Source organism: Marinobacterium sp. xm-m-383 (assembly GCF_013283255.1).
In the GTDB taxonomy this organism is placed as follows: Bacteria; Pseudomonadota; Gammaproteobacteria; order Pseudomonadales; family Balneatricaceae; genus Marinobacterium_E.
In genome coordinates, this window is the sequence record NZ_WBYT01000005.1 from 1 (window position 1) to 230,686 (window position 230,686).

The following is a 230,686-nucleotide window of genomic DNA, read 5'->3' on the forward strand; positions in this document are numbered from 1 at the left end:
ACCCCATTCTCTCGTGCATGGCGGGCAGCGTTACCTCGATTTGACTACTCAATTAAAGCGATGAACACCCCTTTCCCAGAGACCGCACTTCACTCTGATGACATCCCAGACGATCTTGGCTGGCGCCCACTGTCCTATGATAAAGAGTTGTGGCCCGTTGAGACCGAAGCGATCCGTGAACGTGTCTACGAGTTTGTCCGTGAACGGGAGTTGGATTACAAAGAGCATCGTGACTTTCCAGCAATCAACGGGACCTCCCAGTTATCGCCTTACTTGACCATTGGTGCTGTGTCACCACTACAGTTGATGCATGTTCAAAGACAGGAGCGTGAGAACGATGGCTGGTTAGAGAGCAGTTGGCTCAATGAGATCATCTGGCGTGAGTTCTATCGTCACCTGACGGTTGCGTTTCCAGAGCTGTCTAAACTTGAGCCGTTTAGACCAGAAACTGAGCAGAAGATTCAGTGGTTGGATCGTGAGCCGCTGTGGCAGGCTTGGTGTCAGGGTGAGACAGGGTTTCCGATTGTCGATGCAGCGATGAAACAGCTGTTAACAACAGGTTGGATGCACAATCGACTGCGTATGGTCGTGGCCAGCTTTTTAACTAAATTAATTGGCATCGATTGGCGCCGCGGTGAGAAGTTCTTTATGGAGCATCTGATTGATGCTGATTTCCCATCCAACAACGGTGGTTGGCAGTGGTCTGCTTCAGTGGGTGCTGATGCCGCTCCCTATTTTCGAATCTTCAACCCGACTGCGCAAAGCGAGAAGTTCGATGCCAAAGGTGAATTTCTTGTGAAGTGGTTGCCAGAGCTGGCCGCGCTACCGCCTAAAGAGCGTCATAAGCCGGGGGCAGGGCAGGCGTTTGGTCGTCCCGCGCCGATCATTGATTACTCTCTTGAGCGAAAACGCGCGTTGGACGCTTATAAAGAGGGCTAGGATCTGGCACACTTCCTTCCAAGTTTTTTGGGAGAGTGTAAATGGATTGGGAAAGGCTGCTAACGCGCAAACGTTATGGTCACGACGAAGTAGAATCGGCGGAGCAGGGTCGAAGCCACTTCCACAAAGATCATGACCGAATCATCTTTAGTAGTGCTTTCCGTCGCTTGGGTCGTAAGACGCAAGTGCACCCTATGTCCCTCAACGATCACATCCATACTCGTCTGACTCACTCCATTGAGGTAGGCAGTCTTGGGCGTAGTCTGGGCATTCGTGCCGGCGAGTTGATTGCTGATCAGCTGCCAAAGGGCATATCGCCTGATGACTTGGGGATGATTGTTCAGTCGGCCTGTCTGGCTCACGATATTGGTAACCCCCCTTTTGGTCATGCTGGCGAGTACGCCATTCGTGATTGGTTCCGTCAGCGTCAAGAGGATCAGCGTTTCTCGCAGCTCTCTGAAGACGAGTTTTTAGATCTAAAAACCTTTGAAGGTAATGCGCAGGGGCTCAGGGTCGTCACCAAGATCGAGAACCATCTCTTTGATGGTGGTCTGCGCTTAACCTACCCAACTCTAGGAACACTATTGAAATACCCTTGGACAGCTCGTCACGGTGGTAAGAAGGGTAAGTTCAGCTGTTATCAAGCGGAACTTCCTTTAGTAGCATCACTGGCCAAAGATCTTGGTCTGCCTCAGCTTGAAGAGGATCGCTGGGCGCGTCACCCTCTGAACTTCCTAATGGAGGCGGCGGATGATATCTGTTACGCCATATTGGATCTTGAAGATGCTATTGAGTTGAACCTGCTTAGTTTCGATGAGGTTAAACCTATCTTGTCAACGCTCTGCGGCGACCTGGAGTTTGATGATGAGATCTTCGCGACCCAGGCCTCTGCACGACGTAAGATTTCGGCACTTCGTGGTCGAGCGATGGAGAACATGGTCGACTCAGCGGTGCAGGTTTTTGCCGATCAGCTGCCAGAGATCTTGTCAGGTCAATATCAGGGTGAGCTTCTCAGTGATGGCGATCCCATGGTTAGAGATGGGTTGGCTGCAGCGAAACGTATCGCCCAAGAGCGGGTCTTTCCAGACAATCGAAAAGCAGAGCTAGAGGTGGGTGCCTATACTATTCTAGGTGTGTTGGTTGAGGCTTTTATCGAGGCGGTCTGGGAGCAGCACCAAAAGCAGGGAGAAGATCTCTGTTATCGCAGTGAAAAGATTATCGGTCTGATGGGGATTCATGCCCCCTCTTCGGGTGAGTCGCTCTATCAAGGCTACATGCGTGCCTTGGACTTTATTAGCGGTATGACCGACTCCTATGCAAGCTACCTTGCTCGACAGATCGGTGGAGGAATAAAGGTTTAATATGGCATCACTTCAAGATCAGCTTAGTCGACTCGTCTACAGCACGGAAAAAGGTAACCTCTGTCCTGATTGTGGCGAAGCGTTAACCGCTTGTATCTGTTCAGAGCAGGCAGAGCAGACGCGCATTGCCGCAATGGATGGGGTAGTTCGCATTCGTCGTGAAACCTCTGGGCGAAAAGGCAAAGCCGTCACTACCATTTCCGGTGTGCCAAGAGTTGAGTCTGAATTAAAGACGCTTCTGAAAAAGTTGAAGCAGGGGTGTGGTTCAGGCGGTGCTGTCAAAGAGGGAATTATTGAGATTCAAGGTGATCACCGCGACAAACTTAAAACCCTCTTAGAGAAAGAGGGTTTTACCGTTAAGTTAGCGGGCGGTTAGAGGCCGATTGCTCGCTCCGAGAGTGCCAGTTCCATTCGGGCGCGCAGCAAAGAGTAAAGCTGTATTGCCGCATCAATCTCCTCTTTGCGGTTCGTAAGACTCTCGATATTTAAGCCCAGCGGTAGATCCAATTCGGCGCAAGATTCCAAAATCATCTGCAAGTTGGTGTAACAGATCTTAATAGACTCTTTAAGTGGCTGATCGGCATCCAAAATTCGGTAGCTGGTCGCCTCTGGTACCGAAATACCCAACCACTTCATAAACTCAAGGGTCTTCTCACTGCCACAAGGTGTGAAAGTCAAAATGATTCGTGCCGGCTCCATATCGAGCTGTTTGCAGCGACGAGCATAGGAGGTCAGCATGTCGATGGTCGCTTGTGCGTTATAAACCGCTTGCGAGATGAAGAAGTGACAGCCCTCTTTCTGCTTGGTCACCATGCGCTCGTGTTCATCGCCTTTTTTCTGATGGCGCTCTGCGATACAGACACCGCCAAGGGCAATTGTTTTATGAGACTCTTCCAGTGATTGGTAGGCATCATTCAAACTGAACTTGTAGTCACCTTCCGAGGAGGGGGCGCCAACCAGGACGATATTGTTCTGGTGGTAGGTCTCAGTCGTCTCTTCTACCCACTCTTCAAACTCTTGTCGACTACCTTGAGCAACACTGTTGTAGGTGATGGTTCCGCAGCCGCTCTTTTCGTGAAGCAATTTAGCGTAGTGGCGCGGGTCACGTGTTTGAGCAAAGGGGAATGGGCGAGGTGTGTCGATGCGAGTGCTCTCGTCCTGAATGTCATAAACGATAATGCCATCGAACGCGATATGGTCGAGTCGTTCCAGCAGCTTGTCAGCAATGCCTGACATCACTTCATCTTCGGTGCCCATTTTGGGTGGGGTAGTACCGATGACATAAACCCCTTGGTCCGTACCGATTAATTTGTCCTGAAGTGAGCAGCTCATCTCTATTCCAATTGCTTCTTTTAAGTGTGGCTTAGTATAAACGTGAGTGGATTTCATGAAAATTGCATATCCCATGAAATTTTTTTCTTAAGATATGCATGACGTTCAATTTAGAGCTTTCGAACGACGTTGACACCGTCGCGCAGAGTCAGAAAGACGTTTTCCACCTCGGGGTCCTCTGCAATCAGTCGGTTTGTTTCAACTAACACATCATCGATATCGGATTCTGGTTGAATGACCTTGCCAGACCAGAGCACGTTATCAAGTACGATTAAGCCACCTGGGCGAGTCAGCTCTTTAACCTTTAAGTAGTAGTTTAGGTAGTTGCGTTTGTCGGCATCGATAAAGGTGAAATCCAATGGGCCATCAAGTTGATCTGCAAGAGTTTCAAGGGTGTCGATGGCAGGACCAAAGATCACGTCAATCTTTTTGCCGTGTTCGCTTCGCTCATAAAAGGTTTTTGCGAAGTCGATCGCGCGTGGGTTGGTTTCACAGCAGATAAGCTTGCCATTATCCGGCATGCCTTCCGCAATGGATAGCGCTGAATAGCCTGTGAACATACCAATTTCAAGGGCGCGTTTCGGCTGAGCAATCGCAGAGAGCATCTTAAGTGTTCGGCCGACCAGGCGGCCAGATAGCTTTTGTGGCCATCCCATATTTTGGTTGGTTTGGTCGATCAACTCCTGCAGGAGTTCGGGCTCTGCTGAAGTAGAGATAAAGGCATAGTCTTCGACCTGTTCGTCGACGAGAAAGTCAGGCATGGGATACTCAGTTATTGATTAAGGGTGGAGATGATGGCGCTGCCCCACATGGTGACGCTCTTTCCATCTTCGGTCCAAAGGTATTGGCAAAGTTTAATATCAGACTCAATGCAGCTTTGCTGGCTGATTGCGACACCGGTAGGTAGGGTTTGGCAGCCCTGTTCTGGCTCCTTGCCCACTCCATACAGACGTGCGCTCAACAGCGAGCGATAGAGAGACTCGGTTTCGCACACCCAGTGCTTTCCTTCATCGCTAAGAGCGTTGGCGGTTGGAGTGAGTGCAAGTGCAGCGAGCGATCCTAAAATTATTTGTCTAACTTTCATTTTAATCTCTGTGCAGGTCCGTACAATATCGCTAAAAGGAGATTATAACTATGAACGAATCGCTATACATCTTTCTGTTAACCGGCGTCTTCTCAATGTCGGCTGCGCTGAGTGTAGGTGCCATCAACAAAATGCCAGAATCTGATCGTCCTGCATGGTTTGCGGTGAAGCAGAATATGGTCATGATGGTGGTGCTCGGTAATCTTGCTGCGCTAACGCTGGTGGGTTCTCTGGCCTATGGATTTCAGACCTTGCACTGGTCGATTCCATTGAGCTCAATGTTCATCACCTTCCCGATCGTGCATCAGTTATTGGTGGTCAAATTGATCGGTGCTACCAAGGCACTATTCTTAACAGTTCCTGCTACCTTGGCCTCTATTGCGGTGCTCTATATCTACTGGCCCTAATCGTTAATTTGTCCTACCTAAAAACGCAGCCTCGGCTGCGTTTTTTGTTTTTAGTTCTTATGACGCAAAAATGTTGCGATGTTATGTGTAAATCTAATGTAAACCTAAGAGAGTGTTTTTTGCCGTTTATCAATAATATATTTTGATTTTGTGCTTACAATCTAATTTTAATGCAAATATTTTGCATAAATTAAAAATTATTGGCGTTTTATTTGTGTGTTAGTATTGTTTTTTCATATCTATAATTTGCATTAGTTTCGTTAATTTTTTGTAAATATAATTAAGTTACTGTCTATTTCTCAATAATGACGCAAAATTTGTGCGTAAATTAGAAAATATTGTTATTTATATGATTTATATGGGTTGCATTGGTAGTTTTTGCAAAAATTTCTCATTAAATTAAAGATAAACGCAAATATTTTGCGTTAAGTGTTGGAATGCTTGGTTGGGTTGTGTATATTTTGAGCAATGGACGATTTAATCGTCATCACTGGCTTTAGGATTTGTAATCTGTGGATGCAAAAGATTGGGAGATAATTCGTGCGCTCCAGCAAGATGGACGTCGCACCACGAATGAGATCGCGGATAGCGTTCGTCTCTCAGGCTCGGCCGTGTCTCGCCGTATCGCACGTCTAGAAAAAGACGGCATCATTTCTGGTTACACCGCACTCGTAGATCCCGATAAGGTTGGTTATACCGCCACCGTCATGGTTGAAATTACGCTCGATAGCCAGTCTGATGCGGCTCAATCAGAGTTTGAGCGTGCGGTTGCTAAGGTCCCGAGTGTCAGATCCTGTTACCTAATGAGCGGCGATGCGGATTATCTATTAAAGGTAGCAGCAAGAGATTTGCGTGACTTTGAACGGTTGCGCCGAAAGGTTTTGAGTGATTTACCGCATGTTTCACGTATGCAGACGTCGTTTGCTTTACGCGAAATCGTCAATCACTTGGAGTACGCGCCGGAGAGCGCATAAAAATGGTTAAACGTAATGAAAATTGGGTGTGAATCGTGGATTCAAAAATGATTGTAGCTCTTGATATCGGTACCTCTAAGGTCGTCTGTATGGTGGCCGAGATCGGTACGGACGGTGATATTGAGGTCGTGGGCGTCGGCTCTCACCCATCACGCGGTTTAAAACGCGGTGTGGTCGTTAACATCGAATCTACTGTGCAGTCGATCCAGCGAGCGGTTGAAGCGGCTGAGTTGATGGCGGGAGTCAAAATTCACTCAGTCAGTGTGGGCGTCTCTGGTAGCCATATTGCGAGTCAAAACTCACACGGTATTGTTGCTCTGCAGAGTAAAGAGGTGACTCAATCAGACGTAGAGCGTGTCATTGAGGCTGCTCAAGCGGTCGCGATTCCGGCGGATCAGCGCATTCTGCACATCCTTCCGCAAGAGTATTTGATTGATAACCAAGAGGGCATCAAAGAGCCGCTTGGCATGTCCGGTGTGCGTTTGGAAGCTAAGGTTCATCTGATTACCGGTGCGACTAACGCCATTCAGAATATTGAGAAGTGTGTTCGCCGCTGTGGTCTTGAGATCGATGCCGTAGTTCTTGAGCAGTTGGCATCGGGTTACGCGGTGTTGACTGATGATGAGAAGGATCTGGGTGTCTGCATGGTTGATATCGGCGGTGGTACCACCGATATCGCGATCTTTACTCAAGGTTCAATTCGTCACACAGCTGTGATTCCTGTTGCGGGCGATCAAGTCAGCAATGATATTGCCATGGCATTGCGCACCCCAATGCAGCATGCCGATCAGATCAAAATGAAGTACGCCTGTGCATTGGCGCAGTTAGCGCGTGCTGATGAGACGATCAAAGTTCCAAGCGTCGGTGATCGTCCTGCGCGAGATCTATCACGCCAAGCTCTGGCTGAAGTGGTGGAGCCGCGTTATGAAGAGCTGTTTACCCTAGTTCAGCAAGAGCTTCGCCGCAGTGGGTTTGAAGATCTAGCGGCAGCCGGCATCGTCCTGACCGGCGGTACTTCGAAGATGGAAGGCGCGGTTGAGCTCGCTGAAGAGATATTCCACATGCCTGTTCGTTTGGCTAAGCCAACGGGTGTAGGCGGTGTTGATGATCTGTTGAGTAACCCTATCTACGCAACGGCGATTGGTCTGTTGCTCTACTCGGCGGATAACGACCTTGATCAGCATGTGGATGCCGAAACAATGACCGATTTTGGTTTGATGCCGGACGATATTGCTGAGCATCAGCCTGAGAAAAAACGAGTTAAAAAAGAGCCATCAGAAGGGTGGGTCTCTAAAACAAAATCTTGGTTAAAAGGTAACTTTTAATCAGAGCTTAGTTGGCAGTAACCGGCAAAGATCGGGCCTGCCTTACATAAAACCTGGAGGAAGATATGTTTGAGTTAGTAGAAGATACAAACGAGAACGCAGTAATCAAAGTTGTCGGTGTCGGTGGTGGTGGCGGTAACGCAGTCAACCACATGGTCGCGTCGGATGTAGAGGGTGTAGATTTTATCTGTGCCAATACCGATGCTCAGGCACTTGGAAAAATGGCCGCTAGTACAGCCCTTCATATCGGTGGTGATATGACGAAAGGCTTGGGTGCGGGCGCTAACCCGGATGTTGGTCGTCAGGCAGCGGTCTCTGACCGTGAACAGATTGCCGACTCTCTGCGTGGTGCCGACATGGTCTTCATCACTGCTGGCATGGGTGGTGGTACCGGTACGGGTGCTGCACCGATCGTTGCCGAAGTGGCTAAAGAGATGGGAATTCTGACGGTGGCGGTCGTCACTAAACCCTTCCCATTTGAAGGCAAAAAACGCATGAAGATTGCGGAAGAGGGTATTCGTGAGCTGCAGGAGCAGGTCGACTCTCTGATTATTATCCCTAACGAGAAACTGCTTCCTGTGCTAGGTAAAAACACCAGCTTGATCAAAGCCTTTGGTGAAGCCAACGATGTACTTAAGGGCGCCGTTCAAGGCATTGCTGACCTCATTATCCGTCCGGGCATGATCAACGTCGACTTTGCAGACGTTCGCACGGTGATGTCTGAAATGGGCATGGCCATGATGGGTACCGGTCATTCGCGTGGTGATGAGCGTGCAGCAGAAGCGACGGAAGCGGCGATTAAGAGTCCACTGCTTGAAGATGTTGATCTGAAAGGCGCAAGTGGCATTTTGGTGAACATCACAGCGGGTATGGACCTTAGCCTGGGTGAGTTCGCTGAAGTGGGTGAAATTGTTGAAGAGTACGCGTCAGACAATGCGACCATTGTGGTCGGTACCGTTATCGATCCAGATATGAGTGAAGAGCTCAAAGTCACGGTAGTAGCGACTGGTTTAGCTCAGGCTCAACAGGCGGGTGCCCGTGTTGTAAACAGTGATGTGACAACCGGTGGCCCAACGCAAGTAGAGGTGAAAACGGCGCCACCTACAGCCTCTGATTTCAGCCAGCTTGAGTTGCCAACAGTAATCCGTAATCGTCAGGCTCAACAAGCCGAGCAGGCGGTTGAGATGGAAGAGCCAGTACAACAGAAAACCGGTACTGATGATATGGAGTTCTTGGATATCCCAGCCTTCCTGCGTCGTCAGGCCGATTAATTAAGTTTTAAACCGTCCAGGTTTCCCGCTCCCCATTATTGGGTGAGCGGGTCTTTTACTGCGACGAGCAGAAACTCGTGATTCCCATCACCCCCTTTAATAGGGCTGTCGATGTAGGTCACTACTCTCATCTCTAACTCGGACATCAGCGTTTTAAAACGCTCCTCCAGCTCTTTATAGAGATCCGTCGATTTGACGATTCCCCCCTTGCCTATGTGCTCCTTTCCTAACTCAAACTGAGGTTTCACCAGTGTGACTAGGTAGCTCCCTCTGTCCAGTAGTTGGCAAAGTCCCGGCAAAATAAGGGTTTGCGAAATGAATGAGACATCCATAACGGCTAGATCAAACTGTCCAGTGGGGCTGTGTGCTTTTAGCTCAGGCTTGAGTTCACGCGCGTTATAGCCTTCAAGGCAGGTCACCTTTGGGTTGGATCTCAGCTTCTGTGCCAGCTGGTCATGTCCCACTTCAATACCTAGTACAGAGGCGGCACCCTGTTGAACGAGGTAATCGGTAAAGCCACCGGTTGATTGTCCAACATCGATGGCATGAACATCGTTAAGATCAATTTGGCAGATCTCAACGGCGCCTTTCAGTTTCAGTGCACCACGCGAAACGTACTGGTCGACTTCAGACAGAGTCACCTGAAACTCAGTCGACTCGGGAAGCTTGATGCCGGGTTTGCTTAAGATGCGCCAGGCTTTATCAAGGTAGCTAACGCGCCCCTCTTTAATGGTACGTTGTGCTTGCGTGCGACTATCACACAGACCTTTATCCAGCAGTAGTTGATCAGCGCGTTTCATCTTGGCTCCCAAATTAGTTGGCTAATAGTAAACAAAGTTCTACTACTTGTCAGAACCAGGATCTCTGCGATAATGGCCTGAGTTTAATATTCTTGATCAGGAGCGCTTCATGTCTAATCGCAGCACCATCTCTACACCCAATGCACCGGCTGCCATTGGTACCTATTCACAAGCTGTCAAAGTGGGTAACACGGTCTACATCTCAGGTCAGATTCCTTTGATTCCAGAATCGATGGAGCTGGTGACTGAAAGCTTCGAAGCGCAGGCCGTTCAGGTGTTTGAAAATTTAAAAGCGATTGCTGAAGCGGCAGGTGGCTCGCTCAACGAAGCAGTGAAATTGACTATTCTTTTGAGTGATATGTCGCACTTTGCCAAGGTCAATGAGGTGATGGCGCGTTACTTCGACGAGCCCTATCCAGCGCGTGCTGCGTTTGCTGTGAAAGAGTTGCCTAAGTCAGTCGATATCGAGATCGATGCCATCATGGTGACAGCCGACTAATCATGCCTCGTCCTCTTGTTGCTGAGATCGATTTAGCTGCCCTCAAACATAATTTGGCACTGGCCAAGCAGCAAAATCTGCAGGCCAAAACTCTGGCCGTGGTTAAAGCGAATGCTTATGGTCATGGCGCTGTTAAGGTGGCGCTAGCCTTAGAGTCTGATGCCGATGCCTTTGGTGTTGCCTCTATCGAGGAAGCGCTAGAGCTGCGTGAGGGTGGCCTTAAAGCGCCTGTTCTGCTGCTTGAAGGTTGCTTTTCAGAGGAGGAGTTAGCCTCTTGTGAGCGTCAAAACTTTTGGGTGGTCTGTCACAGTGACTATCAAATTGAGTGGCTAATTCGCTATCTGTCGACGACCGATTGGCGACCACAGATCTGGTTAAAAGTGGACTCTGGTATGCATCGCCTCGGTTTTGATGCAGATGCCGTAGCGGGTGTAATGGAGCAGTTCTCCTCTATAGAGGGACTGCCTATACCGGTTATGATGAGTCACTTTGCCTGCGCCGATCAGCCTGCCCATCCTCGTAATGAGGTTGCACAGTCGCGGTTTAATCCAGTCAAAACTAACCTCAGTAGTTTTGCTAACTCTGCCGGAATTTTTACCCAAGCAACGCCTGCTGATAGTTGGCAGAGGCTAGGCATTGGGCTTTATGGTGGAACGCCGAGTGAGCTGGGTTTGCAAGGTTTGCAGCCTGCTATGACGCTGAAAACAGCCATTATTGCGTTGCGCGATATTTCACCGGGTGAGTCGGTGGGTTACGGTGCAACCTATACCGCGGAATCAACTCGTAAAATTGCGACGATCGCCATTGGGTATGCCGATGGCTATCCGCGCCAAGCGAAGCAAGGTACACCTGTGTTGGTTAATGGTGTTGAAGCACCGATCGTCGGTCGTGTCTCAATGGATATGATTACCGTTGATGTGACCGATTTGCCGTCAGTGTCGGTAGGTGATGAGGTGATCATGTTCAATGAACAGTTACTTGCGGATAGGGTCGCTAAATGCTGCGATACCATCGACTACACGCTGTTTGCGGGGCTAACAGCGCGTGTTCCTAGGCGGTATTCTGAGTGAGTCTCTGGAAAACGCTGTCAGAGCGGGTGACAGGCTGAAGGCCAGTCACCATGACTCCGTAATACGTTACGTGCACCGGTGACTGGCTTTAGCCTGTCATCCGCCTTCTATTTACGCTCCAACCTACCACATCAAATCATCAGGAATCGCGTAATCCGCATAAGGATCATCCTCATCACTCACCTGTTGATCGCTAGACAGAGGAATGATTCGTTCAGGACGACGCTGTTCTATTCGTTCTGCCACAACGGCCGGTACTAAAGCATAACCTTCACCGAGTTTAGCGACCCGTATCTGGGCGCGAGTAAGCGGCTGAAACATCGATTCATCGATGTAGATGTGCTTGATGGTCTTGCCATCAGCGAACTGGTAACGAGTCTCTGCGCGCTCTGATATCGTAATTTGATGATGTTCAATCAGCTGCTTCACTTGAGCATCGATCGCTCTCTCGGCCTGTTCGGCATCACGTGCCTCATTCAAGGCGCGATCTTGTGCCGCTTTCTGCTCGCGTTTGGCTTGGATATCCGCTTGCTGTTTGGCTTTTTCTGCAGCGACCTCATCAGGAGACTGCTTTTTCTTTTTGCGCTTCTCAATCGTCGCCTTTTTTGCCTGTTGTTTGTTAGCAAGGCCCGCTTTTAACAATTGGTCTTGAAGTGATCCCGCCATGACACCTGTTTCCATAAGTTCTAGAATGCGCGGAGTTTAACATAGCTTTTTCATTGAGGTATTTGTGAATTTAGTTGAGTGGTTAACCCTATTAGCGGTCTGTACTTTGGGGGCAGTTTCACCCGGTCCCAGCCTTTTGGTTGTTGTAAACCAGGCGTTAAATGGATCCCGTGTTCATGGTCTATTAACTGCAATCTCGCACGGTTTAATGGTCGGTGGTTGGGCTCTATTGACGGTCGTAGGGTTAAGTCAGCTGCTGGCTCGTTTGCCTTGGATAGAGGTGGGTTTAACCGTCATCGCCGCCCTTTATCTACTGAACATTGCACGCGGCGCTTGGCAGGGTGGATCGATGAAGATTGCGCCTGAAGAGCGCTCGCGAACCAGTTATTGGCAGGCGATTCGTGATGGGGCCGTTATTGCGACCTTCAATCCTAAGTTGATGCTCTTTTTTATTGCGATTTTTGCCCCTTTTGTCGGCTCTGAATCAACCTTTGAAACGCAGACGCTGCTGGTCGTAACGCCCTGGGTTACTGATACCCTCTGGTACATCATCGTTTCGCTACTGCTAAGTACACGCAAAAGCTTGGCGCTACTGGAAAAGCACGAGCAGCGAATCAATCGAGGCATGGCGGTGGCATTGACGCTTCTGGCGGGTGTGATGCTGTCAGGTCTGCTTTAACTTCATTTGCAATAGCCTAGCGGGGTGCTTATACTTCGCGCTCCTCATTCGAGGTGTTTTTGTGGTGGCTCCATTGGTCCTCCCGCAATGATAAACCGTGAACCTGGTCAGGCCCGGAAGGGAGCAGCCACAGCGGTCGACTCATGTGCCGGGATGTGGCTGGTGGGGCCATCTCCATTTCTGGTAAAAATTCCCGCTGTTTGACTCTCCCTCACCAACGATAAATGTTAGTATCGGGTTAAAATTTTCCGACCACTGAGGATAGGATGAGTTATCAGGTTTTAGCCCGTAAATGGCGTCCCCGTCGTTTCGTTGAAACGGTAGGGCAGGAGCACGTTCTAAAAGCGCTTGTGAATGCGCTCGACGAGAACCGGTTGCACCACGCCTATCTGTTTACCGGCACGCGAGGTGTGGGTAAAACCTCCATTGCACGTCTGTTTGCTAAAGCGCTGAACTGCCAAGAGGGCGTCAGCTCGGAGCCATGTGGTCGTTGTAGCTCCTGTATCGAAATTGCTGAAGGTCGATTTGTTGATCTTATCGAGGTCGATGCGGCTTCACGTACCAAAGTGGAAGATACCCGTGAGCTGTTAGAGAACGTGCAATACGCACCAACTCAAGGTCGCTACAAAGTCTACCTAATAGACGAGGTACACATGTTGTCGACCTCGTCATTCAATGCCTTGTTGAAGACGTTGGAAGAGCCACCACCGCACGTTAAATTCCTACTGGCGACAACCGATCCACAGAAACTGCCAGTGACCATTTTGAGTCGTTGTCTTCAGTTCAACCTGAAGAACATGGCGCCAGAGAAGATCGTCTCTCACCTTCAGTTTGTACTGGGCGAAGAGTCCATCCCCTTTGATGACGCTTCACTCTGGCTGATTGCGCGTTCTGCGGATGGGTCTATGCGTGATGCGCTGTCGTTGACCGATCAGGCCATTGCGTTTGGCTCTGGTGCGCTGCGTGAAGGTGATGTGCGTGCTATGTTGGGTACCATTGATCATCGCTTGGTGTTTGATCTACTGGATGCGATTGTGGCCGGTGACGGTAAAGCAACGATCGATCGAGTAGCAGCCATGGCTGAGTTTTCGCCCGATTTTGCTGGTGTATTAGCTGAGATGATCTCGATTCTGCATCGAGTAGCCTTGGCTCAAGTGGTGCCTGCTGCGATCGATAATAGCTTAGGGGATCAGGCTCAGATTCAAGCGCTTGCTGGCAAGGTGCGTGCAGAAGAGATACAGCTCTACTACCAAATCGCATTAACAGGCCGTCGTGATCTGCCGATGTCACCGAACCCTCGTGAAGCATTAGAGATGTGCTTGTTACGTATGTTGGCCTTCCGTCCTGTCGATCAGCGTCCTATCGATGCGCCACCCGTTAAGCCGTCTGAGATCTCTAGGCCTGTTGAAAATGAGCCTGCTGTCAGTGAGCCGGAACCACAGCCAGCGATCGAAACGCCAGTTGTTGAAAAGCCGCTAGAGACTCAAGCGACGCTAGCGCAGCCAGAGTCTGCTCCAGTGAATGATCCCCCGCCATGGGAGGATATTCCCGCTGAGGCCTATGCAGATCAGGAGCCAACGGCAAAAAAGTTTGAAGCGGACTCGATGGAGGCCGTATCGGCTCCGTTGGAGTCCGCTAGGGTTGAGCCATCTGAACCATTTAAGCCAGCTGAGCCCATGGATAAACTCATGGATGAGCCGGCTATTGACCCTGTTGAATCTAACGACAGTGCGATTGATCTGTTTGGCGAAGAGACGCCACTAGCCACTTACGATAAGCCGGATGAGCAACCAGTAGTTGAAGAGGTTAAGCCAGTAGAGGCAGTTGAGCCGGTTGAGCAGAAAGAACAGGCTAAAAAAACGCTAGAAAAATCAATTACGCTCTCCAATTTTGCGCTTGAAGATTGGGTGCATTTGATTGCCCAACTGGATCTAACCGGTATGACCGAGAGCTTGGCTAAGGCGATGTCCCTTGAGACACTTCAGGGGAACCGTATGGTGTTGCACTATACGGCTGAGCAGGAAGCGCTCTTCAATGATCAGCACAAACAACGTATTGCTGATGCGATTACCGCCTTTTTCCAAGAGCCGATGTCGGTTGATTTTCAGCTGGCTGAACAGACTCGTGAAACGCCGGTGAACTACCGTATTCGCCGTGCTGAAGAGCGACGCATAGCGGCGGTAAGGCATTTGAAACAAGATCCCAATGTGGAACGATTAATTGAGATGTTCGATGGACAGTTAGATGAACTCTCCGTTGAGCCTTTAGAGATAGAGTGAGGTCATAGTTATGATGAAAGGTGGAATGGGCAACCTAATGAAGCAGGCCCAAAAGATGCAAGAGGACATGCAGAAAGCGCAAGAGGAGATCGCTCGCGCTGAAGTGACGGGTGAAGCGGGTGCAGGTCTTGTCAGCATCGTTATGAACGGTCGTCACGACGTAAAACGTGTCAGCATCGATGACTCTTTGATGGAAGAGGATAAAGAGATTCTAGAAGATCTTATCGCTGCAGCGGTTAATGATGCGGTGCGTAAGGTTGAAACCACCAGCCAAGAGCAGATGTCGAAAATCACCCAAGGTATGGGTATGCCACCTGGCTTTAAGATGCCGTTTTAATTATGTCGTTAACCCCTAAGCTAGAATCGCTAATCAGCGCACTGCGTCGCCTACCGGGAGTGGGCCCTAAGACGGCTCAGCGTATGGCGTTGCACCTGTTAGAGCGTGATCGCGATGCTGCCATCCAGATCAGTGGTGCGCTGGCTGATGCTGCTCAGAATATTGGTGAGTGTGAACAATGCCACTCGCTCTCTGAGCAGGCCGTCTGCGATATCTGCAGTAATGCAGCGCGTGATCGTAAAACCTTGTGTGTTTTGGAATCACCGATTGATCTGATGGCGATCGAGCAGACGGGGGGCTACGCAGGCCTCTATTTTGTATTGGGCGGGCACCTGTCGCCGATCGATGGAGTAGGGCCGGAAGATTTGAAAATCGATCAGCTTTTGGATCGAGTCTACCAGGGCGAGATTAACGAACTGGTGTTGGCCACCAATCCAACGGTAGAGGGTGAAGCGACCGCTCACTACATTGCCGAACAGCTTCGCGATGTTGATGTCAGTATCAGTCGTATTGCTCACGGGGTGCCTGTAGGTGGCGAGCTTGAGTACGTAGATGGCGGTACTCTGGCGCATGCGCTGGCCGGTCGCCGCCAGATGGAGCGATAAGTTGATAGATTTTAGCGGTTACGACTTTGCCAAGCTGAGACAAGCGGCCAAAAACCCAATCTGGATCGATACCGAAGAGCAGTTGACTCACTACTGTCAGCAGTGGTTAGAGGTGCCGTTGATTACCTTGGATACTGAGTTCATTCGTACCTCCACCTTCTACGCAAAGCCAGGCCTGATTCAAGTCGCTGATCAGCACAGTGTTTATCTGATTGATCCACTGCCTATAAAACGCTGGCGCCCATTCAGAGAGCTGCTAGAAGCGCCTCAGGTCTTAAAGGTTCTGCACGCTTGTGGAGAAGATGTTGAGTTGTTTAAACATCGCTATAAAGCGGCACCCTCACCGATGTTTGATACCCAAGTCGCGGCCGCTTTTTGTGGTTGGGGTTTCAGTATGGGACTTCAGCGTCTTGTTAAACATGCGCTGGATATCGATCTGGATAAGGGTGAAACCAAGTCCGACTGGCTACAACGCCCGCTAACTGATAATCAGACACTCTATGCGGCACTGGATGTCTGCTACCTAGCCGAAATCGTTCAGATGCAGTTTAAAGAGCTTGAGAAGTTGGGGCGCACCGAGTGGGTCAAAGAGGAGTGCGAAGAGCTAGTTGCCAGTGTCATTGCTAACGAAGCGAATATTGATGACTACTATCGACGTTTCTCACAGCTCTGGAATATTCCGACGTGTAAGTTAGCGGCTCTGCGAGACCTGACCATTTGGCGTGAACGCACCAGCCGTTTGAGGGATAAAGCCCGCAATCGCATCTTGTCTAACCATCAGATTATCGATGTGATTCAGCAGTGGCCCAATAAGCGCGACGATTTGAGAAAAATTGAAGGGTTGCGTTCAGGCAACGTCTGGGATTTTGGTAACGATATTATTCGCTGCCTGAAAAATGCCGATAAGTCAGCCCAAGATAACCCGCCAGAGCCGATTGAGCAGCCGCTGAAGTTCAAGTTTCATGCTCACCTTAAAGCCTTGCGTGCAGTTGGTGCCAAAGCGGCGGAGCAACACAATGTGGCGCCGGAGCTGATGCTGAGAAAACGAGATATTGAAGCGTTGATTCGCACAGGTGTTGAGACGGGTCATTATGAATTGCCAGATAGCCTATGTGGATGGCGTAAACCTTTGATTGGTCAGGCTCTGCTTGATCAGCTAGCAGAATTAAACGAGTCAAACTGATGTTAATTTGTTCTATTTATAAAAGCTCAAAAAAAGATGAGATGTATCTCTACGTTGATAAGCGTGAAGGCTTAGAGCGTGTTCCGGATGCCCTTATCGAGATCTTTGGTACTCCTGTTCACTCTATGGATATGCCATTAACTGCCGAACGTAAATTGGCGCGCGCCGATACCGCAAAAGTGCTTGAAAGCATCCGTGACCAAGGTTTTTACCTGCAGATGCCGCCTCCTAAAGAGGACTATATGCTCGATATCCACATGGATCGTCCAGAGACAGGCGTCCGCTAATGTCAGAGGTGTTTTGGCGCAGTAAATCACTGGAACAGATGACCCACGACGAGTGGGAGTCTCTCTGTGACGGCTGTGCCCTCTGTTGTCTGCACAAACTAGAGGATGAGGATACAGAAGAGGTCTACTACACCACCGTCGTCTGTCACCTTCTGAATACCGATAACTGCCAGTGCACGGATTATCCTAACCGATCCACTCGCCAGCCCAGTTGTGTCAAATTGCATCCAAAAGATGTCGAAGAGTTCCACTGGCTTCCGCAAAGTTGTGCCTACCGCCTGATCTATGAGGGGCATGAGCTTCCACAATGGCATCCGTTGGTCAGCGGTGATCAGCGCAGTGTCATCGAAGCTAACGCTTCTGTCTTGAGCTACTACGAAGTCAAAGATAACGAAATCACAGAAGATGAGTTCATCGATTACGTGATTGAGCCTGAATAATCTTCTTTTGCATGATCAATAAATCCTTAAATTTTGGTTTAAATGATTATGATTCTCATTTAGAATTGTTATATAGGTTTAAGGATATTCATTGTGTCTCAAATTCAATGTGCCAATCTCTGGCAGATGAAACGGGGTATTCAAAGTGTTATTGAAGGGTTTACCCCCGCTTTGGATGCTGCTGTGAAAGCGCGTTTGGAGGAGCTGGGGTTCCATCAAGGCGCTCGCGTTTTATGTACTCAAGCACCTCGTTTGGGCGCTCCTAAATTGTATAAAGTGGGTAACGCAGTCTACTCACTTGAAAAGACAATCGCAGAGTGTGTGATTGCACATCCGGTCACGTCTGAATAATGAAACAACTACTACTGGTCGGAAGCCCCAACTCGGGAAAATCGATGCTGTTCAATCGTCTTACCGGTATGAATCAGCGTGTGGCAAACTTTCCTGGAATTACAGTCGATACCTCAACAGGGCCAGCGGTCGGTCGATCAGACTTATTAGTAGTCGATTTTCCTGGCGCTTACTCTTTAACCCCTCTTTCGGGCGAAGAGCAAGTTGCTGTAGATGCCTTCTATAAATTGTTGGACGTTCCTGTCGGTCACATAGAAGCCGTTGTCTGTGTTGTCGATGCGACCCGCATGGAAAAAGGTCTGGTATTTGCGTTGCAGGTTAGGGAGGCCTGTCGACGTGCTGGTCATCCAGTGATGATTGTGACCAATATGCATGATGTTCTTGAGCGTCATAATCAGAGCGTTGATGCTGAAGGGCTGTCGCAACGCTTGGATATGCCGGTCATTCCGATCTCTGCAAAGAGCGGTGTAGGCGTCGATCAAATCATTACACGCTCAGGGCAGGGGATAGAGGTTCCAAAGAGCGAGCTAAAAGAGGATCTGATTGCGTTTGACGCATCTGTGTTCCGAAATCTAGCGGAATCGTTGGCGAATGAGTTTGGTCCCAAAGGGGACTACCTGCTTCTGGTTCATAACCGAGCGGATCAATTCTTCCTCAGTACCCTGACGGGTGGTCTGAGTTTTCTGTTGATCATGTTTTTACTCTTCCAAGCGATATTCAGTTGGGCCGCTCCTTTGATGGATGGCGTAGAGTCACTGATTGGACTCACGGCAGACTCTGTGTTGCCTCTGATACCAAGCGGTATGCTGCATGACTTTGTTAAAGATGCTCTATTTGGCGGGCTGGGTGCTTTTTTGGTGTTTGTACCTCAGATTTTTATTCTGACGTTGATCGTCGGTTTTATGGAAGATTCAGGGTACCTTGCTAGGGCCGCTGTCATCTGTCACAGACCGCTTCGCGCTTTTGGTCTAACTGGTAAAAGTTTTGTCCCAATGTTATCGGGTGTCGCCTGTGCTATCCCAGGCATCTATGCAGCACGAACCATAGAGTCACCAAGACGTCGCTGGTTAACCTACTTTGCCATTCCGCTTATGCCTTGTTCGGCTCGACTACCTGTCTATGGGCTTCTTATTGTCGCGTTTATTCCCAATGAGTCACTTCTAGGTGGTGCAGTAGGGTTGCAAGGTCTGGCCATGTTGGCGATCTATCTATTCGGAATCGTTATGGCCTTGTTGATCGTGTCGTTACTCTCTAGAGTAAAGGCAGGTAAGGGGTGTGATCTCCCATTTGTTCTCGAGATGCCTCCCTATCGTCTACCGGGTGCAAAAACTTTAGGCCAGTTGGCCTGGTCACGCAGTGGTGATTTTGTGAAACGTGCAGGCCCCGTGATCTTCTGGGTCAGTGTGGTGGTCTGGGTGTTAGGCTACTTCCCTAATCAGGGGGCAAATTTGGGTGAATCCTGGTTGGGGGCTATTGGTAAATTCATAGCGCCTATCTTTGAACCCATCGGCCTGGATTGGAAGTACGGTGTTGCCATTATCGCGTCGTTCCTAGCGCGTGAGGTCTTTGTCGGCACACTGGGTACACTCTATGGTATTGAAGGTGCCGAGGAGGAGTTTACATCCTTGGCTCAACAGATTCAGGATTCTGGCATCTCTTTGGCTTCTGGAGTCGCTCTGTTTGTCTTCTTCGCCATTGCTGCGCAGTGTGTCTCAACTCTAGCAACGTTGCGCAGGGAGAGCGGTAGCTGGTCGCTGCCGGCCGGTCTGTTTGTGGGGTATGGTGTTTTGGCTTACAGCTTGGCTTTTGTGGCTTTTACTCTGATAGTTGGCGATTAGAGACTGGATTGTTTCCTGGACAGTGAATGACTACATCATTTTGAATTAAAAGATTGGCGAACTGATCATCGGGGCAGTCATTCGTAAACAGTCTTGATATGTCCTTAATGTGCCCTAGTTTCACCATGGGTGTTCTGCCAAATTTGGAGTTATCGCTACAAAGGAGTACCTCTGAGGCATTTGCTATAATGGCTTGTGACACTCTGACCTCCCTGAGGTCGTAATCAAGCAGGGTGCCATCTGGTTGAATACCGCTGATGCCTATGATTGCGTACTCCATCTGAAAGGTGTTTATGAGGTCTGTCGCTGGAGAGCCGACAATGCCACCATCACTGTTTCGAACTTCGCCACCTGCAACAATGACTGTGAAGTCACTCTTAGAGGATAAGGTAACAGCGACATTCAAGTTGTTGGTCACTACGGTCAGATTTTGTTTGCTCAACAGGGCTTCGGCGACTGCCTCTGTTGTGGTGCCGATATTGATAAATAGGGATGCGCCATCGGGGATATAATCAGCAACGAGTTTTGCAATAGTTTGTTTAGCGTCCGAATTAACACTTTTACGAGTTTTATAAGAGCTGTTTGTTGTGCTGTTTTCAACCGCACCAACACCACCATGATAACGTTTTACGCGCCCCTCCGTTTCCAATTGAGTGACATCACGTCTTATAGTTTGGGGCGTCACTTCAAGTGATGAAGTGAGTTCATCTATAGTCACAAAACCACTTTCAGCGATCTTATCGAGTATGAATTCAAACCTGCGATGTTGGCGCATCTAACATTCCGTAATTAACTTTTTTATTATCATAGTCATATATCAGACTTATAGCTATTGGGCTTTTTTACACTCCATCTGCTGCAAGGTAAGCATTAAGTTTGGCTTTGTTCTCTGTATCGATTCTTAAGCCAAGCTTCGTTCTTCGCCAAAGGATATCTTCAACAGTTTTTGCCCATTCATTATCCTGTAACCAGTTAACCTCTAATTCATAAAGGTTATAGCCAAAATGCTGCCCCAGCTCTTCAATATTTGTTGTCTTACCAAGTATATTGAAAGTGTCTGTTCCATAGGTTCTTAGCATTCGTTTTGCCCAACGGTTGTCTAGGAATGGGTATTTCATCTGAATCTTACTAAGCAGATTGTCACTATCTGTTAGTTCATAGTCTCCACCAGGAAGAGGGATACCCGCTGTCCATGCTCTACCCATTTGGGGATGAAATTTTTCAATCTCTCTCAAAGCGGACTCGGCAAGTTTTCGATAAGTGGTAATCTTTCCACCAAACACATTGAGTGCTGCTGCTCGTCCGTTGACAGAATCTACCTTTAGAACATAGTCCCTAGTTGCCTCAGTGGCTGAGGAGGCATTGTCATCGTAAAGGGGACGAACGCCAGAGTAGGTCCAGACAACATCAGAATCTTTTAGTGGTTTCTCAAAGTACTCAGAGGCAGCTTTCAAAAGATATTCTTGTTCTTCTGGAGTACAGTAAGCTTTTTCGGCTGGACCTTCGTGATCCACATCAGTTGTGCCAATTAAAGTGAAGTCATCTTCATAGGGGATAGCAAAAATGATCCGGTTATCACTCTGTTGGAAGATATAGGCGCGATCGTGATCATAAAGTTTCTTTACAACGATATGGCTTCCTCGAACTAGCCTGACGCCATGCTTTGAGTTCAGGTGAAGACTGTTATTAAGGACATCTGCTACCCAAGGACCAGCGCAGTTGATAACCGTTTTCGCCTGAACTTTCATTTCTTCATTAGTGATTAAATCTCTGACGGTTACCCGCCATAAACCCTCCACTCTTTCTGCGGACTCAACACGTGTCCTAGTGTGAATTTTGGCGCCACGATTTTCTGCGTCTCTTGCATTTAGGACTACTAGACGAGCGTCATCAACCCAGCAATCGGAATACTCAAACCCTTTCTTTAGTGACTTTTTAAGAGGGATACCTGTTTTGTCTTCTGCAAAATTAAGAGTTTTAGTGGCAGGTAAAATTTTTCTGCCCCCTAGATGATCATAGATAAACAGTCCTACTCTTAATAGCCAACTTGGACGAAGCCCTTTGTGGTGCGGTAAAACGAAGCGAAGTGGCCAGCTTATGTGCGGCATGGCTTTTAGTAAACGCTCTCTTTCGATAAGTGCCTCGCGAACCAGTCTGAACTCATAATATTCAAGGTAGCGTAATCCGCCATGAAACAACTTAGTTGAGCCTGAGGAGGTTGCTTGAGCAAGATCGCCCATCTCGAAAAGAGAGACAGTTAATCCTCTACCAGCTGCATCACGTGCTATGCCACAACCGTTTATGCCACCACCTATAATAACCAGGTCTTTTACATCATTATGTTGCATTTCGTTCATTTGTGTTGTTTTTCTTCATTCGTTTATATTCGTATTAGGTGAAAGCTAACAAAAAGAAAATTTAAGTCAATAAAAACTTTCTCTTGACTTCGTTTACTTTCGTTTGCGAGTATCCACTCTAACGAATGATTTCTGGATCACTTCGTTGATAAAAATAATGAAGATGGAGAAAGACCATGAAGAAAAAGCTAGCCTTGGCTGTCGCGTTTGCTTCGGCAACAATCACAAGCGCTGCTTATGCAGACATCAACGCTGCTAAGAAGTGGGTTGATAGTGAGTTTCAACCCTCCGCACTCACTAAAGAGCAACAAATCGAAGAGATGCAGTGGTTCATTAATGCTGCGAAACCATTCGCTGGAATGGAAATCAATGTGCTCTCAGAAACTATCCCTACACATACCTACGAGTCTACGGTTCTCGCAAAAGCCTTTGAAGAGATTACGGGTATTAAGGTAAATCACCAATTACTGGGTGAAGGGGAGGTTGTTCAGGCCGTTCAGACTCAAATGCAGACTAAGCGGAATCTTTACGATGCCTATGTGAACGACTCAGATCTAATTGGTACTCACTCTCGTCTTCAGTTGGCTCATAGCTTGACTGATTTCATGAACGGTCCCGCCAAAGACATCACTAACCCTAATCTTGATCTAGACGATTTCATGGGTCTTGAGTTTACGACTGGTGCTGATGGCGAAGTATACCAACTGCCAAGTCAGCAGTTTGTTAACCTTTACTGGTTCCGTAAAGACTGGTTTGATCGCGAAGATCTCCAAAAACAGTTCAAAGATATCTATGGCTATGATCTAGGTGTGCCTGTTAACTGGTCCGCTTATGAGGACATTGCGGAGTTCTTCTCCGTTCACGTCAAAGAGATCGATGGAACTCCAATCTACGGCCATATGGATTACGGTAAACGTGCCCCTGACCTTGGTTGGCGTATGACGGATGCCTGGTTATCTATGGCGGGTGCCGGTTCTGCTGGTCAACCAAATGGGCGTCCTATTGATGAATGGGGTATCCGTATGGAAGAGGGTAGTTGTAATCCAGCTGGTGCTAGTGTTTCTCGTGGTGGTGCCGCAAACGGTCCTGCTGCAGTTTACGCTATTCGTAAGTGGGATGAATGGCTACGTAAATATGCTCCACCAGGTGCCGCATCTTATGACTTCTACCAATCACTTCCTGCACTGAGCCAAGGTAATGTTGCTCAACAGATTTTCTGGTACAGCGCGTTTACAGCTGACATGGTTAAATCTCAAGCCGAGGGCAATAATACGGTTGATGCTGAAGGAACACCATTGTGGCGTATGGCTCCAAGCCCCCATGGCCCATACTGGCAAGAAGGTCAGAAGGTCGGTTACCAAGATGTTGGTTCTTGGACCATCCTAAAATCGACACCTGAAGATCGTGCTAAAGCGGCTTGGTTGTACGCTCAGTTTGTGACTTCAAAAACAGTTGATGTGAAAAAGTCTCACGTAGGTCTTACCTTCATTCGTGACTCTTCTATTAATCACGAATCATTCACTGAGCGAGCTCCAAAACTGGGTGGTCTAGTTGAGTTCTACCGTTCGCCAGATCGTAATATGTGGTCTCCAACCGGTGTCAACGTTCCTGACTATCCTAAGCTTGCTCAAATTTGGTGGCAACAGATTGGTGACGTGAACTCAGGCGCATTCACACCTCAAGAAGCAATGGATCGTCTAGCTCAAGAGATGGACATCACCATGGCTCGCATGGAGCGTGCAGACAAAGGTGCAAACGTTTACGGCGGTTGTGGTCCTCGTCTGAACGAAGAGAAGGATCCATCTTACTGGTTGGGTCGTGAAGGTGGGCCTAAGGCTAAACTTGCTAATGAGAAGCCTCAGGGTCAAACCGTTAATTATGATGAGCTATTGAAAAGCTGGACTAACTAACGGTTAAAACGGGGGGGCCGTAGGCCCTCTCGATTTCTTTCCCAGAGATATTTCCATGAATTTAGAATTAAAAGATGTTGCAAAGCGCGTCGGCGCCGAAATGCATATACACGAGACAAATCTCGTTCTTGAACCTGGTGAGTTTAATGTTTTACTTGGTGCGACAAATGCCGGTAAAACAACCCTGATGAAACTGATGGCAGGACTGGATTCGCCAACAGCTGGTTCGGTTTTGTACGGCGGTGTAGATGTTACGAAAACACCACCTCAGAAGAGAAGCATCAGTTTTGTGCATCAGTTCTTCATTAATTATCCCCATTTAAGTGTAAGAGATAACATTATTTCGCCACTTAAATTATCAAAAATGTCTGATGCGGAGATTAATAAACGACTGGAAGCTACCGTTGATCTGCTTCGTTTAGGACCTATGTTAGATCGAAAGCCACATGAGCTTTCAGGTGGCCAACAGCAACGTTGTGCGTTGGCTAGAGCCCTTATTAAAGACTCTACAGCTGTATTTCTTGATGAACCACTTGCGAACTTAGATTATAAGTTGCGCGAAGAGTTGCGTGCAGAGTTGCCCAGTATTTTTGCTGATCGTGGTTCAATTGTTGTTTACGCAACTTCTGAACCTGCTGAAGCTTTGATGTTAGGTGGTCATACCGCCGCTCTTAATGAAGGTCATATTGCGCAGTTTGGTGCCACCTCTGATGTTTATCGTACGCCAGTCAATCTGACTGCTGCAGAAGTATTTTCCGATCCTCCTTTAAATACAATCAGCGTTAAAAAGTATGATGGTTGCATTCATTTGAGTGAAACTTTGAGTTGGCCGGCAGAGGGCACCGCTCAACATATGCCTGATGGAAACTATACACTGGGTGTTCGTCCTCATTTTGTTAGAGCGACTGGACATGGAGATAGTGCAATTGAGTTAAACGGTCGTATTCAGGTAACTGAGCTATCCGGTTCAGAAAGCGTCGCTCATTTTTCCATGGGGGGGGGCACTTGGGTCTCGCAAGCGAATGGACTGCACCCATTTAAGGTGGGAGAGCACCACCATTTTTATCTTGATAGCAGTAAATGCTTCTACTTTGATACCCACGGACAAGCGGTTAGGTAGTAACAATGGCTAAAATAAAACTCGATAATATAAGACACTCCTACTACCCCAATCCATCGTCTGATGATGATTTTGCCTTGAAACGGGTTCACTTTGATTGGGATGATGGCGGTGCCTACGCGCTACTGGGCCCCTCTGGTTGTGGTAAAACGACCTTGCTAAATATCATTTCGGGTCTTTTAGAACCAAGCCACGGCAAGTTGCTTTTTGATGATAATGAAGTTACAAGCCTCTCTCCATCGGAGCGTAATATTGCTCAAGTGTTTCAGTTTCCCGTGATCTACGACACGATGACGGTTTACGATAACCTGGCTTTTCCATTGAGAAATCGTGGGGTCGATGAAGCTAGGATTGATGTAAAAGTCAGAGAGATCTCATCCATGTTGGAGATCGATGATCTGTTACTAACTAAAGCTGCAGGGCTTTCCCCAGATAACAAGCAAAAAATCTCCCTAGGTCGAGGTCTGGTGCGAGAGGATGTTAACGTGATCATGTTCGATGAACCGTTGACCGTCATTGATCCACATTTGAAGTGGAAGCTTCGCTCGAAGCTGAAAGAGCTGCACCAGAAGGTCAAAACAACAATGATCTATGTGACGCATGATCAGACAGAGGCGCTCACATTTGCGGATCAGGTTGTAGTGATGAACTTCGGTCAGGTACTGCAGGTTGGCACTCCAGATGCGCTTTTTGAAAGACCTGAACATACCTTTGTTGGTCATTTTATTGGTTCACCCGGTATGAATGTATTGCCTGTTGAAATAGTTGACGGTCAAGTATCCCTTGGTGGCCACTTCCTCGAAGTAAGCAGTCCTATTGTTGAAGCTGAAGGTAAATCTTTAGAGATAGGTGTGCGTCCCGAGTTTGTGCGAATCGCCGAGCAAGGCATACCGGCAACGGTAGTCAATGTTATGGATGTTGGGCGTCATAAGGTCTTACAAACGTTAGTAGGCTCACAAAAGGTCTTCGCAGTTTTAAATGAGGATCAGCCTGTTCCTGAAGGGAGCACTTACCTTACTTTCGATAAGCCGCAAACTCGTCTTTACAAAGATGGGTGGTTGGTAGATCTAACCTATGAGTACGAGGTTTTATAACAATGAAAACCGAAAACCCTAGAGCTTGGCTCCTCGTTTTACCTGTTATTTTATTGGTGGCTTTTAACGCACTAATACCACTGATGACAGTAGTGAATTACTCCGTTCAAGAGACGTTTGGTAATAATGTCTTTTTTTGGCAGGGCGTAGATTGGTTTGAACAGGTTCTGCATTCAGAACGCTTCCATGATGCCTTGGGGAGACAGTTCCTCTTCACAGGTATTATCCTCGCGGTCGAAATTCCTCTCGGTGTTGCAATAGCCTTGGCGATGCCTAGAAAGGGAATATGGGTTCCTATTTGCTTGATCTTAATGTCTCTGCCACTCCTTATTCCATGGAATGTTGTTGGCGCAATGTGGAACATATTTACTCTTCCAGATATTGGTCTAATGGGCTACGGATTAAACTGGCTTGGTATTGATTACAACATGACACAGAGCCCATTGGCTGCTTGGGTCACGCTGATAGTTATGGATGTTTGGCATTGGACTTCGTTGGTTGTTCTGCTCTCTTATGCAGGTCTTGTCTCCATTCCTGATGCTTACTATCAAGCAGCTGAGATTGATGGGGCCTCCAAATGGTCTGTGTTTAGATACATTCAATTGCCCAAGATGAAGCAGGTTTTGATGATTGCGATACTGTTACGGTTTATGGATAGCTTCATGATCTATACAGAACCCTTTGTATTGACCGGTGGAGGCCCTGGTAATTCCACAACTCTGTTGTCTATCGACCTAGTTAAAGTAGCGCTTGGTCAGTTTGACTTAGGACCAGCAGCGGCTATGTCACTCATATACTTCGCGATCACTCTACTGGTGAGTTGGGTGTTCTACACAATAATGAATAAAGATGTGAAGGAATAAGGGGGCGATATGAAACTAAAAAGCTTAGCGCCGATTTTGTACATAATCTTTTTGATGCTTCCTATCTATTGGTTGCTTTCAATGAGTTTTAAAACAACTAATGAGATTTTGAGTGGTTTCTCTTTTTTTCCACAAGAGTGGACGCTTGAAAACTACGCTGTCATCTTTAATGATCCGACATGGTATTGGGGTTACATAAACTCTACTACCTACGTGCTGATCAATACGGTTATCTCTTTGTGTGTAGCCCTTCCGGCGGCATACGCATTCAGTCGCTACCGTTTTATGGGTGATAAGCATCTATTCTTTTGGTTGCTGACTAACCGAATGGCACCGCCGGCAGTATTTGCCTTGCCATTCTTTCAGTTGTACTCAGCCGTTGGTTTATTTGATACTCATATTGCTGTGGCTTTAGCCCACTGTCTTTTCAATATCCCGCTTGCTGTGTGGATCTTGGAGGGTTTCATGAAAAGTATCCCTAAAGAGCTAGATGAAACTGCTTATGTTGATGGATACTCTTTCCCGCGATTCTTTGTGACAATTTTCATGCCAAATATCAAAGCAGGTATTGGAGTAGCAGCCTTCTTCTGTTTCATGTTTTCTTGGGTCGAACTGTTGTTAGCAAAAACGTTAACCTCTATCGATGCTAAGCCGATCGCAGCAACAATGACCAAAACTGCATCGAGTGCTGGATATGAGCTAGGTCTGTTGGCGGCAGCTGGGTGTTTGACCATTATCCCAGGGGCGATTGTGGTCTACTTCGTTAGAAATCATATAGCGAAAGGTTTCGCTATGGGGAGGGTGTAATGTTTAGTTGGATGGCTTGGACGTTACCAACGGCTCTGGTATTTGTTTTTATCTTCTCTTGCATTGGTGTTCTGGCATTCCTAGAAGTGAAATATCCTGGGGGAGCTGAGCGCACAGGTGTATTTGGCATTACAACCACCCGAGGTGACCGTCTGTTTATCTCGATCTTGGGTACAGTGTTTATTATGCTTGGTTGGTTGGGATTGATGGGTACACCTTTGTGGGGTGGTTTAACTCTATCAATAATATGGGCTGTATTCGTTTTTAGGAAAGTCTAGTGGAAAATTACGTTCTCTCAATAGACCAAGGAACCACATCCTCAAGAGCAATTTTATTTAATAAAGATCTTAAAATTGTTTCTACTGGTCAGCAGGAATTTACTCAGTATTTCCCTAAATCAGGGTGGGTAGAGCATGATCCTGAAGAGATATGGTCCACGACTGCCGGAGTGTGTCGTCAAGCCATTGAGATGGGTGGTATAGATAGCTCCAGTATAAGAGCGATTGGCATAACAAATCAGCGTGAAACAGTCGTTGTTTGGAATAAACAGACAGGCAAAGCAATCTATAACGCGATTGTTTGGCAAGATAGAAGAACGGGTGATTTTTGCAACGAGTTGAAGTCAAAAGGCTATGAGCAGACTTTTATAGAGAAAACAGGGCTATTACTTGATCCCTATTTTTCTGGCACAAAACTCGCTTGGATATTGGATAATGTTGAGGGTGCTCGCGCCTCGGCGGAATCCGGTGAATTGTTGTTTGGTACAGTGGATTGTTATCTCATTTGGCGGCTAACGGGTGGTGTAGTTCATGCCACTGACGCTACTAATGCGTCCAGAACATTGATCTACAATATCCATCAAGGCATTTGGGATGAAGAGCTATTGTCTCTTCTAAATATACCTTCATGCATGCTGCCAGAGGTTAAAAACTGTGCAGATGATTTTGGTAAAACGCGCGAAGATCTGTTTGGTGGAAACGCCATTCCGATTTGTGGCGTTGCGGGTGATCAACAAGCTGCAGCGATAGGCCAAGCGTGTTTTAAACCAGGTATGCTTAAATCTACCTATGGCACCGGATGTTTTGCTCTCCTTAATACAGGGGAGCATTGTGTTAAGTCCGAACACCGTCTTCTCAGTACTATTGCTTATCAGCTTGATGGAAAGCCAACCTATGCTCTAGAGGGCTCTATATTCATTGCTGGTGCAGTCGTCCAGTGGTTGCGCGATGGTTTGAAAATCATTCGTGATGCTAAGGATACCGAGGCTTTAGCGAGTGAGGCTAAGCCGGAGAATCGTGTCTATCTTGTTCCTGCTTTTACTGGGCTTGGGGCACCTTATTGGGATACTGAGTGTCGTGGAGCTATTTTTGGTTTGACGCGTGATACAGGGTTCGCTGATTTGGCTCGAGCCGCTCTTCGCTCAGTGGCTTATCAGACTCGTGACCTTTCGGATGCGATGCGTTCAGACTGGCTTAATTCAGGTGGAAGTAAAGCAGAGGCGGTGCTGCGAATTGATGGCGGTATGGTGGCTAATGATTGGATGGCACAGTCTCTTGCAGATATCTTACAGGCACCTGTAGATCGACCTGAAATTATTGAAACCACTGCCTTGGGTGCTGCGTGGCTTGCAGGTATGCATGTTGGCTTCTATCCAGATCAAGAAGGGTTCGCTAAAACTTGGGCTCTGAATAAGCACTTTGAACCCGTTATGACGGTTGATGACGCCAACGAGCGTTATGCAGGTTGGCGTGACTCAGTTGCTAGACTGCTAATTTCGAAAGATGACCTCTGATGTACCATTAAAGACACAAGCTCTTCCTAGCGTATTAGTCTTGCCGGCGTGTTTAACGCCGGTTTTTTTATGGTATTTCCGAGCCTTTTGCTGCGGTCATAAGCTCAAACCAGGTCTCTCGATCAAGCTCAACATGATTGACCTGATGCAGCGCCTTTATTCGATCTAGATTGTTTGTGCCAACAACAGGAAGAATATTGGCAGGGTGCACTCTTAACCACGCCAGTGCGATATGTTCACGCTGGCACTGTTGGCTCTGCTCGATTCTGTTTAGTAAGCCCTCAAGCTCTGAATTGAGTGGTTGGTTAAACAGTTGTCCACCCGCCAGTGGTGACCAAGCCATTGGCAGTAGCTGATCGAGTTGCATCGCTTCCAGTGTTCCATCCCAGAGTGAACTCTGTTCAAAAAGATTGATTTCGATTTGATTGGTGATCAGTCGATTCGTCATTTTCGACTGCAGGAGTTTCCACTGCCACACTGAAAAGTTAGAGACACCTACGGTTCTGACTAAACCCTCTTTAATGAGATCATCCAAAGCCGCGCCGGTCTCTTCGGCATCCATCAGTGGATCAGGTCTGTGAATTAATAGGGTGTCTAGGTAGTCAGTATGTAAGTTCTTCAGACTCTGCTTGACCTGCTGAAATAGGTGTTCACGCGAGGTGTCGTAATACTTAACTCGTCGCTCTGGGTAGTGATCAGAGATCAGAGCGATATCACATTTGCTAATCAGCTCCATCTGGCCTCTTAGGGATGGATTGGCTTTCAGCGCGTCGCCAAAGAGTTGCTCACACTGATAGTCACCGTAGATATCTGCATGGTCAAAGGTCGTTATTCCCTGATCCAAACAGGCTTGGATTTTGGCTTCGGTACTTGAAGTGGTTGGCTTGGACTCTGCGAGTCTCCAGACACCATAAGCCAGTTCGCTAAATGTTAGATCGGAATGAAGAGTTTTGATTCGTTTCAATCTAGAGCCCCGATTTTTAGATTTTTTACCAGTCTAAAGATTGTCAATTTGAGGTTCAATATAGCAATCAAATAGCCAAAAAAAAGAGCGCCGAAGCGCTCTTTTTCAGTGTGTCGGTAATCTTAGGATTACTGACCCATCTGCTGCTTGATAAGGTCACCGATAGTCGTTGGACCAGCAGTTTCAACTTCAGCGTTCTGTACCGCTTTAAGAGCAGCTTTCTCTTCAGCTTGATCTTTCGCACGGATAGAGAAGGTGATAACGCGGTTGCGACGATCAACACCTACAATCTTACCTTCAACGCTGTCGCCAACGTTTAGAGCAGTTGTAGCGTCTTCGATGCGCTCTGCAGCGATGTCAGATGCTTTAAGAACAGCTTCGATACCTTCAGCAAGTTCAACAGTAGCAGCACGTGGCTCAACTGCTGTAACAGTACCAGTAACGATTGCGCCTTTCTCGTGGCCCGCTAGGAACTCAGAGAATGGATCGCTTTCTAGCTGTTTAACGCCAAGAGAGATACGCTCTTTCTCTGCGTCAATAGACAGGATAACTGCTTCAACTTCGTCGCCTTTCTTGTAGTCGCGAAGTGCAGCTTCAGCATCAGCTTCCCAAGTGATGTCTGACATGTGTACTAGGCCGTCTAGATCGTTGTCTAGACCAACGAAGATACCGAAGTCAGTGATCGTCTTGATTGTGCCAGATACTTTATCGCCAGCAGCGTACTGCTCAGAGAATGCAGCCCATGGGTTAGTTGTACACTGTTTGATACCCAATGAGATACGACGACGCTCTTCATCAACGTCTAGAACCATAACTTCTACAGCATCACCAACCTGAACGATTTTAGATGGGTGGATGTTTTTGTTAGTCCAAGACATTTCAGAAACGTGTACTAGACCTTCTACGCCATCTTCTAGAGATGCGAAACAGCCGTAATCAGTTAGGTTAGTAACCTTACCTGATACACGAGTACCTGCTGGGTAACGGTTCTTGATCGCTTCCCATGGATCTTCAGATAGCTGCTTAAGACCTAGAGAGATACGACCGCTCTCTTTGTCGAATTTGATGATCTTAACGTCGATCTCATCACCTGGAGTTAGCATTTCGCTTGGGTGAGAGATACGTTTCCACGCCATGTCAGTGATGTGTAGAAGACCGTCAACGCCGCCAAGGTCGATGAACGCACCGTAGTTAGTAAGGTTCTTAACGTAACCTTTAACTGCTTGGCCTTCTTCAAGATCAGCAAGGATCTCATCACGCTGTGCGCTGTTAGCTTCTTGAAGAACTGCGCGGCGAGAAACAACAACGTTGTTACGCTTCTGATCAAGTTTGATCAGTTTGAATTCAAGTTCTTTGCCTTCTAGGTGATCAACGTCACGTACTGGGCGAACGTCTACCAATGAACCTGGTAGGAAGCCTTGGATGTTGTTGACGTTTACAGTGAAACCACCTTTAACTTTGCCAGAGATGTAACCTTTTACGATCTCTTCCGCTTCAAACTTAGTCTGAAGAACTTCCCATGCTTCTGCACGTTTCGCTTTCTCGCGAGAAAGTTTAGTTTCACCGAAACCATCTTCTACAGCTTCTAGTGCAACTTTAACGTCATCACCAATGTTGATTTCAAGTTCGTTCGCATCGTTAAGGAACTGAGAGCGTGGAATAACCGCTTCAGACTTAAGACCAGCGTTAACAGTTACCCAATCAGCATCGATATCAACAACAGTACCAGTTACTAGGGTACCTGGAGTCATCGCAAGTTCTTGGAGGGATTCTTCAAACAGTTCAGCAAAGCTTTCGCTCATGAAAGTGTCCTATTTTGGGTGCCAGGGGATGGCACACTAGCCTATGACATCAGCTTCATAGGGTCGGTTCATCGTCATCTCCGATGACTTGCTAAGCTGATGGATGCAAGCTGACGGAGTTATAAAGAGGGCGAAATTATACAGGAGTGTTAGCGGTGTGCAAAGCGGAATTGGTGTTTTTTTGAGCAGTGGACAGCGGTTGGGAATAGTCTCGAGAAGAAGGGGAAAGAATTACAAATCGCTAGTGCGGTTTGATCGCGGTTTGTCGCTGCGCTCCAATTCGCTCCTACAGTCGAGCTACGTAGATAATTTTTTCCGAAGTCCTACTGTAGGAGCGAATTGCCCGAAGGACAAGCCGCGAAAGATTCGCTTAGCGAATCGTATCTCACATTCCGCTATCAACCCGCCAAACGAGACTGATCCTCTTGAAAGAACATCTCGATCATATCGATGCTCAGCTCACTGGCTTCGCGAAGCACGGCTTCACTGTCGGGATCAGTGATCTCTTCACCGGGTGCTGTCTCTGTCAGTAGCTCATCAAGCGTCTTAATAGGTTGTTCACCCTTTGCCATGCGACGCTGATTCTCTAGATCGATTTGAGCCTGCTCCATCTGATCGCGTTGGGCTTTTAACTGCTCTTCATTGAGCGGCAGCCACTGCATCGATTTCTGCTCATTGATCAAGGCGATGGTGTCACGCATGTGCTGAAAATCAGGATCAGTTTGCGTTCTTTGAGTATGGCGGTTTTGCAGCTCAGGAACCCAACGATCGAGTGATGAGTAGCTGCCGTAACGAACAGGCCTTACTTTGTCCCAAGGTAGGGCAAAGTCGAGAGCGCTTTCACCGATTTCGCTCTGATCAAACATCGATGGAAACTCGATATCCGGAGCTACCCCTTGGTGCTGAGTACTCTCACCAGAGATACGATAGAACTTCGCGGTTGTGAATTTTAGCTGCCCATGACGCAGTGGTTGAAGAGTCTGCACAGTCCCTTTACCGAATGTGCGACTGCCAACGACCAGCCCTCGGCGGTAATCTTGTATGGCACCGGCGAAGATCTCCGAAGCCGATGCACTGAGTCGATCAATCACAACGGTCAAGGGTCCAGTCCAAGTGGTCTCTGGGTTGTAGTCGCCCAGCACATCGACCCGACCTTCAAGATCACGAATCTGCACGGTTGGACCACGGCTAATAAATAGACCCACCAGTTCATTGGCCTCTCGCAGTGAGCCACCTCCGTTTTCGCGTAGATCAACAACCAGAGCATCAACGCCCTGTTGCTTGAGGTCTTCAATCAGTACCGCTACATCACGAGTCGTGCTGCGGTAATCCTTGTCCCCTTTTCTAAGGGCAGCAAAATCGATGTAGAAGGTTGGGATGTCGATGATGCCAACTTTATAGATGTTGCCGTCACGCTCAACCTCCATGATCCGAGACTTGGCCGCTTGCTCTTCAAGCTTTACACGCTGTCGCTCTAATTTGACGATCTTGCGTGTGCTCTTGTCAGCCGAAGTGGATGGGATGATCTCTAAGCGTACGATGGATCCTTTAGGTCCACGGATCCTGTCAACGACATCATCCAAGCGCATACCCACCACATCTTCGATCTCACCATCCATGTCTTGTCCGACACCCACGATCAGGTCGGCAGGTTTCAGCTGGCCGCTCTTATCGGCCGGGCCCGCCGGTACAAGACTAACGATCTTGGTGAATTCATCTTCGCTCTGCAGGACAGCGCCGATCCCTTCAAGTGATAGACTCATGTTGATCTCAAAGTTCTCTGAGGTCGCGGGTGAAAAATAGGCGGTATGCGGGTCGTAAAGACGTGCCAAGGCATTAGCATATGATTGAAAAATATCTTCGCTATTGGTCTGCAGTGCACGATTAAGTTGCGATTCGTAACGTTTGATCAGTGTCTCTTTAGCTTCAGAAACACTCTTGTCAGAAAGTTTTAGATTTAACACGGCGCTTTTAAGACGCAGTGACCAGTATTGATCCTGTTCGCCTTTCGATTGAAACCAAGGTTTCTCTTCACGACTGATCGGAAGTCTGTCGTCTAGAGTGAAATCAAATGTTTGGTCCGATTTTAGAGCGTCGATCATCTGCTCTGTGCGCTCCTGAAAACGGGTCAAAAAGCGTTCGTAGGCGGCAAATGCAAAGGTTAGATTGCCGGAGCGCATGTCGTCGTCCAGAGTGCGCTTGAAGTGAGCTAAAGAGTCGATATCGCTCTGCAGTAGGTAGCTTCTTGTTGGGTCGATAGTTTCAAAGAAGTTGTTGAAGAGCTTCTCAGAGAGTTCATCGTCGACGGCCTGTTCACGGTAGTGGTGAGATTCCAATCCCGCGACCAGCGACTGAATGGCATTCGAGTGGACGGCTTCAGGCTTAAGAGAGGCCTGTGCTCCTGTCGCTATCGATAATGATAAAACCAAAAAGAGCTGTAAAGCTCGCATCCCAACACTCCAAAATCGCAATAAAAGTAAAAATCTAATAGAGAGCAGTTTAGGCCAGCTCTCCTCATGATGTAAAATAACTTTCTTTTACTACGCGGGAGTGGTTGCGGTGGTTTTGCGAATTGCGGGTTTAGCGATTTTTTCTTTGATGTTGGCCGGTTGTGATAGCGCCTCTGACCGTGACGAGATCGAAGATAAAGAGGCGTTTCGAAAAGAGCTAATAGAGAAGGCACTGAATGACGATACTCGCAAAGCAGGGGAGGCTTTCCTAGCTGAAAATCGTCAAAAGCCGGGTGTGATTGTTCGTAAGTCGGGACTGCAGTACCGTGTCATTTCCGAAGGACAGGGCAAGCAGCCAGAGTACGACAGTGTTGTACTGGTTGAATATGAAGGTCGCCGTGTCGATGGCGGTGTCTTCGATAAGACCGAAGCCGGAAAGCCGATCAAATTCCCGCTCAATCAGGTGATTAAAGGTTGGCGAGAAGGCTTGGGGTTAATGAAAGAGGGGGCTCAGTATGAGCTCTACATTCCTGCTGACTTGGCCTACGGCGCGCGCAGTCCCAGTCGTGAAATTCCACCCAATTCAGCTTTGATATTTGATGTTAGGTTAATAGAAGTACTCGAGAAGGGTGCGGAGAAACAGTAATGGAACAAGAGCGTTTTAACCAAGATCTACTGACCTTTTTAGCAGATAGTCCAACCCCTTTTCATGCCACGCAGCAGATGGCAGATCGCTTAAGTCATGCTGGCTTCAAAGAGCTGTTGGAACACGAAGCCTGGAATCCTGTCGCTGGCGAGAGTTACTTTATTCGTCGTAACGGTTCATCGATCATCGCTTGGCGTCATACTGGCAACTTTGATTCAGGCTTTAGAATGGTGGGCGCTCATACCGACTCACCCTGTCTTCGCGTCAAGCCAACGCCAGAGCTATACCGACAAAATTATCTGCAGCTTGGCGTTGAAGTCTATGGTGGTGCGCTGTTGAACCCCTGGTTTGATCGCGACTTGTCGTTAGCTGGCCGGGTGACCTACCGCCAAACCGATGGCTCTTTAGACAGCTCGCTAATCGATTTCAAAGAGGCGATCGCGACGATTCCAAGCCTTGCGATTCACCTAGACCGTGAGGCCAATAAAGATCGAACGGTTAACCCACAACTTCACCTCCCTGTGCTGCTAGGTCAGGCGGAACAGAAGCAAGATTTCAGAGCCTTGTTGAAATCTAAATTGCTTGAACAGGGGGTGACAGAGGTCCAGGAGGTTCTAGATTACGAACTCTCTTTCTACGATGTTCAAACGCCTGCAATGGTGGGATTGAACAGAGAGTTTATCGCCTCGGCTCGCTTGGATAATCTGTTGAGCTGTTTCATCGGTTTGCAGTCTCTACTCGACAGTGATGGTCAGCAGGCCGCTGTTTTGGTCTGTACCGACCACGAAGAGGTAGGCAGTGCGAGTGCCTGCGGTGCTCAAGGCCCAATGTTGGCCCAGTGGCTAGAGCGACTCTTACCGAACAACGAAGAGCGTAACCGTGTGATTAGCCACTCCATGATGATCTCCGCCGATAATGCCCACGCTGTGCACCCTAACTATGCCGATAAACATGACGAGAATCATGGTCCGCTGATTAATGCAGGACCGGTCATCAAAATTAACTCTAATCAGCGCTACGCCACCAACAGTGAAACCAGTGCAACCTTCCGCGCCATTGCGCAGGATGTAAACGTGCCAGTACAGAGCTTTGTGGTTCGATCTGATATGGGGTGTGGCAGCACGATTGGTCCGATTACCGCATCGGAAGTCGGTATTCGTACTGTGGATATCGGCTGCCCGCAATTTGGTATGCACTCAATTCGTGAGTTATGCGGCAGTCAGGATGCACACTCACTCTATCTGATTCTGCAAAACTACTACGATAAAGCCAGAGTGTAAGAGGGTTTAGACGTGTTACAAACGGTTCAAGAGCTGAATGATTTTTTAACAAACCACTTTCCGCAAGGTGAAGGCTTTGGTGCCGTTGAAGAGGCGGGAGATGGCTGGGTTTTGATGCGATTAACGGTTGAAGACAGTCATTTGCGTCCAGGTGGTACGGTCTCGGGTCCAACCATGATGGGGATGGCGGATGTGGCCATCTGGTCCGCGTTGCAAACTAAGATTGGCCCCTCGCCGATGACGGTGACCGGTAACCTAAACATCAACTTCTTAAGTAAGCCCAAGCCTGTTGATATGTTGGCACGTGCACGTGTGCTTCGCGTCGGTCGAAGAAACGGGGTTGGTGAGTGTTACATCTACTCGGGTGATGAAGATTCGATGGTGGCGCACGTTACAGCAACCTATTCGATACCGGCAAAGTAAGGCCTCTAAAACAGACTCAACGACAAGGATTGGTCGATCATGGAAATTAAAGTTAACTACCTCGATAACTTACGCCTAGAGGCGAAGTTTGACGACTTCACCGTGATCGCCGATCAGCCGGTTCGCTACAAAGGCGATGGCTCAGCCCCCGGTCCATTTGACTACTTTTTGGCTTCATCAGCGCTGTGTGCCGCCTATTTCGTAAAGGTCTACTGCGAAGCGCGAGGCATCTCTACCGATAATATCCGTCTTGCTCAGAACAACATTGTCGATCCTGAGAACCGCTACAAACAGATCTTCAAAATCAGTGTTGAGCTGCCAGAAGATCTCAGTGATAAAGATCGCACCGGTATCCTTCGCTCCATTGAGCGTTGTACCGTGAAAAAAGTCGTGCAAGAGGGTCCTGAGTTTCAGATAGAGGTCGTCGACAGTCTTGATGAGGATGCCCAAGCTCTACTAGCGGTTGCTACCGACAGTGAAACCTTCATTGAAGGTAAAGACGCGCCACTTGAACAGACCATCGCAAAGATGACACAGATTCTTGCTGATCTGGGGATGAAAATAGAGGTAGCCTCCTGGCGCAACATTGTCCCCAATGTCTGGTCACTGCACATTCGTGATGCGGCCTCTCCCATGTGTTTTACCAACGGTAAAGGGGCCACAAAAGAGGCAGCACTGGCCTCTGCATTGGGTGAGTTTTTAGAGCGTCTCTCCTGTAACTTTTTCTACAACGATCAGTATTTTGGCCAAGAGTTGGCTGAATCAGAGTTTGTCCACCGCCCAGATGAATGCTGGTTTGAACTGACAGAAGAGGATGATATCCCAGAGGGGTTATTGGATGAGTACACTCTTGAGATCTACGACCCTGATCAGGATTTAAGTGGCTCTAACTTAATCGATACCAACTCTGGTAATGAGGATAGGGGGATCTGCGCTCTACCATTCCAGCGTCGATCGGATGGTGAAACGATCTACTTCCCATCGAACCTGATTGAAAACCTCTTTTTGAGTAACGGTATGAGTGCCGGCAATACCCTTGAAGAGGCTCAGGTTCAGTGTCTTTCTGAGATCTTTGAACGTGCGGTTAAACGTCAGATTCTTGAGCAGGAGATTGCGCTTCCCGATGTGCCCTCGCAGGTGCTTGAACGCTGGCCGGGTATTGTGGAGGGCATCAAGGCGCTAGAAGAGCAGGGCTTTCCTGTTTTGGTTAAGGATGCCTCGTTGGGCGGCCAGTTCCCAGTCGTCTGTGTCACGCTAATGAACCCTAAAACGGGCGGTGTGTTTGCCTCGTTCGGTGCCCACCCCAGTCTGCATGTCGCTATTGAAAGAAGCCTGACTGAATTGCTGCAGGGCCGCAGCTTTGAAGGGTTAAACGACCTGCCACCACCGACCTTTAACTCACATGAGCTGACTGAACCGAATAACTTTGTTGAGCACTTCATCGACTCCAGTGGTGTTGTGAGCTGGCGCTTCTTCAGTGACGCCTTTGATTACGAATTTGTGGATTGGGATTTCTCAGGTACCAACAGAGAGGAGGCTGACAGGCTGTTTGGTATTCTGGAGTCGATGGGTAAAGAGTCCTATCAAGCGAACTATGATGACCTGGGTGTACCGGCGGTTCGAATTCTGGTCCCAGATTACTCTGAGGTCTATCCCGTTGAAGATCTGATTTGGGATAACACCAATAAATCACTGGAGTTTCGCGAGGCGATTCTCTGTCTGCACGAGTTGTGTGATGAAGACCTAGAGGAGTTGCTGGTTCGTCTAGAAGAGAGCGAGCTGGATAACTACACTGATATCCGCACGTTGATCGGCATTGAGTTTGATGAGAACAGCGTCTGGGGACAGCTCACCATTCTTGAGCTAAAACTGCTGATACACCTAGCACTGGGTCAGTTACCTCAGGCTAAAGAGTTGGTTGAGGCCTTCTTGCAGTACAACGATAACACCCTAGATCGCGCGCTGTTCTATCGTGCAATGGATGCTGTCATTGAGGTGGAGTTAGATTCAGATATGGCCCTTGAGCACTATCTCAACAACTTTACCCGCTTGTTTGGTAAAGAGCGGATTGAGGCTGTGGTTGGCTCGGTGAACGGAACGATTCGTTTCTATGGTCTCGAGCCAGTCGGTATGGAATTGACCGGATTAGAGCGCCATCAACGACTGATACAGAGCTATCAGAAACTGCATCAATGGCGAGCTTCTAAATAGTTAGGCCCTCAGTTACTGAGAGCGCTAACCTGTTTACTGGCCTGTTCAACCGAGTACTTGCCTTTAGCATCCTTGGTCACACGGCCTATCGCTACAAACGGGTCGTGTACAAAGAGTAAACGTCCACCCCGACTTTCAAGCCCTTCAAGCAGTTGTCGTTTTTCATCAATCAACTGCTCTGGAAAACGGTCATAGCCCATGGTGATGGGGAGATGAACCCAGGCGCTGCCGGGAATAAGATCCCCAGGGTAAACGACCGGTCCCTCTGGCATCTCGACTTCTGGCAGTATTTGGCCGGGTGTATGCCCTGAGCTCTCATGCAGTGTCCAGCCATCTCCCAGTGTTGCTGACTGTTGGCCCTCAGGAATGATCTCTAATCGACCTGACTCCTCCAGCAGTTTGATCAACATAGGTATGTAAGAGGCGCGATCACGAGCATGAGGGTCGTTTGCGCGCTGCCATTGGACTTCACCGACTAAGTATTTCGCATTTGGGAAGAGCAGGTAAGGATCCTCACCCTCTTGCCACTCAGACAGTAGCCCGCCTGCGTGGTCAAAATGGAGGTGGGTCAATAGAACAATGTCGATCTCTTCGTGGGAGACACCTGCAGCCTGAAGATTTTTGATCAGGCAGTGCTCTTGCTCTTGAATACCATAGCGATCTTTCATCTCGGGGCTGAAGAATGCGCCAATGCCAGTCTCAACCAAGATGTTACGTTTTGGGCTGCTCTCCTGAACCAGCATGGCGCGGCAGGCTAAGGGAATACGGTTAAGCTCATCAGGCTCTATCCAGCGTTGCCATAACGCGCGAGGCGCATTACCAAACATTGAACCGCCATCCAGCTTCTGTGTATTCCCCTCTATCGAGGTAATGCTACGCATGATTAAGCAAACTCTTCGGTGTCGATCTCAGTTTGTTGACCGGCACTATAGCGCTCACCGGCCACGGTATCGCGGTTAATGAGTTGTTCTAACTCATTAACAATGTCGCTACTCAGTGTGACATCGGCTGCGCCTAGGTTGTCACGCATGTGCTCGACAAAGCGAGTGCCTGGAATCGAAACAATCGAGGGATCCTTTGCACGGATCCAGGCCAGCGCTAATTGCGCTGGGGTACAGCCAGCACGCTCAGCAATGGCAACATAGTCACTCAGTAGCGCTCTGTTCTGTTCAAAGTTCTCTGGGTAGAAGCGTGGCATGGCACGGCGAATGTCTTTTTCAGCCAGTTCGTCCAAGTTGTCGATTGTGAGACTTAAAAAGCCACGTGCCAGTGGGCTGAAGGCGACGAAGGTAACGTCTAGTTCACGGCAGGCGTCGAGAACCGCGATCTCTGGGTTGCGAGTCCAAAGTGAATACTCAGTTTGGATAGCGGCAACGGGGCACTCTTTATGGGCGGCTCGCAAGGTGTCAGCTGACATTTCTGAAAGACCGTAGCTCGCAATTTTACCCTCTTTGATAAGGTCAGCCATGGCGCCTGCACTCTCTTCAATTGGAACGTCAAAGTCACGACGGTGCAGGTAGTAGAGGTCGATTTGATCTGTTTGAAGGCGTTTTAAGCTGGCTTCACACTGTGCTTTGATGGTTTCAGGGCGGCCGTCTAGTGCTTTACCTTTTTCAGGGTCGATGTAGAGAACACATTTTGATGCCAAAAAGATCTCATCGCGGACCGACTTGAGCGCTTCGCCAACAACTTTCTCATTTTTGCCGCCACCGTATAAGGTCGCCGTATCAAAATGGCGGTAGCCCATCTCAAAGGCTTCACGAAACCCTTTGATCGCCTCGTCATCTGATACCGGGGTGTTGTAGGCGTGTGACATGTTCATACAACCCAAACCGATTGGGTTATTGCGTAGCATCTCAAGTTTGCTCATGAAAAATCCTTAAAAATGAGTCAATTTGTACAGAAGATTAACAAGTTAGTGCGGACGAGTGAACTCGAAAAGGGGAATTAGGTATTCGAAAAAAGAAAAACGATTCGGTGCCAGAATGGACTCTGGCACCGTTATTGAGGTTAGGCTGTTGCAGCGTTTAGAGCGGCATCGTAGTTAGGCTGTTGCGCAATCTCTGGAACCAGTTCTGAATGCAGTACTTTGCCATCACGAATCACCACAATGGCTCTAGCCAGAAGCCCACGCATACCTGAATCGATGATTTCGACGCCAAAGCTTTTACCAAACTCTGGGTTACGGAAGGTGGATGCATTACTGACCCTCTCTAGACCTTCGGCACCACAGAAACGTGCTTGTGCAAACGGTAGGTCTGCTGAGACATTAATCACCTCAACGCCATCATGACTCGCCAACTGCTCATTGAACGTGCGGACTGAGGTGGCACAGGTTGGAGTATCGATACTCGGAAAGATGTTCAAAACAACCGTTTTGCCTGCGAGGTCAGACAGAGAGAACTCAGACAGGTCGGCAGCTGTGAGTGTAAAGTCTGGACAGTCGCTCCCAGCAGCAGGAACATCTCCATAGGTATGTAAAATATCTCCGCGTCGCGTAATTTGAACCATGTTATTACCTCATTAAATAGAGTGATTTTGTTATAGGTATACTCATTACGCTAGCGGCAGACACTTGGATTTAATTACTCAGAAGCAGTGATCGCCTCGATTGAAAATTGCCCGAAAAAAAACCGGCTACTGCCGGTTTTTTAATGTTCCAACGATTAGATTCGTTCGAAGATGACAGCGATACCCTGACCACCACCGATACACATGGTTACTAGCGCGTATTTGCCACCAGTACGTTGCAGCTCGTGAATCGCCTTAGTCGCGATGAAAGCACCGGAACAGCCAACAGGGTGGCCTAATGCAATAGCGCCACCGTTCGGATTGGTTTTGTCTGCAGGAAGACCTAGACCTTTAGAGACTGCAATCGCTTGAGCGGCAAAGGCTTCGTTAGATTCGATCACATCCATATCATCAATGGTTAGGCCGGCACTCTCTAGTGCGGCTTTTGATGATGGGATAGGGCCTTCACCCATGATGTGGTTAGGTACACCGGCAACCGCGTAAGAGACGATCTTAGCGATAGGTGTCTCACCGTTTGCTTTAGCGGTTTCAGCATCTGCAAGCACAAGGAAGGCTGCACCGTCATTGATGCCTGAAGCATTACCTGCTGTAACAGTACCGTCTTTCTTAAATGCAGGACGCATGCCGCTCAGTTTTTCTGCGGTCGTACCTGGTTTAGGGTGTTCGTCCGTATCAAACACAGTTTCGCCTTTGCGAGACTTCAGTGTGATTGGAACGATCTGATCTTTGAATCGACCTTCATTAATCGCTACTTCAGCACGACGTTGTGACTCTGCCGCGAACGCATCTTGCTCTTCACGAGAGATGTTCCATTTTTCCGCCAAGTTTTCAGCCGTGATCCCCATGTGACCAGCGCCAAATGGATCGGTCAGAACGGACACCATCGCGTCAATCATGCCAGTATCACCCATGCGAGCACCGGTACGCATAGCAGGTGCCATGTAAGTACCGCGTGACATCACCTCGACACCACCGCCAACAGCATAGTCGCATTGACCTAGCTCGATCTGTTGAGCACTGGATACCACCGCTTGAAGGCCTGAAGCACATAGGCGGTTAACAGCCATCGCAACTGAGTTCATAGGTAGACCTGCCTGGATAGAGGCAACACGTGCAACGTAGGGGTAGCGTGATTCTGTTGGAATACAGTTACCAACCGTCACGTAGTGGATCTTCTCGGGATCCGCTTTAGAACGTGCAACCGCCTCTTTCATAACAGTGCCCGCTAGCTCTGCTGGCTCCATAGAACTTAGGCTGCCACCAAAAGCACCGATTGGTGAACGCATTGCGCTTAGAACAACTACTTCACGTGTCATCTGCATATCTCCTTATGCACAATTAATTTTGGTATTCCGACAATATATAGGGTTATCGCTACAAATACATGACCAAGTCGACTAATTGATAGTTATAATCAAGAAAAAATTTGAGGTGTTTATGTTTGTTCTTTTCGATATGGATGGCGTGTTGGTCGATTCCGAACCGCAGTGGAAGCTTGTGGAACAGGAGGTGTTGGCTAAGTTTGGTATCCATATGGAGATCGAAGAGCTCAAAAAACACGCCGGCGCAACGACCTTTGATTTCATGACCAAGATGAACCGTCTCTACCCAGAGAAAGGCCTAGTGGTTGAAGAGATGGTTGACCAAGTCATTTCGGAGATGGAAAAACGGTTGGTGACACTGCCGTTGATGAAAGGGGTAATGGCATTCATCGACCAGCTTCAAGCCGATGCCGTTCCAATGGCGATTGCCTCCAGTTCGGCGATTAGATTGATTGAAGCGGTGATTAAGACTCATAACTTACCGATCACTGTCTATGCCTCAGGCTCAGAGATTGGACTATCTAAACCTCACCCCGAGGTGTTCCTACAAGCCGCGAAACGGATCGGTGCTGATCCTTGGCAAGTGCTCATCATCGAAGACTCTGTCAATGGAACGATTGCCGGTAAAGCAGCTTCGATGTCGGTGGCTGTTGTGCCGGAGAGTTTCCCACCAAGATCTGAATTGTCGATTGCGAATCATGCCTTTGAATCGATGACCGATCTGCATGATTATTATCGTCAAGGTGGGTTTAGCTACCTAGGCTAATTTTAGGGAGCCTACGAATAGGTCCATGACATCTCAGGCTCCCTAGGGTTTCTGTGAAGAGGCTTCCTCTGCCTGTGCTTGAATAGCCTCTTCATGGATATCGAAACTGTGCTCAGACTTCTGTTCCGCCAAGCCCTCTAATGGCTCCAGAGTTTCATCGGTCAGTGAGTCGCTCTCAACTATAGAGTAAACGGGCTGATCCGTTTCATTAACCCCTTGTACCGCCTCAACCACTTCGTCTGGGAATAGCTCTTCAATCGCAGTGTCGGGTAGATCCTCGGTACGAGGGTCAAACTCTGCAATGACCTGTGTTTCTGGCATCGCAGGGATAAACTGCTCCTGCTCTTCGATCGGTACGGGTGGTTTTTGTACCTGTCTGAATAGTGTAAACACGACCAGCATCAGCAGAATAACCACGAATCCCAAGAACAACGAACCGGGTGCAAAAGAGCCCAGTAGCATTGAGCCTAACAGTGGCCCTGCAATACTGCCAAGGCCATAGCTCAGCATCAGTGTCGAGGAGGCGGCAACACGCTCCTCACTGCGAATCAAGTCGTTGGTAATCGCTACCGCTATTGAGTAGATCGCCGCAATCATCGCCATGAACAGTGAGGTCGAAAGAATCAGCAGCACAAACTGATCAGAACCAAACAGTGATGCTCCCAGAGCTGCTAGAGCTGCGACGAGGGCGGTTGCCGTTAACACTTTGCTTCGTGTGACGCGGTCACAAAGCCAACCAATGGGCCAAGCGAACAGCATCGCGCTCATAACCGATATCGACATCAAGGTAGCAATTTGATCCGTTGCAATGTCGCTCAATGTGGCATAGAGCGGAACCAGTGCGTAGAACGAACCGATCAACAGCCCGCCACAAAATGCTGAAAAAAGCCCCAGCGCCGATTTACGCCAGAGTCGCTGCAGTGACATGAACTCTGCAGTCTCTAGGGGCGGTGATTGAAGGCGTGACGCAGAGAGAGGGATGACGGCTGCGATCAGTAGAAGCCCCGCAATGATGAAGGCTGTGGATATTTGCAGGCCAGAGGAGTGGCCGAGAATGACCTGCCCTGATGCTGCCGCTGAATAGGCTGCAATGGTGTACAGAGAGAATAGGGTAGCGCGGTTGTTGTCGCTAGCCACGGCGCTAAACCAACTCTCTATCGCAATGAATAGACCAGCAACGCTGAACCCGCCGATAATCCTGAGTAGACTCCAAACCCAAAAATCCTCAGCGAAGGGGTAGAGCAGAGCGGCCATCGCGGCAAGACTGGCCAGTGTCGAGAATGCCCGAATGTGTCCCACTCTGATCAGCAGCCGTTGAGCAAAGATTGAGCCAATCACAAACCCGATAGAGTAGAAGGTCATGATCCAACCAATCTCGGTTGGCGGTGTATTCGCCATACCCAAACGAACGCCAATCAGCGACATCAAATAGGCATTGCCAGACGCTACAAGCATCAGGCTCATGAATAGAGCCAGAAGAGAGATAAATATTAGGCGCATATTGGGCGTTACTTGCCAGAGGTGGAGTTTTGAAAATCGTTCAGCCGCTTCATTTCGACATCAAACAGCACTTTTAAGGCCTCTCGCACATGTCGAACGTGGTCCATCGCAGCCGATCGAGCCCAGGCCGATTGTCCTGTGGTCACTGCCTGGTAGATTTCGCTGTGGTGTTTATCGACCACCTGCTTAAAGCCCCCTTTCTGGTTGAAGTTTCTAACAGCCTCTTGAATGCTAATCAGCGTCAGATCCTTCAAACTTGACAAGGTGTGTATCAAAACCGAGTTGTGGGATGCCTCGATCACGCGTCTATGAAACTCATGGTCCAAGTTGGCATCCCAATCGGGGGCTACCGACTCCATCTTCTTGAACGCCTCACGAATGCGATACTGATCGCGAGCGGTCGCTCGTTGTGCGGCTAGAAAGCAAGCTTGCCCCTCCAGCTGTTCACGGACCTCAAGAATTTCCAGTACAGCCTTGGGATCCTGACCAAACAGATTGATCAGAGCGGACTTGTTTTCTGAACTGGTGACCGCGCAGGAGACAAATGATCCTCTACCGTGGTGCGTTTCAATGATCCCTTTACCCGAGAGTATATGCAGTGCCTCTCGAACAATGGTACGCGACACACCTAGACGTGCAGAGAGGGATCGTTCAGACGGGATCTTGCTCTCCGGTCCTAACTCACCATCAGCAATCAATTTTTGCAGATATTGAGTGACTTCATTAACAGCGCTGCTTGCAGATTGGCTCATCTATTTCGCATCTCGGTATGGATTGGTCAGACCAGTTTTCCACGCCATCAATTGAAACGCAAGCCCCATCTGGGTTTGAATGCATAAACGTTTCATCGAGTGAGTGACCATCAAATCAGTGGTTTGATTTCAAGTGGTCATACCAGTAGACAGCTGCGTAAGTTTTTGTGACAGCATCGCTCTATTGGTCTGTCTACTACTCCAATTTAAGAGGTTGAACTTATGCTCGAACTGAAACGCTTAGATATTGAAGATGCTCGTCTGTTAATCGAAGGGGCTCGAAACCGAGCTAATGAGATTGGTGTACCTATGTGTATCGCGATAACAGATGAGTCAGGGAATTTGATCGCTTTTGAACGTATGGATGGCGGTAAAACCACCAGTGTAACCATCGCTCAAGACAAAGCCTACACCGCAGCGGCTGCTCGCAAAGCGACGCACGAGTACAACGCTGCATGTACACCCGGCTCGTTGGTGTTTGGTATTCACACCTCGATGGGTGGACGTCTGTGTGTTGTGGGCGGCGGTTATCCCGTGGAGTCAAATGGACAAGTAGTTGGTGGCATCGGATTGAGTTCTGGTACACCAATGCAGGATATGGAGTGTGCTCAAGCTGGTATAGAGTACTGGCAACAGCAGACTCAACAATAAAAAGTACCCAGAGTGGGGTCGGAGATCAGTATGCAGAGTGCAGTGGCTAGCCCGGATCGTGTTGCTAAGCGTCAACGCATTGCTCAGCGATTTAATGAGTTCATTGATTCGCACTACGTCATCAGTGACAGCGAAACGTTAAAGCCTTATGAGTGTGACGGCCTTTCAGCCTATTGCGAAGAGGCGTTGATCGTTGTTTTGCCATCAACGGTAGAGCAGGCACAGAAGGTTCTTAAAATTTGTCACGAAGAGAACATCCCTGTGGTAGCTCGTGGTGCAGGTACCGGTTTGTGTGCCGGTGCTATGCCTCATGGTGATGGCGTGGTCTTATCGATGGCGAAGTTCAATAAGATCCTCGAGATCGATACTGACGCTAGAGCGGCTCGCGTTCAACCGGGTGTTCGCAACCTAGCGATTAGTGAAGCGGCAGGTGATTACAATCTCTATTACGGTCCAGACCCTTCGTCGCAAATAGCCTGCACCATTGGCGGTAACGTGGCTGAAAACTCAGGGGGTGTCCACTGCCTTAAATACGGTTTGACCGTGCATAACCTGTTAAGTGTTCAGTTCCTGACGATGGAAGGTGAGCTGCTAACCATCGGCTCAGAAGGTCTTGATAGCTGTGGTATGGATCTGATGGCGCTGTTCACAGGATCCGAAGGGCTATTGGGTGTGGTCACCGAAGTGCGAGTGAAGCTGCTGCCAAAACCTGAGCGTGCTCAGGTAGTGGTTGCAGGATTCGACTCGGTACCCAAAGCGGGTGATGCCGTCGGTGAGATCATTGCTAAGGGTATCATTCCTGGCGGTCTTGAGATGATGGATGGCTTTGCCATTAAAGCGGCTGAAGATTTTGCCAAAGCGGGCTACCCCGTCGATGCTCAGGCTCTATTGCTATGTGAGGTCGATGGCACCGATGAAGAGGTGGCGGAGCATATTGAAGCGGTTGAAACGCTGTTTCGTGAACTGGGAGCCACCTCGGTTCGCACATCTCAAAGTGAAGAGGAGCGTGCACGTCTATGGGCTGGGCGTAAATCAGCCTTCCCAGCCGTTGGACGTATTTCACCAGACTACTACTGCATGGACGGGACCATTCCGCGTGGTCAGCTAACGCATGTGCTGCTCGAGATGCAGAAAATGTCAGAGCACTACGGTCTGCGTGTGGCCAACGTTTTCCATGCCGGCGATGGCAACTTGCACCCACTGATTCTCTTTGATGCGAACGTACCGGGTGAGCTGGAGCGCACCGAAGAGTTCGGTGGCAAAATTCTTGAACTCTGTGTTGAGGTGGGCGGCTGTATCACGGGCGAGCACGGCGTAGGCTATGAAAAACTCCGTCAAATGCCGGCTCAGTTCAGTGATTCAGAGATCGAGCAGTTCCACAAAGTGAAGCGTGCCTTTGATGCCAAAGAGCTTCTTAATCCCGGTAAAGGTATACCGACCTTGAGAAGTTGTCAGGAGTACCGTTCGTTGGATCTTGATCTAACGCCCAATGCTCAGGTTAGCGCCAATAGCAATACTGATGCAGGAGAGTTCCGTGTCTGATTTAACCAATGAATTGATTAGCCAAGTCCGTGATGCGGTTGAGGCTAAAGAGACGCTGGCTATTTCAGCGGGTGGCAGTAAAGCCTTTATGGGACGTCAGATCGAGACGGATCGTACCATCGATGTCAGTGGTCACACAGGCATTGTTAGCTACCAACCGGTTGAGCTCGTTATGACCGCACGTGCCGGTACCAGACTTGCAGAGATTGAGTCTGCACTATCTGAACACAATCAGATGCTGGCCTGTGAGCCGCCACGTTTCGGTGGCAAAGCAACCTTAGGTGGTACATTGGCCGCTAACGTCTCAGGTCCGGGGCGCCCTTGGTACGGATCCATTCGTGATCATGTATTAGGCGTCAGGTTGATCAATGGCGAAGCGGAACAGCTGCGGTTTGGTGGTCAGGTGATGAAGAATGTCGCCGGTTACGATCTTTCGCGTCTGCAAGCGGGTGCGATGGGTGGATTAGGCCTAATGACCGAGATCTCTCTAAAAGTACTGCCTAAACCAGCGACTACCCGCACGTTGAAGTTCGCAATGGATCAAGCCGAAGCGATACAGCGCATGAACTCCATGTCAGGTCAGCCAAAGCCGATTACAGCGGCTTATTGGCACAACGGAGAATTGTTTGTTCGTCTGGCAGGTGCAGCCTCAGCAGTTGATGCGACTGCAAAAATTTGGGGTGGTGATGAACTGGCTCCAGAGGTTGCCTTGGCTCTTTGGGCGGATCTGCAAGATCAGAAACCAGCCCTATTCAATGCGGAAAAAGTCTGGCGCTTCTCCGTTAAGGGCAGTGCGGATGTCCTACCCATCGAAGGGGATTCATTAATCAACTGGGGTGGCGCTGAGCGCTGGTATGCCGGTGATCACAGTTTCGATCGTATGGTGGAGCTAGCAGAGAGTGCTGGTGGACAGGTTTCACTCTACCGCGGAGGTGATCGTACTGACGAGGTACTTCATCCGGTTAATCCATCAATTCAGGCTCTGCAACAACGCATTAAAGCGTCTGTCGATCCGCAGGGGGTGTTCAATCCCGGCCGTGCGTTTGGTTGGTTGTAGGAGTCAGTGTAATGAAAACGAATATAGTTCAAACCTTCCTAGCGACGCCTGAAGGACAAGAGGCGGAAGAGATTCTGCGTAGCTGCGTTCACTGTGGTTTCTGTACAGCGACTTGCCCAACCTACCAAGAGTTGAATGATGAGCGAGACGGTCCGCGTGGTCGAATCTATCTGATCAAACAGCTGTTGGAGACCGATGAGGTGACCGAAAAAACTCGGACACACCTAGATCGCTGTCTGACCTGTCGTTCATGTGAGACGACCTGTCCATCGGGCGTTCAATATGGACGTCTAGTTGATATAGGTCGTGGCATTGTTGAGAAGAAATTGGATCGCCCTGTTACGGAAAAAGTGGTTCGCTGGGGATTGAAACAGGTTCTGCCTCACGCTAACCGCTTTGGTCCGCTACTAAAAGTAGGTCAGGTGTTTAAACCGATTCTACCTGGCGCTCTGGGTAAGAAGGTCCCGCCTAAACGTAAAGCCTCTCCTTGGCCAGCCAAACGTCATGCTCGAGTTATGATGGCTCTTGCCGGTTGTGCTCAACCCAGTGCTGCACCCAATACCAATGCGGCAACGGCTCGGGTACTGGATAAGCTAGGAATCACTCTGGTTGAAGCACCACAAGCTGGATGCTGTGGAGCGGTGAATTACCACCTGTCGGCACACGAAGCGGGTCTTAATGAGATGCGCAAGAACATTGACGCCTGGTGGCCAGCGATTGAAGGGGGCTGTGAAGCCATTGTGATGACCGCGTCTGGTTGCGGTGCCATGGTTCAGGAGTACGGGCATCTATTAAGAGATGACCCAGACTACGCGGAGAAGGCCAAGCGTGTGAGTGAGCTGACAAAAGATATCAGTGAGGTGCTGCTGGCTGAAGATCTGTCACCACTTGCTCCTAATACTGATGGTGAAAAGATCGCGTTCCACTGTCCTTGTACCTTGCAGCACGCTATGAAACAGAGCGGCTCCGTAGAAAAAGTACTCGAGAAAGTGGGCTTTGATCTGGCCAAGACCAAGGATAAGCATCTCTGTTGTGGTTCCGCGGGCACCTACTCGATTCTTCAGCCGAAGATCAGTCAAAAGCTGCTAGCCAATAAGGTTGAGGCACTGACAGGGGATAACCCGACACAGATCGCTACCGCGAACATTGGGTGTCAGTTACACATTGAGACAGCTTCGCCGGTACCGGTTAATCACTGGATTGAACTGTTGGATCGATAAGATCGCAGTCACTATTAAAGGGGCCTTGTTAGGCTCCTATTTATTTGTCACTGCTTCTATTTTTCAGTTTCGGATTCGGGTGTGACGAGATGATCTCGGTTCCAAAGAGTGGGGTAGAGCGGAATCCAAAGTGCTACCAGGGCGAGGGTGCCAATGCCACCAAATAGAATGGAGGGGACCGCACCAATCCAGGCGGCAAGTGTACCTGATTCAAATTCACCCAGTTGATTGGAGGTTGCAATAAAGAGTGAGTTAACCGCGCTGACCCGTCCGCGCATCTCATCGGGTGTTTCAACCTGAACCAGTGTTGAGCGAATCACAACACTGATCATATCGGCGGCGCCAAGAACAAACAGAGCGGTCAGCGATACCCACATCACTTCAGAGAAACCGAAGACCAGAGTGCCCAAGCCAAAGACCCAGACGGCCGCATAGAGCCAACGCCCGGAGTGTCGTTGAATCGGGTATTTTGCAAGCAAGAACGACATCGCAACGGCCCCCGCCGCTGGTGCGCTTCTTAACAGGCCTAAACCGACTGAATCGGTCTGTAATATATCGTGCGCAATCATCGGTAGAAGAGCAGTAACGCTGCCGATTAGAACCGCCAGCGTATCGAGCATTAACGATCCCCATACCGGTTTGTTGCGCCAGACGTGGACAAAGCCCTCAAACAACTCTTTGCGACGCTGCTTGCTTCGGTCCCGTTTGATGGCTGTATCTTTCATGCCAAACAGCGTCACAATCGATATTAAGACGAACAGCATGCTAGTGGCATAGAGTGTGCCGGCTCCAAAAATATAGATGACGCCACCTAAAGCCGGACCAATAATTGTAATGGTCTCACGAGCTGAAGCGGTCAGTGTCATCGCTTGGGTCAGAAGCTGGCGCGGCACCAGATTCGGCACCATCGCTTGCCCCGCAGGCATGCTGAAGGTTCTAGAGACGCCCAGCATGAAACAGGCTATGTAGATGATCCCTTCTGTAATGGTCTCAGTGAAACTGGTTAAGGAGAGCGCACCAATGGTGATTAACAGCAGCACCCGACTCCAAATCATCACCTTATGACGATCGTATCGATCGGCCATGTCGCCTGCGTGCAGCGTAAACAGAATCTGAGGTACATAACGCGCCAGACCAACCCAGCCAAGCGCCATAGCGCTTTCGGTCATCAGGTAGACCTGCCAGCCCAAGCCGATCAGCATCATCTGAATCGCCATGCCGGAGGTGAGTTGGCTGGTGAGGAACCGAACAAATAATCCCTGTTTTAATAGCCTGGTGTCACTCACTGGTCTGAATCCTTAGAGGGGTTTCTGGCCTCTTCATGACTCTCTAATCTATGGCCTGCATCAATAAATTTTGGCAGACGCAAATTGCCAAATATGGCGGCCAGTCGGGTTAGAAAAATGACTAACATTGCCAAGTAGGAGAGGAGTATCGGGTCGACGTAACCTTCGCCTAATACAAATACCATCGCACCGAGTATGGTGCAGGTGGCATAGAGTTCGCCGTCGCCACCGCCAAGAATCATCGGGTCTTCATTGGTTAGCACATCACGGATAAGGCCGCCTGCAACGGCTGTGATACAGGCCATCATGACGACCAGTAGGGGCGATAGATCAGCCATCTGGGCCTTTTGCGCACCGATGATTGCAAAAAGTGAGATACCGGCGGCATCGAATATCAGCAACAGTCGGCGCGGGTAGCGAAGATAACGCGCTAAGATAAAGGTCACGAGACCCGCAATCAGTGCCGTTGATATATACCAGGTCTCTTCAAGCCAAAAGATGGGGCCGTTGTTGATGGTTAGGTCACGAATAGTCCCTCCACCTACCGCAGTGACGACGGCTAATACCATGACGCCAAAGATGTCGATGCGCTTACCGGTGGCGGCTAAGGCACCGGTGATAGCAAATACAACCGTCCCTAGAAACTCGGCAGCGAGTAGTGGCTGACTAAACAACAAAAGCCTCCCTTTGCTCTCTATGGATGCAAGCTTATCTGTGCGACAATCGGACTCATATTTATATGGGTCAGTGTTGGTATGAATTGTGCATTCTTTCACTCAAATCATCCATGAGTAAAGGATCTATTTGATTATGAAAATTTCTGAAGCGGGCGTTAAGTTTGGTACCAGTGGCGTTCGAGGCTTGGTCAGTGAGCTAACCAATGAGGTCGCGTACGCCTTTGCTGCTGCGTTTTGGCAAGCGGCAGGTCAAGGGACCCGTGTTGTTATAGGTCATGACTTACGACCCTCCAGCCCGCAAATTACCCGAGCCTGTATGGCGGCCATGAGAGACTTAGGTGTCGAGGTGATTTATGTCGGTGCATTGGCAACACCAGCCGTCGCCTACTACGCGTCTAAGATGCATGCGCCTGCGATTGTGGTGACTGGCAGCCATATCCCGTTCGATCGGAACGGAATCAAGTTTTACAGCGTCGAGGGTGAGATCAATAAGGCACATGAAGAGTCGATCTCATCGGCCGAGGTAGTGCTGCCTCAAATTATTGAGTGTCCAGAACTGCCTGCGATTGATGCTGGTGCTAAGTCGGCTTACCTATCACGCTATGTTGACTGTTTCGGTCAAGATCTTTGTTCTGGCTTGAAGGTCGCTATCTATCAGCACTCAAGTGTTGCTCGTGATCTGTTAAGTGAACTGTTCGAGGCGATGGGGGCAGAGGTGATTGCCCTTGGCAGGACAGAACAGTTTGTGCCTATCGATACTGAAGCGGTGCGTACAGAGGATATTGAACAGGCTAAGCGTTGGGCGTCTGAGGTTGGATTTGATCTTTTGGTCTCTACCGATGGTGATGCGGACCGTCCTCTCATCGCCGATGAGACAGGGACCTTTTTCCGCGGTGATATTCTGGGTGTCCTCACAGCAAAGGCGGTCGGTGCAGAAGCGGTTGTGACTCCCGTCAGCAGTAATACGGCACTGGAATTAAGCGGTTGGTTTGATCAAACGCTGCGTACACGAATAGGCTCACCCTATGTGATTGCAGGAATGGAGTCGGTTGCAGAGGGTGTTGTTGCCGGTTTTGAAGCGAACGGTGGATTTTTGTTAGGTAGCGATGTTGGACTGAATGGGTCAACGCTTTCAACGTTGGCGACGCGTGATGCTGTTCTGCCAATGCTAGCGGTCATCTACCTCGCCAAACAGAATCAGCTTAAGGCCAGTCAACTGTCGGCCGAGCTGCCAGAGCGATACACCGCATCGGATCGCATTCCAGGGATAGCGACCGAGTGGAGCCAATCGATGTTACAGCGTCTGAATGAAGGGCAGCTGCAGTTTGAATCGCTAATGCCTTGGTCTTTGGGTGGTATTCGATCAGTCGATCAGACCGATGGTTATCGTGTCGACTTTGATACTGATACGATTGTCCATCTTCGTCCCTCTGGTAATGCTCCAGAGCTGCGCTGTTATGTCGAGATGAACAGTGAACAGGATGCGACAGAACTCTGTCGTCGGGTACTTAACAAGGTCGAGCAACTGTTTAAGAGTGAAGTATAGATGTTAAATTTTGCTGCTAACCTATCGTTTCTATTTTCAGACCTTCCCTTTTTAGAGCGTTTCGTTGCGGCAAAAAAAGCCGGTTTTGATTCGGTCGAGTATCTTTTCCCGTACGACTATCCTGCGGAACAGATTAAAGACCTTTTAAATGAGTCTGGTTTGGAGCAAGCGCTGTTCAATGCCTCTGCCGGTGATTGGGGTGCGGGTGAACGTGGGCTAGCGGCGCTGGTCGGTCGCGAATCTGAGTTTAAAGCCTCGATTGAACAGGCGGCCTCTTATGCCGAGGTGTTGGGCAATCGACGTCTGCACATCATGTCCGGGCTAGCCGATTTTTCCGATCCAAAGGCATTTGAAACCTATCTGAATAATTTAACCTGGGCGGCCGATCAACTGAACTTATCAGGTATCAATGTGTTAATTGAGCCGATTAACAGTCGTGATATGCCAGGCTACTTTTTAACGACACCTGAGCAAGCTGCAGAGGTGATTGAGTTGGCCAATCGCACAAATTTAAAAATGCAGTTTGACCTCTACCATGCTCAGATTATGTGCGGGGATCTTATTACCCGTTTAGAGCGATACTGGCCTCTGATTGATCATATGCAGATCGCATCCGTGCCCGATCGCAATGAACCATCCAGCGGCGAAATCAACTACTCCTACCTCTTTAACTGGCTCGATCAAAAAGGGTATCAAGGATTCATTGGTTGCGAATATCGACCTAAAACAACGACTTTAGAGGGTTTGGGTTGGTTGTCTGACTACAAAAGGTCATCTAATGGATAAACCCAAGGCGCTTCTTGTTGCCGGCATTAGTGCTGAGCTAAAAGGTATGTTGGCGGAGGTGGTTGAACTGGTTCCGCTAAATAAGCAGGGTGATGCGAATCAGTTTTTAGCGGATCAGGGTGCCGATTTTGAATTGGTGGTCACCAGTGCCGGCAAAGGCTGTGCAAACGCATTGATGGAGCAGCTGCCCAATCTTAAAGTGATCTTTAACTGGGGCGTTGGCTATGACAAAGTGGATGCCGAGTTTGCGACTTCGCGCAATGTGTATGTGACCAACACACCCGACGTGCTTAACGAGTGTGTGGCGGATATGGCGATTGGGATGCTGATCTCACAAGCGCGCTGTATGGGCGAGGCTGAACGCTTTGTTCGTCGCGGTGAATGGCTTAGCAACCCAACACCACCGATGGGGCAAAAAGTCAGCGGTAAGCGCCTGGGTATTGTCGGATTAGGACGCATTGGATTGGAGACTGCTAAGAGAGCCGAGGCGTTTTCAATGCAGATTCGCTATCACAATCGTCATCCACGGGAGGATGTCGACTACGCTTATGAAGCGTCGATTGTTGAGCTGGCAAAATGGTCCGACTACTTGCTTCTGCTCTGTCCAAGTACGCCAGAGACCTATCAGATGATCGATCGAGAGGTGTTACAGGCCTTGGGACCACAAAGTTCGCTGATCAATATCGCCCGCGGTGCGGTGGTGGATCAAAAGGCACTGGTTGATCTTCTGCTGTCCGGTGAGTTGGGTGGTGCGGCGTTGGATGTCTTTGAGAGAGAGCCAGAGGTGCCAGAGGCGCTAATGGATCTGCCTAATGTGTTGCTATTGCCACACGTTGGTAGTGCCACGTTTGAAACCCGAACGGCAATGGCCCAGTTGGTTGTCGATAATGTAAAAGCCTATATCGAATCAGGAAGCCTGGTTACTCCCGTCAATTAGTCCAGTAGGTAAATGCTGGTAAAGAACCAGAGGGTGATGGCTGTGCTGGCAAAAATGATGGCCAGTCTAACCCAGCTGTTTGGAATCCTCTTGGAGATGATGCCTGCTGCATAGCCCCCAATCAGTGTGCCAACCAGCAGTATCAATGTTTCGCTCCAGCTAATCAGATCATTGATTAGGAATAGCACAATGGCACAACCTGAAATGGTCGATGAGTAGAGCAGTTTAAGTGCATTCATCTCATTAACAGAGCGATAGCCTGCTAAGCTGCAGTAACTCAGCAGTAATATCCCCAGTCCTGCATTAAAGAATCCACCGTAGATTGATACGCCAATAAAAAGCAGGGTAAATAACCCGTTTTGTGCTTTATCGATATGGCGATGTTTTTGGCTCCACTTTTGTAATGTCTTATTAAACTGTCCGCCAAAAATAAACAGCAGAGTCGCGAAGAGTAGTAGCCAAGGCACGGCTTTTTCAAATTCGCTGTTAGAGGTTTGTGTTAACAGGTAGGCACCTATTATTCCGCCGATCGCAGAGATAAAAGAGAAGATCAGAAGTTTTTTAGGTGAATCTTTTATCTCTTGTCGAAGCGCATAGGTGCCCGAAAGATAGCCAGCTGTTGCAGCAAAGGTGTTGCTGGCATTGGCGATGACAGGGGGAACCCCAACAGCAATCAGAGCGGGGAATGTGATAAAACTTCCACCGCCAGCAAGAGAGTTTACGATGCCACCTAAAATACCTGCAGCGGCAAGAAATAGAATCTCTTCCAAACTTATTGACTCTTTAGCTGATTGATTAAATGCCAAATTGATAAGGCTAAAGAGACCGCTGCCGTGACAATAAGCACCTCTGCCATAGTGATCCCTTTAATGATCTCTGGCGTGTAGCCACATAGCTCCCAAGGTTCAAATATTGCCGGAAGCCAAAGGTGAAGGGGAAACCAGTTTGGGAAAGGGTCGCTCAATGTGCAGCTGCTCTCAAACCAGTAGCGCTCGATCCCTAAAACTTGGTAGCTCTGGTAAAGCAGAAAAGCCATCAGTGGAACAAGTAAAAAGGCGAGCAGCGTCTGTATAGAACGCGCTGAGAAGATCTTCCCGGATACTGCCAAGAGAAGGGCGCCAAAGAGTGTGGCACGAATCTGTACGCAGAGAGCACAGGGACCGTAGTCGAGTAGGTATTGAAAAACTAAAGCCCCAGCCTCGAGGCCTAACGCGAGTATAAGTGTGTAGCTCCAGATGAGCGGTTTTGGCGATTCTCTAAACTTAAACATGGCTTCTTTGAATGGTTATTTTCTAGGTGATTCTAATCATCTTTTTATTCGCTGTCGCTATTAAAAATTAGAACTTTGTAAATTTATTTAAATGGATTTATTCGTGGTTTAATTTAATTGTTTGGTTTAGGTTTTTTAAATATTTTTATTTATTTAAAGTTTTATATTGAGAAAACTATTTATTTTTATATATTATGTCGGCGTTAAATTAAAACTGTGCATCCCCTTTGCCAACTATTAATAGTATTAGGAATTTTTGATGAGCGATTTTATTAAAACTCTTTTGCGCAAAAACTCTCTTCGTAAACAGTGCCAATCGGTTGGTGCAGATGAGATCGAAAAAGTGATTGCCGATCTAACGGATATTCTTGAAGAGCGTCGCGCTGAGGAAGCTGCTTTACTAGAGCAGAACCGTGCAAAGCTGGAGGCGATTGAAGCGATTCGCCAGAAGATGCGTGAAGCGGGTATTGCGCTCGATGAGCTAACTGGTATCACTGAATCGGCGCCTAAATCTCGTAAAGAGGTGAAAGCTAAGTACCAGATTACCGATGCAAGTGGTCAAACCCATGCCTGGACAGGTCGCGGTCGCACTCCAACTGTATTCGCAGAGTACATGGCTTCTCGTGGTATCACAAAAGATCAACTGCCAACCATAGATTGATATATAATCGCTCTATGAGTGAAGGCCCTTCCTCGGAAGGGTCTTTTTGTTTCTATGTTTTGAGGTTGCGTCCGCATGTCTGATGAAAAACTGCAAAAAGTGTTGGCGCGCTCCGGTGTAGGCTCACGTCGTGAGATGGAGCGTTGGATCGAAGAGGGTCGAGTCGAAGTAAACGGCAAATTGGCGACTCTTGGTGATCGTGTTTCTGCTGAAGACCAGATTAAGGTCGATGGCAAATCTATTGAACTGAACAGTGCGGGTAGCCAAACTGCTCGAGTTCTTATCTACAATAAACCCATTGGTGAAGTCTGCACTCGCCATGATCCTGAAGGCAGGCCAACTGTCTTTGATAATCTGCCGAAGCTTAAATCTGAGCGTTGGGTTGCGATCGGTCGTCTCGATATCAATACATCGGGTCTTTTGGTTTTTACTACCGATGGTGAAATTGCTAACAAGATGATGCACCCATCGAGCAACATTGACCGTGAATACGCGGTTCGAGTTCTAGGTGATGTCAGTGATGCCGTACTCAAGCGTCTAACTGACGGTGTTCTGCTTGAAGATGGCATGGCTAAGTTTACCGACGTTCGTTACTTCAATGGTGAAGGTGCCAACAAATGGTTCCACTGTTGTGTCATGGAGGGGCGTAACCGTGAAGTTCGTCGTCTTTGGGAGTCGCAAGAGCTGCAAGTTAACCGTCTAAAGCGTGTCCGTTTCGGGCCGGTATTCCTCCCCAGTGACGTTAAGGTAGGCACTTGGCGTGAGCTTGGTCAGAAAGAGGTCGACATTCTAACGGATGAGCTGATGCTGGAGCGTCGTAAAGTGCCTTCGATCAATCCCGAAGATCTTGATCGTAAAGAGCGCGAATACAAACGCCAGAAGATACGTCAAACCACCGATCATAACCGTGATTCAGCACGACAGGATCGCCGTAAGCGTAAGGTTCGTGTGGTGGGCAAGCGAGGGTGACAATTGAGGGGGCTGTCCTTCGGTCTGATCCCTCTCTCTAGCTGATAGTGACGGGCCTTCAGCCTGTCATCTGCTTTATCGGTGTTTTCCAGATAGGCTGCTAAATCTACCAGTGGATGACAGGCTGAAAGCCAGTCACCTTCATTAAGATCGCGGCCTTTCAAGGCCGCTCCTACTTTCTAGGCAAAATCTGCAGCAGACATTGCACCTTGTGCATCTATATTCTGTCCGTTGACTCCTTTGCTATCAGGTCCCATTAGGAATAGATACGCAGGTTGGATATCGTCGGGTGTTGCAATGGTGCTTGGGTCCTCTGCAGGGTATGCGTAGGCACGCATTGCAGTGGCGGTACCGCCTGGATTGATGGCGTTGATGCGGATGCTTGGGTCATTCTCTAGCTCGTCAGCTAAAGTCTCCATCAGTCCCAGTGTGGCGAATTTAGAGACGCAGTAGGCACCCCAGTAGGCACGGCCCTTGGTCGCAACCCCCGAAGTGACAAAAATGACTGAGGCGTCTTCGGATTGTCTAAGCAGTGGCATTAGGGTCTGTGTCAAGATGAACGGTGCATTGACGTTCACGCGCATCACCTGTTCCCAGATGATCGGGTCGTAGTTCTCAATCGAAGTTCTTAGACCAAGAATCCCGGCATTGTGCAGGATGCCATCTAGCTTGCCAAAGGTCTCATCCAGTAAGTTAGCCAGCTCAATGTAGTCGGGTTCGCTTGCCTTGTCGAAGTCGATCGGCACGATGGCAGGCTGTTTACAGCCTAGCGCTTCAATTTCATCGTAGACAGCTTCAAGCTTATCTTCGGTACGGCCCGCTAATATGACGGTCGCGCCTGCTTTGGCGTAGGCGATAGCTGAGGCTTTACCAATTCCATCACCGGCACCGGTTACCAGAATGGTGCGTCCTTCAAGAAGTTGCTCGGGAGCGTCGTACGTAAACATGGTTGGACCTTTTAAATAAATTGTTCATTAAGAAATGAGAGAAGATTCTCGGACTGATGAAGTACATGAGTTGCTTGCCACTCCCTATAATCCTCGCCCTGCGCTAGGTAACCGAAAGTGCAGGCTACCGTTGGTGTGCCTGCCGATTTACCAGCGACAATATCGCGAATATGGTCGCCAAAGTAGAGTGAGTGCTCTGCTGCTGCATCAACCGTTTTAAGCGCTTTGATGATCCCTTCTGGATCGGGTTTTGATTGGTTGACGTCCTCTGGGCAGATGCAGACACTGCAGCGATCAGTGAGTTGCAACTGTTCAAGCACGATATCCGTCAATTCGCGAGGTTTGTTCGTCACAATGCCCCAGGGAATCTGCTGCTCTTCAAGCCAGGTTAACGCTTCGTTAAAGCCAGGAAAAAGACCGCCACTCTCGACGGGGTTGCTTCTGTAGAGTGAGAGAAACTCATTGTGAAGCGCGGTTTCATTGGCAATGAACTGATCTGGGAAAGCAGCCTTTAGCATCGGCTTTCCGCCGTTCGATGCATTGTCTCTAATTAGCTGAAAATCGGGCTCCGCGTAGCCGTGGTTCTGTGCCTGCTGACAAATGACGCGATAAAAGTCCGGGGCTGTATCCAGCAGTGTGCCGTCTAGATCAAAGAGTGCGGATCTCATAGTGGTTTGGTCGCGGCAACCAGGTAGTTCACGCTGACATCATTAGCATCCAGTGCATAGACTTTGGTCAGTGGGTTGTAGGTCATGCCGGATAGGTCATCCACCTCCAGTCCAGCAGCACGCATATGGTTGGCCAGTTCAGCCGGGCGAATGAACTTGTTGAAGTCGTGCGTGCCGTTGGGAACCAGCTTAAGCAGTCGCTCTGCCCCCAAAATGGCAAATAGGTAAGCTTTCGGGTTGCGATTTAGGGTCGAGAAGAAGACACGTCCACCAGGTTTGGTTAGTGCGGCGCAGGCTTTTACGACCGAAGCTGGATCTGGAACGTGTTCTAGCATCTCCATGCAGGTGACGACATCAAAACGCTCTGGGTTCTGTTCAGCGAACTCTTCCGCTGTTGTGCGGGTGTAATCGACTTTAACGCCAGACTCTAGACCGTGTAGTTTGGCGATTTTTAGTGGCGCTTCACCCATATCAATGCCGCTAACTGAGGCGCCGCGGTGCGCCATCGCTTCCGATAAAATGCCACCGCCACAGCCGACATCTAATACCTCTTTGCCGGCCAGATCCGCATGACGATCAATGAAGCCAACTCGCAGTGGGTTGATATCGTGAAGGGGTTTGAACTCACTCTCTTTATCCCACCAGCGTGATGCAAGCTCTTCGAATTTAGAGATCTCTTGTGGGTCGATATTCAGGTTTGTTTGATCGGTCATTTAGGCTACCAAAGTGGCAATTCATTAACGGTTAATGGTGCTAGTTTATCACCCCTTTGAATAAGGCCCAAAAGCTGATTTGATTCAATTGTTTGTGTTATGATGTGGACTTTATTTTTGCACCGGGTGGCGGTGCGAACAGAAGACTAAAAGGAACGCCAGATAATGGGTGACCTAACCAAAGAAGTTCTTCCGGTAAATATCGAAGACGAACTGAAGCAGTCCTACCTAGATTACGCAATGAGCGTGATCGTCGGCCGTGCACTACCTGATGCGCGTGACGGCCTAAAACCGGTTCACCGTCGTGTGCTGTTTGCGATGAATGAGCTGGGTAATGATTGGAATAAACCCTACAAAAAATCCGCTCGTGTGGTTGGTGATGTAATCGGTAAATACCACCCTCACGGCGACAGTGCGGTTTACGATACGATCGTTCGTATGGCGCAAGACTTCTCTATGCGCTACATGCTGGTAGACGGTCAGGGTAACTTTGGTTCGGTGGACGGTGACTCTGCTGCGGCAATGCGTTACACCGAAATTCGAATGAAGAAGATCTCTCACGAGCTTCTTTCGGATCTGGATAAAGAGACGGTCGATTACGTCGATAACTACGACGGTACCGAAAAGATTCCAGCGGTCCTTCCGACTCGTGTGCCTAACCTGTTGGTCAATGGTTCAGCGGGTATTGCGGTAGGTATGGCGACGAACATTCCGCCCCACAACTTAGGTGAGGTGGTTCGAGGCTGTTTGGCACTGATCGAGAACCCGGATATTACTATCGATGAACTGCTTGAGTTTATCCCAGGTCCAGACTTCCCGACGGGCGGTATTATCAATGGCCGTGCAGGTATTTTGCAGGCCTACCGAACAGGTCGTGGCCGTATCTATGTTCGTGCAAAACACCACGTTGAGGAGCACCCGAAAAACGGTCGTCCTATGCTGGTTATCACCGAGATTCCTTACCAGCTCAACAAAGCGCGCTTGATCGAAAAGATCGCTGAGCTGGTCAAAGAGAAAAAGATCGAAGGTATCAGCGAACTTCGCGATGAGTCAGACAAAGATGGTATGCGTATCGTTATTGAGTTGCGTCGTGGTGAAGTGCCTGATGTCATCATCAATAACCTATTTGCGCAGACACAGCTGCAGAGCGTGTTTGGTATTAACATGGTGGCGTTGGTTGATGGTCAACCGCGTCTATTGGATCTGAAAACGGCGCTTGAGTGTTTCGTTCGTCACCGTCGCGAAGTTGTCACACGTCGTACGGTTTACCTACTGCGTAAAGCGCGAGAGCGTGGCCACATCTTGGAAGGTTTGGCGATCGCACTGGCAAACATTGATCCTGTCATTGAACTGATTAAGAAATCCCCAACCCCTGCGGAGGCAAAAGAGGCGCTGATTGCGACCGCTTGGGCGCCTGGTCAGGTGTTGGATATGCTAGAGCGTGCAGGTGAAGATGCCTGTCGTCCAGAAGGTTTGGAAGCTCAGTTCGGCCTGCGTGACAACAGCTACTACCTATCGCCAGCTCAAGCGCAAGCGATTCTCGAATTGCGACTACACCGTCTAACCGGTCTAGAGCACGAAAAGCTGATTGAAGAGTACCGCGATCTTATCGAGCGTATTGCAGAGCTTTTAGAGATTCTTGGCTCACACGTTCGTTTGATGGAAGTGATTACTGAAGAGTTGAACGAGCTGGTTGCAGAGTACGCAGATGAGCGTCGCACTGAGATCACTGCGTCTATGCAGGATCTAACCATTGCTGATCTGATCACCGAAGAGGAGATGGTTGTGACTATCTCGCACGGTGGTTATGCGAAGACACAGCCGCTTGAGGCCTACCAAGCACAACGTCGCGGCGGTAAAGGTAAGTCTGCGACAGCAATGAAAGATGAAGATTTTGTCGAGCATCTGCTGGTGACTAACAGTCACGATACGATCCTGTGTTTCACCAACTTCGGTAAGGTCTACTGGCTGCGCGTGTTTGAGATCCCTCAGGCAAGCCGTACCGCTCGTGGTCGACCTATGGTCAATATTCTGCCGTTGGCAGAGGGTGAGCGCATCAGCACGATTCTTCCTGTTAAAGAGTTTGATGATGAGCGTTGCGTATTCATGGCGACAGCCAATGGTACCGTGAAGAAGACCCGTCTATCGGCCTTCTCTCGCCCACGCAGTACAGGTCTGATTGCATTGGATATCGTTGAAGGTGACCGCCTAATCGGTGCATCACTGACAAACGGTAGCGACGATGTGATGCTGGTGACCTCTGCGGGTAAAGCGATTCGCTTCAATGAAACAGATGTTCGTGAGATGGGTCGTACCGCTCGCGGTGTGCGTGGCGTTAAGTTGGATGATGTCGCTAAAGTGATCTCATTGATGGTGCCTAAGGAGGGTGGTCAGGTGCTGACTGCTTCTGAGAAAGGCTATGGTAAGAAGACAGCGATCACAGAGTTCCCAATTCGTGGTCGTGGCGGTATGGGTGTCATTGCTATGCAGTGCACCGATCGTAACGGTGCGTTGGCCGGTGCTGTCCAGGTATTTGATGGCGATGACATCATGCTGATCAGTGATCTTGGCACCATGGTTCGTACCCGTACTTCTGAGATCTCCTCACTCGGTCGAAATACCCAGGGTGTCCGACTCATTCGCGTAGCGGATGATGAGACTCTGATCGGTATCGCTCGAATCGAAGAGCCGGAAGAGGATGAAGATGCGACTGATGCAGCTGGAGAGGGTAACTCAACAGAAACTAATGCATCAGAAGAGAGTCAAGTTGCACAAGAGGAGTCTGATGATTCCGACGGCAGCGAAGAAGAGTAATTGAGGCTCGGAACCCCTATTAAATGAATCGTCTATTTAATTTCAGCGCTGGCCCTGCAGCGCTGCCAACGGAAGTACTAGAAATCGCCCAATCTGAAATGTTGGATTGGCATGGCAAAGGCCTCTCTATTATGGAGATGAGCCACCGTAGCGCTGAGTTTGTTAGCGTTGCTGAAGGGGCTGAACAGGATTTGCGTGATCTGATGAACATCAGTGACGACTACGCTGTCATGTTCCTTCAAGGGGGCGCGACCAGTCAGTTTGGTATGGTGCCGATGAATCTGTCACAAGGTGGCAAGGTCTCGTACATCAACACGGGTGTTTGGTCGAAAAAAGCGATCAAAGAGGCAAAGCGTTTTGCAGATGTCTCTATCGCTGCCTCAACTGAGTCATCAAACTTTTGTGAAGCGCCGCTGCAGTCTGATCTCTCTATTGATTCGACGGCTAACTACCTTCACTACACCACCAATGAAACCATTGGCGGCGTTCAGTTTGATTACATTCCAGACGCGGGTGACGTGCCGCTTGTGGCTGATATGTCTTCGGACATACTCTCTGCGCCTGTTGATGTCTCACGCTTTGGTTTGATCTATGCGGGTGCTCAGAAGAATATCGGACCTGCCGGCTTAACGGTTGTGATCGCGCGTAAAGATCTATTAGGCAATCCCTTAAGTACAGCGCCGACTATGTACGACTATGCGGTTCACGCTGCTGAAGGGTCGATGCACAATACGCCGCCGACACTGGCCTGGTATCTGTCAGGTTTAGTATTCCAGTGGATTAAGCGCCAGGGTGGTTTGTCTGCAATGGCGGAATTGAATCATCGCAAAGCGTCTAAACTCTATGCTGCGATTGATGCAAGTGACTTTTTTGCCAACCCAGTTGCTGTGCGAAACCGTTCGATCATGAACGTTCCGTTCACACTGGCGGATTCTGCTCTGGATAAAGCCTTCCTGGCCGAATCTGAAGAGGCAGGGTTGTTGAATCTTAAGGGGCATCGTTCTGTCGGTGGTATGCGTGCAAGCATCTACAATGCTGTGCCCGAAGCAGCGGTTGATGCACTGATCGATTTTATGGCTGATTTCGAAAAGCGCCGAGGCTAACAATGGATCAGCAGAATCTCTACCAGGGGCTGACTCAAGATGAGGCGCTGACACAGGTGCGTGATGAGATCGATCAGATTGATCAAGAGATTCATGCTCTGTTGAACAAGCGTGCTGAGTGTGCCCAAAGAGTGGCTGATATTAAGCATAACTTTGGTGCGAATTCGCCGGTTTTTTATCGACCTGAGCGAGAAGCGCAGGTGCTTCGTAAAGCGATGCAGCGCAATCAGGGACCACTTCCTGATCAGGAGATTGCACGTCTGTTCAGGGAGGTGATGTCGGTCTGTCTGGCGCATGAGCACCGTATGAATGTTGGGTTTGTTTCAACCTCTGAATTAGATACTGAGCAAGCTGCTCTGAAACAATTTGGTCACTCGGTTGAGCCTATTGCATTCGCTAGTGCATCGGAAACCTTGCTGAGCTTAGCGCAGGGAGCGTTGCACTACGCGGTTCTTTCAGTAAATAGATTGCCTGAGGTCTTGTCGTTATTGGTGACTCATCAGTTAAACGTTGTTGGTGAGGTAACTCTCCATGGTGATGAGGCCTTTTTAGTGTTAGGGCATCAAGAGGTTTCGGCATCGGGCGATGATAAAACAGCATTGATTGTTGAGAGTGCCGAATCAGTGGTTACTGATTCGAAGCGAAATATCACCGATGGATCCCTAACCTACATGGAGCTTGATGGCGCTAGGTCGATTGAACAGCTTCAGTCTTTGTTGGGGCCAGAACTTAACTTTCACTACCTGGGTCTTTTTCCCAAAGCGGTTTTTTAGGAACTAAAATCGTGTCTGTAGATCAAAAAACTTTAGCAGTATCGGGTGTTCAACAGTTAACACCTTACCAACCAGGGAAGCCCATCGAAGAGCTTGAGCGTGAGCTGGGGATTACTGAGTCGATCAAACTGGCCAGTAATGAAAACCCTTTGGGCCCAAGCTCTATCGCACTTAAAGCAGCTATTGATAGTCTACAAGATGCAACGCTCTACCCTGATGCGTCGGGAACAGAGCTAAAACGCACCTTGAAGGCTCATTATGGGCTAGCAGAGGATCGTTTAACCCTGGGTAATGGATCCAATGATCTACTCGAGTTGATCGCAAGAGTATTTGTTCGCCCTGACGATGAAGTGATCTACTCGGAGTACGCTTTTATTGTCTATCCGCTGGTGACACAGGCCTGTTGTGCCGTTTCCGTGGTTACCCCAGCCAAAAAGTATGGGCACGATCTAGACGCTATGGCTAATGCCATTACTGACAAGACGCGTCTTATCTTCTTAGCCAATCCCAATAACCCAACCGGCACGGTCTTCTCTGAAGACGAGTTTCGCGCGTTCATGGCTCGTGTGCCTGAGCAGGTTATAGTGGTTTTGGATGAGGCTTACACCGAATATTTAACGGCCGAACGTATGCCGAACGGACTGTTGCTAGCTGATGAGTTCGATAATTTAATCGTAACTCGAACTTTTTCCAAAGCCTGGGGCTTAGCAGGGCTTCGTTGTGGTTTTGCTTATGCTTCAGTCGCCGTTACCGATCTGTTAAACCGTGTTCGTCAGCCATTTAATGTCAGTATTGCGGCATTGGCAGCAGCTCAAGCGGTTCTTTCGGATTCTGAATACCTGAAGAGAAGCCAAGAGGTAAATCAGCAGGGCCTTAAACAGATATCCGAAGGGCTCAATGAATTGGGTGTCAGCTATGTTCCTAGTCAGGGCAACTTTGTCTTGATCGATTTGCAGCAGCCTGCCATGCCGATCTACCAATCCATGTTATTGAAGGGTGTCATTACGCGCCCAGTTGGCAATTACGGACTGCCTAATCATCTTCGGGTTAGTATCGGTCTTGAGCATGAAAACGCTCGCTTCTTGAAAGCCCTAGCTGAGGCGCTTGCTTAATGTCGTTTAAAGCTGAACGCCTATTAGTCATTGGACTGGGTCTGATCGGCGGCTCTTTTGCGCGTGCTGCAAAAGAGTTGGTTAGCGTTCAGCATGTGATCGGTTTCGATCTCAATCAAGAGGAGTGCGACCTAGCGTTGGCTCTCAATGTGGTTGATAGCATCGCAACGGATCTTGAAACAGCGGTAAAACAGTCTGATCTCATTCTATTGGCTGTTCCGGTCAAAGCGATAGAGAAGGTGATGCTGCAGATCGCTCCTTGGCTGAAGCCTGAGGCGATCTTAACCGACGTTGGCAGTACAAAGCTGAACATTCTTGAAGCGGCTAAAGCTATTTGGCCTGAGGGTCTGCCAACAGGATTTATACCTGGCCACCCGATAGCGGGCGCAGAGAAAAGTGGTGTATCGGCATCGCAAACGGATCTCTTCAATCATAAAAAAGTGATTCTGACGCCTCCTGAGGGGGCCTCTAGCGAAGCGACGCTAACTCTAGCTCGAGTCTGGCAGGCAATTGGTGCTGAAGTGGTTCAAATGGAGCCTAAACGCCATGATCAGGTCTTGGCGGCGACCAGCCATTTACCTCATCTCTTAGCTTTTTCACTCGCAGATACCTTAGCAGCAGAAGCTGAGAGTACCGATATCTTTCGTTATGCGGCCGGTGGCTTTAGAGACTTTACCCGAATTGCAGCCAGTGATCCGACCATGTGGCATGACGTCTGTTTCGCCAACCGTGAGCAGTTGCTAGAGCAGATAGATCGCTTTATGACGGGTGTGCAAGATCTAAGAGCTGCTGTTGATCAGGGTGACAGTCTACGCTTATTGGGCATTTTTACCCGTGCTAAAGCCTCCCGTGAACATTTCTCTTTGGTATTAGAGCGTGCTGGCTATGCTGAGCTCAGAGGTGATGCCATTGATACGCTGGTCTCATCTCCCACGGCTAAGTTGAGCGGTGAGTTACGAGTGCCCGGCGATCGTTCAATCTCGCAACGCGCCATTATGTTGGCAGCGATTGCCGAGGGTGTCTCCGAGATCGAGGGGTTAATTGAGAGTGAAGATACTCTAGCAACGATTCAGATCTTCCGTGATTTGGGCGTGGTTATCGAAGGTCCACACCAAGGTAGAGTAAGAGTGTTTGGTGTGGGTCTAAATGGACTGCAAGCGCCGTCAGCGCCTCTCTATTTTGGTAGCTCAATGACCTCGTTAAGAATGTTGTTAGGTCTACTCTCTGCTCAAGACTTCGATGTGAGGTTAACGGGCAGTGAGCAGTTATCCAAGATCTCGCTGCAAGAGATTATCGATCCACTGACACAGATGGGTGCCTCCATCGACAGTAATACAGGCTCGCTGCCAATCACTATTAAGGGTGGTCAGCGCTTTAAATCGATTACTTATGCGCCAAGTCATGCCAGTGCTCAGATTAAAGGTGCATTATTGTTGGCGGCCATCAGTGCGGGTGTTGAATTAGAGGTTTATGAGCCGAATACGACGCGTGATCACACTGAACGTCTCCTAGATGCCTTTGGTGTTCAATTGGTGAGAGAGGGGCGTCGACTGTTTATCGAGTCGGGCGTTTCGCTAAAAGCCTGTTCGGTTCAGGTACCAGCGGATCTGAGTTTCGCCTTCGCCTTCGCGGTGGGTGCTCTTTTACAACAAGAGTCGAGTCTGGTTATTGAAAATGTCAGTGCGAATCCCACTCGACTTCACTCTTTGCGTCTACTTGAACGCATGGGTGCGCACATTGCGCTGAATAACAATCGTCATGCGGGCGGTGAGCCGGTCGCTGATTTAGAGGTAAAAGCCTCGTTGTTATCAGGTATCGAGTGCCTCTCATCTGAGTTGGCCTCGGTTGGGGATGATCTCCCTCTACTGCTGTTAGCGATGGCGTCTGCTCAGAGTGATTCGACTATATTAGGTATCGATCGAATTCCAGAACGACAGAGAGCCCTATTCAAGACGACAGTGGATGAGTTAAGTAAAGCGGGTGCCGACATCAGTATGTCACATACTGATGTCACTATTTCGCCGGTTTCAGATTGGCGTCCCTGTGAGTTGGAAGCTGCAGAGCACCCAGCACTTGCACTCGCTCTACTGATGTTAAGTTTACGTTTTGATCGTTCCATCCGAATTAACGGATGTCGAGCAATCAGTACCGCCTTTCCTGAACTGATTGATCAGGCGCGAAGGGTCGGTATTAAATTGATTGAGGAGTAGTGGATGGATCCACTCAATAATGAAAATTCATGCCCTATCATTACCGTTGATGGGCCAAGTGGTTCAGGTAAAGGTACGATCTGTCGATTGCTGTCGCAGGAGCTTGGTTGGAGCTTGTTGGATAGCGGGGCTTTGTATCGCCTGACGGCTTTGGCTGCGAACCATCATGGTGTTGATCTTAGTGATGTAGAGGCACTGCAGGTGTTGGCTGAGCATCTCGATGTGCGCTTTGTTGCCTCTGAACAGGGCGATGAGGTGACTATTTTACTTGAAGGTGAAGAGGTCACTCATGCTATTCGTGCGGAGCAGATAGGTAACGATGCCTCTAAAGTGGCCGCTATTACTGAAGTGCGCTCTGCACTGTTGAAACGTCAACGCGATTTTGCTCAATCCCCCGGCTTGGTGGCCGATGGACGTGATATGGGAACCGTTGTATTTCCTCAGGCACCGTTGAAGATCTACTTGGATGCCTCCGCAGAGGTTCGCGCGGATCGTCGTTATAAGCAGTTGATAGATAAGGGGCTGAGTGCTAGCCTTGAAACTATATTAGAAGATATTCGTGCGCGAGATGATCGTGACATGAACCGTTCGGTTGCGCCACTTCGCCCAGCCGATGATGCCGTGATTCTCGATAGTACATCTATGTCTATCGATGAAGTTATGAAAACTGTGCTAGAACAAGCACGCCACAAAGGGTTGCGTTAGCACTCCGTAAACTGAGGCTTAGACCATGAGCGAAAGCTTTGCAGATCTGTTTGAAGAGAGTCTTGAACAGGTCAATATGACACCAGGTTCCATCATTACTGGAACCGTAGTAGGTATTGAAAATGACTTTGTTGTTGTAACAGCGGGTCTTAAGTCAGATGGGGTTATTCCCATCGATCAGTTTAAAAACGGTGCAGGTGAGCTTGAAGTCGCTGTTGGTGATGAAGTGCAAGTGGCGCTTGAATCCCTAGAAGATGGCTTCGGTGAAACCAAACTTTCGCGTGAACGTGCCAAGCGTGCAGAAGCATGGGCTGTTCTTGCAAAAGCGTATGAAGCTGGCGAGACGGTTACTGGTCGCATCAGTGGTCGTGTCCGTGGCGGCCTAACGGTTATGGTTAACGGCATCAACGCCTTCCTACCGGGTTCTTTGGTAGATACTCGCCCACTGCGCGATACCAGCCATCTTGATGATCAAGATCTAGAGCTTAAAATTGTTAAACTCGATGAGAAGAGCAACAACATTGTTGTGTCACGCCGTGCGATTCTAGAAGAGGCCAACAGCGAAGAGCGCGAGAAGCTGCTTGAGCAGATGGAAGAGGGCGCAACGCTTAAAGGTATTGTTAAGAACCTTACTGATTACGGCGCGTTCATTGACCTTGGCGGTATCGATGGTCTTCTTCACATTACCGATATCTCTTGGAAACGTATCAAACACCCAAGTGAAATGCTTAATGTTGGTGATGAGATCGACGTTAAGGTTCTTCGCTACGATCAAGAGCGTAAGCGCGTATCCCTAGGTATGAAGCAGTTGGCTGCAGATCCTTGGACTACGGCTATCGAAAACTATGCTGTGGGTCAGCGCGTTACTGCTAAGGTGACTAAGCTTGCTGACTATGGCTGTTTTGCACAGATCGGTGAGGGCGTGGAGGGTCTAGTTCACGTCTCAGAGATGGATTGGACTAACCGCAATATCCACCCATCTAAAGTTGTTCAGGTTGGCGATGAGGTTGAAGTTCAGATTCTCGATATCGACCAACAGCGCCGCCGTATCTCTCTAGGTATTAAACAGTGCCGCGAAAATCCTTGGAATGCCTTTGCATCGTCAACGAATAAGGGTGACAAAGTTTCTGGTACTGTCCGCTCAATCACTGACTTCGGTATCTTCATCGGCTTAGATGGTGGTGTAGACGGTCTAGTTCACTTATCTGACATCTCTTGGGATGAGTCTGGCGAAGAGGCCGTTAAACGTTTCAATAAAGGCGATACGGTTGAAGCGGTTATCCAGCAAGTGGATGCAGAGCGTGAACGTATCTCTCTGAGCATTAAAGCACTTGCCTCTGATCCATTTAGCAGCTTTGCTGAAGCGAACGGTAAGGGCTCTAAAGTTACCGGTACGGTTGTAGCAGTGGATGCTCGTCAAGCTGAAATTGAAGTGGCTGAAGGTCTAAACGCTATTTTGAAAGTGGCTGAGTTTGCCCGTGAACGAACTGAAGATCTATCTGCAGAGCTCTCTGTGGGTGATAGTGTTGAAGCGATTGTGATCAATGTTGATCGTCGTAATCGTTCTATCTTCTTGTCAGTTAAAGCGATTGAAGCCAAAGAGCAGCAAGAAGCACTTAAAGCGGTTCAGTCTGCTCCAAAAGATATGGATGTAGGCGCAACGACCATTGGTGATCTCATCAAAGAGCAGATGGGTAAGAAAGAGTGATAGAAAACAGGGTGAGCTTATTACCCTGTTTTCAGTATCGATAGGAAGTGGGTATGACTAAGTCTGAGCTGATCGAACGCCTAATAGACAAACATCCGGAACTCTCTGTGAAAGATGTCGAGTTGGCAGTGAAAATCATGTTAACTCAAATGGCTGATACCTTAGCCGATGGCGAGCGTATTGAGATTCGCGGATTCGGAAGCTTCTCACTTCACTATCGTGCCCCCCGCGTCGGTCGCAACCCAAAAACGGGTGAATCCGTTTCTCTGCCGGCCAAGCATGTACCACACTTTAAGCCTGGCAAAGAGCTGCGCGAGCAAGTGAATGCAAGCTTGAAAGATGAGTATTAAGTTTGAGAGCGATTAAACTTCTTATCACGTCAGCGATTGCTCTGTTGGTTCTTTTAACGGGCATTGTTCTCACCATTCATAATACAACACCCGTCGTCATTGATTTGGTCTGGGTGAAGCTACCCGAAGCAAGCCTATCGATCTGGTTGATCATCTCAATGGTTGTCGGCCTGTTAGTCGGTATTCTATTGACCAGTGCACGAGTGCTGACACTGCGTGCTAAATTGCTCAATTCGGCTCGTAAGTTGCGTAATGCTGAGCAACAGATTGAGACGTTGAATCGTGAGGTTCAACGAGGCGCAGAATGAGTGCCAACTCCCCCTACCTAATTTTTCTCTTTCTACTGATTGCCGTTGCCATAGGTTGGTACCTGGGTAATCGACGCCTGAAAAGAAAAGATCGTCGCAATCAAGCACTACCACCAGCCTATCTGTCAGGTCTTGATCACCTCATTGATAACCGAACGGAAGAGGCGATCGAATCGTTCATTCATGCCCTTGAGGTTAACTCTGACAATTTGCCGGCACACATTGCGTTGGCCAAGCTGCTGAGGCGTAAAGGCGATATCGATCGTGCCGTTCAAATTCATGAGCGCATGTTAAAGCGTAAAGATCTCTCAGTTTATGATCGTCAGCGTGTGAAATTGGCCTTAGCACGAGACTTTTTTGCTCTAGGCTTGCTAGATCGTGCAGAAGACGCTGCTGCACCTCTAGCCAAACAGACCGACTATCCAGAATTAAGATATCGCGCCATCGTTCTGCTAATCCGTCTCTATGAGCAAGAGGGTGAGTGGCATCGGGCGCTGCAAAGTGCTGATATTTTGCCAAAGAAAAACCGTATAGAGCTTGTTAATGAGCTCTCACACTATCACTGTGAGCTTGCCCAAAATCACATCTCTAATGGTGAATTAGACCCTGCACTTAAAGAGTTAGAGTTTGCGTTGTCTACCGATGCAAAGTGTGTTCGAGCCAATCTCATCTCAGCTCGAGTATTCATGTTGAAGTCGCAATGGCGTTCGGCGATTAGAGCCTTGCAAAGCATTGCCGATCAAGACCCACTGTTTATACCAGAAACACTCAATCCACTCAGGCGATGTTTTGACGCTTTAGGTGATGAGCTTGGTTTGAGCCAGTATCTAAATGACTTAATGAAGCAGTACCCCTCAACCAGCGTGATGCTTGCCTTGGCTGAGTTGAAAAGAGATAGGGAAGGGGTTTTTGCTGCGGGCCTATTTATCACTGAGGCGTTGAAGAGTCGCCCATCAGTAAAAGGTTTTAACCGCCTAATTGATATGCATATTGAGCATGGCTCATCCAGTGCACGAGAGAGTCTGTTGAATTTGCGGTCGTTGACGCAGCAGCTCGAGATGTCAAAACCGGTCTACCGCTGTGGTCATTGTGGTTATGCAGCACGCAGTTTAGTTTGGCAGTGTCCAAGTTGTAAGCGATGGGGTAGTATCCGCCCAATCCAAGGTTTAGAAGGTGAATAGAGTGTCCATTGAAGATAACAAACGCGTTATTGTTGCCCTAGATTATCCAGAAGCTGATAGCGCCATTGCGATGGCTAAGCAGTTAGATCCTGAGGTCTCTCGTGTCAAAGTGGGTAAGGAGCTATTTACTCGTTGTGGGCCTGATGTGGTTGAACGTCTGCACGCTCTCGGTTTTGAAGTCTTCTTGGATCTTAAGTTTCATGACATCCCCAATACCGTTGCAAAAGCCTGTGGTGTTGCAGCCGAGCTGGGGGTCTGGATGGTTAATGTCCATGCCAGTGGCGGCCGTCGAATGATGGAAGCGGCTCGTGAAGAGGTTGAGAAGCGTAGCCAGGGGCCGCAACGTACCTCCTTGATTGCGGTGACCGTGCTAACGAGTATGGAGCGCAGCGATCTGGCCGAGATGGGTTTGGATATCGATCCCATTGATCAGGTTAAGCGCTTAGCCACATTGACAGAGAGTTCAGGACTTGATGGCGTGGTCTGTTCAGCACAAGAGGCGGCTGCAATCAGAGCTCAAGCCTCCGATCAGTTCCAGCTTGTGACTCCGGGTATTCGCCCAGCGGGTTCTGTAGTCGGTGATCAGCGTCGCATCATGACACCTGCTGAAGCAATCGCTGCAGGTAGCACCTATTTGGTGGTTGGGCGTCCAATAACCGGTGCAGAAGATCCTAAAGCCGCGGCCATTGCGGTGCAGTCAGAAGTAGATTTGGCTTTAGGTTCAAGGTAAACATTTTGAGGTGTCTGGCCTTTAGCCTGACACCACTTTCAAATGACACGCATTACTGGATAACCGCTGTTAAAGTGGTGTCAGGCTGAAGCCAGACACCTTACTGCGAAAAAATATAAATATTTTTTGGTGTTTTTTGATCCATGGTCTAGTGTGAATAGTGAGAGTAAGGATTGCTCTCATTTCAAATAAGACATGGAGGTTCACTATGAACATCAAATCTCTCTCTACACGAGTTCTAGCACCACTCTTCTTTACACTGTTTTCATCGACTGCGATGGCAGGTTATCCGGTTAACATTAATTCAGCAGATGCCGTTGAGCTGGCGGATGCTTTGGATGGGATTGGCCAATCTAAAGCTGAAGCGATTGTTGCTTACCGTGATGCGAATGGTCCGTTTAACTCTGTTGAAGCGCTCACAGCAGTTCGTGGAATAGGTGTCGCCACCGTTGAGAAAAATGTGGAATACATTCTTCTTGAACCGGCTAAACCTATGAGTGAATAACGAATAGTGCTTAGGAGGCTCCAGAGGGGCCTCCTAAACCTGATTAAAGTACGAAGAAGAGTGTGAGAGGAATGAATGCCAGGCTGGCTAAATTTCCGATCAGTACAATAGAAGCAACCGTCTCAGGTTGCTGATTGTAGCGCTCAGCAAACATATAGTTCAGAACCGCCGGTGGCAGTACGCTAAATAACACAATGTAGGCGGTGAACTCTTTAGAGAGACCCATAATCCAAGCAAAGGGTATCGCGAATACTAGGCTGCTTAATGGTGAAAAGATGGCTCCATAGACACCGATCTTCCACTGGCTTAGATCGACACTGATCATCCTTACCCCTAATGCAAACAGCATCAATGGAATCGATATCTGGCCCAACATATCGATGGGTGTAGCCAGCCATGTAGGCAATGGCAATTTGAATAGCGCCCAAGCTAATCCAGCAAAGGTTGATAAGATAATCGGATTCTTAAAAAGCCCTGTGAGTTTGGCGTTCTCATCAACAATATGAATGCCCAGACTGAAGTGCAACAGGTTGCTCACTAAGAACATCACCACAAAAGCGGCAAGGCCGGCATCCCCAAAAGCCAGAAGTGCTAGAGGCAGACCTAGGTTGCCACAGTTGTTGAACATCATTGGCGGAACAAAGGTTTTAGAAGAGATGCCCAGAAGCTTCGCAACCGGTTTCATCACTATTCCTGCACCTAGCACCATGACGATAGACCCTAACGCTAGATCTAAGTGTGCGTACAGATCAAAACTCTTTCCAGCCATAACACTGAATATAAGCGCCGGCAAAAAGATATCCATGTTGATGCGGTTTGCGACTTGTAAGTCGGGATTTGCCTTTCTTGCGTAAAGGTAGCCAGCAGTGACTATGGCAATGATTGGAAATACGGTTGAGAAGACCCGCTCAAGCAGTAATAAAAGATCGGCGCTGGTTGTCATTGAGAGTCCTGACATCAAAAAAATAAGTATGGCAAAGGATACTCCAAATAGACTCAATTTTTCATATAACAAAACGTTACTATTGAATTAAATTGGTTATTTATTTCGCATATGCGTAAAAACTTTCAATTATCCGTAGCAAAAAGAGGGTGTTGTCGTAATAGTGCTACACTTGTCGCTAAAATCTGAAATATCTCTGGACTAAAGTCGAGTGCCTGTGTAGTGTTTTTACATAAATCAAAGCTAGACGCAGATTGACTGCGCTTCAAACGATCAACCAGGTACCTTTTTTACAAGGTCCAAGCGTCAACGGAAATGGCGCAAAAGGGAGAGTACTGTGAACGAAATCATTGAAGATATCGACCCAATTGAAACGGATGAGTGGCTTCAGGCATTAGAGTCAGTTGCGCAACATGAAGGCAGCGATCGAGCGTCTTACCTTCTTAGAAAATTGGGTGCCAAAGCGGCTGAGTTAGGTGTTGAAAACTGTTCAGAGTTGAGCACACCCTATAAAAACACTATAGCGCCACAGAACGAAGCGCCTCTTCCTGGTGATCTATTTATGGAGCGCCGCATCCGTTCCTTCATCCGCTGGAACGCGATGGCGATGGTGATGCGAGCGAATGACAACGATGAGGGACTTGGCGGTCACATCTCTTCATTTTCATCTTCAGCAACACTTTATGATATCGGTTTTAACCACTTCTTCCGTGGTAACGAAGGCGAGCAAGATGCTGATATGGTCTTCTTCCAAGGCCACATCTCACCAGGCATCTATGCACGTGCTTACCTTGAAGGCCGTCTGACTGAAGAGCAGTTAGACAACTTCCGTCGTGAAGTTGATGGTAATGGTCTATCGTCTTACCCACACCCTTGGTTGATGCCTGATTTCTGGCAGTTCCCAACCGTCTCTATGGGTCTAGGTCCAATCCAAGCCATTTACCAGGCACACGTGATGCGTTACATGTCTGCACGTGATTTGGTTAAACGTGGTGATCGTAAAGTTTGGGCATTCCTAGGTGATGGTGAGTGTGATGAACCAGAATCCTTGGGTGCTATCTCACTGGCTGGTCGCGAGCAGTTAGAGAACCTTATATTCGTCGTTAACTGTAACTTGCAGCGTTTGGATGGTCCGGTTCGTGGTAACGGTAAGATCGTTCAAGAGCTAGAGAGTGTCTTCCGCGGTGCGGGTTGGAACGTCATCAAGTGTCTATGGGGTCGTCACTGGGATCCGCTGTTTGAACGCGATAAGACGGGTCTACTGCAGAAGCGTATGGACGAAGTGGTCGACGGCGAACTTCAGAACATGAAGGCGAACGGCGGTGCTTACACACGCGAGCACTTCTTTGGTAAATACCCTGAGCTTCTTGAGCTGGTTAAGGATATGTCTGATGACGATATCATGAACCTTAACCGTGGCGGTCATGACCCATACAAAGTGTACGCTGCCTACAAGGCTGCGGTTGAGCACAAAGGTCAGCCAACGGTTATCTTGGCTCAAACTGTAAAAGGTTACGGTACTGGTAAATCGGGTGAAGCGAAAAACGATACTCACTCGATGAAGAAAGTGGCACTGGATGATCTTAAAGATTTCCGTGATCGCTTTAATATTCCAGTTGAAGATGATCAGCTAAAAGAGCTGCCATACTACCGCCCAAGTCCAGATTCACCTGAGATGAAGTACATGTTGGGTGCGCGTAAGAAACTTGGTGGTTTCTACCCAATTCGTCGTACTGAGTTTGAACAGCTTGAAGTGCCTGCTCTGGATACCTTCGCAGGTCAGCTTAAATCGAGTGGCGAACGTTCGCTATCAACACAGATGGCATTTAACCGTGTGCTAAGTTCTATCGTTAAAGATAAGAATCTTGGTGAGCGAGTCGTGCCGATCGTCCCTGATGAAGCACGTACCTTTGGTATGGAAGGTATGTTCCGTCAGTTGGGTATCTACACCTCTGAAGGTCAGAAGTACGTACCGCATGACCATGACCAGATCATGTTCTACAAAGAGAGCAAGTCAGGTCAGATCCTTGAAGAGGGTATCAACGAGTCGGGTGCATTCTCTGCATGGCTGGCTTGTGCAACAGCTTACTCGAATAGTAACTGTACACTGATTCCGTTCTACATCTTCTACTCAATGTTCGGTTTCCAACGTGTTATGGATCTAACTTGGGCGGCGGGTGACTCACAAGCGCGCGGTTTCTTGATTGGTGCAACCTCAGGTCGTACGACGTTAAATGGTGAAGGTTTGCAACACCAGGACGGTCATTCACACCTGATGGCGCAGATGATTCCAAACTGTATCTCTTACGACCCAACTTACGGCTATGAAGTTGCGGTGATTGTGCAAGACGGCATGCGTCGTATGTATCAAGAGCAAGAGAATAAGTTCTACTACATCACTACCCTTAATGAGAACTACCAGCATCCAGAGATGCCTGTCGGAGCTGAAGAGGGTATTGTTAAGGGTATCTACCTGCTTGAAGAGGGTAAGAAAGCGGACCTTCGTGTTCAGCTGTTCGGTTGTGGTTCAATCCTTCGTGAAGTGCGCGAAGGTGCCACCATCCTTCGTGAGGAGTTTGGTGTTGAGGCCGATGTCTGGAGCACAACATCGATCAACGAACTGACTCGCGATGCGATGGAAGTGAATCGCTGGAACATGCTTCACCCAGAAGAGCAACCACGTGAGTCCTTCCTAGAGCAATCTTTGAAAGGTCACGAGGGTCCTGTTATCGCTTCTACAGATTACATGCGTATGTATGCTGATCAGCTGCGTGAGTACATTCCACGTCGCTACAAAGTACTGGGTACTGATGGTTTCGGTCGTTCAGATACACGCAGCAAACTGCGTAGCTTCTTCGAAGTTAACCGTTACTACGTCGCTGTAGCAGCGCTTAAAGCACTTCAGGAAGAGGGCAAAATCGAAGCTTCAGTTGTCGCTAGCGCGATTCAGAAGTTCAACATCAACCCGGATAAACCAGCACCTTGGACGGTTTAAGTCGATTGAGAACTTTGAAGAATTCGTAAGGAGATAACTGTGAGTACTATTACTGTAAACATTCCAGATCTCAGCGGCGCAACTGACGTTGATGTGATTGAAGTACTTGTGGCTGCTGGGGATGTGGTCGCTGAGGGCGATAGCCTGATTACACTAGAGACCGATAAAGCCTCTATGGAAGTGCCTTCACCGCAAGCAGGTAAGATTGTGTCGATGGCAATTTCAGAAGGCGACACAGTCAATGAGGGCGATCTGTTAATGGAAATTGAGATTGCCTCTTCTGAGTCTGCACCGGCTGAAGCAGCCGTTGCTGAGCCAGAATCGATTGAGCCAGTCTCTGCGCCTGTAGAGTCGGCTGCTCCAGTGGCGGCTGCGTCGACTATCGAACAGGTTCTAATTCCAGACCTGAGCGGTGCATCTGATGTGGATGTAATCGAGGTGTTGGTCGCTGTCGGTGATGCGGTGTCTGAAGGTGATAGCCTAATCACTCTAGAGACAGACAAGGCTTCTATGGAAGTTCCCTCTCCAGCATCGGGTGTCGTTAAAGCGCTAACGATTGCCGAGGGTGACAAGGTCAATGAAGGCGATCTACTGATCGAGCTTGAAGTAGCCGGTGCAGCTGCGCCAGTATCAGCACCTGTTGAAGCTTCACCTGCTGCGGCACCTGCTGAAGTGTCAGCGCCTGTTGCAGCGGCACCGACAGGCGGCGTTGAGTCTGTATTAATCCCAGATCTAAGTGGTGCATCGGATGTCGATGTGATCGAGGTGTTGGTCAAAGAGGGTGATAGTGTCGCTGAAGGCGATAGCCTGATTACGCTTGAGACCGACAAAGCTTCAATGGAAGTTCCGTCACCAGCGGCTGGTGTCATTAAATCGATGAAGATCAGCGAAGGCGATAAAGTTAACGAAGGTGATCTTCTATTAGAGCTTGAGGTGGTAGGCACTGCTCCTGCAGCAGCTCCTGTTTCTGCACCTGCACCTGCACCAGCGGCTTCAGCGCCTGCTCCAGCGCAGTCAGCAGCACCTGAGAAACCAGCTCCAGTTGCATCAACAACGGATTTAGTGGATCTAGAGAAGCGTAATCGCTCAGTTCATGCTGGTCCTGCCGTTCGCGCCATTGCGCGTGAGTATGGTGTGGATCTCTCCAAAGTAACGGGTTCTGGCCGCAAGGGTCGTATTGTTAAGCAGGATGTTCAAGCCTACGTTAAAGGTGCGCTACAGAAGTTGGATTCAGCTCCTGCTACCGCGGTGACTGGTGGAAGTGGTATACCTGCAATTCCTGCGGTAGATCACAGTAAGTTTGGTGAGATCGAGAAAGTTAAGCTAAGCAAGATCGATAAGATCACCCGTGACAATATGTCTCGCTGCTGGTTGAACATCCCTCATGTGACTCAGTTTGATGATGCTGACATTACCGAACTTGAAGCTTTCCGTAAGGAGATGAAGGATGAAGCGGCTAAGCAGGGTGTGAAACTGACACCACTTCCTTTCTTGATCAAAGCGGCTGCGATTGCACTAACGCGTCATCAGAAGTTTAACGCTTCTCTGGATGCGGATGGTGAGCACATTGTCTACAAGAAGTTTGTAAACATTGGTATTGCGGTTGATACCCCTAACGGTCTGATGGTTCCTGTTATCAAGGATGCAGACAAGAAGAGTATCTACGAGCTCTCTAATGAAGCGATTGAGCTGGCGGGTAAAGCGAAGGATCGTAAGCTCAAGCCAAATGAGATGCAGGGAGCGTGTTTCACAATCTCTAGTCTTGGTGGTATCGGCGGTACAGGTTTCACCCCTATCGTGAATGCGCCTGAAGTGGCTATCCTGGGTGTCTCTAAAGCGGATATCAAGCCGCGTTGGAATGGTAAGGAGTTTGAGCCTCGCTTGATGCTGCCACTCTGCCTGTCGTATGACCACCGTGCGATCAACGGCGGCGATGCGGGTCGATTCCTAACAGATCTTAACGGATTGCTAAGCGATATTCGTCGTTTGGTTTTGTAAGTTAAGAGAACTCACTTATAAAAGCCCTGCACTGCAGGGTTTTTTTGTTTCAAACTCTCTATTTTTTACAAAGTAAAATGTATTTTGTTATTCGGAATTAGCGATCGTGATACGCTTTAAATTTGGAGGTGCATTATGATTCAAGGGTTTTTAATACTGCTGGCATTTCAGCTGTTGGGTGAGTCGCTGGTTGTTGTATTGGGGTTGCCGCTACCGGGTCCTGTCATCGGTTTGGTTCTGCTGTTGTTTGGTCTGTTAGGGCTCGGCCGTATTCCAGATTCACTTAAAATCACCAGCGATGGATTGCTATCGAATTTAGCGCTTCTGTTCATACCTGCTGGTGTGGGATTGGTGCTGCACTTTGATCTACTGGCCAGCGAGTGGTGGATCATTCTATTGGCTCTATTGATATCGACCATTCTGGCGACAATTTTGACGGCGGCTCTGTTTCAGTGGTTAATGAAGCGGGTAGGGGGTGAGAAGTGATTATAGGAACCGACTTTTGGGTCTACTTTGCTGCCCGACCTCTGATATGGATTGTGTTGACCTTGGCTGTGTTTACCTTGGCGAATTTGCTCTATCAACGTGCAGATCGTTCGCCCATCTTACATCCTGTCTTGATCAGCATGGTTGTCCTGATTCTTATGTTGTTGGTGACCGGAACACCTTATGAGACCTATTTCTCAGGTGCTCAGTTTATTCACTTCCTACTCGGGCCTGCGACGGTGGCGCTGGCAGTACCGATGTTCCAATATTTTGATGAGATTCGTAGGCTCTGGTTGCCGATATTAGTCTCCAGTGCAGTGGGTGCACTGGTGGCCTCACTCTCTGCAGTTGGTGTGGCTTGGCTATTTGATGCTCGAGCTGAAACCTTGATGTCAGTAGCACCGAAGTCAGTTACATCGCCTATCGCTTTGGGTATTGCGGAGAAGATTGGAGGGTTACCCTCCTTGGCCGCTGCTTTGGTGTTAGTGACCGGGGTGATGGGTAGTATTTTGGTGCCGATCATTCTTAAGCGAATGCGAGTTGAGGATCAGGCTGTTCGAGGCTTCGTATTGGGTTTGACCTCCCATGGTTTTGGCACGGCCGTAGCGTTGGAGGTGGGTGCAGTAGCCGGTGCTTTTGTTGGCTTGGCGATGGGATTGACCGGTCTATTAACAGCCTTCCTACTACCAATTGTTATCGGCTGAATTTGAAATAGAGAGGCAACAGCAGTAAAGTTCGCGCCGAGATTGAAGGATTAATAGGTCATTATTGCCAATGAGTACTCCACTAGAGCGCTACAAAAAGGATTTGCAGCGCGACGACTTTTCATACGACGCCACTCAAGAGATGGCCGTTGAACACTTGCAGCGACTTCATGATCAGCTAATTGAAGCTGAGAATGCGCCGGCTCCAGGACTTCTGGGTCGTCTTAAGCAAAAAGTGGTGAAAGAGAAGGTGGAGCCGATTAAAGGTCTCTATTTCTGGGGTGGTGTGGGTCGTGGTAAGACCTACTTGATGGATACCTTCTATGACACGCTGCCCTTCGAGAGAAAGATGCGTACGCACTTTCACCGTTTCATGCAGCGAGTCCATGCTGAGCTGAAAGCTTTAGATGGCACTAAAAACCCTTTGGTTACCATCGCTGAGAAGTACTCGAGAGAGACGCGGATTATCTGTTTTGATGAGTTTTTCGTCTCTGATATCACCGACGCGATGATCCTGGGTAGCTTGCTTGAAGAGCTATTTGCCCGCGGCGTCTCTCTTGTAGCGACCTCCAACATCGTGCCTGATGGTCTCTATGAGAATGGTCTGCAACGTGCGCGCTTTATGCCAGCCATTGCGCTGCTTAATCAGTACACCGAGGTCGTGAACGTCGACAGTGGCATCGATTACCGTTTAAGAACACTTGAGCAAGCTGAACTCTACCACTGGCCACTGGATGATGGTGCTGATGAGTCGCTTGAGAAGAGCTTTAATGGTTTGGCACCAGATCTTGAAGAGTTAGAAGAGAACCTGTCGATTGAGATCAACAACCGCATGTTAACGGCTCGTAAAGCTTGTGAGGATGTGATCTGGTTTGACTTCAGTGCGCTGTGTGAAGGGGCGCGCTCACAAAACGACTACATTGAGTTGGCGAAACTCTACCATGCTGTACTCCTAAGTAATGTTCCACAGCTTGGGCGTACCAATGATGATGCAGCGCGTCGCTTTATCAACCTAGTCGATGAGTTTTATGACAGCGGTGTGAAGTTGATTATCTCAGCCGAAAAGCCCATTCATGAGATCTACACAGAGGGTCGATTGGAGTTTGAGATCGAACGAACCAAATCTCGACTGCTTGAGATGCAGTCGCATGAGTACCTGGCGAGAGAGCATAGAGCGTAAGTTGAAAGCGGGTGACAGGCTGAAGCCAGTCACCGAATGTGCTATCTACAACCTGTCCGTGTCTGGCTTCAGCCTGACACGACCCTATCGGCGGTTTTCCAGAGCTTAAAGCAACGCTTCCAACCACCTAAAAAAAATTCAATTTACACTGGTTTTATAAGCATAAATTCCTGTATAATCCGCGCTCCGCGTAATTGCGGAATGGAAGGTTGTGATTACCACACAACGAATAATTATAAGGTAAGTCGGGATCTATCCTCGATTTTGATTCGAGACTTATAGTAGGAAAATACAATGTCATACACTGTTAGCGCTAAGCCAGCCGAAGTAAAACGCGACTGGTACGTTGTTGACGCAGAAGGTAAAACCCTTGGTCGTCTAGCAACTGAAATCGCTCGCCGCCTACGCGGTAAGCATAAAGCGGAATACACTCCGCACGTTGATACTGGCGATTACATCGTCGTTGTTAACGCTGAAAAAGTACACGTTACTGGTAACAAACGTAACGACAAAATGTACTACCGTCACTCTGGTTTCCCGGGTGGTCTTAAAGAAGCAAACTTCAATAAGATGATCCAGACTTTCCCTGAGCGTACGATTGAACTTGCTGTTAAAGGCATGCTGCCAAAAGGCCCTCTAGGTCGTGCGATGTACAGCAAGCTGAAAGTATATGCAGGTACGGAACATCCGCACACTGCTCAGCAGCCTAAAGAATTGAACATCTAAGGGAAAACGAACAATGGCAACTACTCAGTACTACGGCACTGGCCGTCGCAAAACTTCCACTGCCCGCGTTTTCCTACGTCCAGGCACTGGTTCTGTTTCTATCAACAACCGTACTCTTGAGCAGTACTTCGGTCGTGAAACTGCACGTATGATCGTGATGCAGCCACTTCAACTGACTGAAACTGCTGAGAAATTCGACGTATACGTAACGGTTACTGGCGGTGGCGGTTTCGGCCAAGCTGGTGCTATCCGTCACGGTATCACTCGCGCTCTTATGGAGTACGATGAGACTCTACGTCCTACACTTCGTCAAGCTGGTTTCGTTACTCGTGACGCTCGTGAAGTTGAACGTAAGAAAGTGGGTCTACGTAAAGCACGTAAGAAACCACAGTTCTCAAAACGTTAATTCGTTTTCGGCTCTACAGCCACAAAAAAACCCAAGCAATCGCTTGGGTTTTTTTTCGTTATAACCTTATGATTATTTAGTCTCTCTAAACACCCCTGAATACGACTATTGGCGGGCCTTTCCTTGACCTGTCACCTTGAAAAAATAGGGTCTTTTCTTTACCATTTCGCGCCAGATAGAGGTCTCAATCCGATAGTTCGAGATCTCATGTTAAACGGATTTTATCTTTCGTTTCGCTCCGTCTATTTGAGGTGATCCCTCGATTAGACCAATTAAGGGAGAGTAGTTGATGAGCAATGACGGCGTAAATAAAGGCCGGCGTCGACTTCTAATTGGTGCTACATCTGCAGCGGGTGCAGTGGGCGCAATTGGAGTAGCCGTACCTTTCGTCGCTTCCTGGAATCCTAGTGCCAAGGCGAAAGCCGCTGGTGCACCTGTTAAGGCGGATATCAGCAAGCTAGAGCCAGGTCAGCAGATGATTGTTGAGTGGCGTGGTAAGCCTGTATGGGTTGTACGACGCACTGAAGAAGCATTGGCGAACCTAGAAAAACTGAACGGCCAGTTGGCTGATCCAAGTTCAGAGAAACCTCAGCAGCCAGAATACATTCCAGGAACATCTGCTCGCTCTTTGCGCCCAGAGATCATGGTAATGGTTGGTATCTGTACACACTTGGGCTGTTCACCAACTTACCGCCCTGAAGTGGCTCCAGATGATATGGGTCCTGAGTGGTTGGGCGGTTTCTTCTGTCCATGTCACGGTTCTCGTTTTGACCTGTCTGGTCGTGTTTATGCGGGTGTTCCTGCACCGACTAACCTGGTCATTCCTCCTCACTCTTACCTTGATGACAATACGCTTGTTATCGGTGTCGATACGGAGACTGCATAATGGCTGGTTCACGCAATAAGGGTAATCCAGGCTTCATGGGCTGGATCGATGATCGTTTCCCAGCGACAGCACTTTGGGATGATCACCTAGCAAAATACTACGCACCAAAAAACTTTAACTTTTGGTACTTCTTTGGCTCTCTTGCTCTATTGGTTCTAGTTAACCAGATCCTAACGGGTATCTGGCTAACAATGAGCTACAACCCAAGCGCTGAAGGTGCCTTTGCCTCTGTTGAATACATCATGCGTGATGTTGAATACGGTTGGTTGCTGCGCTACTTGCACTCTACCGGTGCATCGGCCTTCTTCGTAGTTGTCTATCTACATATGTTCCGTGGCATGATGTACGGCTCTTACCGTAAGCCTCGTGAGCTTGTGTGGCTGTTTGGTATGACCATCTACCTAGCGCTGATGGCTGAAGCGTTCATGGGTTACCTACTGCCTTGGGGACAGATGTCTTACTGGGGTGCACAGGTAATTGTATCGCTATTCGGTGCTATTCCTGTCGTAGGTGCTGATCTGCAGCAGTGGATTCGTGGTGACTTCTTGATCTCAGGCATCACTCTGAACCGCTTCTTCGCGCTTCACGTTATTGCGCTGCCAATCGTCATTCTAGCGCTTGTAGTACTTCACATCATCGCACTACACGAAGTGGGCTCTAACAACCCAGACGGTGTAGAGATCAAAGAGAAGAAAGATGAGAATGGCGTACCTCTAGACGGTATCCCTTTCCACCCTTACTACACAGTTAAAGACATTGTCGGCGTTGTCGTCTTCCTGTTTGTTTTCTGTACGGTTGTATTCTTCTTCCCTGAGGGTGGCGGTTACTTCCTAGAGAAGCCAAACTTTGAGCCTGCGAATCCGCTGAAAACGCCTGAGCATATTGCACCGGTTTGGTACTTCACACCTTTCTATGCAATCCTGCGTGCGATTACTTTCCCACTGTTTGGCTTGGATGCTAAGTTCTGGGGTGTCGTTGCAATGGGTGCTGCAATTGCGATCCTGTTCGTACTGCCTTGGCTAGATCGCAGCCCAGTTAAGTCGATCCGCTACAAAGGCTGGTTGTCTAAAATCTGGTTGCTCGTATTTGCGATCTGTTTTGTCATTCTGGGTGTTTTAGGTGCGATTCCAGCAACGCCAGAGCGTACTCTGCTTGCTCAGATCTGTACTGCTTTGTACTTTGCATTCTTTATCCTAATGCCATGGTACACACGCATGGAAAGCACTAAACCAGTACCAGAGAGGGTGACAGGCTAATGAAAAAGTTTCTACTTACTCTAGTAGTGGCCCTTATTCCATCAGTAGCTTTGGCTGCTGGTGGTGCAAAAATGCCACTGGAACATATTGAACTGGATCGTACCAACGAAGCCTCTTTGCAGCGTGGTATGGCGACGTTTGTTAACCGTTGTCTTGGCTGTCACTCAGCTCAGTACCAGCGTTACGAGCGTTCAGCGACGGATCTAAACATCCCTGCGAATCTGGTTGAGGAGCACCTCATCTTCGGTGACAAGAAGATCGGTGAGCAGATGACGATCGCTATGAAGTCTTCTGATTCGGCAACATTCTTCGGTAATCCTCCACCAGATCTAACGCTAGAGACACGTCTACGTGGTCCAGATTGGGTATACACTTACCTTAAGAGCTTCTACAAAGATGAGTCGCGCCCATGGGGTGTTAACAACGCCGTCTTTAAAGATGTGGGTATGCCTAATGTGTTGGAAGATCTTCAAGGTACAGTGACACTTCGTTGTTCACAGGAAGAGCTGCTGCACCGTGGTTTAGAGTCTGAAATCGATCCACTAACAGGTGTCGCTAAACCAGGCTGTCTAACGGTCGATAATGGCACTGGTTCACTTGAGCCTGCTGAGTTCGATAAGGTGATCTACGACCTTGTTAACTACATGGCTTACATGGCGGAACCGTCTAAAGCAGATTCGCACCGTATCGGTACGAACGTATTGATCTTCTTGTTCTTCTTCTTCTTTATCGCGTTTGCATTGAAGAAAGAGTACTGGAAAGACATACACTAAACGTTCGATTTCTGTTAAATTATAAAATCTACGTATTCCATCGGGGTGCGTAGATTTTTTGTTTCTAATATCTGTTAATTTTTGGAGTAGTAGATGGGCGTGGTAGCTAAACGTTCTTCAATGACCTTTTTCTCTGATGGAGCTGATCATTACAGCCATCGAGTTCGCATTGTTCTGGCGGAAAAAGGTGTAGCGGTTGATATTGTCGACTGCCAAGATGATGAGTTGCCAGAAGATGTTGCTGCTCTTAACCCATACAACAGCCTACCAACACTGCTTGATCGCGAACTGGTTCTGTTTGAATCGAATGTGATGATGGAGTATTTGGATGAGCGTTTTCCACACCCTCCATTGTTGCCGGTATACCCTGTAGCTCGTGCAGAGAGCCGTCTCTACATCTACCGTATTCAACGCGACTGGTGTCGCTACGCTGATACCATTCTTAACAAGAAGGGTAGCGAAGAAGAGATCGATGCTGCACGCAAAGAGCTGCGTGACAGCCTAGTGGCAATCTCACCGATCTTCCAAGAGAAGCCGTACTTCATGAGTGAAGAGTTTAGCTTGGTCGATTGTGTTATTGCTCCCATTCTATGGCGTCTGCCTGCGATGGGTATTGAGCTTCCAGAAGCTCAGTGTAAGCCGCTGATCGCTTACATGGATCGCCTATTTGATCGTGAATCTTTCCAAGAGTCACTATCAGAAGCAGAGCGCGAGATTCGCGAGTAATCTGTGTCTGAACTAACCCCCTCGCGTGGTTACCTGCTAAGAGCCCTCAATGAGTGGCTCTTAGATATGGATCTAACGCCCCATATTGCTGTTGATGCTCTGGTACCAGGCACCGATGTTCCTCAAGAATTTGTCAAAGATGGGCAGATCACACTCAATATAGCGCCCGGCGCTGTACGTGATCTCTACATGGACAATGAGGCGCTCAGCTTCAACGCTCGCTTTTCAGGAACGCCTCGACAAGTCTATGTACCGATGGCGGCGCTGATCGCTATTTTTGCCCGCGAGAACGGTGTCGGTATGGGGTTTGGTATGGAGCCGGGTGCCGAAGCACTTAATCTTGTGCTAGAAAAGGCGCATGCAGAGCCAGGGAGTACTGAAGCAGTGACGGCAGAAGCCTCAGCTGCTAAACCTGATGCTGCCAAAAGGCCTGGCTTGCGTGTCGTTAAATAGGCGATGAGATAATAAAAAGGGAGCAATTAGCTCCCTTTTTTGTGCCTGTTAGCTGCTTATGGCAGTGGCACGTACTCAAATACTTTAACAATGCGCTGCACACCGGGTACTTCACGCACAATCGCTACGGCTTGATCGGCTTCGCGCTGGCTAACCAAGCCCATCAAGTAGACAATGCCATTTTCGGTGACAACCTTAACGCGTAGCCCCTCAATTGACTTGTCACTTAGGAGTTTCAGTTTAACGCGGCTGGTTAGGTAGATGTCGTTACTGCGTACAATCGTTGAGCTTGGTCCTGCAATCTCAAGTTCGTTGTGGATGCGTTTGACTTCTCGTGTCTGTCCAACGATCTGCTCAGCCTCTTGGCGAACATTCTCATTAGGCACCTGACCCGTTAATAACACCTGGCCGTTAAAGCTTTTCACATTGATGTGAGACTGAGCCAGTGGTGCCGATCCTTTACTTAGGTTGACCATGACTTTTAGCTCAATGGCTTCATCTTCGATGATGTTACCCAGTGTACGATTTCCAACGTCTTCGCGAATCGGCTCCTCACGTGATGAGCTTACGATGGTAGAACAACCCGTTACTAGAGTTGTTGTCATCACAAGAGTGGCTAGGACTTTTTTCATGGCAAGTTAAGCTCCAAAAAGTTGATATTCAATAAGATCGAGAAGGCATTGAAGGGTCAGCATCTGTGCCAGGTGGATCGCTGGATCGTCCTCTGCTGCTACGCAGATCTCAATCTCTGTTGGCTCCAGTAGCGCCGTAATATTTCCGCCGTCACGACCCGTGATCGCGATCACCTGCATTTCACGGTCGTGTGCCGCTTGAATTGCTTGAATGAGGTTACGATCATTACCTGAAGATGAGATTAATACTAAAACATCACCGGGTTGACCCAATGCCTGGATTTGGCGCGCATAGGTCTGAACATAGCCAGACTCTTCTGCGGTACCGGTAGTGACACCGGAGTCAGCCCCAAGAGCGATGGCAGGCAGGCCCGGGCGCTCTTCACGAAAGCGCTGCATAAGCGTCGTTGTGAAGTAGTTAGCGATCGATTGACTCGCACCATTACCGGCGCAGATGATTTTGTGCTCTGACATTAAACAGGCTAGCAGCTGTTCAGAGGCGTCAGCGATCACCGGCGAGTAGTGCTCAATGGTTTGAGCGCTAATGCCTAAGGCAGTGTGTAACTGATTGACGATTCTCTCTTCGAGTTCCATATGACTACTAGCTATCGGGTCTAAAGGCATCTTTATACCATAGACAGTTGCCTATCTCGCCCCCTGTAGTGAGAGAAATGACATCAAATCTAAAGTTGTGGTTTGCATAACGTCTATTTTGGCCGATCCAGAGATGTGCCGCTTTAATCAGTTTTCGCTGTTTGCTGGCCGTGACGCTCTCGGCGCCCGACCCATAATGTGGGTTGGATCGGACTCTTACTTCAATAAAAGCAATCGTATCGGAGTCAAGCATAACAAGATCAATCTCCCCAAAACGGTAATTTACGTTTCGGTTTAGATATTTTAGACCCTGTTTACGAAGATACTGCTCAGCGATCTGTTCGCCCTGGTTGCCGATGGTTTTGCGGTTCATAGTCTCATCCTTGAGTGGTTATGAACTTAGTTTAGCTGAACCTCTTGAGTCTGCATGTTGATAGTCTCTGGCTGAGGCTCCTCCGAAGGGTCACTCTTTAAGGGCTTGGTTTCAGGTATCTGTGGTTCGCCCAATAAAACAGGTATACCTTGATCAAATTGTGCCCAAAGTAGCTGACGATTAAATCGGCCTGATGGGTCTAGGCTTAATCGGCCTGTCTCCCCTTGCACCGTTAGCTCTGGTGAACTCTTTAGCTGACTTAGGAAGGGGTAGACTTTGACCGCGTCTGAACCCAGTGCGTAGAGGCGTCCAAGTCGACTCGCGCTGTCGGGTCTCTCGAGTGCTAATGAGAGGTTCAAAGCTGTCGTTGGCTGAAGTAACCAGGGTTGGTCTGGGAATTGGATGCGATTAAGGTCGACGTCCCTTGTCTCATTGAAGTTGCCTTCAAAGTGGTGGGAAGTCGCATAAATGGGGTAATCACCAGCAAAATGGAATGCGAGCATGGGAGTCAGTTGACGTGCATCCTGTGGTTGAGCGGCCAGCAGAATGGCATCAATATCGCGTCTTGGACGCTCATCAAACTCCAGCGACTCGCCTAATAGTTTTTTAATCGCGTTGTATCGCTCAGTACTTTGATCCGTATTGAGCAGTTGGCTGACCTGACTGGATAGATCGCCATTCAGCTCATAACTCAATTCGGCAACGGCTTCTGCGCCGCTAGATTCTAGGTTCTGTCTGAAATCATCCGCTAAACGAGCGCCCCATGCCGCGGCTGGGGTGATCAGTGCAAAGCGTTTGTGTCCTTCTAGAGTGGCTCTGGTGACAACCTGTTTGATCTCTTGGTCCGAACCTAAATCGAGTTGAAATAGGTTGTCAGTCAAACGGTCAGTTCGGTTAAAGGTGATAAAAGGGACTGGAAGCTTGCCGTTATTTCCCAGTTCATCAATCAATTTACCGCGCAATGGCCCAATCACTAGGTCGGCTTGCTGCTCTATTGTATAGGCGATGATGCTCTCAGCACTGGCACCCTCTGTATCAAGGCTCACTAACTCAGGCGCCTCAAACCCACGTTGTGAGCGCGATTTAAGCGCAGCAATAACGCCCTCTGAAATGATTCGAGCCGGCTCAGCCAAGGGGCCGCTGAAGGGTAGGGCAATTAGGATACGTTTGGCAGAGATAACATCACCATCGAGAAGAGACGCGAGAGCTGCGGGTGGCGTATTACTTGCTGGGTGCTTGTCCCAGAGTGTTCGCCATTGTGAGGCGACTTCACGTTGGGCTGTTAAATCGTTTATTGGAGCAAGCTGCAGTGCGAGTTCAATCCACCCTTGGGTAACAAATCCATAGTTTGAGAAGTTGGCCGCAACCAAGGTTTCATTATCGACTTGGTTAATCAGTGCCCAGATTTGGTCGTTGATACTCTGCTGTTGATCGAGCGAAAGCTCGTTAAGTTCACTCAGAGATAAAACGGCACTGAGCGGGTTGTTTTGCTGTTCGAAAATGTCTGCTTTGAGCAGTGCGATCTCAACACGCTGTTCGCTGTTAAGTGTAGGAAGGTTTTGATCCGTTAAGCGGTTCAGCGCTGACCCACTATCACCCAGCTTAAGGTAGGCTTTTGCCTCTAATTGAACGACGTTAAAGGCGTTATTACTGTTGATGCCTGCTAGGTTGATGACTGACAGACTGTTCGCCGCCTCTTTGTAACGTTGCTGATCAAATAGCAGGTTAGCGGCTTTAAGGCGAAGTACCGCTGCTTGATCACCACGAGCATTGATCGCTTGTAGCAAAATGTCTGCGGCCGTGCTTGCCTGCTTTGGCGAATCCGGTGTTTTATCGACGACGGTTGGTTTTTCTAGTTGCGGAGTACAGCCTGCCACTAGTAAAGCTAATATTGCGCTTCTTCCTAACAACTTCAATGCGTTGCTCATGTTATAGTCCACACCCTGTAACTCAAATCGGATGGATATCATATGTCTTTGCCTACCCTGTATGTTGTGGCAACGCCCATTGGAAATCTTGCGGACTTTACGCCTCGTGCGCAGCAAGTGTTAACCGATGTCGACCTTGTTGCGGCTGAGGATACTCGCCATACAGGAAAGCTTCTGCAGCACTTTAACATTAAAGCGAACTTGATATCAGTACATGATCACAATGAGCGCCAACGCGCGGGATTGATTATTGATCAGTTGGCGGCTGGAAAGAGTGTTGCTCTAGTGTCTGATGCGGGAACTCCGCTCATTTCGGATCCCGGCTTTGTTCTGGTGCGGGCCGTTAAGGAGGCTGGTTATGCCGTCTCACCGATTCCTGGGTGTTGTGCCTTTGTTGCCGCTTTAAGTGCCTCTGGCATGCCTTCTGATCGCTTCTCATTTATCGGCTTTCTACCAGCTAAAACGGGTGCTCGAGTCAAAGCGTTAGAGCAGTTGTCTGATCGTGAAGAGACGCTGATTTTTTATGAATCGACCCACCGCATCGTCGACTCCCTAAAAGATATGCAGAGCGTCTTTGGTGATCAGCGAATGGTGGGCGTAGCTCGAGAGATCACAAAGACGTTTGAGACTATCCACTCAGCACCCATTGCAGAGCTGATTGAGTGGATGTTGGCTGACGCTAACCAGCAACGTGGTGAGTTCGTTGTGATGGTTGAAGGGGCTGTCAAAGAGGAGGGCTCTTTGAATGAAGAGACTCTTCGCGTACTCAATTTATTGGCTGCTGAACTGCCTCCCAAAAAGGCCGCTGCCATCACTTCTGAGATCACGGGTGTTGGAAAAAAAGAGCTCTATCAGCAGCTAATTTCCTAGGGGGCCGTTTCGAAGCGTGCTATGCTTCACTCTGAGTCTTTTAGACAGTCGCCGCTCTGCTTGCAGAGGGGAGGAAAGTCCGGGCTCCATAGGGCAAAGTGCCAGATAACGTCTGGGCGGCGTGAGCCGACGGAAAGTGCAGCAGAAAGTATACCGCCTAAGCGCTTCGGCGCCGGTAAGGTTGAAAAGGTGCGGTAAGAGCGCACCGCGTGGGTGGCAACACTCCACGGCGATGGTAAACCCCACTCGGAGCAAGACCAAATAGGGACCTGTTAGGCGTGGCCCACGCTAGGTCCGGGTAGGTCGCTGGAGGTTAGGAGTGATCCTAATCCTAGATGAATGACTGTCCACGACAGAACCCGGCTTATCGAAAGACTCACCCAATACCAAAAAGGCCGCTCTCAAATAGAGCGGCCTTTTTATTGGTCACTACCGCCTAATCTTTATATTTTTTATGGCACTCTATGCACTGGTTTCTAAGGCTGTGCAGTGTGTCTTGAAAACGCTTCAGATCGTTTGGAGTCTCTTCTGAAAGTTGCTCGGTGGTTGCAACAAACTCCGCCATCATCGATTGAAATTCAGAACCCTCGCTCCAGATCGATGCATTAGCATCACCCCAGGGGGCTTTAGGTTCAAACTGGGAAGCTAAGGGCTGTGTCGCTTTGACTAGATTGGCCGAATACTTCTTGATCAGCTCTGGCTGAAAAGAGATTCGCTCTTTGGCCATATCGTCCAGTGGTGAAAAATTACGCCGTACCTCCTTAAAGCTGTCAGTACGAAGCGAATGCCACTCTCTAAAATACTTCCCATCGGTCTCTTGGGTGTAGTGTTGGTAACCCAAAACGGATAAACCGATCATTGCCAGTAAACCGATCGTGATGATGGATATTTTTCTGTTCATGTCATTTGCCTGAATTGAGCTCTATTCATAGATTACAAATTTCGCTAGGGTAGCAACCCGTTTAGCTTTTGTGCCGTATACGATACCTCATGCGTAGCCGTTCAGGCAGATAATTTAACAATAGGTGTTAGGGTTTTGGTTAACGTTGGTTTTTTGGATGGTGGTGTAGGTCAGGAGATCTTTCAGCGTGCGGGCAAGCCACGTCACGCTCTCTGGTCTGTCGAAGTTATGATGAACCAGCCTGATATTGTTCGTCAGGTGCACTCGGATTATCTTAATGCTGGTGCGAGAACACTCTGTCTAAATACCTACACCGCGACCCCAACTCGTCTCAAGCGAGCGGGTGTCACTCATCCTATTGAGTCCATCTACAGCTTGGCCAGCAAAACGCTAGAATCCATTCGTGAATCCTCTGACACTCATTTTGATATTGCAGGTGTGTTGGCTCCGATTGAGGGGAGCTATTTACCCAATCCGCCACGCAGCTACCAAAGCCTGTTAGATGAGTTTCGATTGATCTGTGCGCTGCAGCCAGAGGTTGATCTGTTAATGATCGAAACGATGAGCAACTCCACTGAAGCGCGTGCTGCATGCCGGGCGGCACAAGAGACCGGTAAGCCTTTTACTCTTGGTATCCGTGTTGAACCCAATGGTCTGTTGAGATCAGGGGAGTCGATAGAAGATCTCTTAACCGCTGTGAAAGAGTTTGATCCCAATGGGTACTGGATCAACTGCTCTGCACCCGAGGAGGTGCCTGCAGCATTGAAACAGATCGCTGACCATCACAAACCCTTTGGTGCCTACGCTAATGGCTTCTCATCTGTTGAGCCCCTGGCTGCTGGTAACTCGGTCGCCGAGTTGATGGAGCGTAAAGATCTTACCCCGCATCAGTATGCCGAACTGGCGCTGGATTGGTTTGAAACGGGTGCTCGGTTAATCGGTGGTTGTTGCGCGATCTCTCCCAAGCACATGCAGCAGACGGCCGAGTTGCTCTCTCTTCAGGGTGCGCAGTTGGTGCCGGTCTCACAGATCCTGAAACCCTAATCGCTACTAAGCCACTAGGCGGTCGTTAGGTGCGCACCATCATGGTGCATAACTCTGCCCATTGACTGTGCATTTTTGGTGCGTACTCTCAATCTGTTTATATTTTATCCTATAAAAACAAAGGTTTATAATTTCTGGTACCCTGTTTGCAGTAGCTTCATAACGAATACTTAGATGAACTGTTATGAGTCGACTACTGCTCTCTACCGATCTGGATGGAACCCTTCTAGATCACTACACCTATAGTGCCGCGCCCGCGGACACACTCTTTCCGCTATTAAATCGGCTGAATATCCCTTGGATTTTCAATACCAGTAAAACAGCACCTGAGTTGATTGCGCTGCGAAGCCAGTTGGCCAACTCACACCCCTTCAGTGTCGAGAACGGTGGAGCTATTTATCTGCCCAAGGGGAGTCAGTTAGCAGCTGATTGGGAGATGCAAGAGCACCTCGGGTTTAACGTCATCAATCTTGGTCTGACACGCTCTGAAATTTTGTCACGAGTTGAGCCTTTCAGATCGCAGTTCAACTTCTATGGTCTGTCGGAGGTCTCTGCTGATGAGATGGCTGCTTTGACCGGGCTCTCGCTTGAACGGGCTCAGTTAGCTCTGGATAGGAACTTCAGCGAACCCCTGGTCTGGAGAGACTCTGAAGAGCAGCTTCAACGTTTTGCGCTATCTCTAGCGAAGGTGGGTATCCAAGTCGTTAAAGGGGGGCGTTTTGTCCACCTGCAAGGTGAAGTATCAAAAGCGCTCTCTCTTGCGTGGTTGATCGATCAGTATAAAACGCTTTGGAACAGTAGTGTCGAGAGTGTTGCGCTGGGTGATGGTGAGAACGATCGCGCGATGCTTGAGATGGCGGATATTGCCATACAGGTTCGATCTCCCGTTCATAGCTTTCCAGTTATTAATGCCTCAGGTGAGGTGATTCAAACAGATCTTTGCGGGCCAGAGGGTTGGTATCAAGCGGTTAAGGCCTTGATCACTGATCGATTCCCCGATGCATTTTAATTTAGGAGTATTTCATGGGCGATTTTTATCAAAACGGTATCATTACAACGCTGCATAATTTGTCAGATAGACCGGTTGAAGCGCTTGAATCAGAGTTGATGGAGTTCTCTAAGCAGCGGCCAATGGGGTTGATCCTACCCTGTCTCTACTCGGAGTTGGAGACCGAAGCGATGCCCAATATTCTTGAGCATCTAAAGCAGGTCCCCTACCTGTCACAGATCGTGATCGGTCTAGATAGGGCCGATGAACAGCAGTACCGTGATGCCTTAAAATTTTTCTCCGATCTTCCACAAAATACCAAAGTGCTCTGGAATGATGGCCCACGTCTGCGTGCCGTTGATGAGATTTTGCAAAGTCATCAGCTATCCCCCGATCAACCCGGTAAGGGGCGGAATGTTTGGTTCTGCATGGGTTATGTATTGGCATCGGGTGTTGCCGAGTCTGTGGCAATGCACGACTGTGATATTTTGACCTACGATCGTTCTCTGCTGGCGCGACTTATCTACCCGGTTGCCAACCCCAACTTCAACTACGAGTTCTGTAAGGGGTTCTATGCGCGGGTGGCTGACGGCAAGATTAATGGTCGTGTCAGTCGATTGTTGGTTACCCCGCTGTTAAGAGCACTGAAGAAAGTGTGTGGGCCTCTCGATTATCTGGAGTATCTAGACAGTTATCGCTACCCCTTGGCGGGCGAGTTTTCGTTCAGACGCGATGTGATGAATGATATTCGTATCCCATCCGATTGGGGTCTGGAGATTGGCGTATTAAGTGAGATGACTCGCAACTACTCCAACAACCGCCTCTGTCAGGTTGATATTGCCGACATCTACGATCACAAACATCAGGATATCTCGCTCGATAATGAGAATGCCGGACTCTCTAAGATGTCGATCGACATTACCAAAGCGGTGTTCAGAAAGTTGGCGACCAATGGCATTGTCTTTAATCAAGAGACCTTCCGAACCATTAAAGCGACCTACTTCCGGATTGCTCTCGATTTTGTAGAGACCTATCGAAACGATGCTTTGATCAACGGTTTGAAGTTAGACGTTCATCACGAGGAGCAGGCTGTTGAGCTGTTCGCTCAGAACATTATGAAGGCGGGAACTCACTTCTTGGATCATCCAATGGAGACCCCCTTTGTACCAAGCTGGAACCGCGTGATCAGTGCCTGCCCAGATGTGCAGCAGATGATTTTAGATGCGGTCGAAGCGGATATGAGCGAATTTGGGGAGGGTTGATCATGGTGATACTAAACCACACTCCGCTTGAGCAACGCGTAGCCGCACATCTAACGGCACTCTTCCCTGATAAGGATGTTCATGAGCTGACCCGGCAGTGTCTAAAGGTTATGAAGATCTCGGTGGATACCCCCTCTCCTGAACCACATCGCAATATATGGGATCAGTCCGATGTCATGCTGATCACTTATGCTGACTCGCTTAGGAAAGAGGCTGAAGTGCCCCTTAAGACATTGAATGACTTTGTAAAGAGTCGTCTTTCAGAGAGCATCTCGGTGGTTCATCTGCTGCCTTTTTTTCCATTCAGTTCCGATGATGGCTTCAGTGTTATGGACTACACCACGGTCAATCCCAGCTGTGGAGATTGGTCTGATATCCGTTCCATGACCCAATCTTTTAAGGTTATGGGTGACCTGGTCATCAATCACTGCTCAAGTCGCAGCCTCTGGTTTGAGAACTACAAAAAAGGGGTCGATCCTGGGGCTGGCTACTTTTTTGAAGCCGAGCCTGAATGGGATCTGTCGCAGGTGGTTCGCCCCAGAACTTCGCCTCTTCTTAAAGAGGTACGTACTGTGAATGGCGAGAAGCACGTTTGGTGCACATTTAGTCATGATCAGGTCGATCTAGATTTTACTAATCCAGATCTGCTGCTAGAGATTCTCTCGATCATACATCTCTATCTGGAGCAGGGGATACGTTGGTTCCGCCTCGATGCGGTGGCTTTTTTGTGGAAGGTGCCTGGCACCAGCAGTATCAACTTGCCAGAGACTCATGAGGTGATACGGCTGCTACGACTGCTCATAGAGCACCACTCACCGGACGCCGTCATCATTACCGAGACCAATATTCCCAACTCGGAAAACCTCACCTACTTTGGTAACGCTAATGAAGCGCATCTGATTTATAACTTTTCCCTCCCTCCGTTACTGATTAATACCCTGGTGACAGGTGATTGCACTCATTTGAAGCAGTGGTTGATGACTATGCCTCCTGCCCAATATGGCACAACCTATCTCAACTTTATCGCGTCACATGATGGTGTTGGCTTGCGACCGACTGAAGGGCTGCTGAGCGAATGGGAGATCGACAACCTAATTGGCACCATGCAGAGGTTTGGTGGTCGAGTCAGTTGTCGAACGGACGCCGAAGGAAACTCCAAGCCTTATGAGATCAATATTAGCCTTTGGAATGCTATGGCTGGCACGCATCAGTCGGGTCCTGATGGGCTTCAGTTTGCACGCTTTATCTGTGCAGCAGCAGTAATGATGGCGCTCGAGGGTGTTCCGGCTTTCTACATTCATTCATTGTTAGCGACAGAAAATGATGTCGAACGCATCGAGCACACGGGTAGCTTTAGGTCGATCAATCGTCATGTGTGGGATGCTGATCGATTGGAACAACAGCTCTCTGCAGAGACCCATCACAAAAAGGTGTTCGAAGCGATGCAGGCTCTGCTGAAGGTTCGTCGCAAGCAGCCGGCCTTTCACCCCAACGCGACCATGTACACCTTGCACACAGGGGAATCGCTGTTTGCCTTCTGGCGTCAAAGTATCAATCGCTCCCAGAGTATTTTTGCCGTCTATAACATCACCAATGAGCCGCAGACCTTTAATTTGTCGCAGTTGAACCTGGTGATCACCGATGAGTGGACAGATCTCGTTAGTGGAGAGGTGTTTGATGACCGGCTGGCACAAGTGACACTGCGCCCCTATCAATATCTTTGGTTGACCAATAAACCAGCCTAATTCTTTCAGTTATTTGGCACATCGCATAAGCTTGACCTATTAGGGGTTGAGTAGAGCGATGGTGCCAATGAAAGCCATAGTGTTTAGTGCTAGAAAAGATGAGAAGAGTTACCTGATCGACGCCTTTGAGGCTTCAGGTCATGAGGTGATGTTTGAAGAGGTACACCTTAATCGAAAAACTGCCGAGTTGGCGGCCGGTTTCGATGCTGTTGTCGTGTTCGTCAATGATCAGTTGGATGAGTCTTGTCTTGAGAGGCTGGCAGAGCTCAGCGTTAAAACAGTGGCGCTTCGTTGCGCGGGTTATAACAACGTCCATCTAGATGCTGCTAAACGGCTTGGTTTATCGGTTGTACGAGTGCCGGCCTATTCGCCATATGCGGTAGCCGAGCATGCTTTAACGCTTCTGATGACACTCAATCGACACGTTCACAAAGCCTACAATAGAGTGCGAGAGGGTAACTTTTTGCTGGATGGCTTGGTGGGGCGTGATATTCATCGCAAGACGGTTGGGGTAGTCGGCACCGGTAATATTGGTTCAGTCTTCTGCCAAATTATGAGGGGCTTTGACTGTCGTCTGTTAGCCTATGATCCTAATCCCTCTCAAGATCTAATCGAGCAGGGCGTTGAGTACGTAGAGCTTGATAGCTTGCTGGAACAATCAGATTTTATATCCTTGCACTGTCCGCTCACGGCTCAGACGCATCATCTGATTAGTGAGCGTGCATTGGCACTGATGAAACCTAAGGCTATGTTGATCAATACCTCTCGTGGAGGTCTGGTCGATACCAAGGCGGTTATCAATGCACTTAAACAGGGTGGGTTGTCGGGTCTAGCTATCGATGTTTATGAAGAGGAGGCGGATCTCTTCTTTGAAGATCAGTCTAATCGGGTCATTGCGGATGACGATCTGATGCGCTTGATGACCTTTCCCAATGTGATAGTGACCGGGCATCAGGCCTTTTTGACCGAAGAGGCATTAACTAACATTGCTCAGACAACGGCGAACAATCTAACCTGTCTGGAGCAAAACGCCTCTTGTGAGAACCAGCTTGTTTGAAGGTAACCCATGATAAAAACCGTTTTTCTTGATCGATCAACGCTTGGTCCGACGGTCTCAATAACGAAGCCAAGTTTTGCCCATGATTGGATTGAGTACGATCGTACAGCGCAGGCTGAAGTGGTCGAGCGTCTGCGTGGCGCCCAGATTGCGATCTCTAATAAGGTGCCTATTCGTGCCGAGGCGTTTGAGCAACTGCCTGACTTAAAGTTGATTGCCGTTGCTGCGACAGGTTATGACGTGATTGATGTGGAAGCTGCTCGTGCCCATGGGGTTAGTGTGGTGAATGTTCGTGGCTATGCGACTAATACCGTCCCTGAGCATGTGTTAGCCCTTATGTTTGCACTGCGTCGTTCCATTGTTGGTTATCGCCAAGATGTTATTGATGGTGAGTGGCAGAGAGCTCAGCAGTTCTGCTTTTTTAACCACCCGATCAAAGACCTTGCTGGTACAACCATGGGAATCGTCGGTCGGGGTGCATTGGGTAGCGCTCTGGGGCGTCTCTGCTCGGCACTTGGCATGAAGGTTCTCTATTCTGGACGTAAAGGTGAACAGAACCCGCCTGAGGGTTATACCCCCTTCGATCAATTTCTAGCTCAAAGTGATGTGATCTCACTTCACTGCCCGCTGACCCCGGAAACGCGCGGATTGATTGGTGCGGATGAGTTTGCGCAGATGTCTCGACAACCTATTCTGATCAATGCTGGTCGGGGTGGTTTGGTGGATGAACAGGCGTTAGTTGAAGCGATAAACAGTCAGCAGATTGCAGCAGCGGGCTTCGACTGCTTAACCTCTGAGCCGATCAACGACGACCACCCGTTTCACGCTATCCTCACCAGGCCAAATGTCATAGTGACACCTCATGTTGCCTGGGCAAGTGAAGAGGCGATGCAGACTTTATGGGATCAGTTGATCGGTCATATCGATAATTTTCACAAAGGTGAGCCAAGCAATTTGGTGAACTGATTCTCCTCTCTGGAAGATGTTCTCATGGCGGATGTCAGGCTGAAGGCCTGACACCGTCACTCCGTAGTTATTTTCTTGCACCGGCGACTGGCTTTAGCCTGTCACCCGCTCTCTTATTACGCGCGATATTTCTACTACCGCCCCGCTTTTACACCCCTAATAGATGAATTTATATCCACTTTTTTGAAGTTGCATTGCAGCTTGTGTGGGGCTATAGTGGCGTGGAGTGGTAAAAAGTGGGTTAAAGTGGGTCATAGTGGAGAAATGGTGGGGGAGCCGGCTCTTCGCGTGAGTGGCGATTTAAGTCGCAACTCAAGAGATTCACAGATAGGAGTGGTAACGAATGTTCCGTGGGGTCAACAAAATCAATTTGGATGCGAAGGGGCGCATGGCATTGCCTGCGCGCTATCGCGACCAAATTGCAGACTGCTGCGAGAACCAGTTAGTAGTTACCATCGATACAGAAACTCGCTGTCTACTTCTCTATCCGTTACCGGAGTGGGAAACCATTGAGAAGAAGATTGAGTCTCTACCAAGCTTTAACCCCGCGGCCCGCCGCATCCAGCGTCTGTTGATAGGTCATGCTACTGATCTTGAGCTGGATGCGAACGGCCGTTTTCTATTACCACAACCCCTTCGTGAATATGCGCAGATGGACAAGAAGTTGGTGCTTCTTGGTCAGGGCCGCAAATTTGAGATCTGGAGCGAAGACCAGTGGTTAGACGCTCGAGATCAATACCTGGCTGAGACCGATGAGTCGAGCGCTCTGCCAGATGATCTTCAAACGCTTTCGCTTTAGGGGGTGACTCAATGAGTGACTCTTTCAAGCACATCACAGTCCTTCTAAACGAAGCGGTCGACGCGCTGGTGCAAGATCCAGCTGGAATTTATGTCGATTGCACCTTTGGTCGTGGCGGCCACAGTGCGTTGGTGTTAGAGAGATTGAATGAAGAGGGTCGTTTAATTGCTATCGATAAAGACCCTGAGGCGATCGCTTTTGCTCATCAACGTTTTGCGGATGAGCCGCGTTTCTCAATTGAGCATGGCTCGTTCTCACGACTTCAATCCTTTATCGAAGCGCGTGGTTTAACGGGCAAGATTTCTGGCGTTTTGATGGATCTGGGTGTTAGCTCACCGCAGCTGGACGATCCCAAGCGTGGCTTCAGCTTCCAGAATGATGGTCCATTAGATATGCGGATGGATACAACGTCTGGCGAGAGTGCCGCGGACTGGATCAATCGTGCCTCTGAAAAAGAGATCGCCGATGTTCTATTTACCTATGGCGAAGAGAAGTTTGGTCGTCGCATGGCGGCGGCGGTTGTTCGTGAGCGAGAGATAGAGCCTATAACCACAACGGCTCGTTTGTCCTCGATCATTGCAGAAGCTAACCCTAAATGGGAGAAAGGCAAGAACCCAGCGACTCGTGCCTTTCAGGGGATTCGAATTCATATCAATAAAGAGCTTGAAGATGTTGAGCAGGTTCTTGATCAATCCCTAGAGGTGCTTGCTGTTGGTGGGCGTCTTGCAGTCATCAGTTTCCACTCGTTAGAAGATCGAATTGTTAAGCGCTTTATTCGTACTTATGTGAAAGGGGATGAGCATCTTCCTGCAGGTATACCGGTTACGCAGGATATGTTGAATCAACGGCTGAAGGCGATTGGTAAGGCGGTCAAAGCGGGCAAGGATGAGGTGTCTGATAACCCACGCTCCCGAAGTGCGGTGATGAGAATAGCGGAGAAACTCAAATGATCCCATTCTCTATACCCTTCAAGGATAGGCTGGCCATAAAGCAGAAGCCAAAGCAACAAACTAAAGAGCTGCCCATGTTAGAACTTGGTCAGCTTTTTGCACCTCTGGTCTCTGGCTTTTTATTGATTGCTTTCATCTTTATCTCAGCCTTGGCGGTGATCTACACCGCTTACGACTACCGTCGTCTGTTCAATCAGCATCAGGTCCTGGTGCGTCAAAGTGACGAGCTACGCATTGAGTGGGGGCAGCTGTTGCTAGAGCAGTCGGCTTGGGGCGCAAACAACCGAGTTGAAGTGTTGGCAGAGCAGCGCTTAGGCATGAAGATGCCTAAAGCTAATGAGATTAGGCTGGCGATCGATGAGTAACGAAGAGGTGGTACAGACTCAAGCGGCAAAAGGCTGGCGGCTGTGGTTGGTCTTCATTGCGCTCGTGCTAATCTCTGGTGTGATTGTCGCTAAGATGGTGTCGCTCTATACAGCGGAGCAGGCGTTTCTGCAGAAGCAGGGTGATGCTCGATCGCTTCGCACTCGCTTAACGCCTGCGCATCGCGGCTTGATTACCGATCGCCATGGTGACCCCTTGGCGGTCAGTGCACCGGTGGCGACCATTTGGGCTGACCCTAAAGAGACTGATCTACAAAATTCAAACTTGCCTCAGTTGGCTCGTCTGTTGAGTCTTAACCCGCAATCACTACTCAACTCTCTAAAAGAGAATCCATCACGCCGCTTCATGTACCTTAAACGACAGGTGACGCCTGAATTGGCAGAGCATGTGAATGATCTCAATATTCGAGGCATCCATGTCGATCAAACCTTCCGTCGCTTCTACCCGACCGGCGAAGTGTCAACTCACTTAGTTGGGTTCACTAATGTGGACGGAAAAGGGCAAGAGGGCTTTGAGTTGGCCTTTGATGAGATGCTGCATGGCGAACCTGGCCGAGCGCTGGTTCTGCAGGATCGCAAGGGACGCACCATCAAGCACCTAAAATCTCTGCAGGAGGCAGATCCTGGTGAAGATTTAGCGCTTAGTATCGATCTGCGTTTACAGTATTTAGCCTACCGTGAGCTCAAAGACGCGGTTCAGACGCATAAGGCCGATTCGGCATCGGCAGTTATTCTCGATGCTCGTACTGGTGAGGTATTGGCCCTAGTTAATCAGCCCTCTTACAACCCGAACGATCGCCGAAATTTAAACCCTAACGGGCTGCGTAATCGTGCAGTTACCGATATTTTTGAACCGGGCTCAACGATGAAGCCGATCACAGTTGCCGCCGCCTTAATGAGTGGCGATTACCAGTTTGAAGATGTGATCGATACCTCCCCAGGTTATATCCGAGTTCGAGGTTCATCCATTCGTGACCACCGTAATTACGGTGAATTGGATATGACAGGCATCATCACCAAATCGAGTAACGTCGGTGTCGTTAAGCTGGCGCTATCGATGGAGAGTGACGCGGTTCGTAACCTGATGTTTAACATGGGACTGGGTCAGCCCACCAATACCGGTTTTCCAGGCGAGCGCTCAGGTGTGCTGCCTTTCCTAAGTGAACGTCAAGAGGTAGAACGTGCGACCTTGTCCTACGGATATGGTCTATCGGTGACGCCGCTGCAGTTAGCTCAATCGTACATTCCCTTCGCGAATCGGGGCGTCAAACTGCCTGTATCACTTTACAAGTTGGACGAAAAGCCCAAGGGTGAGCGCGTGATGCCAGCCGAGGTGGCTACCCAGGTGCTTGGCATGATGGAAACGGTTGTTACGCCAATTGGTACGGCTAAACAGGCCGCAGTGACCGGCTACCGTGTTGGGGGTAAGACGGGTACAGCTCACAAAGCCGTTGCTGGCGGTTACGCAGAAGATGCCTATGTCTCAGTATTTGCCGGCATCGCACCGATCAGTGATCCTCGAATTGTCATGGTGGTGATGGTCGATAATCCTAAAGGCCAAGAGTATTACGGCGGTGCGGTTGCTGCGCCCGTCTTTTCACGAGTGATGGGCGGTGTGCTGCGCTTAATGAATATCCCACCCGATAACTGGGAAGAGGCAAGTATGCAGGTGGCCTCAAAATGACCCAGTTATCAATGCAGTGGAATCTTAATGAACTCCTAATGCCATTTGGCCTAAGGAGCTCTGAGGTTTCTGTTACGCGACTATCGCAAGACAGTCGTGAAGATCAGACCGGCTCTCTGTTTGTGGCGCGTTCGGGTGCCAACTACAGTGCATGCGATTTCGCTGAGCAGGCCGTTAACAAGGGCGCTAAAGCGGTTATATTGCAGGGTACGGCAGCTGAGGCATCTGAGTTAGCTGAAAAACTGAATGTCGAGGTGATCGCTTGGCAGCCTGAGATCTGCTCTTTGGCTCAGTTGGCTGATCGCTTTTACCGATCACCCTCTCGTTCGATGACGCTGGTCGGTATTACCGGTACCAACGGTAAAACTTCCTGTGCTCACTTCCTCGTTCAACTGCTCTCACAATTGGGCCGTCGAGCCGCTATGTTGGGCACAATTGGTATTGGCTTTTTAGACGATCTTAAGGTCTCTAGTCATACCACGCTGGATCCGATTGCCTTGCAAAGAACTCTGGCTGAGTTGCTTGAAGCGGGCGCTGACAGCGTAGTGATGGAGGTGTCGAGCCACGCCATTGATCAGGGGCGAATCGATCAGCTAGCCTTTGATTTAGTGGCCTACACCAACCTGTCACGTGACCACCTGGACTACCACGGTTCGATGGAAGCTTATGCCGCCGCCAAAGCGAAGTTGTTTGACGCCTATGGGGCACCGCTGCAATTGATTAATGCCGATGATGAGTACGCGGTAACTTTGTTAAATAGGCCAACCGACGCAAGGCGCTTAAGCTTCTCTACGACATCGAAATCAGCGGATGTCGCTTCGTACGACCCTAAGTTTAGTGCCAAAGGACTCTCATTTACGCTAGAGATGATGGATCAAACCATCAGGGTAGACGCACCACTGATGGGTAGCTTTAACCTCTCCAATCTGACTCTGGTGATTGGTGCAGCGGCGATGCTGGGTTATGACCTAAGTGATGTAGAGCGATCTGTCTCTAAAGTTCAGCCGGTGCCGGGTCGTATGGAAGTAGTCTCTAACGCAACCGAGCCTTGTGTCATCGTTGATTATGCCCACACGCCGGATGCGTTAGAGAAAGCGCTAACCGCCTGTCGAGAGCATTTGGCCGGTGGCGAATTGCTGACTCTGTTTGGCTGCGGCGGTGACCGTGATCGTGGAAAACGCCCAATGATGGCAGCCATTGCCGAGCAGTTGGCGGATCGGATTTGGGTGACCAGTGACAACCCTCGCACCGAAAACCCTCAAGCGATTATTGATGAAGTGATGCAAGGTTTTGCTGGCGTTAAGCCTGTCTTTGAAGTGATCGGTCGTGCCGATGCGATTGATCAGATTATTGCTCAGGCATCGGTTAACGACATCGTTTTGATCGCCGGTAAAGGTCACGAAGATTATCAAGAGATCAATGGCGAACGCCTGCCCTTCTCAGATCAAAAACAGGCTCTGTCAGCATTGAGAGGAGGTGTCACACTATGATGCGCGATTACTCTCTGATAGAGCTTGCGGCCGTATTAAACGCTGAACTTAAAGGTTCAGATACAAAGATTGAACGTGTGATTACTGACAGTCGCAAAGCCTGTTCGGGTGATCTCTTCGTCGCTCTAAAAGGAGAGCGATTTGATGCTCATGCGTTCGTTGAACAGGTTAGTCAGCAAGGTGCATCGGCCGCTGTTGTCGATCATCCACTCGAGCTGCCTATTGCTCAGCTAGTCGTAGCCGATCCCCGAATAGCATTGGGACAACTGGGTGCACTGAATCGTCAGCAATTTTCTGGTCAGTTGGTTGCTGTGACAGGAAGTGCCGGTAAAACCAGTGTTAAAGAGATGCTCGCATTGATGTTCTCCTCGCTGGCGCCCACTTTGGCTACTCAGGGCAATTTGAATAATGACATTGGTGCACCACTGACCCTGCTTGAGCTCTCACCCGAGCATCAGTTTGCAGTGATTGAATTGGGTGCTAGCGCAGTCGGTGAGATCGATTACACCGCTGCACTGACTCAGCCAAATATCGCCATTCTTAACAATGCAATGGAAGCCCATGTAGAGGGGTTCGGTAGCCTTGAGAATATCGTGCAGGCTAAGTCAGAGATCTATAACGGCCTCGTTGAGAGCGGAGTCGGAATCGTTAATTTAGATGATCCGCATGCCCAGGTTTGGACAGATAAGCTGGATCGTTTGAATAAGCGCTGGATCGGTTTTGGTTTGAATGAATCGGCAGAGTTATCCGCAACGAATCTGAGAGTGAATGACCAGGGTTGCTTTGGATTTACTCTGACATATCAAGGCAATCAATACGCTGTTCAGCTCTCTGTTATGGGGCGTCACATGGTCTTCAATGCGCTTGCAGCCCTTGCTGCTTGGGTCGCTTCGGGTCAGCCCATTGCCAGCGCAATCAAACCGCTGCAAAACTACACAGGGTTCAAGGGGCGCCTGCAGGTTCATTCACTCAAGCCCTCTCTTGCATTGATTGATGACTCCTACAACGCTAGCCCTTCCGCCGTTAAAGCCGCCATCGATACTCTGATGACTCTGGATGGCGAGCACCTGCTTGTCCTCGGAGATATGGCCGAGTTGGGTGCTGACGCGGAGGCGCTTCATTCAGAGATCGGTCGTTATGCCAAGCAGCAGGGGGTTGATCGTCTGATGGCAACGGGTCCTCTGATGGCCAATGCGGTGTCAGCTTTCGGCGAAGGGGCGAGTCATTTCGCTTCGCGTGATGAATTGATTACTGAGTTAACACATAACCTGCCTAAAGAGGGTGCTCTGCTGGTTAAAGGTTCACGAAGTGCAGCGATGGATCGTGTCGTCGATGCACTAATAGAGATGGAAAAATAGTATGTTGGTCTACTTAGCAGATTACCTTTCTCAGTTTTATAGCGGCTTCAATGTCTTCAAGTACATTACGCTGCGCGGCATTATGGGTGTGTTAACGGCCCTCGCCATGGCGCTTTGGATGGGACCTCACCTGATTAGAAAGCTTCAGATAAAACAGATAGGACAGGCTGTTCGCAACGATGGGCCAGAGTCACACCTAAGCAAAGCTGGCACACCGACTATGGGCGGTGCGCTGATTATTCTAGCGATTATCACCAGTACCTTACTCTGGTCAGACTTAACGAACCCCTATGTTTGGGTGACGCTGTTTGTACTGGTGGTGTTTGGTGCTGTTGGCTGGGTGGATGACTGGCGCAAAGTCATTGAAAAAGACTCACGAGGTCTGCCTGCAAAGTGGAAATACCTGTGGCAATCTGTGGGCGGTGCCGCGGCCGCTGTGGCGCTCTTTTGGTTGGCCGAAACACCCGCTGAAACCGATCTCTTGATTCCGTTCTTCAAAGATACCGCGCTGTCACTGGGTCTGCTTTTTATACCCTTCGCCTATTTTGTCATTGTCGGAAGTTCCAACGCAGTCAACCTAACCGATGGTTTGGACGGCTTAGCCATTCTTCCGACGGTTATGGTGGCCGGTGCACTGGCGGTTTTTGCCTACCTGACGGGTCACGTTAAGTTTGCAGAGTACCTCAATATCCCTTACATCCCTGGCGCCGGTGAGTTGATCATTCTGCTCGGCGCCATTATTGGTGCCGGTTTAGGATTCCTCTGGTTTAACACCTACCCAGCGATGGTCTTTATGGGCGATGTAGGTGCACTCGCGCTAGGCGCTGTATTGGGTGTGGTCGCGGTTATTGTTCGCCAAGAGCTGGTACTTCTCATTATGGGCGGAATTTTTGTGCTGGAAACGGTCTCAGTCATTCTGCAAGTGGCGTCGTTCAAATTGACGGGGCGTCGCATCTTTAGAATGGCTCCAATCCATCACCACTTTGAGTTGAAGGGATGGCCTGAGCCACGAGTCATCGTCCGTTTCTGGATCATCAGTTTTGTACTGGTGTTGATCGGCTTAGCCTCATTAAAAATACGATAGGAAATAACGTGTCACTGATTACCAGCGATAAGCGCAGAATCATTATTGGCCTAGGTCAAACTGGCCAGAGCATCGCACGCTTCTTTGCAAGTCGTGGTCTGCCGTTTGCCGCTTGTGATACACGTGAGACAGCTGCTGCAATTGATGCATTCCGTCATCAGTACCCTGAAGTTGAGCTACAAACCGGTCCGCTCAATGGTGAATGGCTGAGTCAGGCAGATGAGCTAGTGATCAGTCCAGGTGTCGCTAAAGATCAGCCTGCGATTCAGGCAGCCATAGCATCGGGAGCTAAATTGATCGGTGATATTGATCTGTTTGCTCGCGAGGTAACGGCTCCGATCATTGCGATTACCGGTTCCAATGGTAAAAGTACCGTTACGACGCTAGTTTGGCAGATGGCCGTCGATGCTGGATGCCGTGCAGAGATTGGCGGTAACATTGGTATTCCGGTTCTGGATCTATTAGCCAAGCCGGCTGCCGATCTCTATGTTTTAGAGCTCTCCAGTTTTCAACTTGAAACCACACATGATCTCAAAGCATCAGCAGCGACCGTATTGAACATGTCGGCAGATCATATGGATCGTTATGACGGTATGCAGGGGTATCATGCAGCGAAACACCGCATCTATCGCCACTGTCAGCAGGCGATTTTTAATCGTGAAGATGCTCTTTCAAGACCTCTAGTACCGAACAGCACTAAACAGACCTCCTTTGGTTTGGGAGCGCCCGACCTTAATCAGTACGGCCGATTGATGGTTGAGGGTAAGCCTTGGTTAGCAAAAGGTGCTGAGGCCCTTATGCCAGTTGCCGATATGAAGATGCGTGGCGAACACAATGAGTTGAACGCATTGGCGGCTCTGGCTCTGTGCGAATCTCAGGGACTGAAACTATCGTCCCTTTTAAAGACCCTGTCTCAATTCCCGGGACTCGAACACCGCTGTCAGTGGATTGCAGAGCGAGAGGGTGTCAGCTGGTTCAACGACTCTAAAGGGACTAATCTTGGCGCTACACTGGCTGCCGTTGTGGGTCTTGGAGAGACGCAAGAACGCACACACTCATTAATCTTGATCGCGGGTGGACAAGCTAAAGGTCAGGATTTTTCGGGCCTAAAACTACCTAGCCAACGCTACTTAAAATCACTCATTCTGATCGGGGAAGATCGCCAACAGATGGCCGATGAGATCGGTTTTGAAGCAACCTGTTTTGCCGATTCATTGATGGACGCAGTGCGTTTGGCTGAGTCTCAAGCAGAGTCGGGTGATGCGGTTCTGTTATCCCCAGCTTGTGCAAGTTTCGATATGTTCACAGGGTTTGAAGATCGTGGTCATCAGTTTGTGGCGGCCGTGAGAGAGGTGTTGTCATGCGATTAACACTTCCCCATTTTAGTAAGCTTTGGAATTTTAAATTGCCTGCGGAGCTGCGTGTTCCTCAGGGCACTTTACCTTTCGATCCACTGTTGATGATGAGTATGCTAGCACTGATTCTGACAGGCCTTGTCATGATCTCTTCAGCCTCTATGGATGTTGCAGCGGCTAAATTTGGTGGGCCATTCTTCTTCATTTTTAGGCACGGCCTATTTGTTGTGGCAGCGCTGTTAGTGGTTGCACTGCTGGTGAGAATTCCCATTACTGTTTGGGAGCGTTTCTCAGTCTGGCTGCTCTTCTTGGGACTGTTGTTGCTGTTGATTGTTTTAGTGCCTGGCATCGGCCGCGAGGTCAATGGTAGTCAGCGTTGGATAGGACTGGGTAGCTTCAATCTACAGGCCTCAGAGGTCGCTAAGGTCTGTATGGTGATGTTTATTGCGGGCTATCTGGTGCGCCGTCTACACGAGGTTAGATCGACTTGGAAGGGGGTTGTGAAACCTGCTATTCCACTGGCGTTCTATGTTTTTGCACTCTACCTAGAGCCGGATTACGGTGCCATCGTTGTTACAACTGCAACGGTTATGGGCATGATCTTCCTGGGTGGAATGCGACTGTTACAGTTAGTTACTGTTGTTGGCGTTGTCGGAGTGTTGGTCGGTGCGATGGCGTTGACTCAAACTTACCGTTTGAAACGTCTGCAGTCTTTCTCGGATCCTTGGGCGGATCCATACGGTGCTGGCTATCAGCTCTCTCAAGCGCAGATCGCTTTTGGTCGCGGAGAGTGGTTTGGAACCGGTCTTGGTAACAGCGTACAAAAACTCTTCTACCTACCCGAAGCCCATACAGACTTTGTCTACTCAGTTCTCGCGGAAGAGCTCGGTCTGATCGGTGCCATGGCGGTTGTTGTTTTGTATGTGGTTTTAATCGCTCGAATCTTCTTGATCGGTCGCCAGGCTGAGAAGCAGCAACGCTTTTTTATGAGCTACATCTCCTACGGTTTCGGGTTCATTCTTGCGGGTCAGGCGATGATCAATATCGGTGTGAACGTGGGCGCATTGCCAACCAAAGGTCTGACGTTGCCGCTGATGAGTTACGGTGGTTCATCGCTGATTATCTGTGCGGCGATGATCGCCATCGTGCAGCGCGTGGATTATGAGCTGAAACGTGAGCGTCTGGGGATGAAGCCCGTCGAGAGCCGTTGGAGTCGATTCTGGTCACGCTGGACACAGGAGGCCTCTCATGAGTCAGTCTAAACGCCTACTCATTATGGCCGGCGGTACCGGCGGGCATGTCTACCCAGCACTTGCCGTGGCTGATCTGTTGCGTGCTGAGGGTCACCAGGTGGAGTGGTTAGGTTCTGTTCGTGGCATTGAAAATCGAGTGGTCCCTGAAGCGGGCATTAGGTTGCATGCCATTAATGTCTCAGGCCTAAGAGGGAAAGGCAAACTGAGCCTTATTGCTGCGCCTTTCAAATTAATTAAGGCGCTATGGCAAGCCTATAAGGTAGTAAAACAGGTTCAGCCAGATGCCGTTCTGGGTATGGGTGGTTTTGCGTCGGGGCCTGGAGCCCTGGCCGCTTGGCTACTCAATAAGCCTCTAGTGATTCATGAGCAAAATGCGGTCGCTGGATTGACCAATACACAGTCTCGTCGATTTGCTAAACGTGTACTCCAAGCCTTTCCCAACGCCTTTAAATCGGGCGCACAAGGTGAAGTGGTCGGCAATCCTATTCGTGGCCCTATCTTGGATGTTGCAGCACCTTCTGAACGGTTTGCAGGGCGAAGCGGGGCCATTAATTGCCTAGTAGTGGGGGGCAGTCTTGGGGCATTAGCGATCAACGACTTGGTACCTCAAGCTGTGGCTAGGTTGTCATCTGAAGAGCGTCCCAATCTGTGGCATCAATCTGGACCGACGCACATTGAACGTTGCCAACAGGCTTATGCAGATGCCGGTGTTGAAGCTGAGGTCGTGCCCTACATTGAATCCATGGATGAGGCTTATGCCTGGGCCGATCTGGTGATCTGCCGAGCGGGGGCATTAACCGTCTCTGAAATTGCGATAGCCGGTGTGCCTGCTCTGTTTATTCCCTTCCCTCATGCGGTTGATGACCATCAAACAGCAAACGCTCAGTATTTGGTTGACGCAAAGGGTGCAGACCTAATTGCACAAAAGAATTTAACAGCCGAGGGACTCTCTCTATGGCTGAAACAACATCAATCTCGAACCGATCTGTTGGCCATGGCTAACGCTTCGCGTTCTCAGGCGAAACCAGACGCAACCCGTCAGGTCGCTGATATCTGTTTGGAGGTGGCCCTATGAGCCCAAAAGCCGGACATCGTAAAGAGTATGAAGTGCCAGAGATGCGCCGTATTAACCGAATCCACTTTGTGGGCATCGGAGGTGTGGGTATGTGTGGCATCGCCGAAGTGTTATTGAACCAGGGTTATGCTATCTCCGGTTCTGATATCCGTGAGTCGGCAGTGACCAATCGACTTCAGTCACTCGGCGCGACCATTTTTATTGGCCATGCGGCTGAGAATGTCGAGGGGATAGATGTCCTAGTCACCTCAACAGCGGTCGATCAAACCAACCCAGAAGTTGCTCGCGCCAAAGAGCAGTTAATACCGGTGGTTCGTCGTGCTGAAATGTTGGCCGAGTTGATGCGCTACCGCCATGGGATTGCAGTGGCAGGCACACACGGTAAAACAACGACGACCAGCTTAGTTGCTTCTATTCTCGCAGAAGCCAATCAGTCCCCCACCTTCGTGATTGGCGGTCGTCTAACCAGTGCAGGCACTAATGCTCAGCTTGGACGCAGTCGCTACTTAGTCGCTGAAGCGGATGAGTCTGATGCCTCATTCCTGCACCTGCAGCCGATGGTGGCGATTGTGACCAACATCGATGCTGATCATATGGATACCTACGATGGCGACTTCGGCAAGTTGAAGCAGACCTTTATCCGTTTTCTGCAGAATCTTCCATTTTACGGACTGGCCGTTATGTGTATCGATGATCCCGTCGTGCGCGAATTGATGCCAGAGGTTGGGCGACCCATGCTTAGTTATGGCTTCTCCGAGGATGCCGACTTCCAAGCTTATGACCTAGAGCAGAATGGACTGCAGAGCCGTTTTAAGGTGAGACGTCCAGGTGGACTAAGTGATCTTTCGGTCTGTCTAAATATGCCAGGACGCCACAACGTGTTGAACGCACTCGCGGCGATTGCGGTGGTAACGGATGAAGAGATCGACGATGCCGCGATCTGTCGAGCATTGGAGAAGTTCGAAGGCGTCGGACGTCGTTTCCAGGTGTTGGGTGAGCTGCCACTAGAGAGTGGTAGCGTGACACTGGTTGATGATTACGGTCACCACCCACGTGAGGTGCAGGCGGTTATCAGTGCGGTCGAAGAGGGCTGGCCGGGTCGTCGCTTAGTGATGGTCTATCAGCCTCACCGCTACACACGTACGCGTGATCTCTATGAAGATTTTGTTCAGGTGTTGCAACGTCCCGATCAGCTACTGCTGCTTGAGGTCTATGCAGCCGGTGAGGAGGCGATTCCAGGCGCGGACACACGTTCCCTCTGCCGTTCTCTGCGTCAACGTGGCAAAGAGCCCATTTTTGTTGAATCAAATGAGCACATAGCCGAGATGTTGAAAGAGGTTCTGCAACCGGGTGATCTGCTTCTGACTCAGGGTGCAGGGAACATCACAACGCTGGCTCACCAGCTACGTGAACACTGGGGTGAGGTCTAAGTCTGATGGCTGAATCGATTACTAAATACTCCAAACAAGAGCTGCAAAGCCTAGGTCGTGTCGCCGTTATCATGGGTGGCAATGCGTCAGAACGTCAGGTATCTCTGAACAGTGGTAATGCGGTATTAGCGGCGCTGCAGAGTGCCGGTGTCGATGCGTTCGCACTGGATTTAACCGGTAATGGACAGAACCCATTAACTCAATTAGTCGAAACCGAATTTGATCGCGCGTTTCTGATTGTCCACGGGCCTGGTGGAGAAGATGGCCAGCTACAAGGCGCTCTTGAACTGATTAATAAGCCTTACACCGGCAGCGGCGTCGCAGCCTCTGCGGTGGGAATGGATAAGATGCGCACCAAGCAGCTCTGGTTAGGTGCCGGTCTACCCACTCCAGCCTATGCGTCGCTTTGCCCAAGCAGTGACTTTGATCAGATCGTTGAGGATCTCGGACTGCCTCTGATGGTGAAACCCGCTAATGAGGGGTCGAGTATTGGCATGAGTCGTGTCAGCAGCGCTCAAGAGTTACGTGATGCTTATGCTGTGGCGGCTCAGTTTGATAGCCGAGTGATCGCCGAACAGTGGGTCAATGGCCCTGAGTTCACCGTCGCAATTCTAAATGGCCGTGCACTGCCCATTATTCGCCTTGTGACACCCCATGAGTTTTACGACTTCGATGCTAAGTACCAAGCGAATGACACTCAATACCTGTTTGATACCGGCCTGGACAACGAGCAGATCGAAGAGATGCAAGGTCTGGTTGAGCAGGCTTTCCATGTAGTCGGTTGTAGTGGTTGGGGGCGCGTGGATTTGATGATGGATCAAGCGGGTCAGTTTCAGTTGTTAGAGGTAAATACCACACCGGGTATGACCGATCACAGTCTGGTGCCTATGGCGGCAAAACAGGCCGGAATTAGTTTTAGTGAACTCTGTGTCGAAATTGTGATGGAGGCTCGATAGTCGTGGCCTTCAGCCTACCTTGGAAAAAAACGATCCCCACTCAAGTGGCTGAGATCGTTGAGACTCAACAGTCAGCTGCGCAAGAGGCGGAGATCCTCTTTGAGCGAGCTGATCGTTTGGTTGAGTCCGAGGTGGCAAATGAGTCGGATTGGATCTGGAAGCCGGTGTTGGTACTGACCATCTGCGGGATTTTGCTGTCACTGATATTCACAGCGGTTCGCGAGTATACCCAGTGGTTGAATCGTCCTGTAGAGACCGTTGTTGTCGATGGAGCAACCCGTCACATCGATAAAACTGTCATCGCGAATCAGGTAGCAGCGGGTATCAATGGACGCATTTTGGAGCTCGACCTTGGCGCCATTCAAGAGCGACTTGTTGAGGAGCCATGGATCAATGAAGTTGAGGTGCGCCGAGCTTGGCCACCGGCTTTACAAGTGAAGTTGATTGAAGAGGTTCCTGTTGCACGTTGGGGAAATCGAGGCTTATTGAATCACCAGGGTGACATCTTCTGGCCAGAGAGGGTCGATGCTTATCAAGCCCTGCCCGAGTTGTCAGGACCGTCCCACGAGACGGTTCGAATTATGCAGCAGTTTAGGGATCTAAACTCACTGTTTATTCGATCGGGTATTACCTTGGCTGGACTGGAGTTGGAGTCTCGAGGTGCTTGGACACTGCATCTCAATAATGGAATCAAAGTGGTCGCAGGTCGAGATGACCTGATGCCCAGACTAAGGCGCTTCATACAGGTCTATGAAACGCAGCTGGTTAAGCAGCAAGAGTCAATTGAAGAGGTTGATATCCGTTACACCAATGGTGTGGCGGTTAAATGGAAAAAGGGTTCAGGAACCAAGCGTTCCTAAAACAGGTTTTCACGACTCAATCAGCAGAATTTGAGCGAGGGTATTTAAATGCTTCATCTCTATTGGGGAATAGAGTTGAAAGGGGGAGAGAAGATGTTTCAGTTAATTGATCAGGCTGCAGAAGGCGCAAAGATCAAAGTGGTCGGCATCGGGGGTGGCGGCGGTAACGCGGTTGCTCATATGCGTACACAAGCCATGGATGGGGTTCAGTTTATCTGTGTGAATACTGATGCCCAGGCGTTGAGTGATATTACTTTGAGTGAGGCGCTGCACATTGGTCGCGAAACGACCAATGGTCTTGGCGCGGGTGCTAATCCAGAGGTTGGGCGTGCCGCGGCTCAAGAGAGTCGAGCTGCGATTGCTGAACAGTTGGCGGGTGCCGATATGGTGTTCATTACGGCCGGCATGGGCGGTGGTACAGGTACCGGGGCAGCGCCAGTGGTTGCCGAGGTTGCACGTGAATTGGGTGCGCTGACGGTTGCGGTCGTGACTAAGCCGTTTAAGTTTGAAGGCAAGAGCAGAATGCGCATTGCGGATCAGGGTATCTCTGAGCTTAAAGAGGCGGTTGACTCGTTGATTATAATTCCCAACGAGAAGTTGATGAGCGCGCTTGGTAGTAAGGTGACGTTGATCAAAGCCTTTGCGGAAGCCAATAATGTTCTTAAAGGGGCGGTCGAGGGCATCTCTGATCTGATCACTCGTCCTGGTATGATCAATGTCGACTTTGCCGATGTACGTACTGTGATGACAGAGATGGGCATGTCGATGATGGGCACTGGCCGAGCATTAGGTGATGAGCGTGCTCGAATTGCGACAGAGCAGGCGGTTCAAAGTCCTCTTTTAGAAGGGGTTGATCTTAAAGGGGCTAAGGGTGTCTTGGTCAATGTAGCGGCAGGCAAAGATCTAAGCCTGGGTGAGTTTTCGGAAGTGGGTGATCTGGTTGCAGAGTACGCCGCTGAAGATGCCACTATCGTGGTCGGCACGGTAGTCGATGAAACTCTGGGAGACGAGATTAAGGTTACGGTTGTAGCAACAGGGTTAAGTTCTACTCAGCAGAGCGTTATACCGGAACCTGTGTTGGTTGTTGAAAACAGAGAGCCTAAAGCGAAATTGGACATCAATACGTTCGAGCTTCCGGAGATTCTGAAGCGAACTAATCTTGAAGCTCTGCTGGATAAGCCGGAGCCTGAAGATCCCTACGCGGATCTCGATTACTTAGATGTTCCGACCTATCTTCGTCGCTGAACGGAACCTGAATATTTTTTGAGTAAACGCTAGGAAGCGGGGTGGCTTTCCTTTATGATGTGCTGTTAATACGTCATAACTGGATTGGTTGCCCCCGCGGATGATTAAACAGCGCACACTCAAAAACAGCATTAAAGCGACAGGTATCGGCCTGCATTCAGGTCAAAAAGTCTACCTGACCTTGCGCCCAGCCCCTGTTAATACGGGTATTATCTTCCGTCGTGTGGATCTTGATCCCGTGGTTGAAATCCCTGCTGTTGCGCACAATGTCTCTGACACCACGCTGTCTACCAACATCTCTATGGGCGGCGCTCGTGTCGCGACGATTGAGCACCTTCTATCTGCTCTGGCGGGACTTGGTATCGATAATGCCTACATCGAGTTGAGTGCTGAAGAAGTCCCTATTATGGATGGCAGTGCCGCTCCTTTTGTTTTCTTGGTTCAGTCTGCCGGTATTGAAGAGCAGAACGCGCCTAAACAGTTCATCCGTATCCTTAAAGAGGTTCAGGTTGAACACGAAGGTAAGATTGCTAAATTCCTTCCGTTCAATGGATTTAAAGTCGGCTTTCAGATTGAGTTCGATCACCCAGTATTTGAAAACCGTACTCAGCATGCTGCCCTCGATTTTTCGAGCACCTCCTTTGTTAAAGAGGTGGCACGTGCGCGTACTTTTGGTTTTATGCGTGATATCGAATACCTACGTTCTCAAAACTTGGCGTTGGGTGGCAGCTTTGATAACGCAATCGTTGTTGATGACTACCGTATCCTCAATGAAGATGGCCTTCGTTACGAAGATGAGTTCGTTAAGCACAAGATTCTTGATGCAGTCGGTGATCTCTACCTACTCGGTAAGAGCTTGATCGGTGAGTTCTACGGCGATAAATCAGGTCACTTCCTGAATAACCGTCTGCTTCGTACGCTTCTAGAAGATGAATCTGCATGGGAAGTGGTGACCTTCGATACTGACGATCACAAAGCCCCCATTTCATATCAGCGTCCAGCAGCTGCTGTCTGATTGAACAAAACATGTTATAAAACAGGGCCGACTTAGATCGGCCCTATTTTTTTGCAAAATAGCTAAGGGTTTACTCAGTAAAAGGTTGTTTTTAGGCTGAGTGCCCCCATAAAAACCTAATTAATAATGACTCACTAGTTGACCCAATCATGCTTACCTCTTTCCTCTCTAAAATTTTCGGCAGTAAAAACGATCGTGAACTTAAACGTATGGGCCGCATCGTTAAACAAATTAACGAACTAGAACCCGAGTTTGAATCACTCAGTGACGAGGGGATCAAAGAGAAAACGGCTCAATTTAGAGAGCGACTCGAACAGGGAGAGTCTCTAGATAAGCTCCTACCTGAAGCCTTTGCCAACTGTCGAGAAGCGTCAAAACGCGTGATGGGTATGCGCCACTTCGACGTTCAGTTGATCGGTGGTATGACACTGCATGATGGCAAAGTGGCTGAGATGCGCACCGGTGAAGGTAAAACTCTGGTCGCTACGCTTGCGGTCTATCTAAACGCAATCTCTGCCAAAGGTGTTCACGTCGTAACCGTCAACGACTATCTTGCAAGTCGTGATGCAGAGTGGATGCGTCCACTCTACGAAGCACTGGGTCTATCAGTGGGTGTCGTTGTGTCAGGTCAGGATGGTGAGACCAAACGCGCTGCCTATGCCTGTGATATCACCTACGGTACCAATAACGAATTTGGTTTTGACTACCTGCGCGACAACATGGCGTTCAATCTGACCGATAAGGTTCAGCGTGATTTCAACTTTGCCGTGGTCGATGAGGTGGACTCGATTCTGATCGATGAAGCACGTACCCCGTTGATCATCTCAGGTCCTGCTGAAGACAGTTCAGAAACCTACAAAGCGATCAACACACTGATTCCACATCTGACTCAATTTGAAGGTGAGATTGATGTCAAAGATGAGACGCAGGTGATCAATGAAGATTTCCACGTCGATGAGAAGAACCGTACCGTTGAGTTGACCGAAGCGGGTCATGAAAAAGTTGAAGGCATGTTGATCGAAGCGGGTCTTCTTGCGGAAGGCGATAGTCTCTATGCTCCGCAGAACCTAACCCTGCTGCACCATGTCCTAGCGGCACTTCGCGCACACCACCTGTTTGTTAAAGATCGTGACTACATCGTTCAGGGTGGTCAGGTTGTCATCGTCGATGAGCATACCGGTCGTATCATGGCGGGCCGTCGTTGGTCAGAAGGTCTTCACCAAGCTGTTGAAGCGAAAGAGGGTGTTGAGATCCAGATGGAGAGCCAAACCCTAGCGTCGACCACCTTCCAGAACTACTTCCGTCTCTACAACAAGCTATCGGGTATGACCGGTACAGCGGATACGGAAGCGTTCGAGCTACGTCAAATTTATGGTCTGGACGTAGTGGTAATACCTACTAACCGTCCGATTCAACGTATCGATTACAACGATCTGGTCTACTTGTCGATCGAGGATAAGTTCGAAGCGATCGTTAAAGAGGTTAAGCACTGCCAAGAGCAGCAACGCCCAATTCTAGTGGGTACTGCGTCAGTCAGCTCTTCTGAACTTCTTTCGCAGATGCTTGATAAAGCAGGCATCAAACATAACGTACTGAACGCCAAGCAACACGACCGAGAAGCGGGTGTCATCGCTGAAGCGGGTCGTCCAGGTGCAGTCACCATTGCAACCAATATGGCCGGTCGTGGTACCGATATCATGCTTGGCGGTAAGCTTGAAGTTGAACTTGTAGCCCTAGGTGAAAATGCTACAGAAGAGCAGATCGAAGCCGCTAAAGCGGATTGGTCTAAGCGTCATGAAGCGGTGCTTGAAGCGGGTGGTCTGCACATCATCGGTACTGAGCGTCACGAGTCTCGTCGTATCGATAACCAGTTGCGTGGTCGTGCTGGCCGCCAAGGTGATCCAGGTTCGTCACGTTTCTTCCTGTCACTTGAAGATGACTTGATGCGTATCTTCGCTTCCGATCGTGTTCGTAACATGATGAAAGCGCTAGGTATGGAAAAAGGCGAAGCGATTGAGCATAAGATGGTCTCCAATGCCATTGAGAAAGCTCAGCGTAAAGTGGAAGGCCGAAACTTCGATATTCGTAAGCAGTTGCTTGAGTATGATGATGTTGCTAATGACCAGCGTACCGTCATCTACGATCAGCGTAATGAGTTGATGTCGAGCGATGACATCTCTGAAACCATCGATGCAATCCGTGAAGAGGTGGTTAACGACACCATCAGCACCTTTATTCCACCTGAGTCACTCTCTGAACAGTGGGATATCCCGGGTCTGGAAGAGGAGATCAAAACACGCTTTGCCGTTGAGATGCCGATTCAGCAGTGGCTAGATGAGGACGATAACCTCTACGAAGAGACACTGCGCACACGCATTCTTGATCAGATCGTTGAAGTGTATCGCCAGAAAGAGGCGTTGGTCGGAACCGAATCCTTCCGTAATTTCGAGAAGCAAGTGATGCTTCAAGTGCTGGACCAGCTTTGGAAAGAGCACCTGCAGACGATGGATCTACTTCGTCGTGGCATTCACTTACGTGGTTATGCTCAGAAAAACCCGAAACAGGAGTACAAACGTGAGTCGTTTGAACTGTTCCAGGGGCTTCTAGAGAACATCAAAGCCGACGTTGTTCGTATCATCAGCCACGTTCAAGTGCGTGCTCCTGAAGATGTTGAAGAGATGGAGCGTCAGCGTCGTGAAGCGGCTGAGAAACAGGCTATGGACTTCAAACACGATGCTGCGACGGGAATGCAGGGTGAAGAGACTGATAGCGGTATTGAAGGCGAAGAACAACCAGCAACCTTCAAACGTGATGATCGTAAAGTAGGGCGTAACGAACCTTGTCCTTGTGGATCAGGCAAGAAATACAAAGCCTGTCACGGTAAGATCTCTTAAGCAAAATCGATCATTAAAGGCTGCTCATTGAGCGGCCTTTTTTGTGCGCGTTACTTTCGATCGGTTATTTTCTAGCCGTTATTTTGAAGGGTTAAGCAGAGAGAGTCGACAATCTCTCAATCTGTCTGCGACGCAACTCAGATCCTAGCTCGGCACCCGAGAATCCATCAGCCATCACCTGTTTTGGCTGAACAGCTGCGACTGACTCAACGGCTGTCGCTAAGTCAGCAGAGTTGAATCGGTTATCCTGCTGCAGTGCGTCGTGAATATGGATCAGAGGCTCAGCGGCGGTGGGTTGCTTGATCAATTTAAGATCGTTGATTAACTGAAGTTTTTGTTCGGCATCAGCTGTTGGGAAATTCGACAGAGTCGCTGAGTGTCTAGAGAAGGCAATCGCTAGCGATTTGAAACGGTTGGGGGCTTTGAGTTTGAGCGCTAAGGCGTCAACCTCCTCGGTGCTCAGATTCGCAAGGTGGCACAACAGAGCAAATCGCTCCTCAGCCGCTTCAAGTAGTGGACTATCGACGCTATGCAAATCCTGCAACGCAATCCTGTCCAGTGGTGCCAGCAGGTAGTTGGCATGACTCTTTGCTAAGGTAGTTAAGAACTGACTGGGTGTCTTAGTATTTAGCGCTCGCTCAAACTCCTGCCAAACCCGCTCTGTGGTCAGATGGTCCAGCTCACCCGAGGCGCTCATACCCTGCATTAATGCTAGGGTCTCAGGTGCGACTTTGAAACCAAGGTGGGCAAAACGCGCATGGAAACGGGCCACACGAAGTACGCGGAGGGGATCCTCTAAAAAGGCGTCAGAGACGTGCCTGAGTAGGCGAGCATTTAGATCTTTTTGGCCGTTGAATGGGTCGGTAATGACGCCAGTATCACTCTTGGCCATCGCATTAATCGTCAGGTCTCTCCTGAGTAGATCCTCATCCAGGGTGACGCTTGGATCAGTATGGAAGGTGAACCCTTTGTAGCCGCGGCCACTTTTGCGTTCGGTTCTGGCTAAGGCATACTCTTCGTGCGTTTCAGGATGGAGGAAGACGGGAAAGTCACTGCCAACCGGCCTATAACCCGCTTCAAGCATCGCTTCTGGTGTGGCACCGACGACGACCCAATCTCGGTCTTTAACCTCAAGACCGAGTAGTTCGTCACGCACAGCACCACCCACCAGATAGATCTGCATGGTTAACCTTTTTCGCAGTGCTCAGGGAAGGCCAATACCCAGCGTTCAAAACCGCCATCAATGCTGTAGACCTCTTCAAAGCCACGCTCACAAAGGAAAGCGGCTGCAGATTGGCTGCTCATACCGTGGTAACAGCAGACAAGAATGGGCGAATCGAATTCGTGGCTATCGATGAACTCTTGTAGGTTGTCATTGGTTAGATTAACAGCGCCTTTGATGTGATTGTTGGCAAAGCTCTGTCCATCACGAATGTCGGCTACAACGGCGCCTTTCTCAATGAGTTCTAGGGCATCTTTTGCAACGACGTGTTTAAATTGATTCATTTAGTATCCTTAGTCATTCTTAACGATTTAACTCTTGGCTTGAGATCGAGAAGATCGATCCATCCTCTAGTCTCAAAGCCGTTAACTCTCCGCCCCAAACACATCCGGTGTCGAGAGCGTAATGATTGGGTGCCACTCGCAGCCCTAATGCCGCCCAGTGACCGGTAATCTGTTTGTGAGAACTGACCTGTGTCGGTAGTTCAAACCAGGGGAGGAAACCCTCAGGCTGTTCGTCTAATCCACCGTTTGCGTCAAAGTCCAATTTACCAGAGGGTTTAATATAGCGCATGCGGGTGAAGTAGTTAGTGATCGTTCGCAATCGATCGAAGCCAATGATCTCATCTTTCCATTTGGCGGGTTTATTGCCATACATCTGTTCGAAATAGTGGACGGACAGGGTGCTGTTTAAGCAATCAGTCACCTCTTTCGCCAGTTGCTCAGCTTGTTCTAAGGACCAGATGTGGGGAATGCCTGCATGGGTCATCACATAGCCTAAGGCGTCGCAGCGTTGAATCAGTGGTTGTTGTATAAGCCAACTCAGTAACTCATTGCGATCTTGCGCCTGCATGATCGGTTTTAATGTTTTTCCTACCTTTCGATCGACACCTGAGGCAAGTGCTAACAGGTGCAGGTCATGATTGCCAAGAACAATGCGCGCGCGAGGTCCAAGTGATTTTATAAATCGCAAAACCTCTAAGGAGTCAGGACCTCGATTAACCAGATCGCCAGCAATCCATAGCTGGTCATCTTCACTGAATTGGAGTGAATCAAGTAGGGCGATCATTGTTCGATAGCACCCTTGAATATCTCCGATGGCATAGGTCGACATTGCGTTGTTAAAACCGCTTAGTTAGGCTGAAAGGCCATAGCATATAGGAATTCTTCAGTGGACCCAAAAGGATGATTGATCACTCGTTTAGCGCAGTCTGCAATACGAGCACTAAACTGCTAATCCTAGGCTCACTGCCTGGTAAAAAATCGATCGCTGAGCAGCAGTACTATGCCCACCCTAGAAATGCGCTTTGGCCTATTCTGTGTGACTGGCTGCAGATGCCAAATTCAATGAGTTACGAACAGAAGTTGGCCGCAGCCTTGGAAGGTGGGATTGGGTTTTGGGACGTCGTTGCTGAAGCCGAACGGCCGGGATCACTGGATTCAGATATCAAGTCATCGACTGTTCACTACAATCCAATTGATCAACTCATCGAGAGCTTGCCCAAGTTGAAGTGCATTGTTTTAAATGGCGGGGCAGCGATGAGGCTATTCAAACGAGCTGGGTTTGATCAGTTTGCTAAAGCAAAGGGGATAGACTTTTTTCAGCTGCCGTCGACCAGTCCGGCGCATGCATCGATGACCTTAGATGAAAAAAGAGTTGCGTGGCACTCTGTGCTGATCGACACTCTGAAAGAGTAACGTACATCCATTCGATATTATTGGAGGTGTTTGTATGGCATTAGCTACATTTGCTGCAGGTTGTTTTTGGGGTGTTGAACTGCGATTTTCCGATTTGACGGGTGTGACCGGCACTCAAGTGGGTTACATGGGCGGTGCTCTCGATCAGCCGAGCTACCAGGATGTCTGTACTGGCCAGACGGGTCATGCCGAGGTGGTGCAGATCGAATTTGATGAACACCTTATCGCGTATGAAGCCCTTTTAGACTCTTTTTGGCAATGGCATGATCCCACCACGCTGAATCGACAGGGACCTGATGTTGGCACGCAATATCGTTCAGCGATCTTTTATCAAGATGATACGCAACGCATCTTAGCGGAGCAGTCAAAAGCGGTTCTTGGAACCAGTGGCGTGTTTGCGAACCCTATCGTGACTGAGATTGTGCCGGCTCAAACCTTCTGGCCTGCAGAAGAGTACCATCAACAATATCTTAAAAAACGAGGCGCCTCTGCATGTGGAATTTAGCCACATCCAACCAATCCGCTCTTAAGTTGATTATTGGTAACCACAACTACTCAAGCTGGTCACTGCGTGCTTGGTTTTTTATGAAGCGATCAGGCCTCTATTTTGATCTGGAACGTTTAGCCCTGTTTGAGTCGGACTTCCATGAAAAACTCTCCCAATACAGTGATGCAGGGCGTGTGCCGGTGCTGATCGATTCTGAGCTTCAGGTTTGGGATTCCCTAGCAATCTGTGAATACCTCAGTGAAGCGCATCTAGCAGGATTAGGTTGGCCAGAATCCCTGCAAGATCGTGCTAAAACGAGATCCATAGTCTCTGAGGTCCACTCTGGTTTTGCCAATCTAAGGCATGCGCTACCGATGAACTGCCGTGCACAGCGATCGATCAGTGTGTCTGAGACGGTGCGATCAGAGATTGAGCGTATTGATCAGATCTGGAGTGATCCTTGGTTCATTAATGCTCGCGAGAAGGGAGTCGACTTAGGTATACTAGATGCATTCTTTGCACCGATTGCTTCTCGTTTTCATACCTATCAGATCGAACTGACAGAGCCTGCCTCACAATACCGAGATTGGCTGCTGCAGACCCCAGAGTTGATGGAGTGGTATCAACTAGCCTCAGAAGAGACTGAGGTGATTGAAGACGAAGAGGTAGGTACACCTCTTTAACTCGATTGATGCCACGCGCGTCATTTGGAATGGTATGAACACCAAATCTCCCGTGAAGCCAGAGTTTTTGCTCTTGATGGCCGCTTTGCAATGTCTAATGGCGCTCTATGTCGATGCGATGTTGCCTGCCCTGCATGAAATTGGATCTGATCTTAACGCCCTCGACAACAACCGTTATCAGTTTGTTATTACTAGCGTTATGTTGGGTCTGGCTGTAGGGCAGTTTTTCTATGGCCCCCTTGCCGATGCCTGGGGTCGAAAGCCTGCGGTCTATCTTGGCTTTACACTGATGCTGATCGGCACCCTGATCTCTCTGTTTGCAGAGACCTTTGAGGTCATGTTGGTGGGACGAGTGTTACAGGGGTTAGGTGCAGCGGGTCCGCGTGTTGTTACCATGGCGATTGTGCGTGATAAATACGTTGGGCGCGACATGGCGCGTGTGATGTCACTGATCATGACCATCTTTATATTCAGTCCCGTTGTGGTCCCTATGCTGGGCCAACTGGTATTGCTTGTCGCCGATTGGCGAGCAGTGTTTGGCATGCTGTTGGTGCTGACAACGGCGGCCTGGATCTGGTTTTCTCTACGCCAAGAGGAGACGCTTAATCCAGAGCATCAATCGACTCTCTCCTTTAAACCAGTGATGAAGGCGATGCGTCAGGTTGTGACGACCCGCGAAGGGTTTATCTACACCTTTGCCGGCGGCTTGGTACATGGATCATTGATTGGCTTTTTGGTCTCCGTACAGGGGATACTTCAAGGCATCTACGATACTGGCGCACTCTTTCCGGTCTACTTTGCAATGATGGCGCTTGGGGTTGGGATATCCTCTTTCATGAACTCAAAGCTGGTCTACCGCTTTGAGCTCAGAAAGTTGGTCATCTTTGTCATGGCGTTATCGGGTCTAATTTCATTGCTAGAGGCGATCGTCATTGGTGCTTGGCAGCTGACGGTTCCTCTACAGGTGTTTATCCTGATGATGATTGTTACGACCTTCTTTTTTGGCTTGTTGTTCGGCAACCTCAACGCGTTGGCAATGGCGCCCTTCGGTAAAATCGCAGGTGTCGCTTCAGGCACTATTGGGGCCTTTACCATGTTGCTGGGTGTCTTGGTTGGCTCGCTGATCGGCATGCAGTTTGATGGCACTGTTCTGCCTCTACTGATCGGATTCGCGGTTACAACCCTATCAGGCTTAATGTTAGTGATTCTCTTTTCAAAACCCAGAGTGCAACGTGTTGAGGTGCCACACTGATCATGAATGATCAAACATCAGCTCTGCTCTCACCCGGCCAGGAAGATCTCTGGTTTTTGCCCTTAGGGGGTTCGGGCGAGATCGGTATGAATATGAATCTTCTCGGTCACGCCGGTGACTGGATCATGGTCGACTGCGGTGTCACCTTTGACGAGGTGGTTGATCCTGAATCGCACCGCACAGCAGCCGTAGTGTCAGCCGACCCCAAGTTTATCTCGCGTCAAAAAGAGAACCTTAAAGGGATTGTCATAACCCACGCCCATGAAGATCACCTAGGGGCTCTGCCGTTCCTCTGGCCACGCCTTAAAGCGCCCGTATACGCATCGCCTTTCGCGGCAGAAGTGTTACGAAGAAAGCTGGCGCAGCATGGCTTAGATGGCCGAGTACCTATTCATGTGATCAACCAACGGGAGCGATTTACTCTCGGTAACTTCACCCTTGAATTTCTACCTATTACGCACTCGATTCCAGAAGCACAGTCTCTGCTTATTGAAACGGCTGTTGGTACGGTACTGCACACCGCCGACTGGAAAATCGATTATGACCCAGTCATTGGTGAGCCGTTCGATGAGTCACTCTATAAAGGGTTATCTAAACACAATATTCGTGCACTGCTTTGTGATTCGACCAATGCGCTGAAACCGGGAATGTCGAAATCAGAATCGATCTGTTATCGCGGCATTTTGAAACAGCTGGAGTCGGTTCAAGGTCGAATTGTGGTCAGTTGCTTTAGCTCCAATTTGGCCCGCCTCGTCACAGTTGCCCGTGTAGCAGATGCTTTAGGTCGACGCTTTGCTCTGATTGGTCGTTCTCTAAAAAACATCTACTCCATCGCCAAAATGACCGGTTACTGGCCTGATGAGTTAGAACCCATTGATGAGTCTCATTTGGGTTATCTTCCAGCCGAAGAGGTGTTTGCGATTGCGACCGGTAGCCAGGGAGAAGAGCGTGCAGCATTGAATCGCTTAGCACTGGACTCCTATCCTCATTTTTCAATGGAGGAGGGCGATCTGGTGTTGATGAGTTCATTCCTCATTCCTGGAAATGAGCGGTTGGTGGAGCGGATGTTGGATCGTTTTAAAGCGCGCAAAGTTAAAGTGGTTGAATCGGCCACCAGCTCGACGCCGATTCATGCATCTGGCCACCCATGTCAGGCTGAATTAGCCGATATGTACTCTTGGGTACAACCGATTATTGCGGTGCCATTGCATGGTGAACCTGAGCACATCAAAGCGAATGCCGAGATTGCTCGTAAGTACTCCGTACCGGTTCAACTGATCGGTGAGAATGGCGATCTCTACGAGTTGGCGCCGGGTCATCGTATTCACTATGCCAAGGTGCCCGCCGGCCGCCTTGCTCTCGTTCAATAGTGGGCCGATTTTTGCAATGTGTCTGTTAGCTTTCAACTGGCGTCCTAACCACACTACCCCGTTACTCTTGGTGGCCAATCGAGATGAGTTCCATGACAGGTCGGCTCTGCCCATGCACTGGTGGCCTGTACATCGAAGCGACTCTTTAGAGGTATTGGCCGGCCAAGATCTAAAAGCTAAAGGAACTTGGTTGGGGTTCAATCGCTCTGGTCGATTCGCATTTTTGACGAACATTCGCCCTGGTTATATTGGCGTAGAGGGCGCTCGCAGTCGGGGTGAGATTCCACTGCTGTTCTTAAACTCAAACGAATCTATCCAGCAGATTGCTCAAGCGTTAAAAGATAATAGATATCAATATGCCGGCTTTAATCTGATTGTTGGTGAGCCTGGGGCGTTATTTTGGATGAGCTCAAACAGTCCTGACCTTCAGCCAATAGAGCCTGGGGTACACGCTCTGAGTAATGATGCACTTGATACTCCATGGCCTAAAGTGACACTGGCACGCCAACAGATCTCCGAACAGGGTGTTTTGCTAGAGACTCAACTGGATGGATCTGGTCTATTAATGGACCCTAACCCAGCGAATGACGCTGAACTTCCAGATACCGGTATCCCTGTCGATTGGGAGCGCCTGCTCTCTTCTCAGTTGATTGTCAGTGAAACCTACGGCACTCGATCTCGCTGCTTGTTCCGACTATCCGGTGGTCAGTATGATGTGGTTGATCAGCAGTTAGATAAAACCGGTGCTGTCGTGTTAGAACAGCCGTTTAGTTGGTTTGTCGGGGAGTAACAGATGTTTGGAATAGTCGATTTTTACACCTATCTGATTGGGACAATCATTATTATTTTGCTGCCCGGTCCCAACTCTATGTATGTCGCTACGGTAGCAGGGCGCCGAGGCGCTCTCGCAGGGTTTCAAGGCGCGGCGGGTATTTTTGTGGGGGATCTGACGTTGATGACACTGTCAGTCGCCGGTGTGGCGAGCCTGATTCAAACCACCCCCATTCTCTTTACGCTGCTTAAATATGCCGGTGGACTCTATCTTATGTGGCTCGGTTTTGGTCTGCTAAGGTCGCTTTTCACTAAACCTCAAAACAGTGATTCGGACATCGATTTGCCCAAGGACTCTAAACACCCATTTAGAGTAGCGCTGACGATCAGCCTTCTTAACCCTAAGGCAATACTCTTTTTTGTCTCGTTCTTCATTCAATTTGTCGATCCAAGCTACGACAACCCCTGGCTCTCTTTTGCTATTTTGGGTCTGGTTGTTCAACTCTGTTCACAGATCTATCTTGCGGTGTTGATTCTTATGACGATCTATTTCAAGTCTCTTCTAGCCGAGGGGGGGAAACTTTCAGGCCTTGCGAAAGGGTTAGCGGGATCACTGTTTATGGGGTATGGTCTTAAACTAGCACTATCAAGCAACTAGTGTTCAGTTTTTGTATTAATAACCCTATATTTTGGTCCAGGTATGAAGCTTATATTGAAAATAGGTCTAGTGTTAGCGTTAACACTGCAAGCCCCCTGGGTCGCTGCTTCTGATGCCGAATTACTCTCTCAGCTGAGTCAACAAGAGCGTGACTATCTCGAGAATAAACAGACCATAAGGATGCCTACCTATAGCAATTGGCGCCCCTTTAACTATGTTGATGCGGGTCAGCCGAAAGGCTATCTAATTGACTTAACTCGACAAATTAGCCAAAAGCTGGGTTTAGAACTGCGCTTTGTTAATGGGTTTGAGTGGTCGCAGCATATGGAAAAATTGGCCGATGGCCAGTTAGATGTTGTCGGTAATATGGTGCTGACTGAAGAGCGCCAACAGCGCTATCTTTTCAGTGAAAAGCAGACACTAGAACTGTTGACTGAGCTAGTCAGTTTAAAAGGGTACACGCGCTTTGCCGATCTGGATGGCCAGGTTGTTGGTATTCAGAAAGACTCTATTTTTGAGAGCTATTTTAAGAAGAATTATCCTCAGGTTCGCTATAAAGAGTACTTATCATTTGATGAGATGATGGCTGCTCTGTTGAACGGCAAAATTGATCTGTTCGTAGAGAACTATTCGATTGCCAACTATCTGATCAACGTTTCCCACATCTTTAATGAGGATCTGCAAGTTAGACTGCTAGAGTCTGAACCGGGACTGCAGTTAAATATGCACTTTGCGTTTAACCAGCAAGATAGAACGCTGAAAACCCTTTTTGATAAAGCCTACGACAGCTTCAGTCCTGATGAAATTAGGGCACTACAGGAGCTGTGGGGCATGGTGCCAAATAGTGAATTGAGCCCTTTCACTAAAGAGAGCTTACAAAAGCTGCTCTATCTCTTTTTCGCCACACTGGGGATCATACTTCTGCTGCTCTACCGCTATCAACTTCTATCGAAACAGAGCTCAAAAATAGCGCAGATTAACAAACAGTTAGAGCAAGAGCGTTCTGAACTAGAGCGTTTGAATCAAGCTTACGCGGAACAGGCGGCAAAAGTTCAAACCTCTGAAAAACTCTCAAAAGATTATCTCAATGCCTTAACTAAGATGGGTAATATGTTTGCCGTCATAGGTGTTGAGAGCCTGAAGGTGATCGATGCTGACGATAAGACCGCTCAGTGGTGGGGATATCATTCTGCTAAAGAGGTTATCGGTAAAACGATACCTGATTTGATGGATATCACTCCAGAGTTTGCCCGCCAATTTCACCTTGAAGCTAAACGCCAAGGTGCCGTAATCCGATTTCAAAAACAGCTGCGCCCAGCACCAGGTTCTGAGGCTAAAATGGGTGAAATCTGCTTGATCTATCAGCCGGCTAAAGATGGAGTCGAGGCTCATACCATCCGTTTAATGCGCGATGTTTCGGAAGAGCAGGCACTCCGTCAAGCATTAACTGATAAGGCAGAAGAGGCTGAAAGACTCTCGCGGGTTAAAAGCGAGTTTTTGGCCAATATGAGTCATGAGATTAGGACACCCATGAATGCGGTACTGACCTTGGCTCAAACCTTAGCGCGTGCTGAAAACGCCAATAAACCCGTGCTCGAACAAGCGAAAAAAATCCTAAGAGCGGGGCAGTCATTACAAAAGCTGATCGACGATATTCTGGATTTTTCTAAGATAGAGAGCGGTAAGCTGAAACTGGTAACGACCGAATTCTATCTGGCTGAACTGCTTGAAACCCTTGCTCTACTCATGTCCAGCTCAGTTAAAAGTAAGAACGTTCACCTGGCGATTACACCGAGCTATCAGGGTAACATCAAAATATCAGGCGACCAGCAACGCCTGGAACAGATTTTGATCAATCTGATCAGTAACGCGATCAAGTTCACTTCGAGGGGCTATGTTGAGTTGACGGTTGATGTGATCAATGCAGACTCTGTACCCCGTCTTCGCTTTGCGATTCGTGATACTGGCATCGGCATGAGTGATGAGGTTTTAGCTAAAATTCTAAGGCCTTTTGAGCAGGGCGATGGTTCGATAACGCGTAAATTTGGGGGGACTGGTCTAGGGCTTAGCATTACCCAGCAACTTCTCTCATTAATGGGAAGTGAGTTAAGTTTTGAGTCCCAGCAGTTCCGAGGCACTACCGTCTCCTTCGAATTGACTCTGCCTGTGAAGGTTATTGAACCTGATCCTATAACAGAGGCTAGAGTTCTTATTGCCTGTAAAAACCCCTTTACACGTAACTCTCTTGTGGCCGTTGCCAAAGCGATGGGTCTAGATCATGAAGTTGGACAGACGCAGAGTTATCTGATCTATCAACTCGTTTCAGCCATAAAAGCGGATCGCTCCTTTGACTCTGTCATTGTCGATGAAGAGATGTCCGGTAAAAACTTGCAGCGTCTAGAAGCAGAGATCCAGAGTGAGTTACAGAGCAAGGGCGTTGATTGGTCTGGAAAACTGGCCACTGTAACCAGTCCTGTCAGTCATATTGAAGAGTTTGAGAACAGCCCCTATGACTGTTTAATGGAGCCTGTTACCAGTTCTACATTAAAACGCATCATCAATTCTGATACCCAGCCTGAGACAGAACAGATTCCCAGTCAGCGGCTTTTGAACCGAACACTGTTAGTGGTCGATGATAATCTTTTCAACCGTGATTCTGCTCGCGAATTTCTTGAAGCTGAAGGGGCCTCAGTGCTTCTTGCCAATGATGGTAGTGAGGCGATCAAACTCTTAAGAGAGGCAGAGTCATCGATAGATTTGGTATTGATGGATGTGCAAATGCCAGTCATGGACGGTCTTGAGGCGACTCAAAGGATTCGTGCCCTGCGGCGGTTTGAAAACTTACCCATAATCGGTTTGTCGGCAGGCGCCTATGCTGAGGATATTGAAAAGGCTTTAGAGTCCGGCATGAATAACTACATCACTAAACCGGTCGATATTGAGAAAGCCGTTGTCGCAATTGCAGAACTGATTGCGCCTGAAGCACTGAAGGAAAATGCGATCTCAACTAACACCAATCAATGCGATATAGATAGGCCTCAAAGCTACTTTGATATAGCACTGGCTAGAGATTATTGGAGCAGTGATGAAACGGCTAAAAAGTATGTTGCACAATTCATTGAAAAATACGCCCAAACTCTTGAGTCGTTGCAGCAAGAGTCCGATGAGCTAAATGTTGAGTTTATCCATAAAATGAAGGGCGCTAGCAGTATTTTGGGAATGCCACAGCTCACCGAAAATCTAATGCTTCTTGAAGCCCTTCTTCGTAATGGAAAAAAATTATCGGCTGAACAGGTCGCCACACTGGTGGCTGTTTGGGCAGAGACAAAGCGCGAAGCTTTGACAAGTTTGGAATCATAAATAACCGATGAGTAAGCAAGAACAGGGTGTCTCTAAGGTCGTGACAACCAATCAGGCCGGTTTGCATGAGCGTCTCGATGAGATTGTATTGCGTAACTTAAATAACCCATTTCGCAAACCCATTGCCGACCATACTCAGGTCGCCTTTGATCAGGTGACCGATTGGCTCAAAGGTCGTTCCGGAGAGCTTATCTTGGACTCTTGCTGTGGTATTGGTGAAAGCTCCCGCCATCTTGCCAATCGATACCCAGACGCCAATGTCATAGCGGTTGATCGTTCTGCTTATCGTCTTAGTAAGCACGAAAACTGCTTCACGGGTGAGCTTGATAACCTACTCTTTGTGCGAGCGGATTTAATCGACTTTTGGCGCCTGGCTGCAGCTTCAGAGTGGCGTCTAGCCAAGCATTTTATTCTCTACCCCAACCCTTATCCTAAATCAGCTCAGGTTCAGAGACGTTGGCATGCCAGTCCTGTATTCAGTGATCTATTGACCTTGGGTGGGGAGTTAACCGTTAGAAGCAACTGGAGACTCTACATCGAGGAGTTCGTCAGGGCACTGGCGTTGGCGGGTCATGAAACTAGCGTACAGTTATACAGCGCTGACCAACCGATGAGTGCATTTGAACGGAAATATTGGGAGAGTGGTCAGCAGAGCTGGCAGTGCGTAGCGCAGCTTTCAGAGTCTGGCTCAGCTTTAAAACCCTAAGATCCTAAGAGCCTCTTCATCCTGTATGCGCCTGTTGAACGCTTGAATCAGCCCCGCCTTGGCCGTTGACTCAGAGGCTGATGAAGCCGATTTAATGGACAGAGTTGTGGCATGCTCCACCTTAGATTGACCATCCAAAAAGCGAATTGATAAATCGGCTTTGGCAATGTGAATGCCATAGGCGCTACTGATTTCTTCAATGACCTGGCACTCGACGGTTATAACACCAGATGAGGAGTTGATCTCAAAACCGGCTTCTAGGATTAGACGCTCCAGTGAGCCTTTAAAGCTCATGCAGCTTTGTTCGGTTTTTAGCATTACCGGGTGGTTGGTTTGGTAATCTTTAATGGCACATTCAGTGTCTGCAACCTGGTTGCTGTACTTTTCCCCAATCTCCGATTCCCCCAGCTGTTTCATAAGAGATATTAATGGCTGTTGAGCCTTTAGATCGGTTAGCTGTTGTCGAGCACTTGCCCAGTCAGAGAGAGTCTTGATTGGCTGTGCAGAGGAGGCGGTTAATCTGGGGTCTATTTCGTTTTTGAGGTTCTTAATTAAGGCCGTTTTTTTCAACGCTAGCAGGGTCGCGGTTCGTTGCGGTGCAATCACATCCTGTTTAAGGATCTCATATCCACCCAAAGGCAAACGCTCGGTTCTGCTTTGAATCGACGACTCCACCACTCGCTCAGTATATTCACGACTGTCTCTAACCGACGAAAGGCGCTGCTCTTGTGTGCTGGATAGTTGAACTAACAGTCTCTCGGCAAGATGAGCTAATGCAGCCTGCTCAGAGGCTTGTGCGCTGCCTCCCTCACCGACACCGTAAAATTGATCACCTGTGTTGACTAGCGGACTCATCAACCAATCAGGAGTCTTAGGTTCTGCGACAAGGATGACGGGTTCTCTGCTTGCACACCCAGTCGTTACAAAACTGGCCAACATTAGAAAAGCGAGAATGAATCTGCGGGTCATAGCTGGTTCTCTAAACGCGCCTGTTCACTCTTCTGACGTTCAACACGCAAAATGGCTTGGTTAATGATCTTGTTGGGCTCTTTTACCAACTGATCGGCTAACCGGTAGAGCTGCTCAGCTTGGCTAGTTTTACCGAGCTGCTCTTTAACAACGGCTAAATTGTAAGCCGCCACATAGCATTGGTCACCTGTACTGGTTAGAAGCTCGGAGAAGAGCACTTCAGCTTTGTCGATGCGGTGATCCTCAACGTACTCGATACCATACTCCAAAAGGTCCTCTTGCTCGCTGCTGTAGTCGATCTCTGGATCATCGAGCAGTTGCACTATGACAGTTGCCTCATAGGGAGCTATGTAAGTCATGAACTGATCGGTGATCTCATCAGCTAGGTTGCTTAGGACACTCTCGGGTGTTGGAAGAGAGTAGGCGCTGTCACGACAAGCATCGTGACTCTCTTTTGCCGTGAAGCGTTCAGAGAGAATCAGGTCCCCGCGTTCAGTATCAACGAGTCGGATGGTAGCGTGCAGGTTGGAGTGCATCTCATCACAAGGGATGTAGCGCTCACGAGTTTTTTTGCACTTCTGATCGGCACACTCAACACGAGTAACGTAGTAGAGCGAGTAGTCGGTGGTCTGAATCTCCACCTCACCAGTAATCAGTCCTTTCGCACCGATCAGCTGACCGATCTCAACAGACGTCTGTTCATCGACTAGCCCAGAGTGTTGAAGTTTTTGCTCGTCTAAAATTGATTCAAGATCCTTACGGTTGACCACGGTAAAAAAGGTCTCACCTGCCAACCTATGGTTGGTGACTCGAGATTCAATGCTGTTCGCCACACCGGAGTAGTCATTCTCAAATGGAAGCACCGCAACGACTTTGGTGGCGGCAGCCCGATCACTGATGGCTGGATTGATCAGGGTAATCTTAGCGGTCGATGAGCAGGCCGTAAGAAATAAAGCGGTGACCGCTAGGCCAAGGCTTTTTAATTTACAGTTTGTTAAGTTCACGCTCGGCACTCTGTTGTTGCGCTTGAGGAGAGGGGTCTTGCATCACCTCGTTAGAGGAGCAAGCCGAAAGTGATAAAGCTATCAGTAGTAGAGTAAATAGAGGTTTCATCAACAACTCACTTATCTAGTTGATCAATCTGAGAGTCGATCGCGTTATTGATCGTCGCTTTTTCAACGCCCAGCAAAATGAAGATGACCTCTGTTTCAGGGTGCTGCCAGTAGCTCACTTGTTGTGAGTTATTAATTGTCAATTCGGAGGTTTGTCTTGCGACTTGAGTGACGACGCGTTCAGCCGTCATCTCATCGGCACCCGTTGAACGTTGATAGGAGTCTAGTTTGCTTTTAATCTGAGCCTCGACCTGTTGTGCGATATCAGCACGAGCATTAATGGCTGCCTCTTTACGAGAAAAATCATACCCTAGCTTGCTCAATGGAGCAGATCCTACGCCGACATAACGATCAGCCTCCATGTAGCCACCACAAGCCCAAATAGGTGCTTGTTCACCATGGATGACGCATTCGCCACCTTCGACTAGATCGGGTTTAGGCAGTTCACTGCTGCAGCCGGCAAGGGTTGTTAAAAGTGTCGCAGTCATCAGTAACTTGGTGCGTAGGTTCATGATCATTATCCATTAGAAATTACTCATATGATGGTCACATATTTCCATAGAAATGTCAGGGTTATTTTTAGATGAAAATTGACACTCAACGGAATAAAACTCACCCGTGTGATTACCCCTTTACGGACAGATCACGTAAAATAACCAAAATCACAAATCAGAGTCTGTCATGGATAACCGCAGAAAAATTCGCGCTGCCGTCTCTCTTCTCTCGTTCATTGGGATTGTTGCCCCATTTATGTTTTTAATGGGTGCCGAAAATACCGAAGAGGCCTTTAATGAAAATGCCAGTTGGGTGATTAAAAATACGCTGGTGTGGATTGTTGTGATGTCTCTGCTGTTGATCAAGAATCCTAAGTTTTTTGGCGACGAAACCCCCTTCGATATACTGCTTCGTTACGCTAAACGTCTGTTTAAATCGAACGCTTCTGACCGATAGTGAGCCGTTGATCAATGCTTAAACTGAACGCACTATCTCTCTCTAATCTTCGCGGTGATCTGCTCGGTGGTTTAACCGCTGCGGTGGTCTCACTCCCTTTGGCGCTCACATTTGGTGTCGCCTCTGGCGCTGGCGCAGAGGCGGGACTCTATGGTGCGATCCTAATCGGTCTCTTTACCGCGCTGTTTGGTGGAACCTCTACGCTGATCTCTGAGCCTACTGGGCCTATGACCGTGGTGATGACCGCTGTGATCAGCACTCTAGTGGCTGCGAACCCTGAAAATGGTCTGTCTATGGCGTTTACCGTGGTGATCATGGCAGGGATATTCCAGATCGTGTTTGGTTATCTCAGGTTGGGCAAATACATCACCCTGATGCCCTATGCGGTGGTTTCTGGCTTTATGTCAGGCATCGGATTCATACTGATTATTCTGCAGATAGCCCCTGCGTTAGGGCAATCTCCACCGGCGGGCGGGGTGGTTGGTACCGTAACTCATCTGCCAGAGTTGATCATGAACGTGCACTTCAGTGAGTTGTTGCTGTTCTTGGTGACACTGGGTGTGTTGTTTAAAACGCCTGAAAAATACAAAAAGTTCGTGCCGCCTCAGTTGATTGCACTGGTTCTTATTACTCTGGTCTCTGTGATCATCTTTAGCAGTGATGGAGTCCAACGCATTGGTGAGATCGATGTGTCACTGCCTTCAATGACCTTGCCCTATTTCACCTATGATCAGCTTCAGATTATGTTGGTCGATGCGATGGTGTTGGGCATGCTTGGTTGTATCGATTCAATGCTTACCTCGGTCGTGGCGGACAACCTGACCCGAACAGAGCATGACTCCAACAAAGAGCTGTTTGGACAGGGGTTAGGCAATATCATGTCTGGTCTGTTCGGCGGTCTACCAGGTGCCGGTGCCACTATGGGCACCGTGGTCAATATTCAGTCCGGAGGGCGAACACCACTCTCAGGTGTTATAAGGGTTCTCGCACTGGCAATAGCTGTGTTTGGAGCAGGTTCATTGATCGAAAATATCCCTTTAGCGGTGCTGGCTGGTATTGCGGTAAAAGTGGGTGTCGATATTCTGGACTGGTCGTTCATTAAACGGGTTCACCTAGTCTCTAAATACAGCACGATGATCATGTATGCCGTTCTACTACTAACGGTGTTTGTCGATCTGATCGTTGCGGTGGGTGTCGGTGTCTTTGTCGCGAACGTCATCATCATCCGTAAGTTATCCGATGTTGAGGCTGAGAAGGTTCGCTCTATGTCCGATGTCGATGATGAGATTCCTCTGACCCCTGAACAGCAGTCCCTGTTGAATGAGGCGAATGGCCGTATCCTACTGGTCTACCTTTCGGGAGCGATGATTTTTGGTGTCTCCAAAGCCTTAGCCCGTGAGCGAAAAGACATCGCTAAACACGATGCGGTTATTTTTGATCTCAGTGACGTCAGTTATTTAGATGACACCATGACGCTCTCCATTGAGAACGTCATACTCGAAGCCTTAGATCTTGGTAAAGAGGTGCGTCTAGTTATGGCACCGGGCGCTGAGAAAGATCGATTGATTCGCCTTGGCCTTGATCAGCGCCTCCCGGCTGATCGTATAACAGAATCAAGAACCGAGGCATTGAGGCAGTCACTTTCCAGTTTATAAGCTAAGCTGAAGCTAAAGAGATTTGGAGGTCTACTATGTTCAGTTTGATCTTTAAGACAGTTCGCCACCTGTTACTCAGGGTATTGCTTCCGCTCAGTCTGCTCTTTTCAGGCGCGGCCTCAGCTAAAACGGTTAAAGAGATCCTTGCACTTGAAGAGGCGCCACCAGGAGTGGTGTTTGAAATTTTGGCGCCTAATCCACAACAGTGGCAACGGATTCAACCTCGTTTGATGGGCGCCATAGACTCTTTGCGATCAGCTTTTCCAGATCTCGATATTGCGGTGGTTAGCCACGGCAATGAACAGTTCGCTCTGACCACTGAGAATGAGAGTAAGTTCCCACTTTTGCATCAAGGGGTTCGTGATCTAGGTGAATCTGGCGTGGATCTGCATGTGTGTGAAACCTTTGCGAGTTGGAGCAACGTCACAGCAGAGGCTTTTCCAGACTACGTAGACGTTGCCCCTTCCGGTCCCGCGCAGATCAATAACTACGTTGCGATGGGGTATCTGTTGGTGGATCAGTTCGCGTTTTAATTCGCTCTCTGATTTAACATCTCTTTAATCTCAGCCAGCTGTTTTTGAAGATCAGCGATGGTTGGCTCATTGGCCTCGATCGCTTCCTCTTTAAGGATGCGCTCATGCTCCTCATTCATCACATTGACGACAATACCGATCACCATGTTCAAGAAGGCGAAGGCCGTTAAGAATATAAAGGATAGATAGTAGATCCAGCTTAGACTGTAGACCGTCATCGTTTCGTACATCACATCGGTCCAATCCTCAAAGGTCATCACCCTAAAGAGTGTCAACATCGACACCGCGACATCGCCCCAAAGGTCGGGGTTAATCGCAGCAAACAGCGTCGCACCAATAGCAGCATAGACGTAGAAAATGATGAACATCAGCAGAAGGACGTACCCTAGCTGAGGCAGTGCTTTGATCAACGAGTTCAGCAGCATTCTAAGTTCAGGAATGATGCTGACCATTCGGAAGACGCGGAACACGCGAACTAGACGTGCGACCAGAGCGGTATCGGCCTGACTGACAGGGATCAGGCTGATCACAACCACTAAGGTGTCGAATAGGTTCCAGGGATCCTTAAAGAAGGTGCGCTTGTTCTCATCGGCAATGAAACGAACCGTGATCTCGACCAGAAAGAAGACGGTAACAGCGATATCCAGCCAACCAACAATCATCTCAGCGGTGTCAGAAAGGTCAAAGGTCTTGGCACCAATCAGGAGCGCCGAGCCAATAATCACCGCAATTACGGTGAGCTCGAAGAGTTTGTTAGAGCGGATTTTAACGAGTGTCGATAGTAAAGCGTTGCTGTTCATTGGCTTAGAAATTCACTACATAAAATGGACGCTGATAGTAATTGAAAATACTGGAGTTGTGGAGAGGGTAGCTCTTGAGCTCTGTGTGAAAATTAATGAAGATCTATGCTGTACCGTTTGAGCGTCTCGAAACTGATAATCTCAAGTGTTTTTGCATTAGTTGCGGATAGATTAACTCTCGGGGCGCACCCTGAAACCTCGGCTTCCTCCCATCGTTGAGCACATAGGCACCAAGAGTCGCCTGGCTTTAAACCGGGGAACTGATATTCAGGCCGGGCGGTAATGAGATCATTCCCTTTGCGAAGTGAGAAGAGCAGAAACTCCTCCGTCATCACAGCGCAGACCGTGTGGGTTCCGCGATCATATTCATCTGTGTTGCAACATCCGTCTCTGTAATAGCCAGTTAGCGGATCACTGCTACACGTTTCAAGTGGCGTGCCTAATACGTTTAACTGTTGGTTGTTCATCTGTTTTACCTTAATGATTTATCGACTAATCCTATATAGGCCACCATTGGGTGCGTCACTTAACACTAAAATTGAGCCATCATTGGCCTGTTCAACGTCTCTAACTCTTCCCATCTCATCATTGAATAATCTCTCCTCTGAAACGGGCAGATTGCTATCAGGATCTATGACGATTCGGTAGATGCTTGTGAACTTCAAAGCGCCAACCAAAAGATTGCCCTGCCATTCGGGAAACATCTCTTCGGTATAGAAGGTCATTCCCGATGGTGCAATGCTTGGATCCCAGACCCAGAGAGGATCGGTATATCCATCGGGTGATGAGTTAAGACCTATATCCCCACCTATGTACTCCTTACCGTAAGAGACGGTTGGCCAACCGTAGTTGTTATCTTGCTCAATGAGATTGATCTCATCACCACCGCGTGGACCATGTTCATGAGACCATAAAAGTCCTGTATTAGGCTGTAATGCAAGACCTTGTGGGTTTCGATGACCCATCGAGTAGATCTCAGGCAACCAATCTTGCTGAGTATTGGCTGGCTCCGGCTCAACAAGGTTCAGTCGAATAATTGATCCAGCATGATTGGAGGGGTTTTGAGCGTTGCTGCGATCACCACGGTCGCCTAAAGAGGCAAACAGGTAGTTGCCCTCTATGACTATCCGACAGCCGAAGTGTGCACCGGAGGGAGAGCGATGGTTGGAGACAAAAAAATCCTTGGGTGTTAAAAGCTGATACCCATCCAATTTGGCCGATGCAATCGCTAAGCCTGCACCACCTTCTAACGGTTTGCTGTAGCAAAGATGTACCCTATTTGATTGTTCATCATAGGCGACATCGAGAAGCCCGCCTTGCCTAAAACTTGCTACAAAAGGGGTGGGTAAAACAGCTCTTTGCTGCCCGGTTGTAAGGTTAATGCGCAAAAGGGCACCGGCTCTTGCTGTCACGAGGACCTCTTCATCGTTAAGGACAGCGATACCCCAAGGGTGAGAAATGTCTGAACCTATTTTTTCGATGGTGAAGGCAAATGAAGCCTGGCCTAGTAGTAAGGCTGATAGGAGAGTGATGACTTTCATTTCAGATACAGTTGGTTTTTATGTAGTTACGGTATTTGGGCTGGGGTGGATTTTTGGCCAGATTTATGAAAACACCTCCTGTGTTTTCACCCTTCGGGCCGTCGCACCTTTGGTGCTCCTTTCAAGGCCAGATTTGCGATTACACATCCTGTGCAATCGTCCTTCGGACTGCCTTCGGCATCCCAAAATGCTATCCATGCATTTTGGTGAACTGAGTTGTTACTTCACATCCTGTGAAGTAATCCTGCGGACTAGCTTTCAGCTATCCAAATAATGCTGTCCTGCATTATTTGTCGTCAGTTCTGCATCTGGCCCATCCGCCAGACGAAAAAAAAGGTATAAACCCTGCGGGCCTATACCTTTTTTTACGTTGGTAGCGGGGGTGAGGTTTGAACTGGTGACCTTCACCGCGGAGCTATGAAGAGTGAGCCCGACGTGGTTTTTGGGTCGTAGATTCAAGCCAGATTTATGAAAACACTTCCTGTGTTTTCACCCTTCGGGCCGTCGCACCTTTGGTGCTTCGTTCAACCAATGCAATCCATGCATTGGTTGTGAACTGACTGCGCTAGTTCTGCATCTGGCCCATCCGCCAGACGAAAAAAAAGGTATAAACCCTGCGGGCCTATACCTTTTTTTACGTTGGTAGCGGGGGCCAGATTTGAACTGACGACCTTCGGGTTATGAGCCCGACGAGCTACCGGGCTGCTCCACCCCGCATCAACGTGGGGCGTATTATACATAGGTTTAAGGTTGCTACAAGCCTGTTTCTAAAATATTACGATATTCTTCCACTATTTTTTTAGTTTGGTACTCTTTGTAGCCTATTTTAAGGAGTATGGCGTTGCACGATTACTATTTAGGCTTACCTCAGTGGCAACATCCTGTTTGGGAGGGTGGCTGTTTGGCAGGGGGTGGAACTGCGCTTCAACGTTATGCTCGTCAATTCTCATCGGTAGAGGGCAATACGACCTTTTATGGTTTGCCTAAACCGGATACGGTGAAGCGTTGGCGGGATGAGACGCCTGATGACTTTCGATTCTGTTTTAAGTTCCACCAAGATCTTTCTCATCGCAGTGCTTTAGAGGTGGCTAATCCTAAAGTGGCCGAGCAGTTTGAAGTGTTGGAGCCGCTGGCTCATAAAATCGGGCTGCTCAACTTGCAGCTACCAAAAAGCTTTAACAGTGAGGGGATTGAGTATATCCATCGATTTCTGTTGGCTCTACCTAAAGCCTTCAACTACTCGGTTGAAGTTCGTCACCCTGAGTTCTTTGCGAAAGGGGATGAGGAGAGGGCGTTTAATCAGATGCTGCTGGAGACAGGCGTCAATCGTGTGATGTTCGACACCCGTCCCATTTTTGCAGTAACCGCCATGGACTCAGCTACCTTAGATGCTCAGCAGAAGAAGCCAAAGGTGCCGTTGCATGTCCTTGCAACTGGTCAGCATCCGCAGGTTCGTTTCATATCGACCATGCAGTGGCAGGAGTCTGATCGCTATTTAGATCAGTGGGTCACTAAGGTGTTGCAGTGGATCGATGAGGGGAGAGTGCCTTATCTCTTCTTTCATACGCCAGATTGTGCTGAAGCACCGGAACTGGCTGCGCGTTTTGTCGATAAGTTGAAAGAGGCAAAACCCTCTGTGCAGGGGGCAACGCCTGAGTTGCTCGCGTCGGAACAGAGCTCTCTATTTTAGAGAGTCCGTTCTCCTAGTGTAACGCGTGAGTTTGTGCCAGTGTGAAGGGGGCAATGGTCGCTTGAAAGGTCTCATTTTCGTCGGTGATCATGTCGTAGTGACCCTGCATGGCACCCACCTCAGTCGCTAAGACCGTGCCGCTGGTGTAGCTGTAGCTTTTGCCCGGTTCAATGGTGGGCTGTTCACCGACAACTCCTTCCCCTAATACCTCTTGTGTCTTCTCATTACCATCGGTAATCAGCCAGCGGCGGCTCAGTAGCTGGATAGGCATAGGGTTATGGTTGGTGATGGTGATGTGGTAAGAAAAGACGTAACGGTGTGTCTCTGGATCCGATTGGTCGGTCAGATAGTCGGTTGTCACATCGATCGCTACGTTTCGGCTCAGTTCATAATCTTGCATGTATAGACAGTCTCGTCGTGCAGTGCTTATTCAGCGCTGTTTCGTAAATCATAGATCGCGTCAGCGATGGCGACAAATTCAGCGAGAGAGAGGCGCTCAGGGCGTAATCCAGGATCAATACCCAAGGCTTCAAGTTGCTCGCCGGTAATCCAACCCTTCATATTGTTACGCAGAGTTTTACGTCGCTGACTGAAACCGGTTCTGACAACGTCAGCCAACAGCTCAGCACTTTTTGCTTGTATGGGTAGCGTTTTGTGCGGAATCAATCTAACAATGGCGGAATCGACCTTCGGTGCCGGATTAAAGGCGCCGGGTGGTACGATAAAGAGCTTCTCTACCTGACAGTAGTACTGCGCCATTATGCCAAGGCGGCCGTAGTGATTTTCCCCCGGCTGTGCAGCTAGACGTTCCACCACCTCTTTCTGCAGCATGAAGTGCATGTCGCTGATCAATCCTGAAAAACTCAAGAGATGGAAAATCAGCGGCGTTGAGATGTTGTAGGGCAGGTTGCCGATCACGCGAAGTGGGCGCTCATCTTGTTGCAGTGACGAGAAGTCAAACTTGAGAGCATCCGCCTCGTGAATCTTAAACTTATCTTCATACCTAAAAAACTTGGTACGCAGGACTGGGACGAGATCACGGTCTAACTCTACCGCTTCCAGCGCACCGGCGAGCTCTAGAATCTCTTCTGTAAGTGCACCTAAACCGGGACCAATCTCAACGAGGTGCTCTTCAGGTTTTGGATTAATCGCAGAGATGATACGACCAATAATAGTAGGGTCGTGCAGAAAGTTCTGACCGAAACGTTTGCGGGCCACGTGCCCAGGGTTTTTACTGCTCATATCAACCTATGATTGTTTACGGTTAGAAGCCATCTCGGCAGCATAACTAAGGGCGGTCTGCAAAGAGCCTGCATCGGCTCTGCCTGTGCCGGCAAGATCCAACGCGGTGCCGTGATCGACTGAGGTGCGCACAATAGGCAGACCCAAGGTGATGTTCACTGCTTGGCCAAACCCTTTGTACTTGAGAACCGGCAGCCCTTGGTCGTGGTACATCGCAAGCACCGCATCAGCGTCTTTTAGATGATGTTCGGTGAAGAGCGTATCGGCAGGGAGTGGGCCAATCAGGTTAACACCCTGTTCCCGGTAGCTATTCAATACCGGTTCGATCGTGTCGATCTCTTCACGTCCCATATGGCCGCCTTCGCCAGCATGGGGGTTTAAGCCTGCAACCAAGACGCTGGGTTTGTCACAACCAAAGTAGTGCTTCAGATCATCCAACAGAATATCGATGACCGAACGAAGTAGCGGTTGCGTTACCGCTTGAGGCACTTCAGATAATGGCAGGTGTGTCGTTGTAAGAGCAACTCGTAGCCCTTCGGTCGCCAACATCATAACAACCTGATCGACGTCACAACGCGATTGTAGAAACTCTGTATGGCCTGTGAAGGGGTAACCGGCATCATTGATAACACCCTTATGAACCGGTGCTGTGCAGATGGCATCAAACATGCCACCCAAAGCCCCGTCTACAGCTAAACGAAGGGTATTCAGAACATAGACGCTATTGAGCGGATCCAGTTGGCCTGGAATAACATCGGCATTCGATGGGGTGCCAATGTAAAAGAGCTCTCCAGGCTGACAGCCAACGGCAGGCTGGTCTGGATCAAACTCATGCAGTTTGATCGGCAAGCCTAAGAGTTTTGCGCGATCGACAATAATGTCAGGGTCACAGATGATGACCAGTTGGTGCTCAGAGCCTTGCTGGGCAATCTGAACACAAAGGTCTGGACCGATGCCGGCCGGCTCGCCCGGGGTCAGTGCAATTCGAAGAGCCACTACTTCACCTTAATGTCGACGTAGGCTTCTGAGCGAAGTTCACGTAACCAAGTGGAGAGTGCTTCATCGTACTTACGTTTACGGATTTCTGAGCGGGCTTGGTTTTCACGCATCTCAGTGGTGAAGTCCTGTTGGCGACGCTCTTGTACTTGTACAATGTGCCAGCCAAAGCGGGATTCGAAAGGCTCGCTCACCTCATTAATAGCCAGTTTGTCCATCTGCTGTTCAAACTCAACAACCATCTTGCCCGGTTGTATCCAGCCCAGTTCACCACCCAATGAGCCGCTGCCCGGGTCATCGCTGTAGCGGCGCGCCAACTCTTCAAATGGCTCGCCCTCTTTGTATCGTGAGTAGAGCTCTTCAGCGAAGGCTTGAGCCTGTGCTGATGTGCGAATCTCTGAAGGGGCTACCAAAATGTGGCGTGCTCGAGTTTCGGTTACCAGTGTGGCTTGATCGCCACGACGCTCGCGCAACTGCAGTAGGTTAAAGCCTGAAGGGGTTCTAACCACTTTAGAGACTTCGCCATTTGATAGACCCGACACAGCAGAGAATATTTGGGTCGGTAGCTCTTGTGCTTTACGCCAACCCAGGTCACCGCCATTAAGCGCATTGGGTGCGTCCGAGCTGCGTACTGCTAGATCCGCAAAATTAGCGCCTTGATCCAGTTCGGCTTTGAGTTGGTTGGCGCGATCTTGAGCAGATTTAATCTGCTCTGGCGACGCAGGTGAAGGAAGAGCGACTAGAATGTTGCTCAGTAGATATTCACTGCGGTCTTGGTTCTTCGCCAGATCTGAATTGAGATAGTTCTGAACCTCTTGGTCCGTTACGCTGACTCGACGGTTGACGTTGCTCTGCTGAACACGGCTGATGATCAGTTCACGGTGAATCTGATCACGCACCTGCTGATAGTCACGTCCTTCGTTGATTAACGCTTTACGGAAATCACTCAGGGATAGATTGTTCTGCTGAGCGATGCGGTTCATCGTACTGTTCAGCTCACTATCACTGACGCGAATGCCTTGGCGCTCAGCCAGTTGCAGTTGAATACTCTCAATGATCAGCTGCTCTTTAACCTGATTAGCCAAAACCTCAGCGGGTGGTAGCTGAGCTTTACGCGCCGTTAATTGAGCACGGATATCACGAATTCGCTGATCCACTTCAGAGCTCATGATGATGCTTTCGTTAACTACGACGGCAACACGGTCCAGTGCAACGGGCTCTGCAAGCAAGGAGCTGCTTGAGAGGGCAAAAATCGCCGATGCGATCAAATGTTTAAAAGTTGTCACGGTCATCCTCGTTATAACCCGTTAAATCCTCAAGGAACTGACGACCTTCGCTCTGGCCAAAGGCGCCCAGACCGCGAAGAATGAATTGAATGTAGAACTTGTTCTCACGTTCGAAATCGCTGCTGCCGTCGACAATGCTTCGCTGTCCGGTAAAGCGGACCTTCCAACAGCAGTTTTCGTACTCGATACCGGCAAGCGTCTCTAGGTTTTCAGACTCTTTGATATCTTGGGTGTATCGTGCAACGCCGCTCCACTCTGTCGTGATCGGCCAACGCGTGGCCAGATCGATCTGGTTGAAGGTGTTGTTGCCGTCACTGCTCTGCGTTTTACGTAGGTTTGCGTAGAGTAGTCGCTCATCATCTGGACGGTAGTAGGCACGATAGTTTTCGGTCAGTAGCGCAGCTGTTTCACGATCAATGCGCGAGTCATGGCTCAGCGTCAGCACTTCAGAGGGCTTCCAGCTGGCGTAGACAGCGTAATCCGATTGATCTGCTGTACCGGTTGAATCGCCTGGGCGAGCATCGTGATCACCAAAGTAGTGAGCCTGTGCAATGCCTGCCGAGATCAGCTCACGCCCCGTTAGACTGTAGACTTTGCTCTCTAGGCCTAGGGTTGCTTGATCGGTATGGCTAACTCGGTCATTACCGGAGTGGCCCAAATTATCGAACAGGTTGCCGTAGCTAAAGCCAAGGGGATTTTTGCCAGAGTCAAAGAATGAATTATCGCCATCTATTAGAGTATTTGTGTTGTCACCATCAACATGTATCAGTTTGATGCGTGGCTCTAGCGTCTGAGTGGCAATCTCGCCCTGACGTTCAAAGATCAGGCCTGAATCCAACGAGGCAAACAGGTTGGTGTGCGACGCACTGCTATTATCTGAGAAGTCATAGCTTGAGTGCCAAACGCCCGCTTCAGGTCGTAGGTAACCCCAAGTGGTCTCCGCGCTGTAACCGATTGACTGGCGGGCATGAAGACGACTGCCGTCGGTTGCGCTCTCATTGGTTGAATCAAACTGTGTGTACTGCACGGCGAGATTCAGCACTGTCTCATTCAGACTTTGGCTGGTACTGAAGTTGAGCTGAGGCATGCGCTTGTAGCTGGTTGAGTTATCTAGAATCTGATAATCATTAACCAGTGCCGATGCACTCCAGCCATTACCGCTATAGGCTACTTGAGCACGCTGAGAAAGTACATCAGCAGCCGGTACTGCCAGCGTTACCGGCGTTAGGTCGTCAAAGTAGTTGTCATCACTGACGCGAGTGAAGCTGACATCACTCGACCAGTTGGGTGCCGGAGTGCCGGTATGATTGAAGTCGATCAACCAACGTTCACTCCCCTGAAGATCATCATCGGGAAGCCAGCTGGTATTCAGCGTGTTCATGCTGAAGCTGTTGAGGTAGCGCGCCTCGTTTTCAAACAGTACGCCACGCTGTTCGATGATGCGCGTCGTTAGCGTGTCATCGATGTTAGGCGCAATGTTGAAGTAGTAGGGCAGAGCCAGATCGTAACCATCCTGCTCGCTGGTGCTGAGGGATGGATAGAGTAGACCCGTTCTGCGCGTGTCATTCAATGGCCAGTAGAAGTAGGGCAGGTAGAAGACCGGTACACCAGCAACTTCAAAGCGGGTATTCCACGCCTCTCCATAACCCTCTTGAGGATAGAGCTCCATCTGCGCTGCTCGAATACCCCAGTCGTTATTACCCGGTTCACAGTAGGTAATCAGCGTATCTTCAGCTTCAACTCGCTGATCACCAAAGCGGGTCATCGCCTCAGCATCACCGCGCATATGTTGATCATGCATGACGAAGCGCGCTTCATTGGCGATGGCGATCTTATTGTTCAGGTCAGCAGACATAGTGTCTGCAATCATCAACAGGTTGGGTTCACGGTAACGCACATCGCCACGCAGTAGGGCTTGTCGCGATTGCGCTTCAAACTCGGCGAGGTTGGACTTAATCTGGCGACCAGACTCTTCGATGATGACGTTGCCACGTAAAATGGATAAACCATCGAGATCGGCATCGGATTCGTCAGCGTTGATGACCGTGCTGCTCTCTTCGTTACCGGGAGCCAGATCGCCAACCCAGATGTCAGGCTCATCATAGCGACCTTTGCAGACCAGTCTTTCAGCATCCAGAGGTGCTAAACGAACCCAGTCTAAATTGATGTCACGTCGGTCATCACTAGGGTCACGAATGATGGCCCGAGCTGGAAGAGTGACTGCCTCAATCGGCTCATCTGTCGCTTCGCTCGTTGCAGTTGTTGCAACAGCTTTTGTGTCAGGCTCTGGTTTAGCGTCCGTTTTAACGGGTTCAGGTTTGGCGGCGATTGTCTGTTCTGGTTTCTGCTCTGGCTCGGCGGTCAGAGAATTTTTGGGCTCTTGCTCTTTTTTGGGCTCTGGCAGCGGTTTAGGCAGCGTTTTTGTGATCTGTGCTTCGATCGCATCTTCAGTTGCTGAGATGCGAGTTAACGGAACCGGCTCAGGTTTGTAATCGGCAGAAGCACCGCAGCTCCAACCTCGGTCAGTCTGCTGACAGTCCCAGGCGCCCGCTGCATTAGCGGCGTTTGAACCACCTGCAACAACCAAGCCTAAAATGATTTTTGTAATTGCGTTTTTTTCGAAGGGCATTGAATGCGATCCGCTGGCTACCGAGACGACGTTTAAGTAGCCTCAAAAGTCGAGTAATATTGGGCACTTATAATAAAGATTCCCGCTCTTCAGTACCAGAGGTTAACGTAAATGGGTTCGCGCCAAGCGCAATTAAAAAACTGGGCTAGACAGGTTTGGCCCTATGCCGATCGCGACCAGCTAGAGATTACCCCTGTCAGCGGTGATGCCAGTTTCCGTCGATACTTCCGTGCGTCGACACCTACAGCAGAGTTAATCGCTGTGGATGCCCCACCAGAGAAAGAGAATTCAGAGCCATTTGTGCGTATCGCTAAAGAGTGGTCTGAAAAAGGCATTCATGTGCCTGAAGTGGTGGCTGATGATCTTGCTTTAGGCTTTATGCTGCTGGAGGATTTTGCTGATCAGCAGCTCTTAGATCGCCTGAAATCCGAAGGTGATGCGCCCTATCTTCAGGCATTAGAGACGCTGTTGGGTATTCAGATGCTGCCGGCTGAGGGCTTGCCCAACTATGATGCCGCCGTGCTGACACGTGAGATGAATCTTTTCCCAGAGTGGTTCTTAGGTGAGATGCTTGGCATCACAGAGGGCTGGGATAGCCTTCTAGAGAAGACCTATCAGCAGTTGATCGAATCGGCGTTCAGTCAACCTCAAGTTTGTGTGCATCGCGACTATCACTCGCGCAATCTAATGCCGTTAGTCGATGGCGGACTGGGTGTGATCGATTTTCAGGATGCATTGATCGGTCCTGTCACCTATGACTTGGTGTCACTGTTACGTGATAGCTACATCGAGTGGCCAGAGTCAGTCGTCGCTGAGTGGGTAGAAAACTACCGCCTCATGCTGATGGATGTCGGTTTCTCTTTGCCAGACTCAGTAGGGTTTAAAAAGCTCTTCGATCTGATGGGCATGCAGCGTCAGCTCAAGGTGTTGGGTATCTTCTCCAGACTATACCTGCGTGATGGGAAATCGGGTTACCTTAAAGATATTCCATTGACCTTCGAATACCTCTACCGAGCCGCGTCGGCCCATTCGGAATTCTCCGATCTAAAAGAGGCGCTATCTGGGCTGATACCTGCCATGCGCCAACACCAACTGCTTGGTCAGCATATTGCTCCTGAGTGGCCGAAATTGTGAAAGCTATGATTTTAGCGGCGGGCTTGGGAACTCGAATGCGCCCGCTGACACTGACAACCCCCAAGCCTTTGATACCGGCTTTGGGAAAGCCTTTAATTGTCTATCAGATCGAAAATCTGGTGCGCGCGGGCATCACTGATATTGTGATTAATCACGCTTGGCTCGGTGAGCAGATTGAGCAAACACTGGGCAGTGGCGAGCAGTTTGGTTGCTCACTGCGTTATTCTGCCGAGCAGGAGCCTCTTGAGACGGCAGGTGGTATTCGTAAAGCACTGCCTATGCTCAAAACAGAGGGCTCAGATCAGCCGTTTCTTCTGGTCAATGGGGATGTCTACCTCTCCCAAGAGTACTCAGAACTGGATTTAACTCTGGATTCAGACGACCTGGCTAAACTCTGGTTGGTTGATAATCCAAGCTGGCACAGCGATGGCGACTTTGCCCTGTCTGATCAGCGAGTCTCACTTCATGGTGACGAAAAGCTGACTTTTGCGGGTGTGAGTCTGTTACGACCTTCACAGTTTGATGCGTTGGCGCTTAACGAAAAAGCGGCATTAGCGCCGCTTTTACGCAGAATGATAGAGCAGTCTAAAGTGGCCGGTGCTAAGCTACGCGGATATTGGAATGATGTGGGTACGGTGGATCGCCTTGCCGATGTTGAAACCTTTTTGAAAGAGGCGGGTTGATGAATCCTCAAGCCATAGGCGAACAAATTTTTCGATACCGTACTGGTGTAGTGTTAGGTGCACTGGTAGGCCTGTTTACCGGTGGTATCTGGGGTCTGATTTTTGGTGGTTTTTTAGGCTTTCAGTTAGAGCGTGGCATTCGTTCAGCTAAGCAGATGGCACCACAGTTAATATTCTTTCGAGCGACCTTTGCCGTCATGGGGCGTATCGCAAAAGCGGATGGGCGGGTGACCGAAGATGAGATCGCATACGCCCGCTCCGTGATGGATCGAATGCAGCTCGATGAGTCGAAGCGTAGAGAGGCGATAGAGTACTTTACCGAGGGTAAGTCCCCAGACTTTGATCTGGATCCACTGTTGCGCCCACTTGCTGCAGTCTTTAGACATCGTAATGACCTGCGCATGATCTTTTTTGAATTGCAGATGGCAGCGGCTTTTGCCGATGGTGAAATCAGCGATGCCGAGCGTTTGGTGATTGTCGATATCTGTCAGCGACTGGGTCTTAAACGCGATGCCATTGATGCTCTGATTCGTCGAATGCAGGCGCAAAGCAGCTTTCATCAGCACTGGCAGGGCGGTGCACCGACTCAGCAGCGTATCGATGAGGCCTATGGTGTACTCGGTGTCGATGCCAGTGCCACTGATGCACAGGTAAAAAGGGCTTGGCGTAAGCTGATGAGTCAGCACCACCCTGATAAGCTGGTCTCAAAAGGTTTGCCAGAAGAGATGATGCAGCTGGCTAAAGAGAAGGCACAAGAGATCCAGGCGGCCTATGACCTGATTCGAGAGGTCAGCAAAGCCAGTTAACGGCCCATTAAAAGAGTCTTCAGTTTTTCTTTCTGTTGTCTCTTTTAGCACTGACTTAAAATGAACCCAATTAAACAGCTAGGTTAGACCCATGAAAGATTTTTTGATTGCCCCTTCGATATTGTCAGCGGATTTTGCTCGTTTAGGTGAAGAGGTTGAAAACGTATTGGAAGCAGGCGCCGATATTGTCCACTTCGATGTGATGGATAATCACTACGTTCCTAACCTAACCATCGGCCCAATGGTCTGTAAGGCACTGGTTAACCATGGCATTAAAGCGCCAATTGATGTGCATCTGATGGTTAAACCTGTCGATCGTCTTATCGGTGACTTCATTGATGCTGGCGCCAGCTACATCACCTTCCACCCTGAAGCGTCTGAGCATATCGATCGCTCACTGCAGATGGTGCGTGACGGGGGTTGTAAGTCAGGTCTGGTGTTCAACCCAGCAACGCCGCTGCACTACCTTGATCATGTGATGGATAAAGTCGACATGATTCTTCTAATGTCGGTGAACCCGGGTTTTGGTGGTCAGAAGTTCATTCCAGGAACGCTGGATAAATTGCGCGAAGCACGTCGTCGTATTGATGAGTCTGGTTTGGATATCCGACTGGAGATAGACGGTGGTGTAACGACCAGTAATATTGCAGAGATCGCTAAAGCGGGTGCCGATACGTTCGTTGCAGGCTCTGCGATCTTCAATACCGATGACTACAAAGCAACCATCGACACAATGCGAGCGGAGCTAGCTACCACGCGATGAGACTCTTTGCCGATCAAGCACCCAAACTCATCATGTTGGATCTGGATGGTACTCTAGTCGACTCCGTTCCAGATCTAACGGTCGCGGTCGATCAGATGTTAAAAGCCGTTGGCAAACCCGAGGCGGGTGATGCCAAAATTCGAACCTGGGTCGGTAATGGTGCGCATGCGCTGGTCGCTAGGGCGCTATCGGATGCCATGGACTATCCCGCTGATCTTCAAAATACGCAGGAGTATCAGCAGGCTTATCAGTTGTTTCTTCACTACTACGAAGCCTCTAATGGCGTGACGGCTAGTACCTATCCTGGGGTTAAAGAGGCGCTGGCGCGCTGGAGCCAAAAAGGCATCAAGCTGGCGGTTGTTACTAATAAGCCTATGCAGTTCACAACACCATTAATTGAAGGGGTGGGTATTGCTCATCTGTTTGATTTTGTTAGCGGTGGCGACTCGCTACCTAAACGTAAGCCCGAACCTGATCAGTTACTAGACATCATGGCTAAGGCGGGTGTGAGTCCTGACGAATCCCTCATGGTAGGTGACTCTTCGAATGACATTAATGCCGCTCATGCTGCCGGCGTAGCCGCTCTGGCAGTGCCTTACGGATACAATCATGGGCTCCCTATTGAAGAGTGCAACCCAGATCAAGTAGTCGAGTCACTGGACTCTTTTCACCACTAATTGGCTATTAACTTTCAAGGATTGATGGTTAGCGCTTTATGGATAAGCTCTCCTTTTCGCTGTTCATTATTTTTGCTGGTCTGGGCAGTGGCTACCTGCTGCGCAGAGTCGTTGAAGCGTCTTTTATTAGGCTCCCTTTTGCGTTAACAACACTCAGTCGTGTGACGCGTGATTTAGGTATCATGGTGATGATACCCATCGCCTTTCTATTAGCGATCTGGGTGCTCGAGTTTACCGATACGACTCTGCTGGCACTGCCTTTGATCTGCCTATTTGCTTTGATAGTCGGCGGTCTGTTGGGGTATGGCTTAGGGCTATTGAATAAACAGGATCGTCCCGGTCGCGCTGTGATGGGTCTAACCACCAGCTTTACCAACATTGGTGCCATGGGCTCCTTGGTGGTCTACCTCTTTTTGGGTGAAGCAGGTTTTGCATTGGTTACCCTCTATCGCCTGTTCGAAGAGATCTTCTATTTTCTGGTGGGGTATCCGGTCGCGCAGTGGGTTTCAGGTAAAGGGAGTGAGGGGCTGACTCGTTTTCAGCGACTCATTAAGGTGATTAAGCAGCCATTTCTTATCGCCATTTTAACGGCGTTTAGCCTTGGGTTTCTGTTTAACCTCAGCGGAATAGACCGCCCTCTATTTCTAGACAGTGCGAATGATTGGGTCATTCCGATCGGGACCTTCAGTATGCTGGTGTCGGTCGGCTTGGGATTGAAAGTGACCAGTATCGCGCGCTACGCCAAATATTCACTGCAAGTGGCCATTACCCGCGTCACTCTGGTACCGCTGTTGACCCTCTCTATGGCCTGGTTGGTTGGATTGGGCGAATACGCCGGTGGCTTGGCGCTCGGCGTCGTGTTGATATTGAGCTCCATGCCCCCTGCGGTCAACTCAGTGGTGGCCAGCGCCTATTACGATTTGGATGTTGATCTGGCTAACTCAAATTGGATTGTCTCGACGCTTTCGATGGCGTTGGTGGTTCCTTGGCTCTACTTCGCTCTGCATTTAATGCAATTGGTCTAGGATCGCCTAAAGGCTAAGGATTTTCTTCTAAAGAGGTTGCGAACGCGATTGGGATTGGGCATCGTACAGCATCACCAAAAGATAACAGTGATTGTTATAACAGTTGCGCGTGCGCTGCGAGCACGAAGAAAGGAAATACCATGGATATTAAAGAGGCATTAGCCTTAGTTGTTGCGGGGCATCACCTATCGCGTGATGAGATGACCGCGGCTATGCGCCAGATCATGACAGGTGAGGCGACCGACGCACAGATTGGTGCTTTTCTAACAGCGCTTCGCATTAAAGGCGAAACGGTAGAAGAGATTACCGCAGCAGCCGATGTTATGCGCTCTCTAGCAGTGCCGGTGAGCGTCACAGACCCTCAAGCGGTGGATATTGTCGGTACAGGCGGTGATGGTTCAAACCTGTTTAATGTCTCTTCTGCGACCTCGTTTGTTGTCGCAGCTGCGGGCGGTACTGTAGCAAAGCATGGTAATCGTTCGGTCTCTTCAAAATCAGGTGCTGCAGATCTTCTTGAGGCGGCGGGGATTCACTTGGCGCTGAACCCAGAGCAGGTGGCTCGCTGTATTGATGAGGTGGGAGTCGGCTTTATGTTTGCGCCTCAGCATCACAGTGCGATGAAGCATGCCATCGGTCCTCGTCGTGAGTTGGCGATGCGCACGCTGTTTAATGTTTTGGGTCCTCTGACCAACCCAGCGGGTGCCAAGCACTACCTCATGGGTGTGTTTGATGAGTCTCTATGTCGTCCTATGGCTGAGGCTTTGCGCAGCTTGGGTGCCGTGCACGCTTTGGTCGTTCACTCTAATGATGGTCTGGATGAGATCTCGCTTGCGACCACAACGCAGGTGGCAGAGCTGAAAAACGGTGAAGTGACTGAGTATGAAATTACCGCTGAAAGCGCCGGTTTGGAGGCGCAAACCTTAGAAGGTTTGCAGGTGGCTGATGCGAACGAAAGTCTTGCTCTGATTCGAGCAGCGATGAGTGGTGCCAACCCTAAAGCAGCCGATATGGTAGCGCTGAATGCGGGTGCTGCACTCTACGCGGCAGACAAGGTTGAATCACTTAAAGCGGGTGTCCAGTTGGCGGTCGAGACGATCGCATCCGGTGCGGCGTTAGCGAAAATGGAAGAGCTGGCTCGTTTCAGTCAGGCGTTTAAGGAAGCCTAATGTCAAATATCCCAACGGTACTAACCCGAATTATTGATCGTAAATTTGAAGAGATAGCCGAGCGTTCAGAGCAGGTCTCTATCACTGATCTGAAAGCTCAAATTGAAGCGAACCGAGGCGGTGCCACTGATCCGCGCGGTTTCGTGAAATCGATGCGAAATGCATTGGCAGAAGGTCGCTCGGCCGTCATTGCTGAGATTAAAAAAGCGAGCCCCAGTAAAGGGGTGCTACGTGAACAGTTCCACCCAGCTGATATCGCGCAATCTTATGCCGTCGGCGGTGCAAGTTGTCTGTCGGTATTGACCGATGTTGATTTCTTTCAGGGGGCTACTGAGTACCTACAGCAGGCTCGTGCAGCCTGTTCGCTACCGGTCATTCGCAAAGACTTTATTGTCGATGAGTACCAGGTCTATGAAGCGCGTGCCATGGGTGCGGATTGTATACTGCTGATCGTCTCGGCGCTGGATGATGCCAAAATGAAAGAGCTCAACGACCTAGCTATATCGCTGGGTATGGATGTGCTAATCGAAGTGCACGATCGTGACGAGCTGCTCCGTTCTCTGCCGCTGGGCAACACCCTAGTGGGTATTAATAACCGTAACTTGCACACCTTTGACGTTAGCTTAGATGCCACCATACAGCTGTTGGCGGACATTCCTGATGATCGTATTGTAGTCACCGAGAGTGGTATTTTAGGGCCCGACGATGTGGCGCTAATGCGTCAGCATCAGGTTAACTCCTTCTTGGTGGGTGAGGCATTTATGCGTGCCGACGTGCCGGGTGAACGTCTGGCTGAGCTGTTTAAATAAAAGGATTTTATTATGCATGTTGAAGTGAGCTGGGAAGGGGAAGAGCGTTTTAAAGCGATTACCGACTCTAAGTTTGAAGCACATATTGATCGTGATTTAGAGACTGGGCCGCGTCCAATGGAATACATCCTGGTTGGCTTAGGTGGCTGTGCCAGTGTTGATGTCATGAGCATTCTGAAAAAAGCGCGCCAAGATGTGGTGAGCTGTGTTGCCTCCATTGATGCTGAGCGAGCAGACGCTGTGCCTGCTGTCTTCACTAAGATCCATCTGACCTTTAAGGTCACTGGCCACAATCTTAAACCGGCCGCGGTTGAGCGCGCGGCTCGTTTATCGGCAGAGCAGTACTGTTCAGTCTCTAAGATGTTGGAAGGCGGTGGAGTCGAGATTACTCACAGCGTGGAGATCAACGACGTATAATCCCGCACTGGACTTGCAAAAGGGCGCGCAGATCAGTATGATCACGCGTCCTTTTTTATATCAACCTCCTTGCTTTTGGAAAGATCGGCTGTAAAGGGGCCGGTCACTGACGATCCAAAGGCTAATAAACCGTAAGGAGCTACAATGCGTCACTACGAAGTACTGTTCATGGTTCACCCGAACCAGAGCGAGCAAGTGCCTGCAATGATCGAGCGTTACACGACTCTGATCGAAGGCGATAACGGCAAGATCCACCGTCTAGAAGACTGGGGTCGTCGTCAATTGGCTTACTCAATTAACAATGTACACAAAGCACACTACGTTCTTATGAATATCGAAGCTACTCAAGCTGTAATGGACGAGCTAGAAAACTTGTTCCGCTACAACGATGCTGTGCTACGTAACATGGTTATTCGCACTAAAGAAGCGATCACAGAGCCATCTCCAATCAAAGCTGCTGAAGCACGTGAAGAGCGTAAGCCTCGTCGCGAAGAGCGTCCAGCGCCAGCTAAAACTGAAGAAACTGCTCCAGCAGCAGCTTCTGAAGAATAATTTAAGTAGGAGATATTCAGATGGCACGTTTTTTCCGTCGTCGTAAGTTCTGTCGTTTCACTGCAGAAGGCGTTACTGAGATCGATTACAAAGATCTAGACGTCCTGAAAGGTTACATCACTGAAACTGGCAAGATCGTACCTAGCCGTATCACTGGTACTAAAGCTAAGTACCAGCGTCAGCTAGCTACTGCTATCAAGCGCGCTCGCTACGTAGCACTTCTTCCATACACTGACGGTCACGACCGTTAATAGTGATTGATAGCTCTATAGCTATCTTTGGGTGATTGTTTAATTTTTTACTGCAGGTATACCTGCAGCCTAAATGAGGTTTGAGAGATGGAAGTTATCCTCCTCGAGAAGATCGGTAAACTAGGTGCACTAGGCGATAAAGTTAACGTTAAAGCTGGCTTTGGTCGTAACTACCTGATCCCACAAGGTAAAGCAGTTTCTGCAACTGCTGCCAACGTTGCACGCTTCGAAGAGCGTCGTGCTGAACTAGAAGCGGCTGCTGCTGAAGCACTTGCTGCTGCGACTGCACGCGGTGAAGCTCTAGAAGGCAAAGAAGTAACTATCACAGCTACTGCTGGTGATGAAGGTAAACTGTTCGGCTCTATCGGCGCACGTGACATCGCAGAAGCGATCACTGCGGCTGGTGCTGAAGTAGAGAAGAGCGAAGTTCGTCTTCCAAACGGTGTTCTACGTAACATTGGCGAATACGAAATCGTTGTTCAACTACACGCAGAAGTATCTGCTACAGTGAACCTTAAGATCGCTGCTGAGTAATCAGACGCTTTCTTAAAAAAAAACCGCGCTTCGGCGCGGTTTTTTTATGCCTAAACAGGTATAGTTACTTGCTCTAATCATTTTATTTCTGCAGTAATTAGACCATGCTCGATTTCCAAGACGACGATCTCACACAGGCCAAAGTACCCCCTCACTCGATAGAGGCGGAACAGTCGGTGCTGGGTGGCTTGATGTTGGACAACAACGCATGGGACGTTGTGTCGGAAGTCTGTCTGGAACAGCACTTCTACACCGGTGGGCATCGCATGATGTTCCGCACCATGCAGAAGTTGATCGATCAAGGTCGTCCAATCGATGTGGTGACGCTTTCTGAAGAGCTGGACCGTACCGGCGAGCTGGAACGTGCTGGCGGGCTAGAGTATCTAGTTGATCTTGCGCGCAACACGCCAAGTACATCCAACATTCGAGCCTACTCAGAGATCGTTCGCGATCGTGCCTTGCTGCGTCAGATGATTTCGGTCTCAACAGAGATCTCAGACTCCTCCTTCTTCCCTGATGGTCGTTCGGCCGATGAGGTGTTGAATGAGGCGGAATCTAAGATCTTTCAGATTGCAGAGAACCGTCCCAACCAGAGTGGCCCTCAATCGGTTAACCCACTGCTTAAAGCGGCCGTTGAACGTATTGATGAGCTGTTCAGTAATGGCGATGCACTGACCGGTCTAACCACTGGCTTTGACGACCTGAACGAACGCACCGGTGGTCTCCAGCCGTCAGATCTGATCATCGTCGCCGCAAGGCCCTCGATGGGTAAATGCATTGTTTCAGGTTCACGATTAGTCGATCCTAAAACGGGTTCACGATTAACGATCGATGAGATGGTTGCCGAACAATATGGTTCAGTTACTGCAGTTAATGATCAGTTTAAGTTAGTGGAAGCCCGTGCTTCACAGTTTGTGGATGACGGCGTTAAACCTGTATTTGAAGTCAAAACCGCACTCGGTCGATCGATTAAAACAACGTTAACTCACCCATTTTTAACGGGTAAAGGGTGGAAGAAACTAGCCGATATTTCCACTGGTGAAAAAATTGGTGTGCCAAGGGTGCTGCCAATTTTTGGCTCGACACCCTTGCCAGAGTATCAAGTTAAAGCACTGGCTTATTTCTTAAGCGATGGCGGTACCACGCAAACTAACCCCATCTTTACTAATGTAAATAAAACCATTGTTGCTGACTTTAAACAGGCCGTTGAACAGTTTAATTCGGTTAAGGTGACTCGTACGAGTTACGATCATCGTGCGCCAAGCTACCGTGTTTCTGGGCGCTCTGAAAATACCAATCTAATGAGAGTTAGATTTGCAGCATATTTAGAAAACGCGATGCAAAGGTTTGGACTCTCAGGTAAGTCGTTAGCCAATAGATTATCACTCCAGCCGTCGACAATTAGTGCCTGGCGTAATGCCGTTTCTGTGCCAAATCCATTAGGTTACCAGTCCCTTTGTGATTTTTTTGGAAGCGAATTTCAACAGGAGACTCATGAGGTTTATGAGTCTAGTTCAACGTTAATTAACCCGGTGACAGTGTTCTTGAAAGAGCAGGGTGTTTGGGGTTGTTTAGCGCATGAAAAGGTTATTCCAGAAGCAGTTTTTAGCTTGCCAAAAAGTCATTTGAAGCTCTTCCTAAATCGTATTTTTGCATGTGATGGTGGAGTCTCATTCAGTTCAACTGGGCAGATTCGGATTAGTTACAGCAGTGCCAGTGAATCCCTAGCGAGTGATATCCAACATTTGCTTTTGCGTTTTGGAATAGTTGCCAAGCTAAGAACTAAGACGCACCACAAGCGTGACCAGTTCGAAGTTGAGCTGATTTCGCGCGAATCGATAGAAACCTTTATCACTCAGATAGGAATGATTGGTAAAGAGGATCGTCTTGCAAAAGCCAAAGCTGAGTTGTCATTAAAAAGATCTCACACAAACCGAGATGCACTGCCGGATTCAGTCAACGACTATATCCTTGAACTGAAAGGCGAGCAGAGCTGGCCAGATCTATTTGCACAGAAAGGGTTAGAGTGTCCGAATGGATTTAATCCACATTTACAGGGTGTAAGTAAGCGTTCGTTAAGTCGCCAAAAAGCTCGTTTTTATGCAGAGCTCTTTGATGATAGCTATCTGATGAGTCTCTCTAGTTCTGATCTATATTGGGATGAGATAGTTTCGATCGATTATGTTGGAAATGATCAGGTTTATGATTTAACCGTCCCTGAACTACACAACTTTGTCGCTGAAGATATTTGTGTCCATAACACCACCTTCGCTATGAACCTGGTGGAAAACGCCTTGATGGGGGATGACAAGCCGGTTCTAGTCTTCAGCCTCGAGATGCCTGCCGCTCAGTTGATGACGCGTATGTTGTCATCGCTTGGTCGTATCAACCAGACGCGTGTACGTAACGGTCAGTTGGAAGATGATGATTGGCCAAAGCTGACTGCGGCCGTCAACATGCTGAAGAACAAACCCTTGTATATTGATGATCAGCCGGGTATCAGCCCCAACGAGATGCGAACCCGTGCCCGTCGTATTGTGCGTGAGCATGGTGAAATCGGCATGATTATGGTCGACTACCTGCAGTTGATGCAGATTAAGACCGGTAAGAGTGAAGGGCGAACTGCCGAGATCTCTGAGATCTCTCGCTCGTTGAAGGCGCTAGCGAAAGAGATGAACTGTCCAGTGGTGGCACTGTCGCAGCTTAACCGTTCCCTAGAGCAGCGCCCAAATAAACGCCCAGTGAACTCCGACCTTCGTGAATCGGGCGCGATCGAGCAGGATGCCGACGTCATCATGTTCATCTACCGTGATGAGGTTTACAACGAAGATTCACCCGAGAAAGGCGTTGCAGAGATCATCATTGGTAAGCAGCGTAATGGCCCGATCGGTACCACTCGATTGGCCTTTATCGGTAAGTACACCCGTTTCGAGAACCTGGCACACAGCTACGAATACCCACCGGATGAGTAAACAGCAGGAAAGTGACTGGCTTTAGCCTGTCATCTGCTGTTGCAGCCTTTTCTAGAGATTCACTGTTTGTAGTGAGCGGATGACAGGCTGAAGCCAGTCACCAAGACCTTGGGAGCTCGCTGACACCGTCAATAAAACTCGGTCAGATGAAACGGCTCAGATGCTTTTAACGGCTTACACCACTCTACCAGTTTCGCTCTTTCGGTCGCGTTCATTTCTGGAAAGCGAAACTCTAAGTATTCAAGCGCACACAGTAATAGTATCTGGCCCATTCCAGGCGTGGCTCCAACGACTCTTGGCGGGTGTTCAGCGAGCTCATCTAACAGGCGTTCAATGGCTCGTAAGCGACGAGTAGGTAGTACGCTGTTACGGTTCTCGTCAGTCGCCAGTGATTTGTTAAAGAGCATCATCCAGACGGTTGCATCGAGTAAACCGATGGCTCTGCCTGCCAGCGACATCTCTTGAATGGCTTGAGCATTGGGAAAAAGCGGAGGGTTGGGTGCGCGGCGCTCCAAGTACTGCATGATCAGCAGGGTTTCGGTCAGGGTAGTGCCATCATCCAGAATCAGCGTGGGGACTTTGACACTGGGGTTGGCCTGAACCAGTTCAGGAGTGTTTGATGCGGGATCAACCCAAACCATGCTGCACTCTGAGTCTAGCCCTTTAAGCATGATCGCGATGCGCACCGCCCGTGCATAGGGCGAGGTATGTGAGAGCATTAACTGCATGACTAAGCCTCTTTTAACAAGTTAGCTCGAAACGCCTCTGGTAATCCCACCACTTTGCGTGCGTCATAATCAAAGAAGACGATGCCAGTTTTTACGTGGGCTATCTCAACGGCTGTGGCTCTGTTGGTCATCAGGTAGAAGATGTCGCAGCCATACTTGTTGAAGTCCCCGACCGTGATGTCGATCTGGATTTGGTCACCATGGAAGCCTTCCGCTTTGTAGACAATGGCGCTGTCGGTCATGATGATGCCTAACCCCTCCACGTCCAACTCTGTATATCCGTACTGTCGCAAAAAACGGGTACGTGACTCGTGTACAAAACTCAGCACACTGTCGTTACTTAGGTGGTTTGCGTAGTTGATATCGCTGATACGAACATCCATTACCGTCGAAAATAGGTAGTTATCGGGCATATCAATTTTAATACGTGCCATGGGCTGTAAATCCTTCTTGTAACACTAATCCCTATATGAGAACTTAGCCTGTTATCGCACACAGCACTAGTGCTTTTAAGGAAATCTTATGTCTTCTGCCTCAACCAATGTAAAACTCTACCCCGTTGCGCAAGCACTAGGGGCTTCGACCCCGCCGATCATCATCTCGTTGGGCGGCCTGGTCAGTCTCTCTCTTAATGCACCGCAAGATCTGATCACCATGCCGGTGTTTCTGTTCAATTTAGGTGTTGCACTCAGTACTTTGCCAGCGGCCTTTATGGTGCGACAGTTCGGTCGAAAAGCCGCTTATCTGTTTGCCGCCATGGTCTGCGTATTGGCGGGCATTGTCGCGGGGACGTCGATCATCAACCAGTCGTTTATCTGGTTCTGTAGTGGCACCTTCTTGGCGGGTTTCTACGCGGCGCATGTTCAGAGCTACCGGTTTGCCATTACCGAAGGGGTGGCGAGTGAAGAACAAGGTAAGGCGATATCACGCGTTATGATTGGTGGTCTAGCGGCTGCGATTATTGGTCCACAGGTCGTTGTCTGGACCGAAGGCGCACTAGAGGCGCAATATGCCGGTAGCTTCCTGTCCATGTCCGTGTTGGGTTTGCTGGCCATTGTGCTGCTGACTCAGCTGAAACCGGTAGAGTCTACCTCTAAAGTGAAGTCGGGTGGCTCAAAGCTGGAAGCGCTGGCTCTGCTTAAGCGCCCAGCCTATCTGACAGCGGTTGCTGCCGGTGTGGTCTCCTACGGCCTAATGGCCTTTATTATGACGGCCGCACCGATCGCCATGGTCTCGCACGGTCACGAGGTGCATCAAGCGGCGCTGGGAATTCAGTGGCACGTGTTGGCAATGTTTGCGCCGAGCTTCTTTACCGGGAAATTAATGGCTAAGTATGGCAAAGCGCGTATCACAGCCATAGGACTTCTACTCATTGCACTCTCTGGATTGATCGCGCTGTTTGGCTTGGAATTGACCCACTTCTGGGGATCGCTGATTCTGTTGGGTATCGGTTGGAACTTTGGCTTCATTGGTGCGACGGCGTTGGTGGCGCAGAGCGTTCCGGAAGAGGATAAGAGCGTTGCCCAAGGTTTAAACGACTTTTTGATTTTCTCAATTGTCGCGGTCGGCTCGTTTATGTCCGGTTTGCTGCTCAACTCGACCAGTTGGCAGGTACTTAATCTGGTGATCTTCCCGATTGTTGCGTTGGTACTTGGTTTGATGCTGTTTAATCAAAAGCGTTCTAGTTGAGGATAAGTTGGCCTGAAAATTGCTTAACTTTATTTAGGGCTTTATTGAGCTGTTTTAGCCCCATCTGTTTCGAATGAGCGGTGTTATTTTGCAAATTCTCTCTATGTATTTGCAATTTGCAACGCAAAATAGTTAAAAGTTGGTTGATATATGAACAGTGCTTCAAAAACGATTTATGACAAGTTAGCGATTAAAGTCGCCTTTTTTATGGTGTTGCTATCGCTGCCAGCACTTGTGCTGAGCCTGTGGGGCGCTATCGCTATTGATGGTTCGTTCGGGCCAGTGATGGCCCAGGGTGTCTTGTTCATCTGTTTGATCATAGCGTCGCTGCGTTCTATTCCGCTGCGTTATCAGCACCGACTAATGATTTCGATCCTGGTTATCTTTATAGCGGGTGCAGTGGCAACGCTTCGTTATTCAAACCCAACGGTAGGTTATACCTACAGCCTGATCATCACACTGTTGATGTGTCTGTTGCTTCCTCGTTTTGCGGTCTTTGCTCTCTTAGCCGTAATGAATGCCTCAGTAGGCGCTGCTGCCGTTTTTATCTTTGATCTATCAGTGGTTCGAGTGCTGCTTCAGTTCGTCACCTTTACCGGGTTGACGATCATTGGGCTTGAGGTGTTGTTTCAACTGTTAAGTCAACATATGAACTCTAATAAATGGTTTGAAGAGGAAAGTGCTCGACAAAAGGCGGTTTCATCTGAGGCTAACATCGCTTTTTTTGAATACGGTCTGGAAACTGGAATTTTAAAAGGGGATGCCGTCAATTCATCTCGATTCGGTCTGTCGGAGTCTGATACCCCGATAGTGTTTAGCGACTATACGCACTGCTTTCCAGAGGAGAGTCTGGCAGCTATTAGTGAAGTGTTTGATAAACTAATCAAAGGTCCGGTAGGCACTCATAAGAATTTTGTTCACGATATGCGTATCCAGCCAAGTGGAGTGTTGTGTAATTTTAAAGTGGTCGGTCAGTCCATAGAACGTGAGGGTGAAAAGCTATTTATCGGTGTTTCAATTGATATCACTGAAGAGGTTCAGTTCGCCAAAGAGGCCGAAGACTTAACCGACCAAATCAATCTTATTTCAAATGCTGGTGGAGTTGGTTTGATTGAGTTCTTCCCTGGGACTCGAACCTTTAAATGTAATTCTGAAGTCGCTAAGCGATTGGGTATTGATGACTCAGATGAGGAGCGTTCAATAGAGCTCTTTTACGCTCATCAGACGGAAGATATTAGACAAGCTTTTATCAAATCCAGAGAGGATTTGGCTCATTCTAACAAGGGTGAACTGCAATCTTTTGTGCACCCGTTTTACTTGGCTAATGGCGATCTGCATTACTACCGTGTGACTCGAATCAGGCGAGAGCTCAATGGTCGAGTTTCATTCCTTGGCTTATCTTTGGATATAACTGATGAGACTAATGCACAGAGATCGGCGCAACAGAAAAACCAGTTGTTGGATCTTATGGCTGAAAGTGGGAATTTCGGTTTCTTTGAGGTTGATCTAGAGTCTGGAACAATGACGGGTAACAAAGTTTTAATGGCGCGCGAAGGGCTGTCTGAAGCTGATACGGTTGGGATGGATCAGGTTCTGTCTAAAATACCTGAAGAAGAGCGAGCAGGGTTTAATGCAAATGTTCAGCATGCTATCGAGGCTGGTATCGGGGCGGTGACGTCGTTTACTCACACTTATCAACCGGTAAACTCCGATCCTATTATTGTGAAAGTAACGGCAACAACCCTATTAAAAGACGATAAGTTATTTGCCTTTGGTACATCAATCGATGTTACCGAAGAGCACAAGGCTAAGGAAAAAGCGGTATCAGCTTCACAAAAATTACTTGCCGAACAAGAGCGGCAAAAGCAGATGTACGCCGTAATCGGCCATGAATTGCGCACCCCAGCGGCCAGTCTGCAGATGATGCTGGATGATCTTGAAGAGGGAGAGACGCTGGATAATGCGCTTGTCGGAAGCAATATTGAGCATCTGTTGGGTGTAATCGATACTTTGCGTGCAGTGGCTCAGCCGGAACGTATGGCGCAAGCCGCATTTAAAGATGTTGTGATAGATGAAATTCTCACGGCTCAGGTTGCAAACCTGTCGGGTCTTGCAGAGCGATCGGGTGTCGAACTTACCGCGAACTTAACGAGTTTAACCAGTGACACAGTTCATATTCAGTCTTCGTTACTCAGACAGGTCACCGCGAACCTCATTAAAAACGCCATCATTCACTCGGGTGGGGATAAGGTTCACCTCCATGCCAGTAGCGAATTAAAAGGGGATCACACCAAGGCGTTGACGATTCGAATCTCAGATAACGGTAAGGGTATTTCTGACTCTAAAATAGATACTCTGTTTGAGGCATATCAACGCGGTGACACTAACGCAGAGGGAACTGGCTTGGGTCTGTTTGTCTGCAAAGAGATAGTGGCTTTGATGGGCGGGGATCTTCATTATGAAACCTCTGAACAGGGCGGCGCTGAATTTGTGATCGAGTTAGTGGTCAATCTATCCAAACAGACTAGTGAAACTCCAGTGCCGATCGATAATCCACTGGAGGGTAAGCGAGTCTTGATGGCAGAGGATAATAACGTCATCCAGATGCTAACCGCCAAGATGTTGAAAAAGCAGGGCGCTAGTGTGGTTGTTAACAGCGATGGCCAACAGGCCCTAGACGCCTATGCCGAGGGTGCTTTTGATCTGGTGTTGTCTGATATCTTTATGCCGGAACTGGATGGCTACGGTCTAGTGAAAGGGCTGCGTGAGAGAGGCTATACTGGCCCCATTGTCGGTCTGACGGCAGCCACCATCGGCGCAGAGACCGATCTTATGTTAGAGGCCGGCGCTGATATCGTGATCTCTAAACCGATCGAACTGGCTAAACTCCAAGCCTTCTTGATTGAGTATGACAAATAAGCAGTGCAGTAAGTGAGTTCAGACAATAAAAAACGGGCCCTAGAGGCCCGTTTTTGTCAGTTTGAAAGGTTATTTCAAACCGAGAATGCGTGCAGCGTTCTCTTTCATGATCAGAGGTTTTACCTCCTCTTTAACGTCGAGTTTTTCGAAGTCAGCAATCCAGCGATCAGGTGTGATGACAGGCCAGTCAGAACCAAACAGCATCTTCTTCTTAAGCATACTGTTCATGTACTGCAGCAGGATTGGTGAGAAGTACTTCGGAGACCAACCAGATAGATCCATGTAGACGTTTGGCTTGTGTGTCAGTACTGACAGCTGCTCTTCCTGCCATGGGAAGGCTGGGTGTGCCATAACGATGGTCATGTCTGGGAAGTCCGCAGCGACGTCATCTAGGTAGATTGGCTGAGAGTACTTAAGACGCATGTTCATGCCGCCTGGAGCACCCGCACCTACACCGGTTTGACCAGTGTGGAATAGGGCGATAGCACCCTCTTCAGCGATCGCTTCGTATAGAACGTACGCCGAGCGATCGTTCGGGTAGAAGCCCTGCATGGTTGGGTGGAATTTGAAGCCTTTCACACCAAACTCACGAACAAGACGACGCGCTTCGCGAGCACCTAAGCGGCCTTTAGCAGGGTCGATTGATGCGAACGGGATAAGGATGTCATCGTTCTCAGCACAGATGCGCGCTACTTCTTCGTTTTCGTAACGCTTGAAGCCGGTGTTGCGTTCTGCGTCTACTGGGAAGATAACCGATGCGATCTTGCGCTCACGGAAGTAAGCCGCAGTCTCATCGGGTGATGGCATCATGTTGTGGCCAGCTGGGTTCTTGAAGTACTTCGCGAACGCTTCTTGGAACTCAAAGTAGCCGTCATCACGATCACAAGAGCAGGGCTCTTCCGCGTGTGTGTGGAAGTCGATGGCGATGATTTCGTCTAGATTAATCATTCTCTATCCCCTTAAAGTGAGATCACGTGGTCATCAGATGACTCAACGTATAGTGATTCCATTATATCAGCACGGCGAGCCATGACAGCGCGCTGGTTGATCGAGCCCTTGTCTGTGATCTCGTTGCCGTCGATCGATGGCAGTTCAGACAGTACTGTGATGCGTTTAACGCGTGTTGAACTACCGGTACTGGTGCCCGCCATCTGTTCAAGACGTTCTGCCATCACCTCTTTGACGTGTGGTTGAGCAACCAATGTCTCGTTGTCCATCTCTTTGCCACCAGGAACCAGTGCCTGAAGGTGAGCCCAGTCTGGGAAGAGCATCGCTGCAATGTAACCACGGTCACGACCACAAATTACCGCATCTTGCACGTAAGGTGCGAAGTGGTGGATCAGTGAAGCACGCAGTGTGCCTACGCTGACCCAAGTACCGGTATCGAGTTTAAAGTCTTCAGAGACACGGCCATCAAACAGAAGGCCGCGGTTAGGTTCGTTCGCGTCGATCCATTTAACCGCATCGCCTAGACAGTAGAAGCCCTCTTCATCGAACGCTTTCTTAGTCTGCTCTTCGTTACGCCAGTATCCAGGGGTGATGGTAACCGCTTTCACGCGGATTTCTGTTTTGTCACCGTTAGGGATGAGCTTAAGCGTGATGCCGGGTGCTGGGCTGCCAACAACGCCTGATGCAGACTCTTCAACGGATGCGAACAAGACAGACGGTGCCGTCTCAGTGGCGCCAAGACCTGTCACCATAGGTACTTTCTTACCAGTGTGTTCAACCGAAAGCTCGTCAAGCTGATCCCAGACGTGCTGAGCTAGGCCAGCACCGGCGAAGAAGAACATCTTCAAGTTTTTGAACAGCGATTTAGCGATTTCAGGGTTCGCTTTTAGCTCTTTCGCCATCAACTCGTAGCCTTTAGGCACATTGAAGTAGATGGTTGGCGAAATCTCTTTGAGGTTCTCCATAGTGTGGTGAATCATCTTCGGTACCGGTTTACCTTCATCAATATAGAAAGTACCACCGTTGTAGATCGCCATACCGATGTTCTGGTTACCACCAAAGGTGTGGTTCCATGGTAGCCAATCCAGAATAACGGGCTTCTCATCTTTCAGGAATGCGTAGACCGAACGCACCATCTCTTGGTTTGCACAGATCATCTGCTGAGTGTTGATCACCGCTTTTGGCATGCCGGTTGAACCGGAAGTCCATAAGAACTTTGCGATCGCATCACCAGTTAGAGCGGCGTGTGTTGCGTCAGCTTCTGCTGAAGCTTCGCAATTGAGCGCCAGGTCAAGGTGGGTCACATCATAGCTTAAGCCATCCGTTGCGTGGTCTGCTGAACAGGTCAGTACTGGTGCTTTATCGATGTTAACCGCGTCAATGGCATCACGGTAAGGACCTAGGTTATCGGTAAAGATAAGACCCGGTGTCAGTGTGTCAAAGACGTGACGCAGTTTGCCGTAGTCGCTCGAGATTAACGAATATGCAGTCGAGATGGGTGAGAAAGGTACACCGATGTACATCGACGCTAGAGCAACCAATAGGTGTTCTGTCGAGTTGCCTGACAGGATAACCACTGGGCGATCGTTGCTCAGGTTTTGCGACAGCATCCAGCTGGCAATTGAACGTACACGCTCAAGTGTCTGTGCGAAGGTGAGTGATTCCCACTCACCATTTTCACCGCGCTGGCTGATCAGTACAGTGTCTGGGGTCTCTTTAGCCCAGTGAACCAGTTTATCGGTTAGCTTAACTGGGTAGTCAGCCAATGGCTCTGCACTGGTGACGTATTGCACGCCTTCGGCAGCGTTCTCAATCGTCACGCCGAAGTCGTTGATATTTACTGAATGAAATTCTGCAGTCATTTTTATCTCCTGATGCCTAATGCATCTAAGCGTTAAGCATCAAATTTGTAGTCCGCAATTCCGTCAGCTGCGGAATTGAAGTTAGCCACTTTTGCATACACCTGAGGTAACTGGTGCGCATTGTAGAACTTGGCTAGCGCGATCATGTTGCCAAAGAACTCTGGATCGTTGCTCTGTTCAGCAGTTGCTTTCAATGCAATCTCGCCAAGTTGCCATGCTGTCAGTAAGAAGCCCAGTGCATCCAGCATTGGGACTGCGCCAGCATTCAGTTGCAGTAGATCAGCCTCTTCAGCCAGCAGGGCAGGGAGGGTGTCACGAACGGCTGCGGTTGCTGCGGTAAGGTCCTGGCCCAGTTTGGCAAGATCCGTGTTTGCAGTGAGCTCATTAGCGACAGCATCGATCTCTTCAAGTAACTGAGTCAGTGCTACACCCTTATCCATACGAATCTTACGGAACAGCAAGTCGCTACCTTGAACACCGGTAGTACCTTCGTAAATGGTCGTGATGCGAGCATCACGCATAAACTGTGCAACGCCCGTCTCTTCAACAAAGCCCATGCCGCCAAATACCTGAATGCCGGTACCGGTCATTAGGTTGGCCTGTTCGGTCGCGAAGGCTTTAAAGATTGGAGTGAGTAGTGCAATACGCGACTCTGCTGCAGCTTTTTCAGCTTCGTCCGTTGCGTGTTCTGATTGATCAAACAGTGCTGCGATTAGGTAACCTAACGCGCGCTGACCAGTCGCAAATGACTTCATGGTCATTAGCATACGCGCAACATCGGGGTGCTGTGCGATCGGTACGCGACGCTCGCCAGTAGCAAAGTGACGACCCTGTGGACGTTCAAGTGCATATTCACACGCCTGCTGATATGCGATTTGAGAAAGAGCTACACCCTGTACACCGACAGATAGGCGAGCTTCGTTCATCAGAATGAACATTGCCATCAAGCCTTTGTTCTCTGGACCGACTAATTCGCCGAAACAGTTGTCCTTGTCACCGTAGCTCATTGAACAGGTCGGGCTACCGTGTAGACCGGTTTTGTGTTCGATGCCGGTACAGACAACGTCGTTAAATTCACCCAGTGAACCATCGTCATTAATACGGTAAGTGGGTACAGCAAATAGAGAGATGCCACGGCTACCTTCAGGAGCATCGGGTGTGCGAGCTAGAACAAAGTGAACCTTGTTCTCAGTCATGTCGTGCTCACCGTAGGTGATGTAGATCTTTTGACCTTTAATTAGGTATTGGCCGTTATCCTGAGGAATCGCTTTGGTTTTGAGCTCACCCAAGTCAGTACCAGCGCTAGGCTCAGTTAACGCCATGGCCGCAGTCCATTCCCCGGTGATGAACTTCTCGATATAGCGCGCTTTCTGCTCTTCGGTACCGAACTTCATTAGGATTTCACTACAGCCTTGAATGACCGCGTGGAACATGACAAAAGATAGGTTAGCGCTGTGCCACATCTCATTGACAGGCTGTGCGATGAATTTAGGCAGCTCTTGACCACCAAAATCCATTGGCAGGGCTAGGCCCATCCAGCCATCTTGTGCGAACTGATCGAAAGCCTCTTTCCAGCCGGTGGGTGTGAACACTTTTCCGTCTTCAAAGCGACAACCTTCGTTGTCACCAACCGCATTCATAGGCGATAGCGATTTGCCAGCAAGTTCACTGGCCGCTTCTAGAATGGCTGCCACGGTATCGGCATCGAAATCAGCCAAAGCTTCATTGGCGTTCAGGCCGGTTTTCTCAACGGCGTTCTGAACCAAAAACTGCATCTCTTTTAGCGGAGCTTGATAGTCACTCATCGTTAACTTACCTCTGCTTAATGATTATTTAGCGGCCATGCGGATCGCGCCATCAAGGCGGATCACTTCACCGTTTAACATCTGGTTTTCGATGATCTGCTGCGCAAGCATGGCAAATTCATCTGGATTACCAAGACGTGAAGGGAAAGGTACTGACGCCCCAAGCGCTGCCTGAACCTCTTCAGGCAGTTCATCCATCAACGGTGTGCGGAATAGACCTGGAGCAACTGTCATAATGCGGATGCCAAGTTTCGCTAGTTCACGCGCTAGTGGTAGTGTCATTGCGGCTACACCGGCTTTAGAAGCTGAGTAAGCCGCCTGACCAATCTGACCATCAAATGCAGCAACCGATGCCGTGTTGACAATCACACCGCGCTCGCCAGAATCACCTGGTTCGTTGTTCTGCATGACGTTCGCAGCCAAACGTGCAATGTTGAATGTGCCGACTAGGTTGATGTTTACGATGCGCTGGAAGCTTGCAAGGTCGTGTGGGCCATCACGGCCAACAAGACGTTTAGCACCGCCAACACCAGCACAGTGAACAACTCCTGAGAGCGCACCAAACTTGGCTGTTGCTGCTTCGATACACGCTTGTACTGAAGCTTCATCAGAGACGTCGGTCTTACAAAAGATCGCCGAGTCGCCCAAATCGGCTGCAACACGGTTGCCGCCTGCTTCATTGATATCTGCGATACATACCTTGCCACCCATCGCACTTAGACGACGTGCCACTGCTTCACCAAGGCCTGAGCCAGCGCCAGTCACTAGAAATAGTTTATCTGCAATCTGCATAGTGAACTCCGGCCGCTTACTGCTGTGGCTGTTTTTTACGGTTTAGGAACTTCTCTAGACGAGCAACAACGTCTGGGTGAGTCTGTGTAATACCGCAAAGTAGAGACTCAGTGTACATGCCGTCGTCGTGAGACATGCTGTCGATGTGACGAAGGCCTGTCGTCATTGCCCAGTTTGAGTAAGGTGAGTTGGTAGCAATGTGTGCTGCTAGCTCTTTTGCTTTCTCCAGTGACTGGCCATTTTCAACAACGTAGTGAGATAGGCCTAGGCGGTAGCCCTCTTCAGCGTCGACATCACGACCCGTTAGCATCATCTCAGTCATGCGGCCGGCACCGATAACGCGTGCAACGTTACGTGATGCACCACCACCCACGAAGATACCGTGGCGGCCTTCTGGTAGGCGGTAGTAAGTGCCTTTTTCAGAAACACGAACGTGTGCACAGGTTGCTAGCTCAAGGCCACCACCGATAACAGCACCCTGCATAGCGGCAATTACTGGAAGGCCTGAGTTTTGAATATGTCCAAAGGTGCGGTGCCACATGTTTGAGTGCTTAACAACATCTAGGCCTTGGCGTGCTTTGTGTTCCGCAAGATCAAGACCTGAACAGAACTCTGGGCCAGCACCCGAGAAAATCACGACACGTACATCTTCAGGCATGGTGATAAATACCTGTTCGATCTCAAGACACAGTTCGTCGTTAATCGCGTTTTTCTTCTCAGGACGGTTAAGGTGTAGGTGGCCGATGCCGTCTTCAACAGTGAACTGGATGTAAGTGTAGTTGCTCATAAGAAGCCTCATTTTGTTTGGGTGCTAGGAAGCACAGTGTCTGTCTGATATTTGTTTATCATATAAACAATTAAAGGGTTCAGCAATATGCTTTGGTCTAAAACTGTTTAGTAACTAAACAATTTTAATTTAAGTACAAAGTGTGTTTACAATATCTCTATCTTTTTAAGTGCTTATAGCAGCTGTATTAGTGTTAAGGGTAAGGAATGGCGAGTCGTTCAAAGCGTAAAAATGAATTAGATGTGGATCTCGGGCTGCTGGGCAGCTCCCTAGGCTACCACCTGCGTCGTGCTCAGCTTGCTGCATTTAATGGCTTTTCTAAGGGGTGTGCTGAGTTAGGCATCAGTCCGGGGCTGTTTGCTGTGTTGGAAATTGTTTACCGTAACCCTGGCCTGACGCAGACTGCAGTGGCGAATACCCTTGGTACTGACCGTTCGGCTATGGTCGCAGCGATCGATAAGCTAGAAAAAATGAATCTGCTAGAGCGTTGTGCTGCCGAGAATGACAGACGATCCTATGCGCTCAGAATGACTGAGCATGGCAACGAGTGGTACCAAGCAGCCGAGCAGAAGGTAAAGGCTAACGAAGAGGCCTTCTATGAGCCGTTGCAAGATTCAGAGCGCGAACTACTGGTCGATATGCTGACTCGTTTATCGAATCGAGCTGAGGCTCAGTAAAAGCATGACCGCCTCAACGAGCATGAACCCTATTCCCCAGTTTGGGCTCTACGGTGAATCTAATATCGATGATCCGGTGTTTGTGCATGTTGAGAACATCGCGAGCCGCAGTCGTGATAATGGTTGGTCGATCCAACCACACCGACATGGACGGATGTTCCAAATCATTTTTGTCTTTGATGGCATGGCTGAAGTGACCATCGATGATCAAAAACAGTCTCTCACAGGCCCCTTTGCGATTTCATTGCCTGCCGGCGTTGTACACGGCTTTCGATTCTCGCCCGAAACTGAGGGTGTCGTGCTGACATTGGCAGAACCGCTGTTGACCAACGAGTCCTATGAGCGTTGTGAACCCTATTTTGGTTCCCTGTTTGCTGGCGCATCGGTGATCTCTCTAGTCGGTCAAGAGCGCATTGTTCAGGAGATTCAGGGTTACTTAGGCATGATCGAGCGGGAACTGGCCTCTGTCGATATGGGGCACTCATTGGTCTCGGAATGGTTAGCCCGAGCGACGTTGATGCAGCTGCGCCGTTTGCTAGTGACTGATGCTGATAGCGCGCCATCACTTCAAGCCGCCAAACCGGTAATACGATACCGAAAACTGATCGAACAACACCTCTATGACCACCTGTCGGTAGAGCAGTATGCGTCGTTTATCGGTATCTCTGCTGATCATCTTAACCGCCTCTGTAAACAGGAGGTGGGTAAAACCGCCAAGGCGATGGTGCAAGAGCGATTGCTGTTGGAAGCCAAGCGCCGTCTGGTGTTCACCCGTGGTAGTGTCGAAGAGTTAGCCTTTGATCTGGGCTTTAAAGATCCTGCCTACTTCTCGCGTTTCTTCAAGAAACTCACTGATCAAACCCCTGCTGTCTACCGTAGTTCTCATAACTACGACTCTAATTAAGATCGGAAAAGTACTATTAATGATCGTTAATGGCCCTGTTGGGAGCAGAGCCGTCGGTCCATTATGTTTGAACGATTTTGAATCATCTCGAGAGCAGAATAATGAAAACATTGAAGACACAAGTAGCGATCATTGGTGGCGGCCCTTCGGGTCTGTTGTTAGGACAACTGTTACACAAGAAAGGGATCTCTAACGTCATACTTGAACGTGTAACAGGTGATTACGTATTGGGTCGTATCCGCGCAGGTATCCTTGAGCAGGGCTTTGCAGATCTAGTCCGTGAAGCCGGTGTTGCTGAAAACATGGACAAGTGTGGTCACGTTCATGAAGGTGTCGTCATTGCAGTAAATGGTGAAAATCATCGTATCGACCTTAAAGGTTTGACAGGCGGTGACGTCGTTGTCTGTTACGGTCAGGTCGATATTACTGAAGACCTAATGGCTGCTCGTGAAGCAACTGAAGGCTTGGATACTTACTATGAAGCATCGGATGTTCAGCCACATGATGTGAAGAGTGATAATCCTTATGTGACATTCACTCACGGTGGAGAAGAGTACCGTCTTGAGTGTGACTTCATCGCGGGTTGTGATGGCTTCCACGGCGTTTCACGTCAAACGATTCCTGAAGATGTTCGTACTGAGCACGAGCGTGTCTACCCATTCGGTTGGTTAGGTCTACTGGCTGATGTGCCTCCATGTCACGATGAGCTTATTTATGCGAAATCAGAGCGTGGCTTTGCCCTAGCATCACAGCGCTCACCAACTCGTTCACGTTACTACATTCAGGTACCTTTGACTGACAAGGTTGAAGATTGGTCTGATGAAGCGTTCTGGGAAGAGCTTAAAAAGCGCCTACCTAAAGAGGCTGCTGACAATGTTACTACTGGACCAGCACTTGAGAAGTCTATTGCACCGCTCCGTTCATTTGTTTGTGAGCCAATGCAGTACGGCAATCTTTTCCTAGTCGGTGATGCGGCACACATCGTACCGCCAACAGGCGCTAAAGGTCTTAACCTGGCTGCTTCTGATGTGGCAACGCTATACAAGATTCTGACTAAAGTTTATGAAACGGGTGATCGTAAATACATTGATCAGTACTCTGAAATCGCACTGCGCCGCGTTTGGCACGGTGAACGTTTCAGCTGGATGATGACTAACATGCTTCACGACTTTGGTGACGAAGTTAGCGATGCAGGTACTGATCCAGAAATGCGTCAGCGCTTTATGGATTCTGAGCTCAGCTACTTCATGAACTACGAAAATGGTCGTCGTGTTATTGCCGAGCAGTATGTAGGTCTTCCTTACGAAGATGTAAAAGAGTAATTTTACGCATCTGCTAAAAACGCCAGGCTGCTTAGTTGCAGCCTGGCGTTTTTATTTGGTCATTCACTTCAGGTTATAGCCAATCTTATGCAGGAACAGCATGCCTGCAATCATCACAACCAATGCTCCAAGAAGTGCTCCAAGGTAGGAGCCAGATAGGTCTGCAACGTAACCGGCAAAAATCGGTGCAACGATCTGAGCAACCCCAAAGCTGATGGTCAGTTTTGCCATCGCTTTCGCTGGGTTGTAGGGGAATGCACGTCCGACAATAGCCAAGGTTAAGCTGACGATTCCGGCAAAGGTGCCTCCCCAACAAGCGGCGGCAATGAAACTGGCCAAGCTGTGGTCGGTCACAAGCGGCAAGATAAACGAAACGATTTGAATGATGTAGGCCAATTGCAGGGCTTGTATCTGTCCGATGCGGTTAGCTACCTTGTCCCAGATCAGTGCCGACGGCGCCGCACAAAGTCCCACGATGACCCACACCCAACCACCTTTGCCGGCTAACTGAGGGGTGTTCTGTAGTATGTCGATAATGAACGTAGCACTAATGACGTAACCGACACCGGCACAAAAATAGGTGGCGATCAGTAGATTCATGAACCGCGAATCGGGCTCCTCTACTTTGCTTGAGGTGCTGGCCTCAAACTTTGGTGGGTAGGGCATCCAGAGCCAGGCAGGGATAAGAAAGAGGGCACCCATCAATGCAAGATCCTGCCACTGTTGATCCCAGCTTAGATCGGCCGAAAATAGGGCGGTGATCAGCCCAGTAAAGACAATGCCGATACCCATGCCGATGAAATGGACCCCTAATTGCGGCTTGAAATGATTGGCGCGCAACCAGTTGATGACCAGTCCAGAGGCGAGTAGCAGCCCCGCGGTACTGGAGATGCCAGAGAGAAATCTGAGTATTGACCAGAGCAGGTGATCCTCAGTAAGGCCAGTGCCATAAGTAGTGACCGTCGCAAGAATTAGATAAAAACGGTAGAGGTGAAATTTAGCAGACAGCTCTTTGATATTCGCCGCTAAGATGGCCCCGACTAGATAGCCGATGTAGTTGTAGGTTGCTAACCAGCCTCCCACCAACTTTGAGAGATCCGTCTGCTCTAACATTTGCGGTAGCAGAGGTGTGTAAGCGAATCGAGCTATGCCAACCGTCAGGATCATTGAACAGATGCCAGCAAAGATAACTTTGTTGCGCTCAATGATTAAATGTCTGTTTGAATCTGTGCTGCTCACAATGCTCAATTCCTAAAGGTGATCGATCACTTTAATGCGAAAAAGTAGATAAATGTATTAAACCTTTAGTGCATCGATTTTAAGATGCGGAATGCCCATTCTGTCTTAGTCGTTTCGATTTACAGAAAACCTTTAACAATAGGTCTGATCTGGATATGAAAACCGCGAGCAGAATCAACGTGCAACCGAGTAGTTGCGACGCGGACATCGTCTCCTTCAGCCAAATCATACCTAAGATAGCCACCCAAACAGGCTCCAATGTCAGGATCAGAGCACCTCGGCTTGCGGGGCCAAGTTTCAGTGAGTAGGTCTGAACAAAAAAGCGCAGACTGGTCCCAATTAACACACTGGCAAGAAACCAGCCTAGAATCGAGATCTCGGCGTTAATGGTCCAGCTTTCGGTTAATAATGAGATCGGCAACAGAACAGCGCCCGCTGTCAGCAGTTGAATCGACGTCAGTGCTCTTAATGGTGTTTTACCGGCGGCGCGACTATTGATGTTTAGGTAGATTGCAAAAGAGATTGCTGACGCTAAGTAGTACCACTCACCCAAACCAAAGACAAAGTTAGATGTTAAGGTGAGAAAAGCAGCACCGATCACAGCAACCGGCACCGCGAACCAGGCAAAACGTGTGGGTTGGTCACCAAATAGTGGCGCCAAAAGAGGTGCAAAAATGGCACCTAAACTGGTCAGAAACGCGCCGATTCCGATATGAGTTCCGTGGAACAGGCCTAATATCCAAAACCCTAGGCCTGCGGCAAATATCACACCAACCAAGGTCACCCGCGAAAGGTCACGTAAGGTGAAGAGTAACAACTCACTGCGTGCGAACAGGGCAATCAGGAGCCCCGCCAACATAAATCGACAGCCCATGAATAGAATGGGTTCAAGACCTAGCAGGACCTCTTTAGAGAATATCCAGCTAATGGCAGCTAACAGGGAGGCCAGCAGCATGAGTAGGTCAGATTTAAGGTATTGAGGGTTCAATGTGTGATCTCGTAAGGTTGAGTGGATAGCATAAACAAAAAAGACGACCCAAGGGTCGTCTTTTTGTTGCTCAATAAAGATTACTTCATTGTTGGCATTGTGAACTCTGGGCCTGCGCTTAGACCGGTAGGCCAGCGAGCAGTGATAGTCTTCATACGAGTGTAGAAGCGAACGCCGTCTGGACCGTGCATGTGCAGTGGACCGAATAGTGAACGTTTCCAACCACCGAAGCTGTGGAATGCCATAGGTACTGGGATTGGCACGTTGACACCGACCATGCCTACTTGTACGTTTTCACAGAAGTTACGAGCCGTGTCACCGTCACGTGTGAAGATAGCCGTGCCGTTACCGTATTCGTGTTCGTTGATTAGGTTCAGTGCCTCTTCATAGCTGTTAACACGAACAACCGCTAGCACAGGGCCGAAGATCTCTTCGTTGTAGATGCGCATGCCAGGCTTAACGTTATCGAACAGCGTTGGGCCAACAAAGTAGCCGTTGTCATGATCAACCACTTTGAAGTTACGGCCGTCAACGACAAGCGTTGCTCCTTCTTCTACACCTGAATCGATGTAACCCAATACTTTGTCAGCGTGAACACGGCTAACTAGAGGGCCCATGTGTGGCTCTGGTGAAGACATACCGTTGCCTACAGACATCTTCTCGATCTCTGCAGTCATATCTTTGATTAGGTGATCAGCAACTGCGTCGCCCACACATACAGCTACAGAGATAGCCATACAGCGCTCGCCTGCAGAACCGTATGCAGCACCCATCAGAGAGCTAACAACCTGTGATGGTTCAGCATCTGGCATTACGATCATGTGGTTCTTAGCACCGCCAAGAGCCTGAACACGTTTGCCGTGTGCACTCGCTGTTGAGTAGATGTACTCAGCGATTGGCGTAGAGCCTACGAAGCTTACTGCCTGAACTGCTTCATCTGTAAGAAGAACGTCTACTGCCTCTTTGTCACCGTTTACGATGTTGAATACACCATCTGGTAGGCCCGCCTCTTTAAGCAGCTCTGCTAGACGCATAGTCGTTGATGGATCTTTCTCAGATGGCTTCATTACGAAGGTGTTACCGCACGCAATAGCGACTGGGAACATCCACATTGGAACCATGGCTGGGAAGTTGAATGGGCTGATACCAGCACAAACACCCATAGGCATCATCTGGCTGTAGCTGTCTACGCCACGGCCAACGTTTAGGCTGTGCTCGCCTTTCTGAAGGTGAGGGATACCACAAGCAAACTCAACAACTTCAAGACCACGAGTTAGTTCGCCTTTCGCGTCAGAGAAGACTTTACCGTGCTCAGAAGTAATTAGCTCAGCAAGTTCATCAGCGTTAGCTTCTACTAGCTCTTTAAACTTAAACATGACGCGAGCGCGCTGAAGTGGAGTCACTTTGCTCCAAGTTTTAAAAGCTTCTTGTGCATTGGCAATCGCTGCACGAGTCTCATCTGCAGTTGAAAGCGCAACCTCTTTAGTTTGTGCGCCAGTCGCAGGGTTGTAGACAGGTGCTGTACGACCTGAGTTTGAAGCGACGTGCTGGCCGCCGATGTAGTTACCTACGATAGACATAGAACTTCTCCTTTATTGGTATGGAGTTATTAGACATCATCATATTTGTTGTAACAATATAAAATAATTAATGTATGATATATCAAAATTGATAGATCAATTGGGTGGGTTATGCGCAGTTCAACATTTAACTGGGAAGATGCTCGTTACTTTCTTGCCGTTGCTAGGGCAGGGCAGATGGGAAAGGCGGCTGAGAGCCTAAATATCTCGACGATTACACTGTCTCGTCACCTCTCTTATTTGCAACAGAGGACTGGAACTCCGCTCTTTATCCGCCTGAGTAAAGGACTGAAACTGACCGACGAAGGCGTGCGTTTGATGCATTACCTCGAGCGTGCAGAGGCCGAAATAGAAGCAGCCGGCGAAATCTTTGGTAGTGATAGCAGCTCCGTCAGTGGCACTGTGCGTGTCGCAGCGCCAGAGGGGTTTGCGCTGCGCGTGCTGACACCGCAGTTGTCATCTTTTCTTCAGGATAACCCAGATCTAAATATAGAAATTGTTCCTCAGTCACGCGGCTTTTCGTTATCAAGGCGTGAAGCCGATATTGCGGTGATGGTGGGTAAACCAACCGAACCCAAGCTGGACTCTATCTGCATAGGTAGCTATAGCCTTGGTCTCTATGCATCTCAACAATATATTGATCAATACGGTATGCCGGACTCTATTGAGGATTTATCGGAGCATCGTTTGATCGGTTATGTGGAAGACCTTCTTTTTTCGGACAAACTCAATACACCTCGCTCTGTATGGCCTCAGTGGCAATCACAAACAGCAATCTACTCTCCTATTGGTCAGGTTGAAGCAGTTAAAGCTGGTTTAGGTATCGGTATGCTGCACAGGTTTCTACTAAGAGAGAGTGATCAACTGGTACGTTTGATCCCTGAGATTGAGGTACAAAGAGAGTTTTATCTTGTATATCACCAGAGTACCGAGAAGGTACCTCGAATCGGTGCTACCCTCGAATTTATGAAGGGACTAAAAGCTGAGTAGTGTCTATGAATGATGTGATGATTTTAGGAGCTGGCGCACTGGGTGCATATGTCGGTGGGTGCATTGCTGAGGCGGGTTACAGTGTACAACTGGTCAATCGCTCAAGCAGTAATGCTGAAGTGGTAAACGCTCAGGGGCTCAAAGTTGAAACCAGTGATGATACCTTTGTTGTTCACCCAAGTGCGGTGCAGTTAGAGCACGCGTGCGATGCTCGTTTTGTACTGCTGTTCACTAAAACCTACCAAAGTGTAGAGGCTATCAAGGCCATTGAACCAAAACTATCACCTTCATCGATCATAGTAACGCTTCAAAACGGTTTGGGTAATGGTCTGCGAATCGCTGAACATGTTAAACAGTCTGTGATTCATGGCGTTACGATGATTCCCGCAACTCAGGTTGAGCCTGGCTTTGTTCGCTCGCTCGGGTTTAGCGATACTTGGTTTGGCCCACTCAATCCCAATGATCAGCATGCGCTTTCTGCAGCGATTGAGTTGGAGAAAATATTAACAGAGGCGGGTATTACCGCTGCCAATGTCGATCAGCCTTTAAACAAGATCTGGCAGAAGGCCTGTTTCAATGTCGCTATGAACGGAGTTTGTGCTTTAACTGATGCCGGCCCGGGTATTGTTAACGACACTGAGGCATTGAAGCGGGAAGCTCACGCGTTGGCCGATGAGGCTGTCAGTGTCGCGAACGCAATGGATGCGACTGTGGACACAGAGGCGCTGCATAACCTAATCAACTTCGCTTGTGCCGAACACCGCTTTCATCAGCCCTCTATGTTGCAGGACGTGCGGGCGGGGCGCTTAACTGAGGTCGATTCGTTGAATGGATTTGTTGTTGAACAAGCGAAGCGGTTGGGTGTTTCGGTTCCCAAAAATGAGTTGATGACGGCACTCATATTGGCACGCCAGGTTTCTCCTCAGTTTTGGGCAGGGCAAACAAGCTAAAAAAAGACCCGCTTTAAGCGGGTCTAATATTGGACATGATCGTTAGACTGATACTTCTAAACCTGCGTCTGCACAAAGCTTAGTAAGATTGGCATAACCAAGTTTTGCGTAGGTAAGTGGGTGAGCAACAGCAGGGTCCTGCTCAGCTTCTACGACCAACCAACCACTGTAGTTACACTCTTTCAGAACAGCGAAAATTGATGGGTAATCAACTGAACCATCGCCAGGTACTGTGAAAGTTCCGTTGAGTACTGAGTTCAAGAAACTTAGGTTTTGGTTTTTAGCATCCTTCAGTACTTCTGCACGGATATCTTTACAGTGTACATGGCGGATACGACCTGCATAGCGCTTCGCAAGAGCAAGTGGATCGCCACCCGCGTAGGTCATGTGTCCAGTATCCAGAAGCAGACCAACAGCATCCGATGTGCCTTGCATTAGACGATCAACATCTGCTTCGCTCTCTACTACTGTGCCCATGTGGTGGTGGTAGGCAAGCGCCATACCTTGGCTCTGAAGGTACTGTCCAACAACCTCAATTCGTTCCAACAGAGTCGTCCACTCAGCATCTGTCATGACTGGACGCTTAGAGACAGGAACTTCACGTTCACCGTGAATACACTGACTAACTTCACAGTAAACCATCACATTAGATCCAAGTGCTTTTAGGAGATTCATGTGATCCTGCATCGCCTCGATCTCTTCTTCTGCAGTCCGTTCAAGAAGCTGACTTGAGTACCAACCTGATACTAACTTTAGTCCATGGGCATCAAGGATTGGACCAAGTACTTCTGCTTTACGAGGGAATTTCTGACCCAATTCAAAGCCTGCGTAACCCGCTTCTTTACCTTCAGAAAGACAGGTTTCAAGCGGTGTGTCAGCACCTAACTCTGGCATGTCATCGTTAGTCCATGTCAGAGGGTTAATACCAATACGTACACTCATTAATTCACTCTCCGGTGTTTTATATTCCAGACTAGAGGTTCTCTAGCTGGCGTTTTTTCATCTCATCGTATTTTGCTCTAGCTTCTAGAACCTGGCTTCGACCTGATACTTCAGGAATTGCCACTTCCCACCAACAGCCTCCTGGTGCTGTTATTAGCGGGTCGGTATCAATACTGATGATATATGTTTTGTCTGCTGCACGAGCTCGTACAAGTGCATCTTCCAGTTCCGCAATAGTTGCAACGGTTTCACCCTCTGCACCCATTGCTTTAGCGTGTGCGGTGAAATCAATTTTAGGTGCTGGTTTGCCATCGGCTGTTAAGCAGTCTTCAAGTAGGTTGTTAAAACCTGCACCGCCACAACCCATGGTCTGAAGTCGGTGAATACATCCATAGCCACAGTTATCGAGCACAACGAGGATAAACTTCTGGCCCAACATTACAGAGGTGAATACCTCAGAGTTAGCCATCATGTATGAACCATCACCCACCATGACATAAACTTCTGAGTCGGGTTTAGCCATTTTAACGCCGATGCCGCCAGCAACCTCATAGCCCATACATGAGTAGCCATACTCCATGTGGTAGCCTTTTGAGTGTTTCGTGCGCCATAGCTTTTGAAGTTCACCTGGTAGACCGCCAGCAGCACACTCAACGATATCTTTGGTCATATCTGATGAGCGAAGAACTGCACCAACGACCTCTGAATCGGTAGGTAGATCTGTACCACGATTTGTCATAGCTACATCACAAGCTTTAATCCAAGCTTGGCGCTCAGTTTCGCCCTTAGCAACCCACGCACTGTCTGCTGACCAGCCTTCAAGAGCATCGTTAAGTAACCCAAGGGTAAGCTTCGCATCTCCGACAAGAGGCTGGCCCTTGTGTTTGATAGCATCAAATGAGCCAACGTTGATACAAACAAGGTTGGCATCTTTATGAAATAGCGCACGCGAGCCTGAAGCAAAGTCACCTAGACGCGTACCAACAGCAATCACAAGGTCACAATCTGGGGCCATAGCGTTCGCTGAAGCAGAACCAGACACACCCATAGTTCCAAGGTTTTGAGGATGGTCCCAAGGTAGAGCACCTTTACCAGCCTGTGTTTCAGCAACAGGAACTTGGAATTTAGTTACAAATTGATCAAATTCAGAAAGCGCTTCAGAGTAGTGAATACCACCACCAGCAATAACCATTGGCTTTTTAGATTGCTTGATTAGCTCGATTGCACGTGCCAATTCGTCAGCATCTGGACCTTGGCGGCGAAGATGGTGAATCTTCTCATCAAAGAACGATTCAGGATAATCGAACGCCATTGTTTGAACATCTTGCGGAATCGCCAATACAGCAGGGCCACAGTCGATTGGATCTGTTAACACTCGCATTACATTCGGCAGTGCCGCTAGCAGCTGCTCTGGGCGCATGATTCTGTCGAAGTAGCGACTTACAGGCTTGAAAACATCGTTTGATGTCAGTGTGTAGTCGTGTGGATTTTCAACTTGCTGAAGCACAGGGTCAGGCATACGAGTTGCGAACGTATCACCGGGTAGGAAAAGTACCGGAAGGCGGTTTACATGAGCAACCGCGGCTGCAGTAGCCATGTTAACAGAGCCTGGACCTGCTGACGCTGTAACCGCCATAAAGCGTTTGCGGTTCATCGTTTTAGTGTAAGCAATTGCTGCATGAGCCATGGTCTGCTCGTTTTGACCGCGGAAGGTTGGTAGCTCAGCTTGGACAGGCTGAAGAGCTTCACCTAAACCGGCAACGTTACCGTGTCCAAAAATAGCCCAAACACCAGCAAAAATAGGCTGTTTCTCACCATCGACAATGACCTTTTGCGCCATCATGTATTTCACGACAGCTTGGGCCATAGTAAGTCTTATTGTGCTCATATCTTTTGAGTCCTTTTTTGATTAACGGTTACGCCAGCTTTCGATCAAGCTCTGGTAGTTTCCGCTAACTAGCTCAATAAATTGTTCGTCATTAATTTCGTTTGCAAGCCACTGGCGACTCTCTGAAGACCATAGTGTACGGCCAACCGTAAAGCCTTTGCAGATATCGAACCCTTTTGAGTTTGCAAAGTCACGTTTTAAAACTTCGAGTGGCGCATCCAGACCAAGTAATACAACGCCTCTACAGTGTGGCTGACGCTTATTAATTAACTGTGTCAGTTTCTCCCAGGTATTGCGGCTTGGTGCAGGTAGTTTCCACCAATCAGGACGGATTCCTAAGTTGTAGAAGCGCTCAAGTGAACGCACAAGAGTGTCTTCATCTTGCGCCATATCTTTCGGTGGAATGATTTCAAGCAGAAGCTCATGTCCTGAAGCACAGCAAGCTTTATAGAGTTCTAAAGCCTGACGTTCTTGTGCAAGACGGTGCATGATAGGTTGGTCTGGATGATAGAAAATCAAACATTTAACAACATGTTCAAGCGGCCACTCTTTTAATCGGCTGCCAATTGAACGTCCACCCTCAAGCTCGATTGGATTTGAAGTAGGAAGTTCAACAGGACGACCTATCCACCAGCCTAAACCGGTTACATCGTTCAAAGCGTCCTGACCATACGTATCATCGATTAATACACCAACCTTACCCTCAAGGTTTGCCTTCACGGCAGCGTCTTGAGTTGCCTTAACTAATAGCTGCTTTAGCAATTTGATTCGAGATTCATCGGTGCCTGCTTCGCGTGCCATTTGGAATAATTGGATTCGGTGGTCATAGGCTAGGCCAAGAATCTCATCCCACTTTGGTTTGCGGCGTGTTGTTACACGATGTAAGTAGTTAAGTTCAGTGTCTTTATCTGGGCGTGGAATCTCTGCTGCATGTGCGATGTAGTAGTCGAGCTCCTCACCGGATGGAATCGCAGGTGCACATCCATGGCGAGAAACTACAAGAGCACCACAAGCATTAGCATACTGGCAACAGGTGAGGTAATCCTTGCCGTTTAGCCAGCCGCGAAGGAAGCCGCTCATAAAAGCATCACCTGCGCCTAATACGTTGAGAACATCAACGCGTACGCCAGTGAATACATCGAAAGCATCCATTGAGTCTGGAATTGCACCATCTAGAACCGTACAACCCAATGCACCTAGTTTAAGAACGATGGTTGCATTTGATAGCTCACGAATCTTCTTAAGTGCTGCAATAGTGTCGGTTGTGCCGCCTGCAATGTGAACTTCCTCTTCGGTACCTACGATGAGGTCCAGATGCGGAAGAACTGTCTGAAGGTGTTGGCTCACACCTTCATTAGATACGAAACGGTTTTCACCTTCGCCGATACCGGTTAATCCCCAAAGCACTGGGCGGTAATCGATATCAAGAACAACCTTAGTGCCCGCAGCTTTAGCGTATTCAACTGCTTTCATACACGCTTCGTAAGTTGAAGGTGTAGATAGGTGTGTGCCAGTCATTAGTAGTGAACGACTAGAAGCTATAAATTCAGGTGAGAAGTCATCTTTGTTAAGCGCCATGTCTGCACAGTCACGGCGATAGAAAATCAGAGGAAAGGTCTCTTGGTCTTTAATGCCCAAGATAACAAGACCCGTTAAGCAATCTTTATCAGTCACAACGTGGCTAGTATCTACACCCGCTGCTTCAAATTCTTCTCTTACGAAGCGACCCATATGCTCATCGCCCACGCGAGTTAGCATAGCTGAGCGCAGCCCTAACCGTGATGTGCCGTATGCAATGTTGCCTGAAGAGCCTCCAAGATATTTCGCAAAGCTGCCCATATCCTCGAGTCTACTACCGATCTGTTCTCCGTAGAGGTCAACGGCTGCTCGTCCTAGGCAGATGATATCGAGATCGCGTGTGCCTACGCTCGACTTCAGGTCACTCATGGTGGCTCCTAATGGCTATATGTTGGAATTACAGAAGAAGAGTAGAGTCTGTAACCTATGTATCACTTCTTATTTTGAGATGCTCAGGATAGAAATTAATTTCCATTTAGTCAATATTTTGGAACGAACATATCATAAGCTAGAATAATTATTTAAAATCAATGGCTTATTGTAATTTTGGGCTGGTTTTTACCAGAAAAATAATGATTTTTGTTTAAAATATTAGGTAAATTGGAATAAAAGTTCCAAATTGACCTTTTTAATCTTCTAGATAGTGGCTAGAATTTCAGCATCTAAACGTTTTCGAGGTTTATCATGTCACACCTTCTTTCTCGTGCATCGGCTCCAAATGAGCAGGGGCTAATACAAAAAATTACTCCAGAATCTGCAGGATGGGAGTATGTAGGTTTCGAAGTTTATAAGCTTAAAAAGGGTCAAACACTTGAGCAGGCAACTGGTGATAGAGAAGTTTGTGTTGTTCTCGTGACTGGTTTTGCTGATGTAGCAACTAACTCTGAGAATTGGACTGGTTTGGGCGAACGCCAGAGTGTATTTGAGCAGAAAGCCCCATACGCTGTTTACGTTCCCCCGGCTGATAACTTTGTGGTCACTGCAAATTCAGATATGGAAGTAGCTGTATGTAGTGCACCAGGCAAGGGTGAATATCCAGCTCGATTGATTACACCTGCAGACGCTAGTTTTGAAACGCGTGGCATAGGTACTAACCAACGTCATGTCTGCAACATTCTCTTTGGAAATATGGCTGCAGAGAAGTTGTTGGTGTGTGAAGTAATCACTCCGGACGGTAATTGGTCAAGCTACCCGCCTCATAAGCACGACCGTGATATTTCACCATCTGAGACTCTTCTTGAAGAGACCTACTTCCACAAAGTAGACCCTGAGCAGGGTTTCGTTTTCCAGCGCGTTTACACAGATGATCGCTCACTAGATGAAACGATGGCTGTAGAGAATAACGGGGTTGTTATGGTGCCTGAAGGCTACCATCCAGTAGGTGCTCCACACGGATATACATCCTACTACCTGAATGTTATGGCGGGGCCATCACGTGAGTGGATCTTCCATAATGACCCTGACCATGAGTGGATACTTGAAGCGGATAAGAAAAAAACTGCTCAGGGTTAAATTCATCACATACTTCAAGGATTTTTGAGGTGTGTCTACTCTTCAGGATAGGTGAGAAACAGACGCCAGTAACTGTAAAGTGACAAGGCGGTTGCAAGTATTGCCCAGAATGGGTTTCCAAATACAATCCATTCTAAAATAGCCCATCCAGCTGTAGGACCAACTGTTAAATATCGACGTATTTTGGGTTTGAAAAATTTTAAATCTTGGTCACGTATCATCGCTTGCCCATATGTTTTATGAATTAAAGTTCTGCGTTAAGTCTAATTTCTGCTCGATCAGCATGTAAATTGTTCAATGCAGTTTGGAACAATTTGATTTTTTCTTTATATCTAATTTATCTGAACAGCAAAGACTTGATCGACGACACCATCCAAAAGGCCGTTTTTCGTTATTCCATTCGCTCCTGACAAGCCACGGCAAGTTCTTGCAACAGTCACGTCTCTCTTATCAAGCTTCTTCGGTAAGTTGCTAGGTATCTGTTAGATCATCCTTATTAGATTGCATTTGGTACAGTGGAAATTATTGCAAAAGATGCAAAGGTACACCCGCCAACCTTAGTTTGTTTTGTTAACGCCTCTGGTTATAGTGGTTTTATAAGATTCAGCGTCTGTTTTTACAGCATCTTCTTCATGATTCCGCCAGCTACTGTGACTTTGTCCATGATGCTAAACAATCCCTTGGAAAACAGCCATCTTAAGATCCAGTGGGATTGCTGTATCGATTTACCGATTCCAATTCCTCCATTTTAAAAACAACTCCAATCCGATATTGATGTTGTTTAGCTGCAAGTAATGATTGACTGGTTGTGATGTAAACATTGAGTTTACTGGGTAGCTTGGTGTAATTTGCTATTCATTAATTTTGAAATTGTTAAGGTTTTTGCAGATTGTCTAAATTTTTTAAAGCAAAGATCACTTTAGCAGACGTTGCTAAATTAGCAGGGGTCAGCAGGAGCGCTGTTTCAAGGACTTTTACACCAGGTGCATCAGTATCAGCTAAAACTAGAAAACTGGTTGAAGAGGCAGCTGCGAGTTTAGGTTATAGGCCGAATATTTTGGCTAGAAGCCTAACCACTGGTCAAACAGGTTTAGTTGGTCTTGTGGCAAACAATTTTCAAAACCCTGCCTACCTAGAAATTTTCGATATTTTTACTCGGTTACTGCAAGAGAAAGGGCTTAGAACTCTGTTGGTTAATTTGACCGATGAAACAGATCCTCAACGCAGCCTAGATCTATTATCGCAATATCAAGTTGATGCCGTGGTTGTTGCTACTTCAACACTTCCGGTTGAGTTCTCTAGCGCATTTTCTCAAGCTGGTTTGCCTGTTGTTCATGCATTTGGACGAGATCATCAGGGTGATTATGACGTAGTGGGTATCGATAATTTCTCTGCTGGCGCTATGGGTGCTCAGCGACTGTTACAAGCAGGCTATTCAGATATCGGATTTCTGGGCGGCCCGCAATTCTCAACCTCGACCAACGATCGACTCAATGGATTTTTATCGGTGGTCGATAGTGCGCCACATGTTAGGAAAAGAGTCGCATTTGCCGATGCTTACACCTTCGAAGCGGGTAACAAAGCGATGCACGGATTGATTGAAGGTAAGTTATCTCAGGGTTACTTCTGTGGTGATGACATGATTGCAATCGGTGCAATATCTGCACTCGAGGCCTCAAGAATCAGTGTGCCTGAGCAGGTTGGAATCATCGGTTTTAATAATATTCAGATGGCGGGCTGGGAAAATATTCAACTCACCACTATCAGCCAGCCGGTTACTGAAATAGTTGAGATAACAGTGGATCGTTTGTTATCTCAACTTGAACAAGGAGTTGGATTTAAACCGTGTTTAACCCTTCTACCTTGCGAAATTGTCGAGCGCAATTCAATGCCTAAGTTATAGGTTAACCCATCCCCCCATTGTTTTGCCTGATTGAGCGACAGCGGCAATTGCCTTAATCGAGTCAGCTCCCGCTTCTACGAGTGGAATGAGGCCTAAATCTGGTTTAGATCCTTGTTTTGTAGAATCGATTGCCTGTGCCAACTCTGTATATATATTGCCAAATGCAAGCGGCATACCTTCCGCATGACCGACTGTAACGCGACTTGAACGATCCGCTTCAGGGGATAACCCACCTTCACCACGTTCGATAATCTGTGTACGCCCGCCCACTGGTGTGTAATAGAGCTGGTTAGGTTGCTCCTGGGCCCAGCGAAGTCCACCGGTTTCACCGAAAATTTGAATTGTTAGACCGTGCTGACGACCTATCGCACAGGATGATGTCCAGAGGCGTCCCACAGCTCCTTCGGACATCCGAAAGTTAACCATGGCATCATCTTCCAGCTCGCGACTAGGAATTAAGCTGACACAATCTGCACTCAGTTTTTCTACACGTTGGTTAGTCACAAAGCTAGCCATGTGCATAGCGTGTATCCCGCAATCTGCAAATTGCGCTGAAACGCCCACTTTGGCTGGATCATAACGCCAGCGAACCCGAGGGTTATCGGCATCAGCAGCATTAGCATGGTGTCCATGGGCAAACTCAGCAAACACCATACGTACTTTGCCGATATCACCTCGGGCGACCATTGCTCGCATATGACGCACCAGTGAGTATCCTGAGTAGCCATAATTTACAGCGCAGATTTTTCCGCTCGCTGCTGCAACCCGAACAAGATCTTCGGCTTGTTCAACATTCATAGTCAGTGGTTTTTCGCAAAGTACATGGAAGCCTGCTTCTAAGAAGGCTTTACAGATCTCATAATGCGTATCATTTGGTGTTGCGATAGTGACCAGTTCAACACGATCAGATCTGTTACGCTCGCCCTCTAGCATTTCGCGCCAGTCGCCATAACTTCGGCTAGCATCGAGACCTAATTCGATACCATAGGCACGCCCTTCGTCCGGGCGATGATCAAGTGCTGCTGCGGCAAAATTAAATAGGCCATCTAGGCGCGCACCAAGTCGGTGTGCAGGTCCAATTTGACTACCTCGCCCACCACCAATCAGACCCCAATTAATCGGTTTCATTTCTTATAGACTCCTAAATTAAAAACCAACACTTGCGAGATATTCACGATTAGCGCGGGCATCAGTTATGGGTGATACATCAAGGGTAGGGTCGCAATCTTGCTCGACTGTTATCCAGCCGTTGTAACCGCGTTCTGTAAGCAATTTTTTAACTGCGTTAAAGTCGACTTCGCCCTTACCAAGATTGCAAAATATCCCTTGTCCACAGGCTTCATAGAATCCTGTTCTGTTACTAATAACGTCTGTTTTTACGGTAGGATCGATGTCTTTAAAGTGAACATAGGCAAGGCGATCAAAGTGTCGCTGCATAAACTCCACCGGATCGAAACCAGCGTAAGTCTGATGACCGGTGTCGACGCACAGTTTTAAATATTCTGGTTCAATCTCTTTTAGTAGCTGTTCTAGTTCAGGCAGGTAGTCAACGAAGCCAGCACTGTGACTATGGATGCTAACTGTGAGTCCATACTCTTCCGTCCCGAGTTTTGCGACTGTTCTTATGCGCTCAACAAAGGCACTCCATTCATCACAACCCATTTTGACTGCTTCGTCGGGCCTCCCCGCTGCGGGCGCTCGGCGCTCTGAAATAGAGTCGATCAAAACAAGTTGATCGGCACCATGCGCCTTTAAAGAGCGGCATGTACGATGCGCTGTGTCGAGTAGTTCTGAAAACCTATCGGCATCATGGAATGGCTGGTAAAGAACACCTGCGGTAAGTTGCAGGTCATATTTTTTCAACGCTGCTGCGAGCTCGTCAGGGTCTTCTGGCATAAAGCCAATGGGACCGAGTTCAATCCCTTTGTAGCCCGCTTCAGCACACTCTTTAAGTACAGTGTCCCATGACGGGTTGCGAGGATCTCCAGCAAATTCAACACCCCACGAACAGGGTGCGTTTCCAACACGAATTGTCATTATTTTTACCTTGTGCTTAAAGGCTTATCCAGCCTGAAGTTTTGTAGGAGTTTCTAACCGCTTCAACGACGCGCATCACCTCAGCTCCGTCACTGAATGATGGCCATGCTGGCTGCTTGCCGAGTATGGCGCGAAGAAAGTTGGCCTGTTCGATAATAATCTGATCTTGGTACCCGGTTCCGTGAGCAGGGCCCTGGCAGAAAAAGCGGTAGTCGCCATGATCAGGTCCTGCAAAAATACGTTTGAAACCGGCATTCGGACCCATGTCTCGCTGATAAAGCCAGAGCGAGTTTTGATCCTCTTGATCAAAACGAAGAGTTCCCTCAGTCCCATGAATTTCATAGGCATAACCCATTTTTCGTCCATGAGCGACGCGTGATGATGAGATAAATCCGTTAGCACCATTTTGAAATTGGCACATGAATTGAATTTGATCGTCATTTGAGTCGGAGCTCTTTGGCTGTCTTCGAGACTCTGGTCTGCATTTAATATCAGCTACTAGCGATTGAATCGAACCACAAAATGCGAGTGCGCATTGAATAACGTGGGGAGCTAAATCACCTAGCGTGCCGTTTGCATCACCATGTAGTCGCCAACTATCTAATGGTTCCACCATGAAGTCTTCGTTGTGTTCTCCACGGAACCAGGTGATCTCTCCGATGACACCGTCTGCTACGAGTTTGCGGGCGTAAGCGCTGGCCGGTGTGTTTATATAGTTATAGGCAACTAGGTTGATGACTGACTGAGCAGCATTAGCAATCGCTTCTGCCTCTATGAGGGTTCGCCCCATCGGCTTTTCACACATCACTGGTTTTCCGGCAGCAGCACAGAGTTTTACAAACTCTAGGTGAGTATCCTGCGGTGATGCGATTATGACTGCGTCTATATCATCTGAATTAATCAGTTCCTCGGCAGAGGCAAACGCTCTGGGTGCCTTAAATAGTTGAGCGTAGCGCTGGGCGCTCTCAAGTGAGCTCGCTGCGATTCCTCCGAGCGTAACGGTTGCATCAAGCTCCATAACAGCACTAACGGAGTGGGACGCAACAGCATGAGCCTTGCCCATATATCCGCCGCCGATAACGCCCAGGTTTAATTTTTTCATCTTCTTTTGCCTTGTATTTGCAACCGGTTGCAAATGTTGTATCGTTTTCGAAAAAAATAATCAACATCAGGACGTATCAATGGGCGAAACAGTTACCTTAACAACTGCACAAGCGATAATCCGTTACCTGCAAAATCAGTGGATAGATATTCAAGGTGAGCGGGTTCGACTATTCGGTGGTGGGTTCGGAATTTTTGGGCACGGTAATGTCACTTGCCTGGGTGAGGCTTTGTATGAAGTCAAAGATGACCTGCCGCTTTTTCGAGGTCAAAACGAGCAGTCGATGGGTTTTGCCGCGGCGGCGTATGCAAAGTATCACAAACGCAACCGCATTATGTTTTGTACCGCCTCTGCAGGGCCTGGCACGGCAAACTTGGTTACATCATCCGCCCTCGCTATGGCGAATAGACTTCCCATGCTGATGTTGTGTGGGGATAATTTTGCAACACGTCTGCCAGACCCTGTATTGCAGCAAGTTGAGCATTTTAATAACCCTGCACTAGGCGTTACCGATGCGTTTAAATCTGTAACTCGTTACTGGGATCGAATTACCCATCCTGCGCAAATTCTTCAATCTCTGCCTCAAGCTATTGGTGTCATGTTGGATCCGGCCGATTGTGGACCTGCCTTTATTGGGCTTCCACAAGACGTGCAAGGGTGGACTTTTGAATACCCTACCGCTTTCTTTGAGCCAAAAGTACATCGTATTCGTTCAATTTTGCCTGATCCAATCCAGTTGTCTGAGGCAGCAGAACTTCTTAGTAGTGCAAAGAAACCTCTTATCGTTGCTGGTGGTGGAGTGCAGTATGGTGATGCGATAGACGAGTTGCGTAATTTTGCTGAGCAGCACGCTATACCAGTTGTAGAAACAATTGCCGGGCGCGCTAACCTTGTATGTGATCATCCTCTGAATTGCGGCCCATTAGGTGTTACTGGTTCGGACTCTGCTAATGCAATAGCTGATCAGGCGGATGTTGTCCTGTGTGTGGGCACCCGTTTACAAGACTTTACGACTGGATCTTGGAGTGTCTTTGGTCCAGCAACAAAACTCATCAAGCTGAACCCTGCTCGCCATGATGCACTGAAGCACTTGGGTGTTGAATTGGTCGCTGGAGCTAAAGAGAGCTTGCCGCAGCTATCACAGCTCATGAAGAGCTATCGCGCACCGCAACAGTGGTTAGCGTTTGCCGAGCATGAAAGGCAGGGTTGGGCTGATACACGAGCAACTAATACCAATATTCACCTCGGACCGAATCGATACGCGCAAGCGATCGGTGTAGTAAATAATCTTTGCGATCCAGGCGATCGAATTGTGACCGCAGCAGGCGGTTTGCCTGCTGAGGTAACTGCTAACTGGAAAACACTTCGTGAAAGCACAGTGGATGTTGAGTTTGGTTTTAGTTGTATGGGCTATGAAATTGCGGGCGGATGGGGTGCTCGCATAGCGCAGTCTGAGAAGGAACCTGACCAGGACACGATCGTCTTCGTAGGTGATGGCTCCTATTTGTTGATGAATTCAGACATCTACAGCTCAGTTATTACTGAGAAAAAGCTAATCCTGCTGGTGTTAGATAATGGAGGATTTGCCGTTATCAACAAGCTCCAGACCGGTAAAGGTAATGTGAGTTACAACAACCTATTTATTGATACGCCAACCGCGACTGTGCAAAAGGGCGTTGATTTTGTGCAGCATGCTCAGAGTTTAGGGGCTCAAGCAGAACGAGTATTAGACGCCCAGGCGATGCAAGAAGCATTTAAACGAGCTAAAGCATCCAAAGAGACCTATGTCATTGTGATGGACGTTGACGCCTATCAGGGGTGGACGGATGAAGGGCATGCTTGGTGGGAAGTAGGAACGCCAGCAGTCTCAGGACGACAGAGTATTTTAGATGCGCATGCTGAAACTGAGTCCGGCCGGTCGCGTCAAAGGAAGGGTGTTTAATGCTATCCAAAATCGCCTCCAGCAATAAACCGTTTCTCGTAATCGGTCGTGCGGGTATAGATCTTTATCCAGATCCAGCGGGTACAAAAACCGAAGAAGCAACGCAATTCGTCGCAGCATTGGGTGGTTCTAGTGCCAATATTGCTGTTGCTTTACGCAGGTTCAATGAGCCTGTTGCTTTAGTCACGAATGTTTCGGACGATGCTGTTGGGCGGTTTGTGGTTAATCAGCTAGAAAACTATGGAGTAGACAGCTCGCTGGTGCGGTCTGTTGCCGGAGAGTGTCGAACAAGTTTGGCTATAGCAGAGAGTCGCGTTGAGGATCATCAGTCTGTTATATATCGAAATAACGCTGCTGATTTCACGCTGGCGCTTTCGGATATTTCTGATATCGATTTTTCATCCTACCGTGCTCTTATTATTACCGGAACGGCTCTTACCCTTGAACCATCTAGAACTGCTTCCTTGTCTGCATTGAGGTTGGCGAAAGATGCAGATATCCCCTGCATTATGGATCTAGATTATCGTCCATATTCATGGGAATCAGAGAGCGCTGCGCAGGCGGTGTACCAACAGGCATTAACCCATCTTGATGCGGTGATTGGCAACGACGATGAGTTTGGGCACATGGCGGGTGGCTATGATGAAGGTGAATCTTATGCCAAGCGACTCGCAAGGTCAGGTAAGTGGATAGTTTATAAGCGAGGGGAGCTAGGTTCGCGCACCTTTACCCCAGTTGGCTCATCCATCGATACAGGCATCTTTCAGGTGAATCCTCTTAAACCGACCGGCGCTGGAGATTCGTTTTTGGGTGGACTACTGGCCAGTTTAAGCCGGGGGTCTTCGCTCTCGGATGCACTCATTGACGGAAGTGCATGTGCTGCGATGGTCGTTACACGTGTCGGCTGTGCGCCTGCTATGCCAGATCTTGAAGAACTTACTCAATTTAAACAGGCGGCTGTTTGCCCGCTTCAATCACAAGGAGTTTAGCTATGCACATAGCCCCTTTTGAAAACCATAATCAACCGATTGTCGATGTTAACGACGAACGTGTACCACTTAACTATTTTAATATTGTAAAACTGAAGTTAGGTGAGGCCTTTAACTACAGTGTGCCTGGTTACGAGACCTGTATTGTACCAGCTACTGGACGAGTCACGGTTAGTGTTAGTGGTCAGCAGATTGCTACAGTTGGATTGCGTAGTGAAGATGTTTGGGATGCAGAGCCTGAAGGCGTCTATGTACCAACCGGACAGCAGTGTAGTTTTGTTTGTGAATCTGAAAGAGCTGAGGTGTTTATTGCAGGGGCGCCTTTTGATGAAGTACTCCAGCCCTTTGCAGTATTTGCTGATGACATCGACATGATTCAGTACGGCTCGGATGACACTAAGACACATCGTAAAATTAAACATATCCTGGGTCAAAAACAGGCCGATAAAGTTGGCAGATTGTTAGTTTCTGAGCTCTTTACTGTTGGTACGGGCGGTTGGTCTGGTTTCCCAGCACACAAGCATGGCACTGATCGTGAAGGGCTGGAGACTAAGCACGACGAGACCTATAACTTTCGCTTTAAGCCAAATACAGGCTCGGCGCTGCAGCTTCTCCAGAAGAGTGAAGACCAGCCGGGCGAGGCCTTTCATGTTGTTGATGGCTCCACTTTTGTTATAGATGATGGTTACCACCCTTGTGTAGTGATGCCGGGTTACCAGATGTACTACTTCACTATTCTAGGCGGTGCTCAGCAACGCGGTTTAGCACCCTATTTCCAGCCCATTCACGCGGATCAGTTAGATACGATTCCCGGTATGAAATCGATGTGGTCTAAGTTCAAATGATCACCTCCTTAGAATCTGTTCTCCAGCACGCCCTACACAACAAAACTGCAGTAGCCGGTTTTGTTGGGTTGGGTTGGGAGGACATGCGGGCATACGTTAAGGCAGCTGAGCTTGAAAATAAGCCAGTCATTATTCAGGCCGGACCGGGTTGTAGGGCACATACCCCTATTGAGGTATTGGCTCCTATGATGTTTCATCTGGCTGATAGCGTAAATGTTCCTGTTGTTGTTCACCTCGATCACTCTAAGTCGATTGATGAGTGCTCTCGTGCCATTGACATGGGCTTCTCTAGTGTGATGTTTGATGGCTCTGACTTGCCGATAGAGGAAAACATTAGACTGACTCAAAGCGTAGTTGAGTTAGCTAAAGCTCGGGGTGTGAGTGTAGAGGGTGAGGTTGGTTATGTCGGATATGCAAAAGGTAAGGCCTCTCAGGGTTCGCTGCCTGATGAGGTAGGTTTGTTTGCTGAGTCGACAGGCGTTGATGCAGTCGCTATTTCAATTGGCAATGTCCATTTGCAGACCGAGAAAGAGGCTGTTATCAATTTTGAACTGCTGGCAGAGATAGAGGCTAAGTGTTCTCTTCCTCTGGTGTTGCACGGTGGATCAGGAATTAGTCTGGAGATTAGACAGCGATTAGCTCGGCACTCCAATGTTTGTAAATTTAATATCGGAACAGAGTTGCGACAGTCATTTGGCAATCATCTGCGAGATGTTTTAAAAGCAAACCCTAGTCAGTTTGACCGTATAGCGTTGCTCTCTGAAGTTGAAAGCATGTTGATATCAGATGTCCGAAAACTTTTTCGAGAGATGTAACTGATTCGATTTGAGTTCGGTTGGGTGTTTGATTCAATTCCGTTCTTTAACAAACTATAAACAGGGCTGTTGTAGGGCGTTATTCAAAGATGCGAAAAAATCATGAAAATATTTTGGAATAACCGTTCCAAAAGTATTGATCGATAAAACAAAGATTGCTAAAGTGAACCCGAGAAAATGATGGTTTTATGGATAGACGTTTCAAAATTCAACTAACAATTTGAACTATCCATCTATACCTTTCGTATTATTGAAAAGGATTTAATTTTTAACTTTCGCGGTTCAATTACTGGTTACTCTTCCAAGCCTAGGGCTGATGGATGTAACGAAAGAACACAAACTTTCGGTTCTCGTACCAGAGATCTTAGGCAATATTTTTCCTAGTCCGAAAGTTAAAAGAGGCGGGTTTAAAGTTCCGTCCTTGTCTGAGTTCAACTCGATAGAAGAGGATGTGTTCGATTTACCACTTTAATCGATTGCTCAGTTGTATTATTTCATTGCAAATGTGTTAGTTGTTCCAAGCGATTAACGCTGCGTGAAACTATCCTTACGAGGATTTCTGGTCTAAAAACAATAACTGGTGTGCCAGACACCAATAGGAGACATAAAAATGAAAAAGGCAATTCTTGCTGCAAGTTTAACTGCTGCATTTCTAGCTCAGGCCCCAGCAGCTTCCGCTTTAACCATTGGTTATGCAACACATCACTTCGATGATAAGTTCTCTACTATCCTTCGTAACGGTTCTCAGGCTTATGCAGAGTCGTTGGGTCACGAAATGATCCAGGTAGATGCGCAATTAGACGTCGGTCGTCAGCTAGATCAAGTGCGTAACTTCATCGCTAACGGTGTTGATGCAATCATTATCCAAGCTGTTGATTCAACTGCTGCGGGCCCAATGTCTAAGCTTACTGCAGAAGCAGGTGTTCCGACTGTGTTCGTAAACCGTAAGCCAACTCCGCTTGAGTCTATGGCTCAAGGACAGGCATACGTTGCATCCAACGAAGTGGAGTCGGGTACTTACCAGACATACGAGATGTGTAAGCAGCTTCGTGCAGAAGGAAAGAGCGGCGGCGCGCGTGGCTACTTGCTTGTTGGAGACCTTGCTTCCGAAGCAGCGGTACAACGTACTATCGATGCAGAACAGGTTGTTCAGCTCGATATGTGTAACTTCATGGAGATCATCGGTAAAGAAACCGCAATGTGGCAGCGTAACGAAGCACAGGATTTGATGACCAACTGGCTTTCAACCGGTGAAGAATTCGACTTTGTTATTGCTAACAACGACGAGATGGCTCTGGGCGCTATCCAGGCGATGAAATCAGCTGGTATCGACATGAAAGACGTAGTTGTCGGTGGTGTAGATGCTACTGATGATGCTCTTGCAGCAATGCGTGGTGGTGATCTGGATGTAACTGTTTTTCAGAATGCTAAAGCGCAGGGTGAAGGTGCAGTTGACGCAGTTCTAAAACTTGTCAACGGGGAAGATGTTCCGCGTGAGTACTATGTTCCATTCGAACTGATCACTCCTGAGATCCTCAAGACCCACCCAGTACTTAGCAAATAAGTCCGTCCCTATGCAGGGCCTCCCTTTGGGGGCCCTGCTCCTAAGTTGATAAATTGATTGATTTTCGGAGTAGTTTCTATGTCAAGTTCTACACATGGCCTGGGTGGGTTGAAATACGACCCTAAGAAACGCCATCGTCCGCCCGAGCTGAATGTTTTCATAGCGCTGATTGCAATCGTTGCTTTGTTCGAATTTCTGGGTCGCACCATTATTGGCGATAGCTTCCTGTTCAACACGCGCGACAGAGTAGATACTTTGTTCAACGAACAGCGTCTTAAGATTATTATTCTGCAGGTTTCTATTATCGGTATCATCGCCTTGGGTGTTACACAGGTAATTATCGCTGGCGGAATAGATCTTAGCTCTGGATCGATTGTTGGTGGTGTGGCAATGATCACAACCGCATTTGCGCAAAGTGCGCTCAATGAATATGGCATGGAGAACGTTAAGCCTATTCTCGGATCCGACTGGTTAGATTTACCAATAATTATTCCATTAGCTATCGGGCTCGGGGTAGGATTGTTGGCAGGTGTAGTTAACGGTTTATTAATTGCTAAATTTAATATACCCCCATTTATTGTTACCCTTGGCATGATGTTATTTATGCGTGGCGTGGCCACTTTTGTGACTAAAGGCCGCCCAATCTCTTTCCTTCAGGAAGATTACGTTGCTATTGGTGCAGGTATGAATCCGGTCTTTATATTTATTGGTTTGGCGATAATCATGCACCTGCTGCTTAAGTACACCAAATATGGTAAGCACACTTACGCCATCGGCTCCAACGAACAAGCTGCACGTATGTCAGGTATCAACGTTGATCGCCTCAAAGTTCTGATTTACGCAATTGCTGGTCTTCTATCGGCGCTAGCTGCAATTGTTATGAGTTCCAAGGCGCTGACTGGTCAGGCAGGTATGGGTTTAATGTACGAGCTCGATGCTATCGCTATGGCTGTAATCGGCGGGACTTCGCTGGCGGGTGGCAGAGGTTCCATTATCGGGACTTGTTTGGGCGCATTGATTTTTGGTGTGATTATCTCTGGTTTCACTTTCATGCGTTTAGATGCCTTTTACCAAGAGATGGCCAAAGGTACGATTATTGTTGCTGCGGTAATCTTGGATCAATGGCGTGCGCAGAAACAAGCGGCTAGGGCATAGGAGGTGAGGCGATGAGTGAAATTATCTTAAAGACAGAAGGTCTTACCAAACATTACGGTGGTGTACACGCACTTGAGGGCGCTGACTTTGAAATTCGCAAAGGCGAGCATGTTGCGATCATGGGTGATAATGGAGCCGGCAAGTCGACATTCGTGCGTCAGATTACCGGTGTAGAGCAACGCACCTCGGGTAAGATCTGGTTCGACGGTTCCGATGTTGAGTTCACAGGGCCGCTGGAGGCGCGTGAGGCCGGTATTGAAACTGTGTTCCAAAACCTTGCTCTGGCAGATGCTTTGAACGTACCGGATAACCTTTTTCTAGGACGCGAGATTTTTAAGTTCAAATTGGGCCCCTTCTCGATCTTGGATTACAAGGCTATGCGCGAAGCTACCATGGCATCGTTGGAGAAGACTGGTGTAAAGATCCCTAACATCAACAATTCAATAAGCAATATGTCAGGTGGTCAGCGCCAGTGTGTGGCAATCGCCCGCACGGCAACCTTCCACTCGAAACTGACCATTATGGATGAGCCAACAGCAGCTTTGGGTGTTCAGGAAACAGCGCAGGTTGAGAACATCATCCGCACGCTTAAGGAGGCGGGTGAACCGCTGATCCTTATCAGTCACAACATGCGACAGGTGTTTGATTTGGTGGATCGTATCGTGGTGTTCCGTCGTGGTCGTATTGTGGCGAATCTTCGCAAAGAGGAGACCTCTGGTGAAGATGTGGTTGCTTATATTACTGGCGCTAAAACACATCCAGAGTATGAGCTCGAAGCTTAAGTAACAAACATTTAGACTCACGCGTCCTGCCTTCCAGAGGTGCGTGAGTTTTTTCAACTTTTTTCCCTCAATCTAGAAATGAGTAAACGCTTGAACGTTGGTAATAAAGCTTGAATTAATTTGGAACATATATTCCAATTAATGATAACAATGAAAATTTGGTTTCTTTGAGGCCGTTTCAATGTGAACTTAATTGGCAATAACTAATAAAAGAGCTGAGGCTCGAGGAAAAAAAATGACAGTTCGTATTGGTATTCTTGGTGCGGGACGTATCGGTAAAGCTCATGCTGCTGCGATTAGTACAATTGCTAGTGCTGAATTTGTTGCACTTGCTGAGCCGTTTGCTGATGCCGCTCAGTCAATGGCTACGCAATATGGGTGTGATATTCGTTCGATTGATGAAATCGCAGCGTCTTCTGATATTGATGGTGTAATTATTTGTACACCAACTGATACCCATGCTGATCTGATTAAGAAATTCTGCCGTGCTGGTAAAGCTGTTTTCTGTGAGAAGCCGGTGGATTTGGATTTGGCGCGTGTTCAGAACGTATTGAAAGTGGTTGAAGAGACTAAAGGCACCCTTATGGTTGGCTTTAACCGTCGCTTTGACCCTGATTTTACTGGCGTTAAAGACGCTATCAACGATGGCACTATTGGTAAGGTTGAGATGGTAACAATCTCTAGTCGTGACCCTGGTGCTCCTCCAGTCGAATACATCAAACGTTCGGGCGGTATTTTCCGCGACATGACCATCCATGATTTTGATATGGCGCGTTGGTTGCTAGGCGAAGAGGTTGAAACCGTTCAGGCTGCAGCTTCTGTTCTAGTCGATGACGAGATTGGTAAGGCGGGTGATTACGATAGCGTAAACGTGATGATGACAACGGCATCAGGTCGTCACGCAGTCATCACAAACAGCCGTCGTGCAACCTATGGTTATGACCAGCGTATTGAGGTGTTGGGTTCTAATGGAATGGCTTCTGCTGAAAACCATCATGAAAACACCGTGCAAATTGCCACTGCAGATGGCTACAAACGTCGCCCATTGATGAATTTCTTTATGGAGCGCTACATGCCGGCATATGAAGCAGAAATTCGTGCATTTGTTGCGGCTGTTGAACAGGGCGTAACACCACCAACTACAGGTCACGATGGTCTAATGGCTCTAGCTCTTGCTGATGCTGCAGTAAAGTCAGTAGCAGAAGGTCGTGCAGTTAAGGTTTCTGAAGTTCTGGGCTAGTTTGTGCTAGTGCTCTCCATACAGAACTGCGCTAATACTGACTTTAAACCCAAAAAAACTGAAGGGGTAATGGATACATAGTCCTTCAATTTTTGTCGGTCATTTAAAAACATATTTTTTCTATTCATTTAAAGGTATATCAATGGAGTCTTTGCGAATTGGTTTAGTTGGGCTTGGCCGTATCGGCAAGAAGCATGCTGAAAACTTAGCATTTAAAGTTGCCGCATCGGATCTGGTAGCTGTTGCTACCCCCGTTGCCGAAGAACAGGTTTATGCTCGTGAACATCTTGGAGTTGAGACTATTTATGACACCTATGAGCGTCTCCTACAAGATGAACATGTTGATGCGGTATTTCTAGTCACCCCAACCACTTTGCATGCGGACCAAATAATCCTTGGCTTACAGGCTGGAAAGCACGTTTTTTGCGAGAAGCCTGTCGCATTAAATGTTGATGATTGTTTGCGTGTAGAGGCCGAGGCAGCTAAGCATCCTGAACTCATTGTTTGCATCGGATTTGTCAGACGTTGGGATCCAAGTATTTCAGAAGCTAAAGAGAAGATCTTAGCCGGTGCTATAGGTGTTCCATTTCTGGTTCGTTCTCAAACCGGAGATATGGATGAGTGGGCTGAATTTCAAATTGCGGCGGTACCTGCATCGGGAGGTATATTCCCCGATATGTGCATCCATGACATCGATTTAGCACATTTTCTACTTGATTCAAAAATCACATCAGCATGCGCAATGGGTGGTGCTTATGCACACCCCGGTTTTGATGATGTAAATGATGCAGATAACGTGTCATCAATTTGTCGGCTTGCTAACGGCACAATGGCAAACATCTCTGGGTCTAGAACAACACATCACGGCCACGACACCCATGTTGAGATCCATGGCACTAAAGGGATTCTTGCCATTGGCCAAAACCCTACGCGCAACCGCGTTGTGATTAAGGATGAATATGGTGTGCGCAATGAGTGTACGCCTGAGTTTTTCGAGCGTTTCAAGGAGGCGTTTCTTGCGGAGGCTGAGGACTTTGTCGACTGCTGCTTGTCGGGTAGGCAGCCGCGCGTGACACTTGCTGAAGCACGCGCGGCCACTGAAGTTGCGCTCCTGTTGAAACGCTCATTCCAAGAGCAGCGTTTAGTCAGAGAAGATGAAATGAGGTTTAATGGCTAAGTTCCCCAAAAGTATTTAAAGGGATTTTATTGTGGGTAATCCAGACAAATAAACACTAAACATTGAATGTCAATGACTGACGGGTCTCGTCGCTGCAATTACTAGTTTTCTTGCTTATGATCTTTCCGATATGTGATTTAATAAGGAGAACCTAGCGCTCTCTAAACTGGCTCTTGCTCACACACGTCATGGTGTATTCGTTTATGTTTTACAGAAAGTTTTGTTCTATTAATCATTGACTTCAGTTCAACCTCTAGATTGGTTTTGGTTCATCTTTTTTGACAGCTGAAGCAAATTAAAAGGTTATAAATATCGTGCAATTTGGAGAATTAAAATGTCTAAAAATAATTTTGCCATATATCCAAGTCTAGAGAACAAAAGAGTTTTAATTTCTGGTGGCGCTAGCGGTATTGGTGCTGAAATAGTTAAAGCCTTTGCTCAGCAAGATGCGAAAGTTCACTTTCTAGATCGTGACGCTGAAGCATCCAACGCACTTGTCGAATTAATAGGGCGTTCAAATGTCAGTTTTTCGTTAGTTGATCTATGCGATGCAAGCTTGCTCCAAGAGGTTATAGCTCAAGAAGAAAGTAAGAGCGGTAGCTTTGACGTTTTGGTCAATAATGCTGCCCGTGATGACCGACACGATTGGCGAGATGTGACACCTGAGTATTTCGATGAGCGTATTGCAACAAATCTGCGTCATATGTTCTTCTGCGCTCAAGCAGTCGCGCCTGGAATGATTGAGTCAGGTGGCGGTTCTATCATCAACATGGGCTCCAACTCTTGGTGGGAAGCGGGTGGTGGATTCCCTGTTTATGCAACTGCAAAGTCAGCCGTACATGGATTAACTCGTACCCTTGCTAGGGATTTTGGCGTGCACCATATTCGTGTTAACACAGTTGTTCCCGGTTGGATAATGACTGAGCGCCAAAAGGAGCTTTGGGTCACCGAAGAAGCCATTGAGAAACATCGCAATCGTCAATGTTTACCTGAGCTTATAGAGCCAGTTTATGTGGCGCGAATGGTACTTTTCTTAGCGTCTGATGATGCTCGTATGTGTACAGCGAATAACTATATGGTTGAGGCTGGCTCAATTTAATCTCTTTATGTTTGTCGAAGGGGAGCATGCCATGGCTAGAATCGCTTTCAAACGTTAAATTTGGCTTATTCCTAATAACAGATATTGGATTGAATGGATTCGATGAAGCAGCCTGACTGGGTGGCAATTGACTGGGGTACTTCAAATTTACGAATTTGGGGTATGTCTGATAGTGGGGAGCTCCTTAAGGAGTTTTGCTCTGAAGTTGGCATGTCTCGATTATCCCCGGATCAATATGAATCAGTTTTGGTTGATGCAATCTCCGGCTGGTTAATAGATAGAGTCACTCCTCTAACTATCTTAATTTGTGGTTCCGCTACCAATCGTCAAGGCTGGAGAGAGGTCCCTTATGTTGAGGCTCCCTGTGAGCCTATGGGTAGCAAGATTCGAATTGAAACCAAAGATCCGATGATTGAGGTCTATTTGTTGGGCGGGGTTAGCCAGTCTTCTCCCGCTGCCGTTATGCGAGGGGAAGAGATTCAACTCCTAGGTGTGATTTCATCAGGGATTTCTGAAGGAGTCTTTTGCTTACCCGGTACGCATAGTAAATGGGTAGAAGTTCAGCAGAATAAGATTGTTGATTTCACAACCTTCCTAACGGGCGAGTCCTTCGAGTTGTATAGCCAGTTCTCAATATTGAAACACTCAGTTAAAGCTGACCAGATTAATTTGGAGCAATTTGATGCTGCTGTTCAGGATATATTTTCTGAACCACAGAAGTTCACATCACTACTATTTTCTATACGTGCAGATGATCTCCTTCATTCACAAAATTCGTTGCAAGCTCGTTCGAAGCTGTCAGGTTATTTGATTGGAATCGAGCTCGCAGGTGCGGCTACTCGGTGGAAAAATAAAAGCGTTACATTGATAGGATCTAGCCCACTTACTGCTCTCTATCATCGCGCACTGAATAGTGTGGGTGGAGTCGCTGACTGCCTTGATGGCGATAGGTTTGCGAGAGAAGGGCTCTTCATCCATTACCAAGACGTTAAGAGGAATAAATAGTGCCTGAATTGATTGCAATATTACGTGGCATAACGACTGATGAGTCTCTGGAAATCGTCGAATCACTTGTTGAAGCCGGTATTACAAAAATTGAAGTACCGCTTAATTCACCATCACCATTTAAAACCATTGAGCATATTCAAAAAGCTTATGGTGATGATGCATTGATTGGCGCAGGTACAGTGCTCTCAATATCTGAGGTTAATGAGTTAGATCGCATTGGCGCACGGCTAATAGTTTCACCCAACTGTAATTCGGATGTGATCAGACGATCTAAAGAGCTCGGGATGTTCTCCTATCCGGGTGTGTATACCGCCACAGAGTGTTTTAGTGCGCTTGATGCAGGCGCCGATGGATTAAAGTTTTTTCCAGCTTCGACCCTCGGTATTGATGGATTAAAAGCGCTAAAAGCCGTACTGCCTATTGATACTCCGACCTATGCAGTGGGTGGGGTCGATCTGCCTGATTTTGAGAAATGGTTATCTGCGGGCATTACTGGGTTTGGTATAGGTAGTTCTCTTTATAAGCCGGGGCGGTCCGCTTCTGAGGTATACGCAATAGCAAGTAACATGGTTGCTGAATTCAACAGGGTCTCTAAGTGATCGAGATATTTGATGCTAGGCGCTGTCGATTAGGGGAGGGACCACTTTGGCACCCTTTACGTAATCAGCTCTTTTGGTTTGATATCTTGAAATGCCGTTTATATAGCTTAGATGGAAGGCAAGAGTTCACTTGGCAGTTTGAGAGAAGTGTTTCAGCCGCTGGCTGGATTGATCATGATCATCTTTTGATTGCCGACTCAGTATCCCTCTTTGAATTTAATTTAGAGACTGGGCAGCAAAGACATGTCGTTGATTTAGAGGCTGATAATCCAATGACGCGTTCGAATGATGGTAGGGCTGATCCTTGGGGTGGTTTTTGGATAGGTACCATGGGTCATAACGCTGAACCACAGGCTGGTGCGATTTATCGATTCTACAAAGGGGAGTTAAAACAGCTCTTCTCTGATATCACCATTTCAAATGCAATTTGTTTTGATGCTAGCCGCTCTGTTGCCTACTTTACAGATACTCCAACCCGAAAAATTTGGCGGCAAACCCTCTCTGAAAATGGTTGGCCAGAGGGATCAGCAGAGCTTTTTCTTGATCTTGAAGGGGCGTCTCTTAACCCTGATGGAGCAGTGACAGATAGCGCAGGAAATATTTGGATCGCATTCTGGGGTGATTACTCAATTCGTTGCTATTCGCCCAGTGGAGAGGAGCTACATAAAATTGAGCTTCCTACTTCACAGCCATCCTGTCCTGCATTTGGTGGTGCAGAGTTCAATAGACTATTTGTGACAACAGCTAAACAGGGGCTGCCAGATGCAGAGATTATCTCTGGCGTTGCAGGTTCTGTTTTTTCAATTAATGTGCCGGTATTTGGGAAAGCAGAGCCGGCTGTTGAAATGATGAAATATTGATTGCGAGCTCAACAATAAGGCTAAAAGGATGGCAATTATGAAAAAAAATAACTATTTGAGTATTGAAGAGCTCTCATTAGAGGAGCTTGTTAAAGTACTTTCAGAAAAGGCAACTCCATCTGATTTACCTTTTGTAGATGACATTATTCAACAGGTCCCGGTCTATAAAGGTTCAAAAGTACTTCAACTGATCGAATCCGATGACACTGGAGAGCAACTTAAGAGGATGCAATCTGAATGGCATTGGGTTTGGAGTTCGGGCCCAGGTATTTTGGTTTTTAAGAATGCATTCGACAATCTCGAGCTTTTAGATTCAGTGACGACCTCGTTTGAAGCTCTGATTGATGAAGAGAAACAAGCGGGTAAAGGAGCTGGCGATCATTTTGCTAAACCAGGTGCCAACGATCGAATTTGGAATGCTCTTGAAAAACTCTGTTTGCACTCTCCAGAGCTTTTTGCGAAATATTATGCGAACCCCATTTTGGCAAAAGCAGCTGAGGCTTGGCTTGGACCAAACTATCAGATTACCTCCCAAGTGAACTCTGTAAACCCTGGTGGTGAAGCTCAGGTGGCTCATAGAGACTATCACCTGGGCTTTATGACAACCGAACAGGCAGTGAATTACCCGCAGCATATTCATCAATTGAGTTCGCACTTAACACTTCAGTGTGCTGTTGCTCATGTCGATATGCCGCTGGAGAGTGGACCGACACTCTATTTGCCCCATTCGCAGAAATACTCACATGGTTATCTGCTGGCTGATTTTGCCCCCTTCCATGAGTACTTTGCCGAACACCGTGTGCAACTGCCTCTAGAAAAGGGTGATCTCGTAATGTTTAACCCGGCTCTACTTCACGCCGCGGGTAGTAATAAAAGTAAAGATATAAAGCGTTTAGCCAACTTGCTTCAAATATCATCAGCATTTGGTCGTGCAATGGAATCAGTCGATCGGTTAAGAATGTGTAAGGCGCTGTACTCTGAGTTGATGGCCATTACTCAAAAGGGAGGGTTGTCAAAGATAGAACTTGATTCCGTGATAGTAGCGTGTGCAGAGGGCTACGCATTCCCAACCAATCTCGATAGAGATCCACCTGTTGGCGGGTTGGCCCCTCAATCACAGCAAACGATTTTACGCCGAGCCATTGATGAAGAGTGGTCGTTGGCTGAACTGTCAGAGGTGTTAGATGACTACGATTGGCGCCGTAAAACCAATTAAAAAGGTAAAAATAAATGAACGTTAGATATGCAGTTGTTGGCGCGGGACGGATCTCTCAAGATGCATTCATGCCTGCCATCCCACAAACCAATAACTCCGGGATCATTGCGATTGTTAGCGGTAACCGCTATGCGATGCCGCGGCTTGGCTAATCACTTACAACGAGGAACGACCTCACGAATCGCTTCGGAACGAAACACCAGCAGAATTTAAAGAGTTTGTTACTGCAGAAATTTCTAGTAACGAAGTGTGCGCTTGACGGGAAGTTTACTCTATGGAGTTTAAATTTTGATTCACAAAGGTCGGTCTTCGGTTTTAATCATAGTTTTATCGCATGTAATTAGTTGCCTATATAACCCAGTAGGTTATAGATTTTTTATTGAATAAAATAATCTTTCTAAAAGTTGAAAATATATTCCAAATGCAGATTTTATTCATTAGTATTTGATTTAATAACCATAAAATAGTTTTCTTTTGAGAGCCACTCCAATGCCCAATGCTTCCCCTAAAACCTTTAGTGAATTAAAAGCTAATATTGCCAGTGAGCATCAATCGTTGAGTAAGAGGCTTCGCCAAGTTGCTGAGTTTTTTTTAGATAACCCTAACGATATTGCATTCGGAACCGTTGCTGTTATTGCAAAAGATGCGGGTGTTCATCCCTCGACTTTGGTTCGTTTTGCTAATGCTTTTGGTTACTCTGGTTTTTCTGAGATGCAGCGTATTTTTCAGCAACATTTGTTGCATGAATCGCTAAGCTATACTGACCGTATTCGAATTGCGCGAGAAAGCCTAGGTGAGGATGAGACCAGCCCTGTTCGATTACTAGAGCAATTTGCTTCTGCAAACTCAGCTACACTTGATCACCTGATTAGTGAAATCGACTATTCAGCCCTCGAAAAAGCAGAAGAGTTGCTTCAGCAAGCGAACAACATTCACGTTATGGGTGTACGTAGAGCATTTGTTGTTGCTAGTTATTTTGTCTACGCACTTCGTCACGTTGATCGACGTGCTTTTTTGATTGATAGCTTAGGCTGTATGACCATGGAGCAGTCAGGAAATATGCAGCAAGATGATGTCCTGGTAGCAGTGAGTTTCCAACCATATGCAGAAGAGACACAGAAAGTGGCACAACAGGCTATGGATTCAGGTGTGCCGCTTATATTAATTACCGATAGTGAGCTGAGTCCATTGGCCTCCAAAGCTTCTGCAAAGATCGTTTTAAGAGAAGCGGAGGTTCATGGGATCCGATCCTTGTCCTCATCTTTGTGTGTCGCTCAATCTCTCTCTGTAGGGTTGGCGGGTAGACCTTAATAGACAAAACCACCAACTGTAGTTTTTTTGTCGATACGCTTACTAGATAGTAAGGGCAGTTTTAAAGCGTTCTAAATCAGATTCACTTACACTAAAGGCTTCGACACCAACTGGTCCGTTATAACCTATGGAATTAAGTGCTTTGGCGACATGAGCGTATTTGATTACCTCAGTTTTTGGTTCGCAACTACCAGTGTTTTCGGCAACTTGTTTCCGACTAAAAATCGTTAGGAAAGGTGTGAATTAATCGCCAATAGGTATACCCAAACAGACCTGTAGCGAGAACCGACCAGAAGGGGGCGGCACCCCAAAGAAACCATTCAGCAGCAGCCCAAAGGCCTGTAAATATTACGGTGCCATAGCGTCGCGCTTTGGGTTTGAAAAAAGCTAGGTCATCATCGCGAATCACAATTTGTATCCTTAGGTGGATTGCATATAAATATGAAGCGTTTATTCTAAACGCATATTAGATATTCGGGCTAATTTAGTTCGATCTGCACTATTAGGAAACAGCGTGTCTACGTCACATCATTACACACTCAAGGTCGAGTGTCCTGGCCGTACTGGATTGGTCGCCGCAATCACCACTTTCTTGGCAAATCGCGACTTTTTTATCGTCGAAATGAAACAGTTCGATGATGAAGTCTCGGGTCGTTTCTTTAGCCGTTTAGAGTTCACAACTCACACACCGTTGGATTTGGAACAGATAGCTGAAGAGTTCAACCGTGAAGTTGCGGATGCGTTAGATATGAATGCTCAGTGGCGCAGTGCTAAAGCGCCTATGAAAACGTTGATCCTTGTCTCTCAACATGATCACTGTTTAATGGAGTTGCTCTATCAGCAGAAGCGTGGCGAGCTGAATATTGAGGTGACAGGTATTCTGTCTAATCACCCAGACCTTGAACCAGTCGCCAATTTCTATGGCTTAGACTTTGAGCTGTTACCGACGTTAGAGACCAAGCTGGAGACCAAGGCTGCTCGTGAAAAACGCATTCTTCAAGCGTTTAAAGAGACAGGTTCTGAGTTGGTTATATTGGCTCGATACATGCAGATTCTCTCGCCTGAACTCTGTTCAGCTTTGGCGGGGCAGTGTATCAATATTCACCACTCATTCTTGCCCGGCTTTAAGGGTGCTAGACCCTATTTTCAAGCCTATGATCGCGGCGTGAAACAGATTGGTGCGACCGCTCACTATGTTACTTCTGATCTTGATGAAGGTCCGATCATCGAACAAGAGGTGGGTCGTGTTGATCACAGTTTTGGCCCTGATGACTTGCGAGATATGGGTCGTAACATGGAGAACCTGGCGTTATCCAAAGCCGTTCGTGCTCACACCGAACAGCGCGTCTTTGTTAACGGTCTGAAAACTGTAGTGCTCTCATAGCTTTTCAAATTAGGTTATCGCTGCAAAGAGCTTATCAGTGCTCATTTGGGAGCCTATTCCATCCAACTGGTAACCTGGCAGGGCTTCGATGGCTGAGGTGAGTCCTGGGCTGGTGAGTTGCCCGATAAGTGCTTTAACCGGAGGGTGTTCAAGTCTGTTTGTTTTACAGACTAAAAGGTAGTGCTCCAGCGCAAGCGGGATAAAATCCAACCCGAAGTTTCGTGCCGGAGGTTCTACACCTAAGCCCACATCTGCCATGCCTGATGCCACATAGGCGGCAACGGCTGAGTGTGTGAACTCTCGAGTGGTGTAGCCATTAATCTTTTCCGGGTCCAGTTCTGCGCGATGAATCAACTCATTAAACAGTGCGCTGGTGCCGGAGCCCTCCTGCCGATTGATAAATCGAACATCAGAACGTATTAAATCGTTAAGCGACTTAATCTGTTTAGGGTTCCCTGATTGAACGATCAACCCCTGTTGGCGGGTAATATAGCGAATGACAGTAAGGTCATCACTTAACAGTTGTCGTTTGTGCTGTTCAATCAATTGGCTGCCGCCCACTCCCCTTGGAAGATGAAAGCCTGCAATATCACACTCCCCAGCGATCACAGCACGGATCGCTTGTTCGGCCGGCATGTATTGCAGATTAAGTTCTAGCTCTTCAATGTGTTCTGGGAGTAGTGCAACCGCGTAGCCGTGGCTGGCGTAAAGGCTTAGGATCGGGTTGTGTATCTCTAGCGCTTTATGGATCTCTAAATTCAATTCGGTTGCGAGGTTCTCCATCTGAGGTCCAAGTCTCGCTTGGACTCGCTCTTCGGCCCAAAGCAGTTTTTCCCCCAGTATTGTTAACTTCGCTCCACGACCTTTCTGCATCTCTACCAGAGGTGTTCCAAAAAAATCGGTCCACTGTTTGATCAGGTTCCAGCCGTGTCGGTATGAGATGCCAATCTGTTTAGCAGCGTCTGTCAGTTTCTCTGATTTTTTCAGTGCATGTAAGAGTGCAAAAAGCTGAGGACTTAGTTGCTGTCCGCTGCTGTCGGTAAATGTCCAGTTAGGCTCGACTTTGATCTTGTTCATATGAATAAAAATGCATATTTGTATAGGCTTTAACCAATGATAAGGTTCTTTAAACAAAAAATCAGCCAATATAGTGCGATTAAATATGAATAAAAATGCATATTCAGAGGCGTCCTCTCTACCTACGGGTTTTACAACAGAACAGTGGGTTGATGGCGTTGTTTCTTCAATTGAGCAGTTGAAAGATAAGCCAGGCGCGCTGTTGCCTATTCTGCATGAGATTCAAAACGCCGTCGGTTACATTCCGCCTGAGTCGATCGATCTCATAGCGGCTGCGCTCAATCAATCTAAAGCCGATGTATATGGCGTGATTACCTTCTATCACCAGTTCAGAATGACACCGCCTGGGAAATATCAGGTCGAGATCTGTCGAGCAGAGTCTTGTCAGGCTATGGGTGGCCGCGCTTTAGAGGCTCACGCTAAACAAGCTTTGGGTATCGATTACCACCAGACGACCGCTGATGGCGAGATTACACTCGAGCCCGTTTACTGTTTGGGCAACTGTGCCTGTTCTCCCTCTATACGCATTGGCGATCAAACCTATGCTCGTGTCACGCTTGAACAGTTTGACGACCTGATGGATGGGCTTCGCACGCACAACTTGGAGCTAACCAATGGCTAAACTATTTATCCCGCAAGATATGACAGCAAAAGCCTTAGGTTCTGATGCCGTGGCTGATCTTATACTAGCGCTTGCCAGTGCATCAGGGCAGGAAATTGAGATTGTTAGGAATGGTTCTAGGGGCATGTTTTGGCTTGAGCCCTTAGTTGAGATCGAAACGCCAGAAGGGCGTGTTGGATTTGGCCCAGTAACAACTCAACAGGTTGATCAATCACTGGTAAATGCGATCTTGAATGCAGACAAATCTCACCCATTGTCTGTTGGGCTGACTGAAGAGATTCCCTATTTAAAACAGCAGCAGCGTTTTTCATTTGCCAGAGCTGGGTTGGATGATCCACTCTCAATCACATTTTACAAATCCACCGGTGGATTTGTCGGTTTGCGCCAAGCGTTAAATCTATCGGGGCAGCAGATTGTTGATGAGGTTAAAGAGTCAGGATTGCGTGGTCGAGGCGGTGCTGCCTTTCCAACGGGTATAAAGTGGCAAACGGTCCATGATGTGGATGCCGACCCTGGCCAAACGAAGTACATTGTCTGTAATGCGGATGAGGGTGACTCTGGCACATTTGCTGACCGTTTAGCTATGGAAGCGGATCCCTATCAGTTGATCGAAGGGATGACCATCGCGGCTCTGGCTGTGGGTGCTGAACAGGGTTACATCTATCTTCGATCTGAGTACCCTGAAGCGCACCGTATCCTTAATGCTGCGATTAACACTGCAGAGAGCGAAGGCTTCCTTGGCACTAATATCTGTGGATCGGGACGATGCTTCAATCTTGAGGTGCGTCTCGGTGCTAAAGCCTACATCTGTGGTGAAGAGACAGCGCTTCTAGAAAGCCTTGAGGGCAAGCGTGGTATGGTTCGTGCTAAACCGCCACTGCCTGCGATAAAAGGACTCTTTGGTCAGCCAACGATCGTCAATAACGTGCTTACGTTGGCTTCAGTTCCATTTATTCTTCGCGAAGGGGCTAAAGCCTATGCCGATGTTGGCTTTGGTCGTTCAAGAGGGACCCTGGCTTTTCAGTTGGCTGGAAACATTAAACGAGGCGGCCTCGTTGAACTCGGTTTTGGTCCTTCGTTAAAAACACTGTTGGACGATTTTGGCGGCGGTACCTTTACCGGCCGCCCTATGCGTGCTGTTCAAGTCGGTGGTCCTTTAGGAGCCTACCTTCCCGAATCACAATGGGATACGCCACTCGATTATGAATCCTTTGCTGCCAAGCAAGCCGTGTTAGGCCATGGTGGTGTTGTCGTGTTTGATGATCAAGTCGATATGTTGCAGCAAGCACGATTCTCAATGGAGTTCTGTGTCTCTGAGTCTTGCGGTAAATGCACACCCTGCAGAATCGGTTCTACCCGAGGGGTTGAGGTGATTGATCGAATTCAGCAAAACCAATCTCGTGAAGAGAATATGGCGTTGCTTGAAGATCTTTGCGAAACCATGGTGGATGGGTCGCTATGTGCCATGGGAGGAATGACACCCTTCCCCGTTATGAGTGCTGTACGTCACTTCCCTGAAGATTTTGCCAAGGTGGTCCACTAATGACCGTCCAATTTTTTGAAGCCGACAAAGATTACGGGACGCCTAAGCGTCAATCAGACAAAATGGTCTCTCTTTGGATAGATGACTTTCAGGTATCAGTTCCTGAGGGTACCTCTGTTATGCGTGCGGCAGCGGAGATCGGTATACAAATACCCAAGCTCTGTGCCTCTGATAATCTCGAGTCGTTCGGCTCTTGTAGACTCTGTGCCGTAGAGATTGAAGGCCGTCGAGGTAAACCTGCCTCCTGCACGACACCAGCAGAGGAGGGCATGCGTGTTACAACGCAAAATGACGCTCTGGCGAAGTTGCGTCGTAACATTATGGAGCTCTACATTTCTGATCACCCGCTGGACTGTCTGACCTGTCCGGCTAATGGTAACTGTGAGCTTCAAGATATGGCCGGTGCCGTTGGTCTGCGTGAAGTTCGTTATGGATTTGATGGTGAGAACCACCTTGAGGGTGAGAAAGATGAATCAAATCCATACTTCACCTTTGATCCGACCAAGTGTATTGCATGTTCTCGCTGTGTGCGGGCCTGTGGAGAAGTTCAGGGCACCTTTGCGTTAACCATGGGGCATCGTGGCTTTGAATCAAAGATCACCGCTGGCGCTGATGACAGTTTTATGGAATCAGACTGTGTCTCTTGCGGCGCCTGTGTCCAAGCCTGCCCGACCTCTACATTGATGGAAAAATCGGTCATTGATCAAGGTCAGCCTGAACACGCAGTTGTGACTACCTGTGCTTATTGTGGTGTGGGGTGCTCTTTTAAAGCCGAGATGAAAGGTGATCAGCTCATTCGCATGGTGCCTTACAAGGGTGGCGAAGCGAACATGGGACACTCCTGTGTTAAAGGTCGCTTTGCCTTTGGCTATGCAACACACAGTGATCGTGTGACCAAACCGATGATTCGTGACTCAATTGATCAGCCCTGGCAAGAGGTCTCTTGGGATGAGGCGTTCACTTATGCGGCTAACAAGATGCGATCTATTCAACAGAGATACGGTCGTGAAAGTATCGGTGGCATCACTTCATCACGCTGTACTAATGAAGAGACCTATCTAGTACAGAAACTGATCCGCGCTGGTTTTGGTAACAACAACACTGATACCTGTGCGCGTGTCTGCCACTCGCCGACCGGTTTTGGATTGAAAGTGACCTTGGGTGAATCGGCTGGGACACAGACATTTGAGTCTGTTTTGCACTCTGATGCTATTTTGGTGATCGGTGCCAACCCGACGGATGCACACCCTGTGTTTGGCTCGATGTTGAAGCGTCGTGTCCGAGAGGGTGCATCTCTGATTGTGGCAGACCCTCGCTCTACCAGTCTCGTCTCAAGTGCCCACATTAAAGCGTCACAACATCTTCAACTACTTCCCGGAACCAATGTTGCCGTCATTAATGCACTTGCTCATGTGGTGATTACTGAAGGTTTAGAGGATCGTGACTTTATTGCTTCGCGTGTCGATGATGGAAGCTATCAGCAGTGGCGTGAGCATATTTCAGATCCGAAACACGCACCCGAGGCCGTAGCAGAGATTACTGGTGTTGCAGCAGAGACACTTCGCGACGCTGCACGTACCTTTGCCAAAGCTCCTAATGGTTCAATCTACTATGGCTTAGGTGTTACCGAACACTCGCAAGGTTCCACAATGGTCATGGGTATTGCCAATTTGGCACTGGCGACCGGTAATATCGGCCGCTTAGGGGTTGGTGTTAACCCGCTACGTGGTCAAAACAATGTGCAGGGTTCCTGTGATATGGGTTCATTCCCACACGAGCTACCCGGTTACCAGCATGTGTCAGATGACAAGGTCAGAGCGAAGTTCGAAGCTGTCTGGAATGTGTCGCTTGATAACGAACCCGGTCTGCGTATTCCTAATATGTTTAATGCTGCGCTCGATGGTGACTTTAAAGGGATGTATGTGCAGGGTGAAGATATTGCCCAATCTGATCCGAATACGGCTCATGTTGAAGCTGCATTGAAGTCGCTTGAGTGCTTGGTGGTTCAGGATATCTTCTTGAATGAGACCGCCAAATTTGCCCACGTCTTCTTGCCGGGTTCTTCATTCCTAGAGAAAGATGGCACATTCACCAATGCTGAACGACGTATCAACCGTGTTCGCAAGGTGATGAAGCCGCTTGCTGGGATGGCCGACTGGGAGGTTACTCAGGCCTTTTCGAATGCTTTAGGCTACCCAATGAACTACCAGCATCCTTCAGAAATTATGGATGAAATCGCTCAATTAACACCCTCATTTGCAGGTGTGAATTATCAGCGTTTAGAAGAGCAGGGTAGCATTCAATGGCCATGTAATGATCAGCAGCCTGAAGGTACGCCGATTATGCACATGGATAGTTTTCCAATCGGAAAGGCTCAGTTCGCGATCACTGAGTATGTGCCGACTGAAGAGCGATCGAATCGACGTTACCCTCTGCTTCTGACCACTGGTCGAATCTTGAGTCAGTACAATGTCGGTGCTCAGACCCGTCGAACAGAGAACCAGCAGTGGCACCCTGAAGATCAACTCGAGCTCCATCCGATCGATGCCGAGGATCGCGGTATTCAAACAGGTGATTCGGTCAGTATTGCCTCTCGAATGGGCACCACTGTGCTCAAGGCGCTGGTCTCAGATCGTATGCAGCCAGGTGTGGTCTACACGACTTTCCACCACCCAGGTAGCGGGGCGAATGTGGTCACAACTGAAAATTCAGATTGGGCGACTAACTGCCCTGAGTACAAAGTGACAGCCGTGCAGGTTAATAAAGTCACCGGTGAGTCCGATTGGCAGTCTCAGTTTAAGCAGTTTGATAAACGTCAGAGAGACTTCTTGGCGTCAGCGACGGGTGAGAAAGCCTAACCCGTGATGAAGCAGAGTCGAACGCGACAGGTATCCCGATGGCAGGTTAATCAATCTGAGGTTAGCCTGTTTGATGAGGTAGCCGAAGAGATACCCACAGCGCTCGTCTATAACGGGCTCTCTTATGCGGTGATGATGACAACGCCAGCGGATTTTGAGGTCTTTGCCTATGGCTTTTCATTAACCGAAGGGGTTGTGGAGTCGGCTGACGAAATATTGGGTATCGATGTTGAGTATCTGCCTGATTCGGCAGGTGTTTCAATTGAAATTGAGGTGACTCAACGTGCCGCTCGTCGTTTGGGAGAGACGCGGCGTAACCTTGCAGGACGCACTGGCTGTGGCTTATGCGGTGTAGAGTCGATACAGCAGGCGATTCGACCTATTGCAGCTGTATCCCAGACAGTCAATGTTAACCCTGAATCGATCGACTTAACGGTTCAGCATTTGCAGTCACATCAAGCGCTGCAAACAGCAACCGGGGGAGTGCATGCTGCTGCATGGTGTTCTCTGTCGGGTGAGATCTTAAGAGTGTTTGAAGACGTTGGGCGTCACAATGCGATGGATAAACTGGTGGGTTATCTCATGCAAACAGGCGCTGAAGTGGAGAACGGATTTGTACTTATTTCCAGTCGAGGGAGTTACGAAATCGTTCAGAAAGCGGCCGTCATTGGCATTGCCCAGCTGGTTACTCTATCAGCTCCCACTGATCTTGCTTGTCGTCAGGCCGAGGCGGTTGGGATTCGTTTGATCGGTTTTGCTCGCCCCGGACGACAGGTGCAGTACACAAAGTTGAATAAGGAAATTTAGAATGTCACAGCATCAATTGGCATCGATGATCGAGATGGTTAATCAAATCGCCGCCAATATCACTTCTGGAGAGTCTCAAGATCAGGTGGCTGAGAAGGTCTCTGTGCACTTAAAACGCTTTTGGTCACGCGGTATGAAAGAGCAAATTTTTGCTTATCTAGAGGCGGATGGATCTGAACTGTCACACGCAGCGAAAGCCTCTTTAGAGCGATTGAAAGCGCTCTAATATCTCCTGCCACTCCTCTGGCGTATTGGCATTGAGTAGCTGTTGCTCGTCTATGCAGGGGATAGAGCGCTCTTCTCTTTCAGAAAAGAAACGCTTGAGAGAGAGTCTTTCACCCTCAACAAGTCGCTGCGTCAGTCCATCGATAAGAGATTCAGGATTCCAAATAAAGATGGGAATGTAGAGATCATCGAAGTGGCTAGTGCACTGATGGGTAAACCCCGCATCAATGAGTCGACTTAACTCGCTGCGTTGCATTAGTGGCAGATCAACGGGTATCACTAAGGTTGGCCGTGATGAGTCTTCAGCCAGTGCTGCATGTATGCCACCTAGAGGACCGGAGTCTTTAAACTGATCTTGTATATGAGCTGGATTGTCATCATTTCGGCAAACCCTTACTTTACCTGCCCCACATTCAGATAATAGCTGTTGGGCACGCGCTAACAGCGTTTCTCCATCCAGTGTCAGTAGAGCCTTATCAGCCCCCATTCTTGATGAGTGACCGCCGGCTAGAATGACTCCATTGAACTTATGCATCTTGCTCATCTTTCTAAAGGTTGCGAGGTCGTTTAGTTTACCCTAGAGCTCATTTAGGTTCTGCAAATAGTGCTCGGCTGTTTGCAGAATCTCTGACTTCTCCTCTTCAGGCTTTTTATCCCAGTTACGATAGACCATCGCGGTGCGTGGGTTGTTGCTGAAACGGCTGGCGTGGCGATGTTGGAAGTGCCAATAGAGGCTATTGAATGGGCAGCTGTTATCCCCCGAGCGTTGTTTCACATCGTAGTGACACCCTTTGCAGTAGTCGCTCATTCGATTGATGTACTGGCCTGATCCTGAATAGGGTTTGGAAGCTAGCAAGCCGCCGTCGGCAAACTGACTCATACCGAGGGTGTTGGGCATCTCTACCCACTCAATGGCGTCGATGTAGATGCCTAGATACCAGGCATCAACCTGTTTAGGATCAATGCCAGCCATTAAACAGAAGTTCCCTATAACCATCAGTCGCTGAATGTGGTGCGCGTAGGCGTACTCCAGTGACTGATCAATGCACTGGTGCATGCAGTTCATTTTGGTCTTACCATCCCAGAAAAAGTCGGGGAGATACCTATCTGCATTCAGGGCATTCATGCTGGGGTATTCAGGTAGATTGATCCAGTAGATGCCACGAACAAACTCGCGCCAACCTAGAATCTGCCTGACAAAGCCCTCTATCTGAGCAAGATCGATACGTTCGGGTTGCTCGCGGTATGCTTGAATGGCTCGCTCAATCACCTGTGCCGGTGAGATCATTTTACAGTTCAGAGCGAAGGAGATTCGTGAATGGTAGAGACTCCATTTGTGCTCCGAGTTCGCCGTCATCGCATCCTGGAATTTTCCAAATAGAGGTAGGCAGTGAGTGCAGAAAAACTCCAGCAACTCCAGCGCTTCACTTCGTGTGATTGGCCAGACAAGTTGTGTGCCCATCTCACCAAAGTAGTTGATGCCGTGTCGATCTAAACGGTTTCGAATATCTTCTGTGTTGTGAGCAAACACCAGTGGTTCTGGAATGTCCGCAAGATCCGCTTTTTTAAACGCTTTTTGGTTCTCGGTATCGTAATTCCAACGACCGCCTTCGGGCTCTTTGCCCTGCATAAGGTAGCCATGTTTAACCCGCATGCGCCGGTAGAAGGCCTCCATACGGTGTCCAGTATTAGGTTTAAACTCTTTGCTGATCGCTTCAAATGGCAGTAGGAAGTGCTCGGTGTCGAACTCACGCAGACCGGTCCCTTCTGGTAGTGATAGGTTGCGACACTGTTCAAGAAGACGTATCTCATCAGGTCGCTGATACTCAATCTGTGTAAAACCGTGGCGTTTGATCAAATGGTTGATCAATGAGTCTAGGGATTCAAAATCGGCGGTCTCATCAAGCGTTAAATGAATGACCTGATGACCAGCGCTTTTAAGAGCCTCGGCAAAGCGCTGCATCGCCATAAAAAAAGCGGTGATCTTTTGCAGATGGTGTTTAACGTAGTTCTGCTCTTGGTGCAGTTCAGCAATGAGGTAGGTAACTTGGTATGATTTGTCACGAAACCAGCTGTGTTTGGCGTTGAGTTGGTCGCCGAGTACCAGTCTAAGGGTGCTCATCGCTGTTGCTTAGCCTCGCGTCGACAGCGCTCCGAGCAGTACTTCACCTGCTCCCAATCGCGCTCCCACTTTTTGCGCCAGTTGAAGGGCTTTTGGCACTGCTCACAGATTTTGCTTGGTAGATTGAGTTTGTGGTGCATTATTTCATCTCGATGGGCCAGTCGTGGTAGTCGACACGATCGATTGGCAGCATCATCTCTTCACCGCCCCAACGCTGTATAAATAGCCCCTCAGGGTCATAGGTTTGTGTCTGCTTCGCCAGATTGAATTGTCGATGGCCGCGCGGGTCTGCACCAACTCCACCTAAGTACTGCCAGTTCCCCCAATTACTGGCCAGATCAAAATCGATCAGCGCCTCTTCAAAGTAGGCCGCACCGTAACGCCAGTCAATGCCAAGCTCATGCACTAAGCAGCTCGCCACCAGCTGTCTGGCGCGATTGGATTGATAACCCGTTGCTTTCAACTGACGCATGGCAGCGTTGACGATTGGGTAGGGGGTGGTGCCTTCAATCCAGGACTTCATTCGTTCTGGGTAGAAAGAGGTTAAGGGCTTACGATTAAATGGCCCAGTCTGGTGATAGATCTTGTTGCCCCACTTGTGGGCATACCACTGGAAATAGTCACGCCACAGCAGTTCAAAAAATATCCAGTAGGTCGAGTCATTTGCAACCACATCTTCCTCATAACGATTCAGCCTCTCAATGATGCGCTTGGGTGACAATACCCCTAGCGCTAACCAGGGACTGAATTTAGTCGAGCACGCCCACTCATCCAGACCATTCCTAGTCTCCTTGTAGGTGGCGGGTAGATCACTGGAGAAATAGTGTTCGAGATGGTCTAACGCGCTCTGCTCAGAACCGTTGAAGGCATTCTCGCTAGAGCAATCAATGTTGAATGTGGAACCCTGTTTATCGCCGAGAGGAGGTAGGCTGTCAGGTTCAGCAATACGGGCATCAACCTCGATCGACTCTATCTTCTTTCTAAAGGGGGTGAAGCTATCCGGCAGTTCCGCTAGGGCAAAGGGAAGTTGTCGCTCACCGTAAAGAGTGTGCGTCTCTAACACTGTTATCACTAGGTGCGGAAAGCGTGATGCGATCTCTTTAAGAGCGCTCTGCTCATAGCTGCCAGTGTGTCGAGAGGTGACTAAATGCTCGACTTGATCACGTAAAATGACCTGGCTTAACGCTTCGACGTAATCGCTTTCAATCACTTCTAACGCCTGGTTCAGCAGGCTAAGTTTGCTGTGCAAGCTTGACAGTGCTTGGTTTAAAAACTGTTGGCGATGCTTACCGATTCCTTTGAAACCAAATCGATTGGTGCGCTTATCCCTGGGGTGTTGGATGAAGAGACAGGTTAGCTGTTCGCTGTTACGGGCTTTATTAAAGACGGGGTTGTCATCAAGGCGTAAGTTGTTGGTGAACCAGAGCAGTGTGTGTCGATACATGGGGCGATCCTATGGTTGAATCTTTGATACGCACTGCTCTGGGCTTTAGAGCACGGAGTGACTGGAATCAATCGGGTTGGAAAATAGATCCTTTGATAGCCGCTTTGACCGTTTTGACAATCAACACCGTTAGCAAAATAGAGACCAGTGTCAGCATCAGGTGGCTCAATGTTTGGAAGAAGAGAGTCTGGCTCTGCTCAAACATGATCAGTGTGCCAATGGTGAAGGCTGCAATTGGGAAAGAGTAGGCCCACCAAGAGACAAAGAAGGGGATTCTTGCAAAACGTGGAAGCTGCGACACAAGTAGCAGAACCAAGAACATCGCCGCGTAGTAGAGGATGTGTGCAAAGTTATCGACAACGCCCTGATTGAGCTTCAAATAGGCAATAAATCCGACCGCGGGCGGCGCGATCATGATAAACAGTGTCGGCAGTAACTTCTCTGGGAGTGGCTCGTGAAAAATGATGCGGTTAAAAACTAATACCTTTAACACAATCCAGTAGACTATTCCGATCGCAAAGAAGAACCAGCTGACCTCGGTAAAGCCCAGCGTAACCCCGCCAATGGGTGCAATGATGTTGCCCACAATCGGGATGAACCAAGCAGGGGTCGTGTGTTGTACCTGCCAGCGAGCGTGGTGTATCCATTGATTCATCAAATAGAGCGTCAAGATCAGTTGGATTGAAGCGCCCATCCACCATACGGCCGTTGCCAGAGGTGTCATGATCTCCGCCATTGCGACCGCGATCAGCATTAAACCGATGGAAAAAGCAGGGAAGAAGCTGATTTTGATGGGGTGATTAAACTCGGCAATCACCTGATGAGCATGACGGCGCATCTTTAATAGGTAGCTGATTGCCAGTGTTGCTAATAGAACGGCCGTAATCACTAACAGTACTTGCCACACAAGGTTAGTAATACCTAGAACCTCAGAGGCTTTTTTCCAAGCGAGGGTTAAGCCACCCATTCCCATTACCGTTGCGAACAGAGCCACCGGCATATGGGCTAGACGAGATGTCACATCATTCATTGTTTAATCCTGTGAAATTAGATGGATCTAATATAAGGGCTAACCTTAATGGCAACATTAAGATTGATCAATTGCTATCACCTCTATGGCATCTCTACTGATCGAAAACTGAATGTTGAAGCGCTCCAAACTGATTCCGTAAATACGTGTCTCATCAGAGTGAAAGGCGGGTCTAGGGTCTTGCCTTAGAACCTCTTCAATGAGTGTCGATAGTTGTGGTTCTTTAGAGATAACCTCTAAGGCCTGTTCAGAAAATTGAATAGGTTGTTGCAAGGGTTCGGGCTGTTCCATGCCGGGGTAAACGGCATCTGGCAGCGCGTCGGAGTAGGGGATGTAGGGTTTGATATCAAAGACCGGAGTGCCATCGACAAGGTCGATACCGGACAGATTCAGGTGAACCCCTTGGTTTGTATTGATTGAGTCGAGTTTCACAACCGATAACCCCATGGCGTTGGGGCGATGTGTGCTGCGTGTGGCAAACACGCCTAGCTTCTCGTTGCCACCTAGGCGGGGTGGTCGAGTTAAAGGCTTCCAGCCGGCATTCAGGTTCTCACTGAACTGAAAAATCAGCCAAACGTGAGAGCAGTGCTCTAACCCCCTAACGGCATCAGGGTCGTTGTAGGGTGAGACTAGCTCCAATACAGCTTGCGCGGAGGGCGCAAGGCCAGGCTGGCGCGGTGCGCCAAACTTCTCTTTGAATGGTGTTTTGATGAAACCGATCGGTTCAATACTGTGCATTCAGTTACATCTCTTCAATCGGTCTATCAGGAACGGCAGCGTCATCGTAGGCCCCCCAAATGGTTTGATCGAACTGAATGACGGATCCCGTCATCATGCCGCTGTCCTCTGAAGCCATCCATAGCACCGCTTTAGCGACCTCATCAGTCTGAAGAATTCTGCCTGCCGGAAGGGTGGCTGCTTTCCGATCAATAAATGAATCATCCCCCGTCTCTTGAGCGATCAGCTCTCGCTCGTGATCAGAGTTCATCCAGCCTATATCGAGCTGATTGACGCGAATTTGGTTTCTTAACAGGGCATAGCCAGAGTTTCTGGTGAGTGTCGCCAAGGCACCTTTTGATGCGCAGTAGGGGGATAGAAAAGGTTGTCCGGCATGTTCTGACATCGATCCAATGTTGATGATGGCTCCTTTGATCTTCTCGCGAATCATCACTTTGACACTCTCTTGCATGAGAAAGAAGGGCGCCTTTGTGTTGATGGCGAACATTTGATCGAACAGTTCTGGAGAGGTCGTCAGTAGGTTGCCTCTATCCGTTAATCCTGCCGCATTCACCAATAGATCAACCCGTCCAAACTGCTGATCGGTCTCGGCCACAATGTTGCGAACCTGGTCTATTTGATCGAGTTCAGCCGCAACAAAATGGGTTTTAATGCCATACTGTTCCGCGATCTCTGAAGAGACCTGTTTGCCTCTGATCTGGTTGCGGCCGGTGATAACAATTCCTGCTGCGCCTGCTTGGGCAAATTGGTGTGCGATGGCTGCGCCCAAGCCTTGAGTGCTGCCTGTAATGATTGCTACTTTTCCATCGATACGGTTCATCAATCTGTCCTAGTTTGATACTGACATCACCATACTGTTAAGAAAGGTTTGTGAAAAGTCTTATCGTCCTGGCGTTCTACAAATACTAATCGCTTCAATGTAAACCGTACCCGCTGCTTTGAGTGCTTCAGATGCTCGGTCAAAGGTGGTGCCGGTGGTATGAATATCATCGATCAATAGGACGTGACTGGGCGCTGGCTGATTGCAGTAGAAGGTCGAACCTAAATTGGTTTTACGTTCTGCACGATTGAGTGAGACTTGATGGTCTGTTCGACGCTTTTTTTGAAGGGATTGTCGATCAAGGGGGAGCTTTAAATAGCGACTCAAATGTTGGGCAATGATCTCCGCTTGATTAAAGCCACGCAGTGCACAATCGATTGGGTGACTGGGTATCGGTATCAGTGTGGGTTGGGTGCCGAATCGAGAGAGATCGATCTGCTTTGCCAGCAGCTGGCTCATCCAGAAAAGGGGCTCTGGATTCTTTCCCTGTTTGATCTTCTGGAATAGCTCTCGCATGGGGAACTGGTAGATCAGTGGTGATTGTGCGGTATCAAAATGAAACCACTCGCCATAGCAGTCTGGGCAGGATTCGTCTGGTTGATTAAGAGGGTAAGCGCAGACCTGGCAGGGGGTGCTGTTTTTAGCAAGGTCTGCAAAGCAACCCAAACAGAGTGGCTCATTGAACGGTTTGCTTAGTCTGCATAATGGACATTTTGCTGAGTCAAATAGCCACTCAACGATCGACTCTATCTGAAACATCAGTCTGGCCTCCTTGCCTATGATAAATTTAGTTTAGTCAGCGTTTTTAACTCTGTAAAATAGTCGCTCAAACTTAATCTGAAAGGGGCAGTGCGCGGTATGAAGCAGCGTTTTTTTGTGACGGGCACTGAGGTCTCTTCACCCGACAATGAATTCAGTTGTGCGCTTTTAAAGCAGGCTAATCAGAAAGGGTTTAGCTCTCTGGGTCTTAAGCCCGTTGCGACTGGCTGCAGTGAAGTGGATGGAGAGTTAAAGAGCCAAGAGGCGCTGAATTTAATGGCGTGCTCCTCCATTGAGCTCTCCTATCTTCAGGTGAATCCTTTCTCGCTAGCCGCAAATGCTTCGCCACACATTGCTGCTGAGATGGCGGACGTTAGAATGAGTGCTGATCGAATTAAAGCCTACATGAGCGGTGCACTGATGCGTTCGGTCAACCTGGCATTGGTCGAGGGAGTCAGTGGATGGCGGGCGCCCATCAATGATCGTGAGTCGATGGCTAGCGTCGCACAGGCGCTTGGCTTTTCAGTGATATTGGTCGTCAATCTGAATGAGAATGCGATCAATCAGACCTTGTTAACCGTCGAAGCGATTCGTCGTGATGGTCTCGCTTTGGCCGGCTGGGTCGTGTCACAGACTCAGTGTGACTCTGATGAACGAGCAATCGAGTGGTTGCGCAGAGTGGTTCCAGCGCCTTATTTAGGTTCTCTCGCTAGCGAAGGGGGTGAGTCAGATCGGTTGGATTGGGCGCCACTAGGACTGTAAAAACCGCTCAACAATCTTTGTAAAAAGCGCAGGCTTCTCTGCGTGTGGCCAGTGCCCAGTCCCCTCGATGATTCTGAGTTGAACTTTGGGGAAGCGTTTAACCACCTCGTTTTGGTATTCAGGCTTGATGTAGTCTGATTCGCTGCCTTTGATGAAAAGAGTTGGGCCTAGGTATTCCCCCTCACTCATTGGGCTGGCGATCTGATCATACTCGCGCTCAAGTGCCTCTATGTTCATTCGCCAATCAAACCCAGCCTCTGTGCGATAGAGGTTCTTCAGAAGAAACGCTCGAATACTAGCATTGTCAATGTGATGACTTAGGTGTTGATCAGCCTCGGTTCGGCTTTTGATCTCGTTCAGTGGGACCTGTTTTAGCCCTTTGAACACATCGGTGTGGTGGTGAGGGTATTGCACGGGAGCAATATCAACCACGATTAATCGTGAGACTCGTTCGGGATTATTCAGTGCCAGCTCCATAGCGATCTTTCCGCCCATAGAGTGCCCCAATAGATTAAATTGCTGCAACCCAAGTTGGTCGGCCAGTGCCAGGACGGAGTCTGCAAAGGTGCTGTAGTTAAACTGATCAACCTGAGGAGAGCGGCCATGGTTCAGCATGTCGGGAGCGATGACATCAAACTGCTGTTGCAGTGCTTTGATGGGACCGCCAAGATTTTCCCAGCTGCCGAATAGGCCGTGTAACATCAAAAGCGGTTCACCAGAACCGCTTCGATGAAAGTGCAAGCTCATCGCTTACAGAACGTCCAGTAGCTCAACGTCAAATAGAAGCGTTGAGTAAGGAGGGATGCCGCCCGGAGAACCTTGCGCACCGTAGGCTAGGTTGTAAGGGATAAATAGGCGCCATTTAGAGCCTTTAGGCATCAATTGAAGGGCTTCAGTCCAACCTGCGATTACACCTGTTACGGGGAATTCGATCGGTTGACCGCGCTCGACAGAGCTGTCGAAGACAGAACCGTCTGTGAATGTGCCGTGGTAGTGAACGCGTACTTTGTTAGCCGTTGTTGGCTTTTCAGCATCCGCATCACCTGCTGATAGGATTTCGTATTGCAGACCCGATTCAGTCACCGTTACTTCATCACGCTTTGCGTTGTCGTCTAGGAACTGTTGGCCAGCAGCCGCTTTCTCTTTGGCTTCTGCTTCTTGTTTAGCGCGTAGGCGTTCAGTCAGCTCGTTGAATGCCGCTTGTAGATCTTCTGGTTCTACGTGCATCGCTTCGCCGGCGAAAGAGGCTTTAAGGCCAAAGGCAACTGCGTTGATGTCTACGCCGTCAAAACCGTTTTGTGCCAGTTGGTCACCCATCTGACGACCAATGCCGTAGCTGGCGCGCTGTTCAATTGTTTCTAATGTAATGTCGCTCATGATTATCCAAATGTTTCGTTTAAGAACGGCGCGCAGGGTAACATATTCGTTACTGTTGAACGAATAGCAGTGGGTCTACGCGTTGGTTATTCAGACTCACGCCCCAGTGTAGGTGGGGTCCCGTCACTCGTCCGGTGGCACCTACCAGACCGATCTGTTGTCCCAGATCGACTTGATCACCGACTTTAACGTCAATTTTGCTCATGTGGCAGTACATGGTGGATAGGCCATGGCCATGGTCGATGATCACGGTATTGCCATTGAAGAAGTAATCTCCTACGGCGGTTACTTTGCCTTTAGCCGCTGCTTTAATCGGTGATCGATCGGGTGCAGCAATGTCCAGTCCAGAGTGGGGTGCACGAGGCTGATCATTGAAAAAACGTTTAAGTCCAAAGGCGCTGGAGTAGGGGCCTTCAGCAGGCATAGCCAAAGTCAGTATTGGGTCTTCGTTTTTGGTAAACAGTTTGTAGGCGCTCTTTTGCTCAGCCGACTCTCGTTTCCATCGAGCAACCTGTTTGGGGTCGGGTTCAACGTATTTACGCTGCTTAATCTTCAAACGCTGTTCTGGATAGGCTTTATCGTCTAATTGAAAGGTTAGAGTCTTGCCACTGAATTTGAGCTCCTGTGCTTTGCCAACGGTTGCCTTAAGGCTAATGCCGGCAACGGCAGTCCACTGTCCCTCTTGATCGACAACCATCACTCGGTAACCGTCATACGTCACTTCAGGTGCAGGTTCGCTGCTGGGCAGGCCTAGGTCTACGATGGCGATACCGCCCGGTACACGAGACTCTGTGGGCAGTGCTTTTGCAGTTAGGCTGAATAGAGCCAGTGACAGTGTCATCAGAAACAGGGGTAATCGCATACTCTCTCCCTTAATTATTAGTGTGCTTATCAATCGTTGGTTTCGGTGTGGATATCTGTAACCGTTGATGTGATGGAGCCTTTTTGCAGTCGAATATTGATACTCTGCCCGGCCTTAACTTGGCGTGAATCGCGTATCACCTCGTGCTGATCAGTCGTCGCCAATGCATAGCCACGCTCAAGCGTCGCTAGCGGGCTAATGGCCTGCAGGCGGCCCACCTTTTCAGCCAGCTCCAGCTTTCGTCGATCAATTTTACTCTTCGTAAGACTCTCTAACCGACTCATCAGTTGTTTAACCTGTTCCTGATGAGCAGTAAGAGTTCTACTCGGATTGAGACGACTAAGCTGGCTTTGGTTCTGATTGAGTTGGCTGCGTTTGTCGCGCATCAATCGGTTCATCGCGCTGTGCAGTCTCAGCTCCAATTCGTCACTACGCTGAACCTGTTCGCGGATACGCTCTCCGGGGTGTCTAAGCCGCTGTTGTAGGCTCTTTAACTGTGCCTGTTTTGCTGACAATAACCAATCAAACCGCTGTTTAAGAGCGCGCTCAGCTCGATTGATGTTGGCTAATATCTCTGCGCCATTGGGGCTGAGTAATTCGGCTGCTGCTGACGGAGTAGGGGCTCTTAAATCCGCCACCATGTCGGCGATGGAGAAGTCGACTTCGTGCCCGACCGCCGAAACGGTCGGGATGTTTGAGTTGGCTAGACTGAGCGCAACGACCTCTTCGTTAAAGGGCCAGAGATCTTCAAGCGAACCGCCACCGCGACCCACAATGAGTACATCCGCGATCCCTTCGCGGTTTGCCAGTTCAATCGCCTTAACAATTTGCCCAGTGGCTTCATTGCCTTGAACCGCCGTTGGGTAAAGTCTGACGGGTAGTCCAGGGTAGCGACGTTTGAGTACCGTCAAGATGTCGTGAATCGCTGCTCCAGTGGGGGAGGTGATCACGCCTATGCATTTAGGGTGTTCAGGGATCGGTTTTTTGCGGTCCGCTTCAAATAGCCCTTGCGCTTGCAGTTTTAGCTTTAGTTTTTCGAATAGGACTTGGAGTTGCCCTTGGCCATCTTGCTCCATAGCGCTACAGATCATCTGATAGTCGCCACGCCCTTCGTAAAGACTCACGCGTCCGGTGACAACCACCTGGTCACCCTCCTTGGGGGCAAAGTTCACCCGCAAATTGTTACCACGGAACATGGCGCAGCGAACCTGAGCTTTCTGATCTTTAAGGGTGAAGTACCAGTGGCCAGAGCTTGGCTTGGCTAAGTTGCTGATTTCGCCAACGACCCTGATCGAAAGAAACGAGTTCTCCAACAGCGATTTTACCTGCTTGTTCAGTTCGCTAACTGCGATGGCTGTTCGATTTGAAGAGGTTTGAACATTCATCCGGTCATGCTAGCGGTTGTTGCTTCTTTTTAACAGAAAAAATCCTATTGTGCGGCGCAGAAAAAAGGGTGAAAAATGCCGCTATTTACTGCGACTTTAGATTGATAAAAAAGGCGAATTTTAGTAATATATTGGGCTAATTTTTTGCCCATTTAGACAGGTTTTTTAGAATGTTACGAATTGTTGAAGAGGCTTTGACCTTTGATGATGTACTTCTCGTTCCCGCTTATTCAGAAGTGTTGCCTAACGCCGTTAGTTTGAAAACACGTCTGACCAAGGGTATCGAACTCAACATCCCACTGGTTTCTGCGGCGATGGATACCGTGACTGAATCTCGTCTTGCGATTGCTATGGCGCAAGAGGGTGGTATCGGCATCATTCATAAAAACTTAACCATCGAACAGCAGGCTGAAAATGTTCGCCGAGTGAAAAAGTTCGAGGCGGGTGTTGTTACTGATCCAGTCACTTGTCAGCCGACTACAACGGTTCGTGAAATCATCGCGCTGTCTCGTGAAGTGGGCTTCTCTGGTTTTCCTGTTGTTGAGAACGGCGACCTGGTTGGTATCGTCACTAGCCGTGATGTTCGCTTTGAAGAGAACCTAGACACCCCAGTCTCTAACATCATGACACCCAAAGAGCGTCTAGTGACGGTGGGTGAAGATGCGACTCACAAAGAGATCTCTGACCTTCTGCGTAAACACCGTATCGAGAAACTTCTAACCGTAAACGAGCAGTACCAACTGACCGGTATGGTGACGGTTAAAGATATGAACAAGGCGCAGGCTTACCCTAATGCGGCTAAAGATTCTCGCGGTCGTCTACTGGTAGGTGCTGCGGTAGGTACTGGTGCGGATACAGAAGCTCGCGTTGCAGCACTGGCTGAAGCGGGTGCCGATGTCATTGTTGTTGATACGGCACACGGTCACTCAAAAGGTGTTATTGATCGTGTTCGTTGGGTTAAACAGAACTTCCCAGATGTACAGGTGATCGGCGGTAACATCGCAACAGCAGATGCTGCCATCGCGTTAGCGGATGCGGGTGCTGACGGCGTTAAAGTAGGTATCGGCCCTGGTTCTATCTGTACGACACGTATCGTCGCAGGTATCGGTGTGCCACAGATCAGTGCGGTAGCCAATGTGGCTGCGGCGATGGCTGAGCGTGGCGTGCCTCTGATTGCTGACGGTGGTATCCGTTTCTCGGGTGATATCTCCAAAGCGATTGTTGCGGGCGCCTCTGCCGTCATGGTGGGCTCTATGCTTGCCGGTACTGATGAAGCGCCAGGTGAAGTTGAGCTGTTCCAAGGCCGTGCATTTAAGTCATACCGTGGTATGGGTTCTTTAGGTGCGATGTCAGGATCAACTGGCTCTTCAGACCGCTACTTCCAAGATGCGAAAGCGGGTGAAGATAAGCTTGTACCAGAAGGCATCGAAGGTCGTGTACCTTCGAAAGGTCCGCTGGCAGGCGTTGTACACCAGTTGATGGGTGGTCTTCGCGCCTCTATGGGTTACACCGGTTCAGGTGATATCGACACCATGCGCACTAAACCAGAGTTTGTTCGTATTACCAATGCAGGTATGAGCGAGAGCCACGTGCACGATGTCAGCATCACTAAAGAGGCACCAAACTACCGCGTCGGATAAGACTCGATAGTTAGAATTTCAGTGGGGTAACTCAGGTTGCCCCATTTTTAGTTTTAAGGGCAGCTTGCCCGCAGTTGGAATCAGAAAGAAATGAGCCAAGATATCCATTCGCAACGCATACTTATTCTAGATTTTGGATCGCAGTACACCCAGTTGATCGCACGTCGTGTTCGTGAAATCGGCGTCTACTCTGAGATCTATGCTTGGGATATGGACGAAGCTGACATTCGTGCCTTCAATCCAAAGGGTATCATTCTAGCCGGTGGTCCTGAGTCTGTGACGGAGTTGGATTCGCCACGTGCTCCACAGGTGGTTTTCGATCTGGGTATTCCGGTTTTGGGTATCTGTTACGGCATGCAGACCATGGCAGAACAGCTTGGCGGTAAAGTGGCTTCGTCGGACGAGCGTGAATTCGGTTATGCACGTGTCCGTTTGATGGATAACGCAAGTCGTCTACTTGAAGGTATCGAAGATCATATGGCAAACAACGGTGTCATGTCGTTGGATGTCTGGATGAGCCACGGCGATAAGGTCGTTGAGTTACCTGAGGGTTTCTCAATCATCGCTGCGACTGAGTCAGCACCCGTTGCCGCTATGTGTGATCCTGCTCGTCAACTTTACGGCGTGCAGTTCCACCCAGAGGTGACTCATACGAAACAGGGTCTGCGTATTCTTGAGCGTTTTGTCCGTGACATCTGTGGTACTGAAGCACTTTGGACGCCGGCCAATATCATTGCGGATCTGGTTGAGCGTGTTCAAGCTCAGGTGGGTGACAATAAAGTATTGCTTGGCCTATCGGGAGGTGTCGATTCCTCTGTGGTTGCAGCGCTTCTGCATAAAGCGATCGGCGATAAGCTGACCTGTGTCTTTGTTGATAACGGTCTTCTTCGTAAGAACGAAGGCGATCAGGTCATGGAGATGTTTGCGAACAACATGGGTGTTCGTGTTATTCGTTCTGATTCTGAAGATCTTTTCTTGGGTCGTCTTAAAGGTGAAGCGGATCCTGAGAAGAAGCGTAAGATTATCGGTAATACCTTCATTGAAGTATTTGATGATGAGGCGGCTAAACTAACTGAGTGTCGCTTCTTGGCTCAGGGCACCATCTACCCGGATGTGATTGAGTCGGCTGCCTCGAAGACCGGCAAGGCGCATGTGATCAAGTCGCACCACAACGTGGGTGGTCTTCCTGAAGATATGGCATTTGAGTTGGTTGAGCCACTGCGTGAACTGTTTAAAGACGAAGTTCGCAAGATCGGTCTTGAACTGGGTCTTCCCTACGATATGGTCTACCGTCACCCCTTCCCAGGCCCTGGTCTCGGTGTTCGTATTTTGGGTGAAGTTAAGAAAGAGTATGCCGACATTCTTCGTGAAGCGGATGCGATCTTTATCGAAGAGCTGCATAAAGCGGATTGGTACCATAAAACGAGCCAAGCCTTTGCCGTATTCCTACCCGTTAAGTCGGTAGGGGTTGTGGGTGATGGCCGCCGTTACGAATGGGTGATTGCGATTCGCGCCGTTGAAACGATCGACTTCATGACCGCTCGCTGGGCTCACCTACCTTACGAGCTGCTAGAGACGGTCTCTAGCCGTATTATCAATGAAATTCCGCAGGTCTCTC

220 protein-coding genes, 1 tRNA gene, 2 other RNA genes and 1 pseudogene (1 of these 224 cut by a window edge) are annotated in these 230,686 nt (G+C 48.7%); 150 read left to right on the plus strand and 74 right to left on the minus strand.

Annotated elements, in window-relative coordinates; translation table 11 throughout:
* The 3 genes from XMM383_RS08915 to XMM383_RS08925 all read left to right on the plus strand — a co-directional run.
* Positions 1 to 939, plus strand: a 939-nt coding sequence (locus tag XMM383_RS08915; RefSeq protein WP_305847191.1) for a deoxyribodipyrimidine photo-lyase, incomplete at its 5' end; no start/stop codon positions are given.
* Positions 940 to 980: 41 nt separating this feature from the next.
* Positions 981 to 2,300, plus strand: coding sequence for a deoxyguanosinetriphosphate triphosphohydrolase (locus XMM383_RS08920; protein ID WP_173488728.1), 1,320 nt, complete (start codon positions 981 to 983; stop codon positions 2,298 to 2,300).
* A 1-nt stretch (position 2,301) separates the two neighbouring features.
* The gene (locus tag XMM383_RS08925; protein ID WP_173481374.1) at positions 2,302 to 2,676 is read left to right on the plus strand and encodes a translation initiation factor Sui1; all 375 of its coding nucleotides are present in this window, start codon (positions 2,302 to 2,304) and stop codon (positions 2,674 to 2,676) included.
* Here XMM383_RS08925 and XMM383_RS08930 read toward each other — a convergent pair.
* The 3 genes from XMM383_RS08930 to XMM383_RS08940 form a co-directional block, all read right to left on the minus strand.
* Positions 2,673 to 3,632 (minus strand): hypothetical protein, encoded by a 960-nt coding sequence (locus tag XMM383_RS08930; RefSeq protein WP_173488727.1) that lies wholly within the window; start codon positions 3,630 to 3,632, stop codon positions 2,673 to 2,675. The two genes, XMM383_RS08925 and XMM383_RS08930, sit on opposite strands and share 4 nt — an antisense overlap.
* A gap of 110 nt (positions 3,633 to 3,742) precedes the next feature.
* Entirely contained in the window at positions 3,743 to 4,393 is a 651-nt protein-coding gene (locus XMM383_RS08935; protein WP_173481372.1) for an O-methyltransferase, read from the minus strand.
* 11 nt (positions 4,394 to 4,404) lie between these two features.
* On the minus strand, positions 4,405 to 4,716 hold the full coding sequence (locus tag XMM383_RS08940) for a hypothetical protein (RefSeq protein ID WP_173484612.1): 312 nt from the start codon (positions 4,714 to 4,716) through the stop codon (positions 4,405 to 4,407).
* A gap of 50 nt (positions 4,717 to 4,766) precedes the next feature.
* Here XMM383_RS08940 and XMM383_RS08945 point away from each other — a divergent pair, with 50 nt between their 5' ends.
* The 4 genes from XMM383_RS08945 (at position 4,767) to ftsZ (XMM383_RS08960) (ending at position 8,693) form a co-directional block, all read left to right on the plus strand.
* Complete coding sequence (locus tag XMM383_RS08945) at positions 4,767 to 5,123, plus strand: hypothetical protein (protein WP_173481370.1); 357 nt, start codon at positions 4,767 to 4,769, stop codon at positions 5,121 to 5,123.
* A 512-nt stretch (positions 5,124 to 5,635) separates the two neighbouring features.
* Positions 5,636 to 6,097 (plus strand): Lrp/AsnC family transcriptional regulator, encoded by a 462-nt coding sequence (locus tag XMM383_RS11875; protein WP_173481369.1) that lies wholly within the window; start codon positions 5,636 to 5,638, stop codon positions 6,095 to 6,097.
* Between the two features lie 47 nt (positions 6,098 to 6,144).
* A complete protein-coding gene (ftsA, locus tag XMM383_RS08955) occupies positions 6,145 to 7,422 on the plus strand; it encodes a cell division protein FtsA (RefSeq protein ID WP_173481368.1) in 1,278 nt (425 codons plus the stop codon).
* 65 nt (positions 7,423 to 7,487) lie between these two features.
* Positions 7,488 to 8,693, plus strand: a complete 1,206-nt coding sequence (gene ftsZ, locus XMM383_RS08960) for a cell division protein FtsZ (RefSeq protein ID WP_173481367.1) — start codon at positions 7,488 to 7,490, stop codon at positions 8,691 to 8,693.
* A gap of 35 nt (positions 8,694 to 8,728) precedes the next feature.
* Here the strand turns inward: ftsZ (XMM383_RS08960) and XMM383_RS08965 are convergent, their stop codons facing one another.
* Complete coding sequence (locus XMM383_RS08965) at positions 8,729 to 9,493, minus strand: TlyA family RNA methyltransferase (protein ID WP_173484613.1); 765 nt, start codon at positions 9,491 to 9,493, stop codon at positions 8,729 to 8,731.
* 109 nt (positions 9,494 to 9,602) lie between these two features.
* Here XMM383_RS08965 and XMM383_RS08970 point away from each other — a divergent pair, with 109 nt between their 5' ends.
* On the plus strand, positions 9,603 to 9,992 hold the full coding sequence (locus XMM383_RS08970) for a RidA family protein (RefSeq protein WP_173481365.1): 390 nt from the start codon (positions 9,603 to 9,605) through the stop codon (positions 9,990 to 9,992).
* A 2-nt stretch (positions 9,993 to 9,994) separates the two neighbouring features.
* Complete coding sequence (alr, locus tag XMM383_RS08975; RefSeq protein WP_173488726.1) at positions 9,995 to 11,062, plus strand: alanine racemase; 1,068 nt, start codon at positions 9,995 to 9,997, stop codon at positions 11,060 to 11,062.
* A gap of 123 nt (positions 11,063 to 11,185) precedes the next feature.
* On the opposite strand, the gene XMM383_RS08980 is transcribed toward alr, so the two are convergent.
* Positions 11,186 to 11,728, minus strand: coding sequence for a DUF2058 domain-containing protein (locus tag XMM383_RS08980; RefSeq protein ID WP_173481363.1), 543 nt, complete (start codon positions 11,726 to 11,728; stop codon positions 11,186 to 11,188).
* Between the two features lie 64 nt (positions 11,729 to 11,792).
* Between XMM383_RS08980 and XMM383_RS08985 the strand changes: the two genes are divergently transcribed.
* From XMM383_RS08985 to XMM383_RS09030, 10 genes are all read left to right on the plus strand, one after another.
* Positions 11,793 to 12,407: a LysE family translocator gene (locus XMM383_RS08985; RefSeq protein ID WP_173494830.1), complete on the plus strand. Its 615-nt coding sequence runs from the start codon at positions 11,793 to 11,795 to the stop codon at positions 12,405 to 12,407.
* Positions 12,408 to 12,478: 71 nt separating this feature from the next.
* Positions 12,479 to 12,575: signal recognition particle sRNA small type (ffs, locus tag XMM383_RS08990), an RNA gene on the plus strand.
* Positions 12,576 to 12,673: 98 nt separating this feature from the next.
* Complete coding sequence (gene dnaX / locus XMM383_RS08995) at positions 12,674 to 14,686, plus strand: DNA polymerase III subunit gamma/tau (protein WP_173481361.1); 2,013 nt, start codon at positions 12,674 to 12,676, stop codon at positions 14,684 to 14,686.
* Positions 14,687 to 14,696: 10 nt separating this feature from the next.
* Positions 14,697 to 15,023 (plus strand): YbaB/EbfC family nucleoid-associated protein, encoded by a 327-nt coding sequence (locus XMM383_RS09000; protein ID WP_173481360.1) that lies wholly within the window; start codon positions 14,697 to 14,699, stop codon positions 15,021 to 15,023.
* 2 nt (positions 15,024 to 15,025) lie between these two features.
* Entirely contained in the window at positions 15,026 to 15,628 is a 603-nt protein-coding gene (recR, locus tag XMM383_RS09005; RefSeq protein ID WP_173481359.1) for a recombination mediator RecR, read from the plus strand.
* Positions 15,576 to 16,811 (plus strand): ribonuclease D, encoded by a 1,236-nt coding sequence (rnd, locus tag XMM383_RS09010; protein WP_254443122.1) that lies wholly within the window; start codon positions 15,576 to 15,578, stop codon positions 16,809 to 16,811. The genes recR and rnd overlap by 53 nt, the downstream gene beginning before the upstream one ends.
* Positions 16,811 to 17,098 carry a YcgL domain-containing protein gene (locus tag XMM383_RS09015; protein WP_173484617.1) on the plus strand — a complete coding sequence of 96 codons (288 nt, stop codon included), beginning with the start codon at positions 16,811 to 16,813 and terminating at the stop codon, positions 17,096 to 17,098. The genes rnd and XMM383_RS09015 overlap by 1 nt, the downstream gene beginning before the upstream one ends.
* Positions 17,098 to 17,538: a YcgN family cysteine cluster protein gene (locus tag XMM383_RS09020; RefSeq protein WP_173483100.1), complete on the plus strand. Its 441-nt coding sequence runs from the start codon at positions 17,098 to 17,100 to the stop codon at positions 17,536 to 17,538. Before XMM383_RS09015 ends, XMM383_RS09020 begins: the two co-directional genes overlap by 1 nt.
* Positions 17,539 to 17,631: 93 nt before the next feature.
* Positions 17,632 to 17,889, plus strand: a complete 258-nt coding sequence (locus tag XMM383_RS09025; RefSeq protein WP_217362075.1) for a FeoA family protein — start codon at positions 17,632 to 17,634, stop codon at positions 17,887 to 17,889.
* Positions 17,889 to 19,727 carry a ferrous iron transporter B gene (locus tag XMM383_RS09030; RefSeq protein WP_173494831.1) on the plus strand — a complete coding sequence of 613 codons (1,839 nt, stop codon included), beginning with the start codon at positions 17,889 to 17,891 and terminating at the stop codon, positions 19,725 to 19,727. The genes XMM383_RS09025 and XMM383_RS09030 overlap by 1 nt, the downstream gene beginning before the upstream one ends.
* Here XMM383_RS09030 and XMM383_RS09035 read toward each other — a convergent pair.
* Both XMM383_RS09035 and glpD read right to left on the minus strand, forming a co-directional pair.
* Positions 19,705 to 20,502 (minus strand): DeoR/GlpR family DNA-binding transcription regulator, encoded by a 798-nt coding sequence (locus XMM383_RS09035; protein ID WP_173484619.1) that lies wholly within the window; start codon positions 20,500 to 20,502, stop codon positions 19,705 to 19,707. The genes XMM383_RS09030 and XMM383_RS09035 overlap by 23 nt on opposite strands.
* Before the next feature lie 67 nt (positions 20,503 to 20,569).
* Positions 20,570 to 22,084, minus strand: coding sequence for a glycerol-3-phosphate dehydrogenase (gene glpD, locus XMM383_RS09040; RefSeq protein WP_173484620.1), 1,515 nt, complete (start codon positions 22,082 to 22,084; stop codon positions 20,570 to 20,572).
* Between the two features lie 176 nt (positions 22,085 to 22,260).
* Between glpD and XMM383_RS09045 the strand changes: the two genes are divergently transcribed.
* The 7 genes from XMM383_RS09045 to glpK are packed head-to-tail and all read left to right on the plus strand — an operon-like array spanning position 22,261 to position 29,670.
* Positions 22,261 to 23,994: an ABC transporter substrate-binding protein gene (locus tag XMM383_RS09045; protein ID WP_173494832.1), complete on the plus strand. Its 1,734-nt coding sequence runs from the start codon at positions 22,261 to 22,263 to the stop codon at positions 23,992 to 23,994.
* A 55-nt stretch (positions 23,995 to 24,049) separates the two neighbouring features.
* Entirely contained in the window at positions 24,050 to 25,114 is a 1,065-nt protein-coding gene (locus XMM383_RS09050; protein ID WP_173494833.1) for an ABC transporter ATP-binding protein, read from the plus strand.
* Positions 25,115 to 25,119: 5 nt separating this feature from the next.
* On the plus strand, positions 25,120 to 26,208 hold the full coding sequence (locus XMM383_RS09055) for an ABC transporter ATP-binding protein (RefSeq protein WP_173484622.1): 1,089 nt from the start codon (positions 25,120 to 25,122) through the stop codon (positions 26,206 to 26,208).
* A 2-nt stretch (positions 26,209 to 26,210) separates the two neighbouring features.
* A complete protein-coding gene (locus XMM383_RS09060; RefSeq protein WP_173484623.1) occupies positions 26,211 to 27,071 on the plus strand; it encodes a carbohydrate ABC transporter permease in 861 nt (286 codons plus the stop codon).
* A 9-nt stretch (positions 27,072 to 27,080) separates the two neighbouring features.
* Positions 27,081 to 27,878, plus strand: a complete 798-nt coding sequence (locus XMM383_RS09065) for a carbohydrate ABC transporter permease (RefSeq protein ID WP_173484624.1) — start codon at positions 27,081 to 27,083, stop codon at positions 27,876 to 27,878.
* Positions 27,878 to 28,156, plus strand: coding sequence for a DUF2160 domain-containing protein (locus tag XMM383_RS09070; RefSeq protein WP_173481348.1), 279 nt, complete (start codon positions 27,878 to 27,880; stop codon positions 28,154 to 28,156). Before XMM383_RS09065 ends, XMM383_RS09070 begins: the two co-directional genes overlap by 1 nt.
* Positions 28,156 to 29,670: a glycerol kinase GlpK gene (gene glpK / locus XMM383_RS09075; protein WP_173494834.1), complete on the plus strand. Its 1,515-nt coding sequence runs from the start codon at positions 28,156 to 28,158 to the stop codon at positions 29,668 to 29,670. The genes XMM383_RS09070 and glpK overlap by 1 nt, the downstream gene beginning before the upstream one ends.
* A gap of 67 nt (positions 29,671 to 29,737) precedes the next feature.
* Here glpK and XMM383_RS09080 read toward each other — a convergent pair whose 3' ends face one another.
* The 3 genes from XMM383_RS09080 to XMM383_RS09090 all read right to left on the minus strand — a co-directional run bounded on the left by XMM383_RS09080 (position 29,738) and on the right by XMM383_RS09090 (position 34,886).
* Positions 29,738 to 30,634, minus strand: coding sequence for an aldo/keto reductase family oxidoreductase (locus XMM383_RS09080; RefSeq protein WP_173494835.1), 897 nt, complete (start codon positions 30,632 to 30,634; stop codon positions 29,738 to 29,740).
* 128 nt (positions 30,635 to 30,762) lie between these two features.
* Positions 30,763 to 32,436: a 30S ribosomal protein S1 gene (gene rpsA, locus XMM383_RS09085; protein ID WP_173481345.1), complete on the minus strand. Its 1,674-nt coding sequence runs from the start codon at positions 32,434 to 32,436 to the stop codon at positions 30,763 to 30,765.
* A gap of 398 nt (positions 32,437 to 32,834) precedes the next feature.
* Positions 32,835 to 34,886, minus strand: a complete 2,052-nt coding sequence (locus tag XMM383_RS09090; protein ID WP_173494836.1) for a carboxy terminal-processing peptidase — start codon at positions 34,884 to 34,886, stop codon at positions 32,835 to 32,837.
* A gap of 109 nt (positions 34,887 to 34,995) precedes the next feature.
* Here XMM383_RS09090 and XMM383_RS09095 point away from each other — a divergent pair, with 109 nt between their 5' ends.
* From XMM383_RS09095 to XMM383_RS09110, 4 genes are read left to right on the plus strand one after another with little or no spacing between them, the layout of a single operon-like run.
* Positions 34,996 to 35,532: an FKBP-type peptidyl-prolyl cis-trans isomerase gene (locus tag XMM383_RS09095; protein ID WP_371731459.1), complete on the plus strand. Its 537-nt coding sequence runs from the start codon at positions 34,996 to 34,998 to the stop codon at positions 35,530 to 35,532.
* A complete protein-coding gene (locus XMM383_RS09100; protein WP_173484627.1) occupies positions 35,532 to 36,812 on the plus strand; it encodes a M18 family aminopeptidase in 1,281 nt (426 codons plus the stop codon). The genes XMM383_RS09095 and XMM383_RS09100 overlap by 1 nt, the downstream gene beginning before the upstream one ends.
* A 12-nt stretch (positions 36,813 to 36,824) precedes the next feature.
* On the plus strand, positions 36,825 to 37,235 hold the full coding sequence (locus XMM383_RS09105; RefSeq protein ID WP_173481342.1) for a PaaI family thioesterase: 411 nt from the start codon (positions 36,825 to 36,827) through the stop codon (positions 37,233 to 37,235).
* A gap of 39 nt (positions 37,236 to 37,274) precedes the next feature.
* Positions 37,275 to 39,446 carry an OsmC domain/YcaO domain-containing protein gene (locus XMM383_RS09110; protein ID WP_173494837.1) on the plus strand — a complete coding sequence of 724 codons (2,172 nt, stop codon included), beginning with the start codon at positions 37,275 to 37,277 and terminating at the stop codon, positions 39,444 to 39,446.
* An 8-nt stretch (positions 39,447 to 39,454) separates the two neighbouring features.
* Here the strand turns inward: XMM383_RS09110 and XMM383_RS09115 are convergent, their stop codons facing one another.
* The 4 genes from XMM383_RS09115 to XMM383_RS09130 all read right to left on the minus strand — a co-directional run bounded on the left by XMM383_RS09115 (position 39,455) and on the right by XMM383_RS09130 (position 43,294).
* Positions 39,455 to 40,327 carry an MBL fold metallo-hydrolase gene (locus XMM383_RS09115; protein WP_173494838.1) on the minus strand — a complete coding sequence of 291 codons (873 nt, stop codon included), beginning with the start codon at positions 40,325 to 40,327 and terminating at the stop codon, positions 39,455 to 39,457.
* Between the two features lie 2 nt (positions 40,328 to 40,329).
* The gene (locus XMM383_RS09120; protein ID WP_173481339.1) at positions 40,330 to 41,316 is read right to left on the minus strand and encodes an aldo/keto reductase; all 987 of its coding nucleotides are present in this window, start codon (positions 41,314 to 41,316) and stop codon (positions 40,330 to 40,332) included.
* A 140-nt stretch (positions 41,317 to 41,456) separates the two neighbouring features.
* Positions 41,457 to 41,957, minus strand: coding sequence for a thiol peroxidase (gene tpx, locus XMM383_RS09125; RefSeq protein WP_173481338.1), 501 nt, complete (start codon positions 41,955 to 41,957; stop codon positions 41,457 to 41,459).
* A 155-nt stretch (positions 41,958 to 42,112) separates the two neighbouring features.
* Complete coding sequence (locus XMM383_RS09130) at positions 42,113 to 43,294, minus strand: acetyl-CoA C-acyltransferase family protein (RefSeq protein WP_173481336.1); 1,182 nt, start codon at positions 43,292 to 43,294, stop codon at positions 42,113 to 42,115.
* A 121-nt stretch (positions 43,295 to 43,415) separates the two neighbouring features.
* On the opposite strand from XMM383_RS09130, the gene XMM383_RS09135 reads away from it, so the two are divergent.
* On the plus strand, positions 43,416 to 44,066 hold the full coding sequence (locus tag XMM383_RS09135) for an HAD family phosphatase (RefSeq protein ID WP_173481335.1): 651 nt from the start codon (positions 43,416 to 43,418) through the stop codon (positions 44,064 to 44,066).
* A 42-nt stretch (positions 44,067 to 44,108) separates the two neighbouring features.
* Here XMM383_RS09135 and XMM383_RS09140 read toward each other — a convergent pair whose 3' ends face one another.
* Complete coding sequence (locus XMM383_RS09140) at positions 44,109 to 45,530, minus strand: MFS transporter (protein ID WP_173506316.1); 1,422 nt, start codon at positions 45,528 to 45,530, stop codon at positions 44,109 to 44,111.
* A 44-nt stretch (positions 45,531 to 45,574) separates the two neighbouring features.
* Positions 45,575 to 46,318, minus strand: coding sequence for a FadR/GntR family transcriptional regulator (locus XMM383_RS09145; RefSeq protein WP_173481333.1), 744 nt, complete (start codon positions 46,316 to 46,318; stop codon positions 45,575 to 45,577).
* Between the two features lie 222 nt (positions 46,319 to 46,540).
* Here XMM383_RS09145 and XMM383_RS09150 point away from each other — a divergent pair, with 222 nt between their 5' ends.
* The 4 genes from XMM383_RS09150 to glcF are packed head-to-tail and all read left to right on the plus strand — an operon-like array spanning position 46,541 to position 50,788.
* The gene (locus tag XMM383_RS09150; RefSeq protein ID WP_173481332.1) at positions 46,541 to 46,969 is read left to right on the plus strand and encodes a heme-binding protein; all 429 of its coding nucleotides are present in this window, start codon (positions 46,541 to 46,543) and stop codon (positions 46,967 to 46,969) included.
* A 30-nt stretch (positions 46,970 to 46,999) separates the two neighbouring features.
* Positions 47,000 to 48,511 (plus strand): FAD-linked oxidase C-terminal domain-containing protein, encoded by a 1,512-nt coding sequence (locus XMM383_RS09155; protein WP_173481331.1) that lies wholly within the window; start codon positions 47,000 to 47,002, stop codon positions 48,509 to 48,511.
* Positions 48,504 to 49,568 (plus strand): glycolate oxidase subunit GlcE, encoded by a 1,065-nt coding sequence (gene glcE, locus XMM383_RS09160; protein WP_173481330.1) that lies wholly within the window; start codon positions 48,504 to 48,506, stop codon positions 49,566 to 49,568. The genes XMM383_RS09155 and glcE overlap by 8 nt, the downstream gene beginning before the upstream one ends.
* Positions 49,569 to 49,579: 11 nt before the next feature.
* The gene (gene glcF, locus XMM383_RS09165; protein ID WP_173481329.1) at positions 49,580 to 50,788 is read left to right on the plus strand and encodes a glycolate oxidase subunit GlcF; all 1,209 of its coding nucleotides are present in this window, start codon (positions 49,580 to 49,582) and stop codon (positions 50,786 to 50,788) included.
* A 56-nt stretch (positions 50,789 to 50,844) separates the two neighbouring features.
* On the opposite strand, the gene XMM383_RS09170 is transcribed toward glcF, so the two are convergent.
* Together XMM383_RS09170 and XMM383_RS09175 are read right to left on the minus strand one after the other, a co-directional pair.
* A complete protein-coding gene (locus XMM383_RS09170) occupies positions 50,845 to 52,074 on the minus strand; it encodes an MFS transporter (RefSeq protein WP_173494839.1) in 1,230 nt (409 codons plus the stop codon).
* Positions 52,071 to 52,850, minus strand: a complete 780-nt coding sequence (locus XMM383_RS09175; RefSeq protein WP_371739685.1) for a trimeric intracellular cation channel family protein — start codon at positions 52,848 to 52,850, stop codon at positions 52,071 to 52,073. The genes XMM383_RS09170 and XMM383_RS09175 overlap by 4 nt, the downstream gene beginning before the upstream one ends.
* A 34-nt stretch (positions 52,851 to 52,884) precedes the next feature.
* Here XMM383_RS09175 and XMM383_RS09180 point away from each other — a divergent pair, with 34 nt between their 5' ends.
* Genes XMM383_RS09180 through XMM383_RS09190 form a run of 3 tightly spaced genes read left to right on the plus strand, consistent with a single transcriptional unit; the run spans position 52,885 to position 56,020 of the window.
* Positions 52,885 to 54,297 carry a phosphomannomutase gene (locus XMM383_RS09180; RefSeq protein WP_173481327.1) on the plus strand — a complete coding sequence of 471 codons (1,413 nt, stop codon included), beginning with the start codon at positions 52,885 to 52,887 and terminating at the stop codon, positions 54,295 to 54,297.
* Complete coding sequence (gene otnI / locus XMM383_RS09185; protein ID WP_173481326.1) at positions 54,298 to 55,083, plus strand: 2-oxo-tetronate isomerase; 786 nt, start codon at positions 54,298 to 54,300, stop codon at positions 55,081 to 55,083.
* The gene (locus XMM383_RS09190; protein ID WP_173481325.1) at positions 55,076 to 56,020 is read left to right on the plus strand and encodes a 2-hydroxyacid dehydrogenase; all 945 of its coding nucleotides are present in this window, start codon (positions 55,076 to 55,078) and stop codon (positions 56,018 to 56,020) included. The genes otnI and XMM383_RS09190 overlap by 8 nt, the downstream gene beginning before the upstream one ends.
* Here XMM383_RS09190 and XMM383_RS09195 read toward each other — a convergent pair.
* On the minus strand, positions 56,017 to 56,790 hold the full coding sequence (locus XMM383_RS09195; RefSeq protein WP_217363614.1) for a sulfite exporter TauE/SafE family protein: 774 nt from the start codon (positions 56,788 to 56,790) through the stop codon (positions 56,017 to 56,019). The genes XMM383_RS09190 and XMM383_RS09195 overlap by 4 nt on opposite strands.
* Before the next feature lie 2 nt (positions 56,791 to 56,792).
* The gene (locus tag XMM383_RS09200; protein WP_173481324.1) at positions 56,793 to 57,290 is read right to left on the minus strand and encodes a disulfide bond formation protein B; all 498 of its coding nucleotides are present in this window, start codon (positions 57,288 to 57,290) and stop codon (positions 56,793 to 56,795) included.
* 259 nt (positions 57,291 to 57,549) lie between these two features.
* Here XMM383_RS09200 and XMM383_RS09205 point away from each other — a divergent pair, with 259 nt between their 5' ends.
* Together XMM383_RS09205 and rluB are read left to right on the plus strand one after the other, a co-directional pair.
* The gene (locus XMM383_RS09205; RefSeq protein WP_173483084.1) at positions 57,550 to 57,951 is read left to right on the plus strand and encodes an H-NS family nucleoid-associated regulatory protein; all 402 of its coding nucleotides are present in this window, start codon (positions 57,550 to 57,552) and stop codon (positions 57,949 to 57,951) included.
* Between the two features lie 75 nt (positions 57,952 to 58,026).
* Positions 58,027 to 58,920, plus strand: coding sequence for a 23S rRNA pseudouridine(2605) synthase RluB (gene rluB / locus XMM383_RS09210; RefSeq protein WP_173488711.1), 894 nt, complete (start codon positions 58,027 to 58,029; stop codon positions 58,918 to 58,920).
* A 179-nt stretch (positions 58,921 to 59,099) separates the two neighbouring features.
* Here rluB and XMM383_RS09215 read toward each other — a convergent pair whose 3' ends face one another.
* The 3 genes from XMM383_RS09215 to ubiG are packed head-to-tail and all read right to left on the minus strand — an operon-like array spanning position 59,100 to position 61,248.
* Positions 59,100 to 59,867 carry a YciK family oxidoreductase gene (locus tag XMM383_RS09215; RefSeq protein ID WP_173494840.1) on the minus strand — a complete coding sequence of 256 codons (768 nt, stop codon included), beginning with the start codon at positions 59,865 to 59,867 and terminating at the stop codon, positions 59,100 to 59,102.
* Between the two features lie 11 nt (positions 59,868 to 59,878).
* Positions 59,879 to 60,535 (minus strand): HAD family hydrolase, encoded by a 657-nt coding sequence (locus XMM383_RS09220; protein ID WP_173494841.1) that lies wholly within the window; start codon positions 60,533 to 60,535, stop codon positions 59,879 to 59,881.
* Complete coding sequence (gene ubiG, locus XMM383_RS09225) at positions 60,532 to 61,248, minus strand: bifunctional 2-polyprenyl-6-hydroxyphenol methylase/3-demethylubiquinol 3-O-methyltransferase UbiG (protein ID WP_173494842.1); 717 nt, start codon at positions 61,246 to 61,248, stop codon at positions 60,532 to 60,534. Before ubiG ends, XMM383_RS09220 begins: the two co-directional genes overlap by 4 nt.
* 165 nt (positions 61,249 to 61,413) lie before the next feature.
* Here ubiG and gyrA point away from each other — a divergent pair, with 165 nt between their 5' ends.
* From gyrA to XMM383_RS09285, 12 genes are all read left to right on the plus strand, one after another.
* The gene (gene gyrA / locus XMM383_RS09230; RefSeq protein WP_173481318.1) at positions 61,414 to 64,062 is read left to right on the plus strand and encodes a DNA gyrase subunit A; all 2,649 of its coding nucleotides are present in this window, start codon (positions 61,414 to 61,416) and stop codon (positions 64,060 to 64,062) included.
* Between the two features lie 23 nt (positions 64,063 to 64,085).
* Positions 64,086 to 65,165 carry a 3-phosphoserine/phosphohydroxythreonine transaminase gene (serC, locus tag XMM383_RS09235; RefSeq protein ID WP_173481317.1) on the plus strand — a complete coding sequence of 360 codons (1,080 nt, stop codon included), beginning with the start codon at positions 64,086 to 64,088 and terminating at the stop codon, positions 65,163 to 65,165.
* A 2-nt stretch (positions 65,166 to 65,167) separates the two neighbouring features.
* Positions 65,168 to 65,938, plus strand: a complete 771-nt coding sequence (gene pheA / locus XMM383_RS09240) for a chorismate mutase (protein ID WP_173481316.1) — start codon at positions 65,168 to 65,170, stop codon at positions 65,936 to 65,938.
* An 11-nt stretch (positions 65,939 to 65,949) separates the two neighbouring features.
* Entirely contained in the window at positions 65,950 to 67,050 is a 1,101-nt protein-coding gene (gene hisC / locus XMM383_RS09245; protein WP_173494843.1) for a histidinol-phosphate transaminase, read from the plus strand.
* Positions 67,050 to 69,260, plus strand: coding sequence for a prephenate dehydrogenase/arogenate dehydrogenase family protein (locus XMM383_RS09250; protein ID WP_173494844.1), 2,211 nt, complete (start codon positions 67,050 to 67,052; stop codon positions 69,258 to 69,260). Before hisC ends, XMM383_RS09250 begins: the two co-directional genes overlap by 1 nt.
* Before the next feature lie 3 nt (positions 69,261 to 69,263).
* Complete coding sequence (gene cmk / locus XMM383_RS09255) at positions 69,264 to 69,965, plus strand: (d)CMP kinase (RefSeq protein WP_173481313.1); 702 nt, start codon at positions 69,264 to 69,266, stop codon at positions 69,963 to 69,965.
* Between the two features lie 25 nt (positions 69,966 to 69,990).
* On the plus strand, positions 69,991 to 71,673 hold the full coding sequence (gene rpsA / locus XMM383_RS09260; protein WP_173481312.1) for a 30S ribosomal protein S1: 1,683 nt from the start codon (positions 69,991 to 69,993) through the stop codon (positions 71,671 to 71,673).
* A gap of 53 nt (positions 71,674 to 71,726) precedes the next feature.
* Complete coding sequence (locus XMM383_RS09265) at positions 71,727 to 72,023, plus strand: integration host factor subunit beta (RefSeq protein WP_173481311.1); 297 nt, start codon at positions 71,727 to 71,729, stop codon at positions 72,021 to 72,023.
* 2 nt (positions 72,024 to 72,025) lie between these two features.
* Positions 72,026 to 72,331: a LapA family protein gene (locus XMM383_RS09270; RefSeq protein WP_173483079.1), complete on the plus strand. Its 306-nt coding sequence runs from the start codon at positions 72,026 to 72,028 to the stop codon at positions 72,329 to 72,331.
* The gene (gene lapB, locus XMM383_RS09275; protein WP_173481309.1) at positions 72,328 to 73,512 is read left to right on the plus strand and encodes a lipopolysaccharide assembly protein LapB; all 1,185 of its coding nucleotides are present in this window, start codon (positions 72,328 to 72,330) and stop codon (positions 73,510 to 73,512) included. Before XMM383_RS09270 ends, lapB begins: the two co-directional genes overlap by 4 nt.
* A gap of 1 nt (position 73,513) precedes the next feature.
* A complete protein-coding gene (pyrF, locus tag XMM383_RS09280) occupies positions 73,514 to 74,242 on the plus strand; it encodes an orotidine-5'-phosphate decarboxylase (protein ID WP_173481308.1) in 729 nt (242 codons plus the stop codon).
* Positions 74,243 to 74,450: 208 nt separating this feature from the next.
* Complete coding sequence (locus XMM383_RS09285; RefSeq protein ID WP_173481307.1) at positions 74,451 to 74,747, plus strand: ComEA family DNA-binding protein; 297 nt, start codon at positions 74,451 to 74,453, stop codon at positions 74,745 to 74,747.
* A gap of 43 nt (positions 74,748 to 74,790) precedes the next feature.
* Here the strand turns inward: XMM383_RS09285 and XMM383_RS09290 are convergent, their stop codons facing one another.
* Complete coding sequence (locus XMM383_RS09290) at positions 74,791 to 75,690, minus strand: AEC family transporter (RefSeq protein ID WP_173483077.1); 900 nt, start codon at positions 75,688 to 75,690, stop codon at positions 74,791 to 74,793.
* A 337-nt stretch (positions 75,691 to 76,027) separates the two neighbouring features.
* On the opposite strand from XMM383_RS09290, the gene aceE reads away from it, so the two are divergent.
* The 12 genes from aceE (at position 76,028) to XMM383_RS09350 (ending at position 88,279) form a co-directional block, all read left to right on the plus strand.
* Positions 76,028 to 78,685: a pyruvate dehydrogenase (acetyl-transferring), homodimeric type gene (gene aceE, locus XMM383_RS09295; RefSeq protein ID WP_371731458.1), complete on the plus strand. Its 2,658-nt coding sequence runs from the start codon at positions 76,028 to 76,030 to the stop codon at positions 78,683 to 78,685.
* Positions 78,686 to 78,724: 39 nt separating this feature from the next.
* The gene (gene aceF / locus XMM383_RS09300; protein ID WP_173494845.1) at positions 78,725 to 80,683 is read left to right on the plus strand and encodes a dihydrolipoyllysine-residue acetyltransferase; all 1,959 of its coding nucleotides are present in this window, start codon (positions 78,725 to 78,727) and stop codon (positions 80,681 to 80,683) included.
* A gap of 135 nt (positions 80,684 to 80,818) precedes the next feature.
* Complete coding sequence (locus tag XMM383_RS09305) at positions 80,819 to 81,169, plus strand: CidA/LrgA family protein (RefSeq protein WP_173494846.1); 351 nt, start codon at positions 80,819 to 80,821, stop codon at positions 81,167 to 81,169.
* Entirely contained in the window at positions 81,166 to 81,873 is a 708-nt protein-coding gene (locus XMM383_RS09310; RefSeq protein WP_173506472.1) for an LrgB family protein, read from the plus strand. The genes XMM383_RS09305 and XMM383_RS09310 overlap by 4 nt, the downstream gene beginning before the upstream one ends.
* Positions 81,874 to 81,943: 70 nt before the next feature.
* A complete protein-coding gene (zapE, locus tag XMM383_RS09315) occupies positions 81,944 to 83,053 on the plus strand; it encodes a cell division protein ZapE (protein WP_173481302.1) in 1,110 nt (369 codons plus the stop codon).
* Between the two features lie 294 nt (positions 83,054 to 83,347).
* Positions 83,348 to 83,779 (plus strand): 50S ribosomal protein L13, encoded by a 432-nt coding sequence (gene rplM, locus XMM383_RS09320; RefSeq protein ID WP_173481301.1) that lies wholly within the window; start codon positions 83,348 to 83,350, stop codon positions 83,777 to 83,779.
* Between the two features lie 13 nt (positions 83,780 to 83,792).
* Complete coding sequence (gene rpsI / locus XMM383_RS09325) at positions 83,793 to 84,185, plus strand: 30S ribosomal protein S9 (protein ID WP_173481300.1); 393 nt, start codon at positions 83,793 to 83,795, stop codon at positions 84,183 to 84,185.
* 289 nt (positions 84,186 to 84,474) lie between these two features.
* On the plus strand, positions 84,475 to 85,071 hold the full coding sequence (petA, locus tag XMM383_RS09330; protein WP_173481299.1) for a ubiquinol-cytochrome c reductase iron-sulfur subunit: 597 nt from the start codon (positions 84,475 to 84,477) through the stop codon (positions 85,069 to 85,071).
* On the plus strand, positions 85,071 to 86,327 hold the full coding sequence (locus tag XMM383_RS09335; protein WP_173481298.1) for a cytochrome bc complex cytochrome b subunit: 1,257 nt from the start codon (positions 85,071 to 85,073) through the stop codon (positions 86,325 to 86,327). The genes petA and XMM383_RS09335 overlap by 1 nt, the downstream gene beginning before the upstream one ends.
* Positions 86,327 to 87,100, plus strand: coding sequence for a cytochrome c1 (locus XMM383_RS09340; RefSeq protein ID WP_173481297.1), 774 nt, complete (start codon positions 86,327 to 86,329; stop codon positions 87,098 to 87,100). Before XMM383_RS09335 ends, XMM383_RS09340 begins: the two co-directional genes overlap by 1 nt.
* Positions 87,101 to 87,193: 93 nt before the next feature.
* Positions 87,194 to 87,826, plus strand: a complete 633-nt coding sequence (gene sspA / locus XMM383_RS09345) for a stringent starvation protein SspA (RefSeq protein ID WP_173483075.1) — start codon at positions 87,194 to 87,196, stop codon at positions 87,824 to 87,826.
* A gap of 3 nt (positions 87,827 to 87,829) precedes the next feature.
* Positions 87,830 to 88,279 carry a ClpXP protease specificity-enhancing factor gene (locus XMM383_RS09350; protein ID WP_173483074.1) on the plus strand — a complete coding sequence of 150 codons (450 nt, stop codon included), beginning with the start codon at positions 87,830 to 87,832 and terminating at the stop codon, positions 88,277 to 88,279.
* Positions 88,280 to 88,335: 56 nt separating this feature from the next.
* Here XMM383_RS09350 and XMM383_RS09355 read toward each other — a convergent pair whose 3' ends face one another.
* The 4 genes from XMM383_RS09355 to XMM383_RS09370 are packed head-to-tail and all read right to left on the minus strand — an operon-like array spanning position 88,336 to position 91,806.
* Positions 88,336 to 88,911 (minus strand): BON domain-containing protein, encoded by a 576-nt coding sequence (locus XMM383_RS09355; RefSeq protein ID WP_173481294.1) that lies wholly within the window; start codon positions 88,909 to 88,911, stop codon positions 88,336 to 88,338.
* A 6-nt stretch (positions 88,912 to 88,917) separates the two neighbouring features.
* Positions 88,918 to 89,505 carry an SIS domain-containing protein gene (locus XMM383_RS09360; protein WP_173481293.1) on the minus strand — a complete coding sequence of 196 codons (588 nt, stop codon included), beginning with the start codon at positions 89,503 to 89,505 and terminating at the stop codon, positions 88,918 to 88,920.
* A 7-nt stretch (positions 89,506 to 89,512) separates the two neighbouring features.
* A complete protein-coding gene (locus tag XMM383_RS09365; RefSeq protein WP_173494848.1) occupies positions 89,513 to 89,878 on the minus strand; it encodes a YraN family protein in 366 nt (121 codons plus the stop codon).
* A 26-nt stretch (positions 89,879 to 89,904) separates the two neighbouring features.
* Positions 89,905 to 91,806 carry a penicillin-binding protein activator gene (locus tag XMM383_RS09370; RefSeq protein WP_173494849.1) on the minus strand — a complete coding sequence of 634 codons (1,902 nt, stop codon included), beginning with the start codon at positions 91,804 to 91,806 and terminating at the stop codon, positions 89,905 to 89,907.
* A gap of 42 nt (positions 91,807 to 91,848) precedes the next feature.
* Here XMM383_RS09370 and rsmI point away from each other — a divergent pair, with 42 nt between their 5' ends.
* Positions 91,849 to 92,676 carry a 16S rRNA (cytidine(1402)-2'-O)-methyltransferase gene (gene rsmI, locus XMM383_RS09375; protein WP_173483070.1) on the plus strand — a complete coding sequence of 276 codons (828 nt, stop codon included), beginning with the start codon at positions 91,849 to 91,851 and terminating at the stop codon, positions 92,674 to 92,676.
* A 32-nt stretch (positions 92,677 to 92,708) separates the two neighbouring features.
* Positions 92,709 to 93,059, plus strand: an RNA gene (gene rnpB / locus XMM383_RS09380) — RNase P RNA component class A.
* Positions 93,060 to 93,112: 53 nt separating this feature from the next.
* Here rnpB and XMM383_RS09385 read toward each other — a convergent pair.
* Entirely contained in the window at positions 93,113 to 93,577 is a 465-nt protein-coding gene (locus XMM383_RS09385) for a cytochrome c (RefSeq protein WP_173481289.1), read from the minus strand.
* Between the two features lie 135 nt (positions 93,578 to 93,712).
* On the opposite strand from XMM383_RS09385, the gene XMM383_RS09390 reads away from it, so the two are divergent.
* The 22 genes from XMM383_RS09390 to secA all read left to right on the plus strand — a co-directional run bounded on the left by XMM383_RS09390 (position 93,713) and on the right by secA (position 120,470).
* Entirely contained in the window at positions 93,713 to 94,621 is a 909-nt protein-coding gene (locus XMM383_RS09390) for a homocysteine S-methyltransferase family protein (RefSeq protein WP_173483069.1), read from the plus strand.
* A 184-nt stretch (positions 94,622 to 94,805) separates the two neighbouring features.
* The gene (locus XMM383_RS09395) at positions 94,806 to 95,630 is read left to right on the plus strand and encodes a mannosyl-3-phosphoglycerate phosphatase (protein ID WP_173481287.1); all 825 of its coding nucleotides are present in this window, start codon (positions 94,806 to 94,808) and stop codon (positions 95,628 to 95,630) included.
* Between the two features lie 14 nt (positions 95,631 to 95,644).
* Complete coding sequence (locus XMM383_RS09400; RefSeq protein ID WP_173481286.1) at positions 95,645 to 96,871, plus strand: glycosyl transferase; 1,227 nt, start codon at positions 95,645 to 95,647, stop codon at positions 96,869 to 96,871.
* A gap of 2 nt (positions 96,872 to 96,873) precedes the next feature.
* Entirely contained in the window at positions 96,874 to 98,616 is a 1,743-nt protein-coding gene (locus XMM383_RS09405) for an alpha-amylase family glycosyl hydrolase (RefSeq protein WP_173494850.1), read from the plus strand.
* Between the two features lie 79 nt (positions 98,617 to 98,695).
* Positions 98,696 to 99,673, plus strand: coding sequence for a 2-hydroxyacid dehydrogenase (locus tag XMM383_RS09410; protein WP_371744233.1), 978 nt, complete (start codon positions 98,696 to 98,698; stop codon positions 99,671 to 99,673).
* A gap of 9 nt (positions 99,674 to 99,682) precedes the next feature.
* Positions 99,683 to 100,639, plus strand: coding sequence for a D-2-hydroxyacid dehydrogenase (locus XMM383_RS09415; RefSeq protein WP_173494852.1), 957 nt, complete (start codon positions 99,683 to 99,685; stop codon positions 100,637 to 100,639).
* 343 nt (positions 100,640 to 100,982) lie between these two features.
* Positions 100,983 to 101,438: a division/cell wall cluster transcriptional repressor MraZ gene (mraZ, locus tag XMM383_RS09420; protein ID WP_173494853.1), complete on the plus strand. Its 456-nt coding sequence runs from the start codon at positions 100,983 to 100,985 to the stop codon at positions 101,436 to 101,438.
* 11 nt (positions 101,439 to 101,449) lie between these two features.
* Positions 101,450 to 102,388, plus strand: a complete 939-nt coding sequence (gene rsmH, locus XMM383_RS09425; protein WP_173481282.1) for a 16S rRNA (cytosine(1402)-N(4))-methyltransferase RsmH — start codon at positions 101,450 to 101,452, stop codon at positions 102,386 to 102,388.
* A 74-nt stretch (positions 102,389 to 102,462) separates the two neighbouring features.
* Entirely contained in the window at positions 102,463 to 102,753 is a 291-nt protein-coding gene (gene ftsL / locus XMM383_RS09430; RefSeq protein WP_173481281.1) for a cell division protein FtsL, read from the plus strand.
* Complete coding sequence (locus tag XMM383_RS09435) at positions 102,746 to 104,455, plus strand: penicillin-binding protein 2 (RefSeq protein WP_173494854.1); 1,710 nt, start codon at positions 102,746 to 102,748, stop codon at positions 104,453 to 104,455. The genes ftsL and XMM383_RS09435 overlap by 8 nt, the downstream gene beginning before the upstream one ends.
* The gene (locus XMM383_RS09440; RefSeq protein WP_254443123.1) at positions 104,452 to 105,945 is read left to right on the plus strand and encodes a UDP-N-acetylmuramoyl-L-alanyl-D-glutamate--2,6-diaminopimelate ligase; all 1,494 of its coding nucleotides are present in this window, start codon (positions 104,452 to 104,454) and stop codon (positions 105,943 to 105,945) included. Before XMM383_RS09435 ends, XMM383_RS09440 begins: the two co-directional genes overlap by 4 nt.
* Positions 105,942 to 107,303, plus strand: a complete 1,362-nt coding sequence (gene murF, locus XMM383_RS09445) for a UDP-N-acetylmuramoyl-tripeptide--D-alanyl-D-alanine ligase (protein ID WP_173481279.1) — start codon at positions 105,942 to 105,944, stop codon at positions 107,301 to 107,303. Before XMM383_RS09440 ends, murF begins: the two co-directional genes overlap by 4 nt.
* Position 107,304: 1 nt before the next feature.
* Positions 107,305 to 108,387: a phospho-N-acetylmuramoyl-pentapeptide-transferase gene (gene mraY / locus XMM383_RS09450; RefSeq protein WP_173481278.1), complete on the plus strand. Its 1,083-nt coding sequence runs from the start codon at positions 107,305 to 107,307 to the stop codon at positions 108,385 to 108,387.
* Positions 108,388 to 108,395: 8 nt separating this feature from the next.
* Positions 108,396 to 109,757: a UDP-N-acetylmuramoyl-L-alanine--D-glutamate ligase gene (gene murD, locus XMM383_RS09455; RefSeq protein WP_173481277.1), complete on the plus strand. Its 1,362-nt coding sequence runs from the start codon at positions 108,396 to 108,398 to the stop codon at positions 109,755 to 109,757.
* Positions 109,748 to 111,004: a putative lipid II flippase FtsW gene (gene ftsW / locus XMM383_RS09460; protein WP_173494855.1), complete on the plus strand. Its 1,257-nt coding sequence runs from the start codon at positions 109,748 to 109,750 to the stop codon at positions 111,002 to 111,004. The genes murD and ftsW overlap by 10 nt, the downstream gene beginning before the upstream one ends.
* On the plus strand, positions 110,991 to 112,070 hold the full coding sequence (gene murG, locus XMM383_RS09465; RefSeq protein WP_173484338.1) for an undecaprenyldiphospho-muramoylpentapeptide beta-N-acetylglucosaminyltransferase: 1,080 nt from the start codon (positions 110,991 to 110,993) through the stop codon (positions 112,068 to 112,070). The genes ftsW and murG overlap by 14 nt, the downstream gene beginning before the upstream one ends.
* Complete coding sequence (gene murC / locus XMM383_RS09470; protein ID WP_173494856.1) at positions 112,067 to 113,500, plus strand: UDP-N-acetylmuramate--L-alanine ligase; 1,434 nt, start codon at positions 112,067 to 112,069, stop codon at positions 113,498 to 113,500. The genes murG and murC overlap by 4 nt, the downstream gene beginning before the upstream one ends.
* A 5-nt stretch (positions 113,501 to 113,505) precedes the next feature.
* The gene (locus XMM383_RS09475; RefSeq protein WP_173484340.1) at positions 113,506 to 114,456 is read left to right on the plus strand and encodes a D-alanine--D-alanine ligase; all 951 of its coding nucleotides are present in this window, start codon (positions 113,506 to 113,508) and stop codon (positions 114,454 to 114,456) included.
* 2 nt (positions 114,457 to 114,458) lie between these two features.
* On the plus strand, positions 114,459 to 115,316 hold the full coding sequence (locus XMM383_RS09480) for a cell division protein FtsQ/DivIB (RefSeq protein WP_371731526.1): 858 nt from the start codon (positions 114,459 to 114,461) through the stop codon (positions 115,314 to 115,316).
* Between the two features lie 93 nt (positions 115,317 to 115,409).
* Complete coding sequence (ftsZ, locus tag XMM383_RS09485) at positions 115,410 to 116,561, plus strand: cell division protein FtsZ (protein ID WP_173483061.1); 1,152 nt, start codon at positions 115,410 to 115,412, stop codon at positions 116,559 to 116,561.
* Between the two features lie 100 nt (positions 116,562 to 116,661).
* Positions 116,662 to 117,576, plus strand: coding sequence for a UDP-3-O-acyl-N-acetylglucosamine deacetylase (gene lpxC, locus XMM383_RS09490; protein ID WP_173494857.1), 915 nt, complete (start codon positions 116,662 to 116,664; stop codon positions 117,574 to 117,576).
* 149 nt (positions 117,577 to 117,725) lie between these two features.
* Positions 117,726 to 120,470: a preprotein translocase subunit SecA gene (gene secA, locus XMM383_RS09495; RefSeq protein ID WP_173494858.1), complete on the plus strand. Its 2,745-nt coding sequence runs from the start codon at positions 117,726 to 117,728 to the stop codon at positions 120,468 to 120,470.
* A 91-nt stretch (positions 120,471 to 120,561) separates the two neighbouring features.
* Here secA and XMM383_RS09500 read toward each other — a convergent pair whose 3' ends face one another.
* The 3 genes from XMM383_RS09500 to XMM383_RS09510 are packed head-to-tail and all read right to left on the minus strand — an operon-like array spanning position 120,562 to position 122,805.
* Complete coding sequence (locus XMM383_RS09500; protein ID WP_173494859.1) at positions 120,562 to 121,653, minus strand: hypothetical protein; 1,092 nt, start codon at positions 121,651 to 121,653, stop codon at positions 120,562 to 120,564.
* Positions 121,654 to 121,655: 2 nt separating this feature from the next.
* Positions 121,656 to 121,976, minus strand: a complete 321-nt coding sequence (gene glpE / locus XMM383_RS09505; protein ID WP_173481268.1) for a thiosulfate sulfurtransferase GlpE — start codon at positions 121,974 to 121,976, stop codon at positions 121,656 to 121,658.
* 19 nt (positions 121,977 to 121,995) lie between these two features.
* Complete coding sequence (locus XMM383_RS09510) at positions 121,996 to 122,805, minus strand: symmetrical bis(5'-nucleosyl)-tetraphosphatase (RefSeq protein ID WP_173494860.1); 810 nt, start codon at positions 122,803 to 122,805, stop codon at positions 121,996 to 121,998.
* Positions 122,806 to 122,876: 71 nt separating this feature from the next.
* On the opposite strand from XMM383_RS09510, the gene XMM383_RS09515 reads away from it, so the two are divergent.
* Genes XMM383_RS09515 through XMM383_RS09555 form a run of 9 tightly spaced genes read left to right on the plus strand, consistent with a single transcriptional unit; the run spans position 122,877 to position 132,676 of the window.
* Positions 122,877 to 123,389 carry a DNA-deoxyinosine glycosylase gene (locus XMM383_RS09515; protein ID WP_173483060.1) on the plus strand — a complete coding sequence of 171 codons (513 nt, stop codon included), beginning with the start codon at positions 122,877 to 122,879 and terminating at the stop codon, positions 123,387 to 123,389.
* A gap of 34 nt (positions 123,390 to 123,423) precedes the next feature.
* Positions 123,424 to 123,894, plus strand: coding sequence for a peptide-methionine (S)-S-oxide reductase MsrA (gene msrA / locus XMM383_RS09520; RefSeq protein ID WP_173481265.1), 471 nt, complete (start codon positions 123,424 to 123,426; stop codon positions 123,892 to 123,894).
* Positions 123,882 to 124,559: a glutathione S-transferase gene (locus XMM383_RS09525; RefSeq protein WP_173481264.1), complete on the plus strand. Its 678-nt coding sequence runs from the start codon at positions 123,882 to 123,884 to the stop codon at positions 124,557 to 124,559. Before msrA ends, XMM383_RS09525 begins: the two co-directional genes overlap by 13 nt.
* A gap of 34 nt (positions 124,560 to 124,593) precedes the next feature.
* Entirely contained in the window at positions 124,594 to 125,811 is a 1,218-nt protein-coding gene (locus XMM383_RS09530; protein ID WP_173484344.1) for a multidrug effflux MFS transporter, read from the plus strand.
* A gap of 2 nt (positions 125,812 to 125,813) precedes the next feature.
* Complete coding sequence (locus XMM383_RS09535) at positions 125,814 to 127,181, plus strand: ribonuclease J (protein WP_173494861.1); 1,368 nt, start codon at positions 125,814 to 125,816, stop codon at positions 127,179 to 127,181.
* A gap of 16 nt (positions 127,182 to 127,197) precedes the next feature.
* Positions 127,198 to 127,971 carry an NRDE family protein gene (locus XMM383_RS09540; RefSeq protein ID WP_173494862.1) on the plus strand — a complete coding sequence of 258 codons (774 nt, stop codon included), beginning with the start codon at positions 127,198 to 127,200 and terminating at the stop codon, positions 127,969 to 127,971.
* A gap of 3 nt (positions 127,972 to 127,974) precedes the next feature.
* Positions 127,975 to 128,610: a leucine efflux protein LeuE gene (gene leuE, locus XMM383_RS09545; protein ID WP_173494863.1), complete on the plus strand. Its 636-nt coding sequence runs from the start codon at positions 127,975 to 127,977 to the stop codon at positions 128,608 to 128,610.
* A gap of 42 nt (positions 128,611 to 128,652) precedes the next feature.
* A complete protein-coding gene (locus XMM383_RS09550; RefSeq protein WP_173494864.1) occupies positions 128,653 to 131,970 on the plus strand; it encodes a response regulator in 3,318 nt (1,105 codons plus the stop codon).
* Positions 131,971 to 131,977: 7 nt separating this feature from the next.
* A complete protein-coding gene (locus tag XMM383_RS09555) occupies positions 131,978 to 132,676 on the plus strand; it encodes a tRNA (guanosine(46)-N(7))-methyltransferase TrmB (protein ID WP_173494865.1) in 699 nt (232 codons plus the stop codon).
* Here XMM383_RS09555 and XMM383_RS09560 read toward each other — a convergent pair.
* From XMM383_RS09560 to XMM383_RS09570, 4 genes are read right to left on the minus strand one after another with little or no spacing between them, the layout of a single operon-like run.
* Positions 132,665 to 133,645 (minus strand): LPP20 family lipoprotein, encoded by a 981-nt coding sequence (locus XMM383_RS09560; RefSeq protein ID WP_173494866.1) that lies wholly within the window; start codon positions 133,643 to 133,645, stop codon positions 132,665 to 132,667. The two genes, XMM383_RS09555 and XMM383_RS09560, sit on opposite strands and share 12 nt — an antisense overlap.
* Positions 133,642 to 134,649, minus strand: a complete 1,008-nt coding sequence (locus XMM383_RS09565) for a CsgG/HfaB family protein (RefSeq protein WP_173494867.1) — start codon at positions 134,647 to 134,649, stop codon at positions 133,642 to 133,644. Before XMM383_RS09565 ends, XMM383_RS09560 begins: the two co-directional genes overlap by 4 nt.
* Positions 134,630 to 134,758: a hypothetical protein gene (locus tag XMM383_RS11805; RefSeq protein ID WP_256368157.1), complete on the minus strand. Its 129-nt coding sequence runs from the start codon at positions 134,756 to 134,758 to the stop codon at positions 134,630 to 134,632. Before XMM383_RS11805 ends, XMM383_RS09565 begins: the two co-directional genes overlap by 20 nt.
* A 7-nt stretch (positions 134,759 to 134,765) precedes the next feature.
* Positions 134,766 to 135,269, minus strand: coding sequence for an LPP20 family lipoprotein (locus XMM383_RS09570; RefSeq protein WP_173483055.1), 504 nt, complete (start codon positions 135,267 to 135,269; stop codon positions 134,766 to 134,768).
* Positions 135,270 to 135,438: 169 nt separating this feature from the next.
* On the opposite strand from XMM383_RS09570, the gene XMM383_RS09575 reads away from it, so the two are divergent.
* Genes XMM383_RS09575 through XMM383_RS09585 form a run of 3 tightly spaced genes read left to right on the plus strand, consistent with a single transcriptional unit; the run spans position 135,439 to position 137,896 of the window.
* Positions 135,439 to 135,708, plus strand: coding sequence for a hypothetical protein (locus tag XMM383_RS09575; protein WP_173483054.1), 270 nt, complete (start codon positions 135,439 to 135,441; stop codon positions 135,706 to 135,708).
* A gap of 14 nt (positions 135,709 to 135,722) precedes the next feature.
* On the plus strand, positions 135,723 to 137,363 hold the full coding sequence (locus XMM383_RS09580) for a SulP family inorganic anion transporter (RefSeq protein ID WP_173494868.1): 1,641 nt from the start codon (positions 135,723 to 135,725) through the stop codon (positions 137,361 to 137,363).
* 35 nt (positions 137,364 to 137,398) lie between these two features.
* A complete protein-coding gene (locus tag XMM383_RS09585) occupies positions 137,399 to 137,896 on the plus strand; it encodes a DsrE family protein (RefSeq protein WP_173488691.1) in 498 nt (165 codons plus the stop codon).
* On the opposite strand, the gene XMM383_RS09590 is transcribed toward XMM383_RS09585, so the two are convergent.
* From XMM383_RS09590 to XMM383_RS09605, 4 genes are all read right to left on the minus strand, one after another.
* Complete coding sequence (locus XMM383_RS09590; RefSeq protein ID WP_173481251.1) at positions 137,893 to 138,696, minus strand: ion transporter; 804 nt, start codon at positions 138,694 to 138,696, stop codon at positions 137,893 to 137,895. The genes XMM383_RS09585 and XMM383_RS09590 overlap by 4 nt on opposite strands.
* Positions 138,697 to 138,788: 92 nt before the next feature.
* On the minus strand, positions 138,789 to 139,163 hold the full coding sequence (locus XMM383_RS09595; RefSeq protein ID WP_173481250.1) for a DUF2237 family protein: 375 nt from the start codon (positions 139,161 to 139,163) through the stop codon (positions 138,789 to 138,791).
* A gap of 18 nt (positions 139,164 to 139,181) precedes the next feature.
* The gene (locus XMM383_RS09600; RefSeq protein ID WP_173494869.1) at positions 139,182 to 140,237 is read right to left on the minus strand and encodes a PQQ-dependent sugar dehydrogenase; all 1,056 of its coding nucleotides are present in this window, start codon (positions 140,235 to 140,237) and stop codon (positions 139,182 to 139,184) included.
* 640 nt (positions 140,238 to 140,877) lie between these two features.
* A tRNA-Met gene (locus XMM383_RS09605) sits at positions 140,878 to 140,954 on the minus strand.
* Between the two features lie 124 nt (positions 140,955 to 141,078).
* On the opposite strand from XMM383_RS09605, the gene XMM383_RS09610 reads away from it, so the two are divergent.
* Positions 141,079 to 141,927: a DUF72 domain-containing protein gene (locus tag XMM383_RS09610; RefSeq protein WP_254443124.1), complete on the plus strand. Its 849-nt coding sequence runs from the start codon at positions 141,079 to 141,081 to the stop codon at positions 141,925 to 141,927.
* 13 nt (positions 141,928 to 141,940) lie between these two features.
* On the opposite strand, the gene apaG is transcribed toward XMM383_RS09610, so the two are convergent.
* From apaG to lptD, 5 genes are read right to left on the minus strand one after another with little or no spacing between them, the layout of a single operon-like run.
* Positions 141,941 to 142,327: a Co2+/Mg2+ efflux protein ApaG gene (gene apaG, locus XMM383_RS09615; protein WP_173481247.1), complete on the minus strand. Its 387-nt coding sequence runs from the start codon at positions 142,325 to 142,327 to the stop codon at positions 141,941 to 141,943.
* Positions 142,328 to 142,353: 26 nt separating this feature from the next.
* Positions 142,354 to 143,169, minus strand: coding sequence for a 16S rRNA (adenine(1518)-N(6)/adenine(1519)-N(6))-dimethyltransferase RsmA (gene rsmA / locus XMM383_RS09620; protein ID WP_173481246.1), 816 nt, complete (start codon positions 143,167 to 143,169; stop codon positions 142,354 to 142,356).
* 6 nt (positions 143,170 to 143,175) lie between these two features.
* On the minus strand, positions 143,176 to 144,165 hold the full coding sequence (gene pdxA, locus XMM383_RS09625) for a 4-hydroxythreonine-4-phosphate dehydrogenase PdxA (RefSeq protein ID WP_173483049.1): 990 nt from the start codon (positions 144,163 to 144,165) through the stop codon (positions 143,176 to 143,178).
* Positions 144,165 to 145,451, minus strand: coding sequence for a peptidylprolyl isomerase (locus tag XMM383_RS09630; RefSeq protein ID WP_371731525.1), 1,287 nt, complete (start codon positions 145,449 to 145,451; stop codon positions 144,165 to 144,167). Before XMM383_RS09630 ends, pdxA begins: the two co-directional genes overlap by 1 nt.
* On the minus strand, positions 145,438 to 148,080 hold the full coding sequence (lptD, locus tag XMM383_RS09635) for an LPS assembly protein LptD (RefSeq protein ID WP_173494872.1): 2,643 nt from the start codon (positions 148,078 to 148,080) through the stop codon (positions 145,438 to 145,440). The genes XMM383_RS09630 and lptD overlap by 14 nt, the downstream gene beginning before the upstream one ends.
* Positions 148,081 to 148,191: 111 nt before the next feature.
* Here lptD and XMM383_RS09640 point away from each other — a divergent pair, with 111 nt between their 5' ends.
* The 13 genes from XMM383_RS09640 to dnaB all read left to right on the plus strand — a co-directional run bounded on the left by XMM383_RS09640 (position 148,192) and on the right by dnaB (position 159,869).
* Positions 148,192 to 149,214 (plus strand): aminoglycoside phosphotransferase family protein, encoded by a 1,023-nt coding sequence (locus XMM383_RS09640; RefSeq protein WP_173494873.1) that lies wholly within the window; start codon positions 148,192 to 148,194, stop codon positions 149,212 to 149,214.
* Positions 149,215 to 149,219: 5 nt separating this feature from the next.
* On the plus strand, positions 149,220 to 149,897 hold the full coding sequence (gene murU, locus XMM383_RS09645) for an N-acetylmuramate alpha-1-phosphate uridylyltransferase MurU (protein WP_217363623.1): 678 nt from the start codon (positions 149,220 to 149,222) through the stop codon (positions 149,895 to 149,897).
* Complete coding sequence (djlA, locus tag XMM383_RS09650; RefSeq protein WP_173494875.1) at positions 149,897 to 150,703, plus strand: co-chaperone DjlA; 807 nt, start codon at positions 149,897 to 149,899, stop codon at positions 150,701 to 150,703. Before murU ends, djlA begins: the two co-directional genes overlap by 1 nt.
* A gap of 91 nt (positions 150,704 to 150,794) precedes the next feature.
* Positions 150,795 to 151,466 carry a ribulose-phosphate 3-epimerase gene (gene rpe, locus XMM383_RS09655; protein ID WP_173483045.1) on the plus strand — a complete coding sequence of 224 codons (672 nt, stop codon included), beginning with the start codon at positions 150,795 to 150,797 and terminating at the stop codon, positions 151,464 to 151,466.
* Positions 151,463 to 152,143 carry a phosphoglycolate phosphatase gene (locus XMM383_RS09660; protein ID WP_173494876.1) on the plus strand — a complete coding sequence of 227 codons (681 nt, stop codon included), beginning with the start codon at positions 151,463 to 151,465 and terminating at the stop codon, positions 152,141 to 152,143. Before rpe ends, XMM383_RS09660 begins: the two co-directional genes overlap by 4 nt.
* A gap of 38 nt (positions 152,144 to 152,181) precedes the next feature.
* Positions 152,182 to 153,168, plus strand: a complete 987-nt coding sequence (locus tag XMM383_RS09665) for an AEC family transporter (protein ID WP_173494877.1) — start codon at positions 152,182 to 152,184, stop codon at positions 153,166 to 153,168.
* Positions 153,169 to 153,308: 140 nt separating this feature from the next.
* Positions 153,309 to 154,334, plus strand: coding sequence for an anthranilate phosphoribosyltransferase (gene trpD, locus XMM383_RS09670; protein WP_173481236.1), 1,026 nt, complete (start codon positions 153,309 to 153,311; stop codon positions 154,332 to 154,334).
* A complete protein-coding gene (gene trpC / locus XMM383_RS09675) occupies positions 154,334 to 155,143 on the plus strand; it encodes an indole-3-glycerol phosphate synthase TrpC (protein ID WP_173488681.1) in 810 nt (269 codons plus the stop codon). The genes trpD and trpC overlap by 1 nt, the downstream gene beginning before the upstream one ends.
* A 12-nt stretch (positions 155,144 to 155,155) precedes the next feature.
* Complete coding sequence (locus XMM383_RS09680; RefSeq protein WP_173481234.1) at positions 155,156 to 155,560, plus strand: OsmC family protein; 405 nt, start codon at positions 155,156 to 155,158, stop codon at positions 155,558 to 155,560.
* 144 nt (positions 155,561 to 155,704) lie between these two features.
* On the plus strand, positions 155,705 to 156,112 hold the full coding sequence (gene rpsF, locus XMM383_RS09685) for a 30S ribosomal protein S6 (protein WP_173481233.1): 408 nt from the start codon (positions 155,705 to 155,707) through the stop codon (positions 156,110 to 156,112).
* Between the two features lie 20 nt (positions 156,113 to 156,132).
* The gene (rpsR, locus tag XMM383_RS09690; protein WP_173481232.1) at positions 156,133 to 156,363 is read left to right on the plus strand and encodes a 30S ribosomal protein S18; all 231 of its coding nucleotides are present in this window, start codon (positions 156,133 to 156,135) and stop codon (positions 156,361 to 156,363) included.
* A gap of 87 nt (positions 156,364 to 156,450) precedes the next feature.
* The gene (rplI, locus tag XMM383_RS09695; RefSeq protein ID WP_173481231.1) at positions 156,451 to 156,897 is read left to right on the plus strand and encodes a 50S ribosomal protein L9; all 447 of its coding nucleotides are present in this window, start codon (positions 156,451 to 156,453) and stop codon (positions 156,895 to 156,897) included.
* A gap of 104 nt (positions 156,898 to 157,001) precedes the next feature.
* Positions 157,002 to 159,869: a replicative DNA helicase gene (gene dnaB, locus XMM383_RS09700; RefSeq protein WP_173481230.1), complete on the plus strand. Its 2,868-nt coding sequence runs from the start codon at positions 157,002 to 157,004 to the stop codon at positions 159,867 to 159,869.
* Between the two features lie 128 nt (positions 159,870 to 159,997).
* Here the strand turns inward: dnaB and XMM383_RS09705 are convergent, their stop codons facing one another.
* Positions 159,998 to 160,597, minus strand: coding sequence for a glutathione S-transferase family protein (locus XMM383_RS09705; protein ID WP_173483038.1), 600 nt, complete (start codon positions 160,595 to 160,597; stop codon positions 159,998 to 160,000).
* A 2-nt stretch (positions 160,598 to 160,599) separates the two neighbouring features.
* A complete protein-coding gene (locus XMM383_RS09710; RefSeq protein WP_173484356.1) occupies positions 160,600 to 161,031 on the minus strand; it encodes a thioesterase family protein in 432 nt (143 codons plus the stop codon).
* Between the two features lie 88 nt (positions 161,032 to 161,119).
* On the opposite strand from XMM383_RS09710, the gene XMM383_RS09715 reads away from it, so the two are divergent.
* Entirely contained in the window at positions 161,120 to 162,286 is a 1,167-nt protein-coding gene (locus tag XMM383_RS09715; RefSeq protein ID WP_173484357.1) for an MFS transporter, read from the plus strand.
* 150 nt (positions 162,287 to 162,436) lie between these two features.
* Positions 162,437 to 165,205 (plus strand): PAS domain-containing sensor histidine kinase, encoded by a 2,769-nt coding sequence (locus tag XMM383_RS09720; RefSeq protein WP_173494878.1) that lies wholly within the window; start codon positions 162,437 to 162,439, stop codon positions 165,203 to 165,205.
* 69 nt (positions 165,206 to 165,274) lie between these two features.
* On the opposite strand, the gene XMM383_RS09725 is transcribed toward XMM383_RS09720, so the two are convergent.
* Genes XMM383_RS09725 through XMM383_RS09745 form a run of 5 tightly spaced genes read right to left on the minus strand, consistent with a single transcriptional unit; the run spans position 165,275 to position 171,399 of the window.
* The gene (locus tag XMM383_RS09725) at positions 165,275 to 166,153 is read right to left on the minus strand and encodes an amidohydrolase family protein (protein ID WP_173481225.1); all 879 of its coding nucleotides are present in this window, start codon (positions 166,151 to 166,153) and stop codon (positions 165,275 to 165,277) included.
* A gap of 11 nt (positions 166,154 to 166,164) precedes the next feature.
* Entirely contained in the window at positions 166,165 to 168,015 is a 1,851-nt protein-coding gene (locus XMM383_RS09730) for a feruloyl-CoA synthase (RefSeq protein ID WP_173494879.1), read from the minus strand.
* A 32-nt stretch (positions 168,016 to 168,047) separates the two neighbouring features.
* Positions 168,048 to 169,820: an acyl-CoA dehydrogenase gene (locus tag XMM383_RS09735; protein WP_173494880.1), complete on the minus strand. Its 1,773-nt coding sequence runs from the start codon at positions 169,818 to 169,820 to the stop codon at positions 168,048 to 168,050.
* A 24-nt stretch (positions 169,821 to 169,844) separates the two neighbouring features.
* Complete coding sequence (locus XMM383_RS09740) at positions 169,845 to 170,612, minus strand: 3-hydroxyacyl-CoA dehydrogenase (RefSeq protein ID WP_173494881.1); 768 nt, start codon at positions 170,610 to 170,612, stop codon at positions 169,845 to 169,847.
* A gap of 16 nt (positions 170,613 to 170,628) precedes the next feature.
* Positions 170,629 to 171,399 carry a crotonase/enoyl-CoA hydratase family protein gene (locus XMM383_RS09745; RefSeq protein ID WP_173481221.1) on the minus strand — a complete coding sequence of 257 codons (771 nt, stop codon included), beginning with the start codon at positions 171,397 to 171,399 and terminating at the stop codon, positions 170,629 to 170,631.
* 206 nt (positions 171,400 to 171,605) lie between these two features.
* On the opposite strand from XMM383_RS09745, the gene XMM383_RS09750 reads away from it, so the two are divergent.
* From XMM383_RS09750 to pobA, 3 genes are all read left to right on the plus strand, one after another.
* Positions 171,606 to 172,076 carry a MarR family winged helix-turn-helix transcriptional regulator gene (locus tag XMM383_RS09750; protein WP_173484362.1) on the plus strand — a complete coding sequence of 157 codons (471 nt, stop codon included), beginning with the start codon at positions 171,606 to 171,608 and terminating at the stop codon, positions 172,074 to 172,076.
* A 4-nt stretch (positions 172,077 to 172,080) separates the two neighbouring features.
* Positions 172,081 to 172,980, plus strand: a complete 900-nt coding sequence (locus XMM383_RS09755) for a helix-turn-helix domain-containing protein (RefSeq protein WP_173494882.1) — start codon at positions 172,081 to 172,083, stop codon at positions 172,978 to 172,980.
* A gap of 110 nt (positions 172,981 to 173,090) precedes the next feature.
* Positions 173,091 to 174,302, plus strand: a complete 1,212-nt coding sequence (pobA, locus tag XMM383_RS09760; RefSeq protein WP_217362084.1) for a 4-hydroxybenzoate 3-monooxygenase — start codon at positions 173,091 to 173,093, stop codon at positions 174,300 to 174,302.
* Positions 174,303 to 174,365: 63 nt separating this feature from the next.
* Here the strand turns inward: pobA and XMM383_RS09765 are convergent, their stop codons facing one another.
* The 3 genes from XMM383_RS09765 to XMM383_RS09775 form a co-directional block, all read right to left on the minus strand.
* Positions 174,366 to 175,541, minus strand: coding sequence for a YbfB/YjiJ family MFS transporter (locus tag XMM383_RS09765; protein WP_371744234.1), 1,176 nt, complete (start codon positions 175,539 to 175,541; stop codon positions 174,366 to 174,368).
* Positions 175,542 to 175,620: 79 nt separating this feature from the next.
* Positions 175,621 to 176,529 carry a DMT family transporter gene (locus XMM383_RS09770; RefSeq protein ID WP_173494883.1) on the minus strand — a complete coding sequence of 303 codons (909 nt, stop codon included), beginning with the start codon at positions 176,527 to 176,529 and terminating at the stop codon, positions 175,621 to 175,623.
* Between the two features lie 80 nt (positions 176,530 to 176,609).
* Positions 176,610 to 178,109, minus strand: a complete 1,500-nt coding sequence (locus XMM383_RS09775; protein WP_173494884.1) for a CoA-acylating methylmalonate-semialdehyde dehydrogenase — start codon at positions 178,107 to 178,109, stop codon at positions 176,610 to 176,612.
* Positions 178,110 to 178,220: 111 nt separating this feature from the next.
* Between XMM383_RS09775 and XMM383_RS09780 the strand changes: the two genes are divergently transcribed.
* Together XMM383_RS09780 and XMM383_RS09785 are read left to right on the plus strand one after the other, a co-directional pair.
* Positions 178,221 to 179,099 (plus strand): LysR family transcriptional regulator, encoded by an 879-nt coding sequence (locus XMM383_RS09780; protein ID WP_173483029.1) that lies wholly within the window; start codon positions 178,221 to 178,223, stop codon positions 179,097 to 179,099.
* A 5-nt stretch (positions 179,100 to 179,104) separates the two neighbouring features.
* Positions 179,105 to 180,049, plus strand: coding sequence for a ketopantoate reductase family protein (locus tag XMM383_RS09785; protein ID WP_173494885.1), 945 nt, complete (start codon positions 179,105 to 179,107; stop codon positions 180,047 to 180,049).
* Between the two features lie 42 nt (positions 180,050 to 180,091).
* Here the strand turns inward: XMM383_RS09785 and iolE are convergent, their stop codons facing one another.
* The 3 genes from iolE to iolC (XMM383_RS09800) are packed head-to-tail and all read right to left on the minus strand — an operon-like array spanning position 180,092 to position 184,826.
* Positions 180,092 to 180,991 carry a myo-inosose-2 dehydratase gene (iolE, locus tag XMM383_RS09790; RefSeq protein ID WP_173494886.1) on the minus strand — a complete coding sequence of 300 codons (900 nt, stop codon included), beginning with the start codon at positions 180,989 to 180,991 and terminating at the stop codon, positions 180,092 to 180,094.
* A 31-nt stretch (positions 180,992 to 181,022) separates the two neighbouring features.
* On the minus strand, positions 181,023 to 182,879 hold the full coding sequence (gene iolD, locus XMM383_RS09795) for a 3D-(3,5/4)-trihydroxycyclohexane-1,2-dione acylhydrolase (decyclizing) (RefSeq protein WP_173494887.1): 1,857 nt from the start codon (positions 182,877 to 182,879) through the stop codon (positions 181,023 to 181,025).
* 21 nt (positions 182,880 to 182,900) lie between these two features.
* A complete protein-coding gene (gene iolC / locus XMM383_RS09800) occupies positions 182,901 to 184,826 on the minus strand; it encodes a 5-dehydro-2-deoxygluconokinase (protein ID WP_173494888.1) in 1,926 nt (641 codons plus the stop codon).
* Positions 184,827 to 185,141: 315 nt separating this feature from the next.
* Here iolC (XMM383_RS09800) and iolB point away from each other — a divergent pair, with 315 nt between their 5' ends.
* From iolB to XMM383_RS09810, 3 genes and pseudogenes are all read left to right on the plus strand, one after another.
* Positions 185,142 to 185,969, plus strand: coding sequence for a 5-deoxy-glucuronate isomerase (gene iolB, locus XMM383_RS09805; RefSeq protein WP_173494889.1), 828 nt, complete (start codon positions 185,142 to 185,144; stop codon positions 185,967 to 185,969).
* A gap of 889 nt (positions 185,970 to 186,858) precedes the next feature.
* Positions 186,859 to 187,011 (plus strand): annotated as a pseudogene (locus tag XMM383_RS11880) (LacI family DNA-binding transcriptional regulator); the annotation flags it as partial.
* Between the two features lie 60 nt (positions 187,012 to 187,071).
* Entirely contained in the window at positions 187,072 to 187,872 is an 801-nt protein-coding gene (locus tag XMM383_RS09810; protein ID WP_371744238.1) for a substrate-binding domain-containing protein, read from the plus strand.
* On the opposite strand, the gene XMM383_RS09815 is transcribed toward XMM383_RS09810, so the two are convergent.
* Genes XMM383_RS09815 through XMM383_RS09825 form a run of 3 tightly spaced genes read right to left on the minus strand, consistent with a single transcriptional unit; the run spans position 187,867 to position 191,011 of the window.
* On the minus strand, positions 187,867 to 189,000 hold the full coding sequence (locus XMM383_RS09815) for a Gfo/Idh/MocA family protein (RefSeq protein ID WP_173494890.1): 1,134 nt from the start codon (positions 188,998 to 189,000) through the stop codon (positions 187,867 to 187,869). The two genes, XMM383_RS09810 and XMM383_RS09815, sit on opposite strands and share 6 nt — an antisense overlap.
* Positions 189,001 to 189,018: 18 nt before the next feature.
* Positions 189,019 to 189,909 carry a sugar phosphate isomerase/epimerase gene (locus tag XMM383_RS09820; RefSeq protein WP_173494891.1) on the minus strand — a complete coding sequence of 297 codons (891 nt, stop codon included), beginning with the start codon at positions 189,907 to 189,909 and terminating at the stop codon, positions 189,019 to 189,021.
* Between the two features lie 16 nt (positions 189,910 to 189,925).
* On the minus strand, positions 189,926 to 191,011 hold the full coding sequence (locus XMM383_RS09825; protein ID WP_173494892.1) for a Gfo/Idh/MocA family protein: 1,086 nt from the start codon (positions 191,009 to 191,011) through the stop codon (positions 189,926 to 189,928).
* A 79-nt stretch (positions 191,012 to 191,090) separates the two neighbouring features.
* On the opposite strand from XMM383_RS09825, the gene iolD (XMM383_RS09830) reads away from it, so the two are divergent.
* The 18 genes from iolD (XMM383_RS09830) (at position 191,091) to purU (ending at position 208,997) form a co-directional block, all read left to right on the plus strand.
* Positions 191,091 to 192,953 (plus strand): 3D-(3,5/4)-trihydroxycyclohexane-1,2-dione acylhydrolase (decyclizing), encoded by a 1,863-nt coding sequence (iolD, locus tag XMM383_RS09830; RefSeq protein ID WP_173494893.1) that lies wholly within the window; start codon positions 191,091 to 191,093, stop codon positions 192,951 to 192,953.
* A complete protein-coding gene (iolC, locus tag XMM383_RS09835; protein ID WP_173494894.1) occupies positions 192,953 to 193,942 on the plus strand; it encodes a 5-dehydro-2-deoxygluconokinase in 990 nt (329 codons plus the stop codon). The genes iolD (XMM383_RS09830) and iolC (XMM383_RS09835) overlap by 1 nt, the downstream gene beginning before the upstream one ends.
* A gap of 2 nt (positions 193,943 to 193,944) precedes the next feature.
* Entirely contained in the window at positions 193,945 to 194,787 is an 843-nt protein-coding gene (locus XMM383_RS09840; RefSeq protein WP_173494895.1) for a 5-deoxy-glucuronate isomerase, read from the plus strand.
* A complete protein-coding gene (locus XMM383_RS09845) occupies positions 194,784 to 195,602 on the plus strand; it encodes a class II fructose-bisphosphate aldolase (protein WP_173494896.1) in 819 nt (272 codons plus the stop codon). The genes XMM383_RS09840 and XMM383_RS09845 overlap by 4 nt, the downstream gene beginning before the upstream one ends.
* Before the next feature lie 610 nt (positions 195,603 to 196,212).
* On the plus strand, positions 196,213 to 197,166 hold the full coding sequence (locus XMM383_RS09850) for a substrate-binding domain-containing protein (protein ID WP_173494897.1): 954 nt from the start codon (positions 196,213 to 196,215) through the stop codon (positions 197,164 to 197,166).
* 78 nt (positions 197,167 to 197,244) lie between these two features.
* A complete protein-coding gene (locus tag XMM383_RS09855) occupies positions 197,245 to 198,321 on the plus strand; it encodes an ABC transporter permease (protein WP_173494898.1) in 1,077 nt (358 codons plus the stop codon).
* A gap of 11 nt (positions 198,322 to 198,332) precedes the next feature.
* On the plus strand, positions 198,333 to 199,103 hold the full coding sequence (locus XMM383_RS09860; RefSeq protein ID WP_173494899.1) for an ATP-binding cassette domain-containing protein: 771 nt from the start codon (positions 198,333 to 198,335) through the stop codon (positions 199,101 to 199,103).
* 235 nt (positions 199,104 to 199,338) lie between these two features.
* Positions 199,339 to 200,343 (plus strand): inositol 2-dehydrogenase, encoded by a 1,005-nt coding sequence (iolG, locus tag XMM383_RS09865; protein ID WP_173494900.1) that lies wholly within the window; start codon positions 199,339 to 199,341, stop codon positions 200,341 to 200,343.
* Positions 200,344 to 200,485: 142 nt separating this feature from the next.
* A complete protein-coding gene (locus tag XMM383_RS09870) occupies positions 200,486 to 201,520 on the plus strand; it encodes a Gfo/Idh/MocA family oxidoreductase (protein WP_173494901.1) in 1,035 nt (344 codons plus the stop codon).
* 334 nt (positions 201,521 to 201,854) lie between these two features.
* Complete coding sequence (locus XMM383_RS09875) at positions 201,855 to 202,619, plus strand: SDR family NAD(P)-dependent oxidoreductase (RefSeq protein ID WP_173494902.1); 765 nt, start codon at positions 201,855 to 201,857, stop codon at positions 202,617 to 202,619.
* A 102-nt stretch (positions 202,620 to 202,721) separates the two neighbouring features.
* On the plus strand, positions 202,722 to 203,624 hold the full coding sequence (locus tag XMM383_RS09880; protein ID WP_173494903.1) for a 2-dehydro-3-deoxygalactonokinase: 903 nt from the start codon (positions 202,722 to 202,724) through the stop codon (positions 203,622 to 203,624).
* Positions 203,624 to 204,226, plus strand: a complete 603-nt coding sequence (locus XMM383_RS09885; protein WP_371744235.1) for a 2-dehydro-3-deoxy-6-phosphogalactonate aldolase — start codon at positions 203,624 to 203,626, stop codon at positions 204,224 to 204,226. The genes XMM383_RS09880 and XMM383_RS09885 overlap by 1 nt, the downstream gene beginning before the upstream one ends.
* Positions 204,223 to 205,086, plus strand: coding sequence for an SMP-30/gluconolactonase/LRE family protein (locus tag XMM383_RS09890; protein ID WP_173494904.1), 864 nt, complete (start codon positions 204,223 to 204,225; stop codon positions 205,084 to 205,086). The genes XMM383_RS09885 and XMM383_RS09890 overlap by 4 nt, the downstream gene beginning before the upstream one ends.
* 37 nt (positions 205,087 to 205,123) lie before the next feature.
* A complete protein-coding gene (locus XMM383_RS09895; RefSeq protein ID WP_173494905.1) occupies positions 205,124 to 206,302 on the plus strand; it encodes a phytanoyl-CoA dioxygenase family protein in 1,179 nt (392 codons plus the stop codon).
* A 14-nt stretch (positions 206,303 to 206,316) separates the two neighbouring features.
* Positions 206,317 to 206,454: a hypothetical protein gene (locus tag XMM383_RS09900; RefSeq protein WP_217363616.1), complete on the plus strand. Its 138-nt coding sequence runs from the start codon at positions 206,317 to 206,319 to the stop codon at positions 206,452 to 206,454.
* Positions 206,454 to 206,561: a hypothetical protein gene (locus XMM383_RS11885; protein WP_173494926.1), complete on the plus strand. Its 108-nt coding sequence runs from the start codon at positions 206,454 to 206,456 to the stop codon at positions 206,559 to 206,561. The genes XMM383_RS09900 and XMM383_RS11885 overlap by 1 nt, the downstream gene beginning before the upstream one ends.
* A 230-nt stretch (positions 206,562 to 206,791) precedes the next feature.
* On the plus strand, positions 206,792 to 207,613 hold the full coding sequence (locus XMM383_RS09910) for a MurR/RpiR family transcriptional regulator (RefSeq protein WP_173494906.1): 822 nt from the start codon (positions 206,792 to 206,794) through the stop codon (positions 207,611 to 207,613).
* A 514-nt stretch (positions 207,614 to 208,127) separates the two neighbouring features.
* Positions 208,128 to 208,997 (plus strand): formyltetrahydrofolate deformylase, encoded by an 870-nt coding sequence (gene purU, locus XMM383_RS09915; protein ID WP_173494907.1) that lies wholly within the window; start codon positions 208,128 to 208,130, stop codon positions 208,995 to 208,997.
* A 9-nt stretch (positions 208,998 to 209,006) separates the two neighbouring features.
* Here purU and XMM383_RS09920 read toward each other — a convergent pair whose 3' ends face one another.
* Complete coding sequence (locus tag XMM383_RS09920) at positions 209,007 to 210,074, minus strand: substrate-binding domain-containing protein (protein ID WP_173483027.1); 1,068 nt, start codon at positions 210,072 to 210,074, stop codon at positions 209,007 to 209,009.
* Positions 210,075 to 210,159: 85 nt separating this feature from the next.
* Here XMM383_RS09920 and XMM383_RS09925 point away from each other — a divergent pair, with 85 nt between their 5' ends.
* From XMM383_RS09925 to XMM383_RS09945, 5 genes are read left to right on the plus strand one after another with little or no spacing between them, the layout of a single operon-like run.
* Positions 210,160 to 210,696: a formate dehydrogenase subunit gamma gene (locus tag XMM383_RS09925; protein ID WP_173484365.1), complete on the plus strand. Its 537-nt coding sequence runs from the start codon at positions 210,160 to 210,162 to the stop codon at positions 210,694 to 210,696.
* On the plus strand, positions 210,689 to 212,239 hold the full coding sequence (locus tag XMM383_RS09930) for an NADH-quinone oxidoreductase subunit NuoF (RefSeq protein ID WP_173483025.1): 1,551 nt from the start codon (positions 210,689 to 210,691) through the stop codon (positions 212,237 to 212,239). The genes XMM383_RS09925 and XMM383_RS09930 overlap by 8 nt, the downstream gene beginning before the upstream one ends.
* Positions 212,239 to 215,097, plus strand: coding sequence for a formate dehydrogenase subunit alpha (fdhF, locus tag XMM383_RS09935; protein WP_173484366.1), 2,859 nt, complete (start codon positions 212,239 to 212,241; stop codon positions 215,095 to 215,097). Before XMM383_RS09930 ends, fdhF begins: the two co-directional genes overlap by 1 nt.
* A 6-nt stretch (positions 215,098 to 215,103) precedes the next feature.
* Entirely contained in the window at positions 215,104 to 215,904 is an 801-nt protein-coding gene (gene fdhD, locus XMM383_RS09940; RefSeq protein ID WP_217363625.1) for a formate dehydrogenase accessory sulfurtransferase FdhD, read from the plus strand.
* Between the two features lies 1 nt (position 215,905).
* Positions 215,906 to 216,130 (plus strand): formate dehydrogenase subunit delta, encoded by a 225-nt coding sequence (locus XMM383_RS09945; protein ID WP_173483023.1) that lies wholly within the window; start codon positions 215,906 to 215,908, stop codon positions 216,128 to 216,130.
* On the opposite strand, the gene XMM383_RS09950 is transcribed toward XMM383_RS09945, so the two are convergent.
* The 8 genes from XMM383_RS09950 to XMM383_RS09985 form a co-directional block, all read right to left on the minus strand.
* A complete protein-coding gene (locus XMM383_RS09950) occupies positions 216,107 to 216,664 on the minus strand; it encodes a molybdenum cofactor guanylyltransferase (RefSeq protein WP_173494909.1) in 558 nt (185 codons plus the stop codon). The genes XMM383_RS09945 and XMM383_RS09950 overlap by 24 nt on opposite strands.
* Positions 216,665 to 216,706: 42 nt before the next feature.
* A complete protein-coding gene (locus XMM383_RS09955) occupies positions 216,707 to 218,251 on the minus strand; it encodes a cryptochrome/photolyase family protein (RefSeq protein WP_173494910.1) in 1,545 nt (514 codons plus the stop codon).
* Positions 218,248 to 218,391 carry a DUF2256 domain-containing protein gene (locus XMM383_RS11810; protein ID WP_173481210.1) on the minus strand — a complete coding sequence of 48 codons (144 nt, stop codon included), beginning with the start codon at positions 218,389 to 218,391 and terminating at the stop codon, positions 218,248 to 218,250. Before XMM383_RS11810 ends, XMM383_RS09955 begins: the two co-directional genes overlap by 4 nt.
* Positions 218,391 to 219,695, minus strand: coding sequence for a DASH family cryptochrome (locus XMM383_RS09965; RefSeq protein ID WP_173494911.1), 1,305 nt, complete (start codon positions 219,693 to 219,695; stop codon positions 218,391 to 218,393). Before XMM383_RS09965 ends, XMM383_RS11810 begins: the two co-directional genes overlap by 1 nt.
* 67 nt (positions 219,696 to 219,762) lie before the next feature.
* On the minus strand, positions 219,763 to 220,725 hold the full coding sequence (locus XMM383_RS09970) for an SLAC1 anion channel family protein (protein ID WP_173494912.1): 963 nt from the start codon (positions 220,723 to 220,725) through the stop codon (positions 219,763 to 219,765).
* Between the two features lie 57 nt (positions 220,726 to 220,782).
* A complete protein-coding gene (gene tsaA, locus XMM383_RS09975; RefSeq protein ID WP_173494913.1) occupies positions 220,783 to 221,463 on the minus strand; it encodes a tRNA (N6-threonylcarbamoyladenosine(37)-N6)-methyltransferase TrmO in 681 nt (226 codons plus the stop codon).
* Between the two features lie 4 nt (positions 221,464 to 221,467).
* Positions 221,468 to 222,283 carry an SDR family oxidoreductase gene (locus tag XMM383_RS09980; RefSeq protein WP_173481206.1) on the minus strand — a complete coding sequence of 272 codons (816 nt, stop codon included), beginning with the start codon at positions 222,281 to 222,283 and terminating at the stop codon, positions 221,468 to 221,470.
* Positions 222,284 to 222,343: 60 nt separating this feature from the next.
* Positions 222,344 to 223,042, minus strand: a complete 699-nt coding sequence (locus tag XMM383_RS09985) for a ComF family protein (protein ID WP_173494914.1) — start codon at positions 223,040 to 223,042, stop codon at positions 222,344 to 222,346.
* A 99-nt stretch (positions 223,043 to 223,141) separates the two neighbouring features.
* Between XMM383_RS09985 and bioD the strand changes: the two genes are divergently transcribed.
* Positions 223,142 to 223,804, plus strand: coding sequence for a dethiobiotin synthase (gene bioD, locus XMM383_RS09990; RefSeq protein WP_173484373.1), 663 nt, complete (start codon positions 223,142 to 223,144; stop codon positions 223,802 to 223,804).
* On the opposite strand, the gene XMM383_RS09995 is transcribed toward bioD, so the two are convergent.
* The 4 genes from XMM383_RS09995 to xseA are packed head-to-tail and all read right to left on the minus strand — an operon-like array spanning position 223,793 to position 227,428.
* Entirely contained in the window at positions 223,793 to 224,551 is a 759-nt protein-coding gene (locus XMM383_RS09995; RefSeq protein ID WP_173481203.1) for an alpha/beta fold hydrolase, read from the minus strand. The two genes, bioD and XMM383_RS09995, sit on opposite strands and share 12 nt — an antisense overlap.
* Positions 224,552 to 224,554: 3 nt before the next feature.
* Positions 224,555 to 225,181 carry an FKBP-type peptidyl-prolyl cis-trans isomerase gene (locus XMM383_RS10000; RefSeq protein WP_173481202.1) on the minus strand — a complete coding sequence of 209 codons (627 nt, stop codon included), beginning with the start codon at positions 225,179 to 225,181 and terminating at the stop codon, positions 224,555 to 224,557.
* A gap of 49 nt (positions 225,182 to 225,230) precedes the next feature.
* Complete coding sequence (locus XMM383_RS10005; protein WP_173481201.1) at positions 225,231 to 226,043, minus strand: peptidoglycan DD-metalloendopeptidase family protein; 813 nt, start codon at positions 226,041 to 226,043, stop codon at positions 225,231 to 225,233.
* Positions 226,044 to 226,072: 29 nt separating this feature from the next.
* Entirely contained in the window at positions 226,073 to 227,428 is a 1,356-nt protein-coding gene (gene xseA / locus XMM383_RS10010) for an exodeoxyribonuclease VII large subunit (RefSeq protein WP_173481200.1), read from the minus strand.
* Between the two features lie 170 nt (positions 227,429 to 227,598).
* Between xseA and guaB the strand changes: the two genes are divergently transcribed.
* Entirely contained in the window at positions 227,599 to 229,068 is a 1,470-nt protein-coding gene (guaB, locus tag XMM383_RS10015) for an IMP dehydrogenase (protein WP_173481199.1), read from the plus strand.
* 90 nt (positions 229,069 to 229,158) lie between these two features.
* Positions 229,159 to 230,686, plus strand: the 5' portion of a protein-coding gene (guaA, locus tag XMM383_RS10020; protein ID WP_173483014.1) for a glutamine-hydrolyzing GMP synthase. Its footprint extends 53 nt past the window's final position; the window shows 1,528 of its 1,581 coding nt (coding positions 1-1,528); it begins with the start codon at positions 229,159 to 229,161; the stop codon falls past the right edge of the window.

Coding starts and splice junctions, on each gene's coding strand:
- murC (WP_173494856.1), top strand. CDS start 112,067: ATGAGCCCAAAAGCCGGACATCGTAAAGAGTATGAAGTGCCAGAGATG.
- fdhD (WP_217363625.1), top strand. CDS start 215,104: ATGAAGCAGAGTCGAACGCGACAGGTATCCCGATGGCAGGTTAATCAA.
- XMM383_RS11810 (WP_173481210.1), bottom strand. CDS start 218,391: ATGCACCACAAACTCAATCTACCAAGCAAAATCTGTGAGCAGTGCCAA.
- petA (WP_173481299.1), top strand. CDS start 84,475: ATGAGCAATGACGGCGTAAATAAAGGCCGGCGTCGACTTCTAATTGGT.
- XMM383_RS09000 (WP_173481360.1), top strand. CDS start 14,697: ATGATGAAAGGTGGAATGGGCAACCTAATGAAGCAGGCCCAAAAGATG.
- XMM383_RS08925 (WP_173481374.1), top strand. CDS start 2,302: ATGGCATCACTTCAAGATCAGCTTAGTCGACTCGTCTACAGCACGGAA.
- XMM383_RS09850 (WP_173494897.1), top strand. CDS start 196,213: ATGAAAAAGGCAATTCTTGCTGCAAGTTTAACTGCTGCATTTCTAGCT.
- XMM383_RS09560 (WP_173494866.1), bottom strand. CDS start 133,645: ATGACCCGCAGATTCATTCTCGCTTTTCTAATGTTGGCCAGTTTTGTA.
- XMM383_RS09725 (WP_173481225.1), bottom strand. CDS start 166,153: ATGATTAATCTAGACGAAATCATCGCCATCGACTTCCACACACACGCG.
- mraZ (WP_173494853.1), top strand. CDS start 100,983: ATGTTCCGTGGGGTCAACAAAATCAATTTGGATGCGAAGGGGCGCATG.
- XMM383_RS09955 (WP_173494910.1), bottom strand. CDS start 218,251: ATGAGCACCCTTAGACTGGTACTCGGCGACCAACTCAACGCCAAACAC.
- sspA (WP_173483075.1), top strand. CDS start 87,194: ATGGGCGTGGTAGCTAAACGTTCTTCAATGACCTTTTTCTCTGATGGA.
- glpD (WP_173484620.1), bottom strand. CDS start 22,084: ATGAACGAAATGCAACATAATGATGTAAAAGACCTGGTTATTATAGGT.
- XMM383_RS09595 (WP_173481250.1), bottom strand. CDS start 139,163: ATGAACAACCAACAGTTAAACGTATTAGGCACGCCACTTGAAACGTGT.
- XMM383_RS09515 (WP_173483060.1), top strand. CDS start 122,877: ATGATTGATCACTCGTTTAGCGCAGTCTGCAATACGAGCACTAAACTG.
- rpsA (WP_173481345.1), bottom strand. CDS start 32,436: ATGAGCGAAAGCTTTGCTGAACTGTTTGAAGAATCCCTCCAAGAACTT.
- XMM383_RS09385 (WP_173481289.1), bottom strand. CDS start 93,577: ATGAACAGAAAAATATCCATCATCACGATCGGTTTACTGGCAATGATC.
- XMM383_RS09715 (WP_173484357.1), top strand. CDS start 161,120: ATGTCTTCTGCCTCAACCAATGTAAAACTCTACCCCGTTGCGCAAGCA.
- XMM383_RS09435 (WP_173494854.1), top strand. CDS start 102,746: ATGAGTAACGAAGAGGTGGTACAGACTCAAGCGGCAAAAGGCTGGCGG.
- XMM383_RS09535 (WP_173494861.1), top strand. CDS start 125,814: ATGAATGATCAAACATCAGCTCTGCTCTCACCCGGCCAGGAAGATCTC.
- XMM383_RS09020 (WP_173483100.1), top strand. CDS start 17,098: ATGTCAGAGGTGTTTTGGCGCAGTAAATCACTGGAACAGATGACCCAC.
- XMM383_RS09895 (WP_173494905.1), top strand. CDS start 205,124: ATGAAAAAAAATAACTATTTGAGTATTGAAGAGCTCTCATTAGAGGAG.
- XMM383_RS09980 (WP_173481206.1), bottom strand. CDS start 222,283: ATGAACCGTATCGATGGAAAAGTAGCAATCATTACAGGCAGCACTCAA.
- XMM383_RS09150 (WP_173481332.1), top strand. CDS start 46,541: ATGCTCGAACTGAAACGCTTAGATATTGAAGATGCTCGTCTGTTAATC.
- XMM383_RS09680 (WP_173481234.1), top strand. CDS start 155,156: ATGCATGTTGAAGTGAGCTGGGAAGGGGAAGAGCGTTTTAAAGCGATT.
- XMM383_RS09840 (WP_173494895.1), top strand. CDS start 193,945: ATGCACATAGCCCCTTTTGAAAACCATAATCAACCGATTGTCGATGTT.
- XMM383_RS09910 (WP_173494906.1), top strand. CDS start 206,792: ATGCCCAATGCTTCCCCTAAAACCTTTAGTGAATTAAAAGCTAATATT.
- XMM383_RS09575 (WP_173483054.1), top strand. CDS start 135,439: ATGGATAACCGCAGAAAAATTCGCGCTGCCGTCTCTCTTCTCTCGTTC.
- ftsZ (WP_173483061.1), top strand. CDS start 115,410: ATGTTTCAGTTAATTGATCAGGCTGCAGAAGGCGCAAAGATCAAAGTG.
- XMM383_RS09730 (WP_173494879.1), bottom strand. CDS start 168,015: ATGACTGCAGAATTTCATTCAGTAAATATCAACGACTTCGGCGTGACG.
- XMM383_RS09920 (WP_173483027.1), bottom strand. CDS start 210,074: ATGAACAAGATCAAAGTCGAGCCTAACTGGACATTTACCGACAGCAGC.
- iolC (WP_173494888.1), bottom strand. CDS start 184,826: ATGAGTGACCTGAAGTCGAGCGTAGGCACACGCGATCTCGATATCATC.
- XMM383_RS09855 (WP_173494898.1), top strand. CDS start 197,245: ATGTCAAGTTCTACACATGGCCTGGGTGGGTTGAAATACGACCCTAAG.
- XMM383_RS09500 (WP_173494859.1), bottom strand. CDS start 121,653: ATGCAGATCTATCTGGTGGGTGGTGCTGTGCGTGACGAACTACTCGGT.
- rsmI (WP_173483070.1), top strand. CDS start 91,849: ATGTCTTTGCCTACCCTGTATGTTGTGGCAACGCCCATTGGAAATCTT.
- xseA (WP_173481200.1), bottom strand. CDS start 227,428: ATGAATGTTCAAACCTCTTCAAATCGAACAGCCATCGCAGTTAGCGAA.
- rpe (WP_173483045.1), top strand. CDS start 150,795: ATGAAAGATTTTTTGATTGCCCCTTCGATATTGTCAGCGGATTTTGCT.
- pheA (WP_173481316.1), top strand. CDS start 65,168: ATGGATCAGCAGAATCTCTACCAGGGGCTGACTCAAGATGAGGCGCTG.
- XMM383_RS09550 (WP_173494864.1), top strand. CDS start 128,653: ATGAAGCTTATATTGAAAATAGGTCTAGTGTTAGCGTTAACACTGCAA.
- ftsL (WP_173481281.1), top strand. CDS start 102,463: ATGTTAGAACTTGGTCAGCTTTTTGCACCTCTGGTCTCTGGCTTTTTA.
- XMM383_RS08945 (WP_173481370.1), top strand. CDS start 4,767: ATGAACGAATCGCTATACATCTTTCTGTTAACCGGCGTCTTCTCAATG.
- XMM383_RS09965 (WP_173494911.1), bottom strand. CDS start 219,695: ATGTATCGACACACACTGCTCTGGTTCACCAACAACTTACGCCTTGAT.
- XMM383_RS08920 (WP_173488728.1), top strand. CDS start 981: ATGGATTGGGAAAGGCTGCTAACGCGCAAACGTTATGGTCACGACGAA.
- apaG (WP_173481247.1), bottom strand. CDS start 142,327: ATGCAAGATTATGAACTGAGCCGAAACGTAGCGATCGATGTGACAACC.
- XMM383_RS08940 (WP_173484612.1), bottom strand. CDS start 4,716: ATGAAAGTTAGACAAATAATTTTAGGATCGCTCGCTGCACTTGCACTC.
- zapE (WP_173481302.1), top strand. CDS start 81,944: ATGAGTACTCCACTAGAGCGCTACAAAAAGGATTTGCAGCGCGACGAC.
- iolE (WP_173494886.1), bottom strand. CDS start 180,991: ATGAGTGTACGTATTGGTATTAACCCTCTGACATGGACTAACGATGAC.
- XMM383_RS09555 (WP_173494865.1), top strand. CDS start 131,978: ATGAGTAAGCAAGAACAGGGTGTCTCTAAGGTCGTGACAACCAATCAG.
- iolD (WP_173494887.1), bottom strand. CDS start 182,879: ATGAGCACAATAAGACTTACTATGGCCCAAGCTGTCGTGAAATACATG.
- lpxC (WP_173494857.1), top strand. CDS start 116,662: ATGATTAAACAGCGCACACTCAAAAACAGCATTAAAGCGACAGGTATC.
- XMM383_RS09370 (WP_173494849.1), bottom strand. CDS start 91,806: ATGAGCAACGCATTGAAGTTGTTAGGAAGAAGCGCAATATTAGCTTTA.
- trpD (WP_173481236.1), top strand. CDS start 153,309: ATGGATATTAAAGAGGCATTAGCCTTAGTTGTTGCGGGGCATCACCTA.
- XMM383_RS08930 (WP_173488727.1), bottom strand. CDS start 3,632: ATGAGCTGCTCACTTCAGGACAAATTAATCGGTACGGACCAAGGGGTT.
- XMM383_RS09815 (WP_173494890.1), bottom strand. CDS start 189,000: ATGAAACCGATTAATTGGGGTCTGATTGGTGGTGGGCGAGGTAGTCAA.
- XMM383_RS09290 (WP_173483077.1), bottom strand. CDS start 75,690: ATGACAACCAGCGCCGATCTTTTATTACTGCTTGAGCGGGTCTTCTCA.
- XMM383_RS09155 (WP_173481331.1), top strand. CDS start 47,000: ATGCAGAGTGCAGTGGCTAGCCCGGATCGTGTTGCTAAGCGTCAACGC.
- XMM383_RS09415 (WP_173494852.1), top strand. CDS start 99,683: ATGATAAAAACCGTTTTTCTTGATCGATCAACGCTTGGTCCGACGGTC.
- XMM383_RS09220 (WP_173494841.1), bottom strand. CDS start 60,535: ATGAGATCCGCACTCTTTGATCTAGACGGCACACTGCTGGATACAGCC.
- XMM383_RS09100 (WP_173484627.1), top strand. CDS start 35,532: ATGGAACAAGAGCGTTTTAACCAAGATCTACTGACCTTTTTAGCAGAT.
- XMM383_RS09785 (WP_173494885.1), top strand. CDS start 179,105: ATGAATGATGTGATGATTTTAGGAGCTGGCGCACTGGGTGCATATGTC.
- XMM383_RS09355 (WP_173481294.1), bottom strand. CDS start 88,911: ATGAAAAAAGTCCTAGCCACTCTTGTGATGACAACAACTCTAGTAACG.
- djlA (WP_173494875.1), top strand. CDS start 149,897: ATGAATCCTCAAGCCATAGGCGAACAAATTTTTCGATACCGTACTGGT.
- ftsA (WP_173481368.1), top strand. CDS start 6,145: ATGATTGTAGCTCTTGATATCGGTACCTCTAAGGTCGTCTGTATGGTG.
- XMM383_RS09820 (WP_173494891.1), bottom strand. CDS start 189,909: ATGACAATTCGTGTTGGAAACGCACCCTGTTCGTGGGGTGTTGAATTT.
- XMM383_RS09360 (WP_173481293.1), bottom strand. CDS start 89,505: ATGGAACTCGAAGAGAGAATCGTCAATCAGTTACACACTGCCTTAGGC.
- XMM383_RS09860 (WP_173494899.1), top strand. CDS start 198,333: ATGAGTGAAATTATCTTAAAGACAGAAGGTCTTACCAAACATTACGGT.
- XMM383_RS09180 (WP_173481327.1), top strand. CDS start 52,885: ATGAAAATTTCTGAAGCGGGCGTTAAGTTTGGTACCAGTGGCGTTCGA.
- ubiG (WP_173494842.1), bottom strand. CDS start 61,248: ATGACCGATCAAACAAACCTGAATATCGACCCACAAGAGATCTCTAAA.
- XMM383_RS09045 (WP_173494832.1), top strand. CDS start 22,261: ATGAAGAAAAAGCTAGCCTTGGCTGTCGCGTTTGCTTCGGCAACAATC.
- rplM (WP_173481301.1), top strand. CDS start 83,348: ATGTCATACACTGTTAGCGCTAAGCCAGCCGAAGTAAAACGCGACTGG.
- XMM383_RS10005 (WP_173481201.1), bottom strand. CDS start 226,043: ATGCGATTACCCCTGTTTCTGATGACACTGTCACTGGCTCTATTCAGC.
- gyrA (WP_173481318.1), top strand. CDS start 61,414: ATGGGTGACCTAACCAAAGAAGTTCTTCCGGTAAATATCGAAGACGAA.
- XMM383_RS09750 (WP_173484362.1), top strand. CDS start 171,606: ATGGCGAGTCGTTCAAAGCGTAAAAATGAATTAGATGTGGATCTCGGG.
- cmk (WP_173481313.1), top strand. CDS start 69,264: ATGGATCCACTCAATAATGAAAATTCATGCCCTATCATTACCGTTGAT.
- guaB (WP_173481199.1), top strand. CDS start 227,599: ATGTTACGAATTGTTGAAGAGGCTTTGACCTTTGATGATGTACTTCTC.
- XMM383_RS09945 (WP_173483023.1), top strand. CDS start 215,906: ATGTCACAGCATCAATTGGCATCGATGATCGAGATGGTTAATCAAATC.
- XMM383_RS09395 (WP_173481287.1), top strand. CDS start 94,806: ATGAGTCGACTACTGCTCTCTACCGATCTGGATGGAACCCTTCTAGAT.
- XMM383_RS09135 (WP_173481335.1), top strand. CDS start 43,416: ATGTTTGTTCTTTTCGATATGGATGGCGTGTTGGTCGATTCCGAACCG.
- murG (WP_173484338.1), top strand. CDS start 110,991: ATGAGTCAGTCTAAACGCCTACTCATTATGGCCGGCGGTACCGGCGGG.
- XMM383_RS09900 (WP_217363616.1), top strand. CDS start 206,317: ATGAACGTTAGATATGCAGTTGTTGGCGCGGGACGGATCTCTCAAGAT.
- rpsR (WP_173481232.1), top strand. CDS start 156,133: ATGGCACGTTTTTTCCGTCGTCGTAAGTTCTGTCGTTTCACTGCAGAA.
- XMM383_RS09130 (WP_173481336.1), bottom strand. CDS start 43,294: ATGACACGTGAAGTAGTTGTTCTAAGCGCAATGCGTTCACCAATCGGT.
- XMM383_RS09285 (WP_173481307.1), top strand. CDS start 74,451: ATGAACATCAAATCTCTCTCTACACGAGTTCTAGCACCACTCTTCTTT.
- XMM383_RS09090 (WP_173494836.1), bottom strand. CDS start 34,886: ATGCGAGCTTTACAGCTCTTTTTGGTTTTATCATTATCGATAGCGACA.
- XMM383_RS09540 (WP_173494862.1), top strand. CDS start 127,198: ATGTGTCTGTTAGCTTTCAACTGGCGTCCTAACCACACTACCCCGTTA.
- XMM383_RS08935 (WP_173481372.1), bottom strand. CDS start 4,393: ATGCCTGACTTTCTCGTCGACGAACAGGTCGAAGACTATGCCTTTATC.
- XMM383_RS09120 (WP_173481339.1), bottom strand. CDS start 41,316: ATGAGCAAACTTGAGATGCTACGCAATAACCCAATCGGTTTGGGTTGT.
- murF (WP_173481279.1), top strand. CDS start 105,942: ATGATGCGCGATTACTCTCTGATAGAGCTTGCGGCCGTATTAAACGCT.
- XMM383_RS09780 (WP_173483029.1), top strand. CDS start 178,221: ATGCGCAGTTCAACATTTAACTGGGAAGATGCTCGTTACTTTCTTGCC.
- XMM383_RS09530 (WP_173484344.1), top strand. CDS start 124,594: ATGAACACCAAATCTCCCGTGAAGCCAGAGTTTTTGCTCTTGATGGCC.
- rpsA (WP_173481312.1), top strand. CDS start 69,991: ATGAGCGAAAGCTTTGCAGATCTGTTTGAAGAGAGTCTTGAACAGGTC.
- XMM383_RS09050 (WP_173494833.1), top strand. CDS start 24,050: ATGAATTTAGAATTAAAAGATGTTGCAAAGCGCGTCGGCGCCGAAATG.
- XMM383_RS09585 (WP_173488691.1), top strand. CDS start 137,399: ATGTTCAGTTTGATCTTTAAGACAGTTCGCCACCTGTTACTCAGGGTA.
- XMM383_RS10000 (WP_173481202.1), bottom strand. CDS start 225,181: ATGAGCGACATTACATTAGAAACAATTGAACAGCGCGCCAGCTACGGC.
- XMM383_RS09365 (WP_173494848.1), bottom strand. CDS start 89,878: ATGAACCGCAAAACCATCGGCAACCAGGGCGAACAGATCGCTGAGCAG.
- mraY (WP_173481278.1), top strand. CDS start 107,305: ATGTTGGTCTACTTAGCAGATTACCTTTCTCAGTTTTATAGCGGCTTC.
- lapB (WP_173481309.1), top strand. CDS start 72,328: ATGAGTGCCAACTCCCCCTACCTAATTTTTCTCTTTCTACTGATTGCC.
- rnd (WP_254443122.1), top strand. CDS start 15,576: ATGGCGGTACTCTGGCGCATGCGCTGGCCGGTCGCCGCCAGATGGAGC.
- leuE (WP_173494863.1), top strand. CDS start 127,975: ATGTTTGGAATAGTCGATTTTTACACCTATCTGATTGGGACAATCATT.
- tsaA (WP_173494913.1), bottom strand. CDS start 221,463: ATGCACAGTATTGAACCGATCGGTTTCATCAAAACACCATTCAAAGAG.
- XMM383_RS08965 (WP_173484613.1), bottom strand. CDS start 9,493: ATGAAACGCGCTGATCAACTACTGCTGGATAAAGGTCTGTGTGATAGT.
- XMM383_RS09140 (WP_173506316.1), bottom strand. CDS start 45,530: ATGAGCCTGATGCTTGTAGCGTCTGGCAATGCCTATTTGATGTCGCTG.
- rplI (WP_173481231.1), top strand. CDS start 156,451: ATGGAAGTTATCCTCCTCGAGAAGATCGGTAAACTAGGTGCACTAGGC.
- dnaB (WP_173481230.1), top strand. CDS start 157,002: ATGCTCGATTTCCAAGACGACGATCTCACACAGGCCAAAGTACCCCCT.
- tpx (WP_173481338.1), bottom strand. CDS start 41,957: ATGGTTCAAATTACGCGACGCGGAGATATTTTACATACCTATGGAGAT.
- XMM383_RS09405 (WP_173494850.1), top strand. CDS start 96,874: ATGGTGATACTAAACCACACTCCGCTTGAGCAACGCGTAGCCGCACAT.
- XMM383_RS09030 (WP_173494831.1), top strand. CDS start 17,889: ATGAAACAACTACTACTGGTCGGAAGCCCCAACTCGGGAAAATCGATG.
- XMM383_RS09110 (WP_173494837.1), top strand. CDS start 37,275: ATGGAAATTAAAGTTAACTACCTCGATAACTTACGCCTAGAGGCGAAG.
- glcF (WP_173481329.1), top strand. CDS start 49,580: ATGAAAACGAATATAGTTCAAACCTTCCTAGCGACGCCTGAAGGACAA.
- XMM383_RS09660 (WP_173494876.1), top strand. CDS start 151,463: ATGAGACTCTTTGCCGATCAAGCACCCAAACTCATCATGTTGGATCTG.
- XMM383_RS09250 (WP_173494844.1), top strand. CDS start 67,050: ATGTCGTTTAAAGCTGAACGCCTATTAGTCATTGGACTGGGTCTGATC.
- msrA (WP_173481265.1), top strand. CDS start 123,424: ATGGCATTAGCTACATTTGCTGCAGGTTGTTTTTGGGGTGTTGAACTG.
- XMM383_RS09705 (WP_173483038.1), bottom strand. CDS start 160,597: ATGCAGTTAATGCTCTCACATACCTCGCCCTATGCACGGGCGGTGCGC.
- XMM383_RS09825 (WP_173494892.1), bottom strand. CDS start 191,011: ATGAAAAAATTAAACCTGGGCGTTATCGGCGGCGGATATATGGGCAAG.
- XMM383_RS09340 (WP_173481297.1), top strand. CDS start 86,327: ATGAAAAAGTTTCTACTTACTCTAGTAGTGGCCCTTATTCCATCAGTA.
- XMM383_RS09880 (WP_173494903.1), top strand. CDS start 202,722: ATGAAGCAGCCTGACTGGGTGGCAATTGACTGGGGTACTTCAAATTTA.
- XMM383_RS09720 (WP_173494878.1), top strand. CDS start 162,437: ATGAACAGTGCTTCAAAAACGATTTATGACAAGTTAGCGATTAAAGTC.
- rsmH (WP_173481282.1), top strand. CDS start 101,450: ATGAGTGACTCTTTCAAGCACATCACAGTCCTTCTAAACGAAGCGGTC.
- trpC (WP_173488681.1), top strand. CDS start 154,334: ATGTCAAATATCCCAACGGTACTAACCCGAATTATTGATCGTAAATTT.
- rpsF (WP_173481233.1), top strand. CDS start 155,705: ATGCGTCACTACGAAGTACTGTTCATGGTTCACCCGAACCAGAGCGAG.
- XMM383_RS09035 (WP_173484619.1), bottom strand. CDS start 20,502: ATGCGCCAACATCGCAGGTTTGAATTCATACTCGATAAGATCGCTGAA.
- XMM383_RS09950 (WP_173494909.1), bottom strand. CDS start 216,664: ATGCATAAGTTCAATGGAGTCATTCTAGCCGGCGGTCACTCATCAAGA.
- XMM383_RS09190 (WP_173481325.1), top strand. CDS start 55,076: ATGGATAAACCCAAGGCGCTTCTTGTTGCCGGCATTAGTGCTGAGCTA.
- ftsZ (WP_173481367.1), top strand. CDS start 7,488: ATGTTTGAGTTAGTAGAAGATACAAACGAGAACGCAGTAATCAAAGTT.
- rluB (WP_173488711.1), top strand. CDS start 58,027: ATGTCTGATGAAAAACTGCAAAAAGTGTTGGCGCGCTCCGGTGTAGGC.
- iolG (WP_173494900.1), top strand. CDS start 199,339: ATGACAGTTCGTATTGGTATTCTTGGTGCGGGACGTATCGGTAAAGCT.
- lptD (WP_173494872.1), bottom strand. CDS start 148,080: ATGCCCTTCGAAAAAAACGCAATTACAAAAATCATTTTAGGCTTGGTT.
- XMM383_RS09580 (WP_173494868.1), top strand. CDS start 135,723: ATGCTTAAACTGAACGCACTATCTCTCTCTAATCTTCGCGGTGATCTG.
- XMM383_RS09925 (WP_173484365.1), top strand. CDS start 210,160: ATGAATAAAAATGCATATTCAGAGGCGTCCTCTCTACCTACGGGTTTT.
- XMM383_RS09145 (WP_173481333.1), bottom strand. CDS start 46,318: ATGAGCCAATCTGCAAGCAGCGCTGTTAATGAAGTCACTCAATATCTG.
- XMM383_RS08980 (WP_173481363.1), bottom strand. CDS start 11,728: ATGGCGGGATCACTTCAAGACCAATTGTTAAAAGCGGGCCTTGCTAAC.
- otnI (WP_173481326.1), top strand. CDS start 54,298: ATGTTAAATTTTGCTGCTAACCTATCGTTTCTATTTTCAGACCTTCCC.
- iolC (WP_173494894.1), top strand. CDS start 192,953: ATGCTATCCAAAATCGCCTCCAGCAATAAACCGTTTCTCGTAATCGGT.
- glpE (WP_173481268.1), bottom strand. CDS start 121,976: ATGAATCAATTTAAACACGTCGTTGCAAAAGATGCCCTAGAACTCATT.
- XMM383_RS09440 (WP_254443123.1), top strand. CDS start 104,452: ATGACCCAGTTATCAATGCAGTGGAATCTTAATGAACTCCTAATGCCA.
- XMM383_RS09015 (WP_173484617.1), top strand. CDS start 16,811: ATGTTAATTTGTTCTATTTATAAAAGCTCAAAAAAAGATGAGATGTAT.
- XMM383_RS08970 (WP_173481365.1), top strand. CDS start 9,603: ATGTCTAATCGCAGCACCATCTCTACACCCAATGCACCGGCTGCCATT.
- fdhF (WP_173484366.1), top strand. CDS start 212,239: ATGACCGTCCAATTTTTTGAAGCCGACAAAGATTACGGGACGCCTAAG.
- recR (WP_173481359.1), top strand. CDS start 15,026: ATGTCGTTAACCCCTAAGCTAGAATCGCTAATCAGCGCACTGCGTCGC.
- XMM383_RS09265 (WP_173481311.1), top strand. CDS start 71,727: ATGACTAAGTCTGAGCTGATCGAACGCCTAATAGACAAACATCCGGAA.
- rsmA (WP_173481246.1), bottom strand. CDS start 143,169: ATGAGCAGTAAAAACCCTGGGCACGTGGCCCGCAAACGTTTCGGTCAG.
- XMM383_RS09475 (WP_173484340.1), top strand. CDS start 113,506: ATGGCTGAATCGATTACTAAATACTCCAAACAAGAGCTGCAAAGCCTA.
- secA (WP_173494858.1), top strand. CDS start 117,726: ATGCTTACCTCTTTCCTCTCTAAAATTTTCGGCAGTAAAAACGATCGT.
- XMM383_RS09845 (WP_173494896.1), top strand. CDS start 194,784: ATGATCACCTCCTTAGAATCTGTTCTCCAGCACGCCCTACACAACAAA.
- XMM383_RS09335 (WP_173481298.1), top strand. CDS start 85,071: ATGGCTGGTTCACGCAATAAGGGTAATCCAGGCTTCATGGGCTGGATC.
- iolB (WP_173494889.1), top strand. CDS start 185,142: ATGTCACACCTTCTTTCTCGTGCATCGGCTCCAAATGAGCAGGGGCTA.
- XMM383_RS09775 (WP_173494884.1), bottom strand. CDS start 178,109: ATGTCTATCGTAGGTAACTACATCGGCGGCCAGCACGTCGCTTCAAAC.
- XMM383_RS09215 (WP_173494840.1), bottom strand. CDS start 59,867: ATGTTTACGTACGACGCTCCCGAGCAACTTCTTGAAGGACGCACCATT.
- XMM383_RS11805 (WP_256368157.1), bottom strand. CDS start 134,758: ATGAAACCTCTATTTACTCTACTACTGATAGCTTTATCACTTTCGGCT.
- XMM383_RS09985 (WP_173494914.1), bottom strand. CDS start 223,042: ATGTTTCAGATAGAGTCGATCGTTGAGTGGCTATTTGACTCAGCAAAA.
- bioD (WP_173484373.1), top strand. CDS start 223,142: ATGAAGCAGCGTTTTTTTGTGACGGGCACTGAGGTCTCTTCACCCGAC.
- XMM383_RS09735 (WP_173494880.1), bottom strand. CDS start 169,820: ATGAGTGACTATCAAGCTCCGCTAAAAGAGATGCAGTTTTTGGTTCAG.
- XMM383_RS09740 (WP_173494881.1), bottom strand. CDS start 170,612: ATGCAGATTGCAGATAAACTATTTCTAGTGACTGGCGCTGGCTCAGGC.
- XMM383_RS09665 (WP_173494877.1), top strand. CDS start 152,182: ATGGATAAGCTCTCCTTTTCGCTGTTCATTATTTTTGCTGGTCTGGGC.
- XMM383_RS09600 (WP_173494869.1), bottom strand. CDS start 140,237: ATGAAAGTCATCACTCTCCTATCAGCCTTACTACTAGGCCAGGCTTCA.
- ftsW (WP_173494855.1), top strand. CDS start 109,748: ATGCGATTAACACTTCCCCATTTTAGTAAGCTTTGGAATTTTAAATTG.
- XMM383_RS09995 (WP_173481203.1), bottom strand. CDS start 224,551: ATGAGCTTGCACTTTCATCGAAGCGGTTCTGGTGAACCGCTTTTGATG.
- XMM383_RS09200 (WP_173481324.1), bottom strand. CDS start 57,290: ATGTTTAAGTTTAGAGAATCGCCAAAACCGCTCATCTGGAGCTACACA.
- XMM383_RS09930 (WP_173483025.1), top strand. CDS start 210,689: ATGGCTAAACTATTTATCCCGCAAGATATGACAGCAAAAGCCTTAGGT.
- XMM383_RS09115 (WP_173494838.1), bottom strand. CDS start 40,327: ATGCGTAGCATTACCTCGATAGAGGGGAATACACAGAAGCTGGATGGC.
- iolD (WP_173494893.1), top strand. CDS start 191,091: ATGGGCGAAACAGTTACCTTAACAACTGCACAAGCGATAATCCGTTAC.
- XMM383_RS09070 (WP_173481348.1), top strand. CDS start 27,878: ATGTTTAGTTGGATGGCTTGGACGTTACCAACGGCTCTGGTATTTGTT.
- murU (WP_217363623.1), top strand. CDS start 149,220: ATGATTTTAGCGGCGGGCTTGGGAACTCGAATGCGCCCGCTGACACTG.
- XMM383_RS09590 (WP_173481251.1), bottom strand. CDS start 138,696: ATGAACAGCAACGCTTTACTATCGACACTCGTTAAAATCCGCTCTAAC.
- XMM383_RS09065 (WP_173484624.1), top strand. CDS start 27,081: ATGAAACTAAAAAGCTTAGCGCCGATTTTGTACATAATCTTTTTGATG.
- alr (WP_173488726.1), top strand. CDS start 9,995: ATGCCTCGTCCTCTTGTTGCTGAGATCGATTTAGCTGCCCTCAAACAT.
- XMM383_RS09710 (WP_173484356.1), bottom strand. CDS start 161,031: ATGGCACGTATTAAAATTGATATGCCCGATAACTACCTATTTTCGACG.
- XMM383_RS09755 (WP_173494882.1), top strand. CDS start 172,081: ATGACCGCCTCAACGAGCATGAACCCTATTCCCCAGTTTGGGCTCTAC.
- rpsI (WP_173481300.1), top strand. CDS start 83,793: ATGGCAACTACTCAGTACTACGGCACTGGCCGTCGCAAAACTTCCACT.
- XMM383_RS09055 (WP_173484622.1), top strand. CDS start 25,120: ATGGCTAAAATAAAACTCGATAATATAAGACACTCCTACTACCCCAAT.
- XMM383_RS09870 (WP_173494901.1), top strand. CDS start 200,486: ATGGAGTCTTTGCGAATTGGTTTAGTTGGGCTTGGCCGTATCGGCAAG.
- XMM383_RS09970 (WP_173494912.1), bottom strand. CDS start 220,725: ATGAATGATGTGACATCTCGTCTAGCCCATATGCCGGTGGCTCTGTTC.
- XMM383_RS09875 (WP_173494902.1), top strand. CDS start 201,855: ATGTCTAAAAATAATTTTGCCATATATCCAAGTCTAGAGAACAAAAGA.
- XMM383_RS09525 (WP_173481264.1), top strand. CDS start 123,882: ATGTGGAATTTAGCCACATCCAACCAATCCGCTCTTAAGTTGATTATT.
- XMM383_RS09060 (WP_173484623.1), top strand. CDS start 26,211: ATGAAAACCGAAAACCCTAGAGCTTGGCTCCTCGTTTTACCTGTTATT.
- XMM383_RS09305 (WP_173494846.1), top strand. CDS start 80,819: ATGATTCAAGGGTTTTTAATACTGCTGGCATTTCAGCTGTTGGGTGAG.
- XMM383_RS09205 (WP_173483084.1), top strand. CDS start 57,550: ATGAGCGATTTTATTAAAACTCTTTTGCGCAAAAACTCTCTTCGTAAA.
- XMM383_RS09570 (WP_173483055.1), bottom strand. CDS start 135,269: ATGAACCTACGCACCAAGTTACTGATGACTGCGACACTTTTAACAACC.
- XMM383_RS09745 (WP_173481221.1), bottom strand. CDS start 171,399: ATGAGCAACTACACTTACATCCAGTTCACTGTTGAAGACGGCATCGGC.
- serC (WP_173481317.1), top strand. CDS start 64,086: ATGAATCGTCTATTTAATTTCAGCGCTGGCCCTGCAGCGCTGCCAACG.
- XMM383_RS09510 (WP_173494860.1), bottom strand. CDS start 122,805: ATGTCGACCTATGCCATCGGAGATATTCAAGGGTGCTATCGAACAATG.
- XMM383_RS09400 (WP_173481286.1), top strand. CDS start 95,645: ATGGGCGATTTTTATCAAAACGGTATCATTACAACGCTGCATAATTTG.
- dnaX (WP_173481361.1), top strand. CDS start 12,674: ATGAGTTATCAGGTTTTAGCCCGTAAATGGCGTCCCCGTCGTTTCGTT.
- XMM383_RS09640 (WP_173494873.1), top strand. CDS start 148,192: ATGGGTTCGCGCCAAGCGCAATTAAAAAACTGGGCTAGACAGGTTTGG.